Consider the following 178,878-nt stretch of genomic DNA (forward strand, 5'->3'; position numbering starts at 1 on the left):
ACCTTCCTGAACTCTTCGGTCCGCATTAATACGATTCGGGGTGTGGGGTACGTACTTGAGGTGACGTCCTGATGTTCAAGAAACTCAGAAACCGATTTCTGATCGTGAACCTGGTATCCATCTCGATTATGATGCTGGTTGCCTTTGCCACGATCTACATGATTACGTACCAGAATGTGCAGCGGGAAACCAATATGGAGCTGTTCAAAGTATCGGATTTCTATCATGGTCCGTACAATTCCACCAAAATGCAGCGTGGAGAAGATCGGGATTCGGGAACGGGGTCCCCCCCATCTGACTCTATAGAAAACGGAGCTCCAGGGAGTGATCCGAATTCACCGCCAGGGCGTTCCGTGTCGTTCATGATCAAGACAGACACTGCATGGACAATTACGGATACGCACTCCAGATTTGATATGGACGACACGTTCTATACCGAAGCATTGCAAAAGGTGAATAAAGTCGATAATCTGGACCGGAAGACCGGTCAGTTTACGCTGAATGGGACGGACTGGGCGTATGTAATCGATCCGAGCAGCACCGGGCACATGATTGTGTTCATGGATGTGACAGCCCAACAGGGTATCCTTACGAATCTGATTTATACGTTTGCCATCGTAGGTTTGATCATGCTGATCGCCATCTACTTCCTGAGCCGCTATTTCGCCAATCGTTCCATTACCCCGGTCAAGGAAGCCTTCGAGAAACAAAAGCAGTTCATAGCCGATGCTTCGCATGAACTGAAAACGCCGCTGGCTATCATTAATACCAACACGGATGTGCTGCTTGCGAACCGGGAGGATACGATTGAGAACCAGGCCAAATGGCTGCTTTATATCAAATCGGAAACGGAACGCATGTCGGGACTAACGAATGATCTGTTATATCTGACTCAAATTGATGATTCGCGATCATCGATGATTCATGCCAAGTTCAATATGAGCGATGCAGTGGAAACGATCATTTTGACGATGGAAGCGGTCATTTTCGAGAAAAATATATCTCTGGACTACAGCATTGAGCCGCAGCTCATGGTCCATGGCAACAGCGAACAGATCAAACAGGTCATTCTCATCCTGCTTGATAATGCCGTGAAATACTCCAGAGCCAAAGGCTCGGTCAACGTATCGTTGAAGAAACAGAACAACGACGTTGTGCTGGCCGTTTCCAACACGGGAGAGGGCATCGCGCCTGAACATCTGGACCGAATCTTCGATCGCTTCTATCGCACGGATGCCTCCAGAGCACGCAAACATGGTGGACATGGACTGGGTCTTGCGATTGCAAGGTCGATCGTGGAACAGCACAAAGGCGAGATATATGCACGCAGTGTGGTGGGGGAAGGCGCAACATTCTACGTTCGTTTATCCTAGGGATAAGGAATAAGACATGTCTGTTGTGGGTTAACCTATGCTACAATGGCAACAGTATGTATGAATCAAGGAGCTGACTTTATCGTGACTGAAGCAAATTCAATCAATGAACAGGAAATGAAGGCATATATTGCGGAGAAGACGAAGGCAAGCGAAGCAAATATCGCTCTGGTCCTGAAGCATGAGCAGGCGTATATTAACAAGGCGCATGAAAATGCCAAAGGCGATGTGGATATCGACGGTGATGATCTGGCCGATTACATTCTGAGCCGCAAAGATGTAAAGCTCGACGAGCTCACCGTGGAAGGCATTTTGGATGCCGAAATGGACTATTTGATGGAAAAAGGTCTCGCAGGCTACGTGGATTAACACGGTTTAGTTTTGCGGTTGTGCACCCGGTGTTTGATTTCAAAGAAATGACCTCAGCTTCCACGTTACGGTGGATGTTGAGGTCATTTTGACTTTCATCGGGGCGGGCCTTATAGGTAAGCCCCGTTTCTAAGCACTCTTTTTCCAACTAACTGCTTATTGACCCATCATACCGCCATCGACCGTATAGAGTGAAGCGGTGACATAAGAAGCTTCTTCCGATAACAGGAAGTTCATAATTGCCGCAACTTCTTCCGGCTCACCATAGCGGCCCATCGGAATGCTGGCTACGGTAGCGGATTGATAATCGTCCACGTTACCGGAATTTGCCTCGATTTGGCGCATCATGCGGGTATTAATGGTGCCTGGCAATACCGCGTTGACCCGGATACCATGAGGTGCGAGTTCATTCGCTGCTGTGCGAGTGAGGCCAATAACAGCATGTTTGGACATAATATAGGGAGAGACAGCTGGAGCTCCCATCAGACCTGCAAGGGAAGAGGTATTCAGAATCGCGCCTGATTTTTGTTTTTTCATGACAGGGATAACGTTCTGAAGACCAAGGAAGACTCCACGCACATTGACGTTATATACGAGGTCGAGGGCTTCAACACTAAGGTCTTCAATAAGCCCTGTCGGACCTTCAATCCCAGCATTATTGGCAAAATAATCGATTCGGCCAAACGCATCAAGTGCTTGCTGCACATAGTTTTTCACATCGGCTTCCTGAGATACGTTGGCTTTCACCGCAATGACGTGCTCCTTGTCGAGTTGCAGATCCGTAATGGTTTGCTGGATGGCTTCCTCGTTCAGATCAACCAGTACCAGATTAATTTTGCGTTCAGCAAGGCGACGTGCCAGTTCTTTACCGATGCCTCCGGCTGCTCCTGTAATAACGGCTGTTTGGGTATAGGATGTACTCATGAGTGTTCCGCTCCTTCTATCATTAAGATCAGGTGAACTGTGAAAAAACAGTGAACCTGTCGTCTATCGTTCCTATCTCAATGTTAAGATATACATAGAAATGTGACAATCATCATTGACAGCGCATATGTCAGCTATCGGACAGAGATGTAAGCGGTGTTCATTTAGGTTACAATAATGGACAGAGGAGGTGGAAATGTTGATTATCGAACACCCTCAGGATCGGAGAGCACGAAGAACGCAGGATGCTATCATTGCTGCGGCAGTTTCTTTGATATTGGAAAAGGGAGCTGAAGCCGTCACGATTCGTGACATTACGGAGCGGGCGGATTACAACCGGGGAACGTTCTATTTACATTTTCCCGGCAAACCCGAGCTGTTGCAATTTATCCTGGATGATTTCATGCAGGGAGTTGGACAAGCTTATGCTTCACCTTATGCGGAGTTAAAAGAAGTGGATATGACGGCATTGCTGCCATCAACAATGCCTGTGTTTAAATATATTGAAGCGCACCAGGACATCTTTCGAGCCTTGATGACGATGCATGGTGATATGGGAACCAGACTCTTCAATATGTTCAGAACCTACTTAACTGAGGATTTTGTACTGGTGACCGAAGACAGCGACTACACCATTAATTATGACATTATGCTGAGTTATCTGGTATCTGCCACCGTTGGTGTGATTATGCACTGGGCAGAGATTGGGTTCAAGTATTCTTCCCATTACATGGGGGAGCAGCTGACTGCACTGATAAACATTAAACCGACCCGTCTCCTGATTGAACCAGGGCAGAAGGGTCGGACCATTCATGAACGCAAGCTGCAGGACTGAATAACTTGTTCGGTTTTCTTATTCCCAAGGATAACTAACGGTGAGGAAGTCGGCGAAATTCTTACTTTCTTCCCGCCGTTGTTTCCGCATGGCCGCCCGAGCTGGAGCGGTCTCATATAATTTCTTCTCTTCCTCCGTCTCCGGAATGATGCGAGGAACGATAAGTTTGCGGTTATTTTCATCCAACGCAACAAAGGTGAGGAATGCCGTCGCCGCAATCTTCTTCTCCCCCGTCTTCAGATCCTCGCGGATTACCTTCACAAAAATCTCCATCGAACTTCGTCCTGTCCAGGATGCGAAGGATTCCAACGTCACCGAATCCGTCGGATTAATCGGATACAAGAAATCGACCGAATCGGTAGAAGCTGTGACGGTATTGACCCGGCATAACTTGGATGCAGCAATCGATGCGATGTCATCGATGTAGGACATGAGTTTGCCGCCAAACAACGTATTATGATTATTCACATCGGTTGGGAACACTCTCGCCGTCTTAAAACAACGTGTTTCACGCACATACTTTCTCTCCACTTGATCAGACTCCGTAGGTTTAGGTATCTCTCTCATTCTTTATGGTCCTCCTGACAGTATGGCTGATGTACTCTGCAAGACTTGCTGTGTCCATCGTCTCTATATGTTAGTTCTAGTATAGGTGTCGGTCATATCCATATTCAAGTGAAGCATGAATCAAAAAAACCGCCAGGCGGGACCGGCGCCCTGGCGGTTTGATGCTGTATATTAAGCCTTGGCTTTGAAAATGCCAGACGGTCCGCCAACGGGCAGGAACGTGTAGCCAAAATGAGCATTCAGTACAGAAGCGCCTGTGCCGTACAACGACACGATTCCGATTCCCATTTCAGCATAAGCTGCAATGGTATGGAAGATATGAGGAGCTACGCCGAAAGCGTCAAAGGTCAGGCCAAGGAACAGGAAGTCAATGAGAATGAAAATGATGAGCAATACTTTATTGGCTTCAACGGCACCCAGTGTCATAAACAGGGTGAACACGAGGTATCCGGCAAAAGCAAATCCGAGCTGCTTGCCATCTGCCTGCTCTGCAAGAGTGGAGCCAAACACGCCCATTTTGATCAACCAGTTGGCACCCATGGCGAACCAGAAGAATGCGTATGCGCCGAAGGCAGTTGTACCAAAGGTATTGTTGCGTTTGGAATCTTGAATGCAAGCGAACAGCTGGGCAAAGGCACCGAGGAAAATCGCCCAAGGAATGGCGTAACTAAGGCCATCTGTAATGCCAAGCTTTTGGGAGGAAGCGACCAGAGTAACGATAGCCAACCCAAATAATCCCATCGCGCTGGGATCGGCGTTTATGATTTTGACTTTAGTCTGTGAATCAGTTTGCATGGTGTTGATGAGCCTCCAAATAATCAAATCAGGATGATCCGCTAGAAGCTGAACCGTCCTCTATATTTCTTAATTCGCATCCGCCTGGTCCGGACACACACATCGCCCTATTGTACCTGAATGAATTACGTATGAAAAGGGATTTTATTACCTTTTGGAGCATTATCCGATCCCTTGTAAGGCTTGTGGTAGAGATCAAAAATGAAGAGATCGGTTTTTTGGTGGAAAAAGACGGAAAATTGCATGTTCATTCCCTGGAAGAAGGGATAGTATCGAGTGGTAATGTAACCGCTTACTTAAAAGTTGTACCATCGTTCTGGTTGTAATCATTCATTGATGAGGAAACGAAAGGATGGGTGTTCATGATCGCGAAGACGCGGCAAGTTGGCTTGGTTTTGCTCCTATGGGTATTTACCATTTCCAGTCTGGGGTGGGGGAGCCTGTTTGGCACACCAACAGCAAGTGCAGCCGTATCGGCTGATGAAGCTGCGGGAGGAGGCACTTATAAATTCGACTTTGGTTCAGGAGCTGTTGCGAATGGATATACAGGCGTGGACGCAGCGTCTTCATATTCCACGGAACGTGGCTATGGATTCACCGATGTGTCCAAGGTAACGGTGCAGGATCGGGGTACAAGTGATCCGATCAAATCGGATTTTGCCACCGTTGCTGATGGGAGCGGATTTAAGGTAGATCTGCCGAACGGTGACTACACCGTCTCCCTTGTCGCTGGTGACAGTGCAGGCAGCACGGATATTGCGATCAAAGTGGAGAGCATGAGCAAGGTTCAACAGAACACCAAGCCAGCGGGTGAATATCTGGAGATGAGCTTCGATATTGCACTGGTGGATGGGCAGATGAACTTTGAATTCTCCGGAACGGCCGCCAATATCAATGCACTCGTGATCACCAAACAGCAGGAACGCGAAGCAGGTAACAAACCTGCTGTGTACCTTGCAGGTGACTCCACGATGCAGACCTATAATCCGTATTGGGAACCCCAAGCGGGTTGGGGACAAATGTTCCCGTCCTTTTTCAGTGATGCCGTGGAGATTAAAAACCATTCCATTGGTGGACGCAGTTCCAAATCCTTTATTTTTGAAGGCCGATTGGATGAAATTCTTCGCCTCATTCGTCCGGGAGATTATCTGTTCGTGCAGTTCGGACACAATGATGCAACGATCAGTGTTCCTGACCGCTATGCTTCACCCGCCGATTACAAGAACTATCTGAAAACCTACATAGACGGCGTGCAGCAGCGGGGAGCTACGCCAATTCTGGTAACGCCAATGGGGCGTAGGGACTTTAACGCAGACACAGGCAAGTTCAATGTATCCTTCCCAGAATATGTGCAGGCGATGAAGGAAGTAGCTTCAGAGAAAAATGTGAAGCTGATCGATCTGAGCGCCCTCAGCATTGCGTACTATGATTCCATTGGACCGGAAGCGACATTGTCTGTCTTCCTCCATGTATCACCAGGTATCTATCAGGCGTTCCCGAATGGGGCAACGGATAATACCCACTTCCAGGAATACGGAGCGATTCAGATCGCCCGTCTGGTTGCAGGTGCGGTTCGCGATCTGGATCTGCCCTTATCGGAAGCGGTCCAGGATGCCGAAGTTCCGGCTGAATTGCCAGCCAAACCTGCTGGATTGAAGGCAGGCAGCATTAGCAACGCCGGAGCAGTATTGAGATGGACGGCGGATGACAACGCAGACATTTACAAAGTGTACCGCAAACTTTCAACAGAGCCGGAATCTGCCTACAAGCTGGCAGGAACGGCAACCGTACCGACTTTAACGCTGAGCGGATTGGTCGAAGGAAAGTCGTACACCGTTCGAGTAACCGCTGTGAATGGTCGCGGCGAATCCGATCCTTCGGATGAAGTCAGCTTCACCACCAAATCGGCAGCGTATCGATATGACTTTGGCCCGGTAGGTTCTCCGGTTGCTGAAGGGTATAAGGAAGTCAATCGGAATACGCTGTACACGCCTGAACGCGGTTATGGATTAACGTCTTCCGCCAATATGGCCGATCGGGATCGTGGCAGTGCGACGGATAACCTGCGTCGTGACTTCGTGATCTATTTTAACGGCTCATATGAATTCAAGATTGATCTGCCGAATGGTACCTATTCGGTCAAGACGTACACGGGGGACTGGATTGGTTCGGCGCGGACCAACATCAATATTGAAGGCAAAGATTATGGAACGGTATCTTCCGGCGCTCAAAATATAGCCGAAAAAGTGATCAACCAGATAAACGTTCAGGATGGACAGATGAATCTGATCTTCAGCGGGCAAACGGCCCATCTCAACGGGCTTGAGATTACACCTGTATTGGTGGCCCCTTCCAATCTGAAGCTGGATGGCCTGGATCTGGAGAATGATCCGATCACTGCTGCACTGTCATGGGACGCTATTGGGGATGACGTGCAGTATAAGGTATACCGTCAGTCAACTGGAGCGGCCAAGGCCGAGTTGCTGGCAACTACCGATATAACAACCTATATCGACAACAAGGTCGACCTGGGCATGAATTATGTATATACGGTAACGGCTGCGGATCGTACAGGAACAGAATCGGTAGCATCCAATGCATTGCCTGTATCGACGATTGATTCATCTGTAGACAAGGCAGAGGTTCCTTCAGGCCTGTCGTTACAAAGCATCAACAAAAATGATGTTTCCTTCAGCTGGACGGAAGCAGCAGGTGCACGTGCATATCAAATCTATCGCGCTGTGAAGCAGGATGGGCCGTATGATCTAATTGCTCGTACCAAGGAGACAGTATACACAGACTCCACCATTCTCAGTACCATTCCTTATTTCTATACAGTGGCGTCTGTGAATGCGGGTGGGGTATCCGAACTTTCGGCTGCACTTGAAACACCGGTAGCAACGACGCTGAATCGCGAAATGGAATATTTGGACCGTGCTCCGGTCGCTGTAAAAACGGAAAACGGCAACTATATCGGCTGGCGCATGCTGGGTCTGGATGCCGAGACCATTGCCTTTAATCTGTATCGGGATGGCGTGAAGCTTAACGATGAACCGATAACGGGAAGCACCAACTTTACGGATGCCGAAGGAACGGATGCGTCCAAATACCGGGTCATGACGGTACAAAATGGCATTGAAAAAGCAGTAACGAAGGAATTTGGCGTTTGGCAGGAGCAGTATCTGTCTGTACCTCTGCAAAAACCTGCGGATGCGTATACGAAAGACGGACAGCCGTATTCGTATTATGCGGGTGATGCCAGTGTTGGCGATGTCGATGGTGATGGTGAATATGAGATTGTTCTGATGTGGTCGCCCAACAACGGCAAGGATAATTCTCAATCCGGATATACCGGTATTGTCTATATGGATGCCTACAAGCTGGATGGAACAAGACTCTGGCGCATCAATATGGGGCCGAATATCCGAGCGGGTGCGCACTACTCTCCATTCCTGGTCTATGACTTCGACGGTGACGGCAGAGCGGAACTGATGATGCGTACCGCTGATGGTACCGTCGATGGACTAGGAAAAGTCATTGGTGACGCCAATGCAGACCACCGGAACAGTTCGGGCTACGTTCTGCTTGGGGATGAATTCCTGACGGTGTTTGATGGTGAAACCGGAGCAGCACTGGATACGGTAGAATATGATCCACCGCGTGGAGATGTGGCTTCATGGGGCGATGGCTATGGAAACCGGGTGGACCGTTTCCTCGCAGCGGTGGCGTATCTGGACGGTGAACATCCTAGTGCGATGTTCAGCCGTGGATATTATACGCGTACCGTGCTCGCGTCCTACAATTTCCGTGATGGCAAGCTGAGCAAAGTGTGGCGTTTTGACTCCAACGATGATGGCTACGGCGAGTACGCAGGCCAAGGAAACCATAACCTCTCGGTTGCAGATGTGGATGGAGACGGCAAGGATGAGATTACATTTGGCGCAATGGCCATCGATGATGATGGCAAACCGTTATACAATACGAAGCTTGGTCATGGTGATGCCATGCATCTGAGCGATCTGGACCCGACTCGTCCAGGATTGGAAGTGTTCGACGTACATGAACATAAAGATTCACAGTACGGTATGGAAATGCGTGATGCCGCTACAGGAGAGATTCTCTGGGGTGTGTTCACAGGCATCGATACCGGACGCGGTATGGCCGCCGATATTGATCCAAATTATCCGGGCTCTGAAGTGTGGGCTGCAACGATCACCAATGCTGAACATATTCCAATCACCGGGCTTTACAGTGCTCAGGGTGAACTAATTACGACGAAGATTCCATCGTCCACGAACTTCGGCATCTGGTGGGACGGTGATCTGCTGCGTGAGCTTCAGGACGATATTCGTATCGACAAGTGGGATTATGCGAACCAAACGACAGTGAATTTGCTGACGGCAACAGGCGCGGCTTCGAACAATGGCACCAAAGCCAACCCAAGTTTGCAAGCTGACCTGTTTGGTGACTGGCGTGAAGAAGTGATGTGGCGCAGTCAGGACAGCTCGGAATTACGCATTTATACGACGACAGATGAGACGGATGTGCGTATTCGCACGTTGATGCATGATCCGGTCTATCGCCTTGGCGTAGCCTGGCAAAATGTAGCCTATAACCAGCCGCCACATACCGGCTTCCATCTGGGAGTAGGCATGGAGCAGCCAGCGGCACCGAATATTCGTTATGTAGGTGCTCCGCAAGAACCCGAAGATACGACACCTCCGGTCATTACTGGCATGCCTGCGGAACAGATGAGCGAAGAGGATGTACTCCAAGTTGATGTGAAGGCAGAAGATCCGGAGTCCGGAATCACTCTTCTGGAATTGACTTGGGATGGTGAGGCCGTAGAGCAAGGTGATGAGATTGCACTGACGGGTCTGGTGGGAAAACACATCTTTACAGCCAAGGCGGTTAATGGCGCGGGGCTCATCACCGAGCTTTCCGTGGAAGTGACAGTCATTGCCGCAGACCAAGCCACAGGTGCACCAGGTGTACCGTCCTTGTCCGACGATAACCAGCATGGCGATGGTTTGGCGGATGGAACATACACTATCACAATGAATATGTGGTGGGGGAATAACGGTACACAGTATAAATTGTATGAGAACGGTGAACTGATCGATACCCAGAAGCTCACCGCCTCAAGCCCTTCCTCTCAAAAGGCATCTACCAATATCTCGGGTCGGGTAAACGGTACGTATGTATATACTTGCGAATTGATCAATTCAAAGGGAACGACCGAATGTGCTCCCCATACCGTAACCGTGCGTGATGCAGCGCCAGCAAAACCGGTGCTCTCTCATGACAATTGGGATGGAGATGGAAACTATATCATTACAATGAATATGTGGTGGGGCACAAATGCCACTTCCTATCGCCTGTATGAGAACGGTCAAGAGATCGACAGCCAACCGTTGACTGCTGCATCCCCGAATGCACAAACAGCGACAGCGGCGATCAAAGATCGTGCACCTGGTGAGTATAAATACGTTGTGGAATGGATCAATGAAAGTGGATCAGTTTCAAGTGAATTGATTACAGTGAAGGTCACGCATTAATTAAACTGATCAAATGATGAAGCACCTCTCTATCGATATAGGGTAACCCCTTGGGTAGCCTGTAGATCGAGAGGTGCTTTTTTGTTTTTTTTAACATACACAATAATGACACAACTGTTTGATTGTGAAGGTAGTGGGGGAAATTTGCTTGTAAACTTACAATCTTACCATCAATAAGGCGCTCCAGAGCCATTTGTGGATCGCCCTCTAGAGATGGTATCAGTGACTATCAAAATTTGGAGAAGCATACAAAACATCCATGCCAACTATGCCATATGTTAATCCAACTATAGATTGACAGGAAAACCTAAAATGTAACACAGAAATAAGGAGGGATCAGACGCGATGGTTATGAGTTTGGAATTGAAAAATCAAATAGAGAAAGCCAGACATAACCTTCATATGTTGGTAGAGCATAACGAGGGTAGATTTGGACATCCCGATGTGCTTCAGCAGTCCATGGTACTGGATGAATTGATTAATGAGTATAATCGAATGAACCTAAGCAAGCCAAGGGCTTGATGGATATAGATGCACTTTTATGCAATTATGCGCGCATGATAATAGCTGGAATAGACGGCAGGAAGAACGAATGCTGAATCAATTCCAGTACGATCATACGCGCATATTTTTGTTACTATTTAATGCAACAGCCGCTTGGCTTCCAGATACAGCACCTGAACGAACTTTTTCGTATTAATGCGGGTCTGGGACAAGGAGGGCTCCACATTGTTTTGCAGTTCCAGCATTTTTTTGCGAATTTCCGTAAAATCAAAGAACTTTGACGCATAGTTCTCGAACTTCGGATGTGTATAATCCGTGAGCCCGAGTGATACGACATGGCTCAATGTTTGGAAAATGGCACGGCGTACGCGCTGTTCGGATGCTTTGATCTCCTTTGTCACTTCTGCTGCTGAAGCATCGGAGCCCAACTTGCGCAGGGCTACATTCTGGAAGATATCCTTAAGTGACGGGAACGTGTATGGAGAGAGCTTATGTTCCTCGGTTTCAATCTGCTCCAGGTATTCCAGCATGTCCAGCAGATCTCTGCTGCCGGCTTCCCCGATCATGCCCATCTCGGATAGCAGGAAATGTCCTGCCGTCGTAATCGTTTTGTCGGGAACCGGTGTTGCAGTACGTTCGGAAGATTGCAGTCTGGAGAGTCCCTGCAGTGTACGTTGAATATCTGCGATGGATTGCTGCATACGAAGACGTTCGTCCACCAGTCGCAGAACAGACAGAATCTCCAGCCGATTAATCGGCTTCGTAATATAATATTCAATGCCAAGAGAATAGGCTTCCCCAATCATATTTTTCGATTCGATCTGGGAGATCATCACGATCTTGCCATTGAACCTTCCTTCAAGCGCACGTATGGTCTGAATCCCGTCTCGTTGCGGCATGAGCAGATCAATTAGCAGTACATCCACCTTGTGCAGCTCCAGCAGTTCAGCAGTAATATGAGCTCCATCCTCTGCTTCTCCCGCAATGTCTCCAAGCCCCTCATCTTCAATGATATCCATTAGCATGGATCGAACGCCAGGATCATCATCCACAATAAAATAACGCATTTCAGTGACCTCCTTTCTGATGAAGTTGTTATGAGAAAAAATGTATGGGTGAAGACGATTTATCCTGCTTTTAATGTCCTCTATTATCATACTTGGTTGTATATCCCGATGTGAAGACCCGTGTATGCGACCAATATGTCAGATAAAGTAACAGTGAATGGATAAACGTTGCTTGTTTATAAAAAAATTTAAATGATTCTGTGTAGGTATTTGTCGATTTCCGTAGATGTCCCTGTAGTATAAGTAACATCCGAAAATGTGGATTCCGAGATGTGCAGAATGGTACAAATGATGCTCTATGAAGTAGTATAAGAATTTTTCGCTCAGTCATACAGCTGGGAAACACTTTTTAATGAACCATCTACGAAAAGGGGCATTGCCAATGGAGCAAACAATACAAGATATTATTGCAGTTTTCAATGATTTTCTGTGGTCCAAGCTGTTAATCATATTGTTGGTGGTATGCGGTCTGTACTTTACGACCAAGACCCGGTTCATGCAATTCCGCATGATTGGAGATATGGTGAAAGTGCTTAGGGAGCCGAGAAGTAAGGAGCCCGGCAAAATTTCGCCGTTTCAAGCATTTTGTATCAGTATGGCAGCCCGCGTAGGTACCGGGAATATTACCGGTATTGCACTGGCAATTGCACTGGGGGGACCCGGGGCTGTATTCTGGATGTGGGTCATCGCGATCTTTGGTTCAGCCTCCAGTTTTGTAGAGAGTACACTTGCTCAAATTTATAAAATAAAAGATAAGGGCGGATTCCGCGGGGGTCCGGCTTATTATATGGAGCGTGGCCTTGGGAAACGCTGGATGGGAATTTTGTTCGCGATTCTCATCACATTGTCGTTCGGTTTGGTCTTTAATGCGGTGCAGTCCAACACGATTACGGTCGCATTCAAAAATTCATTCGGCATCGATCGGTTGACCGTGGGTATTATTATGGCCGTTGTGTTTGCAGGAATCATTATGGGCGGTGTTAAACGGATTGCTAAGGCGTCCGAATACATTGTCGTTGTTCTTGCTGTGCTATACATTGGCGTAGCTGCATTTGTTGTGCTGTCGAACATCACCCAGCTTCCGGCCATGATTGCGCTGATTGTGAAAAATGCCTTCGGCATTGAACAAGTCGCTGGCGGTACACTTGGAGCTGCGCTGATGAATGGTGTCAAACGTGGTTTGTTCTCCAATGAAGCAGGTATGGGTAGTGCACCGAACGCTGCGGCTACGGCGCATACTACACATCCGGTCAAACAAGGACTTATTCAGGCATTGGGCGTGTTGACCGATACGTTGGTCATTTGTACAAGCACAGCCATGATTATTTTGTTAGCAGGCGTGTACAAAGGCACGAATTTGGGTGGAATTGAATTGACCCAAGCGGCATTAAGTGTGCATATTGGTTCATGGGCGTCCGGATTTTTGGCAGTTATGGTGTTTCTGTTTGCCTTTAGTACGCTCATCGGGAATTATTACTATGGGGAAACCAATATTGAGTTTATCAAATCCAATAAAATATGGCTGTGGGTATACCGTGTCTGTGTCATCGCGATGGTTCTCTTCGGTGCTGTTGCAAAGGTACAGCTGGTATGGGACCTGGCCGACCTGTTTATGGGGCTGATGGTGGTGGTGAATCTGATTGCCATCCTGATGCTGTCCAAGGTGACATTTGATGCGTTGAAGGATTATAAGAAGCAAAAGGCCGAAGGGCGTGATCCGATCTTTACGCGGGACCGTATTCACATTCCGGGTGAAGTGGAGTGCTGGGAGTCTGAGGCCGAGGTAGTAGGAAGAAAATGAAATGAAGCTGCCAAATAACGAAGGAATAACAGATTTAGATACAACACAAGATACACTTACAGCACGATAAAAAGATATAAAAAGAAGGCTTGGAATTTCCATCATGGAACTTCCAAGTCCTTTTTGTTATATGAGCATTTGGTATAATACGCAGAAGGCCGCTTAGGCTTCTTCTTTATCGGATAAAAGGACCTGGGTCCATTCGTAGACGGTTAAATTTCATTGGGGGTTAATCCGAGATGAGAGAAATCATGGACTTTGAATTGCTGCGCCAGCTTGCGCGGGAGCATGGCCTGGACCAGGTGCTCGACGAGCCTGCGCTTGCTGAATTAAGGTTACTTGAAGCCTCCAAAGGCGAGATTATATGTGCCAAAGGTGAACGCCCCGAGCGCTTGTATTTTCTCGTTCAGGGCAAACTCAAGATTTATACAACGCTGCCAAACGGTAAGTCACTGTTGCTTCGTTTCAGTATGCCGCCTGCACTCGTAGGTGATCTGGAGCTGGTGAATGGCAAGGAAGCCAAAAATACGGTTGAGTCCGTCAACAAGAGCCTGCTGCTCGGTGTAAGCTATCGCTATCTCAAAAATACATATGCTGAGAACCCGAAGTTCCTCCATTTTATGCTCAGTCATGTGACCCATAAGTTGTATACCTTCTCGAATCTGTCGAGTCTCAATCTGCTATATCCGGTCGAGAGCCGCTTTGCGAGTTATCTGTTGTCCACGATGGAGCAAGAGGAACAAGTCACCGAAGAAATACAGACCTCCAAGCTGACAGAGCTTGCCGATATGCTTGGCACGAGCTATAGACACTTGAACCGGGTCATCCATGATCTCTGCGACCGTGAAATCATCCGCAAAGAACAGCGCAACATGGTCATCTGCAATCTGGAGCAGTTGCGTGAAATTGCGGGAGGTAATATGTACGAATAAATCAAGTGTAGATGTACTATGGTTTTTTAAGCCATTAATACGGCAAAAACACCCTCTGCGTGTCATATGACAGAGGGTGCCCATGCATCCACCGGTTGGTGGATGATCTATTTTATTAATGGCCGTGCTGTAGTGTTAGCTTTATGCTCCGATTAAACATCTCCGCGCTGTTCGAATAATTGAGCAATTTCCACGATGACTTGTGTGGCCTTCACCATATTATCCACCGATACATATTCGAATTTGCCGTGATAGTTCTCTCCCCCTGTGAAGATATTGGGTGTAGGCATACCCATGTACGAGAGCTGGGAACCGTCTGTGCCTCCGCGAATTGGGCGGATGACTGGCTCGATATCCAGACGAGTCATCGCTTCATGTGCAATATCGACGATCTGACGCACAGGTTCGATTTTCTCACGCATGTTATAGTACTGATCATTCAATTCAATGGAGATGCTTTTCTCGCCATATTTGCTCTTTAACTCGTCCACGACACTCAACAAATACGCTTTGCGTTCCTCAAACTTCTCCCGATCGAAATCCCGGATGATGTAACTCATCTTGGTCAATTCGACGTCTCCCTCGATGGATAACAGATGATAGAATCCTTCATACCCCTCTGTGAACTCGGGAGCTTCCTCCGCAGGCAGACGGCGGTTCAGCTCCATCGCAATTTTGGCGGAATTGACCATCTTATTTTTGGCTGTTCCCGGGTGCACGTTGGTGCCCCGTACCGTGATTTTGGCAGCAGCCGCGTTGAAGCTTTCGTATTCCAGCTCGCCGAGCGGTCCGCCGTCCACCGTATAGGCATATTTGGCTCCAAAAACAGGAACATCGAACTTATGCGGCCCGCGGCCAATCTCTTCATCCGGGGTAAAAGCGACGCGAATCTTCCCGTGTTTCACTTCCGGGTGTTCAATCAGATAAGCCATTGCCGTCATGATCTCGGTAATGCCTGCTTTGTTATCCGCACCAAGAAGTGTTGTGCCGTCTGTTGTGATCAGGGTGTGGCCTTTATAATCACGCAGTTCCGGGAAATCGGTGGTGGATAACACCACATCGAGTTCCTGATTCAGTACAATATCTTGTCCATCATAGTTGTCGATCACCTGTGGTTTTACATTTTTGCCTGTAAAGTCGGTCGCTGTATCCAGGTGAGCGAGAAAACCGATCACAGGAACATCTTTGTCTGTATTGGATGGCAGTGTAGCCATCACATAGCCGTTCTCATCCATCGTAACTTCCTGCAAACCAATGGATTTGCATTCTTCAACAAGGTATTTTCCCAAGACCAGTTGGCCTGGTGTGGAAGGACAGGTTTCACTGTTTTCATCGGATTGCGTATCCATTTGAGCATAGGTTGTGAGTCTTTGAATTAAAATATCTTTCACCAGTAATCGCTCCTTTGGCTTCGGTTTATTATATAAGTTGAACCACTTATTTTACACTGAAAAACAATGAGGCCCGTTTTCGTGTAACCGTTAGATACAACTTATATAAAGTGGGTATATTATTTCCAATATGTCTGTATGGCTATCATATCATGTTTTGCGTCCATTTCGAGTTGTACTGGACGCACCGAGGAAAGAAAGGACCAACTAGGTATAAAAAAGGGTACTATCTCACAAAAAAGTACGTACTTGTTTTTCTGTAGGTAAAGTTCATAATAATCAATGATAAAAGGATGTGAATTTAGCCATGCCATTTATAACCGTTAAAGTGCTGGAAGGCAAGACGACGGAGCAGAAACGCCAGCTGATTGAACGGATGACCCAAGTGGCTTGTGAGACACTGGACGTCGATCCGAGCAATGTATTCATTTTCATTGAGGATCTGGAGAAGAGTAACTACGGCAAGAATGGAAAGCTATTTTCCGATCAGCACAACAAGTAAACGCCTTAACATATACCATATTGAATAGGAGATGTACCTGAAATGACAGAGAAATTATTTTCCCCGTTTCAAATTAAGGGGCTTCAATTAAATAACCGTGTCGTCATGGCGCCAATGTGCCAATATTCCGTAACTGCCAAAGATGGTATTCCGAATGATTGGCACCAGGTTCACTATGTAAGCCGTGCCGTTGGGGGTACTGGATTGATTATAATTGAGATGACGGATGTTGATCCGGACGGACGCATCACCGATAATGACCTGGGCATCTGGTCGGACGATCACATTCCTGCCTTTGCCAAAGTGGTGGATGGCATTCACGCTCATGGCTCCAAAGTGGCGATTCAGATCGCGCATGCAGGACGTAAAGCAGAGGATGCGGCTCGGCCTGTAGCTCCGTCGGTGGTTACCTTCCCTGGAGAAAGCTTCAATACGCCACACGCTTTAACAACAGAGGAAGCACAAGCCATGGTGCAGAAGTTCGCGGACGGGGTACGCCGTGCCGTAGCTGCCGGGGTCGACGCCATTGAGCTGCATGGTGCTCATGGTTATCTCATTCACCAATTCCATTCTCCGTTGATGAATCATCGTGAGGATGTGTATGGACAGGATCTTTCCCGTTTTGGCGTTGAGATTATCCGTGCGGCGAAGAAAGAAATGCCGGAAGATATGCCGTTGATTATGCGGATTTCGGCCATAGAATACGCCGATGGCGGATATGATATTGATCATACCATTGAAATGTCTCGTGCCTATCAGGCAGCCGGCGTGGACATGTTCCACATCAGCTCCGGTGGTGAAGGATCTTCCGGACAACGTAAACCGGGGAACTACCCTGGTTACCAGGTTCCATTTGCCCGTCGTTTCCGTGAAGAATTGAACGTTCCTGTCATCGCGGTGGGAATGCTTGAGGATTCAGCTTTGGCTCAAGCAGTTATCGGCAACGGTGACGCTGATCTGGTTGCCGTTGGCAGAGGCATGCTGCGCGATCCGTACTGGGCGACTCATGCAGCTCTGGAACTCGGCGTCAGCAAAGATAAAGCGGCTATTGCAGAGCAATATTCCCGCGGATATTAATCTTGATTAGAACATTTATATAAATGCAATTGAAAAGGGATGCCCCACAAGTCATGAACATGACGGAGGGCATCCCTTTTTAGTGTGATTACTTTGTAACAGTCGATTCGGTACATAATGGACCATAATAACTAAAAGACATGTAGCGTTTCCTCCACAACATAATTAAAATAAGCAGTGGAAGGGAATGCCTGTGAGGTTTATCCCTTCCGGCAACGGTTGGAATTGGATTTTTCGGAGCAGACTAACATAGGAATCACGCACCTTTATGTAATATGTTCCAATTATAGGTTTGGTTTGAAGGGTTGGTCAACAGAATACCTGTTGTTAGCTGAATATATTTGACACGCATTATTGAATCTTGAACAATAAGTGAAAAGGGCGTTTTGCATAATCCCATGAGCGATCAAATGGAAAGATGAAGAATGCTGATATAGATCTAGGAGGCGATTCGAATGGAATCTTCAAGTGCATTGCCGGATATTCGGGAACAATTAGTGCTTCACGCATCTGTGGAGAACGTATGGGGAATTGTATCGACGTCCAAAGGCTTGGAATCATGGTTTATGCCGAGCAATCTGGAGCCGGTGGAAGGGCATGAATTTATATTGGAGGCAGGACCCTTCGGGAAATCATCATGCAAGGTCACAGAGGTTCAACCGCCACACAAGCTGTCATTCCAATGGGGTAAGGATTGGACACTAACATTTGAACTGACAGAGCAAGGACAAGATACAGATTTTACATTGATTCACAGTGGCTGGGTTGCCGACAAGCTGACTGAATTTGGACAAGCTCATGCCATGGTTCGTGAACGGATGGAGCAGGGCTGGGCCGGAATTGTACAGAAACTGGCTCAAGTGGTTGGGCAAGCGTAAGAAAAAGGGAGAAGTACAACAGAGAAGTAAAACAGATGTCAGCAAATTTAAATAAGTCACAGGTCTTACTCCGGTCTGCATTCCGGTAGTTAAGCCTGTGGCTTTTTTGGTGTTAAAATATCATAGAAGAACTATTTCCGTCCGCAACAGAAACGTGTAACATGGGGTTATAGATATAAAACGACAAAATTAGACGTCTCTCGCGATGGAGGCGGAAGGATTACATAGATGAGAAAACACTGGATTATGCTCACCATTAGCTTTATATGTATTGTTGTCTTTCCTCTAGGATCCATTGTACAAACGTTATTTTCCGAGCGCGGCAATCCTCATGCGAGGGACGGGGTGCTGGATCTGACTCGCTGGGATTTCGACAGGCAGGGGGCTGCATCCCTGAATGGTACGTGGGATTTCTATCCGGGGCAATTGTTGGCACCCGGTGACTTTGAGACGCATTTATCAGGACGCAAGCTCCTCTCCGAGCCTTTACCTATCCATGTCCCATCCCGATGGAATGGGACTATGGGAGAGGCGCACGGGTATGGGACCTATCATTTGCGTGTTCGAATTCCCCCGAGAGCAGAGAAGAATGATTATGGGATACGTACCCAAAATATTCGTATGGCCCATCGGATATTTATAGATGGCAAAGAGATTGGCGGCAAAGGGCTGCCAGGCACAACGCAAAATACGGATATTCAGCTCAATTTGCCTTTTACGGGATTTACCTCCATAGAAGGCAACGTTGCAGATATTATCATTCAGGTATCCAATTACAGCTACTCGTCTGGCGGCATCATTGCATCCGTTTTGTTCGGGGACGAGCACAGCATTCTGAAAAGCCAACAGCAGGACTGGCTCCAGGACCTGATGACCCTGTTCGGATTTATTCTGCCAGCTGCCTTCTTCCTGATGCTTTTCCGGCTGCGACGCAGTGAAAAAGAGCTTCGGTATCTGGGATTATTCAGCCTGTCCGGTGCGATGTACGCTTTGACTCATGGAGAGAAGTTGCTGGGGACACTGTTACCATTCCTGCCGAATAATGAATTTCTGCGGATTCAATTAATTAGCGCGGCTCTTGCGTATTATTACTTGCTTCGTTATATGGATGCGCTTGTACCTGGCGCGATCCATTCATGGTTTGTTCGCTTGGGTGTGGTTCTGGTACTAGTCCAATGCGCGGTGGGTCTTATATTGTCTCCTGTTCTGTTCTCGATGCTGGAGCTGCCTATGCTGCTGATTTCAATTGTGGTCATTGGTTACACGTTACGAGCCATGCTCCATTGGCTAAAAAAGCGACCGAATGATGGTCATTTTGTCCTGATGAGCATGATGAGTATATTTATGGTGGTTGTGCTGCACACCGTGGGTGCTTTCACCACTGTGGATACGACATTTCTTGCGCTGTACGAGCTGCTGTTATTTGTTTTTGCACAGATGATTCTAACAGCGATCCGGTTCGCACAATCATTCCGTGAAGTTGAAGCGTTGTCTGAACGTTTGCTTGCCATAGACAGTCTCAAGGATGAGTTTATGGCGAATACGTCCCATGAACTGAGAACTCCCCTGCATGGCATTATTAATATTGCGCAATCGATGCTGGAAGGGGCGGCCGGGGCGGTCACACCCAAGCAGGCCAAAAATCTGTCCATGATCACGTCAACTGGAAAGCGGCTTTCGCTGCTGGTAAACGATATTCTGGATTTTTCCAAGCTCAAAAATGGTGAAATTGAATTAAAACGGAGTGCTGTTGATCTCGAATCGGTTGCTCGAACAGTCGTTGAAGTCTCTGGTTTTACCTTTGAGGACAAGCCGATTGTGCTGATTCAACAATGGCCTCCGGCGTTACCGTTGGTTGAGGCCGACGAGGATCGACTAAGACAGATTCTGTACAATCTGCTGGGCAATGCGTATAAGTATACGAAGCAAGGGGAAATTCGGCTGTATGCCCGTGTGGATGGAGCTCTGATGACGGTATCTGTTGCGGATACGGGGGTTGGAATTGCTGCGGATAAACTGGAAGACATATTTCAGTCCTACGAACAGGGCAACGGAACAAGTGAGAGGGTTAACGGGGGAACTGGCCTTGGGCTGAGTATCACTCGCAAACTGGTCGAGCTTGGCGGAGGGACCATCTGGGTAGAATCGAAGCCGGGTGAAGGGTCGACCTTTCATTTCACTCTGCCCATTGTGCACTTTCCGCTGCTGCAGGCAAGTTCGAGACCTGTTGCAGCCCAATATGTAGCTGCTCAAGAAATAAGAGCACAGGATACGGCTGCAATCGACTGGGATGAGACAGATGAGATTCTGGAAGCTGAACATACCATTCTAATTGTAGATGATGATCCCGTGAACCGACAGGTCCTGTTCAACCTGTTATCGACGGAACGATATCGTGTCATTGCAGCGGATAGTGGGGCCGCGGCATTAAAACTGCGTGAAGAACACCCCTCCATTGCTCTTGTCATTACCGATTGGATGATGCCGCAAATGTCCGGGCTTGAACTATGTCGCAAGCTGCGGGAGAACAGTTCCCTGTCTGAACTGCCGATTCTGATGCTGACGGCTCGCGGGATGCCTGAGGATATCAAAATGGGATTTCAGGCAGGAGCAAATGATTTTCTGAGCAAACCTGTAGATGCGGGTGAACTGCGTGCCCGAGTACGGACGTTAATTGAGATGCGTACCTCGGTACAGGAGGTTGTTCGCACGGAAATGGCTTTTTTGCAGGCTCAGATCAAACCGCACTTTCTATATAATGCGCTCAACGTCATTATTGCAACATGCGCTGTCAATCCGGACAAAGCGACCGATCTGCTTATTGAACTGAGCCAATACCTGCGGGGAAGTTTCGACTTCCAGAACCGCGACCAACTGGTTCCGCTTGCCAAGGAACTGGAATTGGTGGAGTCCTATGTACATCTGGAACAGGCAAGGTTTGAGGAGCGTTTGGTAGTTCGTTATGATGTAGACCCGGATGTGCGTCTGTACCTGCCACCGCTCAGTATTCAACCGCTTGTGGAGAATGCAATTCGTCATGGGGTGATGGCGCGTGCTGCAGGTGGTACGGTTAACCTTGGCATTCTAAGGGAAGGTGAGCACATCGTCATTCAGGTTCAGGATGATGGAGTGGGCATACCCCCTGAACGTTTGGCTCAGGTACATTCCGGGCGAACGGAAGGTCCTGGAGGTGTAGGGCTGCAGAATATAAATCGGCGTCTGTTGTCCTTGTATGGTCACGGACTGGAGATTCAGAGCCATTCGGGAAAAGGAACGATAATACGGTTCCGCATACCTGTGAAGGAGGGGCTCATCTCCAAATAATGAGCCTGTTGAGTTGAATCTGGTTAAAAAAGGAATAAGCGGATGCCAGTATACGCGGTATTCCCATTGAATATTTCATGGCAGGAGGCTGGAAGAGCGATGAAAGCCATTGTAATCGATGACGAGAAACCGGCGCAGCTTCATCTGGAGCGCCTGTTAAGATCGGATGGGCGGATTACCCCCGTGCAGTGTTTTTCGACAGCCCGTGCCGGTCTGGATTTTCTGGCAAATGAGCGTGTGGACGTTGTGTTTCTCGACATTGGCATGCCGGAAATGAATGGACTGGAAGCGGCTGAATATATACAGCAATTGGACAGCAGTATTCGCATTATATTTATAACGGCTTACGCCGATTATGCGGTTGATGCATTTGAGCTTGAGGCGCTGGATTATGTGCTGAAGCCGGTAAGTTCAGTAAGACTTGCCAAAACGATTGATCGCATTGCTGCAGGAATGATATCGTCATCCTCTCAGGTTGCTGCAACTGCTGAGGATCAAGAATCTGAGGCCGCGGGAGTGGATACCCATGTACCTGGATTGCTTACTTTCAAACATCTGGATATCTATAGAAGCCTGGAGCCGGAAGCACAGAAGCACAAGTGGCGCACAGCCAAATCGCAGGAACTGTTTGCGTTTTTGTTTCACCATAGAGGGGATTGGGTAAGCAAAGAGATTCTGCTCGATCAGTTGTGGGCAGATGTCTCACAAGAGAAAGGACTAACACATCTGCATACTTCCGTATATCAGATCCGCAAACTGCTGAAGGAATGGAGCATGACAGGCAAGCTGGAATACAACATGAACCGTTATCGTCTGTTATCGGGTAATCTGGTCAGTGATGTAGAGCAATTCGAGCAAAGGACGGCATACGCTGCCGTTACGTCAGACAATGTGAATCAGTTGAGGGATATTATCCCGCTCTATCGTGGTGATTATCTGGAGGAGCATGATTATCGCTGGGCTCAATCCAAAGCGAGAGATCTGAGACGTAAATATGTGGGGCTGGTTATGGATATCGCCGAATGGGACATGAAGCATGGACGTGGCAAGGAAGCGATAGAGCAATTGAGCGAACTACAGGAACGGGAGCCCTATGCCGAGGAGATCTGCCGATTAATGATGAGAGTATATGCATCCATGGATGATCAGCAAGCTATACTCAGAATATATCATTCATTTACGTTGACCCTGCTTGAGGAACTGGGACATCAACCGGAGTCGGAGACAAGCAGACTATATGAAGAATTAACAGCAAAGTAGGCAGAAGTTCACGCAGGAGGATGAAGCATGAAGTTATTCATACATCGCAAAGATTTGCGTACAGATGATCTGGTCGCATTCGATTATTTGCGGAATCAGGATGCGGAGAGTCTGCATGTGCTCATTTATGATCCTTTCCTGCTGCGGCAGGGGCGTGATCAGGAACATAGCGGAGTGAACTTTCTACAGCATGCTGTAGAGCTTGGTAAGCGGTATCGGGAGTCAGGCCGCAAGCTGCACGTGGCTTATGGCAAACCAGCTGAGGTGATTGATTACATCCTCGAACAAATGCAAAGTCGTGTAGATGAAGTTATTGTTCATCGGGATATGACCCCGTATGCAATCGAACGGGATCGTGGAATACGCAAGGTAACCGAGGAACGAGATGTCACATTTACGCAGCTGACGGACCATTTGCTGATGGATCTGCCGGGGTTCGCTGATTTTACGGGCAAGTCCGAGCCATATAAAGTTTTTGCCGCTTTCCACCGGCGCTGGGTGGAATTCATGAATGAGCATCCCAATCCAGCATCAACCACTACGGTTGCGGATATGAAGGTCAGTGATCAGCAGATAGAGTGGCCGGAGACCTTCCAGGTACCCCCACATTTACTGGCATTTAATAGTTCGGATTTGAATGATCCTCATCTCGTATTGGACTGCTTTTTGTCCGATAGGATTGCCGATTACGGAGACCATCGGGATGAATATGAAGCGTATGAACCGAGCCGCCTCAGTTCTTATGTAGCTGTGGGGGCTGTATCCATCCGCAAGATGTATGATGCTGCGAAACGCACGGACTATTCGGACGAGTGGATCAGACAATTGTGCTTCCGTGACTTCTACCTGTATCGGGCAGTATATGAGAGTCATTATTTTACATATGAGAAAAGTTACGATCTGTCGCCGCTCAGTGATTACTACTTCGAACGGTGGTGCAAGGGCGAAACGGGTATTCCGATTATCGACGCAGCGATGACGGAACTGAATGAGACGGGACATATGCCGAATCGGCTTCGTATTCTAACCGCGATGTTTCTTACCAAAAATCTGCAATGCCCGTTTACGCTGGGTGAAGCGTATTTCAGACGCAAGCTCAGTGACTATGACAACATTCAAAACCGGGGAAACTGGCTGTGGTGTGCATCACTTGGAGAGAATGCAGCTCCATACTTTCGGGTGAACAACCCCGTGACACAGTCAGAGAAGTATGATCCTCAAGGGGATTATATCCGCAAATGGCTGCCTGACCTGAAGGATTTGCATAGCAAAGAGATTCATCAGCCCCGCCAGGATGCGATTGTTGATCTGAAAACATCACGTCAGTCGGCTATTGATGTTTATAAACAAATTCTGGCGAGTCGTCAGACCAATGGTTAAGAAGCTCACCTTAACATATAGGTTGATATAGGAAAGATCCATTTTAGTAGTGGAGTTTACCATTTTCATCCCTGTGACCCAACATTATTTTGGACCCACAGGAATATGCTCACAGGCCGCGTCATAGCGGTCTTTTTTACATATATAGACATGAGAGGACTGTGAAAATTGTTGAAAATTTAGGAACTTTTAAGAAATTGGACTACCCTTCTTAAGCATTATGCTTTTTAATAGATAGTGAGCTTAACGTACTAAGTCACATTAGACATATCAACGAACATAGTAAGGAGAAACGCTAATTATGAGTGAAACCATCAAAAGAGAGCGAATTCCAGAGCTGAATCTCGTACGGGCAATGGCCATCATCGGCGTGCTGTGTGTGCATTCCACTTCATACGCTACGGTGGACATGACAGGTTCAGGGTATTACTGGCTGTACAATTTTATTAATATTTTTATGAAATATGGTACACCCACGTTTATTTTCATGAGCAGTTTTGTGCTGTTCTATAACTATTATTCTCGCCCGCTCGATAAGAAGCTGGTTAGTAACTTTTACAAAAAAAGATTTGTTTATATTTTGCTGCCGTATTTCATATTTTCATTAATGTATTTTGTGATTCTGCACTTCACGCATTATCAGGGCCGTCCGTTCGGTGAATCAGCCGTAAGTTTTATAACGAAACTGTTCACGGGCAAGGCGTATACGCATCTGTACTTTGTATTTATCAATATGCAATTTTATCTGTTATTCCCACTGGTCTTGTGGCTGCTCAAGAAATATCCCTCAGTCGTCAAATGGTCAGTACCGATTGGGCTGCTCATTCAGTGGGCATTTATCGTAAGTAACAAATATGGATTTCAGGTGCCGAACAAAGGAAGCTGGGCATTCTCGTACTTTTCCTATTTCATGCTGGGTGCTTTTATCGGGGTATATTTTCCGAAGATTAAACAATGGTTTGTCATTAGTCGGGCCAATGCAACCAAAGCTCGTGTAGTTTCATGGATTGTGCTGTGGGCAGTATGGATTTTTGCCGGACTCGGTCATGTGTACATTTATTATCTGCTGCGCATGAAGATTGCGACCTATAACACGCTGTGGTATGAGTTCTTCTGGAACTTGCATACGTTCGCCTGTGCGCTGGTGCTCATTCAGATCGCGTACCTGCTCTATCGCAAAGGACCATCGCTGATCGTCAAGCCGCTCAATCGGCTGGGGGCACTGTCCTTCGGTATTTATCTGATCCATCCATTTTTCCTGCTGGTCTATCGGAACTTCCCACCACAAACCGGGGTTTCCTGGTTGATTCACCTGTGGTACGCCGGAGGTTTTGGTGTGGCGCTAATTGCATCGTGGATTGTGGTTGGACTCACGGCAAGATTCATTCCGTTTGCATGGGTGATTTTCGGCAATTTGCCCAAACCGAAGCCAAGGTTGGTACCGCAACAAAACTCGGGACAACTCGACGTTCGTTAAAAAATATTTATGCCAACAAAGGAATAATAAACCGTTTCTTGGTCGACCATTAGGGTTGAGCGGGGAACGGTTTTTTGATTGCTGGTTGGAATCATATATGGGGAACGGATGTTTCTTTTTCATATGCGAAGGGTAATGAGAAGACGGAACACTATTTAAATAGTTTGATAAGCAGAGAACTTTAAGAACAGGATTAAGGTGAGAACAATGACAACATGTGAACAATGCGGGAAACCGATGCAAGATATATTGGAATACGTGGAACATATCCTTCATGAATGCGTGGGGCAGACGCAGGAGTACAAGACAAAAGACTATGAGACATCTGGCTATGAGTGTGTTAGCGAGCAGATGTGATACAATAGAAAGAAACCGGATTCATACGGAACCGAGGTGACAACATGGAGACGGGCTTGGCCCCTTTCCGGCAGGAAATGACGGAACATGAAGCGCAACTGACCAAGACATGTATGTATTGCGGGCAAAAGCGACCTTTGTCCGAATTTCGACGAAGAACCGGAAAGCGGGCTGGCCCCGGAGCCAGACGCGGCGCTTGTCGCCGCTGTCGTCAGCTCGGTGGACAAGCGGATAACGATAGTGCCCATAACGTCTCAATTCGGCAGCCGGATGAGCGTACGGGGAATCAAAATAGTGCCACACCAGCCCGGCGGCATATAGCTGCCGACGCTTCTGCGTCTGTAAACCACGCAGCAGACCTGATCGCTGATGCGGTGGACAGGGATTCAGGTTCTGTGTCTGCGATAGACAGACGTGTGGATGCTCAGCCTTCAGTGAATTCAACTTCTCCGAGAGAGCGGGACTCTGCTGATTATGGAGAAAATGTTGTCGCGGCTTCTGCTGTTACCCCTTCGTCTCCTTCAGGCAACAGGAAGAAGAAGCGGAGAAGAAGGAGAAAAGCGAAGCGTACTGACGTGCATCCGGTTCATGAGCCGATGGAATTGATTTCGCAGACGAACCCCACGAGCGACATTGCAGATCTTCCACAGACCGATGTACTCCAACAACAAGACAGGGATTCGCAGGTGCATACAGCGAGTGCTGATTCATCTGCGAAGCGTGCCCGCGCGCGTATAGCCGCTGGCACGGATCAGGCCGCCGAGCAGGAAATGGCGGCGGCCAAGGCTCTGCTGCCAGCCAAGCCGCAAGGCCCGGCAGCAGAGCCAGGGGCTGCGGATCAACCGACCGCAGCCAAGCGCAAACGCAAGCGGCGCCGCAAACGTGCTGCCGCGCTGCCGTCCGGCGCAGAACAGGCCCGCAGCATAGCTGAGGCCAGTGCGCCGGGCCAGAGCGACCGTGGCGATGCCAATACGGTCGCTGGACCCACAGCGGCAGCACAGCCTGCCGCTGCTGCACGGCTCGCGCCCGGCCAAGCATCGGGCGCGGCTATAGAGGCTGCGCCTCCTGCACCCGTGCGCCAGCCAGGCTCGCCCGGGTCAAAGCCGCGCCCGGCACGCAAGGAGCGTGCGCCCAAGGCGGGCAGCGAAGACACCGCCCGTGTCGGCTCATCCGGGCAGCGGGCGCCTGCACATTCCAGCCGCAGTCACGGGGCTGGAACGGAAAGCCGTCCCCGCCGTCATACTCCGGCGGCTCCTGTAGCAATTGACCCGGAAGATCCGTCATCGCTTCGGACAAACCGGCAAGGCATGGTGCGCATGCGTGGCAAGACAGACAAAGGGCGGCGCTGGCATCAGGAAGTGGATATGGAGCTGGCGGTCACGCTGGTCAAGGAAAAAGCCGCTGTTGTAGTTAATCGGTACACGATCCGCCGATTGTTCAGTAACAAGGACTTCAAGCGGTTTATTTTGACTCGGGATAACTATACCTGTTATTTCTGTGGCTCGTACGGAGACACAATTGACCATCTTCTGCCGCGAGCCAAGGGTGGGCATACCACTCCGCTCAATTGTGTCTGCGCCTGCAATCTGTGCAACCAGTCCAAAGCAGCAATGGATGCCGAGGAATTCATGCGTTCTGGTATTCCCGAGTGGAATGCTGCGCATCAGGAAGAGCTGAATGAATTAGCCATACAGGAAGCTCAGCTAGAATAATTGTTAAGTGATACACTGCCCTGGGCTTGTTCCACAACCCGTTTCAGGCGGGGCATTTGATAAAGAGAGCACACCAAGACTGAACAGGTCCAGGTGTGCTTTTTTGTTTTTCAGCGCAGTGGGTGAAATTTCTTCAAATTGACAACGGTACAGCGTTCATATGTACGTTATACTGGGGGGAGTGAGTAGAGATATTTCAGCATCCTTATATTTGAAAGCGGATTGGTTAACACACATCATAGAAGAAATATTGGACTTATAGATTGGAGGGAAGCAGATGAACCCGGCATCCTTGGACATCATGTCCTATATTACGGAAGAGAATATTCGTTTTTGGCTGGAGAAGTTTCGCTCCCTGGGCCCGCTACCGGGCATTTTGCTTACCTTTATGAAGTCATTCGTGCCCCCGCTTCCCACGCTGCTGATTGTTGGGGTTAACGGTGCAGTGTACGGGTTATGGGCAGGGTTTTTATATTCATTGATCGGGATGGTACTCGGTTGCACCGTTACATTCCTGATCGTACGGGAGATTGGGAAATCGGCTTTTGTGGAACGTTGGGCCAACAAACCACGTGTGCAGCGCAGCATGGTATGGATTCGGCGGAATGCGTTCAGTTATGTGTTTTTGCTGAGTATTTTTCCGGTGGGTCCGTTCGTCATTATCAATGTTGCCGCAGGTATTGCACGAATGAGATTGCTGTCTTTCCTGCTTGCGGTGAGCTTTGGTAAAGCCATTATGATCTTCTGTGTGACGTATATCGGTTCCAATGTAGCTCAGTTTATGGAACACCCTGTGCGGTGGGGCGGCGTTTTGTTGTTTATTGCTGCATCCCTGTGGGCAAGTCGGAAGCTGGAGCGTCACTTTACCCGTTCGTCATCAAATCGTGAGGAAATGGATGATCTGAGTCACTCCTCTGAAAAGTCTATTTCTTCGTAAACTTAGGGAAAATACGAATACGCTCGATTTGAATGGTTTTGTTGGAGATGACCATCCGTATAGAGGGGGATAAGTATGATTGACAATGTCTTTGATTTTGATCAGGAGCTGCACCGTATGAATGAGGACGAGCTGCGTTCATTACTGCGTTTGCTTTATCTCAGCGCAGACAGGGAAGTCAGTGTTCAGTCAGCGGAAGAACATTCTGTTCATTTTGCAGCGAAAGTACAGTCGATATTCAAAACATTGGACGAGGATCGGAATCGTGTGAAAGCTGAGCAACAGGCATTGGAGGCACAGAAACCACGTGAAATTCACATTGCGATTGGTGAATCGCCGCTAGGCAGCATTAAAGTTGCGATGAGCAAAGTTCCCGGACGCTCGGAGCGACGTTTTTACTCAATGAATGACTACTATGCCATCGGTCCATTGGGCGACTTGACTAACAAGGTGGATTTACAACGCAGGCACCTTTGGCTACTCGAAAAACTCTATTTGAGTGAACATGGAAGCTATGCCGTCCAAGGTATGGATGAGCTGCTTCGATTAAACAACGTAGTGAGTTCGATAGATGAAGATACGCAAATCACTATCTGGTATGCGAATAATGCTCATGAGAAAACGGGACTTTTATATGCCATGCATTTGCTGCGTAACCGGCTTGCCCCTGTTTATTTGATCGAGACAAGTGCATTATATCAGGAATTATTCAATACTTCTGAAGTTCAGTATGATGTTCTTAGAACAGGTGAAGTTTGTTCTGAGAAGTTGCTAGCGATGTGGAAACACTGCGTGAATGCCGATCCGTTGTCTTTGGAGGAACGCAGACAAATGGAGCAAGAGTGGGTGAATCTGGCTATACAGCCTGGACTTCTGCGGTTAATGAAGGATGGCGTGATTCAAAGCGTGTCCGAAGACGGGATAGATGAGTTTATTATGCAAAAGGTCAGAGAGCTTACGTTAACCAGACAGCCTGGTGAATTCATAAAATCAGCCCGTATTGTAGGTGAGGTACTGGGTCATCTCGAACAATCTGTCGGGGACGATTTTATTCAATACCGATTAAGGCATCTGGTATTACAGGGACGGCTTGAGATGGAGGGGAAACCTCATGCCATGAGGTTTTACAGTATCCGGCTCAGTCCTTAAATGAAACAGACTGTTAATCGACACATCGTTCTGTCGGTCAACAGTCTGTTTTTTTATACTATTTTTGGTCAGATCGGCTTTTTGAGTGATCCGGCCCCCATATTTCCAACAGCGGCCCCTCTTGTCCATAGACCGGATCAGTATCTGGAACCGGGACCTCCTGAATCTCTCGCAGAACTTCAGGTCGTTCTCCCGGTTCACCAGTTCGGGTATTGTAACTCATGCCACCCGGATAGGCCCCGGCTATGCGGAAATCAAGGCTCGCACTGAGCCGCTTATGTCCGGTCCCCGCAGGAAGTACAACGACATCTCCAGCCTGAAGGCGAACAGTCTGTCCATGTTCCCCGCCAAGAATGAGCTGAACCCAGCCGCTGACCACGGCAAGTACTTCATGAGCATTGCTGTGGTAATGATGATAATCAAACACACCGTTAATCCAGCTATTTCCCCATCCGTTACGGTTTAGTAACGACTCCGCACGAGAGGAATCTTTTGCCCAAATCCCTTTATACAGAAGTACAGGCAGGCTCGGATGATTGGGAATCACACCATCGTCTTGAAATAACATCGTCTGTACATCATTCATTCGATCCTTCATCGTAAACATCACCTCTCTATGACATTACCCGTTTATTTCTGGAGAAGAACAAAAAACAATGGTAAAATGATACAAAATGTATCACTTTAAGGTTATACTCAGAACATAGACTCTCTTTAGTGAACTTGTTGTATAAATCGCAAGGGGGAATGTGCTTGAACATTGTTATTACAGGGGCTTCTGGATTTGTAGGCTTTAACCTTTCGCAGTATTTGGCGCAAAAAGGACATCGGATCACCCTGTTGGATCGGGATGATTATTGTCAGAGGCTTGTTCACAGCTCCCCACTTCATGACATGGCCTTCATCTGTTGTGACCTCGCTACAGACAGAATCAGCTTGCCACACGAAACAGATTATATTATTCATCTGGCAGCGATGCCACACGTAGACTATTCGTATCATCACCCCGGAGAAGTGTTTCGTAACAACACCCTCAGTACACAGGCCATTCTGCAATATGCATCCGATCATCATATTCCCGTCGTACTGGCTTCATCTGTGGAGGTATATGGAGGGGAGATGGGCAGAGTGTATCATGAAACGGATGATTATGCTCCGGTATCCCCGTATTCCGCGTCCAAGGTAGCCTGTGAGATGCTTGCGCTATCCTACGCTCAATGTTATCAACTTCCTGTCAAAATATTTCGGTTGACCAATCTCTATGGTCCCTGGCAGCTGCCGGATCGGATTATTCCGCGTAATTTTGGGCGAATCATGGACGGCCTGCCGCTGGATATTCAGGGATCGGCGGTACGTGATTTTCTGTATGTGGATGATGCGCTGCGAGCGATTGAACAGATTATGCTGAATGGACAAGATCAGCAGATCTATAACATTTCGACGGGGCAAGGAACGACCATGCAAGAGATAGGGGCGCTTTTGCAAACCATACATGGTTCCCATGGAACGGCGCAGATTCGGGAGCAGGAACCTACCCAATCCAGGGGCTCGAGCCTGGTCGTTCACTCTGGAAAGCTGCGAGCAGAGCTCGGATGGTTCCCCAAGACAACGCTGGAACAGGGGCTAGAGCAGACCTTTCGATGGTATCAGGAACATCCCGATTGGGTAAGGCAATTCAGCCGGGAATATCATACGACAAGGGAGACACGCAGTTTTATTATTGATATGGCCAGATACGCAGTTCCAGCTGTATAAACCAGAACAAGAAAAGCCAGGGAAGGGTGTAGGGAATAACACCTTCCTTGGCTTTTTTGCGCTCCCGTACAATTCCAAATGTTCATTCAGCCTGAACGGTAGGCAGCTTACCTATATCTACTGCACGAATCGTCGTGCGTTTTCACGTTAAACGAATGGATCTAGTGATGTTTTTTCACATCGGCAATTTTATCCTGCACAGCACCTTTGGCCTTATCTTTCTTGCCTTCAGCCTGAAGGGATCTGTTGTTAGTTGCATTACCGACCTGATCCTTCACTTCGCCTTTGGCTTTGTTTACGCCTGCTTTGATTTTATCGCTAGTTGAATTACTCATAATCGAACATCTCCTTCGTTTCTGGTGTAGTCCTTATTAACCGGGAAATCCATAGTCTAAACTTCCGCTTTTGGACAGGGGGCAAAAATTCTGCTGCATATTCTGTCAGAAATGCTCTGAACGAAGAGTCAGTATAAGTACAGGCACTGCATAATGGCGTGCTTCATTAAAGGAATGAGAGGATGTTATGATATGAGCAATTATATTGGAAATGGTGCGTATTGTTACGCCAATTCAGCAGCGATGCTACTGTCGTCCATTGGAGAAAAGGTGGACCCGAGTCTCCTTGAAGCTATAGGTGGCTTTTCCCTGGGAGCTTTCCGTACGCAGGAAGACCTTCTCTTTTTTGATAACTGTACCTCTAGTCCGGATCTGGCCATCAGCAAAGCGATGAGTATTCTGGGATTCAGTGTGCGCGAGCGTGTGGAATCACGGGGAACAGAGATGCCTGTAGATGATTTGAAAAAAGCATTGCAGCAGGGTCCTGTAATGATGGGTCCTCTGGATATGGGCAAACTCGTCTACAACCCCAATTCTCCGAACCTTGGAGGTTGCGATCATTATGTAGTGGCGTTGAGCATGGAGGGCAATGAAGTATGCCTGCATGACCCGGCTGGATTCCCGAATGTCTTTCTGACACTAGATAAACTTGAGGAAGCATGGAAGTCTGAATTCCCGTGGAGTAGCGGTGTGTATCGACGTTGGTGGAGTCCTGAACGTATTGAACAGCCTGATCTGGATGAGATTAACCGTCGCGCTTTTACATGGTTCAAATCAACAATTACAGAACAGATCCATGATACTGCCGCACACGAAGGGCGAACGGGAGCTTCAGCGATTTCGCACAAGGCGGAACAGGTTCGTGCTGGAGCAATCGATGGCAGTGAGTGGGCTCATTATGTGTATTTTGCTCTGCCCGTAGGTGCGCGTCGTGCCCATGATTATGGCTTGTATTTTAAAACACTCCATCCCGATCTTTCTGCTTTGAAGTATGCTCAGTCCCGTCAATTCGGGGAATGCCAATCCCGTCTTGTCTCCCGGAACTGGGAGGCTGCTGCGACAATCATGTTGGCAATCGCGGAGACGGAAGCTATGATCGAAGCCGCTATTTTGAAGTTCGAAGCCGCTATTTTGAAGTTGGATTGATGCAAGTGAAGCAATGCTATGAGAAAGGAGTTACACCATGGGGAAAATAGCTGATCATCGCCTGAACAGGCTAGTGGAGAGTGAGACATTTGAGGATCGGCAAAAGGAGCCGGACATCGCGCTTATTCAGCGAGCTCAAACAGGGGATACAGAGGCCTTTGGTGAGTTAATTCAGCGTTACCGGGGGCAATTGTTCCGCTATGTACGTGCGCTTACACATGACTCTTTTCTCGCAGAAGACATTTTACAGGATGGGCTTATTCGTGCGTTCATTCATTTGGGACAGCTTCAGGATACCGACCGTTTTCTGGCCTGGATGCAGAGGATTGTACGTAATCAGGCTTACTCGCATATGAAACGCCGAGAGCAGCAGCGGGAACAACATTTTTCTTCTTTCCTAGCATTTGGAGCCGATGACGCATCATGGAGCGAACAAGACTCGCTCGACAAGACGCTGAATCATCTGCTGAGTGACGCCGATCGGAGATCGCAGGAAGCAGGCTATGACCCGCATCAAGCTGTTGCTCAGCAGGAACTATGGAACAGTCTCCATCAGCTGCTGGGTTGTCTGAATGAGAGAGAGCAACAGGTCTTCACATCGTATTGGATAGAACAGCTGTCACCGCAAGAAATTGCCTGCCGATTCAACCTGACTGTTGCCAATGTGTATCAAGTTCTGTCCCGTTCACGTAAAAAAGTGTCCCAGGTTCATATTCAATTATCTGTAGAAGAAATGCTGGCAGAGTGGAATTCACTCGGACAAAATCGAGTCATTCTGGAAGAACCCCGATCATTTCTCCATCCTCATACCTGGAATTCGGCTGCAGCCTGCATTTACGAGATGTTAAGTTATATTGATCAATCTCCATCTCTGCCCATGGTTATGGGGATGAGTGGCTTGGCTTTTCGTCTGACCATCCTGCCCCAGGATATACATATCGCCGGACCCACCGCCTATAACTTTAAAGAGGTGCTTACCAGAGGATTGCAACATTTGGGTTATCGTTCCCATGCGGTTGAGGCTTTGGCAAGCGAAGCGGGACTCAATGCCAATCTGGTGGACCCTTCGATGCTAGAGGAGAAGGCGAAGGGGAAAAGGTTGCTAAATCCAAGGCTGGTTCGGGCCCTGTCCTTGATCCGATACTCCATTCACCGGGGAATTCCGGCTGTGGTATGGGATCTGAATATTCCCGAGTTCGGATTAATTTATGGCTATGATGATGCTGATCGGACCCTATACGGTTTAGATTTCATTAAATCAGGAGCATTTCCCTATGACCATGTAGGCCGGGGTGTGAACCAGGAAGTATTTGTATTGGCAGCGGAATCGGATCGCTTGACCCGAGAAATGGACTTGCACGCGGCATTGACCAATGTTTTGGCTCACTATGGTGGAGAGGACCCGTATACCTTGCCGAACACAGTTAGTGGTCTGGCTGCCTATGCGGTCTGGAGAGAAGCTTTGGAAAATAGACGGGTAGAACCAAATGGTCATGCCTATAACATTGCGATTTTGTGGGATGCAAGACGTTATGCTGGTGAATTTTTCAAAGAACTTTCTCTAAGTTGGGCTTCGATCCCTCGATACACCAATTTGATGCCATTCTGTCGCCAGGCTGAAGAGTTATATCGGATCATGACCGACAGGCTAAACGTTCTCAAGCAATGTTTCCCTTTTCCAGAAGGAGGAAAGCCTAACGAGAAAGTCCAGGGGGATACGGCCATCTCGATCCTCATGGAGGTAGAGAAATTGGAGCGAGACGCTGTTGTTGCGATAGAAGCATTGCTAAAGGAGTGGTCTTACATTACCCGGTAATGGTTGTGGTGGGATCCAAATGTAACGGTCAGATCGTGAAATAGCGAAATAGCGAACAGTGAAATAAACCTCAGGAGGCAGAACGATTGGTCAGGCCTTCTTTGTGTCTTTTTTGCTTTCAAGCCACGATAGGTTCATACTAAGGTAAGAAATGATGTCAATTCAGGAATAAGGCTGTACCCCTAGCTGCATAATAACGACAGTGACCAATTTCGTTGCATGAAATTCATGGTTTTGGAAAACAATTCCTGAAAAATTAAGTTGAAAAATCCTCCCTTGTGTACATATCGCGCATATGGCCGTATGGGATCTTGTCTTCATACCACATATGGTAGGATTACGGATCTGGGACAGGATGAAGAACGATTGTAATTCGATTGCAATGCTTGACAAAAAAATCGATTTTGTTACAATGTTCACAATATCTTCACAAGTGTAAAAAATTTCTTTTTCATGTTCATGTGTAAGAGGTGTAATATAGGGGTATAGAGTTCGGTTTCGGCCTGCTTGTCGTTTTGCGTCAACACATGTTGTCCGCAATAGACCCAAGATACAATACATGATGTGGGAGCGGCCCATGGGCTATGCTCATTCTATTGTGTGAAATTTGGTACATTTAGTTGTATTGGATGTATTTGTGGTTCGGCTCTGCTTGACAGGCATCATGAAAGTCGCGGACTTCTATCCCAAAGTAAAGGAGGACTTTCTCTTATGTCACAATCGCCTACTCAACAAGAGGTGCCGGTTACAGAAGGTGCCGACGTTTCCCAACGCCAGTCCTTGGACGTACTGGATCAACTGATGAAGCCTGAGGTACAGGAGTCTTTGACCGTTCTGGTGGAGAACCTGCCTAAACTGGCTGAAATGGTCACTGCAATGACCAAAGCTTATGACTTTGCACAAAGCGTAGCTACAGACAAAGTTCTGATCAGCGACACAATGAGCGCAATGGGTGAGTTTGCTAAACCTGTTGTAGACAAAGCTAAAGGTGTAGCTTCTGCTGCCATCGAAGCGAGTGATCGTGCGCAAGCCGAGCAAACTTCGGTTGGTTTGTTCGCTATGCTCAAAATGCTTAAAGATCCAAACGTACAACAAACGCTGCGTTTTGCTCAATCATTCTTGAGCATCCTGAACGAGCGTCAACAACAGCAACGTTAAGATTAGAAGAACGGAGGATGGATATGTCGAAGCAAATTTTGATCTTGGGCGGAGGTTACGGCGGTCTGTTGACTGCGCTGACTGCGCGTCAATACCTGACACCGGAAGAAGCGACTATTACAGTCGTGAACCGTTACCCTACGCACCAAATTATTACGGAACTGCACCGTCTTGCAGCGGGAAGCATTGCTGAAAAAGCAGTGGCCCTTCCACTCGAAAAATTGCTGAGTGGTAAAAACGTGAACTTGAAAATCGATACGGTGGATACAATCAAGCCGGACGAGAAAAAAGTTCTCATGACAAGTGGTTCTACTTACTCTTACGATGCGCTCGTTGTTGCCTTGGGCAGTGAAACGGCATTCTTCGGAATCCCAGGATTGCAGGAGTACAGCTTCACGCTGAAATCCGTTAGCGATGCTAACCGCATTCGTGCACACGTGGAAGCTCGTCTGGATGCTTACAAACAATCCGGCAACAAAGCAGACGCTACGTTTGTTATTGGTGGCGGCGGTTTGACAGGGATTGAGCTTGTTGGTGAATTCGCTGACCTTCTTCCGGCTGTATGCCAAGAAAAAGGTATCGACTTCAAAGAAGTTTCCCTGTACACGGTTGAAGCAGGTCCTTCCATCCTGGCAGGATTCCCGCCAGAACTGGTTGAGCGTGCTAAATCAAGTCTGGAAAAACGTGGCGTTAACTTCATCGTTGGCGTAGCGATTACCGAAATGAAAGAAAATGAAGTTCTGCTGAAAGACGGAAGCTCGATCCCTACGAACACACTCGTATGGACTGGCGGCGTTCAAGGTAATGCAGTTGTTGCGGGCAGCGGAATTGAAGTGGATCGTGGCCGTGCGAAAGTTACGGAAGTACTGCAATCCACATCCCATAAAGACGTGTTTGTTGCTGGTGACAGCGCAGTGGTCTTCCCTAGCGAAGGCGCTCGTCCATACCCCCCAACAGCACAATTGGCTTGGCAAATGGGTGAAACCATTGGTCACAACCTGGGCGTAATGTTCAAAGGTGGCGCAATGGAATCCTTCACACCAGTATTCTCCGGTACACTGGGAAGTCTGGGTCGTAAGGATGCTGTCGGCATGATCGGTGGCAACCAGACTCGTCTGAAAGGTCTGCCTGCAACCATGATGAAAGAAGCAAGTAACATCCGTTACCTTGCTCATATTCACGGATTGTTTGCACTGGCTTACTAAGATCTGTTCGCCATGCAGCACACAAAGGTACCCCTCTGGGGGTGCCTTTTTTTTGTTGTATCCAGAATTAGCCCAGGCATAATATGCATTTCCTGACAGTAGGAGATGTATCCATGTTGCTTATCATAAATATCGAGGACCAAAGGTGCTCAGTATAACTGTATTGGGAGTATGGTATATTAAAGGAGTGCGTGTTATACGCATCACAGGATGCATTGAATGGTAGTAATACATAGCAGCCGGCGCTTAGAAGCGTCGGCTTTCGTTTAAATGAAAGAGAAGTCTGATTTATCAAAAGCTGGTTACAAAAAGGAAAACCGAGAGGAGAATGATATATGAACGTATTAGTTATTGGAGCGAACGGACAAATCGGCAAATTTCTGGTGCAGCAGCTGGCGCAGGAAGGGAAACATCAGGTCACTGCGATGATTCGAAAACCGGAGCAGGCTGATGCATTAAAGCGGCTCGGTGCCAATGTCGTGATTGGCGATTTGGAAGGCAGCGTGGAAGATCTGGCCGAGGCGATGAAGGATCACAATGCCATCGTGTTTACAGCGGGTTCTGGCGGATCTACAGGAGCGGACAAAACGCTGCTCATTGATCTGGATGGTGCAGTGAAAACGATGGAGGCCGCACAGCAGCAGGGGATTACCAGATATATTCTGGTCAGTGCGTTTGGGGCCGATCAACGGGAGAAATGGTCGGATGCCATTAAGCCGTATTACGTGGCGAAGCATTATGCCGATCGAGCGTTGTTCGCAAGTGATCTGAATTACACCATTATCCGTCCTGGTGGTTTGAAAAATGAGCCAGGCACTGGCAAAATCTCTGTAGGAACAGATCTAAAACCGGGAAGTATTCCACGTGAAGATGTGGCCCGTGTAATCGCTGCTTCCCTTCAGGAGGAGAAGACGTATCGCATGGCTTTTGATCTGATCGCCGGGGATGACTTGGTAGAGGATGCCTTAGGTAATTTGTAATTCGTATTGTAATAGAACGGGAGAATGGAATGGCTGAATGAAGGAGAGCTCAGCAGGATTGATTCCGTACAGGTGATCAAGGGTGAGCGCAAAGCTCAACTAAAGAGAGAGTTTACATGATAGAGTTAAGCCATGTGCAGCAGGGCGCTTCGAATGAAGCGTCTTATTTGCTGTTCACTCGCAAGTTCAGTGTGTAATCGTACATGTTCCGCCGTATTGTTCACTATTCGAGCAGGGGCTTGGCGGATACAATCGTAACCAGGAGGTGAGTGCCGATCCAGTCTGAGAAGTAAGTATTTGATGAAATGCATCATCGATCGGAGGAAGAAGAGACGTATCGATTTTATTGTAAGCGCTCTACAAATAAAGTGCGGAGGTGTATTGTTCTATGAATGAGGATTGGTTGAAAAAGAAAACAAATTCACATCGGTTCACTCGTCGCCTTTGTTATCTGCTTGCTCTGATCTTGGCGCTACAATCGCTAGCTATGCTGGTCGCTCCAGGACAACAGGCTTCCGCTGCTCCACTCAGTGTGACTAATGGGGTACAGTTCAAGGATACAAGCGGTAATGTCATTCATGCTCATGGGGGAGGGATGATTAAGGCTAACGGATACTACTACTGGTTTGGAGAGAACCGCAATCCGAATGGAACGTTCAAGGCGGTGTCCGTATACCGTTCAGCGGATCTGAAAAACTGGGAGTATCGCAATGATGTGCTCACCAGCAGCTCAGCTGCCGAGCTGAACATTTCCAACATCGAACGCCCGAAAGTCATCTATAACAGTACAACAGGTAAATATGTTCTTTGGATGCACAAGGAAAACGGGGTCGATTATGGTGAAGCCCGAGTGGCTGTAGCAACCTCCAGTACAGTGGATGGCAATTATACGTATGTGGGCAGCTATCGTCCGCTTGGCTACGATTCGAGAGACATGACGGTCTACAACGACAATGGCACGGCTTATCTCATCTCAGCGACCAAAGTAAATGCCGACCTGAATATCTACAAGCTGACTCCGGATTTTCTCGGGGTGGAATCACTCGTAACGACGCTGTGGCCGGGGCAATATCGTGAAGCACCTGCCATGTTCAAAAAGGACGGCGTCTACTTCCTGATCACATCCGGGGCTACGGGATGGAATCCGAATCAGGCCAAATATGCGACTGCCTCCAGCATAACTGGTACGTGGAGCGGCCTGAGCAACTTTGGGGATAGTACAACCTATGGTTCCCAATCAGCATACGTGCTTCCGGTTGAAGGATCACAGACAACATCCTATCTCTATATGGGTGATCGCTGGGCTGGCGCCTGGAGCGGGCCAGTGCAGGACTCCAAGTATGTGTGGCTGCCACTCTCTTTCCCAAGTGCAACCAGTCTGGCGATGAACTGGGCAAGCAGTGTTACCATTGATGCAGCTACAGGTTCCGTAACCGGAGTGGATACGCCTGACGTATGGGACCCCAATGCTTCATATCAGTTGATTAGTCGTAAAAGCAATAAACTGCTTAATGTCATCGGCGGTTCTGCGGATAACGGTGCCGATCTGGAGCAGCGGGCAGATGGCGGCACGACCAGTCAGCAGTGGCAGATCACGGATGCGGGTGGCGGTTATGTCAAAATCATCAACCGATCCAGCAGCAAGCTGATCGGTGTGGAAAATGGCTCCACAGCAGATGGAGCTGTGATTGAGCAGTGGAACGATGGCGGCTGGGCCAGTCAGCAATGGCAGCTCGTTAGTGTGGGCGGAGGTTACTATAAATTGAAAAACCGCAGCACAGGCAAGCTGCTTGATATTTCTGGACAATCCCTGGCAGACGGGGCCGCCGCAATCCAGTGGACAGATAATGGCGGTACGAATCAGCATTTTCAGATTGTTAAGGTTCAATAAGGATTTATGTTGAGGTATATGTGTATTCATTAAAAAGATCTTGCGAAGCCCTTGTCCCGCACCTACCTATAGGCGGGACAAGGGCTTTGTGATGTTGTTACCATTGTGCGTGATGCTAGCACAGAGATGATATCCAGACGATTTTTCGCATCGTGATGTAGTTTCAATTATTCTTTAATCATTCTTATTCCAAACTGTGGTAAACTAGTAGAATTGTAGAAATATATACATAGAGACAGGAGCTGGATAACGAAGTGAGTGATAACCAAGTGCTGTCAATTGAAGGCTTGCGGATGAGGTATAACGGCCGTTATGTGCTGAATGGTATTGATCTGGAAGTGAATCGGGGCGAAATGATCGGATATATCGGCCCGAACGGTGCGGGTAAAAGCACGACGGTCAAGATTTTGCTCGGACTGGTTGAGGGGTATGTGGGTACGGTTCGGATTTTTGGCAAGGATATCGCGGACGGTGACGTGGAATATAAGCGCAGAATCGGTTATGTGCCAGAAGTGGCGGAATTATACGAACAATTAACCCCGGCAGAGTATCTGACGTTTACCGGAGAATTGTATGGGTTGTCCTATGAAGATGCCGATTATAAGGCGAAATTGCTGATGGACTGTTTTGGACTGGAGAAATCATATCATTCCCGCATCGCTTCCTTCTCCAAAGGCATGCGTCAGAAAGTGCTGCTGATCTCCGCGCTGCTGCATGACCCGGATCTGTTGTTTCTGGATGAACCGCTCAGTGGACTGGATGCTAACAGCGTGATGGTCGTGAAGGAGATTTTGACGCAGCTGTCTGCCAAAGGCACAACCATATTCTATTCGTCACACATCATGGATGTGGTGGAGAAGATCAGCAGCCGAATCGTCCTGATTGCCGAAGGTCGCGTGATGGCGGATGGTACGTTCAGGCAGCTTCAGCAGCAATCCATGGAGGGTTCACTGGAGGAAGTATTCAATCAACTGACGGGCTTCAATGAGCATCAGGCGATTGCGGAACGCTTTGTGTCCATCGTGCAGGAGGAGGTGTACTGATATGGCGGAATCCTCCGACTTTCGCACGCTGAAGATTCTGGATCGTTTTCGACATATCATCGCCAGAACAGGCGCGGATTATGATGTGCTGCGTCTTATTCTACGGGTGAAATTTCAGATGGATCAACGCAGGGTGCCGACGGTATTGTCAGCGCGTAATGGCAATAAGGAGCAGAAAGAAGGCAATCTGTATTTGCGTTCCCTCTGGTTATACGCACTGATGGGGCTGATTTTGGTTCCTTTTGTGATTTGGGATACGGGGCACTATATGCTTCAGATGGGTCTTGTGGCCGCCATGCTGATGTTTATGATCATGACATCCATGATCTCTGACTTTTCTTCGGTATTACTCGATATTCGGGATCGTAATATCATCATGACCAAGCCGGTAAACGGACGTACCGTTGGTATGGCTCGTGCCATCCACGCAGGCGTCTATCTGCTGCTGTTGACAGGTTCCCTGACGGCTGGGCCGCTGGTAGCGGGATTGATTGCCCACGGAATCGGATTTTTCCTGCTTTTTCTGGTGGAGCTAATTCTGATAAATATGTTGATTCTGGTGACCACGTCCCTGATCTATCTATTCATGATGAAGTTTCTGGATGGCGAGAAGCTGAAGGACATGATTAATATGGTGCAGATCCTGCTCTCCATCGGGATTGCCGTAGGTTATCAGCTGGTTATACGATCGTTCAGCATTATCGATTTTAATATGGTGTTCACACCTGCCTGGTGGCAGTTGTTGCTGCCTCCGGTATGGTATGCAGCGGCATTTGAGCTGCTGTTCGGCGGTGGTGGAGGCGCCTGGCTGTATGTTTTCTCGGCGCTTGCATTGATTGTGCCAATGGTAAGTCTGTTGGTGTACGTGAAGCTGATGCCTTCCTTTGAATTGTATTTGGAGAAAATGGCACATGCAGGTCAAGCCTCTGGACGAAGACGTGGGGGATGGGATCGCATCATGGCGAAGGTATTCTCTCGTTCGAGAGAAGAACAGGCGTGTTTTCGGTTGTCTGCCAGTATGATGCGAAATGAGCGGGAATTTAAGCTCAAGGTGTATCCGTCCATGGGATTATCCTTCGTATTGCCGTATGTGTTCTGGTTCACCGAACTACAGAATTCCACATGGGCAGAGTTCAGAGAAAGCTCTTTCTTTTACACGCTGTATATTGTTCTCTTACTGATTGTGACGGTGGTAACCATGCTGAAGTACTCTGGACAATACAAGGCGTTTTGGACGTTCCGGGCGGCTCCTCTGGCTAATGAGAGCGTGCTATATAGCGGAGCGCTGAAGGCTTTCTTATGCAATATGTTTCTGCCCGTATTTATATTAAACGTTATTGTATTTGTGTGGACCTTTGGTCTACGGATTCTCCCTGATCTGGTCATTATATTGTTGGTAGCAACTGCACTTATTCCGTTGTCTGGAAGGCTGCTGCTGCGAAAACCGCCGTTTTCCCAATCTTTCAGTGTGGCCGGGCAGAGTGACGGCTGGCTCATATTTGCCTTCTTTCCTCTAATGGCACTGTTATGGGGATTACATGTATTCATCCGCACCATACCAGCAGGGATCTGGATTTATACTGGGCTTCTGGTGGTGACCAATGTGCTGTTCTGGACGATGCTGCATCGCCATCGGGTGAAGCGAGCACCTGTAACGGTTGAAGGGTAATGCAGTAGCGGTTGAGGTTCCATGATGAAGGTTGGAAGATGAACGCGTTAAGATAAAGTTGCTTTAAGCCACTCCGGGTCATTGAACCGGAGTGGCTTTTTTACGGTTTTCAAATTCTTTCAGGTTCTCTGGGGCGCTATGCTGGATCTTAATGATGGAGAAAATGAAATGACCAAAGTAACCGTAATCTCCATTTAGGAATATGGATCGCTGGAGACATTGGAGTGTAGTGTTCAATTAGTTGATCAATCGGTATGTTAAGCTTGGGATTTCCCGCTTTGCAGGACAGCTTCTGCGAGTTGATCGGCTGCATCTGCTGTAGATATGGCAGACTGCTTCGCTCTCGCATAGACCTTGGATAGCGTGCCCGCAATCCCCGCCACCTTTTGGCGGATCAGGTCGGGCCCCGCGCCCTCCAGCTCGCAGGCGGTGCTGATGATTCCGCCTGCGTTGAGCACATAGTCAGGCGCGTACAGTATGCCGCGCGCCCGCATGCGGCGAACAACCAGCTCCCGCTCACTGAGCTGGTTGTTCGCCGCCCCGGCAACGATGGAGCAGCGCAGCTCCTCCACCGTTGCCGGGGTCAATACGCCCCCTAGGGCACAGGGGGCGAACACCTTGCAGTCAGCGGCGTGAATATGGGCCGGATCGGCCGAAATGGCGCCGCTGAACTGCACAAGGGCACGTTGTACACGTTCGGGTACAACGTCTGCCACGATGAGCCGTGCCCCGGCTGCATGCAGGTAACGGCACAGGGCATACCCGACCTTGCCCAGTCCCTGGACGGCAACGGAAATGCCCTGCAAGGCGCCGATGCCCTGGTGACACAGCGATGTCACAATGCCGGTATACACACCGTAGGCGGTCATCTCGGCTGTGAAGTCATCCTGTGCGCCAAGCGATCCGGTCGTATCCGTCACATGGGCCGTTTCCAGCCGGATCTGATCCATGTCCGCCGCCGTAGTGCCTAGATCAAGCCCAGTGACATAGCGGCCGTTCAGTCTTTCCAGAGAACGACCAAGCGCTCGGAAAATCGCTGCACGTTTGGAGGCTTGTAAGCTCAAGGCGATGCTATCCGAAGGTTCCGGATCTCTATTTGTACGTATCACGGAAGTATTTAACGGTCCGTCATTTATGTTGTTTCCGATATCTTTTTTCGTTCCTGCTTCGATTCCCGCAGCCTCTTGACCCCCATGTGTTTGCCCCTTGGTTTTCTCGTTATTTTTCTTGAGGATTTCGCTGCCTGGACTGTTGCCACCTGTTATACCTCTCAGCTCGGTTGGCACATCCCATACCACAGCTTTACCACCACCATATGGCAGGCCGGATACCGCCGATTTGTAGGTCATGCCTTTGGCGAGTTTGATGGCGTCCCGAACAGCGTCCTCTTCCGATGCATACGTCCAGCAGCGACATCCTCCAAGTGCGGGACCCAGTACCGTACTATGAATGGCAATGACGGCTTTGAGCCCGCTGCGTGGATCATGGCAAAATATGAGTTCTTCCATAGCTTCCCGTTCCATCTCGTGCCACAACTGCATGGCCTTTCCCCCTTTTAGTAGCCGTCGTTTCGCGAATCTGCTGCCTAACATTTCGTTCTCATTGCTGATGACTCAGCATATTCAGTCCCGCAGGTTTTCGCCCCTGGGTCTCAGGCCGGGTTGATAATGAGCAGAAAGGGCTCTATAATGGCAGTTCCGGCATGCCTGTGGGCAGAAAATGCAGCCGATTGTTATTCAACCGTTTAAAATGACCGTATAACGTCCAATGATGGAGATAGAGTAGACGTACAGACGCGTAAATGACGTGCAGAGGAAACGGAATGAAGGCGCACAACAAACAGCCCGTTCCGGTGTGAAAGTCAGGAAAGAGGGATGGCGATTGTTTAAAATACTGGTATTTATCTTTTTAATCCAGATTGTGTATGTATCCGCGTATACACTTCGGATGATTTTGACGCTCAAAGGACAGAAATATATTGCTGCGCTCATCAGTATGGGCGAGATTGTAATCTATGTACTTGGCCTGAATTTGGTACTCAAATATCTGACTCAGCCTTCTGCGTTGATTGTGTATGCCGTTGGTTACGGGCTAGGGGTACTGCTGGGTGCCTGGATTGAAGAGAAGATTGCGCTCGGTTACGTTACCGTTAAGGTGATTTGTAACCAGATGGGCGGGGATGTGGCGAATGCCTTGCGGGATAGAGGCTACGGTGTTACCGCCTGGGTTGGCAGTGGGCGTGACGGAGATCGACTGGTTATGGAGATTTTGGCGAAACGCAAAAACCAGAAACTGCTGTATCAGACGATTCTGGCGCTGGATCCCAAAGCATTTGTCATTACCGTCGAACCCAAACAGTTCCATGGCGGGTTCTGGACACGTTCGATCAAAAGATAATTAAGGAATATTCGAGATAATAGTAAGCCCCTTCGGGGGCTTTTTCTCATGTACATAAGTTGAAATTGGAATGCTCCAGGTTAAATTGGGTGTTGTATATCGGCTGATGTCAAGATCACGAAACGACCTGAGATAAGGATTATTGTCGTAATCGCTTCCAGCATTTACATTGAGGACATGTCCTTCGTGACATGCGATGGCAGAGATGGACGTGCGTAATCATTATCATTAGGGAGGAATGGTTTTATGAAAAGCAAGATTCGAACATGGTGCAGTGCAGCACTGGCTCTGACGTTGGGTTTTACCCTCCTGTCTGGACCGATAAGTGTACAGGCAGCGGGAAATGCAGATTACAATCTTACAGGTTTCTCCCAAGGGAATACGGGTGGAGGCACCATCAGCGAATCGGATACGTCCAAGTATAAGAAGGTGTACAATGCAACGGATCTGGCTGCCGCTCTGAAAAAGAATTCCGGTGTCAAAGTCGTCGAGATTATGAACGACCTGAACTTGGGATGGAATGAAATTCCGAGCGCTGCTCAGACCTCGCCTTTTGCCAAGCATAATGATGCACTGACTCACCCCGTGCTGAAACAAACGGGCGTCAGCAAGCTGACGATCGACAGCTTCAATGGCCTGACCATTTTCTCAGCCAATGGGGCCAAGATCAAACATGCGGCCTTCAGCGTCAAACGCAGCTCCAACGTCATCATCCGCAACCTTGAATTCGATGAATTATGGGAATGGGATGAATCAACCAAAGGTGATTATGACAAAAACGACTGGGATTACATTACCCTTGAAGAGAACAATAACGTATGGATTGACCACTGTACATTCAATAAAGCCTATGACGGGCTTGTCGACTCGAAAAAAGGAACCAGCGGTGTGACCATCTCCTGGTCCCTCTTCAAAGGAGATGACGGCAGCTCGAACAGCTGGGTCACCCAGCAGATTAACGAGTTGGAAGCGAATAAGGCTTCCTATCCAATGTACAACTACCTGCGCAGCAGCGCTGTTGGGCTCAGCAAAGCCGATATCATTGCCATTTCGTCTCCTCAGAAAAAAGGCCATCTGGTTGGTTCGACCAGCTTCGAATCAGCTAACGCCAATCTGTCCATGACCCTGCACCATAACCTGTACAAGGATATTCAGGATCGGATGCCGCGTCTGCGCGGAGGAAATGCGCACGCCTACAATATCGTGATGGATGCGACTGGGGCACGTGCGGCCAAATCCAGAATCACTTCTGCAATGGCAACGGCGATTTCGTCCAAAGGGTACCATTTTGATATTATCGGTAATGGAGCGATCTCCACCGAAAGCGGCGCAGTGCTGGTCGAAAAGTCGGTGATCAAAGACGTGCAGTTCCCGGTCCGCAATAACCAGACAGATCCGGCCGATGCCACATATACCGGTAAAATTCAGGTGACGGACACGATGTATTCCCTGGATGGAAGCTCATTCCGTGGAAACAGTGATACGTCCGGCAGTCCGCTTAGTCCGGTTCCGGCCGCAGTGAAAGCTTTTTCCTGGAACGGATTCTCTTCCCTTCCTTACAGCTACACTACGGATGATCCAGCGACGCTGAATGCACGTCTTACCGGTTCAAGCGGAGCAGGTGCGGGCAAATTAACCTGGTCCAAAGACAACTGGCTGAAGACGAGTTACTAGGTTACAACAAGAGTAGGGTGTTGAAACGAGTGGCCGTGATCTACAGGATTCCTGCTGCTTCCTCGTTTTTTCATAAGCAAAGAGTGCTCCTGCAGCCATAATGGCCGGGAGCACTCTTTTTGTATAAACAGGGAAACCCTGTTTCTTTTTAGATAGACGCTTCCTCCGAAAGGGCTGGTGCAGCACTCACCGAGTCACGATAAATGATGTTGCCCTTCACGTGTACGCGACCGAAGCTGCGACTCGGGTTATCAATCTTTTTGAGCATGGAATGAACCGCGGTCCGCGCCATCTGTTCCACATCCACCTCAACCGTAGTTAATTTGGGTTCGGAAAGCGTGGCATAGATATCATTATCGAATCCAACGACGGAGCATTGTGCAGGCACCTGGATACCCAGGGAAGTCAGTTTCTGAACGAGCAAATGAGCGACCTGATCGCAGTTGCATACAAACGCCGTTGGCAGCTGTTCCGGCAGATCAATTTCAATAAACGTACCTCGCTCATCGCGGTCATTAAGCACAAGATTTTGATCCATCGGCAACCGATGTTCCAGCAATGATTTGTAATAGCCGAGGAATCGGTCCTGAATGCTGCTGGTAGAATAGAGATTCCCGACATAAGCGATACGGCGGTGTCCCTGTTGAACCAGAACGTTGGTCAGCTCATAAGCAGCGTAAAAGTTATCAGTGACGACAGAATCGATATCCGAATGCTCATCGTAGAAATCGAGAAACATTTTGGGAACGTCCATCGACTGGACCAGCTCGATATATTCTTTACTGATCTGTCCAAGCACAATGAAACCATCCACCTTGTTGTCACTATAGAGCTTCGGCAGAATTAATTCCTCTTCGTCCTCAACATTCAAAATATGAAGAATACCGTAGTACCCCTGATCCTCCAGATGTTTGGTGATGCGCTGGAATACACGTACATAGAACGATTGGGTAGGCCCGGTAAAACGCTCCGGGATAATAACGCCAATATTATGAGTCAAGCCTTCCTTCATTGAACGGGCCGCAGCATTATATCGATAGCCCATCTGAACGGCAAGCACTTTAATTTTTTCCTTTAATTCGCCACTGACGCCATCTTTATCATTTAATGCTTTCGAGACCGTCACACTGCTAACTCCGAGCTTGTCGGCGATATCCCGCATGGTGATATTGTTCTTCAGCTTTGGTCGCCTCCTTCAAGCCGGTTTACGTACAATGTGCTGTCATTATGGTTAGCGCTTCCTTCAAATCATAACAACAATCCATATTAGTATACATCGTTACCCACATGGAATAAAGAAATTCTGGTTAGCGCTCCGTTAATTTTTCACATGCTGCATTTTCCGTTGAAGGCTATTCGTCGGATTTAAGCCATCTGCTTTTGGAGAAGCTTCTCATTCCGCTCAATCAGATCCCCGCGCTGGCTGGCGCAATCCAGGGAACGATACGGATCGGCCGGGGTATTAAAGGTGTAATCGACCAGTTTATCAAGCGTTGTAGTAGCTACATGACAGCGGGTATCACTGGACGCGTAATAGATGAAGACCACACCCTGTTCGTTGACTACTGCACCATTGCAAAAAATAACATTGGACACATCACCTACGCGCTCATCGTCATAAGGAGCAATGAAGTGTCCGCCCGGCTTGGCGATGATACGTGCCGGATCATTCAGATCCGTGGCGAACGTGTACAGCACATAACGCAGCCCAGCTGCAGTGTTGCGTACCCCGTGGGCAATGTGAATCCAGCCGCGATCCGTCTTGAGCGGAGCAGGACCCTGACCATTTTTCACTTCATATACCGTATGATATTTGCGTTCATCGATAATGGTTTCTTCATCAATAACTGGATTCAGAATATCATCGCACAGACCAAAAGCGATCCCGCCACCGCTGCCAGTGGAGATAAATCCATCTTGTGGACGTGTGTAGAACGCATATTTGCCATCCACGAATTCCGGGTGCAATACAACATTCCGCTGTTGAGGGGAGTTGGTCGTGATGTTGGGCAGACGCTCCCAGCTGACCAGATCACGCGTCCGGACAAGTCCGGCCTGGGCTACGGCACTGGATGTATCAAAAGCTGGAGCTTCCGGGTCTTTACGTTCTGAACAGTAGATACCGTAGATCCAGCCATCCTCGTGCTGTACCAATCGCATATCATACTGGTTGGTCTCGTCGGCATCGATATCTTCCCATACTAATGGTTTGCCTTTGAAGCGGAATCCGTCAATGCCGTTATCACTCTCAGCCAGGGCAAAGATGGATTTGCGGTCCAAGCCCTCGGTTCGGATGACCATCACATATTTACCGTTGAAATAGATGGCCCCCGGATTAAGCGTAGCGTTAATGCCCAGACGCTCCATGAAGTGGGGATTTGTCGTTTCATCCAGATCAAATCTCCAGTGCAGCGGCACATGATGGCGTGTGATTACCGGATATCGGTACCGATCATAAACGCCATTGTAGAAGGTGGGATCAATTTCATTTTGACGCGTAAGCAGCTGCTCCTGTTGCTCCAATAATTCATTGTATTTGGGGTGTATCATCGTTATCCCATCCTCTCAATTAGTTCAATGCAGAATCGGCTATTGTGATACGGGCATTTCCACGGTCCGGCGATTTCATTTTGATCCGGTGTACCGTTCCCGTCTACTGACCAGTACCACTCCCCGCCAGCACGGTGATCGATAATATGTTCCTTCGTATATGTCCACAAACGTTCCACTCTCTCCAGAAACAACGGATCACCTGTACGCTGATAGGCGTTGTAGAAGCCGACCATCGCCTCGGCCTGAACCCACCAAATGCGCGTCTCATCTACAAGGTCACCCTCTTGTTCATTCAACAGCGAACCGTCTGTATTCACGGCCACATTGGAAATGTTATAGGCAATATCCGTAACCATTGCGGAATACTCCGGGTGTTGATCCAGACCTAGCACTTTCAATGTTTCGTCGATCAGCCAGCTGGCTTCAATGTCATGCCCGAACGAGCGCAGATTGATAATGGAATTCCACTGTTTGTCGAAAAACACCCCGAGAAACTTCGTGTCTTTGTCATACACTCGTTCATACAAAATCCCAAGCAGGCGCTCCAGCGCCGCTTTCACCTGCGGATCCGGCCATACGCGGTAGAGCGTGGTGTAGGCCTCCAGCACATGAATATGCGTATTCATTGTGTAATCCGCAATCACACCATTTTCGCTCAGCATTTCATTGGGCTGTTCATTCCAGAAGCGGTCGAATTGTTCCTTGTATGCAGGTAATTCGGCATTCAGGCCTTGATCCTCAATCAGGGCAAAAAGCGTTTTCGCTAGTTCCAAAGCTGATGCATCCCCGGTTGCGCGATAGTATTCACTTAGTGAATACACTCCAAAGGATTGCGTATATACATGTTTACTTGTGTCCAGCGGTTCCCCTTTGGCATCCACCATCCAGTACAAGCCTCCATGCTCGGCATCCAGCACATGATCCGCAAGAAAACGGTAAGCGTGTTCGGCGTGATCCCGCCAGATTTCATTTCCGGTAACGCGGTATGCTGCTGCAAAGGACCAGAGCTGCCGTGCCGTGGCGATGCCGCCTTTGGGAGCGAGGCGATCCACCTGAAGGTCATTGCCGACCCGGCCATAGAAGCCGCCGTTGTTATGATCTTTGAGGGCAGACCAGAATGGCAATATATGTGCTTCCCAGTGTTCCTTTATTTCCGTTTTGATGTCATTCGTGTAAGTCATAAGTTAGGGCTCCTTCAAAGTACAGGATTCGAATTAATTTAAGTTATCGTTAACTTTATTAAATAATATTAGTGTCGGATAATAGCATTGTCAACGAGTCGTCAAAGAAAAACTTTTTGTTAAGTAATAAATAATTTAATTGACAGGTAAGCGTTACCATAATAAAATTCATTTTGTAACCTTAACGATAACTTAAATTAACTTAGAAAAGGGGTAGAATCAATTGAGAAAAAACAAAGGTTGGATACTGCTGCTTACCATGCTACTCATTACTTCTCTGCTCGCAGCTTGCTCTTCCGGCGGTGGCTCTTCACAGGCAGGAGAGGAAATTAGCACAGATCCGGCGGACATCAAGGGTGAAATTACCGTCCTTACGCAGCGTACAGATATTGTGGATACCGTGTTCAAAGACTATGCTGCGGAGTTCAATAAGGAATACCCGGATGTCAAAGTAAACTTTCAGGCACTGGCCGACTATGAGGGACAAGTGAAGATCCGTATGAGCACCAAGGATTACGGCGATGTGCTGATGATCCCCACCAGCGTACCAATTGCGGACATTCCGGATTTTTTTGAACCGCTGGGCACGTACGATGAGCTGAAAGATAAGTACACAGGCATTGAGGAACGTATGGTGGACGGTCAGGTATATGGCATTCCAACGGTTATTACGTTCTCCGGTATCATTTATAACAAACAGGTATTCAAAGATGCTGGCATTGCGGAAGTTCCGAAAACACCCGAGCAATTCCAGGCTGCGCTTCAGTTGGTCAAAGATAATACAGATGCGGTTCCACTGTACACCAACTATGCATCCGGCTGGGCTTTGACACAATGGGAAGCGGATCTGCCGACGGTTGCAGGCAGTGTCGACTACGTTAACATTGATCAACCGAATACGGATGAGAACTTTGTGGCTGGCAAGCCGCACTACGAGTTGTACAAAGTGCTTTATGATGCAGCCAAAAATGGCTTGATCGAGAAAGATCCAACGACAACCGACTGGGAAAGCTCCAAGGCGGATCTGGCGAATGGCAAAATTGCAACGATGGCACTAGGATCATGGGCAATTACACAAATTCAAGGTTTGACGGATACACCGGATAACATCGGATTCTTGCCATTCCCTACGAATGCAAGTGATGTGGTCGTTCCGCTGGCGGCAGACTATAACATTGGCATGAACGTAAACAGCGAGAACAAACCTGCTGCGAAAGCCTGGATTGACTGGTTCCTGGCCAAATCGAACTACGCGGTTGAGCAAGGTGGAGGCATGAGCGCAGACAAAAATGCTGAATTGCCACCCATTCTGGACCAGTACAAAGATGTTCAATTTTCCACACTGACTCCAGCCAAAGAAGGACAGGAAGGTCTGGTTGACAAAATCGACAACGAAGGCGAGATCGGTCTCTGGCAGCCTGACTTTAAGAAACGCATTATCGAAGCAGGCATCGGTAACCGCAGCGAATCGTATGACGACATCATGAAGGACCTGAATGACAAATGGGTGAAAGCGCGGGCAGAACTCGCGAAATAAGCCAGTTACGGCGGATGGGTCGGCCAATAAAGACACGATATATGTGGCCGACCACCGTTGACATGCAGCGAAATACCGGGTACTGGATGGAGTCTTCTTTTGATATAAAAGCGGCAGAACCGCTTGGAGGTGTGGAGAGCATGAAATACTTGAAGATTTCGAATTGGGGCTATTCAGCGCAACGCATATTTATTATCTGTGCCTTCTCAATGATTCCGCTGGCACTGCTGTTCACGTTTGCTTATTTACCGGTCATTAACATGTTCAAATACAGCTTCACGGATTGGAACGGATATAGCAAAAGGTTTGATTATGTCGGATTTGAAAACTACACGCGGATATTCAGTGACCCTGAGTATTTTAAAGTGTTTATTGTCAGTCTGTATTATTTTGTGGCTACCTTCGTACAAATGGGTCTGGCCCTCTACTTTGCAACAATTCTGAGCTTCAAAATCCGCGGCAAAAACTTTTTCAAAGGCATATTGTTCTTCCCTTATCTGCTGAATGGCGTGGCCATCGGATTTATCTTCCTCTTTTTCTTCAAACCAGATGGCACCCTCGACACACTTATGCAGGCCGTAGGGCTTGGACAATACACCCAGCTCTGGCTGGGGAATCCGAACATTATTAACGTGTCGCTCGCGGGCGCATCGGTATGGAGATACATGGGCTTTAACTTCATCATCTTCTTGGGTGCGATCTCATCCATTCAGAAGGATGTTTATGAAGCTTCGGATATTGACGGGGCCAATCGCTGGCAGCAGTTCCGGCATATCATCCTGCCGAGTATTACGCGCATCCTGCAGCTCAACCTGATTTTGGCGATTAGCGGCGCAATCAGTGCGTTCGATATTCCATATATTATGACCGATGGTTCCAATGGCAGTGAGACATTTGTCATTCAGACCGTTCACTTGGCATTCAAGTACGGCAAGCTGGGCTTGGCATCGGCGATGGCTGTTGTGCTGCTGTTTATTGTCATTCTTGTTACGCTGGTTCAGCGTGTCACCATGAAAGGGGAGGAATGAACGTGCACCAATTCAAATACACCCTTGCGAGCATCTTCAAATATGCTTCACTCATTCTCGCCGCGTTCATTGCGTTGGTACCCATCGTTGTGGTGCTGTTTGCATCGCTCAAAACCAATGCCGAATATGCGACCAGCAGTCCGCTTGCCCCACCTGCCAACTGGCTGAACTTTGCGAACTATACGAAGGCTTTTGTGGACGGCAACATGCTGGTCGGTTTCAAAAATACAATTATCATCCTGATCATCTCCATCGTGGGTGCCACTTTAACAGGTTCCATGATCGCGTATGTGCTGGATCGTTTCAAATTTAAGGGCAAAAAAATTATGGTCGCAGCTTTCCTGCTCGCTACCCTCATTCCGAGTGTCACAACACAGGTAGCCACTTTCCAGATCATCAACGCACTCGACCTGTTCAACACCCGCTGGGCGGCCATTGTAATGTACCTGGGTACAGATATCATTGCGGTGTATATTTTCCTGCAATTTCTGGGCTCCATCTCCAACGCACTGGATGAATCCGCCATGCTGGATGGCGCATCCTACTTCACGATCTATTGGAGAATCATTCTGCCACTGCTGAAACCGGCGATTGTAACGGTCATTATCGTGAAGGGCGTCAACATCTACAACGACTTCTACACGCCGTTCCTGTACATGCCCAAGACAGACTTGCAGGTCATATCCACGGCTCTTTTCAAATTCAAGGGACCGTTCGGATCACAGTGGGAGGTTATCAGCGCAGGGATTATGATCGCCATCATTCCAACGATGATCATTTTCCTGCTGCTACAGAAGTACATCTACAACGGCTTCGCACAAGGCTCGGTTAAATAAAAAACGAAGGCTATATGAAATTAATATGAAAATACACAGGAACGGAGAGGGCAGAAAAAACCTGGAGAAACGGAGTGTTCGCCTAAAAGCTTTCTGAAAGAAAGCTCGCTCCGTAAGCATATGCTATCACCGGATTTTACCCTTTTCATGAGGGAATCAAAAAATCTGGGGATAACAGCGATCGGAAGGTTGTTCTGCCATCGGAGTGGACTCGTGTAAGTTTAACAGTTTATTTCATATAGCCTACCACCGAAGGGAGAAATGAAACGATGACAGTTGTCGATACGAAACACGTACACATTGTTGGGGATGCATTGCCGAATATACCTTGGGAGGATAAACCGGAGGGAACAGAAGGACCGGTCTGGAGACACTCAGCCAACCCAGTCGTGCCGCGTAATCCGGTCAAGGGAGTTGCCCGTATTTTCAACAGTGCAGTCGTTCCTTATGAAGGGAAATTCATCGGGGTATTCCGCGCCGAAACGATTAACGGACGTCCGCACCTGCATATGGGATCGAGTGAGGATGGGCTGGAGTGGAGTATCGAAGAGGAACGCATTGCCTTTGTGGATGAAAACGGCGATGCCTTCATGCCGAATTATGCATATGACCCACGTCTGGTAAAAGTGGAAGATACGTATTACATCATCTGGTGTACCGATTTCTACGGCGCTGCACTTGGTTTGGCGAAAACCGACGATTTCAAAACGTTTGTGCGTCTCGAAAACCCGATGCTGCCGTTCAACCGCAATGGCGTGTTGTTTCCACGTAAAATCAATGATAACTATGTGATGTTGTCCAGACCAAGCGACAGCGGACATACGCCGTTCGGGGACATTTTCCTCAGTGAAAGCCCGGATCTTGTGTATTGGGGCAAACACCGTCATGTCATGAGCAAAGGCGGTCAAGGCTGGTGGCAATCGGTCAAAATTGGCGGCGGTCCTGCTCCGATTGAAACATCCGAAGGTTGGCTGATGTTCTACCACGGTGTAACTGGTACGTGCAATGGTTTTGTTTATAGCATGGGTGCGGTCATTCTGGATCTGGATGAGCCATCAAAAGTAAAATATCGTTCCTCTAACTTCGTGCTGACACCGGAAAAATGGTATGAGGAGCAAGGCTTTGTGGACAATGTCATCTTCCCGTGCGCCACATTGCATGATGCGGAGACAGGACGGATCGCCATCTATTATGGCGCAGCCGACACCTACGTTGGTGTGGCGTATACAACCGTCGAAGAGATCGTGAACTACGTGATTGAGACAGACGAAGTCATTGCCGGAGACCGTGAGGAAGGAAAGCTGTAATTGAAGTGAAACAATTTTAAATAAAGCTGAAATTCACACAAAAACGGGGAGTGCAGAACCGATCTGAAGAAACGAAGTGTTCGCATTTATCCTCGGATTTTCCCTTTCATCAGGGAATCAAAAAAATCTGGGGATAACGGCGATCGGAAGATGGTACTGCAATCGTAGTTGGACGTGTAACATTCGGTCATTCATTTTACATTAAGTGAAAAAGGAGCATTGCGGAACAATGCATATGGAATACATCAAGGGATTTACATTTGGCTGGATGAGCGGCAGGGGAGACTTCCGCAAGCCAGAAGCGAAAGAATCCTTGCGTCTGATGGCTGAACGCACAGGCAGTTCGCATGTTATTTTTGCATTGGCGGCGCAGCAGGATCATCCGCAGGCTGTAGAGGTCAAATATGAGGGTGAACATATGGTGGAAGACGATGAATTGGTGGACATGATACGCTACGCCCGTACGCTCGGACTGCGGGTCATTCTGAAACCAACTGTCAATTGCACCGATGGCACATGGCGGGCACACATTAACTTCTTTGATATCGATGTGCCGTGTGAGCCGAAATGGAAGGACTGGTTCCGAAGTTATACCACGTATCAGAAGCACTATGCATCCATTGCAGAGCGCGAGAATTGCGAGATGTTTATTGTAGGTTGTGAGATGGTGCAGTCCGAGCGCCGGGATCAGGAATGGCGTGAAGTGATTGCGGGAGTACGTGAAGTGTACACGGGTCTCGTATCGTACAATACGGACAAGTACCAGGAAGGACATGTGAAATGGTGGGATGCCGTGGACGTCATCTCGTCGAGTGGTTACTATCCCATCGGAGACTGGGAAGCGCAGCTGGATCGGATTGAACAGGTCATTGCACCCTATGGCAAACCTTTCTTCTTCGCGGAAGCGGGTTGCCCTAGCCGCAGCGGATCGGCGCAGGTACCGAACGACTGGGGGTTAACAGGTGAGGTCAGCGCGCAAGAACAGGAGCAGTTCTATGAAGCCATGTTCCGTCATGCAAGTAAGCGGGAGTGGGTACGCGGGTTTGGACTGTGGGACTGGAGTGCCCATCTGCATCAGGAGCAGGATGCCCTGAGCAACGATGGATACGGCGTTTATGGTAAACCAGCGGAGAAAATCATTCGCCGTTTCTATGAAGGCATTGCAGTGGAAGTCTGACTTTCCTTGAAATTGAATCATCCCCATCCACTTGAATAGCTCTTATATAGATAAAGATACTGTCGTGTCCATACACGCAGTATCTTTTTGATTAGTTCTAATATTATATTTATCAAATTGAATATCGAATACAGATTGTTAGAGGAATAAATTTTTAATTGGTGATTACATGATGAATGTTTTTTATAGAGCGAGCTATCCAGTTACCCCATCTTCCGCCCAAGCTGCTCGATCTTATCCAACCATTTCTTTCTCTGTTCCTCGGACTGTTTACCCACCAGATCTACAGGTGTTATGCGCACAGGTTTGATGCCTGTCAGAGCAAAGGTGGAGATCTTCATCATTTTGTGTGCGGGCTCACCCTGGAACCATTTGTAGTACCAGTTCGGACCATCCATGGTGGTGATCATGCGAGCCGTACGGCCTTTGAGCAGCTGATCCGGGAAAAGTTTACCTTTGTGATATTTGAAGGCATAACCTGGCATAAAGATGCGGTCGATGAATCCTTTGAACAAAGCTGGCGGTCCTCCCCACCAAATCGGGAATATCCATACCAAATGCTCTGCCCACTTTATTGCCTCTTGGGCTTCTAGCAAGTCCGGTTCAAGCGGCAGTTTATTACGATAGCCTCCCTCTAAATTCATGTTGAATTCCAGTTCGTTTAGGGTGATCATGCGAACCTCGGCACTTGCCTGCACAGCACCTTTACGATAAGCCTCGGCGATTGCGCCATTGTAACTTGGGGAAACGGGATTGCCCTGGATGATTAATATTTTCTTCATGATGACGACACGTCCTGTCTATTTTAGTTAATGAACACTAACCTCATGTGCAAAAGAAAAGGTCACGAATGACCCGGTAATCACATCAGAATGTTCTGACGGTTTGTTGATGATAATTCTTTTTCTTTTTATTCCAACGGAAGCTGCCCCAACATCGACGACAGGCGATGAACGGTTTCCCCAGTGTACGGAACAAGCAGCTCGGGCAGCTCACCTTGCATACTGGAGACGCCCATGCGTGTAATGGCGCCAATAACCAGAACAGCCGTGAGACGTGAATCCTGATCTGGCAGCTCCCCCCGCATAATTCCCTGATCGATCAGGTCAATTAACGCATCCAGCGGCTGACGGTAATCTTCGCTGCTTCCAGCTTCAATGAAAATCTCGTGATTCTGTGAGATCAACAGCAGTCCGTAAGGATCTTCATCATGCAATTGAAGAACCTCGGTAATCAGTTGCCGGAAGCGCTCCAGCACCGGACCTTCCTGGTGAACATAACCGTCAATCAAGGCGGTATAGTCCGCGCAATATTGGGTGAAGGCTTCGAGAGCAACAGCATCTTTGTTCTTAAAATGTTTGTAAATCGCCGCATCGGTTACACCAGCGGCGTCACCGATCTCTTTGACGGAAATGCCGTCAACGCCTTTAGTTGCGAACAAGCGCATTGCCGCTTGTAGGATGTCTTTCTTTTTGCTGTCTACATGAGGTTTGTTCTTCATGATTGTATAGTAAGTGATCGCTAACTAAATTGCAAGGGTAATTTATGAATTGCTTGATATTCTGCATCCAGAGTGCTGCTGTTCAAAAGCTTGCAGCTTGGTAGGTGTCAACGTATGATGAATAGAAATAAGCACTTTACATCATTACCGATTACGTTTTACAAACTGCAAGATATAGAGGGATACGCCTGTTCAACGGGAGCTTTGTCCCTGCGGGTATGGCGGAAGCTAATGATGCAAAATGCCGGCGTTTTCATTCGGACTAATTACGGAGGGCACGGAGTATGGTTAACCAGGGGAATGCAGAATTACATGTTTCTTGCTGGGTGACCCCGCAAGGAATGTTGAATGACCGTTATGTATGCAAACGTGAACGGCTGTACAAAGGCATGAACGGCAGATATGTCGAGCGATTCACAGCCCCGGGTGGAGAGAGCTATATTTTTAAGCCGTTGACCCATCAAGGGCAGCATGGGCGTGAACAATGGATAGCAGAGCATGTGCTGGTGCATTTACCGCCGATCTATCCCCGGCTCATCGCTGCATCAGTCAGAGACGCTACACCGGATCAGAGCTGGCTAATCTACGAGGATCTGGGACAACTGGTGCATGATTCGCGGGAAAATACGCTGTCAGCTGCTGCTGTAAACATGGCCGAATGGCACACGATACCTGTTTCCGGCTGGGGCGAAATGCCTCATGAAGGTCAGAAACCACCCATTCGGAACATGCTGGACGAGCTGCTCGGGCAGGCGAGAGCTACCGAGGATCTGCTATTCAAACTGGGAATGACGCTGTCTCCAATCGATTGGAACAGCATCATCACGTTAATTTGCAAGGCAGACGAAGAACTTCCACGAGTTCTGTGTCATGGTGACCTGCATCCCGGTAACATGGCGGATGTGAATGGCAGACTGGTCATCATCGATTGGGAGCATGCCCATCTCAACACGCCGCTTTGGGACATATATCATCTGGTGGATCTATCGCATCCGCTGTACCCGAGAAACGTTACGCCTGAGCTGCGGGAGCGAATCATTAATGTTTATCTGGACGGGCTGGAGCGCCATAGCGTTCAGGTTGACCGGGTTACTTTTAAAAGCTGGTACAGTGCATATGCCATTGTATTCTCGCTCTGGATGCTGCGTCTGATTGATGGGGATCTGAGAAGTGCAGACTGTGTATGGCCCGAGGAACAGCTGCGGAACCAGTGGCATGAGACGGCAATGACGCTGGAACAGTGCATGAACCGATTGTTCACGGAATAGAAATGAGGGGTGCAGAACATGCGTAAAGTAGGACTCGTAATGCGTAAAATTCAATTCACCGAGGCGCAGGGCCCGCGCGTATTTGCGGATCGGCTGAAGCAAATTGGGCTGGAGCTGGGTGTAGAGATTGTGTTCATCTCACCGGAGCGCCATGTGAGCGGGTATGACTGGTTGCCGGGTTATGAGCATGAGAAAGGCGACCTGGTGAACTATGATATCGTACTGGACCAGATATATAGCCAAAATATAGAGCATGTCATCTACACCGTATCCGGGTTTACGTTTTTGAAGATGTTTTTACCGAAAAGCGTGTTGTTCCCGCACAGCTTTCCCGACCCGGCGCTGACGGGTTACGAAATGATGAAGCCATTCTATACAATGGTGGATAAAGCGATTGTGCAGACGGAGTTTTTGAAAACAGAGCTGGGCCGCAATTTCGGGGTACATGACGTGAACGTCATTCCGATTGGCTTTAGTGAAGAGCTGGCGAACCGACATTACGACCCGAGTCAGGTCGTGCATAATCGCGTGCTCTGGATCGGTCGGGATGAGGCGAATCGCCGTCCGGATCTGGTGCTGGAATATGCCCGGCAGAACCCGGACAAGGAAGTGTACATGGTGTTTGGGGGCAGACGATACGAAGAAAGCATGAAGAAATACAGCATTCCGGACAACGTAAAACTGCAATTCGCGCTGACGCAGGATGAAGTATTCACCCTGATGAATTCGTCCAAGGTATATTGGAGCTGTTCGGCCTTTGATACGTTTGCGATGCCGCTGACAGAAGCGATGGCAATGGGCAAAATGGTGGTAAAACCCGAGCATGCCTGCTACGGACACATCCGTTCTACGCATGCCTTTGCAGGCAATGAGGATAACTGGTTTGAATTGGTGAACATGGCGGCTGCCGCGCCGCGCAGTGTGTCGGAAGACAACCGGGACTATGCGTTCGGTGCTTTCTCACGCACGATCATGAAAGAGGGATACCGAAACTTTTTCGCGAACTGGTTGAAGTAATACGTGGTCTGTAACAACGGGTTCTAACCATTCAGCAAGAAGGAGGATAACCTTATGGATGTACTCATCCTGTGGACGGTCGGTATGTGGGCGGTGCTGCTGCTGATTGAATGGCTCATCTATCGGATGCAAGGACGCCGAATGACCTGGGTTCAATATATACTGCCATGTGTGGCCTTGCTCGGCGGAGCTACTGTGATCATGATTAGCATTGATATTGGCGGGTGGAACGGCATCGGATATGCCTTGCTTGGCGCATCGCTCGGTACATCGGGAATGTTGACACTAATTACGGTGGCAATTACGGATGTGGTGTTCCGGCGTCGGGGAAGGTATTAATCGTAACGGTTAAACTGCTGTACAGTAAGGATGATTAGGCGATCAGACGGTTGCAGGAATGCATTCGTCTGTGATATATTGGCATTAATTATGACAAGGGAGGTGAAGACAGGTGAATCACGCGATGCTTAACAACCGTATTAGCCAGCTGCCAATTGCTATGGCTGGCATTGTTCATACTTTTTCAACTAACGGGAGAAGTCTGTCCAAATTTGAATATACGGAAATTAACATTTGTGAGAAGATGCCTGCCTTGACCTCATTCGGACGATAAGCAATTTTGCTTGAATTCTGAAGAGCCGCGGAGCTAACCTCCTGCGGCTCTTTTTGTGTTGCGGTCAGGATCTTCCAATCCATAGGAGGAACCTTATTATGATGATTATTAGCGCACAACAACTGACCCAATACCACGGAGCACATCTGGTGCTGGACGGCATTACGTTTGAAATTATGGAAGGCGACAAGGTCGCCCTGATCGGCCGCAACGGGAGCGGTAAAACAACATTGATGCGCCTGATGGCACGACAGAATCAACCGGATGAAGGGCAATTGATGATCAAGAAGGATACACGTATCGGGTACGTGGCTCAGGTGCCGGAAGGAATGGATGATTATACGGTGCTGGATGTGCTGAGTCTTGGATTCAGGGAGCTTATGGCGTGCCGGAGCCAAATGAAGGAAATGGAGCAGCAGATGTCCGATCCGGACTGTGCAGCCGATCCGAACCAATTGGAGCGCCTGTTGAAGCGGTATGCGGCGTTGCAGGAACAGTTTGAGCGTGAGGGCGGATATGAGATGGATGCCCGGATCGATCAGGTCGCGGACGGTCTGGATATTGCGAAGGAGCATTACGGATGGCGTTTTGGTTCGTTGTCTGGTGGTGAACAGACACGGGTTGTGCTGGCTTCACAGCTAATTGTAAGGCCTGATCTGTTATTGCTGGATGAGCCGACCAACCATCTTGATCTGGAGCGGGTGGAATGGCTGGAAGGATTTTTGCGCGAGTATACAGGTACGATTATCCTGATCTCACATGATCGCTACTTTTTGGACCGTGTGGCATCTAGGACGTTGGAGCTGGAAGATGGAGAAGCGCAAACGTCTGATGGCGGTTATACGGAATATATGAAGGTGAAGGAACAACGACTGCTGCAGCAATTTGAGGAGTTCAAGGAGCAGCAGAAGGTGATCAAAAAAATGAAGGAAACGATCCGCCAATTGGAGGAATGGGGCCGAGTCGGGGGCAACGAAAAGTTCTTCCGGCGTGCGGCTTCCATGCGCAAGGCTATTGAGCGGATGGAGCAGGTAAAGCGGCCAGTACTGGAGCGGCGTAACGCAGACTTCGATGTACGTCCTACGGATCGTACGGGAAAACGGGTGGCCGTTATGGAACAGGTCGAAAAGGCTTATGGAGAACGCCCAATTCTGCGAGGTGTCTCGGGATTACTCGAATATGGCGACAAAATTGCCCTGATTGGACGCAATGGTTCAGGCAAAACGACATTGTTCAAACTCTTGTTGGGCGAGGAGCAGCCGAGTGCAGGCAGCCTGGAGTGGGGTGCACGTGTGGATGTCGGCTATCTGGCCCAGCAAGAGGAGCCTTCCAATCCGAAGCTGAACGTGCTGGAATACTTCAGGTTGGAAGCGGGCGTGGAAGAAGGAGAAGCACGCGGCATTTTGGCCCGATATTTGTTCTATGGAGCAGATGTGTTCCGCTCGGTAGGACAGCTGTCTGGAGGGGAGTGGACACGGCTAAGGCTGGCTCTTCTGGTTCAGCGCAAGCCGAATGTGCTTTTGCTGGATGAACCGACCAACCATCTGGATATCGCTTCAAGGGAAGCGCTCGAAGAGTCGCTCGTTGATTTTGAAGGGACGGTGCTGGCCATCTCACATGACCGCTACTTCGTCAATCGACTCGCTTCCCGTGTATGGGAACTGGAGAACGGGCGGATGATCGCCTATCTGGGAGACTATGAAGCCTATCGCGAGAAGAAGCTTGATCTGCAAGCACGTGCAGCGGCAGCAAATCAGCAGATAGCAGGTGTAGCGACTCCAACACGTGGGAGTGCCAAACCGCCACAGGAGACGAGGTCCGCTGCAACGCCTGATACAACGTCCACATCCAAGAAGCTTTCCGCTGAACAATTGGAGCAAAGACTGGCTCGACTGGAAGAGCAAATTCTGGTGCTGGATCATCAGCTTGAATCTGCGGAGAACACGCCAGATGAGCTGGAGCAAATATGGAACGAACGCGAGCGACTTTCTGGCGAATACAATGAAATGTTGGCCCAGTGGGCAGAGCTGTGAGACAGGTCAGGTCAGGGAGCTGATCGTAAGTTAGATCTTGAAATAGATTTGAAATAGATGAAGAAAGGAAGAGGGCTGGAGAATATTCTCTGGCCTTTTTGCTTTTAAAAACTAACATACGAATAGATTCATTTCGATCTATATCTTGCTGATTGAAAAACGCTCTTGGGATTTATATAAAATGCTTTTTTACATGTCAGCGGGAATAGTGTAACTTTTTTCCTTCTCATGCGTTTAATACGTTTGTGTGTAATGAAACGGCTCCTCTTAGAGCTTACAGAAAGGCAGGTTATCGTTATTTATTATTCATTGACTTATCGGAACTGGTCGGATGACCGGCAGGTGGAGACGGGGGTATTGGAGCAGGCTTCGGTCACTCGTGATGAACTGTTCATGCGCAAGTTGGTTGATGCTACTCTGATGAAAAATAAGCTCTGGGCGCATCTGTCCAATGAATGCGAGGATCGTCGGGAGCATGCAGTCTACTTGACCGACTACAACAATCAAAAGCCTGCGGAATACGGTACAGCGATTGCGGACGCTGCGCTGGCGATGTGCAAAATGTCCTCCATGTTCAGCGCGGAATACATGCTGTGGAATGGGAGTGCATTTCAGGAATTGGACTTGGCGGAATCCTCCTCTTACACGATGGAGCTTGCCGAGCAGCTACTGGACCATTACATGGTCCGTGGCGGTATAACCTATGAATTTGTGTATTCCGTGCTGGATACGGATCGCAAGAAAGTGTTGTTTTTTATGAAGGAGGTGGATCTGTAATGGCCGAAAATCCCACACCCAAACCCGGCTCACGTGCCAAGCTGGTTGCCTTCTCGCTCATGCTTGCGGTTCCAGCCGTATTATCCGGTTGTGGCAGCAATAGCGATGAATGCGACCCGGAATACGATACCGGATGCGAGTATAACTCCAGCAGCGGGCACTATTACTATGGTGGCGGATCGTCCTATCGGAGCAACAAGGACAGCAGCTCCTACAGCAAATCCAGTTCCAAATCGAGCGGCTTTGGCAGCTTCTTCCGCAGTACGGGAGGTTAGAACCTGATGAGGCATATATACGAGCTGCCGTTCAGCCATGAAGAAGTATTCAGGGGCGAAGCAGGGCAACAAGTCCCGTATCACCGAATGTATGGCAAGCAATATTGTGTGCCTGCGTTAACGGTCTATACCCCTGCGGAGATGCAGGAATTGCGTGCAGCAGTTGAGGCTGTAGACGGGATTTATTGCAAGGTGATGCGTTTTATCCAGCAATACATGCCCGACTCTTTTCTGGAGCATCAATTGGGTATTCACCCCGGCCTTATTCCAGCGGCTCGCATGGAAATGGTGACTGGCGGGATCACTCGACAGGACTGGATTATTGGGGAAACGGGTCCCAAATGCATTGAAAATAACACTGATACCCCAACAGGCATACCAGAAGCAGCTGCGTTGGAAGGTATCTTGGTTGGGATGGCTGAAAAAACATCGCTCTATCCTCCATCTAAAGGCATGGATGAGTGTATCCGAGAATGCTTTCGCAGCTGGCTGGGTGCTTATGCACAGCAGGGACTTAAAGGCGCGGTGACCTTTACTTCGTTCGGAGATCATGTGGAGGATCGGACCAATACGGAGTATCTGATGAAGCTGTGTCAGGAGGCGGGGTATGAAACTTTCTATGCTCCACTGGAGGAATTGGAGATTATCCCCGGGGATTCACTTTACCATCAAGGGCGCGAGATCAACCTGCTGTACCGTCTCTATCCCCTGGAGTATCTGATCGATGACCGAGACGAGACGACGGGGGTGGACATCGGCGCTGCGCTTCTTGAGCTGGTACAGGAAGGACGACTCGGTCTGATGAATCCCGTACAACATGTGCTGATGCAGAGCAAAGGCTTCATGGCCGCCATCTGGTCGCTCTATGAACGCAATGAACAGACCCCGGAATATTGCGGATTTCGGCTGTTTAACGATGCAGAGCTGGAAACCATTTCACGGTATTTGCTGCCAACTTATTTCGAAGCAGGACCCTTTGAGCTGGATTCCATGCCCTATGTAGCCAAAAGCTATTGGGGACGCGAAGGCCGAGGGACCTCACTGCTGGGTGACGAAACGTTGCAGACTATGGGCAAGCCGAATACGTATCCACCTGTGAGCGTTCAGACGCCATCAAACTCGAACGAAACAGGCACAGTGGATGAAGAAGAGGAGCTTGCCGCCTATTATAATAATCAGCCCAAGATTTATCAGCAGCTCGTTCCAATGGAACAGGCCGTGATTCAGACTGAGGATGGCGAATACAGAGGTTATTTGCTTACAGGAGTATTTGTCATTAATGGACGTTTTGCCGGTGTGCTGCCGCGAATCGGGGAGAAAGTGACAGGAGATATGGCCTATTATTGCGCGGCCACGGTCAATGAACGGATGGATGATGAGGAGGAGAAGGAATGGACAATTTGGGATTGAACCTGCTGAATGTAGCGGTAGGTGTGGGCATTTTACTGGTTGTGTTGGTATGCGGGTATTTCGCTTTTAGCCAATTGACCCGGTATAACGATAGTGAGGAAATTGCGAAAGGCAACGAGGCGGCAGGCATGTACATGGGTAGCAAATTGTTGGGCCTGTGTATTATTGTGGGCATGGTGTCCTTCTCCACGCACTCGTGGCTGGATATGCTGCTCTGGTCGGCGCTGGGAATCATTATTTTGTGTCTGGTCTATATTATATTTGACTTCCTGACCCCCAAGATGCGGGTATGTGAAGAAATTGCACGAGGGAATATGGCCGTGGCACAGCTGCTGCGTTCCATTATCATCGGCGTTTCCATCGTCATCGGTACATTTTTGATGTAAAATAAATGCTAGCGATAAACGATAATTTAGAATAAATTTTTTGCCAAGAAGGAGCGCGGCATCATGAGAAAAGTCATCATTGATACAGATACAGCAGGAGACGATACGATTGCGATCCTGACGGCACTGCACCATTTCCAGGTGGAGGGTATCACGATTACAGGTGGGAACGTGCAGTTTGACCAAGAGGTAGAAAATGCACTGTACACCGTGCAGGTTGCAGGACATGGCGGCAAGGTACCTGTGTACAAAGGATGCGAACGCCCGTTAATGGCCTATGGCAAGGCCCAACACCGCACGGTGGAAGATGTGCATGGTGATGACGGAATGGGCGGAGCTCATTTCCCGAAGGCGGACCAGCGTCCCGAGGCAGGGCATGCAGTTGATTTTATCATTGAAAAGGTACACGCACATCCGGGCGAAATCTCGCTTCTTGCTATTGCACCGCTGACCAACATTGCGATGGCCATTCAGAAAGACCCGACTATTATTCCAGAGATTGCACATCTCTACATCATGGGTGGAACGAATAATGCACTGGGCAATATTACGCCAGCCGCGGAGTATAACTTCTATGTTGATCCGGAAGCAGCCAAAATTGTATTACACGCGGGCATTCCGATTACCATGGTTGGCTGGGAGATGTGTACTCAGTATTCCGTTATGGATGATGACGATCATGCGGAGATTGCAGCGCTAGGTACATCTGGTGCGGATTTCTTCACGGCCATCAACAAAGTGGTTATGCAGTTCAACAAATCGGTACATAAACTGAACGGCACCACTCATCCGGATACGTTGCTAATGGCTGTTGCCGCAGATGAGTCGCTCATGACCAAATCCGGTCAGTATTACGTGGATGTGGAAGCAGCAGGAGAATTAACGCGCGGATATAGCGTGGTGGATATCAACGGACGTTTCGGCAAAGAACCGAACGTACGCGTCTGCGAGGCCATTGACCGTCCGAAATTCAAATCGATGCTGCTGGACGTGCTCTCCGCTATTCAATAATTTTGAGAATTGTCCCTCATTCCGTATAAGACGGCTGGGGGCTTTTTTCATTTGAGACGGAAACGAGAGAACGTGTGAGCACAGGTTTGACAGCTCATTTGGATTCAATACTGCGGCTGTGTTAAAGTGGAGGAAACATTACGTTAAACCGGATGGTACGGTAGAAGACTGAAGGGTTAACATAGGCTAGGCTATAGCAGTCTGGCAGGAGGAGAGGCAACATGTTGTTTTATTTTATAGCACTGCTGGTTACCTTGGTAGATCAGGGCACCAAAATGGCGGTGAGGATGTATATGGAAGTTGGCGACACGATGAGACTTGGCGATTCGGGTATGCAGCTGCAGCATTATGAGAACAGTGGGATGGCCGGCAGCCTGTTTCAGGGGAACGCGCGTCTGTTCGGCGTGGTCGCCATTCTATTTATCGCAGGTATGATGTATTATCGGAGAAAAGGTGAAATTCGCGGTTTCTGGATGCAGGCAGGTGCCGGCTTCATGGTCGGTGGGGCTTTGGGGAATGCAATCGATCGCTTTATTTACGCACGGGTAACGGATTTCCTAGTGTTTCCGTCGGGACGCGGAATACTCAATTTGGCGGATGTCGCGATAAATGTTGGTGTGGTTATGCTGGTCATCGGTATGTTAATTCGTGCATTTCAGAGCTATCGGGCGAAGCGGTTGCGAAATGCATTGCCCAAAATTGAACGTTCATAATGAAACAACAACAGCTTTGCTGTAGGCCATTATAAGTGAATAAATAAGAGACATTGGATATCATCCGATGTCTTTTTTTGTTATGTCGATGACCGGACTCACGCTCAGTGGGCCTGATTCAATTTTACCGAAACCGTTTTAGGAATAATAGGACACATTATAGTCAACGCTCATAGTAGGAATCAGTGGAAGGATTAACCACGTGGTTACTTCACTAATTTAATGGGTAAATCTTAACGTATATAAGCTGAGGGAGGTACAACATGAGAACATCGCTTACCAAGGCACTCGGGATAATGCTGCTTTGTGGAATAACGGCTGTACTGCTGTCTTCCTGCACCAGCGGGAATCATGCCAACGGCAAAGTACAGGTTGAATTTTTTCAGAACAAACCCGAAGCCAAAGGAACCTTTGATGAATTAATCAAAACATTTAACGCCGAACACTCCGATATTCAGGTCACTCAGGTGAATCCACCAGACGCGGAGACGGTGCTGAAGACACGTGTGGTGAAGAACGATGTGCCAGACATTATGGCGATGGGGGCAACGGATACCTATTCCATTCTTGCACAGAGTGATATTTTCGCCGATCTGACCAACAGTCCACTGTTAAAAACAATCGATCCCAACTACATACAGATGCTGAAGGATGTCACGGGCATGGATGAAGTAACAGGTGTTCCTTACGCAACAAATGCAAACGGCATCATGTACAACAAAACGTTGTTTAAGGAAATGGGTCTGGATGTACCCAAAACCTGGGACGAGCTGATTGCTACAGCCAAAAAAATTAAGGATGCGGGTAAAATTCCGTTTTACTTCACATACAAGGATGACTGGCAGACGAATTTGCCGTTCAATGCGCTCGGACCTAACTTGGTTGGTATTGATTTCTATCTGGAGCGTCGCGAGAACAAGGTGACCTTCAAGGAGAAATACCGCGAGGTCGCTGAGAAGCAGTTGGAACTGATGAATTATGGTCACGGCGACAACTTCGGTAAAGCATATTCGGATGGTAACCGTGCCTTTGCCAATGGCGAAGCTTATATGTACATCCAGGGTACCTGGGCGATCTCCGAGATTCGCAAAGCGAACCCGAATGTGGACATTGGTTTCTTTCCATTCCCTACAGGCAATGACCCGAGCCAGATTAAGCTGGTGAACGGAATCGACTCCCTGTTTACCATTGCAGCGGATACACCGAACAAGGAACAGGCCGAGCAGTTCATCGCATTTCTGCTGGAGTCTGAAAATATAGGCAAGTACATTAAGGAACAAACGCTGTTCTCTGCGGTGGAAGGTGTAAAACAAGATGATCCTGCTGTACAGGAACTGACACCTTACATTGAGCAGGGCAAGGTTATCGACTTTGCCGATCACTATATTCCGGCTGCGGTGCAGCTGAATTCCATCGTACAGTCCTTTTTGCAGAACAAGAACATCGACAACTATCTGGATACACTCGACAAAGAATGGGACAAGGTAGCGAATCGGCGATAACGCCTTGTCCGAAGGAGGATGGAGTATGAACAAGCGCATCGCGCCCTATTACTGGATGACGGTTCCGGCGGTAGTATTGTTCTTCGTATTTATGACGCTGCCGGCCCTCCAGGGGATCTATTATTCATTTACGAACTACAACGGATTTGGTAATGGTTATGATTTTGTTGGATTCAAAAACTATTTCAATCTGTTTCAGGATGACAATGTAGGCAATGCCTACTGGTTTACCTTCAAGTTTGCGATCGTTGTAACGATCCTGACGAATATTCTAAGTCTGCTCATTGCACTCGGGCTGAATGCCAAGATCAAGTTCCGTAACTTTTTCCGGGGCATCTACTTCTTGCCGAATATCCTGAGTGTATTGATTGTAGGTTACATATTTAACTACCTGTTCTCCAACGTATTTCCGATCTGGGGACAAAATCTCGGGATCAACGCCCTATCCACCAACATTCTGGGCAGCGAAAGCCTGGCATGGATCGGGATCGTGATTGTGGCCGTATGGCAATCCGTTGCGTTGAATACGATTCTGTATTTGGCGGGATTGCAAACGATCCCTACGACATTATATGAAGCATCAAATCTGGACGGCGCCGGCAAATGGCGTGAGTTCTGGAGCATTACATTCCCGCTCATTGCTCCATTCTTCACGATTAACATGGTGCTGGCGATGAAAAACTCATTGATGGTCTTTGACCAAATCGTGGCCTTAACCAATGGTGGACCGGGACGGGCAACACAGTCCATCTCCCATCTGATCTATACTGGTGGATTTGAAGGCGGCGAATATGCATATCAATCTGCGAACTCGGTTATCTATTTCATCGTTATCGCGGTGATTTCGATTCTGCAAATCCGCTTCCTGCAAAGAAGGGAGACGGATCTGTAATGAGAAGCCGTTTACGTACCAACTGGCCTGTTATGTTGTTGATTGTTCTGGGTACCTTGTTCATTCTGTTCCCTTTATATATGACGGTTACCATCGCATTGAAAAATCCGGAGCAAATGGCCCAATCGGTATTTGCCATTCCGACAACGCTTCACTGGGAGAACTTTGCAAGTGCAATAGACATGACTAACTTCTTCCAATCATTCCGTAACAGTGCCATTGTTACTGCATCAACAGTCATTCTGACCTTGCTCAGTAACTCTATGGTTGCTTACGCCATTGCGCGAAATATGGAGAAACGGAAGTTTTTCAAAGGGCTGTACTACTACTTCGTCAGCGCGATGTTCATTCCGTTTCCAATCATCATGCTGCCGATTGTTAAGCTGACTGCATCATTGGACATGACGAATCTGTTGGGTCTAATCCTGTTGCACACGGTATATGGACTCGCCTTTAACGTATTTGTATACGTCGGATACATTCGGTCCATTCCGGTAGCACTGGAGGAAGCGGCCTTCGTAGATGGAGCGACAACCTGGGGCACGTTCTGGAAAATCATTTTCCCATTGATGGCGCCGATCAGTGCCACAGTTGGTATCCTGACCTGTCTGTCCACTTACAATGACTTCCTGCTGCCACTCATTATCATTAGTGATCCGGCACAATACACGCTGCCGCTTGTGCAGTATGTATTCCAGGGTCAATTCAATACCGACTTTAACCTGGCGTTTGCTTCATACTTGCTGGCATTGCTGCCGATGATCATCATCTATCTGTTCGCGCAGAAGTGGATTATCAACGGGGTGACACAAGGCTCGGTAAAATAATAAATGAGAGGTTGGGCTCATGGAGCCCGCCTTTTTTTGTTTTTATGGCTCTTTTGCTTGCTTGGACAGGATGATAGATATAAGTGATTGATTAACAAGGGGAACTGTGCTATTTTTTAGTCTTTAGTTTAATCGATAAACAAAGCGCAGAGAAAAGGAATAATCAGCCATTATGTAAACGCTTTAATTATTGCTGATGCTGGATTCGGCATAGCTTGTACACCATCGTCACCCAGCATAAGATTCGGGTGACGATTTCTTTTACTTGCAGCGAGGAGGATGGGTCTTGCGAGGGAAAATGGGCAGATGGAATTCATTACGCAATCAGATCTTTGTTGGTTTTGTACTGGTGATGCTGATGGTCTTGTTCATTGCAGGCATTGTTGCCTATGATCGGGTATCCGGCCTGCTGAAGACCAATGCGGAGAAGCATATTTATCAGACGGCTGTTCAGGCCAACGGCAGATTGGATGCCCTTATTTCACAGGTGAACTCCCTGACAGCCCAAGTGGCAGATGATCCTTACGTTCAGCGTTTGCTGAGCAATGAAAAAAGCGGAGAATCGGCTACATTCAATCAGCGTCAGGCCCTTCTGCAGATCGTGGGCAGCTATCAATCCTTTATGAATGGCGTGCAGAGCATGGAAATCTACACCACCAATTACAGCCGGATTTTCCCCATGGATGACCGCTCCCTGGATGTGAGGCTGGACCGGAACTGGATTACGGAAGCGGACAAGGAAAAAGGACGGCTGATCTGGACTGGCCCCGATCCGGAAGATCCCGGCGTGATTATGGCTATTCGGCGTGTCAGCTTGATGGACCGGGCCTTTGAACATGGAGGCTACGTTGTAGTGCGGATGCAGCGCAGTTTCTTTCAGTTGAATGACCTGGATGATGCGGACGATACGCTGGACTCGATTCTGTTGGTGGATGCCAATGGGAGCGTTGTGACTTCCAATCTGGAAGCAGACCTGAATGTGGAGGCATTGCTGAGCAGTGATCGCTCCATCGTTCAGACCCGGGATGAGCCCTATATCGTGGTCAGACAGCATTCCGAAATTACGGGTTGGACCCTGGCTGTCCTTACTCCTGTGAGTGAAACAACGGAGGGAGTATCCATCCTTCGTACGGCGCTGCTCATATCCGGATTATTTGGCGTCGTTTTATTTCTAATCATGTCCTTTCTCTTGTCGACCATGATTACACGTCCGATCAGGCGACTAATGAGGGCCATGCGCAGTGCGCGTCCGGGAGCAATGGAGCCCAATATTATGGTGAGTTCAACAATGGAGATACATAAGCTCAATGAAGTATACAATCAGATGGTATACAGGCTGAACGAGTTGACCCAGGAAGTGTATGAGAAGGAAATTATACAGTCTCGAACGGAACTAAAGGCACTTCAGTCGCAGATTAATCCTCATTTTCTGTTCAACACGCTGGAGGCGTTCTATTGGTCACTTGAGGACAAAGGAGACGAGGAAATGGCACATATGGTTGTCGCGATGTCCCGTTTATTTCGCTATATTATCTCCAGTCCGAATCAGAATGAATGGGTTACGCTTGCCGATGAATTGGAACACGCCGAACGTTATCTTCGGATCATGGAGATGAGACTTGGCGACAGATTGACATGGGAGATTCAACTAAGTGATAGCATGCGAATGGTAAAAATCCCCAAACTGCTCATCCAACCGTTGGTGGAAAATGCCATTCTTTACGGAGTGGAGAGCAGAATCGGACCTGGAAAGGTAAGTGTTCGTGTCGATGCATCGACAAAGGAGGGGCTTGTTCACATTGAAGTTCGGGATGACGGACCTGGTATGGATGATCAAAGGCTTCAATCTGTCGTCCACGCATTGAATGGGGGACCTGCAGTTTCCGACAAAGGAACAGGCGTGGGTCTGATTAACGTCGATCGTCGGCTGAAGCTCTATTTTGGCAATCAGCTCGGTAAAGCTTGCGGGTTGTCCGTGAAAAGTGATATGGGTGAAGGAACCATCATTGGCTTTGATATTCCGAAGGATACGGAGGGCGCATATGATTCATGGCAAAACGATTCTAATCGTCGATGATGAGCCGCGCACACGAGAGGGCATCCGCAAGACGCTGGAAGGCTGGTCGGCTGGCCGCAATGAGATCAGAACGGCAGCTAGTGGAGTCGAGGCAGCTGAATGGCTCAAGGAACAGTCAGCGGACCTGCTGATCACAGATGTTCGAATGCCGGAGTTCTCCGGCCTGTCTCTGGTTGAAGCGGTACAGGATTATCCGAGTAAACCTGTTGTACTGATCATGTCGGGACATGCCGATTTTCAATATGCCCAGCAGGCCATCAAGCTTGGGGTGGTGGATTATCTGCTCAAACCGATTGAGAAGGAGCAGCTGATCCAGACCGTTGAGAAAGCCCTGGAACTTGGTGAACAGCAGCGGCGCATTCAAACGATGCAGAAGCTCGTTGATCCGAAGCTGCTGGATGCCAGGGAGCGAGGAGATCAGCGACTTAATCCCCAGATCAGCGAAGCTATTGCTTATGTGGAAGCCCATCTGGGCGAGCCAGTCACCATGCGGGAAATCGCTGAGCTTTTGCATTTGAACTCAAGTTATTTCAGCGTGCTGTTCAAGGAGCAGATGGGAATTAATTTCAGTGAATATCTGACTCGGAAACGTGTTCAGCGAGCCAAGGAATTGCTCGTTCAGACCGCCATGCCCATCTCGGAGATCGCCGAGCAGGTAGGGTATCAGACGGATAAATATTTTATTAAAGTGTTTAAGAGCCTCGAAGCGATCAGCCCAAGCAAATATCGTCATTCCATTACCAATCAAGAGAATAAATAACCATAAAATAGTGGAGTTTTCCCAAATCATCCTGGTCTTATGGGGGCGGTGTACCCATGTTAGAATTTAATTAAAGCGGTTACATCAACCGAATAACGAATACAGGGGGTTGGGAAAATGAATAAAAAGCCCATAGCAATGCTTCTGACATTGACGCTTATCTTCACCATATTTTTAACCGGATGCAGCAGTTCGGATTCCGGTGAAAAGGGTGAAGCAAGCGGTAGCGGGTCCGATGGAAAGGTGACCCTCAAGTTTATGCACCTCTGGCCAGCGGGCAGTTCAGCACAGCAGAACAAGCTGGTTAACGACATCATCAAGCAGTATCAGACTGATAACCCGAACGTAACGATCAAGCAGGAAGTACTGGAGAATGAGCAATATAAAAACAAGCTTAAAATTCTATCCGCTTCCAATGAACTTCCCGATGTAGGGGTAACCTGGGCCGCGGGATTCCTTGAGCCTTACGTAAAGGGAAACCTGTTCGCGCCGGTGGATGACCTGCTAAGTGGTCCACTTGAAGGCAAGTTCATTGCTGGAACGACCGAAGCGTATGCAGTAGAGGGCAAAACCTACGCGCTCCCGATTGAGTTGAATATATCTCCGATCTACTATAATAAGGCCATTTTCGCCAAGTATAATTTGCAACCGCCAACAACATATGATGAGTTCCTGAATGTGGTGAAAACGCTGACAGATAATGGGGAGGTCCCCATTGCTCTTGGCAACAAGGACCGCTGGACCGGTTCACTCTGGTATATGTATCTGGCGAACCGTCTGGGCGGGGATGCACTGGAGAAGGCTATCCAAGGCACAGGTAAGTTTGATGATCCCGCTCTGATCGAGGCCGCTGCCGAAGTACAGAAGCTGGTGGACATGAACGCGTTCAACAAGGGCTTCAACGGTTTGTCCAACGATGAAGGCAAATCGGAATTCATGAATGAGAAGGCCGCGATGTATCTGATGGGCACCTGGGAACTGCCGAACTATACAACCAACCCGGATGTACCACAGGAGTTCAAGGATAAGATTGGATTTTTCAAATTCCCGACGATAAAGGACGGCAAAAGCGACATTAACAGTTGGGTCGGCGGCCCGGGCGTAGGTCTGTTCGTCGCACAGAACTCCAAGGTGAAGGATGAAGCACAGAAGTTCGTGCAATATTTCGTGGAAAAATGGGGTGAGAGCTCTGTAACTGAGGCGGGCGTCATTCCGGCAACGAAAGTGGATACGGCGGAAGTCCAACTGCCGCAGCTCTATACTGACCTGCTGAACGAATTAAATCAGGCCAGCAGCCTGACCCTGTTCGCAGATGTACAGATGAAACCAGCGGCAGCCCAGGTCCATCTAGACATGATTCAGGCCCTGTTTGGAAAAGCAGTGACTCCAGAGGAGTTTGTGAAGAATCATCAGGCAGCCATTGATAAAGGCAATTAACGGTACAACGCACAAGGGGAGGATATTCTGATGGACAAAGTCATGTCCAACCGTTTAGTCGCTGCGTTGTACGTGCTTCCCGCGCTGCTGCTGTTATTGGTCCTGATCTATGTACCGATCGTACTGACCGGATATTACGGATTGATGCAGTGGGACGGGATTGGCGCAATGACCTTTATCGGTTTAGAAAATTACACACGATTGCTTCACGACGCAACGTTCTGGCAGAGTGCCTATCATACTTTTTTGCTGGCGCTGTTCTCCGCACTGAGTCTAATCGGCTATCTTGCGATAGCACTTGTGCTGTCAGGCAAAATCAAGGGAGCCAATCTGTTTCGCAAAATATATCTTATTCCGATGCTTCTGTCATCGGTGGCTATAGCCCAGCTATGGCTTAAGATTTATCACCCAAGCAATGGCGTGCTTAACTCCTTTCTGGAAGGAATCGGGATTGCCAATCCGCCAGCCTGGCTGGCAGAGCCATCGCTGGTGTTGTATGCGCTGTTCGTGCCGATTTTGTGGCAGTATGCCGGATTCTATATTTTGATTTATTATGCTGCGCTTAAAAATATCCCGGAATCACTGGTGGAAGCCGCCCGGATTGATGGAGCGAACCCTTGGCAGATTGCTTTTCGCATCAAGCTGCCCCTGATCACGGAAGTGATCAAAGTGACGATTGTGCTGGCAGTTGTCGGCTCGCTGAAATACTTTGATCTAATCTATGTGATGACGGATGGTGGGCCGAATGGCTCCAGTGAAGTAATGGCCTCTTATATGTATCATCAGGCTTTCCGGGGATTCGACTTTGGTTATGGGAGTGCTGTCGGTTTCTTCCTGTTGGTCATCTGTCTGGTCGTCACCTGGCTGTTACGGAAAGCTACGGCATCCAAGGACACCATTCAGTACTCTTGATACAAGTGAAATGAAAGGAGGTCCATCCCTGTGAAGACGGATACCGTGGTTCGGTTGCCAGCCTATCCGGGAACAGGTCCGGGCTCGACATTGCTGAGAAGGATCGGATATTTTCTGCTCTACAGCCTGTTGATTCTGGTCGCATTGCTGCAGATTCTGCCCTTGATTTGGCTGCTGCTGTTCTCACTCAAAAATAATCAGGAAGTATTCGATATGGCTCCGTTCGCCCTTCCCGCAACGCCGCGATGGGAGAATTATGTGAAAGTGTGGACGGAAGGCAACATCAGTTTATATTTCTTTAATAGCGTCTGGATTACGGTTGTTTCTGTCGTGTTTACCGTGTTGTTCGCGAGTCTGGTTACCTTTGCCATCACTCGCATGCGCTGGAAAGGACGTTCACTGGTGTTGGGGTTGTTCATGGTGGGTCTGATGATCCCTGTGCATTCAACGCTGATCCCGCTGTTTAGTCTGTTCCTGAAGCTTCATCTTACGGATCATCCATTGTCAGTCATCCTGTCCTACATCGCCTTTAACATGCCGATTACCATTATGATTTTGCTCGGCTTCTATTACGCCCTTCCACGGGAAGTCGAGGAAGCCGCCGTGATGGACGGATGCTCGGTCCATCGGATTTTCTTCCGTATCGTCTTGCCGATGACCGCTTCGGTGATCGCTACGACGGCGATTATCAACATGATTTATGACTGGAACGAGTTTATTTTCGTGAATACGTTCATCAGCACAGACTCGTATAAGACTCTAACCGTTGGGGTACAGAACTTTATTGGGCAGTACACCACGGATTGGGGCGCGATTGGTGCAACGCTGATGATCAGCATTCTGCCTATCCTGATCGCATTCCTCGTCCTGAGCAATCGAATCGTGGAAGGCATCGCTGCCGGATCGGTAAAAGGTTAGAACATGTGCGTATAGGGTATTTCGCTGCCATGCCTTAAAGGCTCCTACACCCCTTTCTAAGAGGGATGTAAGGGGCCTTTTTGCATTCAAGCATGCTATCCGTTCGGACCGATGCGTGCTCAACTGGGTTGAAATTTACATTCCAATTGACAGGCATCAAGCATAAATAAGAAAGATGAAAATACCTATTATTGGAATTTCAAAAAACTTTCAAGTTTTTTCGCAAAACTACTGCATTTTCAAACTACCTGTGCTAACATACCCTAAGAATTAAAGCCCACATGGGAAAGGTGAGAAAATGACAGCAATATCCTCAACCAAAGAGTCCCTGCGTTCGGATGCCAAGGATCTGAATCTGATTCGGCTAACATGGCCTATCTTCCTGGAACTCTTCTTGTTTATGTTGATGGGGAGCGTGGATACGTTCATGCTCAGTTCGGTGTCCGATAATGCAGTATCCGGGGTCGGAGCAGCCAACCAGATTATTTCCATTGCGATTCTTGTACTGGAAGTCATTGGACATGGCGCTGCTATTGTTGTGGCACAATATATTGGTTCGAAGAAGTTAAGTGAGGCGGCACAGGTCACGGGTAATGCGATTACATTGAATCTGATTGTCGGACTGGTCCTGAGCGGAGGCTTTCTTCTGTTCGGAGGACAGCTGTTGACACTGCTGCATATTCAAGGTGAAATATACGATTTTGCCCGTTCTTATATAAGTATCGTCGGAGGCGGGATCTTCCTTCAGGCGCTTATTAATGCGCTGGCCGCTACGATTCGTACACATGGTTACACCAAAGAAACGATGTATGTTTCCGTTCTGATGAACGTGATTCACGTCATTGGTAACTACGCTCTTATTTTTGGCCATTTTGGTCTGCCGAAGCTTGGTGTGGAAGGGGCAGCGATCTCCACAGTCGGCAGCCGTCTGATCTGTCTGATCATTTTCTTCTGGCTGCTCTATCGTGTTATGGACGTAAGGGTGGAGTTTAGCTATTACATCAACCTGTCGAAGAAGTTTATTGGCAAAATATTGCGGATTGGGATTCCGTCTGCGATGGAATCCATGGTATATCATTCCTGCCAGCTCGTGTTCACGCTGTATGTGACCTATCTGGGCGCAGAAGCCATGGCAACCAAGCAGTATGCGGGCAACATTTCAAGCTACATCTATCTATTCAGCATGGCGATTGGAATGGGAACATCCATTATTGTTGGTCGTCTGGTCGGTGCGCGACGCAAGAATGATGCATACAAACGTGTTTTTGACAGTGTGAAATGGGCCCTTCTGGCTACGGTTATCATTGACGTGATCATCATTCTGTTCCGCGTACCGCTGATGAGCATATTTACGGATAATCCGGAAATTATCAAGCTGGGGGCTCAAGTGATTCTGCTCAGTCTTTTGCTCGAAACCGGACGTACCTGCAATATTGTGATAATTGGTTCCCTGCGTGCGGCAGGGGATGCAAAGTTTCCGGTATACATGGGTCTGATCTCCATGGTCTGCATGAGTCTGCCGCTAGGGTACCTGCTCATATTCCAGCTTCATCTGGGGCTCGCTGGTGTGTGGCTTGCCATTGCAGCTGATGAGTGGACCCGTGCGGTCATTATGTACTTCCGCTGGAAGAGTAGAGCTTGGGAGAAACATGAACTGGTGGAGCATGATGACGAAGAGGTTGGTGCACAGCCGGTACCGGCTGTCTAACGAAGAATGTTGTGCGAATAGATAAATGAACCTGTTGTAGATCAATGGAGTGCCTCTACAGGAGCCACGGAGCAACAGTTTCCCAGGAGAGTCAATTACGGAAAGGATTTAATCCGTGATTGGCTCTCTTTGCATTCCGGCAGAGGTCAGTAGAAGTGAGGATAGCAATAATGATCAAAACGGCGATGACATCATTCACGTATAGTAAGGATATGGAAGGGGGCTTTTCCTCAGTTGAGCCGTTACCGTGCAATGATTCAGCAAAGTTTGTTCTATATTGAAACCCATCTGCATGAGGAGATCGGGTTGGAAGAAGTGGCGTCCGAGGCGTTGTTGTCGCCGTATCACTACCACCGGGTTTTCCGTAATGAGGTTGGCATGACCGTGGTGGATTATATCCGAAACCGTCGGATGAGTCTGGCGTCCACGGCCCTGCGATCGACGGATGCAGGCATTCTGGACATCTCCCTGGCTTGTGGATTTGAGAGTCAGGAAGCCTTCACCCGCGCATTCCGCAAATTATATGGCATGCCACCAGGACGTTTTCGCAAATTGTTCGATCTGAAATTATTCGAAGGAAGAACCAGAGGAGGAGAATTACAGATGAATCAGACGTCAACGATTACAGGTTGGATGTTAACCGGAAGTCATCCGCAAAATTATGAGATGGGTATTGATCCTGCCGAAGTGCATCAGGGGAAAGCTTCAGGATATTTGAAGGCAGTTACGCCGATGGAGCCTAACGAGTTCGCAACAATGATGCAGCAGTTCAGAGCGGACAAGTATGTGGGTAAGCGGATGAAATTATCGGGATTCGTGAAGACCGAGCTTGTGGATGCGTTCTGCGGATTATGGATGCGTGTGGATAATAACGTCCATGATGTACTTCAATTTGATAACATGCACGATCGGCCGATTACTGGCACCCAACCGTGGAATCAGTACAATATTGTATTGGATGTGCCGAAGGACAGTGCGGTTATCTCATTCGGGGTTATTTTGAACGGCAAAGGAAAAGTATGGGTCGACAGCTTCCGCTTTGAAGAGGTTGATCCCGATACACCGTTAACTCATATGGAGACGGAGTATGAGATGTCGGATGAGCCAATGAATTTGTCTTTTGAGGAGTAATCAGATAAGAATGCAGGTTCAATGCTAAGCTGAAGGGTGTATGGGAATTATGATATAATACTGGTGAAGAATGGAGCTGATGCTGGATGACGGATTTGCTCGATCCACGAGTGGATTTTGTATTCAAACGTATTTTTGGAAGTGAGCAAAGTAAAGATGTTTTGTTAGCTTTCCTTAACAGCACGTTTATTGAAACCGGTGAGTCGCCTCTTACGGAGATTACACTTATTAACACGTTTACGGACAAAGATAGTCCGGAAGATAAACAATCCATTTTGGATATCAAAGCGCGTACGGTGGAGGGCAAGTTAATCAACATTGAGATGCAGCTGTTCAATCCGTATAATATGGAAAAAAGGACGCTGTTCTACTGGAGCGAAATGTACTCTCACCAGATCAAGAAGGGCGAAAACTATAATCTTTTGAAAAAATGCGTGACAATTAATATTTTAAATTTCTCATGTCTGGATAATGAACGATATCACAATGTTTTTCATTTACGCGAAGATCATACAGGTATTGGTTTGACAGATGATATAGAAATTCATGTGATGGAATTGACCAAACTGGATCAACACCCTGTCCCCATGGACAAAGGCGGACTGGTGAACTGGCTTTTATTCTTAAAAGGGATTGATCCATCAAACTGGGAGGTGCTGGCGATGAATGAACCGATGCTAAAAAAGGCAATGGACACGCTGGAATTTCTGAGTCAGGATGCGGCTACGAGAATGGCTTATGATGCACGGATGAAGGCACTAAGCGATGAAAAGTCGATGATAGAAGGTGCACGTGCTGAGGGAGAAGCCAAAGGGAAAGTAGAAGGTAAAGTGGAAATGGCTCGTGAGCTGCTTGCACTTGGCGTAGACATGTCTGCTGTGGTGAAAGCCTCTGGACTCTCTGAAGAGGAAATTAAAAGGCTGCTACCTAAGCAGTAACTAAAATTGAATTTACACTTTCCAGAGCTGATCCCATTGCGGGTTGGCTCTTTTTGTTGCGTTTAGGGTATACAAAAAGTAGAGCGAAGTCCAAGCTGAGAAGAGGATACAGGCTTTTTCCCTATTAATCCCGTTGTTCTCGATAGCTAATCGGGCCATACCTTGTTAACATAGATCCAAAGAATACTATAAATTCATGACATATATAGAGGATGATTCCGATGAATAAAAAAGTGCTTGTGGTGGATGATGAATCAAGTATCGTCAGTGCCATTGCTTACGCGCTGCGGCGCGAAGGATATGAAGTAGAGACAGCCAATGACGGAGAGGAAGCGCTGGTGAAGGTGGCGTCATTCCATCCCCAGGTCATGATTCTGGATGTGATGATGCCCAAGCTGGACGGATACGGCGTATGCCGCAGACTGGAGGACCGGGAAGATATCGGGATTATTTTGCTGACCGTCAAAAATGATATCGTGGATAAGATCGTCGGCCTGGAAATGGGCGCGGATGATTATATGACCAAACCGTTTGAGATCCGAGAACTGCTCGCCCGGGTAAAGGCGCTGATGCGGCGTGTGGAAAAAAGCAGCCCATCTCCTGACGATCCTAAGAATCAGGCCATTGTCAATGGAACACTACGCATCCATATCGCTCACCGCACGGTCATGGTGAATGAGGAGAAGCTGGATTTGACACCAAAAGAGTTCGACTTACTCACCATTCTGATGTCCAATCCTGAGCGTGTATACACGCGGGATGATCTGCTGGACCGGGTGTGGGGTATGGAATATGCCGGGGGTACACGCACGGTGGATATTCATATTCAGCGCCTGCGCAAAAAAATTGGGGATACCGACCAGCAAAAATTGCAGACGGTATATGGAATTGGCTATAAAGCATCAGCCCCTGGTCCGGGCCTTTCGGTATGAGAGTCAGTATAAAACTGAAGTTCAGCGTCTTTCTGGCGGCGCTGCTGATTCTGACCGTGGTTGTACTCAGTTCCCTTGTATTGCGCGGGATTGAGCGCAACCAGCAGACACAGATTGAGACCATTCTGTCCCAGCAGACCCGTTTGGTCAATCTGAATGTGCGGCAGTCTTACTATACCGAGTCCGTTCGTCTGGAGCAGGAGGTTTTTTTACAGCAAAATGGCCGCAGGCTGGCTCAGGAGCTAGCGAGCTCCACAGGTTTGCCCATCGCGCTTTATGATATGAAGGGGCAGCAGGTCGGTTCATCCATTGCGTCTGAGGAAAGTGCAGATATCAAAGAGACGCTAAGCTATGCGCTGCAAAATAAAATTGCCTATCACGAACAGGGGGATACGCTGCTGTATGCTGCGCCCCTGGACGGACCGGATGGACAGATGGGTGCTGTGCGTATGCAATATCCGGTTCAGAGCTATCATGAGTTCTATGCTCGTATCCTTCAGCTGTTCATGTGGGCGGGTATTGCCGTGGTTGGGCTTAGCTTTATTCTGGGATACCTCTTCTACAATCGTTTTGCCGTCGCCATAACTCGCTTGAAGAAGTCCGCTGATTCCATCCGTGAGGGGCATTATATTGCCGAATCGCCTGTGAGACGCAAGGATGAATTAGGTGAGCTGGGACAGGGCATTTATTATATGAGCACATCGATTCAGCAGAATATTGAAGCCATGCATGATGAGCAGCAGAAGCTCCAGCTCGCAATTGAGAAGCTTCAGGCACTGGAGCAGCAGCAGAAACAATATATCGGGAATATTAGCCATGAGTTCAAAACGCCGCTTACATCGATCAAGGCGTATGTTGAACTGCTGGATATGTATAAGGATGATCCGCAATTGCTGGATGATGCCACGAACAACATCGGCAAAGAAACCGAGCGTTTATACGAAATGGTTGAAAAGGTTCTTCATCTGTCTGCTCTGGAAAAATATGATTTTGAGAATCAGGCGGAGGATGTGGAGGTACGTGCTTTGCTGGAGGACGCCTGTGGCCGAATGCGGGGCAAAGCCGAGAAGTTTGCGCTCACGATGGAGCTGGACCTGCATCCTGCGATCATTCGCAGCGATCGGGAGAGCCTGATGCATATTTTCATTAACCTGCTGGATAATGCCATTAAATATAACGTGCCGGGAGGTGTCATCCGTGTACGAAATGAACTGCAAATGCAGGAGCGACAAGCGGTTATTCGCATCTTTAACTCGGGTACGCCCATTCCGGATGAGGCGCGGGAGAAAATCTTTGAACCCTTTTACACCGTCAACAAAGACAGGGCCAGAAAAACCGGGGGAACCGGGCTGGGACTATCACTCGTCAAGCAATTTGTAGAGAAGCAGGGCGGTACGATTACATTGCTGTCTAACGATCCGAAGCATAAGGAAGGAACGACGTTCCAGTTGATTTTTCCTCTGGCGGATTCGAGTTTACAAGTTGGAAACAAGTCTGAATAACTTTGGAAGTATGCGGTGTGTATGCTTGGTCTATAGAAAGCAATCAGGAGGGACCATGATGAATTGGAAACAGGCGGCTATGGGCACACTCGGGGCAATCGTCCTATTGTCGGCAACAGCATGCGGGGGAGCAACGGAGCCAGGGGGCAATACACAGAACGGGAAATCAGGCACGGATATTACGGTAAAGGATAATACAAATACGTCGGTGTACCAGAGCTTTAAGCTGGAGAAAATCGATAAACTGCCGAATATGCGCGGGGTAGCGTGGCTAAGCAATGACTGGATTTTGTCGGATAAAGTAAACGAGTCCATGAAGCCTGTCACTGTAGAGGGTGAGAAACGTTATCCGCATAACTTATACATGTATGATTTGACGAAGGGCACCGATTCACCTGTAAAAGAAAGTGAAGTGAGTCTGGGCTCACCACTCGTGTCCCCGGATAGTCAGTATATTTTCTACAGAGAACCAGAGGAATCGACAGGCAAAGGCTTTATTCTGAACCTGCACAATGGAGAAGTGATTCCGGCAGGCAAGGACGACGGCTTTGTATTTGAAGGTGCATGGCTCGATAAGGAGCATGTCGTCTTTCCGAATATGAATGGGGATATCGTATCGGCGAGTGTGGATGGAACGACGAAGGTACTGGTCAAGACGGGGAACTTCAATGTAGGGAGCGTTAGCGTTTCGGGTAGTGTGATTTACTACATCACAGGCACAGACGGACAGCTGAATGCCTACGATACCAAGACCGGTGAAGAGAAGCAGGTGTTAAAAAGTGTGGAGTGGGTGATTCCGTCCAACGATGGTTCAAGACTGGCAATTGTGAAAAAAACAGCCGATACCAAACGGGCGCTGGTGTTGACCGATCTCGATGGAAATGAGAAAGCCACGCTCGCCAGAGGCACGCAAATTTTCGGTACGAGTTGGTCTGGTGACGATTCCAAAATCGCCTATACAATCAATTCGGAGAGTGATGATGAGAAGGGGCTGTTCGTCTCCAATACGGAATCGGCGGAGCAGTTCCAGATCTCGGCTGATATGGATAACGCATCTGATCCGCTGAGCTGGAGTCCGGAAGGCAACCGGATTTTGCTGTCACAGTCTGTGCAGGAAAATGAATCATACCACTTTGTTACCTCGGTCATTACGATCTCACAGTAAACATCATTGAACAGAAGCAGATCTGCAGAGCGAGCCTGACTCATAATGAGTTGGGCTTTTTCTGCACCTTTAACGCAGGTGTTCTGGGTTATACTGAGGAGACGAGAAGTGAAGGGGGACATGATCATGGATGAAAAAGACTGCCGTTTGCTGTTGAGCATTTCGGAAGAGAGTAGTCTGACCAAGGCTGCGGAGCGCATGTTTATGACCCAGCCGGCTTTGACATACCGTTTGCAGCAATTGGAGAAGGCATTTGGCGTACCACTCATCGATAAAACGTTAAAAGGTGCCAGATTTACTCCCGAAGGAGAGCATCTGGCCAGCTATGCTCGTAGAATGCTCCATGAGCTTAATCAAGTCAAGGAACAGCTGTCGAACATTCGTAATGAGGTTAAGGGAACACTGCGCCTCGGGATTGCCAATCATTATTCATTGTACAAGCTTCCTCCGTTGTTAAAGCAGTTCAAGGAGCTATACCCAGAGGTTCAGTTTGCTGTGACCTGCGCTCTGAGTGTAGAGGTTATGGAGCTATTGATGCGGGATGAAATTCAGGTGGGTGTCATTCGGGGGGAGCATCCATGGTATGAAGGGAAACATCTGCTGCACGATGAACCAGTCTGCATTGTATCCCGTGAACCCATTGACTTGGAACAGCTTCCAGAGCTTCCGCAAATCGCATTTCAGGAACCCTTGACGAAAACAGGCGGTTCTCCCGTGAGCCCATTCCGAGAAGGCGTAGCGGCCTGGTGGTATGAGCGTTATGAATGTGCACCAACCGTAGCGATGCGTGTAGACAGCTATGAGACCTGCAAGGAGATGGTGCGGTATGGCCTTGGCTATGCGATTATCCCGGGCATCTTCGTGTCATCTTCGGATGGCCTCCACCAGCAGGAACTGATCCGTCGAAACGGACAGGCAGTGAGGCGGAATACGTGGCTTGTGTATAAGGAAAGTGTGCTGCAACAGGCAACAGTGGGCCGCTTTGTGGACTTGATGAGAACGGCAGGGACACAGCATGTTGTGGATGGAGGTTAGATACAGGCATAAGAAGTAAATGGATTGCTTTATGCATAATTATCCGTTATTTTCTCGTTACAAAAGGCATCTTACTGTTCTTGGACAGTATCAATCTCGTGACGAATACCATTTGAAGGATGTACATATATTCATAATTTTTAAATACGTAGTCTTATTTTATGTGCAAATAGACCAGTAATTTACTGACATCTGATGATATCCATATGTTAATTTCAAGCAAGCCCATAAAATTTTTTATGGGCTATTCCTTAATTTTTTTGAATTTACTTATGGCTTGGTCCCACATACAATATATCCAATCTGATTGTATATTTATTCGATTGAATTGAATATAGAAATGCTGTATTTGAAGAAAGGCGGCAAAATAATATGTATCCTGACCCTGCTCATATGAAGCAAAAGATCAAAGAAACCGTAGATCGGCTGGACCCCGACTTGCGGGAATTATCCCTGCGTATTCACGCTAACCCTGAGCTTAGCTTTCAGGAAGTCCAAGCCCAACAATGGTTAACCGAGCCGCTGGAAGCAGCCGGATTTCAGGTGGAAAAAGGTATATCCGGGCTTGATACCTCGTTCCGCGCTGTATGGGAAGGCCAACCTGGCGGACCCACGATTGCACTGCTCGCCGAGTATGATGCGCTGCCTCGCATCGGACATGCCTGCGGACACAATCTGATCGGAGCCTCTGCCGTAGGTGCAGCATTGGCGCTCAAGGAAGTTTGCCCCGATCTTCAGGGACGGATCATCGTTCTTGGCACTCCGGCAGAGGAAGAAGGTGGCGGCAAAATCATTATGGTGAACGATGGCGTATTTGATGAGATTGATGCCGTCATGATGTGTCACCCGCAGCAAAAAACGATGGTGCTTAGAGGTGCGCTGGCTTGTGTGGACGCAACCTTTACGTTCCACGGTAAACAGGCTCATGCGGCCTCGTCTCCTGAGAAAGGCATTAGTGCACTGGACGCCTTGGTCAACGCGTATGCGGGAATTAACTCGCTGCGTCCGTATTTAAAGGATGACGTTCGAGTGAACGGGATTATCACCAAAGGTGGGGATGCGCCCAACGTGGTGCCTGAGCTGGCTGAAGCTGTATATATCATTCGGGCGAAGACCGTCGAAGAGCTTAAAGTCGTCATGGACAAAGTATATCGTGTCGTACGCCATGCTGCGGAAGGCGTTGGAGCTGCGGTAGATATTACGGAAGGCCTTATCTATGCTGAGCGAAATAATAACAAGGCTCTGGCAGGTCTGTTCCAGCAAAATTTGGAGGACATGGGCATTGAAGTACATGATCCACCGCAAACGGGCGGTGTCGGTTCATCGGATATTGGTAACGTAAGCCAAATCACTGCCGCGATCCATCCGTATATTCGTTTAGGTGACGCGACAACACACACGCCTGAATTTGCCCGGCTTGCCGGAGCAGAGGAAGGCATGATCGAGCTGAACCGTGCTGCGAAGGCACTTGCACTTACGGCGTTCGATCTGTACGCAGACAAGACAGCATTGCAGCAGGTACGGGATGAGTTTGAAGCGTGGAAACAACAGAAGGGCGAGGGATGCTGAATTGGAAAACATAACAAAACAACCACAACAACGGCGCAAATGGTTCAAGATGCCTCACACCTTCGTCATTTTGTTCATTTTGGTACTGGTCGCTACGGTGCTTACCTACATCATTCCTGCCGGAGAATTCGATCGTGTGAAGGATGAAGCCACAGGCAAATCATTGCTTGTCCCGGGTTCGTACCATCATGTAGAAGCCAATCCAACGGGATTATGGGATATTCCCAAGTCCATTGTTCGCGGACTGGTGGATTCCGCTGACGTTGTATTCTTTATTTTTATCATCGGCGGAGCGTTTCAGATCATTACGAGCACGGGCACGATTGAAGCTCTAACAGGCCGGGTAGCCCGTTCGTTCTCGAATAAGGGGCTATGGGTCATCCCGGTGTTTATCACCTTGTTCTCTGTGGGCGGGTTCACGATGGGCATGTCCACAGAGGTGATGGTCTTTGTACCGATAGGTATCGCCATCGCGCGTGCGCTGGGGTATGACGCTCTGACCGGTACGGCGATGATCTCATTGGGAGCCTCATGTGGTTTTACCGCCGGACTGCTTAATCCGTTCAACGTAGGACTGGCTCAGGCTATTGCAGAAGTTCCGATTTTCTCGGGCATGTGGCTGCGCGCAATTATTCTGGTGTGTCTTATCGCCGTTACCAGTATCTATATTATGCGTTATGCGTCCAAAGTGAAATCTGATCCCACCCGCGGTTTGGTGCATGAACTGGAGCAGGAGCAGGCAGCAGATGCGCCTGTGGTAGATCTGAACAAGCTGCCAACGATTCGTATCACACATATTCTGACCATCATTACCATTGTAGCCGGATTTGCCCTGTTGATCTGGGGTGTATCGAAAGAAGGCTGGTGGATGGAGGAGCTGGCGGCTCTGTTCCTGAGCATGGGTGTGATCGCTGGTCTTGTCTCCGGGTTCGGTCCTAGTCGGATTGCAAGTGAATTCGTCAAGGGGGCAAGCGGCATTGCCTATGGTGCCTTTATCATCGGTCTGGCAAGAGGAATTATGGTTGTACTTGACCAGGGGAACGTGATTGATTCCGTTGTATACGGAATGTCAACGCTGGTTGGCGAGCTGCCATCATCCGTTCAGGTGCTGGGCATGTACTTCTTCCAAAATGTGATGAACGTGTTCATCACATCGGGTACAGGCATGGCCGTGACTACGATGCCGATCATGGTTCCATTATCTGATCTGCTCGGGGTTACCCGTCAGACTGCCGTACTGGCGTTCCAGTTCGGGGACGGATTCACGAATATGATTCTGCCAACCTCTTCTGCCTTAATGGGCAGTCTCGCGGTATCCGGCATTCCGTATCAGAAATGGGTTAGATTTTTCTGGCCGTTGATGGTGATGTGGATCGCTATGGGGATTGTATTTATGCTTATCGCGAATGCCATTCAGTATTCTTAAAACAGCAAAAGGCCTGTGTTCTAGCGCAGATCCTCTCAAACGGTTATATCCGGTTTCGAGAGGGCGCTGCCAGAACGCAGGCTTTTATTTATGGCTTGTTATTTTGGCATGCTCAGCAGTAACTTCACCGCTTCTGCACGTGTAGTGTTGTCTCTGGGAGCAAAGGTATTCAGTCCTTTGCCGTTTAGTAGCCCGGACTTTTGCAAGCCAGCGACTGCTGCTCTGGCCCACACCGGAATCTCTTGATTATCTGCAAAGATGGATTCGGTGCCGGATTCTGCTTCTAACTGCAAAGCGTGGGCGACCATAACAGCCATTTCTGCACGGGTTACCGCTTCATTGGGACGAAAAGCCCCATCCGTGTCTCCTTGAATAAATCCGGCTTGGACAGCACGCGCTACAGCTGAATGTGCCCATGCTCCTATTTGTGAATGATCGGTAAAAGATAATGTCGCTTCCGTGTAATCGGTTTGCAATGCATTCATCAGTATTACCGTAAATTCAGCACGTGTAATGGATGCGTCCGGCTTAAATGATCCATCGACATACCCTTTCACAATACCTTCACGGACAGCTTGCTGAATGACTTCTTTCGCCCAGTGATCCTCAATATCGCTAAACATAATCTCGGCTGGGGAAAGGGGTTGATCTACTGCAAATACGGCAAATTTGGTGAAATGGTCCACGTCCACCCGAATTTGCTTCCCATCCACAGAAGATTCACCCGCGGAGAGCCAAACCTGTTCTTGTTCATCAAAATAAAATAGCTCAGCCTCCTGATTACTCTGTAACCGTGATGAATCAAGTGTCAGTGATAAGGTTACGGGGACATTGAAGTTTTGCGGAACATTTTTGAGTAACTCATATACCGGGCTGAGTAGTTGGGTCTGATTGGTCAGCAGGGCAGAAGAATCTGTAAGCTGATCAATGGTGACCGTCAGTTTCTGATTCATCGCTCCGGTAGGGATGTTTACAGCAATGGCATTACCCAAGCTCACTTGGCCTGCCTGACCCGCTGCAAGTGTTAAGCGTCCATTGTTGGACGAATTTGACGTATTAGGTGGCGTAGGGTTAACGTTGGAGCTGTTGTTGTTCTGGTTGTCCGAGCCACTATTGCCATTATTACCTGACGGTGGCGTGGAATGAACAGTCCATTTGGCATATAAGGTCAGATCGGCTGTAATCTCCGTTTGATCAAAGTTGAATGGAGTCTTCAACTCGGGGTCTGTATACCAGCCTGCAAACGTATAACCGGAACGGCTTGGCGAAGCAGGAGCTGAAAGTTTCTTCCCATACTCAACAGCTACATCGGTGACTGCCGATCCCCCAAGTGTATTGAAAGTTACCGTATATGTGTGTGGTGTCCATTTTGCAAACAGAGTGAGATTACTGGTTACGGTTGTTGTATTAAAATCAAAAGCCTGACTCATAGCCGAATCAGTGTACCAGCCAGCGAAAGTGTGACCTGTTTTGGTAGGATCAGAAGGTGCTGTTACCAGCTCACCATAATCAACCGCCTCATCAGCGACCTCTGTGCCACCATTGGATTCGAAGTTAACGTTAAAGGAATGGATTGCCCATTTTGCAAACAGAGTGAGATTGCTGGTTATGGTTGTGTTATTGAAATCAAAAGCCTGACTCAAAGCTGAATCCGTATACCAGCCAGCGAAAGTATGGCCTGCTTTGGCTGGATCAATTGGAGCAATGGCCTTTTCACCGTAATTCACCGTTTGTTCCGTTACTTCAGAACCGCCGTTACTGTTAAATGTCAGAGTCCGTGGCGCATAAAAGCTGAATTGAATGGTTGTCGTATTGCCTGCCGCATCGGTAACGACCAGTACATGTTCACCTTCCACACTGAATGTCTCTCCACTGAGGAACGGGGAGCCATCAAGGGTGGCTGTTCCCTCATTAAAGGTGATTATCCGGCTCGCACTGTATATTCCATTATTGATGACCCCCGTTACAATAGGGGGGACCTTATCAATGGAAAAGTGAACTGTTGTACTGCCAATGTGGTTGGTTACCACCAATATATAATCTCCATCTTCCGTAACTGCAGTGCCGCTCGTGAATGCATCATCATTCAGGAGTGCCGTACCGCTATTAAATGTCGGCGTGACCGTTTGATTATACACACTCTCGTCGATTACCCCGCTGACAATCGGCGCCAAGTCCTGCTCAACTGTTATGGTAACAAACGCTGGTTCACTCGAGCCCGTTGCATTGATTGCAGCATAAGTAAAGCTGTCATTACCCACATAATTGTTATTCGGCGTGTATACAAACGAACCGTTAGCATTAAGGGTCAGTTGACCGTTCGTGGGCGCACTTCTCTGTATGGCAGCAGAAGCATCACTATCATTGTTTAGCACACCCGGAGAGTTGATGGTCAGCGGGGTGTTCTGCTTGGTGATATAGTTGTCTGTCACTGCATTTGGCAGTGGCATATCTACAATATTAGGGATTTGTCCAGAGTTCGAAACGTAATACACCAGAAGCGGTTGATTGCTGTTCAGATTAGGCAATCTAAAATCAGTTGACCCATTGCCGCCAAACCTGTTGCCTATTAGGCTAAACAAGGATTGATTATTGATGGTGGAAAGTAAGGAGCCATCAGCCAATATCCAGTTACTCAAAGGAAGTTGTACTAGAAGGGGAATGATTTCTCCTACGTATTCGGAATTCGTCCCCCCACTCCCGGCACGGTAAGACGGATCAATAGATATGGCATAATGGATGATATCACCCTTGATTTTGGGTAACTTGGGCAATTGGAATGTCTCCAGACCGTCTCCACCAAAGGTTGTACCAATCATTTGATACAAATCGTTGTATTTAGAGATAAGGAGATTTTGACCATTTGCCTCTAGCCAGCCCTTGGGGGTAAAGTAATACGGGAACAGGCGAACCTCACCAAGCACAGCATTATCGGCGCCGTACGTACCCTCTTCACGAGAGGGGAAGTCTCCATTTATGGATATGTAGTAGCCCATTCCCTCTGGTGCGGCATCTGAAAGATCGGGCACCGCAAATGTGTTTTTGCCGTCACCTCCAAAGTTGGTGCCCAGCAGGGAGAAAAGAGCGGAATTCTGAGCGATCGGCATGGTCTGTCCGGCAGCATACACCCAACCGGAGGGAGCTTTCGTGTAGGGGAATAATTGAATTTCACCCATATAGGGTTTTGCTCCTGCGGCATTGGCCTTTTGGACAAAGTGAGAATTGGTTCCCAACCCACTCAGCCCAATAAGAACTATTAACCATATGATGCTTACTTTCCTAAATAGTGTTAAACTCACGTTCATCCCCATTTTCCTCCTAATATATTCACAGTATGCTTTTTCAAATCCACATCTTTTGCTAGTCGGTGTGGGTAAGCCATATAATGATGAGCATAGTGTAATGGATACGAAGGCAAAAATGAATACGATTTTCGTTTGAATTTAAAATAAATTTAGATATTTTCCAGCTTCACATCATTTATGGTTCAATTGTTCCATAACTTTCATCCCTTTCTATACATTTATATTGACTAAGCTATTCCGCTTCCGATAAACTAGAATGCAGGAATAAAAGTCGAATGTTCAAAGCAGCAGTTCGAGACATTGTTTCGGACGGCTGTTTCTTTTCTTTTTCATAAGCAAGGTTGCAACGTTGTAGTCTTGTCGGATGATCCGGCCAATAACAACATGGAATAGGAACAGGTGATACACATGTGTAACAGCGCGTACCGCGTGCTTTTATATTATAAGTTCGTGAAGATTGAAGACCCTGAAACGTTTACGCAAGAACATCTGCAATATTGCAAAGATTTGGGTGTGAAAGGCCGTATTCTGATTGCATCGGAAGGCATTAACGGCACTGTATCCGGTACGCCGGAGCAAACGGAGCAATACATGAAGGATATGCACGCCAATCCGCTGTTCAGCGATATGGTGTTCAAGATTGATGATGTCGAAGAGCATGCGTTCAAAAAAATATTTGTTCGTCACAAAGCCGAGCTGGTTACGTTCCGCGTGGAGGACGATTTGGACCCTAACGTAATTAGCGGTAAACGGTTGTCGCCAAAAGAATTTTACGAGCATCTTCAACAGGAGGATGTCATTGTAATTGACGGGCGTAATGACTACGAGTACGAGATTGGTCATTTCAGGGGAGCGATCCGTCCTGACGTGGAATCGTTCCGTGAATTCCCAGAGTGGATTCGGGAGAACTTGGGTGACATGAAGGACAAAAAGATCATCACCTACTGTACTGGCGGCATCCGTTGTGAGAAGCTGACCGGGTTCATGATTAACGAAGGTTTCCAGGACGTGGCACAACTTGAGGGCGGAATCGTGACCTACGGCAAGGATGATGAAGTACAAGGTCGTTTGTTTGATGGCAAATGTTATGTATTTGACGAGCGTATTTCCGTGCCGATTAACCGGACGGATGAAGATATCGTGATTGCCAGCTGTTATCACTGTGGCACGACGCATGACCGTTACATTAACTGTCCAACCTGCAACCTGCAGCATGTATGCTGTGAGGATTGCGAAGAGACGCATAACCGCTTTTGCTCGGATGCCTGCCGGGAGGCAGCACCGGTAACCGCATAAGCAGGGAGAGCAGGTGCTGATCGTGAAGCGCGAAGAGGAACGAACGACGCGTGAACGGATTTTGTTCATGCTGAAGCAGCAAGGCACAATGACCGCAAGGGAAATGACAGCCGAGCTTGGTCTGACCGGCATGGCGATTCGCCGTCATCTGACGGCACTGGAGCAGGATGGATGGATTGAGGTTCGGGAAGCCAGAGCCACAGCCGGACGCCCATCTTCCGTATACCATTTGACGGTACGCGGGGATAATTTTTTTCCAAAATCATATTCATCACTGACCCTGGAACTTCTGGAGGAACTGTCCGATTCAGCGGGAAGCGGTGTCGTGGATGCGTTGTTTGAGAGCCGCCGGGACAAGCTACTTCGGAGTGGATTGCCGCAGATGAAAGGCCAGGACCTGGCAGGACGTGTCGAGGAACTAGCGCGCATTCAGAATGCAAACGGATATATGGCCGATGCTTCCACGGAAGAGGATGGCACCTATGTACTGACCGAGCTGAACTGCCCGATTGTGCAGGTAGCGAGTGTTTATAAACAGGCTTGCCGCTGTGAGCTGGAGCTTTTCCGTTCCTTGCTGCAGGCGGATGTGGAGCGCACTGAATGCTATGCGGACGGTGGTAAGAAATGTACGTATCAGATTCGCGAAGCGGCTGGGAATTAATGGGTTTGAGAGAAAAAGGGATTGTTTCGATTCGTCGAAGCAGTCTTTTTTTGCTGAAAAAAAGTGACGTAATTACGTTATTTTTAGTATTAGATGCGTGTTATAATTAAATTAACATCCGGTGCATCTACATCTTAGATTTGTTTGGACTCTGGAAAGGTTTTGAATGCGTAGTGTTTTTGTGTAAATTTTTCGTTCAACTTATTAGACGGGAGGCGTTAATGATGCACGAACCGGAACCGGCTTTGAAAAAAGCCATGAGTGTATTGGAGTTTCTGAGCCAGGATGAGCAAGCACGTCAACGATACATCGACCGTCAGAAATTTCTATGGGATGAAGCTTCCATGATTGAGGGCGCACGAGAAGAAGGTCTTAAGAAAGGCCTAGAGGAAGGCATCCAAAAAGGAATTGAAGAAGGAATCAAAGAAGGCATCAAAGAAGGCATCAAAGAAGGAGAAGCAGAGAGTAAACGAAAAATTGCACTCAACATGCTGTCTCTGGGCATTGAGTTAGACATCATCATCAAAGCTACCGGGTTAACACCTGTTGAAATTGAAGAATTACAGACAGAACAAAAGTGAGCTGAGGCCGATATACATCGGGAGAGATGGACCGGTGGCCTTTCCCCTAAGACTTTCCGCTTGATTTGCGGAGGTCTTTTTTTGTTTTATGTAATGTTTTCTCTCACGTATCTGCAAAGAAACCAAATTGGAAGCGGTTCAACCATTGACGGGAAACAGGTCGCACCTTAATATTAGGGAAACAATGAATTATCAACACGGGTCATGGACTTCAGTCGCATGAGGAGAGTCTATATTTGTCTGCTTTTGTCGGTCAAAGCAACAATGCGTTGAAGCGTTCGTTTTGTCCCGCCCTATCGTGTCACTTGGATAACGATGAGGGTATCAACATTTTAGAAGATGGAGAGGGGTTTCACACATGAAAAAGAAATTCTGGATGTCCTTAATGATGGTTGCATCTATGATCGTAGCGGCTGGTTGCGGAAATAACAGCGGCGGTAGCACAACGACCGAGGGATCAGGCAGCACAACAAGTGAAGGCACTGCGGAGAAATCGTATCGCATCGCGATCTCGCAGATCGTTGAGCATCCATCACTGGATGCCACACGTGAAGGATTTATTGCAGCGCTGAAGGATGCAGGCCTTGAAGAGAACAAAAACCTGACGATTGATTACAATAACGCGCAAGGGGATTCAACGAACAACCTGTCCATTGCCCAGAAGATTGCGGGAGATTCCAAAAATGACCTGGTCCTGGGGATTGCAACACCATCCGCATTGGCTTTGGCTCAACAAGTAAAGGACAAGCCATTGCTCTTCGCAGCGGTGACGGACCCGCTGGGTGCCAAGCTGGTGAGTGACATGGATAAGCCAGGTGGTAATGTAACGGGTGCATCGGATACGAATCCGGAGGCCATCGTGCAGTTGGCTGATTTTATCGCCAAATATTTGCCGGATGTGAAGACGGTAGGTCTGGTTATTAACGAGGGTGAACCGAATGCGGTTGTAATGGCGAACAATGCGGAGAAAGCGCTGGCGACACATAATATCAAGCTGGTCAAAGCACCCGTAACAAACACATCCGAAGTTAAACAGGCAACCGATTCTCTGGTTGGAAAAGTGGATGCCTTCTATATCACGCTGGATAACTCGGTAGTTAGTGCAGTGGATACAATTATCCAGACAGCAAACAAAAATAAAATTCCGTTCTTCTCCAGTGACCGCGATACCGTGGAAAAAGGAGCTTTCGCAACCGTAGGCTTCAAATACTACGATCACGGATATCAGGTTGGTGAAATGGCTGCGGACATTTTGAAAAATGGTACAAAACCGGGTGACATGAAAGTCACTGTACCGGACAAGCTGGATCTGATCCTTAACCTGAAGGCTGCTGAAGCTCAAGGCATCACCGTTACCGATGAGATGAAGGCAGAAGTGAAGGATAAGGACAACAACATTATTCAATAACCTGACCGGAGAATCCTCCGGCAGTACGGATGCGAGGCGGACGTGCAGGCGGGTTCGCCTCATTCTTTTCGATAGACAGGGAGGAAGCAATGTGAATTTGACTTGGGGTTCAATTGAAGGGGCAATCGAGCTTGGATTGTTGTATGCACTGATGGCACTGGGTGTATATATTACATTCCGTATACTGGACTTCCCCGATCTCACCGTAGACGGAAGTTTTACAACAGGAGGCGCAATCGCGGCGGTCATGATATCCAACGACTTCTCTCCTTGGCTCGCTTGCTTGGCAGCAATGGCTGGAGGTATGTTGGCTGGAGCTTGTACAGGTCTGCTGCACACCAAAGGCAAAATTAACGGGCTGTTATCCGGCATTTTGATGATGATTGCCTTATATTCGATTAATATGCGTATTCTTGGCGCACCGAATAAATCCATTATGGGCATGGACAACCCCTTCTCGGGTGAGCATGTCATGATCATCATTATTGTGGTTGTGCTGGTGTTCAAAATCATGCTGGATCTGTTCATGAAAACAGATATTGGTCTGGCCCTGCGCGCAACAGGTGACAACAAACGCATGATTCGCAGTTTTGGTGCAAATACGGATGTCACCACCATTGTTGGTGTCAGTCTGTCCAACGGACTTGTTGCCCTGTCTGGAGCATTTATTGCGCAGCAATCCGGTTTTGCAGACATCACGATGGGGATTGGGATGATTGTCATCGGACTGGCCTCCGTTATTATCGGGGAAGCCATTCTGGGTGCAAGAACCGTATTTTGGGCCACACTGGCGGCCGTCGTCGGTTCAATTATTTACCGGATTGTGGTCGCGATCGCACTCCAGGTTGAATGGTTCGACACATCCGATCTGAAGCTGATTACCGCGGTGATCGTTATTATCGCACTTGTTTTTCCAACTATGCAGCGCTCCATGAAGCAGAAAAGTTTGGCTCGCAAACGAACTGAAGAGCTTATGGGCTCGTCGGGCCAACAGGCGAAGGGAGGCATGTGATCATGCTTGAGATTACACAAGTGACCAAGCTGTTTAATCCGGGAACTACGGACGAGAAAACTGCCCTGGTCGGCGTGAACCTGACGATGAATCCGGGAGACTTTGTGACGGTGATTGGCAGTAACGGCGCGGGTAAATCAACGTTAATGAACATTATCTCAGGGGTGATGAAGCCCGACATGGGTGATGTGCTGATCAATGACCGTTCCATCAAAAGCCTGCCTGAGCATAAGCGCAGCAGCTGGATTGGCCGCGTCTTTCAGGACCCGATGGCGGGTACGGCACCGCATATGTCCATTGAGGAGAACATGGCGATGGCGTACAAACGGGGCAAAGGCCGCGGACTGGGTTTCGGAGTTACCCGCGCCAGACGGGAGATTTTCAACGCCCAGTTGGAGAAGCTCGGTATTGGGCTCGACAAACGCCCCAATGCCAAGGTTGGTCTGCTATCCGGTGGTGAACGCCAGGCGCTCAGCCTGCTGATGGCGACATTCACTCAGCCGCAGATTCTGCTGTTGGATGAGCACACGGCTGCGCTTGACCCCTCCCGTGCGGAGCTGATTACTGCATTGACCGAAACGCTTGTACGTGAGATGAGACTCACTACCCTGATGGTCACACACAATATGGAGCAGGCCATTCGTCTGGGCAATCGTCTAATTATGATGGATAAAGGCCGGATTATTCTGGACGTTAGCGAGGAGCGAAAGCGCACGCTGACTGTCCCGGAGCTGTTGGGTGAATTTGAACGTATCAGCGGCAAAAAAATGGCGGATGATCGCGTAGTGCTGGGTTAAATTCTGGGATCACCTTGCTTGCGATCAGCGAAGAGAGCCCGCCCATCTCAATACAAAACCTTTTGCGTTCTCGCAAAGGGTTTTTGTGGTATGTTGAAATAGAATAAGGACTACAATTAGTTAGCATACATAGGAGGGCCAAGCATGTCGTTACAATTCGATGAAGGAACATACACCGTAACCCGGCGTACCGATTCCATTCGCCTGCTCGCGAAGGAATTTGCGCTGCTGCATTTTCTGTATGAGAACAAGGAAAAAGCCTTTACTCGCAGTCAACTCCTGGACCGGGTATGGCCCTTGGAATATCCGGTCGAACGCACTGTGGATGATCACGTGTACCGTTTGCGAAAGAAACTGAAGCGTTGGGAAGAAATTGCATTGGATACCGTGCGCGGCTATGGTTACAGGCTTAATATTCGAGCTAATATGGCGATACTGCCCTCCAACCCTTCCGCTCAAGATCAGGAGATGAGAGAAGTAATCCATGGCTTGTTCCGCAAATATCATCTGTACGGGCAGGGGAAATCGATGCTCACGCTGCTGGATCAGCAAGAAGCGCTGGGCATTGAGGTTGATTCATTCTATCAGCTGTACATCCATTTTATTGTGGGAGATCTGGAATGGCTCATTACAACGACGGAAATTCCTTTGGAGGAACGTTTGTATTGGCTGCTGATTTTTACACATGCCCTGATTGAACCCTCGGAGAGTTTGCTATTGTACGAAAAGGCTCTGAATTCATCCGCATTGTCTGCGGATCAGCATCGTGAACTTCGTATTCTGAACATTGTTGAAGTCTATGCAGAGGTGGGTCAGTATGAACGAGCCAAAGCCCGACTCATGGAAACGTATCATGTGATGGAGAAAGATGAATTGATCCATTTCAGACTTCCGGTCAAGCTCTCAGCGTTGTATGTGGAACTGTGGGGTGGCAGCGGCGAAGCGGTAGAGGATCAGATGGCTGTCCTGCGTTCCGGGTTGAAAGATGCGCCATACTTGCGGGAAATCGGACGTTTTCAGATTATGGAAGGCCTATGGTTGCTCAGACAGGGTCGAATCCGTGAGGCAGAGCCAAGAATGGACGATGGTCTCGACGTATTGAAAATGACACTGAACGCACCGCTATATCTTAATTCCGCTTACCAGATATTGTTGTTCATGGCACATCACCGGATAGAGGGGCGCCTTCAAAGCAAATACCGTCAAGTCCATGCGGAAATCTCCAAAAGTTACGGTGTGCCTGCTTATGGGCAGCAAATTTTGACCGAAATCTCCACTTTTTTATCCCCCTTTCCTCCAGCCTCTGATCTTCCTCTGATATAACGCCCTTATGATTACAGCCAAGGAATATACAAGTCAGCAACAAGGCTGTAATCAAGGGAGGAAGTATAACGTATGACCGTCATTTCCAATGACCCCAATTCATCATCCATTCCGTCCAATGGTTCATCCAAAAGCCTATGGACCAACTTCCGCTTCATGCGGATGTTTATTGCGTATGCGCTCGCGACCTTTGGCGATTGGTTTGATGCACTGGCGATCCAAGTAATGGTCGCTTATCGTTGGGGTGCTGATCCGCTGATCATTGCCCTTATTCCGGTATGTATGGCTGTTCCGGGTATATTGTTGGGTTCTGTTGCAGGGGCACTCGCCGATCGGCTGCATAAGGTAAAAATCATGATGCTTTGTGATGTGATCACCGTTCTGCTAACGATTGCCATTCTCTTCGCGCCAAGTGCGGGCTGGCTGCTCCCGCTGCTTGCTCTTCGGGCCATGATGGGCGTATTCCATGTGCCAGCCCAGCAGGCGTTGACACGACAGGTAGTGGCAGAGGAACATCTGTTTCAGGCATCGTCGCTGAATGGTTTTGTGAACCAATGCTCCAAAGTGGCGGGACCGCTGCTGGGCGCAGTCATTCTGGCTGTATTTTCACCGCAAGTCTGTATTTTAATCAATGCTTGTACGCGTCTGTTGTCCGGAGCTGTGTTATGGCCTTTACGGCGTTTAACCGAGGAGTCGGAACCGTCTGCATCGGACGGCAGTCCTATGGAAACAGCGGAGACCGCGGAGTCCTTATTCACCCAATGGCAAAGGGGCTGGCGTTTTATCCATAAGAGTCGTACCCTTCTGAGTACGATTATGTTTGGCTGCTTTGGATTAATGGCGATCCTCATGATTGATTACCAGTTTACGACGCTGTTTCGGGAGATCAAGCCGGGCAACGAAGCTCTGATCGGCTGGCTGGGATCATCTGCGGGAGCCGGCGCGGTTCTGGTTATTTTGCTATTGAATCGGCTTCCTCGAATCGGGTATGGCTGGGGGCTAGGTGGAGGATATGTGCTGATTGGTGCCGGAATTGGTGCGCTGGGCTGGATCGGTCCACACACGTCTGAGATCTGGGTCATCATATGGGGGCTCTGCATCGGGCTGGGCAATGGCCTCTTTATGGTGACGTTGAATTACCTGCTGCAAAAAGAAACCCCTCCTGCCTATGTAGGCCGTGTATTCGGTATTCAAAACTCGCTTTCCAGTGTCGTGCTGGTCGTTGCTCCACTTGCTGGCGGTGCCTTGATTCGGAGTGTGGGACCCAGTCCCACATTTCAATATATCGGCATAGCGACACTGGCCATTGGTGTGGCAGGCATGCTGCTGCAACGTATCTTATGGGAGGGGAAACAGCCGCATCCAACAGAGTCGACTGGAGGAGAGCTTGGGCAAAAATCCGTCAGACAGCCGTGATATCGTTGTTGCGGTAAAAAGAAGAGGAACGATGAATAGCCGCTTTCGGACTTAACCGGAAGCGGCTGTTTCCATGAAATAGGGCAGTATATCATGCTTCCCACCAGGAGAAATAGGAAGTGGAGGCCATGAGTCCCCCCACAGTAAGAGAGCCGCTGACGGATAAATTAATGGACTGGCCTGGAGGAACCACGCAACGTCCTAACTCATTAGATAGAAATGGACCTACCTGCGGCGAGTTGCTGTGCCGTGATTTGGGCCCATCCCAATCATTCCTTACGAATAACAGCACGAAAACAACGAATCGCCGGGCCGTACATGTCAGACCAGATGGCATCCTCGGGTTCTTTCACACTTAGCTTGCCCTCGATTGTCAGCCCGGTGACAGCCATAATCGTCTCCAGCAGATCCGGGCGCATCTCGGGCACATCAAACGTGGCAATCAACCGTCCGTCCGGCTTCAGCACCCTGGCGAATTCGCGAAAGGCACGCAGCATCGTGCCTGTATCCAGATGCTCCAACACGGAGATGCAGAATACGCTGTCAAACTTCTCGGATTCATACGGAAGCTGGGCCAGGTTGGCCTGCGCAAGATGTAATCTGTCCAGGCTCGATTCTGGCAGGTCACGTGCTGCCTGCTCGCCAAAATCAGAAGCGATATCCAGCCGGATCGCTTCTTTGGATAAAATGCGCTCATCCCAATCACAGGCATGAACTTCCCGGCAGTACTCTGCCAGCCAAAATTTGAAGGGATGGGATATACCACAGGCGGCGTCGAGTACGACGTCCTCCTGACGTGCAAACTGGCGCGCCCATTCGTATTCATACGGACGGCTCCACCACGCTGGATGCAGTGGAAAGACCAATGTATCCGTTTTGGGGTCACCCTCCCGAATGTATCTTGATTCCATGAAATCCGTTGCATTTGGCGTATCCATCATCCCCGAATTCCCTCCTTTAATCCTGCTTCTGCCAGAAAAGATTCCAATACCGTACCCCACCTGCTCCGCCAATGGGATATGTCGTAGGACAGTGCCGTCTCACGGGCATAGATACCCAGCCGCTCCCGCTCGGCCCTATCCTGAACGAGACGTACCAGCGCGGCGGTCAGCGCTTCTTCACCTGGAGGTACCAGCAGGCCGTTGAAGCCATCCTGAATCAGATCATTCAGCCCGCCAACATTGGAGGCAATAACCGGAAGCCCACAGCTCATTGCCTCCAGACAAGCGTAGGACGTTCCTTCCGAGAAAACGGTCGGAATCACGGCGATGTCTGCCTGATGGTAGGCCTCGCGGATATCCCGAAAATCATACGTGCGATGTTTGATTCGGTCTGCATGAGGGTGCGTACGATGCCAATAACGGAAGGATCTACCTACCGTGCTGCCTTTAACCAGCTCTCCGGCAAATTCGACCTCCAGGTCGGGAAAAGCACCGAGTAGTCGGTCAGCTGCCAGCATCATTGGAATAATGCCCCGTTCCATGCTGATGCGGCGTGGATACAGGATGCGCAGGGGACGCGGAGGGTTCGCATGGATTGCAGCGGTTGTAACTTCGGCCTGCTTCTTCAAATATTCATCCGTCAGCTCATTTGGCTGCCGACCAGCCCCGTTCTGTCTGATATCCCCCGAGTCCAGTTCCTCAGCGATTACGGTCACCTCGGATCGATCCGTCCGTAACACGCCGTCTCCATCGTTTCTTTTCCTGACGAGTGATGCAGCATTCAACCCGGAGACGATGGCTCCAGCATGATCTTCATAGCTCGCAAGATCTTTCTTCCATGCAGCCAGCCATTCCTCTTCCTGTTCATGCTCGAACGTACGCCTTGGCGGAGCAGGCGTGAAGTAGGAGGTATCCACTGCATTGGGAATGAGTACAACCTGACCAGGATCGGTAAACGTACAAGCAGCACGGCAAAAGGTCTGAAAATGCGAATCCACCGACACAATGCGTACAAGCCCATCCAGTGCCAGCTGGATATGCTCAGCAACTTGCTGCTTGGTTTCCAGCGGCAGCGCAGGACGATCCCAGTTAATCCCGTGGCAGATGCCGAGACTGCCCGGCTTATAAGCAATGGGCTGCCACAGGCAGCTTGCATAGATTACAGGTCCCCGTGCTGCTGCGGCCATTCGGGCAAAAGCTTCAGGCACATCATTCATATCGTAGGCATATCCATATACATCGATCTGTTCCGTGCGAGTCTGAAATGCCTCAAAATAGGACAACTGATGAACCTCGGGAATGTGTCCCAATCCGCGGATTACGCTGCACAAATCAAGGACGTATCGCTCCAGCCCACCCCCGAACACCCGGCTGAATTCACGGTTATATCCATCGGTGAAGCTGTGTGTCAATATGCTGACCACGCCCATCTCACTGCTCCTCCTTCCACGGAATCAGTCGGGGCTCCGGATCAAGAATCGATTCATAGTGCTCCAGGCTGCCCCACTCGCCGTGTGGATCAATTCGTTTATAACGCAAGTATTTCCGAACCCGATCCTCCAGACTTCCTGCCCAGCCAAGATGCTGAACCTTCAACTCTGTGCTAATTCCGGGCAATACGGTGCAGGGCAAGGGAAGGCGAGGAACATGATGATTTTGCTGCGGATAAAAGTAGGGATAACCCGGCATATAACGGACCAAGGAAGCGGTATGCCGGCGGTGAAGCCCCCAAAGGTCATCTTCCCGATAGTGGGTTCGGCCGCCCCACATATCGTAGAAACGGAAAGCAATCCAGTCCGAATGATCCTGGTTAATCAGAGCGCGTATCGCTTTTTTGGCTTCCGCACTGTACAGCTCATCGGCATCAACCGAGAGCAACCAGTCCGGCGAGGTTCCTGCCGCTGCCTGCCACAGAGCGTTACGTAATCGCCACTCCTCCGCAAATAACGGCTTTTCCAACACTTCCAGGCGAACGACCTTTGGGTAGGCTCTGCATATATCTGGTGTTCCATCTGTGCTGGCATCGTCCACAATGACAATTTCATCCACGAATTCACTCAGATCGTCAAGCACTTCCTCCAGATATCGTCCGCGCTCGTTACGCACCTGTAGCATGGCGGTCAGTTTATTGTCCTGACTTTTACGAACCCGACGAACGGAAAACGGCTCTCTGAATAGGCCTGTATCCTTGTGCTTTACAGCATCCTGATTTCCTGAGTGCTCTGTGCTATATCTTTGATGGGTTTCACTTCGGATATCCAACGGACTCAGCGCATTTTCCAGATGGCTATCGCCAGTTTCAAGTGGCTCAGCGTGCGGTGATTGCGGCGCTTCCGTTAGAGTACGAGTTGTCTCGGATCGTATATCCCTATGCACAATTGGTCCATTCACATGTTGTCTGCGTTTCTTCGGGTCCAGCATCATTATGGCACCTCCCCCAGCAATTGCTGGACGGCATGATCCAGCAGCTCCATCTCGACGATCCGGGCAAGCGCATCTTCATCCTCCAGCGCCATCTCCAAAAATTGTCTCACCGCTCCGTGCCGTTCTCCGCGCAGAGCCAGTGCTAGACCCGATAACTGCCGATAGTCCTGTCGGCTGGCATTATCCTGAATATCCACTGCGTGCACCAAATCCAATGCATCTTCCACACGCCCAGTCTCCTGATAGATACGAAATTTCCAATGTCGTGCCGTTTCGCCGCCGAGTTCATCCAAAATGTGCAATGCGTTTCCGTAATCATCATTCAGTCGCAGCAGTTCAGCCTGAACGAGCTGATCCTCCCCGGCCTCCAGCCAGCGGCAGAGCTGTTCATAATGGTGCCGTTCCTGCTCGTTGCCAGCGCTGATTCCATACACCTGCAACGCATTCTCAATTTCCCCGATCCTCGCATGAATTGCGGAGAGGAATCGATAGTGGGAGCTCACACAATCATTGCGGCCGTTTAATACTGCGTGGGAGAAGGCCTCCTTGAGCGAAGCGGCCGCTCTGGAATCTTCGAGCACATATTCATAGGCGGCCAGCAAAAAGGAAATCGTCTCATGCGCTCCTGCTTTGGAGCGAAGCTGACGATAGAAGTCGGCGCGCACACTGCATTGCAGCTGGGTAACTGTATCCTGAACACCCGAGAGGGTCTGTCGTAGCGCATGCAGGAATAGCAGTTCGTAGTCCCGGAGAGGCACTTCGAGATCATCCTTTTGCATGACACCAGCAGGAGAGGTATCTTCTCCATTTAGCCAGATGGCACGTACACCCTGGAATACCAGCTTCATATAGCGTGTTTCTGAAGTGGTGCCCACCAGATCGGCGATTCCGACCAGTCTTGAAATGCAGCTTTCCCACAAGGGGGACTCCGCTTCTTCACCTACCGGCTCGGGAAGAAGTACAATACAAAGCTCCGGATTGAGCGAGGCTGAGGCGGTCAGCCAGTAGGGATGAGCAACCACTGCAACCGTTCGGGGCTCCTGCAACAATTGTTCAGCTTCGGGAAGTGTGATGACAGTGATATTCGCAGGCATTTCCTCGGAGCGCTCCAGGCTGCTGACATAGTAGACAGGCCCTTCCGCGACCATCAGAGCAGCGATGTCTGGATAGGGAAAAGCAGACCACCCGCCCTTTCGGGGGAAAAGAACATAACGAAAGGCAGGCAGAGCCGTACCTGATTCTGCATCTACCCCGTAATACGGCTCCGCGTCCGGGAGTGGAGACAACTCTTCCATCAATAAATCACCTCACTTGATTGCATTTTTGTCCGTTCAAGAATTGAAGCAACGTCATCGGAGATTTTTGGATCGTTGTTGCTTTGAATGATATCAATGAAACCAATGGTTCAATATGTAATGCCCTTTTTTGCACAGTGTATTTTATGCCTGACACTAACATATGGGCGTTGCGTCCCAAACATGAGCATCTTCCGCGAATAGAGGAAGCTGGAAAGCCCAAAGATTAGGCTTAATTTTTTCTATTGTGTGACCATCGTCACTTTTTTTTGCTGTCATGGCAGGGTTTGTGATAATTGTCACATGTATAAAATAGTCTATCTGGCACAATACGTTCATCAATACGTGTTTGGCTGACAGAAACTGAAGAAGGGGCTTCAATGCCAAATACGAAAACTGCGAAGGAACAGAAAGAAGGGGTAACGGTATGGATCCGATCATGTTATCGCGTATCCAATATGCGCTCACAACGATTTTCCATTTCTTTTTTGTGCCGCTGTCCATCGGTCTTGTACTGCTGGTAGCGATTATGGAGACGTTGTACGTAGTGAAGGGTAAGGAAGTTTACAAAACGATGGCCAAGTTCTGGGGCAAATTGTTCCTGATTAACTTTGCTGTCGGTGTGGTCACAGGCATTCTGCAAGAATTCCAGTTCGGCATGAACTGGTCGGAGTACTCCCGTTTTGTCGGGGATGTATTTGGTGCGCCACTGGCTGTGGAAGCCCTGCTGGCGTTTTTTATGGAGTCTACCTTTATTGGACTCTGGATTTTCGGATGGGATCATTTGTCAAAAAAAGTGCACTTGGCCTGTATCTGGCTGGTGTTTGTCGGCACATTCCTGTCTGCGCTCTGGATTCTGGCAGCCAATTCATTCATGCAGCATCCGGTTGGCTTCCAGATTAATAATGGCCGTGCCGAGATGAATGATTTCTTTGCACTGATTACCAATGGTCAACTGCTGGTGGAGTTCCCGCACACGATTTTTGGTGCCTTGATGACAGGCGCATTTGTGGTAACCGGCATTAGTGCTTACAAGCTGATGAAGAAGCAGGATGTGGAGATTTTCCGCAAATCATTTAACATTGCCATCATTATTGGCCTGGTTTCCTCGTTGGGGGTTGCTTTCTCGGGTCACTTCCAGGCGCAATATCTGGTGGAGACGCAGCCGATGAAAATGGCCGCCAGTGAAGGAACATGGACGACGACGGAAGACCCTGCACCATGGACGGTGGTGGCTTTTATCGATCCGAACAAACAGGAGAATTCCGGCGAGATCAAGATCCCTGGATTACTCAGTTATCTGTCCTATAGCAAGTTCTCAGGCAGTGTCAAAGGCATGAAAGAACTGCAAGCGGAGTACGAGCAAACGTATGGACCAGGCGACTATATTCCACCAGTCCGGACGACATTCTGGAGCTTCCGCATCATGATTGCTGCGGGTGGACTGATGATTTTGCTGGCTATATACGGTACATTCCTGACCATGCGCCGCAAGTTGGAGGGAGCAGGCAAGTGGTTTATGCGTCTGATGGTGTTCGCCATCTCCCTGCCGTTTATCGCCAATACATCGGGCTGGATTATGACTGAGGTAGGAAGGCAGCCGTGGACGGTATTTGGCTACATGACGACTGCAGCCGGGGTATCCCCGAACGTAAGCGCAGGACAGATATTGTTCTCCACCATTGCGTTTACAGCAGCGTATACGGTTCTCGGCATTGTGATGGTTTATCTGTTCGTTCGTGAAATCAAGGCCGGACCATATGCAGTCGAAAAGCCGGAGGAGCATGATGAATCGGCCGATCCGTTCGGCGTGGATGGGGGTTATTCTGTTGTCACTAAGTGAGTTGTGGTTTTTACTGATTGCCGTCTTGTTTGTTGTTTTTTTCTTTCTGGAAGGTTTTGATTTTGGTGTGGGCATGTCCACTGCGATTATAGGTAAAACGGATCGTGAACGTCGTACGCTGATCAACTCGATCGGTCCGTTCTGGGATGGCAATGAGGTTTGGCTGATTACGGCGGGGGGTGCAATGTTTGCTGCCTTCCCGCACTGGTACGCCACGCTGTTCAGCGGTTTTTATCTGCCGCTGGTGGTGGTGCTGCTGGCCTTGATCGGCCGCGGAGTTGCCTTTGAATTCCGCAGCAAGATGAGACATGAACGCTGGCGCAAAACTTGGGACATCATCATCGTAGTCTCCAGTGCGTTACTGCCGTTCTTGTTCGGGGTTGTTTTCGCTACCTTGATGAAAGGCCTGCCTATTGATGCGCAGATGCAGCTTCGCCCCGGCTTCCTGGACATCGTCAATCCATATACGGTGGTAGGTGGGTTGAGCGTGACGTTGTTGTGTCTGGTCCATGGTCTGCTGTTTGCTTCATTACGAACCGTTGGAGATCTCAGAGAACGTGCCCTGAATACAGCTAAAAAGTTGATGCTGCCGCTGGCCGCGATCCTCGTGGTCTACGCTGTGATGACATACTTCATGACTGATGTATTCGCCGTACGTGGCTGGGCACTCTGGATTATGGTTGTCCTGGGTGCTGCTTCATTGGGTTTGGCGGCTTACTTCGTGCGTCAGAAACGTGAAGCCTGGGCCTTCGGCATGACGGGAGCCGTGATTGCAATCGCGTTTGCTTCCGTATTTATCGGTCTGTTCCCAAGGGTCATGGTGAGTTCAATGGGTTCGGCGTTTGACCTGACGGTCTACAACGCTTCATCCGGTGCATATTCGCTGAAAGTGATGACAATTGTAGCTTGTACGCTGCTTCCGTTTGTACTCGGCTATCAGATCTGGAGTTATTACATTTTCCGCAAACGTCTGAACGATCAGCATCACCTGGAGTACTGAGATGGGACGGGGGCTACTGAAGCTGCCGGGCATCCGGCCGGTACTTGCGCTGGCCTCAGCGCTCGTGCTGTTGCAGGCGATGACGATTATCATGCAGGCCAAATGGCTGGCACAGGCCATTACGGCATTATTTGAAGGTTCAACCGTAACGGATCAGTACCCGGTGCTGCTGTGGTTCCTGGTTGCTTTTGCTGCCCGTTATGCTATCTCCTTCTGGTTGCAGCTCATCGCTTCAAGATATGCGGAGAAGAGAGGAAACGATCTGCGCCAACAGATGGTGCAGCAGTGGTTCCGGCTGGGGCCGCGTTTTGCCAAAACGGAGGGAACAGGGCACTTGGTAACGTTGACGCGCGAAGGAACAGCCCAGTATAAGACGTATCTGGAACTGTTTATTCCTCGAATGCTGGGGATGGGATTCACGCCAATCGTTATTCTGTTGTACGTCTTCAAGCTGGATATGATGTCCGGGGTGATTTTGACGCTGACACTGCCCATCCTGATCGTGTTTATGATTCTGGTGGGTTTGGCTGCACAGCGCAAGATCGACGGACAGTTCAAGTCGTACAAAGCGCTGGCGAACCATTTTGTGGATACGCTGCGTGGACTGGAGACATTGAAAACACTGGGACAGAGCGGCAGACATGGCGATACAATTATTCGGGTCAGCCAGCGTTATCGTAAGGCTACGATGTCTACCCTGCGCATGGCTTTTCTGTCTTCTTTTGCACTCGATTTCTTCACCATGCTGTCGGTGGCTTCGGTGGCGGTTGGCTTGGGGCTGCGGCTGACGGAAGGGCATATGCTGCTTGGGCCGGCGCTGACTGTACTTATTCTCGCACCTGAATACTTCCTGCCTGTACGAATGGTAGGCGCAGATTACCACGCCACATTGGATGGCAAGGAGGCCGGGGAAGCGATCAGTCAGATGATTGAACGAGGGAAATTGGCCGAACGTAAGCAAAAGGAAGAATACACGAGTGCTGTTCTGCATGATGTGTCAGAAAAGAACGGAGAATCCTCTTCGCCTGAGCCTTTTTCTGGCCCAAGCGATGTGCCTCCATCCACTATAAGGGTGGTTTTGCGTGAGGTAAGTGATCGGAGTGGCGTCGCTGCTTCCTCATCGAAACCGTTCTGGGAGGCGACCTGCAGAGTAGCGCTCACCAACGTACAGGTGCGGCATGAGGAAGATGGGCCATGCTCGCTGAATGATGTGACGTTTCAGGTTTCCGGTCTTGGCAAAGTAGGGATTATTGGAGCCAGCGGAGCAGGGAAATCAACCTTGATTGATGTATTGGCAGGCTTCCAGCCACTTACTTCAGGCCAATTCTTATACAACGGCCAGCCCTTATCTCCAGAGATGATGGACGATTGGCGTAAACAAACGGCTGCTATCCCGCAGCATCCATACATTTTCAGTGGCAGTCTGGCGGATAACATTCGATTCTATATGCCGGAAGCTTCGGATGCGGAGGTGGCAGAAGCCATTCACGCAGCTGGTTTGCATAAGCTTGCTTCCTCATTGCCGAATGGGTTGCAGGAGCTGATTGGGGCCGGGGGAAGGCAGCTCAGCGGCGGACAGGAACAGCGGGTGGCTTTGGCGAGAGCCCTGCTTAGTGCGCGCCCGATTCTCCTACTGGATGAGCCGACCGCTCATCTGGATGTGGAGACCGAGTATGAACTGAAACAGACGATGCTGCCGCTGTTTGAGGGCAAGCTGGTGTTTCTGGCAACACATCGACTGCACTGGATGCCCCATATGGACCGGATAATCGTGATGGATGGCGGCACGGTTGCAGAGACAGGAACACATGAGAGATTGTTGGCACGACAAGGCGTATATTACCAGATGATTCAGGCCCAGATGGAGGCGGTATGAGATGAAAGCCGGATACAAGCAGACAGAAACAACTCATAGCGGGAGCGAAAAGAATAGCTGGATCACTCCGTACGTGGCACAGTACCGCTGGAGATTGGTGGCAGTCATTGCGCTGGGGTTATGCGCTACGCTATGTGCTGTCATGCTGCTCTTCACCTCCGGGTTTCTGATTTCCAAGTCAGCGCTCCGTCCTGAAAATATTTTGATGGTATATGTACCGATTGTGGGTGTTCGTGCATTTGGGATTTTCCGTGCCGTATTCCGGTATGTCGAACGTCTGGCCGGACATGATGCCGTTTTGCGTGTGCTTGCGGATCAGCGCGTGAAGCTGTATCGGATTTTAGAGCCGCAGGCACTGTTTCTGCGCTCCCGCATGCAGACGGGAGACGTACTTGGTGCTCTTGCAGAGGACGTGGAACGACTGCAGGATATTTACCTGCGTACGGTATTTCCGGCGGTTACAGCGCTCGTGATGTACGGTGGAGCTGTTGTAGCTTTTGGCAGCGTTAATCTGGGGTTTGCACTGTGGATGGGTTTATATATGCTTTTTCTGGTTGCCGTGCTTCCTGCCATCTCCCTCCGCGTGACGTGGAAATTGCGGGTGCGACTGAAGCGGGAGAACGCCAAGTTATACACTCGGCTGACAGATGGTGTGCTTGGCCTTGGGGATTGGGTAGCGAGTGGACGAGCCGCTGAATTTGTACGTCGGCAGGGAGAGGCAGAAGAACAGGCAGATATTATTCGGCTCCGATTACGGCAATGGACGCGCTGGCGTGATCTGTTAGCTCAGTGCGTGATTGGATTAGTGGTCGTATCCGTGACGTTATGGGCGGGAAGCGCGGCTTCTGCCGGACAGCTGCCTGCGGTCATGATTGCTGCATTTGTGTTGGTGCTGTTTCCACTAACGGAAGCATTGCTGCCCGTAGGCGATGCCGTAGAGCATATCCCGCAGTATCGTGAATCGCTGGAACGATTGCAGCGCTTGGAAGGTGAGGAGCATACGCCAGAACAGTCTGGAATTGAAGAAGTGAATGCAGCAGCCAGAGTGAAAGAGGGTATGACCTCAGGTGTATCAGGCAGCAATTCGGTAGCTGGACAGCAACCGGGTTCCCTGGAGCGCACAGAGAGTGCATCCGACCGACGTATTCGCTTGCGCATTCCGCCCAGATTGCGAGCTGATATTCAGATCGATCAGGTGAGTTATCGTTATACGGCAGATGCTCCATTTGTAGTGCAGGATGTATCCCTTCATCTTCCTCAAGGCAAACGCTTGGCTATTCTCGGACGCAGTGGCGGAGGGAAGTCGACCCTCCTGAAGCTGATTCAGGGCGCGTTGTTTCCATCCGCCGGGAACGTGTTAATCAATGATCTTCCAGTACAGACGTTAGGCGAGAATGTACCGGATGTCATTGCGGTGCTGAATCAAAGCCCGCATTTATTTGATACGACGGTAGCCAACAACTTGCGAATTGGCCGTCCGCATGCAACAGACGAGGAGATACAGCGAGTGGCCGCGCAAGTAGGCCTATCCGATCTCATTGAATCTTTACCGCAGGGGTACGATACTCCGATGCTGGAGACCGGTCTTCGTTTCTCTGGTGGAGAAAGACAGCGGATTGCGCTGGCCCGCGTGCTGCTTCGCGAAGCGGCAGTCGTTATTTTCGATGAACCGACCGTAGGCCTTGATCCTGTGACAGAGCGAGCGCTCATGCGAACGATTCTGGACAGCATGCAGGGCAAAACGATGATCTGGGTCACCCATCACCTGATGGGAGCAGAACGGATGGATGAAGTTATTTTTATGGAAAATGGACAGATCACCATGCAGGGTTCTCACGAACAATTGCTGGCTCGGGAAGAGCGCTACCGCCGTCTCCTCGAACTGGATCGACCAGGATGGGTAGATGGGCAGAAACCTGCGGTTCCGCTGTCATCTGTAGCCTCAAGATAAGAGCGAATATAACGCCCAGGTCCAGACAGGGGCGGGTATTGGTTAGGGTAGAGTGCGTAGACAGAGGTTTGTGTACGACAAGATAGCTACTCCGTTAGAAGGTTAATTCGCTTCGTTAGTGACATAGCAAAGAGACGAGCCACAGGATCAGGGGGCTCGTCTCTTTGGTTTGCAACCTTATGTTGCAACGTTTGTTTCTAACATTTACATCTCCACCAGCATCAAAATAATGGACGAGAGGCAAAGGCAGGTACTGATGAGGTACAGGACCCCAACTACCTGTTTGTGATTCAGACCAGCACGCAGCAAGCGATAATGTGCTTGACTCGCATCTGCCTGATAGATGGCTTTGCCTTGGATGAAACGTTTGATGACCACGAAAATATTGTCGAAGATCGGCACGCCTAGAGCCAAAATCGGGATGAAAATGGACAGCATGGTCGCTTGTTTGAATGCACCGTCCAGGGCGATTACCGCCAGGATAAAGCCGAGAAACGTAGCCCCTGCATCTCCCATGAACACCTTGGCGGGAGCTTTGTTATATTTCAGATAACCGAGTGTTACACCGACCAGCGTAATGGCCATGAGGGCAGAATCCGTTTGTCCTTTGGTCATTGCAACGATGAACAATGTAATGGCCGAGATAGCAGACAAACCGCCTGCCAATCCGTCCATGCCATCCGTAAAGTTAATGACTGTCGTCACACCGAAGATCCACAGGATCGTCAGAATGAATTGCAGCCAGATCGGGAGCATGATGTATTCGGAGTTGAAGGGATTCACGAATCCCGTGAATGCAATGCCGGAAGCAAATACGAGCACGGCCGCCGAGACCTGAATAATCATCTTGGGCAGGGCAGGGAAATCTTTGCCTTTGGTTTTGTACCAGTCATCGATTGTACCAATCGTTAACAGCATCATGCCGCCAGCGACCAAGGCCGCCGTTTCCCAAGAAATTTCTTTCGTCAGAACAATGTATGTCAGGAAGAATCCAGTAAATATCGCGTAACTCGCCGTCAGTGGAATGGGCTGCCTGTGCAGCTTGCGCTCCACATCTTCTCGGGGCTTGTCCACAAAATCGAGCCGATGTGCCAGTCGACCAAGCGGCGGAATAAGCAGAACCACGACAGCAAAAGACAGCATAAAAGCCAGTATGTATACCATAAATTCGCTTGATTCACTCCTATCTACCAATTTCCCCCTATTATACGAGCTAAACAGGAAATCTGTCGATGTCATTATTGTAACCATGGGCAAGATGGGCAGCTCTTCATTTTACTACTGTTCGGTTCTACGCTGCCGCTAATCTCATATTTGATCAGATTTAGTGTGTTCTTCCCTTGGTGAAAAACCAACCGCCAGCCACGAAAACGAAGAAAAGTACAAGATTAAATCCGACGCCCTGGAGTAGTGAGTCGTTGAATAACAATGCTTCGAAAAAAGAAACAACATGAGCGCGTAGTGCAGGAATTGCCGTTCCGGTCGGAATCGCCACAATGAACAGCACCCACAGCAGCCAACCAACAAGGTGGTGGTAGCCAGAGATCAGCATGCTTAGGAGCGCCATTGTCATCAAATAAAAAGTGGTTTGATAGAGAAAAGAACCTGCCACGCCAAACTCATTCCAATGAAACGCTTCAATGAGATTTACGGTGTTTTTGTGGAGCAGATTCACTTCAAGCATAGGCCATAAAGAATTGAATAATGCGATGGCCACTGCCCACACGGCATAAACGAATTGAAGCCCGAAAAAATATTGTTTTCGGCTTGCGCCTAAATGCACGATTCGGTTGTAATAACTAAGCGGAAGTACGATTGCGAAAATGAGCAAAATAAGTAGCAGCAGGTTGCCATCCGCGATTCCTGTGTTTTGACTGCTGTCTATGAAGAGGCCAACAATGAATTCTGCCAACCTGCCAAGGAGGATTAGAATAATGACCATCCATATATAAATCCTCATTTGCAGATAGGTCGCCTTTAAATGAACGGTCAATGCACCCAATTTAACGACCTCCTTCGATCAAATACGAAAAAAACTTCTGAAGCGTCAAATTTTCAATAGTTATGTCTAGTTTGCGGGCCTGAAGCCTGTCCTCATCGTTAAATTTTTCGTAGATTGCGGCAAGCTTTCCGTGGCCGTAAGATTCTGTATGTAATACTCGCTTTCCTTTTGTAAACAAAGCTACGGCATCTGAATTTCCACGAATCAAATAAGCTGCCATCCGTATCCGATTCATCTCGTCATGAAGCAGGATGGAGCCTTCATCAATGATATAAACTCGCTCTGCGATTGGGGCGATTTCATCAATTAAATGCGTAGAAAGTAAAATCGTACGGGGGTGGTTGGCGTAATCCTCCAAAAGCTCCTTATAAAACCTTTCCCGCATCAATACATCAAGTCCAAGCACCGGTTCGTCAAATAATGTCAACGACGATCGGCTAGACAGACCGATGATGTTTCCTACGAGGGATTCTGTGCCTCTTGAGAGCTGTTTGATTTTTCTGTTGGGATCAAGCTCAAACGTTTGAAGAAGCTTATGAGCAAACGTCCAGTCCCAATTGGGATAGAAATTTGCAGCGAACTGCAAAATCTCAATCAATCGAGCTCCTCCAAATAGCTTGTTATTCTCCCGTACGAAACAGCAATCTTCTGGCAGGGCTCCTTTACCCAACTTTTTACCTCTTATCTCAATGGTGCCGTCATTCGCGAAGAGCCCACCTGCTATGATGTTTAGCAAGGTTGTTTTTCCTGCGCCGTTTCGTCCGAGCAAGCCATAAATAACGTTTTCCTCGAGCTGTATATCCAGATCCCGTAATGCATAGGTTCGACCATATTTCTTATTCAAATTGTCGCAACTCACCAAGATGCTCACAATGAATTCATTCCTTCCTTAATTGTTTAATCATCTCAATGATCTCCTCGGTTGCCAGTTCAAGTTTGTCAGCTTCACAAATGAGATTGGACAGCAATTCCTTATAAAAACGATTTCTTCGCTTATTCTTAATCTTTTGTTTGGCATCAGACGAGACATACATGCCAAGCCCTCTTTTTTTATACAATATTTCTTCATTTACGAGCAGGCCAATTCCCTTCACAACCGTCGCTGGATTGATTTGAAAGAGCTGAGAAAACTGAGCAACGGAAAGAATTTGCTCGTCCTCTCGGTAAGTTCCATTGAGAATATCGTCCTCAATGATATCTGCTACTTGTTGAAAAATTGGCTGCTTTTCGTCGAAAGTGACGCTCATTACCTCACCACTCAGCATTGTAGTTTGTTACACATCTAGCAGGAAAACATAACTTATATGCGAAAATTTGTCAATAAACAATCATTCCGGAGGAAGGGTAATGATTTTTTTTTACACAGAGTCCAGTTATTGACAATTGATTGCGATGGAATTATAGTATGCTACATGAGTGACATACTCATACACTAACATACTTACATAATTAAAAATGTACTTGCAATAGGGAGCGCTCCAGAAGTATGACAAATAGATAACGGGGAGAGAGAAATTTATGAAAACATTAATTGAATTTAAAAATGTAACGAAAGAATACAAAATTGGTGAAGTGCCGATCAAAGCGCTGAACGGTGTGGACTTTTCCATTAACGAGGGTGAATTCGTTGTTGTTCTTGGTGCAAGCGGAGCCGGTAAAAGCACGATTCTCAATATACTTGGTGGCATGGATACGGCAACCTCGGGTAAAGTGACTGTTGGCGATAAGGATATTACTAGCTTCAACGAAAAGAAGCTTACGGGATATCGCGCCGAGAAGGTAGGTTTTGTCTTTCAATTCTATAACTTAATCCCCAATTTGAATGCTTTGGAGAACGTTGAATTCGCCACTGAAGTATGCAAAGACCATTTGGATGCCAAAGAGATATTAAATAAAGTCGGCTTAAAGAATCGGATAAAAAACTTCCCGTCTCAGCTCTCCGGAGGAGAACAGCAGCGAGTTGCAATAGCACGTGCTGTTGCAAAGAATCCCTTGTTATTGCTCTGCGATGAACCGACTGGTGCGTTAGATTATGTGACTGGTAAGTCTGTTTTGAAACTACTTCAGGATTTGAACACGGAAACGAAAAAGTGTGTTGTGCTGGTAACGCATAACTCCGCGATTGTGCCGATGGCGGATAAAATCATTCGAGTGAAAAGCGGGAGAATCGAAAGCGTAACAGTTAATGAGCATAAACAAAGCGTTGAAGGGATTGAGTGGTGATGAAATTATTCAAAAAATTATTAAGGGATATCAAGCAATCAATTGGCCAATTTCTGGCCTTTGTATTGGTTATCACCATAGGCGCTTTTTTCTACACGGGGCTGGTTACGTTAAGTGATAACCTTAGTTCTTATTCCAAGGAATACTTTCAAACACATAATTTAAGCGACCTGAACGTCTACTACGACCAAATTTCCATGCAGGACACGTCGGAGTTAGGTGAAATCGAAGGGATAAAAAAGGTTGAAGGGCGGTACACCTTTGATGCGACACAATCTTTTGGCGATACGAAAGCAACCTTAAAGATCCACTCAATTCCCGCCAACAATATCATTAATACGCCTACGTTGATTGAAGGCAATATTCCATCTCGAGAGGATCAAATCTTGCTTGATTCCCATTACGCCAGGGAACATCAGTACAGAGTCGGGGACCAAATAAAGTTAAGCGTTAATGACGAGGATGTGGCATTCACCATTAGTGGCTTGGGCGAAAATGTGGAATATGCCAAAAAGAATGAAACCCAGGACCATAAAACTTCCGGTTTCGCATATGTGGCTGAAGCCGGAATTCCTCGATTCGCCGGTAGTCTTTATTATAATGAGGTTTTGATCGATGCGGAAGAAGGGTACGATTCAGACCGGTTAGGCCAAAACGTTGAAGCGCAATCCCAAAAACTTTCTTATGTAAGTCAAATAAGTAAAGAGCGAACATTCAATTACTCTCAGCTTCAACAAACAGTCTATAACAATAAATTGATGAGTAAGGTTATTCCGCTAGTTCTCTTTATAATCGAAGCGATCATTCTTTTCCTCACCATGTCTCGGATCATCGATTCGCAAAGGAACCAGGTAGGAATTATGAAGGCTTTAGGAGTGAAGAACAGCAGCATCATGCTCCATTACATGGGGTTCCCGATACTGGTCGGTATCATAGGTTCCATTCTTGGTTGTATCGTTTCGGCAATCATATTTGTTCCAATGATTGAGGCGTCAAATGCTAGATCCTACTCGTTGCCGAACATAACATTCTCCTTATCTCCCTTCTCGATCATTATGCCTATCCTATTCTCGAGTGCATTCGGCATGCTGGCTTGTTACTTGAGCGGCATAGGTATTCTGCGAGAACACGCAGCACAGGCGATGAGGCCCAAACCGCCGAGGAAGATGAAAAAACTGCTTATTGAACGGCTTCCGAAAATGTGGGGACGTATTTCCTATAGCAATAAACTCATTTTGAGAAACATCTTTCTTAATAAGCAAAAGGCGATAGCAAGCTCCGTAGGCGTTGTGGTGAGCACAGTGTTATTGATCACTGCGTTCGGTACTCAAACGTCCTTACAAAGGGTCGCGGACCAGATCGAAGAGGTGAATACCTATGATCTGAAGGTCGAATATACGAAAGGCGCAGAGCTAGAAAAAGTGGAGTTACCCACCGGGATTAAAAGTAGCTATGTTCAATCGACCTTTCCTGTGGAGTTTACCAAGGGCGATGAACATGAGAATGCCACGTTGACCGTTACGGAGAAGGACAATACTCTTATCCAATTTTTCGACGAGAAAGACAATCTGATGACACTTATGGACAATGGCGTGCTGATACCCAAATCGTATGCAAATCAATATAAAGTTACGATAGGGGACACGATTCAAATTCGATTTACCGATCCGTCGTTTGAAAATAAAACGGTCGATATGAAGGTTGCACAAATATCCAATCAATATTCCAATCCATCTTTCTTTTGTTCGATAGCGTATCTGAATAGTTTTGACATCGACTATAAGCCAACATCGATTCTAGTAAAAGCCAACAATGCCGCAGAGCTTCCTAACGTTCGACAGTTTTTTGAACAAGATAACCAGGTAGATACAATCGCGGATAAAGATGATTTGAAAAAATCTGCACAATTTATTATGAAGCAAAATAGTTTTATCTTCATTATGTTTATCATTAGTGCTGTTATTCTTTCGTTCGGCGCCATCTACACCATATCCTCCATCAACATTTATGAAAGGAATCGCGAGCTGGCTACTCTTAAGGTATTGGGTTATCAAAAATATAAAATAAATCGACTTATCTTTTCCGAGAATATGATACTCACCACCTTTGCGGTCATTATAGCTCTGCCGATCAGCGTATACATGTATTCGATTATTATTGAGGCATTGTCGAGTACCCATCAACAAATCCCAGATCAAATAAATATTTTTGTTATGCTGGTATCAATCATGATTGCATTTTTACTTACCACGCTCTCTAACTTGATGCTTCAGAGAAAGGTATCCCGAATTAATATGATTGAATCGTTAAAAAGTTTAGAATAAATCGGGCAGGACGGGGCATCTAGTACTGCATAGTTTAAATGCAGAATCTGTTTTATTGGTGTTTGGGGTTGAATCGGGTAGTAAAGAGTGAATTATTTCCAATTATATAAAAAACGACAAGAGTGAATTGATACCACGACTTAGTAAGTCGACCTTCAAATATGTCTTGATGCCTATCGGAAAATTAAAGGTCAATTTTCGGTAAAACACCGCAAGCCTTCGAGCTGTGGTGTTTTTTACTATATCCACCTATGTATTTGTTTGTCTTTCATATAACCAGGCATAAACAGATCTAGGGCTGGGCTGGTTAAGGGGTTAGAGTTTCTGGGGCAGATAGGAGCCAAAGAGGGAAATCGCCGCATCTGCGCTATAACCGTCATCGCCCTGCCAGGTGGAGCCCAGCAGAATTCTTGCAGCTTTTTTGTCCAAGCAATCAGCCTCCTTTATACAATCCATAAGTTGATGTATCGCATGATTCAAGCTTGGTTTTCCTCAATGTACATATTCCTCGGTGGTATTCAGAATCAGTTCAACAAGACCGGGAAAACGGGTGTTCAAATCGTCCTTACGCAAAGAGTAAAAGTGCTGTTTACCTTCAATGCGAGGCTGGATAAGGCCTGCTTCACGCAGGATTTTAATGTGATGAGACAACGTTGATTTGGAGATATGGTTTACTTCGAAGGCGGAACAGTTTTTCTCACCAGAGCTGGCCAGACAGTGTGCAATTTTCATCCGTACCGGATCACCGAGTGCGTTGCAGACCGTAGTCAGATTCAAATCCGAAGTCATAGGTATCGTTGGAGTTTTCATATCTATGACGGTAGCATATTCGACAATCTCTTTCAATGTTTGATTTTTTTCGAACTGAGGGTTGTTCTGGGAATGGAAAGTGTGATACATTTCATCTCAGTTGTTAGTTTGAAATTTTTCGAACTATATAATGAAAAAGCGGATTGTATACTTTTAGGAGGAATATGAATGAGTACAACTAGCACTACGACAATGTTAAACAACTATTTCCGTTTATTTGACGCTTCCCGTACGGACGAACGTGCAATGCAGGATCTGTTATCCCTGTTTACACCGGATGCAGAGATTGTACTGAACGGCACCAGCAGAACAGGTTTCGATGGTTTTATGAAGGCATTTTACGAATACAATAACGATGTGAGACACATGTGGGATCGTTGGGAGCTTCAACCGGACGGCAGCTACCAGACGAACTGGGCCGTATGTGGGCAAGCGACAGATGGTACCGTATATGCCAAAACAGGCATCGATATTGCTCGTGTGAATGAGGCGGGGCAGATTGTATATTTGGAAAATGTGCAGTCCGATAAGGATGCATTCAGCAAGTATAACCAGTAATGCTTATATCTAATTATAGAACAACAGGTGCCCTCTAAATGTTCAGAGGACACCTGTTCTTTTTTCTTAATTCCTGTATTGGTAAGTGTAATCTTGATTCATTCGTTTCAATTTCCGGCAGCTTACTTCTGCATCGTTTTATTCTGAAAAGCAGCGATATCGGCATACTCCTCTTCAAACTTACGGGAGATGCGGATGAAGATCGGGAGCAGCTCGCGATAGACGCGAACGCTATCCGGGTCTGGCTGATGCCGATGGGTCGATCCAATCATGCCGGAGACGGCACTGAGGGAATCGATGCGGCCAAGGGCATACAGCCCCAGTACGGCTGCCCCGAGACAGGAGCTCTCGATACTTTCGGGAATGATGACATCCTGATCGAAAATATCAGCCATCATCTGGCGCCATAGCTCAGAGCGGGCGAAGCCGCCTGTGGCCTGGATCTTTTTCGGACGACCGATTTTTTCTTCAATCGCCAACATAACGGTGTACAGATTAAACAAGACACCTTCAAGAGCAGCGCGGATCATGTGCTCCTTCTTGTGATGCAGCGTCAGGCCAAAGAACGAGCCGCGAGCATTAGGGTTCCATAGTGGAGCCCGCTCACCCGTCATGTATGGATGGAACAACAGGCCTTCTGAGCCTGGCGGTACATTTTCGGCAACACGGGTCAATACTTCATATGGATCAATCCCAAGGCGTTTCGCGGTCTCTACCTCGGATGCTGCAAACTCATCCCGAATCCAGCGGAATATAACCCCGCCATTATTCACTGGACCTCCAATCACCCACGCATCCTCGGTGAGCGCATAACAGAAGAAGCGTCCTTTCGGATCGGTGACCGGCTTGTCCACAACGGTACGAATCGCTCCGCTGGTTCCGATGGTAACGGCCACGACGCCTGGATCAATGGCGTTTACGCCCAGATTGGAGAGCACGCCGTCACTTGCTCCGATGACAAATGGCGTCGTATCAGCAATACCCATCTCTTTGGCATACTCAGGATTTAAGCCTTTCTTGAGCAGATGAGTCGTCGGCACAAGGCGGGACAGGTGATCCGGAGTAATGCCTGCGACATGCAGTGCTTCCTCGTCCCAGTCGAGCTTTTCGAGATTCATCAGTCCGGTGGCGGAGGCCATGGAATGGTCAATCACATACTCGGAAAATAGCTTATAAAAAACATATTCTTTCATTGAAATGAACTTGTGCGTCTGTTTGGACAGTTCCGGTTGATCTCGGGTCAACCACATGATTTTGGTCAGGGGTGACATCGGATGAATCGGTGTGCCTGTTCTCAAATAAATTTCGTGACCGTTCATTTCGGTTTTGAGTGCTTCAGTCCATTCGGCACTGCGATTGTCTGCCCATGTCATCGCCCGCATCAGCGGTTTGCCATGTTCATCGACGGGCAGAATGCTGTGCATGGCTGAACTGAACGAGACAAACAGAATTTCATCCGGTTTGATGCCCGCCTTGGAGGTCGCCTGTTTAACCGATTCTACGACTGCTTTGAAAATATCTTCCGCATCCTGCTCTGCAATCGCAGGAGTAGGGGTATACAGCGGGTAATCGGCACCGCCTTGAGCCACGATCGTTCCGTTCTCTTCAAACAGGACGGCCTTCGTGGAGGTGGTGCCGATATCTACGCCAATCATATAGGGTGAAGAAGCCATTTTGTCATCCCTCTTTCTTGAATATATAAGTTAAATGAATGCTGCTGTCTATTCATCCAACTTATATGGCATCTGGTATTTATCTATAGATAAGAATATCAGACTTGAGGGATGGATCAAAATGCAGCTGTCCCTAATCCTTCACTGCCCCTGCGGCAATATCGGAGATAAACTGGCGGCTGATGAACAGGAACATCACGATCAGTGGAATAACAGCCAGCAGTGTACCCGCAATAACCATCGCATAATCCGTATTGTACAATCCGTTTAATTGGGACAGCGCAATCTGCAGCGTGTACTTTCGTGCATCTGTCAAGACAATCAGGGGCCAGAGATAATCATTCCATACGCCAATAAACGTGAACGCCCCGAGGAAGGCAAAGGCAGGCCGCAGAATCGGCAATGCCACGTTCCAATAGAGCCGGAAGAAATTACAGCCATCGATGCGTCCGGCATCCAGCAGGTCATTCGGAATAGACTCCGTGGCATACTGGCGAATCCAGAAGATGCCGAAGGCGTTCACCATGCCCGGGATAATAAGGGCTTTGAAGGAACCGACCCATCCGAACGTCGCCATAAGCACGAAGGAAGGCACCAGCGACAGCTGGGAAGGCACCATCATGGTGGCGAGCAGCAGGACGAAGAGCCATTTTTTACCCGGAAATTCAAACTTCGCAAACGCAAACCCTGCCAGTGAATCAAAAAACAGCACCAGTACCGTCACCAAGCCCGCCACAAACAACGTATTCATGAATGCGCCCCAGAAGTCAATCTGCTGAAGCACCCGACTGATATTGTTCCACAGTTCCCCTCCGAACCAGAGCTGAGGTGGGAACTTGTAGATATCGGACGTCGTCCGGGTGGACATTACAATCAGCCAATAGAACGGGAACATGGAAATGAGCATGCCCCCGATAAGACCGGTATACAACACCAGCGATTTGAGAGATTTGGACGTCATGAGCGCTCCCCCCTTGTCACATCAGGATGACTTGCCTTGAACGAGCTTCCAGTTCACGATCGAGAACAGGGCGATAATGAGGAACATGCCCCATCCAACCGCTGCACCATAGCCGAAGTAGTTGTTAATGAATGATTCGCGGTAAAGGTACAATACAATGGTCATCCCGGCTGCACCTGCGCCGCCATCGTTGCTCACGAGAATTTGTGGTTCGGTAAATAGCTGCATGCCGCCGATTGTCGATGTGATGACAGTGAACAGAATGACGGGACGCAGCATCGGAATTGTAATGCGGAAAAAGGACTGTATCCCGGATGCGCCGTCAATCTTGGCAGCCTCGTACAATGTCTGGGGGATGCTCTGAAGTCCGGCCAGATAGATGACTGCGTTGTATCCCGTCCAGCGCCAGACAACCATTGAGGAGATCGCTACCTTAATGCCCCATGGTGCATTAAGCCATTCCACTACCGGAAGTCCGACGGACTGTAACAGGTAGTTGAGAAACCCGTAGTTGTTGGCAAACAGGGCACCGAAGATAATGGCGACGGCCACGATAGACGTCACGTTCGGCAGGAAATAGCCCACACGAAACAGGGTGCGGAATTTTACAAAAGGTGCATGCAGCAAGAATGCCACAATTAGGGCAAAGAACAGCATCGGAATGGTGGAATAAATCCAGATCATGAACGTGTTGCCCACCGCTTGCCAGAATTCTGCATCAGTCAGCATATATTTAAAGTTGTTTAGTCCGTTATAGGTCATTACGCCAATGCCATCCCATTTGTGGAAGGCCAGATATAAGGAGAAACCGATCGGAAACAGTCCAAATACGGCAAACAGAATGTAAAACGGGGAGATTGCCACATAGAGTGCGCGATGTTCCCACATCCGGGACAAGAGTGATTTCTGCCGATCCAAATCCGGACGTACCTTTCCGGGATCCGGGGTGAGGCGAGGTTCGGTTACAGCCATATGAATTCCTCCTTTGCGGATTGCCATCTCGTAAGAGTGTCTGAATTAACGCTGTAACTCCCGCTCAACACGGTGAACCGTATCGGGCCAGACCTGCTCCGGGTTGGCATTTTGCTTCGCAATATCATTCAGCCGCCGAGTTATGATGTTGTGTACCGAAGGGTATCGTTCGCCAAAGAACGCTTCTGGCACATGCTGTGCCGATTCGGCAAATACAGGCCCTGTCGCCTGTCCGCCGAAGAAGGGTTCTTCTTCTTTCATCGCCGGTGTATCAAACACACCCGGTGCCGATGGAAACAGGTTCAACGTTGTATACTGTTCAAGCTGGTTTTCCGGGCTTTGCAGCCACTGGATGACTTCGAACGCTTCTTTTGGATGTTTGCTCGATTTCAAAATGGACAGGAATGACCCGCCGTTATTGCCGTCTCCCCCAGGAGCGCGAGTGACTCGCCACTTGCCCGATGTATCCGGTGCGGCTTCCTGCAATACCTGCTTCATCCAGACCGCTCCCACAAAGGAGGCAATCTCACCATTATTCATCGCTGCGTTCCAGCCCGGGGTCCAGCCGTCTGCATTGGCGAGCAGCCCTTTTTGTTTGAAGGATACGGCGGTATCCCAGCTCTGCTTGACGAGTGGTGAATCCATGCCGATAAACGAGCCGTCCGGACGGAAATACCGTTCGGTTCCTTGCGACAATACTTGATTGTAAACGGTTCCAATATTGTCGGTTAGAAATACCTTTCCTCCGAACTTCTCCTTGATCTTTTCTCCGGCAGCAGAATAAGCATCCCAGTTGTTGATCTGGCGAGCCACTTCTTCAGGCTCGGAGGGCAATCCGGCCTCCTTAAACAGATCTGCACGGTAGAAGAGAGCTGTAGGTCCCGTATCCATGGGGAAGCCGATCATCTGCCCGTCTGGCGTAACACCTTGCTTCCATTTCCAATCCAGATATTGGTCTTCGACGTCACCTGCGCCGAGATCATACAGATTATAGAAACGGTCCTCGCTGGGAAAGAGCTCCATGATCCAATCGTTCAATGCGACAATGTCGGGCTCACCTGAGCGCGCAGCGAGTGTCGTTTTGAGTTTTGCCTTGAAATCACCGCCGATTTTCTGGGCGGTCAGTTCAATATTGGGGAACTTTTCCTTGGCCTTGGCAATTAGCTTATCATCGATGGAACGGTTCCAGTACCATAATGTAAGCGTTACCTTTTTGTTGCTCGCTGAATCGTTCTGTCCCGGCCAGAGTGAGCATCCGCTCACCAGCATGACACAGACTAGCAGAATGGCTGTCCAGCATGTTCTTTTCCGGCGGATCATGTGATAACCCCCTCATCGTTAAGTTCGAGGCATGAAGTGCGATGGACTACAACATAAGTGTATGAGCAGTTTATAAACTCATACCCAATATTCCTGAAATGAAACACAAATTTGTGTCGGTTACGTATCATAAATTTTGTAGTTACTTTAGAAACAAAAGTTACTTGACACAACATAATTTTTATTTTAAACTTGCTTACATAAAGTAACTAATGATGATGACAATAATATAGATACGTACGATATGCCGTTCAGTGATCCATTTTCCGTCAAGATGCGAATCCATTCCTAACCAAAGATGGCTTAACAGGAGGAACTTACTAATGATTAATTCACATATTATTCAACTGCTTGCCCCCAAAATTCAGACTTTTCCGAGTGGAAAAGAATTCATATACCTCGTGGGTCCGATTAAACTCCCGGTGAATCTCGATGGAGAGACACGTACCTTCCAGTGGTACAGCTGGATGAAATCGGAGAAGGCCATGGAGAGCGGTGAGCTGATTGAATCGCTCGCTACTGCCGAACTGGCTGAACGCCAGCAATCCAGTGTATTGGTATACGGTGACTTTGCCGAAGCACAGGAAGCGCTGATTCGGATGCACAGCATCTGTCATACAGGCGACATTTTTGGCAGCAAACGCTGTGATTGCGGCTTCCAGCTGGAGCAATCGATGAAGATGATTGCTGCCCACGGAGCAGGCGCGCTGTTCTACTTGGCAAACCATGAGGGCCGTGGTATCGGTCTGTTCAGCAAAGCGATGGCCTACCTGCTGCAAGAGGAAGGTTTGGATACCGTTGATGCGAACCTGCAACTTGGTTTCACGGATGATGCGCGTAATTATGATGATGCCATTGCCGTATTGCGTGCATTGCGTTCAGCACCCGTTACATTGATCACCAACAATCCACGGAAGCTCGCTGCTTTGCAGGAAGCGGGATTGAATGTGGGTGGACGTGTTCCACTGTGGGGAGATCGTTCGGCCTTCAACGAAAAATATTTGCAGACCAAAGTGAGCCGTTCCGGCCACTTGGCAGAGAAGGATGGCTGGGCTGGAGAAGAAACCTTGCTTCCGCATGCCCAGGCTTAAAAGGATGATCCTGATGGATCATTCAGCATAATTTGCCATGAAGTCGGTTTGTTCTACCGTTCAATAGACAGGATAACTTAAGCTGTTCGTGTATGCTCCTTCCGGGGTTACATGAACAGCTTTTTTGAGTTTAGACAACGAAATAGTCCATTCTTACGTCAAGAAATATTCTTTCGACCCTGACTTCCCTTGCCGTTCCACCATGTGAACTATACAATATAGGCATCTGATTTATGCGGGAGGAACGAGGGTGCCATTTGAGGGACAGTATGTGTTACCGGCTGCCAAGAGCATGAAGCAGTTCGAAGCAATGATTGAAGGCCCGTACACCTATGGGGTTGTGCTGGATACACACATCGCGCAGCTTCACAGTGTGATGGAGGAAGCACGGCGGCGTGACAAGAAAATATTACTGCATGCCGATCTGGTGCAGGGGCTGAAGAACGATGAATATGCCGCAGAGTATTTATGCCAGCATATTCGCCCGGCAGGACTGATCTCAACGCGAGCCAGTGTAATTCAGAAGGCAAAACAGAAAGGGATTACAGCCATTCAGCGCATTTTTTTGCTGGATACCAATGCGCTGGAGAAAAGTTATCTTTTGCTGTCCAAGACCCAGCCGGATTATATTGAAGTACTGCCTGGTGTTATTCCGCATATTATTGCAGAAGTATCCGTACGGACAGGTATCCCCATCATTGCAGGCGGGTTGATCCGCTCACCGGAAGAGGTTGAACTGGCTTTGGAAGCCGGAGCTACCGCAGTAACCACTTCCAACGTGGACCTAATTCGGCACTACAAGAAATCGCATACAGAATATAAGCAGTAATCCCACAACAGGAGGTTGTCTGTATGGAAAAATATATATTGGCCCTTGATCAGGGGACGACGAGTTCCCGGGCTATTCTGTTTAACCGAAGCGGGGAGATCGTGCATATTGCACAGAAGGAATTTCCGCAATACTTTCCCAAACCGGGATGGGTGGAGCAGAACGCCAATGAAATCTGGAGCTCCATTCTGGCAGTGATGGCTTCATGTCTGGCCGAAAGTGGAATCAAGCCGGTTCAGATTGCCGGCATCGGCATTACGAACCAGCGGGAAACGGTTGTGGTATGGGACAAAGAAACAGGCCGCCCCATCTATAATGCTGTAGTTTGGCAGTCCAGACAAACGGCTGGAATTTGTGATGAGTTGAAGGCGAAGGGACTGGGTGATCTTTTTCATCGCAAAACGGGACTGCTCATTGACCCTTATTTCTCGGGAACCAAGGTAAAGTGGATTCTGGATCATGTGCCTAGTGCCCGGGAGCGTGCAGAGAAGGGTGAGCTTCTATTTGGTACGATCGATAGCTGGCTAATCTGGAAGCTGAGCGGCGGTACACATGTCACTGATGTATCCAATGCTTCCCGAACCTTAATGTACAACATCTATGATCTGCAATGGGATGACGAATTGCTGCAGATTCTGGACATTCCCAAAGCGATGCTGCCGGAAGTACGTGGTTCATCCGAGGTGTATGCGCATACAGTTGACTATCACTTCTTCGGTCATCGGATTCCGATTGCCGGAGCAGCAGGAGATCAGCAGTCGGCCTTATTCGGTCAAGGCTGTTACACAAAGGGAAGCATGAAAAATACGTACGGAACCGGATGTTTCATGCTCATGAATACCGGAGATCAGCCAGTGCAGTCCGATCACGGGCTGATCACAACCATTGCCTGGGGAATGAATGGCAAAATCGAGTATGCATTGGAAGGCAGCATTTTTGTTGCCGGTTCGGCGGTACAGTGGCTGCGTGACGGTTTAAGGATTCTTCGTTCCTCCAAAGATAGTGAGGACTATGCGGCACGCGTACCCTCTACAGACGGCGTTTATATGGTGCCAGCATTTGTCGGTCTGGGAAGCCCTTATTGGGACAGTGAGGTTAAGGGAGCGGTATTTGGCTTGACGCGAGGAACGACCAAAGAACATTTTATCCGTGCAACGCTGGAAGCGCTGGCGTACCAAACCAAGGATGTATTGGCGGCAATGGAATCCGATTCAGGTATTTCGGTCAATGCCTTGCGCGTGGATGGGGGAGCGGCGGCCAATGATTTTCTGATGCAATTCCAGAGTGACATTCTGAATATCCCTGTTGAGCGTCCCACTGTGAACGAAACGACGGCATTAGGTGCGGCTTATTTGGCAGGACTTGCAGTTGGATATTGGAATAGCGCGGATGAATTGATGAATCATGAGAATACGGAACGTGTCTTCCATCCGGTTATGGCTGAAGAAGAGCGATCAGAACTGTATGCAGGGTGGCAGCGTGCCGTGAAGGCAGCGATGGTTTTCAAATGAGTAGAGAATACGTGGAATGGGCATTTGTACTTTTTCGTTAAACTTATACAATAAATGATATTTATTGGTGGAAAATGATGCATAACTTACAGGGGTTATTTTCCTGGAGAAGGGAAAACAACTATCCACTTTAAGGGAAAATAAATGATTAATGGATCAGCTTGAAATTCCCTCCGCAGGCAGTACAACTTTTTGAAATTTTTTTGAATAATGTGTCATTTCAGGCCTTCACGCCGCCGGAAATGTGTGATAGGATTAACTCACAAGTTAAAAAATGATGTCTGGAGATCGGGAGAGACCACGTACCGCTCAGCAATTGCTGCAGCGAATGACGTGGTCTTTTTTTTGTGCTTTTGTGAGTGAAACAAAGGTAATGAATGGAGGAATCGGGATGACAGCATCGTTCTCGGCAGAAAAACGTACCGAATATTTGGATCGTATGGCGAATGCACATTTTGACATATTGATTATTGGCGGAGGGATCACGGGTGCTGGTATTGCACTGGATGCAGCATCCCGTGGATTAAAGACAGCGCTGGTGGAAATGCAGGATTTTGCAGCAGGAACCTCAAGTCGATCCACCAAGCTGGTGCATGGCGGTCTGCGGTATCTGAAGCAGTTTGAAGTGAAGATGGTTGCTGAGGTGGGACGGGAGCGAGCAGTGGTGTACGAAAATGGGCCGCATGTGACGACACCCGAACCGATGCTGCTTCCCATCTATACGGCGGGTACCTTTGGCCGCTTCAGCACATCCATTGGCCTGATGGTGTACGACTGGCTTGCCGGAGTAAAGCGTAGTGAACGACGTAAAATGTTAAATGCCGGAGCTGTCTTGGACAATGAGCCTTTGCTGCGCAAGGATGGGCTGCTGGGTGGTGGACGCTATGTGGAGTACCGGACGGACGATGCCCGGCTTACCATTGAAGTAATGAAGGAAGCGGTACGGCGCGGCGTTCAGGCCGTCAACTATGTAAAGGCAGCCGCATTCCTGAAGGAGAATGGGTTGGTTACAGGCATTCAGGCTGTGGATCAGATTAGCGATCAATCGTATGATCTGCGGGCAACCAAAGTGATTAATGCCTCCGGTCCATGGGTGGATGAGCTGCGCAAGATCGATGGGTCCCGTCAAGGAAAAACATTGCAGATGACGAAAGGTATTCATCTGATATTCGACGGCACACGTTTCCCGTTAAGGCAGGCTGTATATTTTGATACACCGGATGGACGAATGGTCTTTGCTGTCCCGCGGGAGGGTAAAACCTATGTAGGAACCACAGATACCGTCTTTGAAGATGATCCCGCACACCCGTTAATCTCCCAGGCAGATCGGGATTATGTCATCGATGCCGTCAACGGGATGTTCCCGGACGTACGGATTCGTGCTGAGGATGTGGAGTCCGGTTGGGCGGGTGTGCGTCCGCTGATTCATGAAGAAGGCAAGGGGCCTTCTGAAATTTCACGCAAGGATGAAGTCTGGGTAGCCCCTTCGGGGTTAATTACGATTGCCGGGGGCAAATTAACAGGGTATCGCAAAATGGCCGAGATGGTAGTTGATCTGGCTGCCCGCCAGTTGGAGCAGGAGACGGGAAGATCCGTTGGGCCATGTATAACGAAAGAAATGCCAATCTCAGGGGGAGATGTCGGAGGTTCTGCTAACTTTGGTGCGTATGCTGAACGCAAGATTAAGGACGGCGTCGCACTTGGACTTGATCGATCTGCTGCGGAGCGATTAGCCCGAGTATATGGGTCTAATGTGGATGCACTGTACGAGCGGATGCCTGATCCGCGGGCTAAGGCCGAGCTGCATGCTCTGCCCCAGGAGCTGCTGCTGATGCTGAGTTATGCGATCGACGAGGAGATGACTGTAACACCGGCAGACTTTTTTGTGAGACGTACCGGGGACCTGTTTTTCCGCATTGACGAAGTACGTCAGTATAAAGCAGCGGTAATTCAGTATATGGCTGAACGCATGGATTGGCTTGAGGAGCAAGTGACATGGTATACGCAGGAGCTGGATCAGTTGCTCTTGGAGGCATCGGGCCAAATTTAATGCAGGAATTCGCATCTGGGGGTCGAATGGAACATGTAAGTGTGTAACAGGAGAGGGGATTACATCTATGACTTTACAGATCGGAATCATTGGAACAGGTTGGTTCAGCAAGGTACATGCGGATATTCTGGCACGAATGGAAGGCGTTCGTGTAGCAGCTGTTTGTGGAACAGCGCTGGAGAAGGCGGAGGCCATGGCTTCCGTCTATGATGCTGTTGGCTACGGTGAACTTGAACATATGCTTGATGGTGAGAAGCTGGATGCAGTCTATATCTGTGTTCCTCCGATGTCTCACGGAACGATTGAAACCGAATTGATTCGTCGGGGTATCCCGTTCCTGGTAGAGAAACCGCTGAGTACAGGCATGGATATTCCCCGTCAGGTGCTGGACCAGGTACAGAAGTCCGGATTGTTGACGTCTGTAGGTTATCATTTCCGTTATCAGGAGGCCGCACAGGTGCTGCAACAAGCGATGAAGGAGCAGACCGTCGGTATGGCGCTTGGGCGCTGGATGGGCGGAATGCCAGGAGTCGCCTGGTGGCGTCGTCAGGAAGGCTCCGGGGGACAGTTTGTGGAACAGACGACTCATATCGTGGATCTGCTGCGGTACTGTGCTGGCGAAGTAACAGAGGTATACGCAGTAACGGCCCAGCGCAGCATGCATGAGAAGCATGAACATGTCACGGTAGCTGATGTAGCGAATGTAACGCTTAAGCTGGAGAGTGGGGCCATCGCAAGCATTGCCAACACTTGCCTGCTGCCAGACGGTGAGGGCGGCGCAGGGCTCCAGTTCTACACGGATGCCGGAGTCTGGGATTGGACGCCTGAACGTCTTCTTCTGCCAAGTGCTGCCTCTCATGCGATGGCAGGTCTGGAGATTCCAGCAGGACATAACCCGTATGAGCGGGAAAATGAAGCGTTTATTCACGCCCTTCGTACCGGGGATCGCTCACGGATTTTGTCCGATTATGCAGATGCCTGTCGCACACAAGAGATTACAACGGCGGCATTGGTTTCGGCAGATTCGGGTTTGCCGGTACAGCTTCAGCGCTCCAAACATCTCTCTCATTAATCCTTGTATGACGTAACAAGAACTATAAATCCATGACAAAGACGCCTGAATCTGGACTGATCCGAAGATCAGTTCAATTCAGGCGTCTTTGTGTTGAGCATGAATCAGAATATAGCTACTTAGTAGACTGCTGCTGTTTCAACCAGTCGGAAGACCAGTTGTATATCTGATTAATGACAGGTTCAATGGCTCTGCCTTTGGGCGTCAATTCATACTCTACACGGGGTGGAATTTCAGGATACATATGCCGGGTTACGATACCTTCCATTTCCATTTCCTTCAGACGTTCGGACAACAAGCGACCGCTAATCGCCATTTCTGCTTCCAGCTCAGTGAATCGTTTGGGTCCAGATAACAGTTGGTACATGATAAGCAGCACCCACTTCTTACCAATGATATCCATGGCTTGAGTAATCATACAGGGACTTGGCGATTTTACTTTTCTCAGCTTCAACGTGTTCACCTCGATTCAAGTATTAAGGTTTTTTTCGTATATATAAAAGTGCGTGGCTTTCTGCCGCTCTGACCAAAGTAAGGGACAATGAAGTCAACCTGTTACTACAAATTGTACTGTAACATACCTTTTGTAATGTATTATACACTATTCGTCAAAAAATTACTTGAATAAATAATGTTATTATTATATACTTACTTCATAAAAGTAAGTTAATGATTATTAATATGCATAATATCAGCACATACTAATTTCGCAGTGCAAAACGGCTATTTTTAAAAATAGAGTTACGTTGTAACTTTTACATAGATTGCTTTTTATACAACAGATGGATATGGACATTCATTTTCAGGAGGATTATACATATGAACAAAGGTTTAAGAATTTTGGGGTATATTGCGTTGGTTGTGCTTGCAGGTGTGTTCGTAATGGCAGGGTTCAACAAGGTTAGTGGAGCAGAGATGATGATACAGACTTTCGAAGGGTTCTCCTATCCTACATGGACGATGTATCTCATTGGTGCAGTGGAGCTGCTCAGTGCGGTGGGTCTTTTGATTCCACGTACTCGTCTTCTGGCTTCAGGAGTACTGACGTTCATTCTGATTGGGGCTGTGGGAAGTCATCTGATTTATGGACAATATACGGCTGTTCCTTTCCCGGCGGTGTTATTGGTTGCTAACATTGTCGTTCTGATTATGGGCATGCGTAAACTGGAAGCAGAAGAATTGGATATGGATCTCGTGCAGGTCTAAGGGCAGAACTCTGTGGAGTGCAGATATTGAAAAAGATGACCATTGTGATGTAGCGATAGTCATCTTTTTTTCGTCTTTTAAGTTGCCGGGGGGTACCCTGTATAAGGATTGCTTAAAGATTAAAGGCTTCGTTGACCACGTGCGACGATCCGCAGTGTATGCTTAGTATCCGATTGCTGAATCCAGGTGTCACACACCTGACGAACCCACTCCGGGTTGGTTTTGCCAGCGTCATTCAGCCAGTTGCTGACAGAGTCCTGCACATATTTATTAGCATCGGATTTCACATGATCGAGCAGGGGGAGAGCCATGGCTGGATTTTCTTTTAACTGCTGAATATGCTTGGCCCACACACCGTGCGGTCTTGTTGATTCTATGGCAAACCGGCGGATCAGCGGGTCAGGATCTATCGTCCATTCCACCAGAAGCGCTACAGCGTCTAATAGCTCAGCAGTAATTGGCTCACGAACAGCCATCCAGGCGATCTCTCTTACACCAAAGTGATGATCTGCTGCGAAAGGTCTGATCCGATTCAACTTTTCATTCAGATTCAAGCGGGAATCCAATCCGATGATATAGGCTGCCCAGCAGCGTACACTATCTGATCTATGATCTGCAAGGAATCGGAAATGATGCATTCGCTCATTGTCTCCCAGGCGCTCCAGAAGTGCGAGCCAATGATTGGCGATAGCGGGGATGATTTTCATAATTCGCTGTTCATTCATCTGTGTTAACTGCTCCGTAATCTCGCGGGTTTCGGCATCCATTCGCAGTTCCTGGGCGACCTGCTGAAAAAGGAGAATGTGGTCCACAGCGAGCCATTCCGTCAGATTCACCGATTCGATATGTCCGGCTTGAAGCAGGCTGCGTATCTGATCCGGAATGTCAGCTGCTTTGCGGGCGCCTTTCCTCCGAAGTACGTCTTCTGATATATCCAGATCTATCTTTGCATCCATCATTGTACCTCTCCTTGTAGTATGTAGATTCATTGTCTACACGATACAGCATGCAGCAGAAACAAGATGTAATGCACCTTACAACTGACCGTTTAACCTGTTTGATACGAACATTTCATCGTGATGCAGGGATACTGACTTGAATCCAGTGCGAATCCGTCCGGTTCTCATAAGCACTTGCAAAGCAGCACTAACGGACTCTCGTGTGGCTCCAGCCATCCAGGCAATCTCCTGATGGGTGAGCGCGAGATTGATTCGACAATACTCTTCCTCTTCCAACCATCCGATCTGATTGGCCAGTCGAACGAGATTATGCATGATTTTGTCATGCAGGTTGCCGAGTGCCAGCTTCTGTGTCAACTCACTCATTCCCTTGATCCGCTCACTCAGCACTTTCATCAGATTCATCATAAACTGGGGATGTTCAATCAGAAACTGTTCAAAACGCTGCCTGTCCATCAGACAAATGTCGCATTCTTCCATGGTATCGATATAAACGGTACGTGTGCCGAGTGAAATGCCGTTCATTTCGCCAAACACATTCCCTTCTCCCAAAATATCAAATGTAAACTGTTTTCCCTCTTCATTTAACGTATACAGACGGACTCTTCCCTTTTTGACAAAATAGAAGCCTTCTGCAAATGTATCGGGTGTCTGGATGATTGTATTCTTCGGCATGGTTGTAATGGACGTCATGCTGTCCATTTCCGCTAGGTCTGCTTCTGACAGGCAGGACATGAGGTTAAATTGTGACAAATACCGGATTTTATCCATAGAACTCCTTTCCATTATTAACGTATAAATATAAAAAAAAGAAGAACCCACAGTGATCAAAGGGTTCTCTTGCAGTAGGACTTCCTTCGTTCGGAAGGTCTCCTGATTATAAATAATCAAAAAAGTCACTCTAAAGACGTTTTTCTTATAGCAATTTTTTTAATTGGGAGACGCGTCCTTGGCTGATGCCAAGCTTTTCCGCAATTTGCTGTTGAGCCAAACCGGGATTCTGTTCAACAATTTCCTTCATCTGTTGCAACATTCGTGCCGTTTTCGGCCGCAGGTCCGGGTACTCTTGGTTGGCAGCTGTAGCCCCTTCTTCCAATACGGGAGACGAGACTGTGACGGATTCAGTAGCAGGACGCTCCACGGGTGCAGGAGCCTGTTTGTTCTGAGGAACGAAAAATTCGGGAGTGTCATCCGGGTGTTTTAATTGAATTGCACAAGTCCGGCAGATGAATTGCTCTTTGAAATACATTTCCGTATCCACATCACCGCAAAAAATACACAACGTTGATTTGTACTTTCTCAAAATCAACTCTTTCCCTTCAATGAAAAACTCAAGCGGATCGCCGATATGGATTTCCATCGTATCCCGCATTTCTTTGGGAAGGACAATTCGTCCAAGGCGGTCCAGAGATCTCTTCATTCCGGTTCTTTTCATCGCATCTCCCCCGCAATATTCTCAATTAAAACCTGTCCTTATTGTAAGGAAGAAAGGGCTTTAATACAACAATAATATTTCAAATAAAAGGGATCTTTCCAGCTATTATGGGAAAATAAGTTTAGAAAGTATAGGTGCAACTGCTAAAGTGAACAACGCAGCCAGCACCATGGAGATGCTGGAGATCGTTCCCGTCAGCGAACTGAGCTCAAATGCCTTGGATGTGCCTGTTCCGTGGGCACCGGTTCCAAACAGCGTTCCACGTGCGATCTCGCCATCAATACGCAGCATTTTCACAATGGACGGCCCCATAATTGCCCCCAGCAGACCAGTCATGATGACAAAAACCGCTGTAATAGCCGGAATGCCGCCAATCGTAGCTGATACGTTCATCGCAATTGGAGTCGTAATCGATCTCGGGATCAGACTATGAATGAGTCCGGAATCCAGACGCAGCCATTTGGCGAGCAGGGCAGAAGAGAGGACCGCCACCACAGAGCCTGTCATAACACTGAAGACGATCTCGGAAATATGTTTTTTGAGTACATGGAAAAACGTATAAAGCGGTATGGCGAAAGCCACCGTAGCCGGTTGAAGCAGAAGACTTAGCCATTTGCCGCCACTGCTGTAGGCTGCATAATCCGTACCTGTTGCGAGCAGCACGCCAACGACAAGCAGCGGCGTAATCAGCAGCGGAGAGAGATAAACTTTGGGCAGGTTACGATACATGCGTTTGGCGACCCAATATATACCGACGGTTAACAAGAGACAGAGAAATCCAATCATCCGGTGTGACGCTCCTTTCGTTTGGCGATTCGGGTGGCAACAAGTCCCGTACAGGCCATGACCAAAAATGTGCTAAGCAGAACAATAAACAGAATTTGCAGTCCGTCTTGCTCCAACATGGGCATGTAGTTCATAATACCGACAGCTGAGGGGATAAAAAACAGCAGTAGCTCACCGAGCAGCCAGGCAGCTCCAATTTCAATCCAACGCAGCTTCACGACCCCGGTCTGAAGCAAAATGAACAGCACGACCATGCCAAGTATGGAACCGGGTATAGGTAGATGGAGAGCACGGGCCAACTGGTCCATGAGCAGTGAAAAGGCCATTAAGAGTGCAACTTGCAGAATGCCAAGGCCCCATTTCTTCACTTTAATCCCTCCTTGTATAATTAACGTGATGATTTTGAAATGTTTATGAAAATGAATGGAAACATTGTTTGATATCACAAATTTTACATCGCATTCTTTCATGAGTAAAATGCATATTAAGAATGTTTACCATTCCATTTATCTATGAAGGATGGGGATCAGACGATGGATATCCGCCATTTGCAATATTTTCTCGAAGTTGCCCGGCAGCAAAGCTTCACCAAAGCAGCCGAAGTGTTGTTCATTACACAACCGACGATTAGCAAAACGGTCAAAAGTCTTGAAGATGAATTGGGCGTAACTCTGTTGGATCGTTATGGCAAGAAGGTTGCGCTGACAGATGCGGGACATGTCTTTTTCCGGCAGGCGCTGGAGATTGAAAAATCATTTCGCAGTCTGTCGTCCGAGCTGGACGATCTGATGAATCTGAAGAAGGGACATCTTCGAATTGGTCTGCCACCGATGGTTGGGTCCAGCTTTTTTCCGATGATTATTGGTGAATTCCATAAAGCTTACCCTCAGGTAACCATTCAGCTATTCGAGGATGGTGCCAAAAAAGTGGAGGCTGATGTCATCAGCGGTGCACTGGATATTGGTGTTGCTGTACTGCCAACAGTGGATGAACTGGTGGATCATTTTGTTTTTGTGAAAGAGAAGCTGAATCTGCTCGTACACCCTTCGCACCCGCTTGCGGGTAAAGAGTCAGTCGCTCTCCGCGAACTGGAGCATGATGCGTTTGTGCTGTTTCGGGAAGATTTTGCACTGCATGACCGGATTATTGCAGCCTGTCAGCATGTGGGATTTCAACCCCGGGTAGTGTATGAGAGCTCGCAGTGGGATCTGCTCAGTGCGATGGTAGCGGCCAATTTGGGTGTGGCGTTGCTGCCAGAGACAATCTGCCGTGAGGTGGATCATATGCGTGTACGGATTATACCCGTGATGGAGCCCGTAATTCCGTGGCAGCTCGGCATGATCTGGCGGAGGGATCGATACTTATCCTTTGCAACCCGCGAGTGGATCAGTTTTACACAGTCCATGCTGAGTGAATAAGAATTCCGAGCTTAACTCCAACTTAAAGCTATGGAATCTATATTAAAAAGACCCTCAACATGTGTTGAGGGTCTTTTTTCTGTCTATTTATAGAACTGGTAATATTAATGCTCCTCTATATGAACACTAAAGTAGGGTGCTGCGTACATGCTAATGTTGTTCCTGAAGTTCGGGTTGTGTTTTCTTCAAATATGCACGCCAAGTAATACACCACTGCTTCGGATCGTCCAAAGATGATTCATCATTGCGGTGCACGGTGCTGCTGTGCGGAGCCGATTTGACGATATCTGGCTGTGTGTAGGCTTCATTCGAGATATGCTCCAGCGCATGGATATATTCGTCGAGATCTTCCTTGGAATAGGATTCGGTTGGCTCCAGTGTGAATGGCTGTGGAACAATATATGGGTGATGGGAGGTCCAGTAATGCAGGCCGAAGTCGCACATTCTCCGCGTAATATCCTCCGTCGTCACTCCAGTCTCATCGGTTAGCTGCTTCCAGCTGTAGCGGACCTGCTCTAAACGGCGTCCTTGAACATACGGGGCACTCGCTCCGCGTATTTGAACAATTTTATGATATAAATAGTTGTTGTTCAGCACCGCAACCTGGGCGACATCCTTCAGACCATCTGGTCCGAGACTCATAATCCAGGCGTAGGAGCGGAGTACGGTTTGGGCTACACCGTGAAAACTGCGCACCTTACCAATGCTTACTTCAGTTTGATCTTTCAAGATATACCGTCCGCCCACTTCCTTATCCACCAATGGCCCAGGCATGAAACTCTTCAGGGCGTCTGTCACCCCGAGAGCGCCCGTTGCAGGACCACCACACATATGGGGCGCCGCAAAGGTTTTGTGGAGATTGAAGAAGCACATATCAAAACCTGCTTCCTTCGCTCGTGTTATCCCGAGCAGGCCATTGGCGTTAGCCTGATCATAGTAGCAAACACCACCAGCTGCGTGCACCACATCTGTAAACTCGCGGATACGATGGTTATAGATGCCTGTGTCCTCTGGATTAGCAACGACGAATCCGGCTGTCCGTTCGGAGACAACGTTCTTCAGCTTCTCAAGGTCCGGGAATCCATCTTCGTCTGGATGTAACGTAATAATCTTATATCCCTTGACGGCAGCTGTAGCGGCCTGGGAAGGGTGAGAGAAGATGGTTGTAATGATCTCATCACGCTGCTCCCCTTCACCACGCGAATCATGATAGGCGCGGACGATGGAGGCCATAGCGAGAAGTGCCTGGGTTCCGCTGCTCGGCTGAAAGGAGAATGCATCCATACCAGAAATCTCTCGCATTGCCAGGTCGAGATTATGGAATATTTCGAGCATGCCCTGAACAGAATCCACATTCTGTAGCGGATGAAGCTCAGTCATGCGTGGATTGCGGATAAGCATTTCGTTAATCCGGGGAATATATTTCATGGTGCAGGTTCCCTGGCCAATTTCCACGTTCATATCCGATCCCAGTGTTTCCTGGGATAATCTCAGATAATGCCGCAGTACCTTGGCCTGACCGATTTCTGGCAAAGCCGGCGTATTGCGCCGCCACATGGACGCCGGTATGCTGTCTTCCGCGCTACCTGCTTCAGCGGCTACAGCTGCTTCCGTCCCCGGCGGGATGACGCCCCGCTCTCCTGGTCGGTGAAGTTCAAAGATAACGGGCTCATCCCATTTCGCTTGGTGAAACTTACGAACCTTATGGTCTCTGCGAATCCGTTTCATGGCGTTCAGTCCTCCTCTATATGATCACTATGATGTGCTGACAATGGAACGAAGAGCATCGACAAGTCGGTCCAAATCCGACTGGGTGTGCGTTTCCGTGACGCAGTAGAGTGCACATTGACCCCACGCAGGGTAGGATGAAGATAAATCCTTGCCTCCAAAAATCCCTGTCTCCATTAATCTCTGGTTGATCTCGTCAACGGTTAGACCTGTATCATTAAAATCAACAACAAACTCTTTGAAAAAGGTGCCGTTTTCGAAGCGAAGAGACACACTTGGAATTCGTGATATCTGTTTCGCAGCGTAATGCGATTTCTGGATAATAGTGCTGCCAACCTCCTGCATTCCAACGGGACCGAGGAGGGCTAGATATACACCTGCCGTAATACCCCATAAAGCGGTCTGAGTTCCTACCGATTCTTTGCCTTTCTCCCGAAGAGCGAATGAGGTACGTTCATAGGCAACATCCCCGAAGCCATATTCGCCTTCCACCTCGGTTGGCACGATGCCAAATAGTCGCGAAGGGTATTCCATTACGTATTTTTCCTCATCACGTGTTGCGATAAAGCCAGCCTGCCCACCGCCAAAGTTCATATGCATACCCAGCGGCTGCAAATCTCCGCAAATGATATCCGCTCCGTAACGGCTTGGTGGCTCCAGAACTCCGAGTGATATGGGATCAACACCTACAATAGAAACCGCATTTATTTTATGAGCAAGATCAGATATTTCAGCTCCCTGATCCTCAATGATTCCAAGGTAACCGGGATTTTCAAAATATATCGCTGCCGTATCGTCACTTAATTTGCTTCGCAGATCATTCAGATCCATTCGTCCTGTCACCTGATCGATGTCAACATACTGGATATCCATGACCGGAGTGCAGTAATTCCGAATAATTGCTGCCTTATCAGGATCTACAGAACGAGGGAGCAGCACGATTTTGCGCCCTGTAATACGTCCCGCCATGCGGATTGCAGTGGAAGCCGCCTGAGCCCAGTCGAAGGTTGGAACGTTTACGACATCCATATCCACGAGTTCGGCAAGCAGGCTCTGATATTCGAACAGGGCCTGGAACCGACCATGGTCCTCGTAAGGTTCTCCAGCATAGGCTGTCACGAATTCAGAACGCTGATTGATCTCGTCGCATACAGCCGGGATGAAATGCTGCCAGCATCCTGCACCCAGAAAATTAAGATAATCTCCACCATGCTTGTTCTTCGCTAGCAGTCCATCAATATGTCGGCGCAGTTCATACTCGTTCATGGCTGGCGGAAGATCCATCTTCCGCTGCAGCTTCAGGCTGTCAGGAATCGCGTCATGGAGCTGCTCCATAGACGTGAGACCTATTTCTTTCAGCATCGCGTCCCGGACCTCCGGAACGGTATTTGGAATATAGGGATGGGCATATGTTTTGTTGTGAGCCACAATTAACGCCTCCGTTCATATGTTGAGAAAATATTCTTACTTATCCGCCCTAAGCAATTCCGCCTCCGTCAACAACGAGCACACTACCCGTTACCCATGAGGACAAGTCACTCGCCAGGAATAATACGGCATTCGCGATATCACGCGGTGTACCTAGACGCTCCAGTGGTCTGCCTCCTGCAGAGGCAACCAGAAATGCGGACTCATCTTGCTGCAGCTGCTTCGCTTCGTCACGCAGGAGCGGTGTATCCGTATCACCTGGTGATACACAGTTGACTCGAATGTTCGCCGCACCATGGTCGATAGCCATGGCGCGCGTCAAATTGACAACGCCTGCCTTTGCCGCGCAATAAGCTGCTGCGCGGTCTCCACCTTTCAGTCCCCAACCTGAGCCTGTGTTAATGATGCTGCCTCCGCCGCTATGCTCCATAATGGGAATTACATATTTAGAGAGGAGAAAGACACCTTTGAGCGAGACATCCAGTACAAGATCCCAGTCTCTTTCATCCAATTCGGTAACCGTTTTGCGGCGGATGACCCCAGCGTTATTGAACAAGATGTGAATCCCTCCAAGAGCTGATGCAATCTCTGAAGCTGTGCGTTCGCAGTCTGCGGCAGAGGTCACGTTGCAGCAGTAAAAGCTGGCCTGACCTCCCTGTTCACGGATACTGACGACTGCCTCGTTACCCGCAGCCTCATTGATATCAATCAAGGCAACATGTACCCCGAAGCTCGCCAGAAGCTCAGCGGTGGCCAGCCCAATGCCTGATGCTCCGCCAGTAACGACGGCTACCTTGCCAGATAAATTCAAAACGTCCTGTGTATTAAGCATGTTGATCTTCCTCCATTTCATATTGCTTCGCTTCTGTACTCATTCGGTGGCTAAGCCGTTCAGGAGAGCTATCCTCTGCCATATAAGCCTGAAGCAAGATACGGAACCGGAACGCTTCTGGCTTAACTGTATTTTCAGGGGACTGTGCTGGACCACAGCTGTTGCTTCCCAGTCCATTCTGTTTGTAATCCAGGTTCAGTGTGATGAAATCACGAGGTGCCAAATCACTCTTATGCTGCGCCTTCTCCAGATCACTGTCGGTGTAACGTCTGGCGCTGAAATCAAGCGTTGGCGCTCCTGCCGCCAGCAGACCGATTCCTGCTCCATCGACTATCGACATCCACCTTACATCTGTCCGATTTCCGTTCTCTTGAGGATAGATATACGATGTGAACAACCCATCTACACTGCTCTGATATACGCCGAAGCGTCCGGCCTCCCGGCTATCCGAATAGCTCTCACCCGGTCCACGGCCATACCATTTCACCCGGTCTATATCACAGGGAACTTCCATTTGAAGACCGATTTTCGGGAGCATAGCGGGTGGTGTCCCTTCCGGCATTCCCCTCACATCTATAATAATTAGTCCACTTGCAGTAACTGTATAGGACGTTTCACAGCGGAAGCCCCAATCGTAGACAGGGGGTGCTATGCGTGAAGTCCAAGTCATACGCACAGACGTTTCATCCAATCGATCCCAGCGGAAATCGTCTATCCGCTCGGTCAGTCGATCGAGGTGTGCCTTGCGCCAATCTGGGAGCACATACATATCGTTATCAATCGGAGCGCGCCAGAAATTCAGTTGTGGTCCATGTTGAATGAGCTCCTTTCCGTTCAGGCAAAGGGACGTAAACCCTGCACGTAGACGATTAAAAGAAATGCGGAAACTGTCATTCGCAAGAACTAGCTGGCGTCCTTCTTCGGTGACTGACAATTTCTGCTCTACAAGCAGTTGCGATGGGGAAGAGACAGCCGAGCTTGAATGACTTGGCAGTGCAAACTGTGCCCAGGCTACCTCATGCCCTTGCACCGCCCAAGCACAGTCAGCTGCCAGCGTGAAGCCGACATTCAGCCACATCTCTGTAGCCGGAGCGAGAAGGGCCGACTGCTGATCTATCAAATTTGGAATGAACAAGTCTGTGCTATCACCTGGTCCTACCTGCGGGAGTAGGAGTACACCGCTGTTAACCGTTCGTCCATCAGCCGTGACACTGTAGTGTACCTGCAGATGATCCAATGTCACGAAATCATACCGATTCGTTACGCGAATCTTTCCTGCGTCTATCATTTCTACCTTCACAGGCTCGATAATTTTCTTATATTCAATGAGCCCCGGAGAGGGGGTGCGGTCTGGACGAACCAGCCCATCAATAACAAAATTACTGTTATTCGGTACATCACCGTAATCGCCGCCGTAAGCATAATCAGCCTTGCCATCGATTGTTGTTCTGCTAAGCCCATGGTCGATCCATTCCCAGACAAATCCGCCTTGAAGGCGCCGATAAGCATCAAAGGTGTCAAAATACGTCTGTAACCCTCCAGGTCCATTGCCCATCGCATGAGCAAATTCACATAGAATATGCGGCTTCGGATGATCGGTTAGCTGACCGAAGCCTTCCATTTTCTCCACAGAAGAATACATCGTGCTCACCACATCACATACTTCCGCTTCACGGTCTTCTTCATAATGGATAAGTCGTGTGGAATCATTCGTTTTGCACCACTCAGACATCGCTCGGAAATTGCAGCCGAAGCCCGATTCATTGCCAAGCGACCAGAAAATCACAGAAGGGTGATTTTTGTCGCGCTCCACCATACGGCGAATGCGGTCCACATAGGCATCCTTCCACGCAGGATCATCACTAAGACGTGATATATTACCGAGTGGCTCGAAGCCGTGCGTTTCCAGGTCCGTCTCTTCCATAACGTATAGCCCATACTCATCACATAGATCATAGAACCGCGGGTCATTCGGATAATGTGCCGTCCGCACCGCATTGATATTGTGCTGCTTCATCATTTGGATATCTTCGCGCATGGTGGATACCGTAACGGTTCGTCCCGTATCTGGATGATGATCATGTCGGTTCACACCTTTGAGAAGGATCGCTACGCCATTCACCAAGAACTGTCCATCCCTGACCTCCACACGGCGGAACCCGACACGTTGGGCAACAGTTTCTATCACCTGATTGTTCGAATCGACTAATGAAATGATCAGATGATATAAATAAGGAGATTCGGCATTCCATAAGGAAGGCTTTGCCACCGGCAGATTGAACTCGACGCTTAAAGGATGGTTTAGATTCTTCTCAGCAGACAGGATCTGCGCTCCAACTTTATCCAGCAGTTGCAACTGTATCTTGCCCTGAACTTCTTCTCCATCAAGGTCTAAGCGAACGGACAGTACCGCATTCGTAAACTCGGTATCTAGCTCGGTTATAATTCGATAATCTGTAATGCGTAACGCTGAAGGCTCGGAGACCAGATAGACATCGCGGAAAATGCCACTCATCCACCACATATCCTGGTCCTCCAAATAACTACCGTCGGACCACTGGTAAACCCGGACTGCCAATCGGTTAACTCCTGCCTGCAGATGAGGGGTCAGATCAAATTCTGATGTCAGACGGCTGCCTTGGCTGTACCCGACAAACGAACCATTCAGCCATACATGAAATGCGCTATCTACACCGTCGAACTTAAGTGAAACAACTCTTCCGTCCCAATGGTCTGGCAGCGTGAATTCCCTTACGTAGCTACCCGTTGGATTATCATTAGGTACATGAGGAGGATCGACTGGGAATGGGTAGTACAGGTCCGTGTAATGCGGATTTCCGTAGCCTTGCAACTGCCAGTGGCCAGGGACAGGGATATCATCCCAACCTGAGGTGTCGTATTCATTTTGATGAAAATCCGGGGGTGCCAGCTCTGGCCCCTCAGAAAATTGGAATTTCCAAATGCCATTCAACGATTTGAACCACGGAGAGCTTCCTCTGTCATAGCTCAGAGCACTTTCTGCATTAGAATGAGGAATAAAATAGGAGCGACTCTTCGCACGGTTTCTCTCCAGAACGCTGAGGTTATCCCAGTCGCGCTCAATGTTTATAACATTCATGATCGTCATCCCCTTCATCTATCTATGTGTCCTATCCTTTAATACCTGTCGTGGCAATTCCGCCGACAATGTAACGCTGGGCGAAGAAGAAAATGGCAAGCGGAGGAATCGAAATTAAGCAGGTGATGGCCATAATGGATTGCATATCAACACCGTACATGCCCTTGAATTGAGATAGGCCAAGCGTTAACGTATATTTCGTCTGATCATTCAGGAAAATGAGCGGTCCCAGATAGTCATTCCAACAACTCATGAACTGGAATACGGAGACCAGAATCAGTGAAGGTCCCATTAGCGGCACGATGATTCGAAGCAGAATCGTCATTTTACTGGCGCCGTCAATCGTCGCTGCTTCATCCAGCTCCCGGGGCAGGGTCATAATGAACTGTCGTAACAAAAAGATATAATAGGCAGAGCCGAACCACGACGGAATAATCAGCGGTTTGAGTGTGTTGATCCAACCCAAATAGTTGAACTCCATATATTGTGGAATCATCGTTACTTCCCAGGGGATCATCATAGTCGCCAGGACGACAAGAAACAGGAAATCACGCCCTTTGAACTGGAATCTGGCGAAGCCGTAAGCGACGAGCGTGCAGGATATCAGCTGACCTATGGTGGATAAAACCGTAACGAGCAGTGTGTTTTTCAAAAATAGATTAAAGGGCTGGATGTTCCATGCTTCTGCGAAGTTACTGAATTTCCATTCGGACGGAATCCATTTGGGAGGAAACAGATAAAGCTCCTGCGGTGATTTCAGCGCCGTGGTCACCGCCCAGAAGAGTGGGGCGATGAACAGCAGTGAGAACAAAATCAGCAACGCGTAAGCAAATACTTTTTTCATCAGGACCGCCCCCTTTTACTGGCTTTAAGCTTCTTCTGCGGATTCTTTTTCATTTCACCTTCATAGAACACCCAGGCTTCCGAAGATTTGAATACCAGAAACGTCAGGGTAAGCACAATCAGGAACATAAACCAGGCGTTGGCGGCAGAGTAACCCATCTTGAAATATTTGAAAGCGTTCTCATACATATACATCGCATAGAAATAGGTTGATTTCATTGGCCCGCCTCCCGTGAGTAGAAGAGCCAGGGTTAGCTGCTGGAATGCTGCAATAATCGATGTGATGAGATTGAACAGAATGGTTGGCGTAATCATCGGAATGGTTACACTCAGGAACTTTCGGATTTTACCTGCTCCGTCGATTGAAGCGGATTCGTACAGGTCCTTGGGAATGCCTTTAAGTCCAGCTAGGAAAATAAGCATCATGGATCCTTGTCCCCAGAGACTGGCGACGACCATCGCAACGAGTGACCAGTTCGTATCATTTAGCCAATCGGGCCCCTGAATGCCAAGGACAGATAAGAAATAGTTCAGGATTCCATAGTCTCCGCTGTATACCCAGGACCAGATCATAGCAAGCGCCACACCTGAGATTACAGAGGGGAGATAAAATGCCGTACGGAAAATGGCGCTTCCTCTAACCCTTTGATTTAGCAGCATGGCAAGTCCTAGTGCAACTACAATATTGAGCGGGACGAAGAGGGCTGCAAATTTCAGTGTTACAAATAAAGATTTCCAAAAAAGTGGATCATTCGAAAACATCTCTACGTAGTTGTCTATCCCGATAAAGGTTACTTTACCGACAATTGGCCAATCAAAAAATGAAATGACCAGTGAAAATAGCAGAGGTCCTAAAGTGAAGAAAACAAATCCAAATATCCATGGGAAGATAAAGAGGTAGGGGGCAAACCCACCCCATTTTCGTTTTTTTAAGGCCTTAAGGGTAGCTGTCGGTTCCGATGTATTCTGCAGGTAGGTCTGAGCCATCTCCTAACCTTCTTTCTACAAGTGTTATTTCAAATATCGCTCGCTGTCCTTAACCGCCTGATCCAGCGCTTCTTGGGCATTGCTACCGTGCATGACGGCTTCCACCGCAGCCGACAGCTGTCGGTTCACTTCATTCCACTTCGGATTAAGTAGAAATGCAGGTGTATTGTCCGAACGCTCAAGCATCGTGTAATAAGGTTTGTAGAGCGGATCTTGATCCTTCTTGAGCTCATTTACAACACTTTGTCGTACCGGTAGGTCAGCAACGCGCATTTTGATCGATTCATTAGAGACATAAAATTTAACGAATTCCCATGCCAGATCTTTGTGCTTGGAGTCTTTGGCAATAGACAGCGCAGATTCGGCCAAAACACCTTTAACCGGTTTGCCTGGGAAAGCTGGAATTTCGACCGTACCTACATCAATTCCCGCTTGTTTGAAAGATTCAAGCGGCCAGATTCCGCTCTCCCACATAGCGATCTTACCGCCTTTAAAAATATCATCACCGCTTTGCTGGCCTTTACCACCTGTGAGCACGGCGGTGCCGTTCTTCACCATATCACCAAACATTTGGATAGCTTCAGCAGTTTCCTTACTGTTCATGTAGCCTTCAATGGTTTTACCATCCGGGGAAATAAAGGAGCCACCGTTGCTCCAGACGAAGCCCTGCAAGTCATACGTATCATTCTCGGCACGGGCACCAAAGCCGTACTGCTTCTTGGAATTGTCCGTCAACTTCTTCGCGATATCCTGAAATTCACTCCATTCCCATCCGTCTTTGGGATAAGGGACACCAGCAGCATCAAAGAGCTTCTTGTTATAGTAGACGACACGAGTCGTGAAGCCTGCCGGAATGCCGTACAGCTTATCGTCAATTTTTCCGTAGTTGAACAATCCTTTGTAAAAATCATCTATCTTCAGGTCTTTGTCCTTTTCTGCGAAGCTATCCAGGGGTTCAAGAGATTGATGGTAGGTAGGGAAGTCCCACATGTACATGACGTCTGGCGGGTTACCTGCTCCAAATCCTGCGGCAAGCTTCTGGTCAAATCCGTCCGCATAAGCCTCAACCTGCACCTTTGTGCCGGGATGTTCCGCTTCAAACTTTTTGGCGATATCCTGCTCAATCTTGAGCGCGTCCCCCGTATCCCAGGTTGCAAAACGAAGCGTCTTCGTCTGATCCGAACCGCCGTTCTCCGGATTGGCTGTTCCAGCGTTACCGCTGCATGCAGACAGCATAGATACCATCAGCGTCGTTGCAAGGACAATGAGTAAAGTTCTCTTTTTCATATTGTCAGCTCCCCTGTCAATGAGGTTTATAATAATTGAACCGCTTTCATCGTAACTCGAATGAAAGCGGTTCAAAACGTGTATCTATTCGAATGTTGTTGTGATTTTGTTCGAATTAGTGAAGCAGGTGTCAATCTGTTCGGGACTCGTCGTCTTTTTGTTGGGCACGGTAATGACTCGGTGTCTGACCCGTACAGCGTTTGAACCATTTGCTAAAATATTTGCTATCTCCAAGTCCTGTCCGCTCCGCAATTTCCTGCATGGTTAGATGTGTATCCCGCAGTAAACCATAAGCAAGGCGCAATTTACGTTTATATTGGAACGCAATGAAACTATCACCAACAGCCTTCTTAAACAGAATGGAGAAATGACTGCGACTGAGCCCAACCTCTTCCGCCAGTTCGCTGGCTGACCAATCTGCTGCGGGATTAGCATATAGTAGATTCACGGCTTTCCAGATCGGATCTGGCCAATGATTTACGGATATCCCATACAGCTTCTCTAGCTCAGCTTCTTTATGAAGGTTCTGGAACGCCTGCTTCAGATCATCACTGTGGAGCAAGGATTCTTTGCGAGTCCATTTCAGCTGACTGAATTTGCTCTTGCTCTCTACCAAAAGGCTGTCTGCAGACCCTCGCAGTGAATCAGGAACGATCCAATAGCAGTATTCTTCTCCATATGGAATGATCGTACCCTCGCACATACTACGGTCATTCTTCTCAGCACCCTGTAGTAGACCGGTCCAAGAGGCTCCGCATTCTATTGTTCGAATCAGATATATCAACAGCGGCTCACCATTAAAATGCCATGGACCGCCATGCAGCTTCTCCAGCTCCTCTGGAAATTTACAGCTATGCCCGTTCAGCCATGCAAAGAGCAGCGTTTCCATGCGTTCTTCATCCTTTGGAGAGGGCGGAGGGGAGACCGACAGCTCCTGCTGGAACTTATTTAACATTTCTTCAAGTTCTTCGTCCTCAAAAGCGGTCTTCAAAAGATATCCGGATGCCCCAAGTTGAATTCCCTGTTGTGCGTATTCAAAATCCCGGTGGCAGCTGAGCAGAATTATTTTGGTCTTTGCCGCTACCTCCTTGATCTTGCGAGACAGCTCAATGCCATCCATCTCTGGCATAACAATATCTGTAATAACAATTTCAGGCCTATGCTCCAGAAAGGCTTCCCAGGCTTTTTGTCCATTGGGTGCGTCAGCTACAACTTCCATCCCGAATTTCTCCCAAGGTACGGTCGAGCGTAGACCTTTTCGTACAATGCTCTCATCATCTGCAATCAGCACCTTAATTCTCTTTGCTGTATCCATCCGGACGCTCCTCCTCTTTGGGCCAATGAATGACAATCTCTGTGCCCTCACCCTTAGTCGAATGTACCGTAAGCCCGTACTGCGGGCCGAAATGCAGTTTGAATTTCTGGTCTGCGTTCTGTACGCCTAACCCTCCGCGTCCACGACGATTCGGATCTGGCAAAAGCAGACGCTCCCGTTTTTCTTCCGTCATACCCGCTCCATCATCCCTGAGAGTCAGCAGAAGCTCATCCTTCTCTACGATGACATCCAGCTTGATTGTACCTGTCCCATCCGTGAAGCCGTGGAAAAATATATTTTCAAACAGCGGCTGCAGCGTCATACGCGGGATCAGATATTGCTTCAGCGAGTCTTCACAACTTAGCTCATAGCTGAAAACATTTCCGTACCTGATCTCCTGAATTTTCAGGAAATGCTCAATCATGCGTAGTTCTCTGCCCAACGTGATCAGTTCCTGCGATATATCCAGATTTCCTTCCAGCACCATCGTTAAGTGATATAACATCTGACGAATATCATCAGCACCTTCCAGACGGGCCTTCCACTGAATGGAGTTCAACGTATTGAACAGCAGATGGGGGTTAATCTGATAATGGAAAGCCTTTAGCTCCGCTTCTTTCTTGAGTCGTTCGCTCTGTTCCACTTCTTGCACGAGCGATTGGACACCGCTTACCATCCGGTTAAAGCTCATATCAAGGCTGCCCAGCTCATCTCTACCTTCGATCGGCATTCGTGTATCCAGTTTACCGAAGCTGACCTTCTGCATTGAATCCTTTAGCGTACGAATACGCGCTGTAAATCTTGATGAGAACAGATAGGCGAGTCCAAAAGCAAGCAGACATGAAATAACTGCCACGACAATGGTATTCGACCGAATAATGCCCGAGGACAGGTAGAAGGCTTTGGCAGGCAATCTCGCTTCTATGGTCCACTGGTTCACGGCAAGGGTCCGGTTCCATGTAATGTCACTATCCTTCTTCGTAAAAGCTGAAGCGCTCTCATACACAAGCCTTCCGTCCGAAGCTTTAATGGTCAGATGTGACTTCGTATCTGTCTCAAATAGTTTGAACATATGGATCAGTTCCTGCGCATTCTCCTCTATGAGTATGGTACTGCCGTTTTGCGTTCCGTTGGAATTATGGATCGGAACAGCGAGACCAAGGACGGGGAGATTCGAATCGCCTGAGCTGCTCATTGCGTGATTTTGCACATAAAAGCCGAGCCAGTATATTCCTTTATAAGAAGCGGGTTTTGTTTTCCATTCTGGAATATTTTTTAGTTTCTCAACATTCAAATTGTTCTCTCCATAATAATAGCCAGAGGGTGTAATGATATAGATTCCTGCGGTTAGATCCGTCCGCAGCGATTTGAGTAGGGCTTCAAAGTCATTCTTCTCAATGATTTCACTATAGCTCACAGGGGCCTGATTCCTTAGATCTGTATGGGCGGGATCAAGTAAATACGAGTAGATCGTTTCACTCATTTGTTTCATTCGGCTTAAAGATGAACTTGTTTGTTGCTCCAACTGTGCTACGGCATTTTCTCCATATTTGCCAAACTGCGAATTAATAATTTTGGCAGATTGGTAATAGGACAACGCACCAAGCGAGAGCAGAGGAATCAGAGTGACGATGAGAAAACAGAAGAGCAGCTTGGTCCGTATACTGCGGTAGGAACCAGAGAAAATACGTTTATTAAGCTGCCTGATCCACTGGACGTTCATAAACGATTTCCCCTCTCGCTATAACTATATCTACCTGCATTCTAGCATGGACAGATAGTCTATAGAAGAATCCATTCATTTCATGGTAACGCTTTCAAATTACTGTTTGCAAATAAAATTTTTCGGGTGAACGGGAAAAGCACGTCCCCGGAAAGCTGTTTAAAACAGCAGCCGAAGACGTGCATTATTCGTTTTAGGTTGTGTACTCGTGCCCAAGGATCAGGAACACACTTGATGTCCATGTGAATGCCCTGTCGCGTAGGCCTTCACCAGTCAGCGCGTCGAAGTTCTCCGCCATCCCACTCCGGCTAAGCATATTGCAGAAGCGGCGTGATACTTCCTGAGCAAGCTCCAGGTCGCCAGCTGCGGCTACGCCTTCCACGAGCAGCATGGTCGAGGGTGCCCAGATCGGTCCGCGCCAGTACCCGTCTGGTATATAGTAAGGGCTACTTATGCTCTCGGTCGCCCAACCATTTTCCGTCAGGAAGCGATTCTCCTCCCTGAGCCCTTTCAGAAGAACATCTCTGATTGGTTCCGGCAGGCGTTTACCAAGTAGAATCGGAACGAATAACAGCAGACTGTCTCCAGCTGAAGGCTCATGTGTACCTGAACGTAAGGAGATAAATCTTCCATCTTTCCAGAAGTGGCTGATCATCTTCTCCAATGTATTATCCGCCAATTTTCTCCATTCAGAGGATTCCTCGGTAAGCCCAAGCAATCCAGCAATTTCAGCAAGAAGCTCTGTCTGGATAATCAGAAAGGCAGCTAAATCCGGACTTTCTACGGGAATTCCATTATTAAATGCTGTACTGTTATCCCAGCCGGAATCATTACCATGGTTATATTGGGGAATCCCGTCACCATCATCATCACGATACCGGAACCACCATTTCGTCCACTTGGACAATGGACCATACACTTCACGAAGCTGCGCCTCGCGGATATAGTCCGTATGTTTCATCATCCAGGCCAGTGTCCATCCATGAATAGGAGGTTTGTTACAGTTCCAAAGTTCATATTTATCGTTCACAAAGTCAGGAATTAAGCCACTCTCATCTTGTCGATCAAAAAAGATCATGAATTGGTCCCATGCAAGCTTTGGATCATGGCGAACAAGCGCCATCGCATTGAAGCAGTGGTCCCAGCTCCATATATTCGTCATCCAGTTCTTCGACATATACATGGCTGGACGCGTCAGGCATCCCTCCGCCGGAACAAGGCAGGACCAAGTAATGTAAGCGGCGAGCTCCCGTGCATCCTGCCAGCGATCAGGGATCGCAAGACTACTGTCAAGCCACTGGTTAAATTCAGTACGGATCGCCTCTACGTCATCATCAAAGGACTCCCAATTTGGCCGAGGCTCCCATACTGTGCGGAACTCCTCAACGGCAAACTCCGCCGTATTTGTGTCCATATCCACGGTGAACTCTGCAATCACTCGTGAGCTCTTGATCTTATCCCACGGCACTTCCATCTTCATTCCGCCCACAAGTCCAGTCAGCATAAAACGGCATTCATGAGTAAAGCTGTTCACTTCCCAGCTATTCTTATTCACTTCATATGCATAATCATAGGCTGCCGGGATAAAGGTTAACCGGATCCCGCAGCCTATTGAACGGAATCGGACGGTATGACTATCCGAAATACAGATTTCGGCAAAGATCGCCGTCACTGGTGAATTCAGCCGGACGATTTCGGGAGAAGCTTCTGCCGTGAATGGAATCGTCTGATTCTGCTGATCCAACAGTTCAATACGGAACGCCTCACCAAATTTATCATCTCCACCCCGCACAGTTCGTAGGTAGAGGCCTTGCTGTCTATTCTTGCTTTCAGGTAGAAGAGAGACAGCAAGGAACGATTCTCTGCGGCTGAAAGGTACAAAGTTCAGGTCAAATTTCATAATGCTCCTCCTTCAATAAGGAATAATACGCTTTCATTGTAAACCGATGCTTAAGGAAGAGGAACGTCCAGGTGTGTTCGCTAAAGAGGGTAATTTGTTGGCGGAGGAAGACTTGAGTGATTATAGGTGTCTTTTTGTTAGAGGATTGGGGGAGGAAGTGTTAGATATAGAGGTTAGAATGAACGAAAGAGCCCATGAATCAGGCCATATCAGACCTTTTCATGGGCTCTTGTCTTTTTTTATCATTGGATTGAATAGTTAAAAAATAAGTTCATTATGCATGTTGGATCATTTCACTGCATTTCGATTCGGTAACTGACTCAGATAACTGTTGGACAAGTGTAGAAGATCCAAAGCTCGTTCGTACTGTTCCTTCGTAATATATTCGGAAGAGGTCGATTTCTCGTTCTCTTCTGTTGGCATTACGGATGCAGGTACTGCGGGTTCATCCTTCAGACTGTTCGAATGCGTCTCCTGATCACGATCTGCTGAAACGAAATCCTGTCTCCCGGCATCCGCAAGAGAGTAATGCGTACCATCACCGTATCCCGTCTCAGGAACGAACAGTGAAGCATCGTTTAATACGGAACCGGAGGGCAGATAATAGCGCTCTGGCAGCAGATTATTTCCCTCACGCAGCAAATCCTGCCCAAAATACAGTTGGTTCTGGAGAGAGGCACCGGTTAACCCGGCGATCGTTGGCAGAATATCCACCTGTCCTCCGATCTGCTCCAGCTGAGCTGCCGGCGTGATGCCAGGAGCCGTTACAATCAGTGGAATATTGATCATGTCTGCGGACGTGTACTCCCGACCGTAGATTTCCTGCATGAGTTTCTCATCGGTCCGATCCAGTGAGTAGATAGGCAGACCCAGATGGTCACCGTAAACAACAAGCAAGCTATTTTCCCATAATCCGCGTTCTTTCAGTCCCTCAATAAATTGCCCCACCGCCTGATCGGCATAATGCTGGGATACAAGATAATCCCCTGGTAACGTATTATTGAACCGTTCTGGCAGCGTCAGACTGACCTTATCTTCTGGTAAATGGTAAGGGTGATGCGCCGACATGGAAATAATTTGTGCATAGAAGGGTGACCCTGTGTCCTGCATGGCCTCGAGTTTATCGAGTGTCTTGCTATACAACACTTCATCCGATGCTGAGAAGGCGATGGAATCCTCTGTTCCGAAATATTTAATATCATAATAATGGTCAAAACCAAGCGCCTTGTATAACTGATCACGATTCCAGAAGTGCACATCATTCGTATGGAATGTGGCTGTCTGGTAACCGTTCGCGGACATTAGTCTGGGCAGACTTGGCAGCTCCTTGTTAGCATAGACGGTAGTTGCGGCTCCGTTGGGTGGTGTGTAAAACGATGTATTCACCACAAACTCGGCATCCGACGTATTTCCCTGTCCCACTTGCTGATAAAAGTTGGGGAAATACAGGCTTTGTGCAGCCAGCTCATTCAGATGGGGTGTAACTTCCTGCCCGTCCACCTGCAATCCGATCAGAAAGTTCTGGAATGATTCGAGCTGGAGGACAATGACGTTGCGCCCCTTGGCTGCGCCCTGCTCCACAACAGAAGGCAACGATGTCGTTTGTTTAATCTCGTCGATATGATTCTGATCAATTTGATCAAGGGGCACGGGTTTATCCGGCCGATCCGCCAGGATGGTGTATGCTTCATATCCGAGAATCCCCATTTGCTCCGCTTGTGTGATCTCGCTCATGCTTGCGCGATTGGGGTATATATTGAGCATGCACAGTACGATCGACAGGATCAGAATGACCGAGGCAATTCGTCTTCTGGCGCTTCGTTCAAGCGGCACTCTGCCTGGACGTTCAGTCCCGCCGAGCTTGATCCGGCGACGAATCAATATCCCTGCGATAACCAGAATATCTGCAAAAATAAACAAATAATACGGATCAAGCAAAGAGAACATGCTGCTCTTGACTGAGGTTACCTGATTAACCTGTGCAAGCGCATGATAATTGACGATAACACCATAATATTTGTAGTACATGATGGCTGCAAAGAAGATGCCCGATAGCACCAGATTTAGTCCGAGATATAGCCACATCCGGCGTTTGGCTGCGAACCACTCAATCAGACAGAAGCAGATCCAGATCAGCGGCAACTCTGTCAGCAGCGGTTTCCAGACGGGGATGTCATCGAAGATCACAATCCAGGCCAGAGAGCTTTTGATCATCATAATAACGGTGAACACTATAAACGGTCCGCTTAGAAACCGGGTGAGTGAATTGCGTGACAAGATACCGCCTTCCTTCCTTTCCGAAGTTTCATTTAACAAGTATTATGCTATCTCATGGCATGTCGTGTCAAAAGTAACGAACTTCTTAATTGCTTCTTAATTGCTTCCATTTTGCAATTATTGTGGAAAAAAGAAAGGTCAGCTCTGGTTCATTCAAGACATAGCATATCCAAAAAAGCCCCTTCCTATTAAGGAAGAGGCGGGAAGGGCTGTCATTTTGAAGTGCAAATGAACCTTGCCCAAAGCATGATCGCAATACATTTGAAACTTGTACATCGTGGAGCACCGTATCAGGTTTGCTCCCCGTTCATTTACTCTATGGTGAATGTCGTGACGAATGATGGTCTTGGAAACATGGTGGGCTTCTGTGCTGTCAGCCCTTCACTACTGCTGCGGTTGCGGTGAGCATGGTTATAGGCTTGGGACTGCTGCCAGTTTTTGAAATGATCTTGGGACTGCCAAAGGGTAAGTACGACATACGTATCATCCTTCAGCGGACGAAGTACACGAATACCGACAAAACCGGGTTCGTCTTCCACTCTGCGTGCACGGTTTTTGAAGCGTTCCTCGAAGTCGTTCCTTCCATCTTCTGTTACGGGTATGTTGTTCAGAACAGCGTAACCGCCGCCTGTCCAGGAGCCTGTTGTATCGAAAGCCTCATATGCCGCTACGTTGTCATCGGACTCGATGTTCATCAAACGTTCTGTCAATTCAATGGCCAAACGAACCTGTTCCTCGCTGCGCAAAGTCAGATGCGGATATGCAGCAAGTGCATCCGGAATCGGTGAAGGGACCAAATAGATATACATAGAAGCTGCCTCCTTATTTACGTACATTCCACTTCAACATAGCATATGGGATTGTGCGAGTCCAATCGGTTCACATGTATCGGACAGGTGGGCTAATTCTGAGCTGAGTAGTATAGGTTTGCTACAATAGAAGATAAACAATGAATGACAAACACTGCAGTAATAATGAAAAAGGAAAGCGATATCCCGTCTAGCATAACTACGAGGATCCATGCCAGAGCAAGACTGATGGTTGTTGCATTCCAGGAGAAGGCCTTTGCTCTCGTGATACAATAAAGGTACCGCTCATCCAGTCCGTTGTGCTTTTTTGCAATCAACCTTGTGAAAAAAATAATGAGTATTGCAAATAACAAACCAGCTACAATTCCACCGATCCCGATCATCCGATTCAGTAATTCAGAACTCAATATTCTCATCTCCTTCAAAAATAAATAATTCCTCGATCTGACAGCCAAATAATTGGGCAAGCTTGTGAGCAAGCACAAGAGAAGGTTTGTACTTTCCGGATTCCAGCGATATGATGGTCTGCCTGGAGACCTTTAGTCGTTGAGACAGTTCTTCCTGTGTGATGTGCATATGTATTCTTTTGTCTCTGATTAGATTGTGCAAGTATATCCTCCCAAAAGTAAAGTTCGCTTTACGTAAAGTTAACTTTACTTATGGGACGATGGGATGTCAATTTTTCTTCATAATATTTCCCACTTCTTCGAGGTGATGCTGTGTCCAAAAGCATATTTCATGATAAAGTATAGAGACTACAATCAGAACGGGTGATCGCATGACAACCGCAATTCGAATATCAGTCAGGCCTTTGGTGGAATATGTGTACCGCAGTGGCAGCATACGTCCAGGGTTTCGCACCAATGCATCGATGCAGGAGGGAACTCGGATACACCAGCGGGTGCAGAAGGATTATACAGAAGAGGATCTGAAAGAAGTGGTTCTCGAAGTGGAACTGCAGCATGGAGACTTGACCTACGTGGTGGAGGGACGTTGTGACGGGCTGATTCGTCTGGATGGTCAGTTGACGGTGGATGAGATCAAATCCACTGCGGGAAATCTGGACGATCTGGGCGATGGGGCCCCGGTACACTGGGCTCAAGCCATGATGTATGCCTATATGTACGCGGTTCAGCATGATGAACCCCGTATGCAGGTACAGCTTACGTACGTGCACACTGTGAACAATGAAGAAAGACGTTTTCGGCGGATGCTGGAACGGCAGGAGCTTGAGCAGTTTGCAGCAGAGCTGGTCGCTGGCTATGCGCCGTATGCTGAGATGATTGTGGCCTATGAAGAGAAGCGAGATATAAGCGTGCGAGAGCTGCCTTTTCCTTTTCGCAAATACAGGGAGGGACAGCGCAAGCTGGCAGGGGCCGTATACAAGACGATTCGCGAGGGGCAGGGACTGATGGCGAAGGCGCCAACGGGTATTGGCAAAACGATGTCGGTACTCTTTCCCACGGTCAAGGCGATTGGTGAAGGGGAAGCCAAACGATTGTTCTATCTGACCGCAAGAACAACGACGCGTGTTGCGGCAGAAGAGGCTTTTGCCCGGATGCAGGCGGAAGGATTGAAGATGCATGTGATCAGTCTAACCGCGAAGGACAAGATCTGTTTCAAGGAAGAGGAAGCCTGTGATACGGGACAATGTGGCATGTGTGAAGGATATTATGACCGTATTAATGGGGCCGTGCTGGATATGCTGGAACATGAGACGTTAATGACACGCCCGGTTATTGAACAGTACGCGCGCAAGCATCGGGTGTGTCCGTTTGAATTTTCATTGGATGCTGCGTATGCAGCGGATGCGGTGATCTGCGACTATAACTATATTTTTGATCCGCGCATCTCTCTCAAACGCATGTTGGAGGAGCAGAAGCGTAAGACGGTTCTACTGGTCGATGAGGCGCATAATCTGGTTGATCGGGGCCGAATGATGTTTTCAGCAGAGCTGGAGAAGGCGGTCTTTCTGGATGTCAAAAGGGAATTCCAGGCGCTGGGCAGCAGTGTGACCGCTGCTAAAGCCATCGCAGATCGTACGGGTGCCATCGACAAATATTTGATCACGCTTCGCAAGAATGGCGGGGAAGAGGGCAAATTGCTGCAGCAGGAGGCGCCAGAGGAGCTGATTGAACTGCTGGAGCCTTTTGTCATGGTTGCGGAGCAATGCCTTGTCGAAGGCGGTTCGGGAAATGCGGAGAGGGATGAATTGCTGCTGGAAGCCTATTTCACCGCACAGAATTTCCTGCGCATTGCCAAGCTGTACGATGAACGTTTCATTACTTATGCCGAATGTGTGCGAAGTGAAGTACGAGTGAAGCTGTTCTGCCTTGATCCATCCGTGCTGCTGCGACAGACTGCCAAAGGGTTCCGTTCCACGATTCATTTCTCTGCGACATTGTCACCTCTTGGTTATTACCGGGATATGCTAGGTGCGGAGGAAGAAGACTATACTTTGCGTATTCCTTCGCCTTTCCAGCGAGAGCAGCTGGATGTGAGATTGCTGCCATTATCGATTCGCTATCGGGATCGTGAACGTTCCAGACAGCCTATTGCCAATATGCTGCGCCAATTGGTTGCCGAGTGGCCACATAGCAACCTGCTCGTCTTTTTCCCATCCTATCCATATATGCGCGAAGTACAGGCGACGTATATGGAACAGCCGGGCGAAGCAGAAGTCGTGATGCAGGAGCAGGGAATGAGTGAAGAGGAACGGGAGGCGTTCCTGAACGCGTTCCAGCCACATCCTGAACGAACACGGTTGGTATTTGCGGTTATGGGCGGTGTGTTTTCCGAAGGTGTGGATCTGCCTGGTGATCGTCTGAATGGAGTTGTGGTCGTCGGGGCCGGACTTCCCCAGATTGGTCTGGAGAACAACGTACTCCGCGATTATTATAGTCGGACAGGGAGAAACGGATTCAATTATGCCTATGTTTTCCCCGGTATGAACAAGGTATTGCAGGCAGGCGGAAGGCTGATTCGTACGGAAGAGGACAAGGGCGTGTTGGTGCTGGTGGATGATCGTTTCACCGAGGAGCCGTATCGTTCATTGCTGCCTGAGGAATGGCAGGACTACAAACGGATTTCACCCCAATAACAATTTATAGTTAGAACGATCGCAGACTTTTTCAGCTTTCTTTTATGTGCATGATTGAAGCATAGGCCGAAAAGGGTATTACTTGGATAGCATACGAACGAACAAGGACGATACAGATCCGTGCCGTGGTCCGCTTCGAAAGCAATCAAGGAGGTCGGTTGGGAATGAAGAGAAATCATACGATGATGCAGTTTTTTGAGTGGCACCTGGCCGCAGACGGAAACCACTGGAAGCGATTAGCTGAAATGGCGCCAGAGCTGAAAGCCAAAGGCTTCGACTCCGTGTGGGTGCCTCCGGTGACCAAAGCCGTATCTGCCGAGGATACCGGTTATGGCGTCTATGACCTGTACGATCTGGGTGAATTTGACCAGAAGGGTAGTGTACGCACCAAATATGGCACCAAGCAGGAACTGGTCGAGGCGATTGCCGAGTGCCAGAAGAATGGTGTTGCCGTTTATGTGGATCTGGTAATGAACCATAAGGCGGGTGCGGATGAGACGGAAGTCTTCAAGGTGATTGAGGTCGATCCCAATGATCGATTGAAGGAAATCTCCAAACCGTTCGAGATTGAGGGCTGGACGAAATTCACTTTTCCGGGCCGCGGGGATCAATATTCCTCTTTCAAATGGAACGCTGAACACTTCAACGGCACTGACTATGATGCCAAGGAAGAACGGAGCGGTGTGTTCCGCATTGCAGGGGAGAACAAGAACTGGAATCAAAATGTCGACGATGAGTTCGGCAACTATGACTACCTGATGTTCGCCAATATTGATTACAATCACCCGGATGTCCGGCAGGAAATGCTCCAATGGGGGAAATGGCTCATCGATACACTGCAATGCAGCGGTTTTCGTCTGGACGCGATCAAGCATATCAACCACGAATTCATTAAGGAATTCGCTGCTGAGATGCTCCGCAAACGGGGGCAGGATTTCTACATTGTAGGTGAGTTCTGGAACTCCAATCTCGATGCTTGCCGTGAATTTCTGGATACGGTGGACTATCAGATTGATCTGTTCGATGTGTCCTTGCATTATAAACTTCATGAAGCCTCTCTGGCTGGCCGGGACTTTGATCTTTCCAAGATTTTTGATGATACCCTGGTGCAGACGCATCCAACACATGCCGTAACGTTTGTTGATAACCATGATTCCCAGCCGCATGAAGCACTGGAATCCTGGGTGGGCGATTGGTTCAAGCCGAGTGCATATGCGCTGACGCTGCTGCGTCGTGACGGTTACCCGGTAGTCTTTTACGGTGATTATTACGGCATTGGGGGTCCCGAACCTGTTGATGGCAAGAAGGACATTCTGGACATTCTGATGTCCGCCCGTTACGACAAAGCGTATGGAGAGCAGGAGGATTACTTCGACCACGCGAACACGATTGGATGGGTACGTCGTGGGGTGGAAGAAATCGAAGGCTCCGGTTGTGCAGTAGTTATCTCGAATGGTGATGATGGTGAGAAAAGGATGTTTGTTGGCGAACACCGAGCGGGCGAAGTCTGGACCGATCTGACGCACAGCTGTGAAGATAGCATTACCATTGAGAAAGATGGCTGGGCTACCTTCCATGTATGTGGCGGGGGTGTCTCCGTATGGGCGCTCCCTGATCAGGGAGAATAAAATATACAGCACTAATCAAAGAGGGTGTCTCGTTGCCGTGGAAATGGCTTCGGGATACCCTCTTTGGGTTAATTTGGTTATTAGGAAATGGTTCCCCATGTTTCGTTTGACACCTGAATTACACTCCCAATTCAAATGACTCCAGCGTGCCCGCCATTCTTAGATCATGCTCTTGATTGAATTGAGTCCGTTTGTCCGCATCGGCGTATTCATCATGATAATGCATCAGCACGGTTTTCTGTCTTATTTCGGCAGGCAGCTGTTGCAGATCTTTTAGTGAGGTGTGTGATTTGATCACCAGGTCATGCATATGACATTCATGGAAAATCAGCTGTACGTTTGCGGCGGCCTGCTGCACCCGCTCCTGATCCAGCGTGCTATCCGCGCTATAGTAGAAGTAGGGCTTCGCAAGCAGGCCATTGCTGACCATGCCCGGCACGTGTTGTGTTCGAAAAGTCTCAAACGTCACGCCCCCCAGCTCAAATGTGCCTCCATCCGGTAAAGGTACGATATCGTAATAGTCGCTCATCGTACGCTCCCCATCGGTTGTATAACGCATGCCTGGGGATAAAATATTCCATAACGGATCAACCAGCTCTTCGTGGATAAACAGACGTGGCTTGCGGTCGCCCACAATCTGTGAATAATATCCGAGCATTTGTACTCCGTTAATATGGTCTTCATGCAGATGGGTAATAAACACATTGTGAATATTCGTCATTGGAAACCCGTATTCTTTCAATGCTTTCGCATTCGACTCTGGAAAATCAATCACCAGATGGGTATCGCCGAATTCAGCCAGCATACTGTTGTGGTGTTGCTCTACGCTGAACATGTCTCCTGTACCGAGAAATGTAATTTTCATTGAATTCATCTCCTTCTCACAATCTTCAAATCAGTATAATTGCAATTAAAAACAGTATACCTTGTTCCAGGATATATGCCTAAATCAACCTTTTGTGATAACGCTATCATTTTATATTGAACTTTGTGGGCAAACAGTGTAGCGTAAAGATTGGGAAGTGAACCCATATGAACGTAAACTCACCTAAAGGGAGCGTGCGAGGCGAATGAAATCTTTTCTGGATGAACAATTTTTACTGCATAATGAAACGGCGATCAAGTTATATGAAGATTATGCGAAAGACATGCCGATTATTGACTATCATTGCCATCTCAGTCCACAGGAAATCTACGAGAATAAGACCTTTGGCAATATTACAGAGGCTTGGTTATACGGTGATCACTACAAATGGCGGCTGATGCGCGCAAACGGAATTGAGGAGCAATACATTACGGGAGGAGAAGGCGTAACGGATTACGATCGTTTTCTGGCGTATGCCAAAACCGTACCCATGATGATTGGTAACCCGCTGTACGCGTGGTCTCATCTGGAATTACAGCGTTATTTCGGTGTCTATGAAGTGTTGAATGAGACGAGCGCCCCCGCCATCTGGGAAAAAGTAAATGCAAAATTGAACAGTGACGGATTCGGTTCACGTGATCTCATTACCAAATCCAATGTCACCGTGGTATGCACAACCGATGATCCATGTGATTCCTTGGAATATCACCTGAAGATTCAGGAGATTGAAGGATTTGATACGGCCGTACTGCCTTCATTCCGCCCAGATAAAGGGCTCGAATTGAACCGGGATACCTTCTCGGAATGGGTGGGCAAGCTATCACAGGCAGCTGGAACGGCGATCTCCGATTATGATTCATTCCTTGCTGCCCTTGAATCACGGGTGGAGTTCTTCCATTCTGTAGGTGGCAGAGTATCGGATCATGCACTGGATTATGTACCTTTCGGTGTGGCTACACAGGAGGAAGCTGGGGCTATATTTGCCAAGGCTCTCGCGGGGCAGAAGGTTAGCCGTGAAGAAGAGGACAAGTACAAGACGGTAACGTTGACTTTCCTCGGCAAACTGTATGCAGATCGTGGCTGGGTGATGCAGTTCCATATTAATGCTGCCCGCAACAATAACAGTCGGATGTTCGCCCAGCTTGGCCCGGATACCGGATATGATGCGGTGAATGATACGCCACTTTCCTCAGCCGTCATCGGCCTGCTGGATGCACTTGATCAGGAGCAGGCGTTACCAAAAACAATCCTGTATTCCCTGAATCCTCGGGACAATGAAGTGCTCGCAGCGATTATGGGCAGCTTCCAGGGCGGCGGCATTCCAGGCAAAATCCAGCTTGGTGCGGCCTGGTGGTTTAACGATACGAAGGACGGCATGCTGGCTCAAATGAAGGCGCTGGCGAATGTCGGTCTAATCAGCCGCTTTGTTGGCATGCTGACCGATTCCCGCAGTTTTCTCTCGTACACAAGACATGAGTATTTCCGCCGTCTGGTCTGCAACCTCATCGGTGAATGGGCCGAACAAGGCGAGGTACCGCATGATATGGAACTACTTGGACAGATCGTACAGGGCATTGCCTACAACAATGCGAAGGAGTATTTCCCTTTTGCATCCGCATTGAAAACGGTCTCTGCTTCGCAGTCCTGATTCGTCTATATTGGGTTCGAAACCGTGGCTTTCAAGTCACGGTTTTTTGGTGTGAATTTGTTGTTTGACTTTCAATTTGCACAGGAATATACTTAGTACACCTAATTAATTGATTGGCTATTTAATTGGAATGCTATTTAATAGATATCCTATGATGTTGGGTCTCTATGGAATGATAATAAAAAAAGGGGGGGACATCGATGACTGGTATAGATCCGGTTGCCCAGAAGCTTTTGTATTCCATCATGCAGTTTAATAAAGGCAAATGGAGACAGCATAAACCACACGGGCGCAATCATAATGAAATTATGGTTCTAGGCTGTTTGCTTCACGGCATGCATCCGGGAGAACGGTTGAACTGGAAGGACAATCCGCCTGATTTCAATGACACAATCCAATCGAATCATCCAGGAATGAAAGTATCGGAAATTAGTGCTTTATTGCGTGTGAAATCTCCGACGATTACGCCTGTCATTCGTGGGCTTGAGGATGAGGGACTGGTTAAGCGAACCATGGACCCGGAGGATCGCCGTGCAGTTCGGATTACGATTACTGAAGCAGGCCGTGAAATTATTCGGGCGGCTCATCAGGAGCGCATGGAGATTTTCAATAAGCTTGTTGAGCATCTGGGTGAGGAAGACAGTCTTCAATTAGCAGAGTTGTTAACCAAGGTGTACACCTTTTTTGATACACGAGTTTCTCAACAGACAGATACAGAAGGAGATGATAAGCCATGATGAAACTGTTTCGCATGCTTAAGCCATACCGAATCCCCATTTTCTTCATATTGGGTCTGGTCCTGTTACAGTCGTTAGCTGAACTGTATTTGCCGACCCTGATGGCGGATATCGTGAATCACGGCATAGTAAAAGGGGATGTGCCGTATATTTGGCAGATTGGCGGCTGGATGCTGTTGATTGCAATTGCAGGTACAGCCTGTTCCATAACAGCCAGTTATCTTTCTTCCCGTACAGCGGGCGGATTTGCCAAAAAACTGCGCAGCAGAGTGTTCCGCCATGTGGAGAACTTTTCACTGCAGGAATTTGATAAATTGGGTACAGCCTCGCTGATTACCCGTACCACAAATGATATTACACAGGTTCAGAACGTATTAACGATGATGCTGCGTATGATGGTTATGGCTCCAATGATGTGTATCGGTGGTATCTTCATGGCGGTATCCCAGGATGCCAAATTATCGACTATCTTCCTGGTTGTTTTGCCTGTGCTGGCGGGAGCCATTGCACTGATTGGTGCGAAGGGCCTGCCTTTGTTCAAACAAATTCAGAAAAAGCTGGACCGACTCAACCTGGTCCTGCGTGAGCAATTAACAGGGATTCGTGTCGTTCGTTCCTTTAATCGTGGGGAACATGAACGTGCCCGCTTTAATGGAGCCAATACGGATCTGCGGGACGTTTCCATTAAAGTGAATGTGCTCATGGCGACATTAATGCCTGTCATGATGCTGGTGATGAACTTTTCGATGATAGCCATCCTTTATTTCGGTGGACAGCGTATCGATAGCGGACATATGGATATTGGTTCACTGATTGCGTTTATTCAGTATGCGATGCAGATTATGTTCTCTCTCATTATGGTCTCCATTATCTTTGTCATGATTCCAAGAGCTTCAGCTTCGGCAGAGCGGATCAACGAAGTCTTGGATATGCAGCCGGATCTGAGTAACCCTGAGCAGCCTCGCAGCATGAGTGCATTGCAAGGTACGATCGAGTTCGATAACGTGACATTCCGTTACCCGGGTGCAGAAAATGCTGCGTTGTCAGGCATTTCATTTACGGCACGTCCAGGTGAGACCACGGCCATTATTGGGGGTACGGGCTCAGGGAAATCTACATTGCTCAGTCTGATCCCACGTTTCTATGATGTAACGGAGGGCAGTGTACGGTTGAATGGAACAGATGTCCGTGAGCTTCGGCAGGAAGATCTGCGGGCCAAAATCGGCTTTGTACCGCAAAAGGCGGTCCTTTTCACCGGAACAATTGCGGAGAATATCCGCCACGGGAAGGATGACGCTACGATGGAGGAAATTGTTCATGCCGCTCAAACGGCCCAGGCAGAGAACTTCATTACGGAAATGAAAGACGGTTACGACAGCGTCATTGCGCAGGGAGGCAACAACGTATCTGGTGGACAGAAGCAGCGTTTGTCCATTGCACGAGCACTTGTACGCCGTCCGGAAGTATATATTTTTGACGACAGCTTCTCGGCTCTCGATTTCAAAACGGATGCCAAGCTTCGTGCTGCCCTGAAGTCCGAAACGACGGAAGCAGCAGTGCTTATTGTGGCACAGCGCGTAAGTACGGTTATGAATGCCGATCGCATTCTGGTTATGGATGAAGGACGGATTGTCGGTTCAGGAACACATAAAGAGCTGCTGGAGCACAATGAAGTGTATCGCGAGATTGTATCCTCCCAGCTGACAGAGGAGGAGATCGCATGAGTGAACGTACAGAACGCAAGTCACCTCGTCCCCCTGGCGGACCGGGTCATCCGGGAGGCGGGATGGGCATGCGGCCTCCCGTGGAAAAAGCGAAGGATTTCAAAGGTACATTACGGCGCTTGATGCGGTATCTTCAGCCCCACAGCTATCGCTTGCTGGGTGTGCTGGTCGCAGCAATTCTAAGCACCGTGTTCAGCATCATCAGTCCGAAGGTCATGGCGGAAGGAACGGATATTCTAAGCCAAGGCGCTATTGCCATCCTTCGTGGTGTGCAGGGGGCCGGAATTGATTTTCCTGCGTTGATGAAAGTCTTGTATCTGCTGGTGGGGCTCTATCTGTTTAGTGCAGCTTTTATGTACGTTCAGCAGTACCTGATGGCTGGTGTAGCACAGCGAGTTGTGTATGACATGCGTGAGCAGATTAGTGCCAAGGTTGGGCGTCTGCCACTGAAATATTTTGACTCCCGTACCCACGGAGAAACATTAAGCCGGGCAACAAACGATGTGGACAATATCAGTAATACGCTCCAGCAAAGTTTGGCGCAGTTCATTACATCTGTCGTCACCATTGTCGGGGTTATCATCATGATGCTGACCATTAGTCCATGGATGACCCTCATTACCATTTTGACACTGCCGTTAAGTGTAGTTGTTGTTATGCTGGTGGCATCCCGTTCGCAAAAACACTTTGCCGGCCAGCAGAAATCACTTGGTGAATTGAATGGTCATGTTGAGGAAATGTACACCGGACACAAGGTGGTTAAAGCCTTTGGCCGGGAAGAACATTCGGTAGAGCAGTTCGAAAAAGTCAACGAAGAACTGTATGAGTCCGGTTGGAAAGCCCAGTTTATCTCGGGTATTATCATGCCGCTGATGACGTTTGTAGGTAACATTGGTTACGTGCTGATCTGTGTGGTAGGCGGGATCTTTGTTACGCGTGGTGCCATCTCCATCGGGGATATTCTTGCATTCACTCAGTACTCCCGTCAGTTCACGCAGCCGATTAACCAGATTGCCAACATCTCAAATATCATTCAATCCACGATCGCTTCGGCGGAGCGGGTATTTGAATTGCTGGATGAAGAGGAAGAGGTTCCAGAGTCTTCGAAACCAGTACAATTGCAGCGACCACAGGGTGCCGTTGCATTCCATGGTGTGAATTTTGGATATAAAGCGGATGAGTTACTCATTCAAAATATGAATATAGATGTGAAACCGGGTCAGACGGTAGCCATTGTTGGGCCGACTGGAGCGGGTAAAACCACGCTGATCAACCTCCTGATGCGTTTCTACGAAATTCAGGACGGCCAAATTACGATTGACGGCGTTAATATCGTGGACATGGAACGCGGCAAGCTGCGCAGCCTGTTTGGGATGGTGCTTCAGGACACCTGGCTGTTTAACGGAACGATCCGTGACAACATTGCCTACGGCCGAGAAGGCGCAACGGAAGAGGAAGTCATCAAGGCAGCCGATGCGGCCCATGCCGATCACTTTATTCGTACCTTGCCTGATGGATATGACACGGTGCTGAATGAAGAAGCATCGAACATTTCCCAGGGTCAGAAGCAATTGCTGACGATTGCAAGAGCGATTCTGGCGAATCCGGCCATTCTGATTCTGGATGAAGCGACGAGCAGTGTTGATACACGGACCGAAGTGTTCATCCAGAAAGCGATGAATGATCTGATGAAGGATCGCACCAGCTTTGTCATTGCCCACAGATTGTCCACCATTCGCGGAGCCGACCTGATTCTTGTCATGGATCATGGTAACGTAATTGAGCAGGGCAATCATGAGGAACTGATGGAGAAACAGGGCTTCTATGCTGATCTGTACAACAGTCAGTTTACGGAGCAACAGCCGCAGGCGATCTAATTGCAGTTGATGGTGAAATAGTAATAAAAAGCCGGGATACCCTGAGGGGTGCCCGGCTTTTTATCGTATGATGCAATGTACGGCGTCTCCCAACTCTAACGAATCGAGGACGGCTTATATTGGTGATTAGCGTGGAATGCCAAAGCTAACGAACTGGAGACACGCTAATTCGCAGAAGAGTAGTAAAAAAGCAGCGAAAGTCGCACCGAATGAGGAAATAAAGTGTCTGAGGTTCGTTACAACACTGGGATGGTGGAATTGGACGAAATAGAGCGTGCTCGTTTCGTTAGACGCTTATCCACTACTATCATAAATTATTTATTTATTTCTTGCTGATCGTCAGACTCCTTCGCAGGTACATCTGAGTTGTCGCCGGATGACGTCTTTACTTCCAGCTTTGCATCTTCGTCTGCTTCCTCAAGCGCAGAAGGTGCCGGCTCGCCCGGTATCAGTTCACGCTGCTCGATCATGCGTTTCACGACCTCATAACAGTCATCAACATGTTTGTTGCCGACATAACGCATGGCTGTGAAGCTGAGCGCGGCAGCCAATCCCTGCCCTGCAAACGGAACAAATTTGGCGACTGATTTGGTGGCTACGCGTATCCCGACTCTTTTCAGTACCTGTACCACCAATTCCTTGGTGACCATACGTCCGATGATTTTACTTCCGATGGACATGACGAATCCATAAATCATGGATTTGGTCTCAGGGTCCATACCATCGAGCTGCTTTTGAGATAATCCAAATTTATTATTTATGGCAGGCAATAGCTGCATGAGCATCCCCACATCGGCCAGTACGTCTGTACCAGGAAGAGGAACGAGTGTTGTACCAGCGGAAGCGGTAGCTCTCTTTTTGACCATGGTGCGGCATTCCTTGCGAACTTGCTCCAATTGTTCCAACGTTGCCGGAATCATAGGGAATCCCTCCATTCGTATATGGTATAGATATAACCGTTTTGAGTCGTTTTGAATGGTATTCTACAGTAGAATTTGGTGACCTTGGCATATGAGTGTAAAGTAACCTTTTTTCTCAACCGTACGTCTAGTAAAAAAAGGAAATAAATATCGCTATGACAGGTATCTGAGTATTACGGATGAGGGGGGATTACGATGCATACAAGGTTAGGAGCGCTACTGTTATTATGTTGTATATGTGGGCTAATCATTACAAGCTGTTCGGCAAAGGAGGACCCGAATAAGATGCAATTCAATTCGGATCAGGAGCTATCCGAGTCAGAACGAAATGCTGCTCTGAAAGAGATTGAGCCCGAAAGAATCCAAGCGATGAACACCATGGGGCTGCACATCCTTCAACAGATGAGCGCCAAAGAGAAGGGTGACGGAAATAATCTGCTGATCTCCCCTTACAGCATTGCGGCGGCGATTGGCATGGCCTATAACGGTAGCGTAGGTGAGACTAGGCAAGAGATGGCGGAGGTGATGGGTTGGTCGGGGCTAGAAATGGAGCGAGTGAATGCTTCTCAGGCTGCTTTACAGCAGTTGTTGGCCCATCCGGGAAATGGAATTGAGATTGGCATCGCCAACTCTATGTGGATGAAGGACGGAATTCCGGTAGAGGAAACGTATAAAACTACCATACAGCAAGCTTATGAAGCTGAGATCAGGACGTTGAATGGACAACCAACACAAGCAAAAGAAGAGATCAATCAATGGGTGAAGCAGCATACCGAAGGCATGATTTCAAACCTGATGCAGGAGCCGCCTGAAAAAGAATCTCTAATGATTCTGGTGAATGCTATTGCATTTGACGGCAACTGGATGGATGAGTTTGACCCGGAGTACACGACGGACGACGAGTTCAAGCTGGCAAATGGAAAGGCACTATCTGTGCCGATGATGCATCAAACGAAGCAGTTCCAATACTCGGAGAATGAGGATTGGCAGGCGGTTAGGCTGCCTTACGGAGATGGCCAGATGCATCTGCTCATTGTTTTGCCACAAGAGGGGCGTACCCTAGATGAAGTTCAACAGCAATTGCTGGATGCTCCGAAACGGTTGGATGCTGGCTCTGAATACAGACTGGTTGAGCTGTCCTTGCCGCGTTTTCGTGCGGAGTATGGCGTGAACCTGAGAGAAACGCTGCAACAGCTGGGCATGGAAATGGCCTTTGACCCTTATGCTGCTAATTTCACGGAAATGATTTCTCCCGGGCCGAACTTGCAGGCATTCATTGGTCAGATACAGCATCGCGCCGTGATGGAGGTTAACGAGCAAGGTACCGTAGCCGCTGCTGCAACAATGGTGGGAATGGAGGCTGGAAGTGCTCCGCCAACAGATCCGGTGAAGATGAATGTGAATCGTCCATTTATGGTCGCTGTAGTAGATGAGGCTACAGATGCATGGGTATTTGCAGGATCTATTTACAACCCGGACCCGCTTGAGGAGAATTAAGCGCAGCCCGAAGCATTCCTTCCAAATCGTTCTTTCACTTGAATATAAAGACACCCGCCGAGCCTCGATGCTGGCGGGTCATCTTTTCTAACCGGGGATGGTTGTTGATCCGCGGTTTTTTCTTTTTGAACAGGTAAATGGACTAATCGTTAGCTCTCCGCTACCTGATTGCTAGCAATACTGACGTGCCGTTCCCGGAATTCATCCTCAAGTATGCTCATCTGAATGGCATCGTGATATAGATGATTGTAATACAAGGCATCTCGCCGTACACCTTCGCGTTGAAATCCGAGCTTCTCATATGTACGAATCGCACGTGGATTGAAGGCATACACTTCAAGCTCGATTCGGTGCAGGTTGCAGATACCAAAGCCATAATCCAGCATAAGTAGCAAAGCCTCGCTTCCATAGCCTTTGCCTTGGTGTTCTGTGTTATCGATGGCGATCCGAATGTGTGCATTCCGATTTTTGGTATGCATGTCCATTAGGGCAATATCGCCGATGACCTGGTCATTATCCTGTAAGGCAATCAGCAGCATTAAGCGTGAGTCATCTTGCGCTGCGTTTTCAATGTGGCGTTCTACTTGAGGACGGGTGAAGCTGTTTTGTGTCCCAGTAAGTCTGCGCATCTCGGCGTCAAACAATCTGGGGAAATAGGCATCAACATCAGTCGATTCAAATGGGCGCAGATAGATGCGCTTCGTTTCCAACAGACGTGGGATGCGTGGGGATGTTGGTTGTGGCATGGGTATTCCTCCTATAGGTTCAAATCGCTGCCGAAAAGTTCGACTGGGTATCGCCGCATTGGCAAAGGCCTGGAAAGATGTTTACACCTTGTGAGCGGCTCCGTCCAAAAATAAAGCGACCAGCTCACGTGCCATATCGGCAATCGTTTCATGCATGTCGCGCACGCCTTCTCGATTTGCCAGCATCAGCAAGGACGTGAATGCGTGAGCAAGCAGCATGGGATTGGCAGAACGTAAATATCCGCTATCCATCTCCCGTTTGAAGTGGGTGGCGAGGACTTCATAGATGCGGACCTCGGCTTCCCGGATCTGGGCCAGCTGATCTGCATCCAGATACATATTGGCTTCACGCATCATGGTCTCGGTATCGACGTGGGATTGCTGCATCCGTCCTTCCGCGACTTTCTCCAGCCTCTCTTGCAATGTACCAGGTGCATCCATACGAAGAGCTGTTTGCTGCATGCCCATGGCCATCATGCTGGTGATGGCGACGGTGAATAACTGTGGTTTGCTGGAAAAATGATAATAGATCGATGCCTTGGTCACACCGCATAGCGAGGCAATTTGCTGAAGGGAGACGGGTTCATATCCGTATTCCATAAATATCCGCGAGGCGGTCATCAAAATTTTTGACTGAGCTGATGCCTGATCGGCACCGGCTTTGGGCCTGCCCGGCGAGCGGGGAGGGTTTGTTTTATTGCTCATGGCTGCATACCTCTTCACTTATTCATGTTGGCTGTACAAAAGTGTTCACAAAATTAGTATTTGCAATATTAACCTTCCGGTATATATAATTAAATCAATTATACTATGACCCGTGGTTCATTTCTATATTTATCACATAAAAACGGCTTCATAGAACCAGAATAGGGAGATGAAGAGACAATGCAAGAAGGTTCGGGCTACGGCCGCTGGGTTGCCGGCAAACGAAGCAAATGGATTACACTGTTGGTATGGATCATCATCGCGGTTGTTCTTGGTGTGGTGTGGCCTGCAGTAGGTGACCGTGAAACGAATAACGCGCAGGATCTGAGTGATTCCAAGCCATCGGTGCAGGCGGCAGCAGTTGCCCAGAAAGAATTTCCCGGAGGCGAAGGCGTTCCCGCGCTCATCGTATGGCGTCAAGCTGGTGGGCTGACGGATGAACAAATTGGGAACATTCAGGCGTTAACTGAGCGACTGGATCAGGATCCGGTCGAGCAGCAGCAATCTGTGGTACCTCTATATCAAATGCCGCCACAGGCTCTGAAAGGTCAGCTTTCGGAAGATGGAAGCACCTTGGTTATGCCGCTCTTTTTTAATAAGGAAGCTGATTCGTCACAGTTGAAGGAAGGCATTGAAGCGCTGGAGCAGAAAACGAAAGACATTTTCGGTTCCGACCCATTTGACGTTGCCATCGATGATGCCAGCGCACTAAGTGCACGGGTCACGGGTCCGGTTGGGATATCGATTGATGCGAGCGGACTGTTCTCATCCGCGGATGTATCCCTGCTGATTGCAACCGTTGTGCTGGTACTTGTGCTGTTGCTGTTGATCTACCGTTCGCCTGTACTGGCGATTATCCCGATTATTGCAGTTGGGTTCGCCTATATGGTCACCAGTCCGATTCTCGGATTTATGGCGGATCAGGGCTGGATTACAGTGGACGCGCAGTCCATTTCTATTATGACGGTATTGTTGTTCGGCGCAGGAACGGACTACTGCCTGTTCATGATCTCCAGATTCCGTCAAATTCTCTATCATGAGCCGGATAAAAAGAAAGCACTCTTCCAGGCGATTACCGGATCGTCCGGTGCAATTGCCATGAGTGGATTTACAGTTGTAGCAGCGCTGCTGGTGCTGCTGTTCGCTGAATACGGTGCGTATCACCGTTTTGCCGTACCATTCAGTTTATCCATCTTCATCATGTTTATTGCGAGTCTGACCCTGGTTCCGGCATTGCTGGCGATCTTCGGTCGGGGTTCCTTCTACCCGTTTGTACCGCGTACACACGACATGGAAGTGGAGCGTGCCAAGAAAAAAGGCAAACCGGCTCCTGCACCGCGCAAAATCAAGGAAAGCTGGATTGGCCGTACGGTGGTAACCAAACCTTGGACAGTACTTGCGATTACGCTGGTGTTGTTGGGTGGACTGGCTGCTTTCTCTAGCCAAATCAAATTCACGTATGACTTGCTATCGTCCTTCCCCGAGAATGTGTCTTCTCGCGAAGGCTTCAAGGTCATTGGGGAACAGTTCTCGGAAGGTGAATTGGCTCCTGCCAAAGTAATTATCGACACTGAGGGCAAAGAAACCGATCTGAAACAGCGTCTGGAATCGCTGGATTATGTAAGCAAGGTAGGTGAAGCGCAGCAGGGTGCTGAGAATGCGAACATCACTGCTTACGATGTAGAGTTCAATCTCAATCCATATTCCATGGAAGCGATGCAGCATATCCCGGATCTGCGGGCAACGGCTGAACAAGCGTTAACAGATGCAGGAATTACAGGTGTGGACAGCCATGTCTGGATCGACGGTCAGACGGCTGAGCAGTATGATATCGAAGTCACCGGAGAGCGGGATGCAAGCATCATTATTCCGGTCGTAATTGGGATGATCACGTTGCTGCTCCTGTTATATTTGCGCTCGGTTGTAGCGACGGCGTATCTGATTGCCACAGTAGTCCTGTCCTACTTCTCCGCGCTGGGTCTGGGTTGGCTCATTATTCACTACGGACTGGGGGCAGACGCCATTCAGGGAGCGATTCCGCTGTATTCCTTCGTATTCCTCGTGGCCCTGGGTGAGGACTATAACATCTTCATGATCTCAAGCATCTGGCAAAAACGCAAAACGATGCCCCTTCGCCAAGCGATCAAGGAAGGTGTGGGCGAAACCGGGTCTGTTATTACTTCCGCAGGTCTGATTCTTGCAGGTACGTTTGCCGTACTGGCAACACTGCCGATTCAGGTGCTGGTGCAATTCGGTATCATCACGGCTGCGGGTGTCTTGCTCGATACGTTCCTCGTTCGACCATTTATGGTGCCTGCAATTACAGCTTTACTGGGCAAATGGGCTTTCTGGCCAGGCAAATATGCGCCTGTAGCAGAGAAGGCCAAAGAAAAACAAAATCAATCCATGTAATCAATGGATGGATTCAGACAAGGACAGTGAGGCCACAAGCCTGCTGTCCTTGTCTTTTTACCATTTTCAATAGTTAGGTGGGGCAGCGAGGTCTGAGATGGAAGGTTAAACTGTAAAATATCCGTAGAATCAGGCGTGTTTCCTGCTTTCTTTGCGTGTGGAAGGTTTACGTAGCCAAGGGTTATGGGACATAATAGAGGTAACGTCAGCCACAGGCAGACGGACGGGATGAACATCAATGGGACAACCAGGGGGAAGGATGAAAACTAGCATGACGAATCAACTTAATGTGTATTTTAACCATGATGGCGGCGTGGATGACCTCGTATCGCTGTTCATGCTTCTGCAAATGGACAATGTAAATGTAACCGGTGTATCGGTTATTCCGGCAGACGGATATCTGGAGCCAGCTACAGATGCCAGCCGTAAAATTATCGATCGCTTCGGCACATATTCCGTAGAGGTATCAAAATCCAACTCCAGAGGGAAAAATCCATTTCCTGCGGCGTGGAGATTGCACTCCTTCTATGTAGATGCACTTCCAGTACTGAATGAATCCGGCAAAATGGACGCTCCTCTGTCTGCCGTTCCGGCTCATCAGCATCTGATTGAGAAAGTGCGCAGCACCGAAGGCAAAACGCTGCTTCTGTTCACAGGACCGCTGACGGACCTCGCGCGTGCACTGGACGAAGCACCAGACATTGAAGAGAAAATCGACAAGCTGGTGTGGATGGGTGGCACGTTCGAAAGAGGGAATGTCGAAGAGCCTGAGCATGATGGTACAGCAGAATGGAACGTATTCTGGGACCCGGAAGCGGCTTACCGTGTATGGCAGAGCGGCATCCAGATTGATCTGGTTGCGCTGGAAAGTACGAATAAAGTACCTCTGACACCTGCTGTGCGTAACCGTTGGGCTGCAGAGCGTCGCTTCGAAGGCGTGGACTTCCTGGGTAACTGTTACGCAGGATGCCCGCCACTGGTGTACAGTGAAACGAATTCCACATACTACCTGTGGGATGTGCTGACTACAGCTTCGGTTGGGCGTGAGGACATCGTGAAGAAGAAAACGGTGAACTGTATCGTTATCCCGGATGGTCCAAGCCAAGGCCGTACAGTGGAACAAGCAGACGGACGTCCAGTACAGCTCGTGTATGATACTGATCCGGAAGCGTTCTTCACGTACATGACGGATTTGGGCAAAAAAGCTGCTCCGCAGCGCTACTAATTCAGGCAGCCGCGAGGCCAGCCTCCATGAAGCTGGCAACAAAATAAAGCCGCAGGCAGAGTAGCCGGGGATACCCCGGTTTCCGCCATGCGGCTTTGTTGATGTTACCCTGGTGCCTATTAACTCGCCCCGCTCTACAACGAGATGGGTGATTTTCTCGTGTTCAATGTTGAAGCAATCAGCGGAAGTGCTCGTTACATCGTTCCACCGCCCTGACGAATGGAGGCAGGGATTTTCTCAGGCCCCTGATTAATATATTTATTAATAAAAGTGCCTACTTTGGCATCATCGAATTGGTCCAGCTTCATAGTTTTGGTCCATGCCGTCACAACGACCTCACTGTCCTCGGGGATGTCCTTGTTCGGGACAGCGAGGATACCTGATCCAGCTTTGCGGAACTTGGCAATATATTTCAGATGCTCCTTCAGTTCATCACTTGCGTTCTCACGGTAATATATGATGATATCACCGTGTTCCAGATTATGTACCAGATAAGGATAGCCGGGGAAATCGGTGTAAAATCCAAACTTGATATCATGCGGGTTATGAGGTCCAGACGTCGGGATGGTCATCTCATATTGAATCGGTTCTTCCGTATGATCGGCTCCATAGTATTTATCGTCTGTCACGTCGATCGCAGCACCAGCATTCAGTTCTGCTACATCATACTTGGTAAGTGCGCCCTGCATGAAGAAAAGGGACAATGCAATGATCGACACTCCGAGTAGTGCATGTGCAGCCAGGCGGATGGAGCGGGTTTTCTTTTTTATCACAGCTCGTTCATTCTTCTTCATATGTGCCAGTACAGACTTCTGGGTGCGTGAAGACCGGATATAAGCTGCGATGGAGAGCAATAGAACGACTGCACCAACGATAAGCCAAAGGTAGGATGTACCTGCCTCGTGCTCCATTTGCATATGATTCATATCCATTTTCTCTGCCTTTCTTAGTAAAATTGGATGAATATAACACTACATAGTGTAGTGTTTGTGGCAATAGTAAAGGTAATAGTCCGTGTGAGTATGGAGTGTTTCTTGCCTCCGATCCTTACGTAAAAAAGAACATACCTTTTACACTACACATTATAGTGTATAAAACACAACGAGTGCAATCTGCGACGGTGTAAACACAAAAAAGACCCTCCTTGTAAAAGCAGGGAGAGTCTTCGCCAAAGCTTTTTGAACTAGATACTACATACGACCGTATGGAGAAAACATCAGGCTAATCAATCCAATGATCGTACTGCCGAGCAAGCGAGAAAGCATATAAAACAATACAACATTGGCAATCAGCACGCTGTACATGCTGTCGATGGCTGCCTTGGTACGATTCAGCGGATACTGGAACAGCACCGCGTTAAGAGATACAAAGATAATTACATATGAAACAACAAGGAAGAAGATGGCGATGGAATACGAGATAACAATAAATAGGTTCGCCAGAACAAGCGACGCTATAGCAGGTACGAGTAATGTACCGAACTGGGCAACCAGTATTTTGGGACGAAACGTTATTTTTTCAATCTTCAATATGGCATAGATCAATGCGACAGCTACGACCAGAGAAATGGCGGTGAACAGCAACGGTCTGATAAACCCGCCAATGAACAATCCGTCCATTTCCATCCGGCTAAATGTGATCAAAAAGTATGTAGAGGATAGAACTGCGATCAGAGCCATCGTGATCCAACCATTAAGTGAATGCTGTTCTCCAACGGTTTTCATGGTTTGATAAGGACGGGTGAGAACGCTAAGGAAATAGGATAGATACTGTTTGCTTACTTCTTTGGCTTGCTGAACTTTCTCATTTTGTACGATGTTGTTCCACTGATTGGTGTTATTGTCTTCCGAAGACGTATGGCTGTCTGTGCTGGAAGAGTCAGATACGTGCTGTACATGTCTGGGAGGAGAAGGTGTGCTGGATGAAACGGGAGTATGGGACGGTGTCGCCTGTGTGCTGGACCAACGGGTATATTCAGGTTCGGCAGCAGCAGAATGTTGATCCTGAGCGGTATTTGTATTAGGGGAGGAAGGGGTTAGATTAGAGCCGCACCTCTCGCAAAAACTGGCATTTCCATTTTCATGATTACATACTGGGCATTTCATGACATGAGCCTCCAATTTCATTAATTAAGATCATAATAGACATTTTGTCTCATTTTAACGGTTGATGACGAAGTTTGTCTATGTTTCAAAGGAAATAGTATCCGGTATTTACCACATGAGTATGCGGCTAAACCGGTCCCTTATTTTCATATTGACATAAGTATACGCTGGAATTATGATGTCATTACCGAAATTGATAATCATTATCATAAAATGAACGTTAATCCAAGCTTTGTACTCATCGACATAATATGTGCGGTGTACGTACAGGCAAATCAGTTTAACCAATAGGGAGTGTATCGTGTTGAAAAAAATATTGGCATTGCCGGTCGTTGTGCTGGCAACTTCGGTTTTACTCGCTGCTTGCGGCAACAATGAAGCAGCTTCGGACAAGCAGGCAGAAGCGCCTGTTGCTCAAAGCGGAAATCAAACTTCCACAGAAACTGCAGTTGCAGCAGATCAGGAAGCGTCCGGGAACGATTATACAACCGCAGTGGATGGCTACCGCGCATTTGCAATCGAGCAGATTGATGAATTCGTGAAGCAAACGGAGAAGTTCACGGATGCAGTGAAAGCCGGTGATCTGGAGACTGCCAAATCATTATATGCACCAGCTCGTATGTATTATGAACGAATTGAACCGGTAGCCGAGGCGCTTGGGGATCTGGACCCGAATATCGATGCGCGTGACGGAGATGTGGAGGCAGCCGATTGGCGCGGATTCCACCGGATTGAGAAAGCACTTTGGGAAGATAAGACGACCGAAGGCATGACTGACTTTGCGGATAGCTTGTTGAGTGATGCGAAGCTGCTGCGTGCCAAAGTCGAGACGATGGACATTGATGCAAGCCTGATGGTAACGGGTGCGGTAGAACTGCTGAATGAGGTTTCCTCCAGCAAGGTAACCGGTGAAGAGGAACGTTATTCCCATACGGATCTGTATGATTTTGCAGCAAATGTAGAGGGAGCACGCGAGATTTATAACCTGCTCAAGGATGATCTGGCTGCCCAGGACAAAGATCTGAATCAACAGATTGCGGACCGATTCGATGCGCTCGAGAAAGAGCTTGCTCCATTCAAGGATGGAGACGGGTATGTTTCCTATGAGAAGCTGAAGGATGAGGACGTGAAAAAACTGAGCCAGAACCTGGATGCATTGGCCGAGCCACTGTCGAACATGGGACAGGTACTGGGAGTGTAGAACGATGACTGAGCAGAAAAAGGATTCGCTGAAAAAGCCGTTGTCACGGCGTGAAATGCTAAAGCTGACCGGCGTGGCCGGGCTGGGTCTGCTCTTGGGTGGAGGCGGTGCCAGCTGTCTGATGGCGCTGGGCCGCAAAAGCAGTCCGGCGACATTGGGTGTGGACGTGAACACGCCGGACAAGGCACTGCCCTTCTATGGCAAGCACCAGGCGGGCATTATTACCCCGGCTCAGGATTTCATCTGCTTTGCCGCCTTTGATGTAACGGCGGGAAGTGCGGATGATCTTCGCCGCCTGTTCAAGAACTGGACGGCGGCTGCCGCTGCCATGGCCGCCGGAGAGATGATCGGCGAACATAATACAACGCTGAATACGCCGCCCACCGATACGGGTGAAGCGGCAGGCCTGACACCGTCACGAACTACGTTGACGTTTGGTGTGGGGCCCTCTTTGTTTGACGGGCGCTTCGGGCTGCAGGGCCGGAAGCCCAAGGGCCTGCGCGATCTCCCGGCATTCACCGGAGATGCGCTGGACCCGCAGTGGTGTGGTGGCGACCTGTGCGTACAAGTCTGCGCAGACGATATGCAGGTCGCCTTCCATGCCATCCGCAATCTCGCGCGCATCGCTCGCGGGCATGCGGTATTGCGCTGGACGCAGGAAGGCTTCCAGCGCACGGGCCGAGCTGACCCTGCGGGTGGAACACCGCGCAACTTGCTCGGCTTCAAGGACGGCACCGGCAATCCGGATACAACGGATGCGGTGCTGATGGACCAGACCGTCTGGGCGCAGCCGGCTGACGGTCCGGGGTGGATGGCCGGCGGCAGCTACATGGCAGTCCGCCGGGTTCGCATGCGTGTGGAGGTGTGGGACCGCTCCACACTGAAAGATCAGGAGGCGACTTTTGGACGCCACCGGGACAGCGGAGCGCCGCTCGGCAGCCGCGGCGAGTTCGATCCGGTAGATCTGAAGGCCAAGTCCGCAGATGGACAGCCTGTCATTCCGGCAACGTCACATCTGCGTCTAGCGAAGGGTGACGGCAGCCAGCAGATTTTACGCCGCTCCTACTCGTATTCGAGTGGACTCGATGCCAAGACCGGACAGCTGGATGCAGGTTTGCTGTTCATTAGCTATCAACGGGATCTGGAGAAGCAGTTTATTCCGATTCAGGAACGACTGGCAAAGAACGATAAGCTGAACGAATATACCGTGCACACAGGGAGTGCTGTATTTGCCTGTTTCCCTGGGACTACCAATGGCGGATATATTGGGGACACCTTGATCTAATAAATAGCTATATAGATTGAACTAAACATTTACAC

148 protein-coding genes and 1 pseudogene (1 of these 149 cut by a window edge) are annotated in these 178,878 nt (G+C 48.5%); 95 read left to right on the top strand and 54 right to left on the bottom strand.

Features of this window, described 5'->3' with window-relative positions; genetic code table 11:
* The 3 genes in view from P364_RS0108745 to P364_RS0108755 are tightly spaced (at most 60 nt apart) and all read left to right on the top strand, a layout consistent with a single transcriptional unit that may run on beyond the window.
* Positions 1 to 72 carry the 3' end of a response regulator transcription factor gene (locus tag P364_RS0108745; RefSeq protein ID WP_024629757.1) on the top strand. Its footprint begins 606 nt before the window's first position, so only the last 72 of its 678 coding nucleotides appear in the window; its start codon lies beyond the left edge, outside the window; it ends in the stop codon at positions 70 to 72.
* On the top strand, positions 72 to 1,373 hold the full coding sequence (locus P364_RS0108750) for a sensor histidine kinase (protein ID WP_024629758.1): 1,302 nt from the start codon (positions 72 to 74) through the stop codon (positions 1,371 to 1,373). The genes P364_RS0108745 and P364_RS0108750 overlap by 1 nt, the downstream gene beginning before the upstream one ends.
* A 60-nt stretch (positions 1,374 to 1,433) precedes the next feature.
* Positions 1,434 to 1,742 (top strand): hypothetical protein, encoded by a 309-nt coding sequence (locus tag P364_RS0108755; RefSeq protein ID WP_052016567.1) that lies wholly within the window; start codon positions 1,434 to 1,436, stop codon positions 1,740 to 1,742.
* A gap of 156 nt (positions 1,743 to 1,898) precedes the next feature.
* Here the strand turns inward: P364_RS0108755 and P364_RS0108760 are convergent, their stop codons facing one another.
* Positions 1,899 to 2,666 carry an SDR family NAD(P)-dependent oxidoreductase gene (locus P364_RS0108760; protein ID WP_024629760.1) on the bottom strand — a complete coding sequence of 256 codons (768 nt, stop codon included), beginning with the start codon at positions 2,664 to 2,666 and terminating at the stop codon, positions 1,899 to 1,901.
* A 196-nt stretch (positions 2,667 to 2,862) separates the two neighbouring features.
* On the opposite strand from P364_RS0108760, the gene P364_RS0108765 reads away from it, so the two are divergent.
* The gene (locus P364_RS0108765; RefSeq protein ID WP_024629761.1) at positions 2,863 to 3,501 is read left to right on the top strand and encodes a TetR/AcrR family transcriptional regulator; all 639 of its coding nucleotides are present in this window, start codon (positions 2,863 to 2,865) and stop codon (positions 3,499 to 3,501) included.
* Between the two features lie 18 nt (positions 3,502 to 3,519).
* Here the strand turns inward: P364_RS0108765 and P364_RS0108770 are convergent, their stop codons facing one another.
* Together P364_RS0108770 and P364_RS0108775 are read right to left on the bottom strand one after the other, a co-directional pair.
* Positions 3,520 to 4,032: an acyl-CoA thioesterase gene (locus P364_RS0108770; RefSeq protein WP_024629762.1), complete on the bottom strand. Its 513-nt coding sequence runs from the start codon at positions 4,030 to 4,032 to the stop codon at positions 3,520 to 3,522.
* Between the two features lie 207 nt (positions 4,033 to 4,239).
* Positions 4,240 to 4,863: an acetate uptake transporter gene (locus P364_RS0108775; RefSeq protein ID WP_024629763.1), complete on the bottom strand. Its 624-nt coding sequence runs from the start codon at positions 4,861 to 4,863 to the stop codon at positions 4,240 to 4,242.
* A gap of 362 nt (positions 4,864 to 5,225) precedes the next feature.
* Here P364_RS0108775 and P364_RS38600 point away from each other — a divergent pair, with 362 nt between their 5' ends.
* Both P364_RS38600 and P364_RS0108795 read left to right on the top strand, forming a co-directional pair.
* A complete protein-coding gene (locus P364_RS38600; protein WP_024629765.1) occupies positions 5,226 to 10,421 on the top strand; it encodes a rhamnogalacturonan lyase family protein in 5,196 nt (1,731 codons plus the stop codon).
* 345 nt (positions 10,422 to 10,766) lie between these two features.
* Positions 10,767 to 10,943, top strand: coding sequence for an aspartyl-phosphate phosphatase Spo0E family protein (locus P364_RS0108795; protein WP_024629767.1), 177 nt, complete (start codon positions 10,767 to 10,769; stop codon positions 10,941 to 10,943).
* A 119-nt stretch (positions 10,944 to 11,062) separates the two neighbouring features.
* Here P364_RS0108795 and P364_RS0108800 read toward each other — a convergent pair whose 3' ends face one another.
* Positions 11,063 to 11,992 (bottom strand): response regulator, encoded by a 930-nt coding sequence (locus P364_RS0108800; protein WP_024629768.1) that lies wholly within the window; start codon positions 11,990 to 11,992, stop codon positions 11,063 to 11,065.
* Positions 11,993 to 12,374: 382 nt separating this feature from the next.
* Here P364_RS0108800 and P364_RS0108805 point away from each other — a divergent pair, with 382 nt between their 5' ends.
* Together P364_RS0108805 and P364_RS0108810 are read left to right on the top strand one after the other, a co-directional pair.
* Positions 12,375 to 13,793, top strand: a complete 1,419-nt coding sequence (locus tag P364_RS0108805) for an alanine/glycine:cation symporter family protein (RefSeq protein ID WP_024629769.1) — start codon at positions 12,375 to 12,377, stop codon at positions 13,791 to 13,793.
* A 239-nt stretch (positions 13,794 to 14,032) separates the two neighbouring features.
* A complete protein-coding gene (locus P364_RS0108810) occupies positions 14,033 to 14,725 on the top strand; it encodes a Crp/Fnr family transcriptional regulator (protein ID WP_024629770.1) in 693 nt (230 codons plus the stop codon).
* A gap of 152 nt (positions 14,726 to 14,877) precedes the next feature.
* Here the strand turns inward: P364_RS0108810 and pepT are convergent, their stop codons facing one another.
* A complete protein-coding gene (gene pepT, locus P364_RS0108815; protein ID WP_024629771.1) occupies positions 14,878 to 16,116 on the bottom strand; it encodes a peptidase T in 1,239 nt (412 codons plus the stop codon).
* Positions 16,117 to 16,423: 307 nt separating this feature from the next.
* Between pepT and P364_RS0108820 the strand changes: the two genes are divergently transcribed.
* The 10 genes from P364_RS0108820 to P364_RS0108870 all read left to right on the top strand — a co-directional run bounded on the left by P364_RS0108820 (position 16,424) and on the right by P364_RS0108870 (position 30,169).
* Positions 16,424 to 16,618, top strand: a complete 195-nt coding sequence (locus P364_RS0108820) for a tautomerase family protein (RefSeq protein WP_024629772.1) — start codon at positions 16,424 to 16,426, stop codon at positions 16,616 to 16,618.
* A gap of 42 nt (positions 16,619 to 16,660) precedes the next feature.
* Positions 16,661 to 17,695 (top strand): NADH:flavin oxidoreductase/NADH oxidase, encoded by a 1,035-nt coding sequence (locus P364_RS0108825; protein WP_024629773.1) that lies wholly within the window; start codon positions 16,661 to 16,663, stop codon positions 17,693 to 17,695.
* Positions 17,696 to 18,150: 455 nt separating this feature from the next.
* Positions 18,151 to 18,573: an SRPBCC family protein gene (locus tag P364_RS0108830; protein WP_024629774.1), complete on the top strand. Its 423-nt coding sequence runs from the start codon at positions 18,151 to 18,153 to the stop codon at positions 18,571 to 18,573.
* Positions 18,574 to 18,801: 228 nt separating this feature from the next.
* Positions 18,802 to 21,897, top strand: a complete 3,096-nt coding sequence (locus P364_RS0108835) for an ATP-binding protein (protein ID WP_024629775.1) — start codon at positions 18,802 to 18,804, stop codon at positions 21,895 to 21,897.
* 99 nt (positions 21,898 to 21,996) lie between these two features.
* Positions 21,997 to 23,157, top strand: a complete 1,161-nt coding sequence (locus P364_RS0108840) for a response regulator (protein ID WP_024629776.1) — start codon at positions 21,997 to 21,999, stop codon at positions 23,155 to 23,157.
* 27 nt (positions 23,158 to 23,184) lie between these two features.
* The gene (locus P364_RS0108845; RefSeq protein ID WP_024629777.1) at positions 23,185 to 24,537 is read left to right on the top strand and encodes a cryptochrome/photolyase family protein; all 1,353 of its coding nucleotides are present in this window, start codon (positions 23,185 to 23,187) and stop codon (positions 24,535 to 24,537) included.
* Positions 24,538 to 24,838: 301 nt separating this feature from the next.
* The gene (locus tag P364_RS0108850; RefSeq protein WP_024629778.1) at positions 24,839 to 26,014 is read left to right on the top strand and encodes an acyltransferase; all 1,176 of its coding nucleotides are present in this window, start codon (positions 24,839 to 24,841) and stop codon (positions 26,012 to 26,014) included.
* Positions 26,015 to 26,415: 401 nt separating this feature from the next.
* Positions 26,416 to 28,083, top strand: coding sequence for an HNH endonuclease (locus P364_RS38685; RefSeq protein WP_024629779.1), 1,668 nt, complete (start codon positions 26,416 to 26,418; stop codon positions 28,081 to 28,083).
* 277 nt (positions 28,084 to 28,360) lie between these two features.
* On the top strand, positions 28,361 to 29,020 hold the full coding sequence (locus P364_RS0108865; RefSeq protein ID WP_024629780.1) for a TVP38/TMEM64 family protein: 660 nt from the start codon (positions 28,361 to 28,363) through the stop codon (positions 29,018 to 29,020).
* 75 nt (positions 29,021 to 29,095) lie between these two features.
* Entirely contained in the window at positions 29,096 to 30,169 is a 1,074-nt protein-coding gene (locus P364_RS0108870; protein WP_024629781.1) for a DUF1835 domain-containing protein, read from the top strand.
* Between the two features lie 58 nt (positions 30,170 to 30,227).
* Here the strand turns inward: P364_RS0108870 and P364_RS0108875 are convergent, their stop codons facing one another.
* Positions 30,228 to 30,767, bottom strand: a complete 540-nt coding sequence (locus P364_RS0108875) for a cupin domain-containing protein (protein WP_024629782.1) — start codon at positions 30,765 to 30,767, stop codon at positions 30,228 to 30,230.
* A gap of 149 nt (positions 30,768 to 30,916) precedes the next feature.
* On the opposite strand from P364_RS0108875, the gene P364_RS0108880 reads away from it, so the two are divergent.
* Complete coding sequence (locus P364_RS0108880) at positions 30,917 to 31,924, top strand: NAD-dependent epimerase/dehydratase family protein (RefSeq protein ID WP_081717946.1); 1,008 nt, start codon at positions 30,917 to 30,919, stop codon at positions 31,922 to 31,924.
* A 161-nt stretch (positions 31,925 to 32,085) separates the two neighbouring features.
* Here P364_RS0108880 and P364_RS36805 read toward each other — a convergent pair whose 3' ends face one another.
* Positions 32,086 to 32,259 (bottom strand): CsbD family protein, encoded by a 174-nt coding sequence (locus P364_RS36805; RefSeq protein ID WP_076287359.1) that lies wholly within the window; start codon positions 32,257 to 32,259, stop codon positions 32,086 to 32,088.
* Between the two features lie 192 nt (positions 32,260 to 32,451).
* Between P364_RS36805 and P364_RS36095 the strand changes: the two genes are divergently transcribed.
* The 8 genes from P364_RS36095 to P364_RS0108930 all read left to right on the top strand — a co-directional run bounded on the left by P364_RS36095 (position 32,452) and on the right by P364_RS0108930 (position 43,167).
* Complete coding sequence (locus tag P364_RS36095; protein ID WP_024629784.1) at positions 32,452 to 33,405, top strand: hypothetical protein; 954 nt, start codon at positions 32,452 to 32,454, stop codon at positions 33,403 to 33,405.
* Between the two features lie 37 nt (positions 33,406 to 33,442).
* Positions 33,443 to 35,221, top strand: a complete 1,779-nt coding sequence (locus tag P364_RS0108895) for an RNA polymerase sigma factor (protein WP_024629785.1) — start codon at positions 33,443 to 33,445, stop codon at positions 35,219 to 35,221.
* Positions 35,222 to 35,932: 711 nt separating this feature from the next.
* On the top strand, positions 35,933 to 36,379 hold the full coding sequence (locus P364_RS0108900; RefSeq protein WP_024629786.1) for a DUF1641 domain-containing protein: 447 nt from the start codon (positions 35,933 to 35,935) through the stop codon (positions 36,377 to 36,379).
* Between the two features lie 23 nt (positions 36,380 to 36,402).
* Positions 36,403 to 37,584 carry an NAD(P)/FAD-dependent oxidoreductase gene (locus P364_RS0108905; protein WP_024629787.1) on the top strand — a complete coding sequence of 394 codons (1,182 nt, stop codon included), beginning with the start codon at positions 36,403 to 36,405 and terminating at the stop codon, positions 37,582 to 37,584.
* Between the two features lie 335 nt (positions 37,585 to 37,919).
* Positions 37,920 to 38,564, top strand: a complete 645-nt coding sequence (locus tag P364_RS0108910) for an SDR family oxidoreductase (protein ID WP_024629788.1) — start codon at positions 37,920 to 37,922, stop codon at positions 38,562 to 38,564.
* 388 nt (positions 38,565 to 38,952) lie between these two features.
* Positions 38,953 to 40,455: an RICIN domain-containing protein gene (locus tag P364_RS0108920; protein ID WP_152532687.1), complete on the top strand. Its 1,503-nt coding sequence runs from the start codon at positions 38,953 to 38,955 to the stop codon at positions 40,453 to 40,455.
* Positions 40,456 to 40,709: 254 nt separating this feature from the next.
* The gene (locus P364_RS0108925; protein WP_024629790.1) at positions 40,710 to 41,498 is read left to right on the top strand and encodes an ABC transporter ATP-binding protein; all 789 of its coding nucleotides are present in this window, start codon (positions 40,710 to 40,712) and stop codon (positions 41,496 to 41,498) included.
* Position 41,499: 1 nt separating this feature from the next.
* The gene (locus tag P364_RS0108930) at positions 41,500 to 43,167 is read left to right on the top strand and encodes a hypothetical protein (protein WP_024629791.1); all 1,668 of its coding nucleotides are present in this window, start codon (positions 41,500 to 41,502) and stop codon (positions 43,165 to 43,167) included.
* A 257-nt stretch (positions 43,168 to 43,424) separates the two neighbouring features.
* Here P364_RS0108930 and P364_RS38690 read toward each other — a convergent pair whose 3' ends face one another.
* The gene (locus P364_RS38690) at positions 43,425 to 44,117 is read right to left on the bottom strand and encodes a Glu/Leu/Phe/Val dehydrogenase family protein (RefSeq protein ID WP_442952277.1); all 693 of its coding nucleotides are present in this window, start codon (positions 44,115 to 44,117) and stop codon (positions 43,425 to 43,427) included.
* Between the two features lie 342 nt (positions 44,118 to 44,459).
* Positions 44,460 to 44,708, bottom strand: a pseudogene (locus tag P364_RS38695) (Glu/Leu/Phe/Val dehydrogenase dimerization domain-containing protein); the annotation flags it as partial.
* 340 nt (positions 44,709 to 45,048) lie between these two features.
* On the opposite strand from P364_RS38695, the gene P364_RS0108940 reads away from it, so the two are divergent.
* On the top strand, positions 45,049 to 45,564 hold the full coding sequence (locus P364_RS0108940; protein ID WP_024629793.1) for a DUF2179 domain-containing protein: 516 nt from the start codon (positions 45,049 to 45,051) through the stop codon (positions 45,562 to 45,564).
* 246 nt (positions 45,565 to 45,810) lie between these two features.
* The gene (locus P364_RS0108945; RefSeq protein ID WP_024629794.1) at positions 45,811 to 47,238 is read left to right on the top strand and encodes a pectate lyase family protein; all 1,428 of its coding nucleotides are present in this window, start codon (positions 45,811 to 45,813) and stop codon (positions 47,236 to 47,238) included.
* Between the two features lie 148 nt (positions 47,239 to 47,386).
* Here P364_RS0108945 and P364_RS0108950 read toward each other — a convergent pair whose 3' ends face one another.
* The 3 genes from P364_RS0108950 to P364_RS0108960 all read right to left on the bottom strand — a co-directional run bounded on the left by P364_RS0108950 (position 47,387) and on the right by P364_RS0108960 (position 50,972).
* The gene (locus tag P364_RS0108950) at positions 47,387 to 48,400 is read right to left on the bottom strand and encodes a substrate-binding domain-containing protein (protein ID WP_052016554.1); all 1,014 of its coding nucleotides are present in this window, start codon (positions 48,398 to 48,400) and stop codon (positions 47,387 to 47,389) included.
* Positions 48,401 to 48,603: 203 nt separating this feature from the next.
* Positions 48,604 to 49,788, bottom strand: a complete 1,185-nt coding sequence (locus P364_RS0108955) for a glycoside hydrolase family 130 protein (protein ID WP_024629796.1) — start codon at positions 49,786 to 49,788, stop codon at positions 48,604 to 48,606.
* A 2-nt stretch (positions 49,789 to 49,790) separates the two neighbouring features.
* Positions 49,791 to 50,972: an AGE family epimerase/isomerase gene (locus tag P364_RS0108960; RefSeq protein WP_029880852.1), complete on the bottom strand. Its 1,182-nt coding sequence runs from the start codon at positions 50,970 to 50,972 to the stop codon at positions 49,791 to 49,793.
* A 223-nt stretch (positions 50,973 to 51,195) separates the two neighbouring features.
* Between P364_RS0108960 and P364_RS0108965 the strand changes: the two genes are divergently transcribed.
* The 5 genes from P364_RS0108965 to P364_RS0108985 all read left to right on the top strand — a co-directional run bounded on the left by P364_RS0108965 (position 51,196) and on the right by P364_RS0108985 (position 56,857).
* Entirely contained in the window at positions 51,196 to 52,509 is a 1,314-nt protein-coding gene (locus P364_RS0108965; protein WP_024629797.1) for an ABC transporter substrate-binding protein, read from the top strand.
* A gap of 140 nt (positions 52,510 to 52,649) precedes the next feature.
* Entirely contained in the window at positions 52,650 to 53,537 is an 888-nt protein-coding gene (locus tag P364_RS0108970) for a carbohydrate ABC transporter permease (RefSeq protein ID WP_029880853.1), read from the top strand.
* Positions 53,534 to 54,373 carry a carbohydrate ABC transporter permease gene (locus tag P364_RS0108975; RefSeq protein ID WP_379437339.1) on the top strand — a complete coding sequence of 280 codons (840 nt, stop codon included), beginning with the start codon at positions 53,534 to 53,536 and terminating at the stop codon, positions 54,371 to 54,373. The genes P364_RS0108970 and P364_RS0108975 overlap by 4 nt, the downstream gene beginning before the upstream one ends.
* A 269-nt stretch (positions 54,374 to 54,642) precedes the next feature.
* Positions 54,643 to 55,680 carry a glycoside hydrolase family 130 protein gene (locus P364_RS0108980; RefSeq protein WP_024629800.1) on the top strand — a complete coding sequence of 346 codons (1,038 nt, stop codon included), beginning with the start codon at positions 54,643 to 54,645 and terminating at the stop codon, positions 55,678 to 55,680.
* Between the two features lie 235 nt (positions 55,681 to 55,915).
* Positions 55,916 to 56,857, top strand: coding sequence for a glycoside hydrolase family 113 (locus tag P364_RS0108985; RefSeq protein WP_024629801.1), 942 nt, complete (start codon positions 55,916 to 55,918; stop codon positions 56,855 to 56,857).
* Between the two features lie 203 nt (positions 56,858 to 57,060).
* Here P364_RS0108985 and P364_RS0108990 read toward each other — a convergent pair whose 3' ends face one another.
* Together P364_RS0108990 and P364_RS0108995 are read right to left on the bottom strand one after the other, a co-directional pair.
* On the bottom strand, positions 57,061 to 57,642 hold the full coding sequence (locus P364_RS0108990; protein ID WP_024629802.1) for an NAD(P)H-dependent oxidoreductase: 582 nt from the start codon (positions 57,640 to 57,642) through the stop codon (positions 57,061 to 57,063).
* 125 nt (positions 57,643 to 57,767) lie between these two features.
* Complete coding sequence (locus P364_RS0108995) at positions 57,768 to 58,358, bottom strand: TetR/AcrR family transcriptional regulator (RefSeq protein ID WP_024629803.1); 591 nt, start codon at positions 58,356 to 58,358, stop codon at positions 57,768 to 57,770.
* A gap of 284 nt (positions 58,359 to 58,642) precedes the next feature.
* Between P364_RS0108995 and P364_RS0109000 the strand changes: the two genes are divergently transcribed.
* The 28 genes from P364_RS0109000 to P364_RS0109135 all read left to right on the top strand — a co-directional run bounded on the left by P364_RS0109000 (position 58,643) and on the right by P364_RS0109135 (position 88,592).
* On the top strand, positions 58,643 to 59,626 hold the full coding sequence (locus tag P364_RS0109000) for a phosphotransferase family protein (protein ID WP_024629804.1): 984 nt from the start codon (positions 58,643 to 58,645) through the stop codon (positions 59,624 to 59,626).
* An 18-nt stretch (positions 59,627 to 59,644) separates the two neighbouring features.
* The gene (locus P364_RS0109005; protein WP_024629805.1) at positions 59,645 to 60,643 is read left to right on the top strand and encodes a glycosyltransferase; all 999 of its coding nucleotides are present in this window, start codon (positions 59,645 to 59,647) and stop codon (positions 60,641 to 60,643) included.
* Between the two features lie 54 nt (positions 60,644 to 60,697).
* Positions 60,698 to 60,982: a YesK family protein gene (locus P364_RS0109010; RefSeq protein ID WP_024629806.1), complete on the top strand. Its 285-nt coding sequence runs from the start codon at positions 60,698 to 60,700 to the stop codon at positions 60,980 to 60,982.
* 112 nt (positions 60,983 to 61,094) lie between these two features.
* Positions 61,095 to 61,256, top strand: coding sequence for a hypothetical protein (locus P364_RS37745; protein ID WP_173405214.1), 162 nt, complete (start codon positions 61,095 to 61,097; stop codon positions 61,254 to 61,256).
* Positions 61,257 to 61,354: 98 nt separating this feature from the next.
* Positions 61,355 to 63,289: a ribosomal protection-like ABC-F family protein gene (abc-f, locus tag P364_RS0109020; protein ID WP_024629808.1), complete on the top strand. Its 1,935-nt coding sequence runs from the start codon at positions 61,355 to 61,357 to the stop codon at positions 63,287 to 63,289.
* A gap of 252 nt (positions 63,290 to 63,541) precedes the next feature.
* Positions 63,542 to 64,066 (top strand): hypothetical protein, encoded by a 525-nt coding sequence (locus P364_RS36810; RefSeq protein ID WP_236642133.1) that lies wholly within the window; start codon positions 63,542 to 63,544, stop codon positions 64,064 to 64,066.
* Positions 64,066 to 64,341 (top strand): hypothetical protein, encoded by a 276-nt coding sequence (locus P364_RS0109030; RefSeq protein WP_024629810.1) that lies wholly within the window; start codon positions 64,066 to 64,068, stop codon positions 64,339 to 64,341. The genes P364_RS36810 and P364_RS0109030 overlap by 1 nt, the downstream gene beginning before the upstream one ends.
* A 6-nt stretch (positions 64,342 to 64,347) precedes the next feature.
* Positions 64,348 to 65,751 carry a glutathionylspermidine synthase family protein gene (locus tag P364_RS0109035; protein WP_024629811.1) on the top strand — a complete coding sequence of 468 codons (1,404 nt, stop codon included), beginning with the start codon at positions 64,348 to 64,350 and terminating at the stop codon, positions 65,749 to 65,751.
* Complete coding sequence (locus P364_RS0109040) at positions 65,733 to 66,137, top strand: DUF350 domain-containing protein (protein WP_024629812.1); 405 nt, start codon at positions 65,733 to 65,735, stop codon at positions 66,135 to 66,137. Before P364_RS0109035 ends, P364_RS0109040 begins: the two co-directional genes overlap by 19 nt.
* A 63-nt stretch (positions 66,138 to 66,200) precedes the next feature.
* Positions 66,201 to 67,148, top strand: coding sequence for a nucleoside hydrolase (locus P364_RS0109045; RefSeq protein WP_024629813.1), 948 nt, complete (start codon positions 66,201 to 66,203; stop codon positions 67,146 to 67,148).
* Between the two features lie 221 nt (positions 67,149 to 67,369).
* Entirely contained in the window at positions 67,370 to 67,861 is a 492-nt protein-coding gene (lspA, locus tag P364_RS0109050; RefSeq protein WP_024629814.1) for a signal peptidase II, read from the top strand.
* 263 nt (positions 67,862 to 68,124) lie between these two features.
* Positions 68,125 to 69,363 carry an extracellular solute-binding protein gene (locus P364_RS0109055; protein WP_024629815.1) on the top strand — a complete coding sequence of 413 codons (1,239 nt, stop codon included), beginning with the start codon at positions 68,125 to 68,127 and terminating at the stop codon, positions 69,361 to 69,363.
* Positions 69,364 to 69,388: 25 nt separating this feature from the next.
* A complete protein-coding gene (locus P364_RS0109060) occupies positions 69,389 to 70,255 on the top strand; it encodes a carbohydrate ABC transporter permease (protein WP_024629816.1) in 867 nt (288 codons plus the stop codon).
* Complete coding sequence (locus P364_RS0109065) at positions 70,255 to 71,082, top strand: carbohydrate ABC transporter permease (protein WP_024629817.1); 828 nt, start codon at positions 70,255 to 70,257, stop codon at positions 71,080 to 71,082. The genes P364_RS0109060 and P364_RS0109065 overlap by 1 nt, the downstream gene beginning before the upstream one ends.
* Before the next feature lie 286 nt (positions 71,083 to 71,368).
* Entirely contained in the window at positions 71,369 to 73,159 is a 1,791-nt protein-coding gene (locus tag P364_RS0109070; protein ID WP_024629818.1) for a cache domain-containing sensor histidine kinase, read from the top strand.
* On the top strand, positions 73,125 to 73,919 hold the full coding sequence (locus P364_RS0109075) for a response regulator transcription factor (RefSeq protein ID WP_024629819.1): 795 nt from the start codon (positions 73,125 to 73,127) through the stop codon (positions 73,917 to 73,919). The genes P364_RS0109070 and P364_RS0109075 overlap by 35 nt, the downstream gene beginning before the upstream one ends.
* A 117-nt stretch (positions 73,920 to 74,036) precedes the next feature.
* Positions 74,037 to 75,356: an extracellular solute-binding protein gene (locus tag P364_RS0109080; protein ID WP_024629820.1), complete on the top strand. Its 1,320-nt coding sequence runs from the start codon at positions 74,037 to 74,039 to the stop codon at positions 75,354 to 75,356.
* A gap of 30 nt (positions 75,357 to 75,386) precedes the next feature.
* Complete coding sequence (locus P364_RS0109085) at positions 75,387 to 76,268, top strand: carbohydrate ABC transporter permease (RefSeq protein WP_024629821.1); 882 nt, start codon at positions 75,387 to 75,389, stop codon at positions 76,266 to 76,268.
* A 45-nt stretch (positions 76,269 to 76,313) separates the two neighbouring features.
* Positions 76,314 to 77,186 (top strand): carbohydrate ABC transporter permease, encoded by an 873-nt coding sequence (locus tag P364_RS0109090; RefSeq protein WP_052016571.1) that lies wholly within the window; start codon positions 76,314 to 76,316, stop codon positions 77,184 to 77,186.
* A 298-nt stretch (positions 77,187 to 77,484) separates the two neighbouring features.
* Positions 77,485 to 78,894 (top strand): MATE family efflux transporter, encoded by a 1,410-nt coding sequence (locus P364_RS0109095; RefSeq protein ID WP_024629823.1) that lies wholly within the window; start codon positions 77,485 to 77,487, stop codon positions 78,892 to 78,894.
* 234 nt (positions 78,895 to 79,128) lie between these two features.
* Positions 79,129 to 80,025 (top strand): helix-turn-helix transcriptional regulator, encoded by an 897-nt coding sequence (locus P364_RS0109100; RefSeq protein ID WP_024629824.1) that lies wholly within the window; start codon positions 79,129 to 79,131, stop codon positions 80,023 to 80,025.
* Positions 80,026 to 80,111: 86 nt separating this feature from the next.
* On the top strand, positions 80,112 to 80,963 hold the full coding sequence (locus P364_RS0109105; RefSeq protein ID WP_024629825.1) for an Rpn family recombination-promoting nuclease/putative transposase: 852 nt from the start codon (positions 80,112 to 80,114) through the stop codon (positions 80,961 to 80,963).
* A 221-nt stretch (positions 80,964 to 81,184) separates the two neighbouring features.
* Entirely contained in the window at positions 81,185 to 81,895 is a 711-nt protein-coding gene (locus P364_RS0109110) for a response regulator transcription factor (RefSeq protein ID WP_024629826.1), read from the top strand.
* Positions 81,892 to 83,397, top strand: coding sequence for a sensor histidine kinase (locus P364_RS0109115; RefSeq protein WP_024629827.1), 1,506 nt, complete (start codon positions 81,892 to 81,894; stop codon positions 83,395 to 83,397). Before P364_RS0109110 ends, P364_RS0109115 begins: the two co-directional genes overlap by 4 nt.
* A gap of 55 nt (positions 83,398 to 83,452) precedes the next feature.
* Positions 83,453 to 84,562 (top strand): hypothetical protein, encoded by a 1,110-nt coding sequence (locus tag P364_RS0109120; RefSeq protein ID WP_152532688.1) that lies wholly within the window; start codon positions 83,453 to 83,455, stop codon positions 84,560 to 84,562.
* Between the two features lie 126 nt (positions 84,563 to 84,688).
* Positions 84,689 to 85,597 carry a LysR family transcriptional regulator gene (locus tag P364_RS0109125; RefSeq protein WP_024629829.1) on the top strand — a complete coding sequence of 303 codons (909 nt, stop codon included), beginning with the start codon at positions 84,689 to 84,691 and terminating at the stop codon, positions 85,595 to 85,597.
* Between the two features lie 372 nt (positions 85,598 to 85,969).
* Complete coding sequence (locus P364_RS0109130; protein ID WP_024629830.1) at positions 85,970 to 87,166, top strand: M20 family metallopeptidase; 1,197 nt, start codon at positions 85,970 to 85,972, stop codon at positions 87,164 to 87,166.
* Between the two features lies 1 nt (position 87,167).
* Positions 87,168 to 88,592 (top strand): YfcC family protein, encoded by a 1,425-nt coding sequence (locus P364_RS0109135; protein ID WP_024629831.1) that lies wholly within the window; start codon positions 87,168 to 87,170, stop codon positions 88,590 to 88,592.
* 98 nt (positions 88,593 to 88,690) lie between these two features.
* On the opposite strand, the gene P364_RS37955 is transcribed toward P364_RS0109135, so the two are convergent.
* Positions 88,691 to 91,897, bottom strand: a complete 3,207-nt coding sequence (locus tag P364_RS37955; RefSeq protein ID WP_024629832.1) for an InlB B-repeat-containing protein — start codon at positions 91,895 to 91,897, stop codon at positions 88,691 to 88,693.
* Between the two features lie 408 nt (positions 91,898 to 92,305).
* Here P364_RS37955 and trhO point away from each other — a divergent pair, with 408 nt between their 5' ends.
* The 8 genes from trhO to P364_RS0109185 all read left to right on the top strand — a co-directional run bounded on the left by trhO (position 92,306) and on the right by P364_RS0109185 (position 100,391).
* Positions 92,306 to 93,193, top strand: coding sequence for an oxygen-dependent tRNA uridine(34) hydroxylase TrhO (gene trhO, locus P364_RS0109145; protein WP_024629833.1), 888 nt, complete (start codon positions 92,306 to 92,308; stop codon positions 93,191 to 93,193).
* Positions 93,194 to 93,215: 22 nt separating this feature from the next.
* Positions 93,216 to 93,854 carry a helix-turn-helix transcriptional regulator gene (locus P364_RS0109150; RefSeq protein ID WP_024629834.1) on the top strand — a complete coding sequence of 213 codons (639 nt, stop codon included), beginning with the start codon at positions 93,216 to 93,218 and terminating at the stop codon, positions 93,852 to 93,854.
* 221 nt (positions 93,855 to 94,075) lie between these two features.
* Positions 94,076 to 94,435 carry a hypothetical protein gene (locus P364_RS0109155; RefSeq protein ID WP_029880859.1) on the top strand — a complete coding sequence of 120 codons (360 nt, stop codon included), beginning with the start codon at positions 94,076 to 94,078 and terminating at the stop codon, positions 94,433 to 94,435.
* A gap of 358 nt (positions 94,436 to 94,793) precedes the next feature.
* Positions 94,794 to 95,843 carry an ABC transporter substrate-binding protein gene (locus P364_RS0109165; RefSeq protein ID WP_024629836.1) on the top strand — a complete coding sequence of 350 codons (1,050 nt, stop codon included), beginning with the start codon at positions 94,794 to 94,796 and terminating at the stop codon, positions 95,841 to 95,843.
* A gap of 151 nt (positions 95,844 to 95,994) precedes the next feature.
* Positions 95,995 to 96,855 carry an ABC transporter permease gene (locus P364_RS0109170; protein ID WP_052016574.1) on the top strand — a complete coding sequence of 287 codons (861 nt, stop codon included), beginning with the start codon at positions 95,995 to 95,997 and terminating at the stop codon, positions 96,853 to 96,855.
* A 2-nt stretch (positions 96,856 to 96,857) separates the two neighbouring features.
* Complete coding sequence (locus P364_RS0109175; RefSeq protein WP_024629838.1) at positions 96,858 to 97,652, top strand: ABC transporter ATP-binding protein; 795 nt, start codon at positions 96,858 to 96,860, stop codon at positions 97,650 to 97,652.
* Between the two features lie 144 nt (positions 97,653 to 97,796).
* Positions 97,797 to 98,975: a winged helix-turn-helix domain-containing protein gene (locus P364_RS0109180; RefSeq protein ID WP_024629839.1), complete on the top strand. Its 1,179-nt coding sequence runs from the start codon at positions 97,797 to 97,799 to the stop codon at positions 98,973 to 98,975.
* A 72-nt stretch (positions 98,976 to 99,047) separates the two neighbouring features.
* The gene (locus P364_RS0109185) at positions 99,048 to 100,391 is read left to right on the top strand and encodes an MFS transporter (RefSeq protein WP_024629840.1); all 1,344 of its coding nucleotides are present in this window, start codon (positions 99,048 to 99,050) and stop codon (positions 100,389 to 100,391) included.
* 269 nt (positions 100,392 to 100,660) lie between these two features.
* Here P364_RS0109185 and P364_RS0109190 read toward each other — a convergent pair whose 3' ends face one another.
* The 4 genes from P364_RS0109190 to P364_RS0109205 are packed head-to-tail and all read right to left on the bottom strand — an operon-like array spanning position 100,661 to position 105,051.
* Positions 100,661 to 101,332 carry a class I SAM-dependent methyltransferase gene (locus P364_RS0109190; protein ID WP_024629841.1) on the bottom strand — a complete coding sequence of 224 codons (672 nt, stop codon included), beginning with the start codon at positions 101,330 to 101,332 and terminating at the stop codon, positions 100,661 to 100,663.
* A complete protein-coding gene (locus P364_RS38165) occupies positions 101,329 to 102,762 on the bottom strand; it encodes a glycosyltransferase family 4 protein (protein WP_024629842.1) in 1,434 nt (477 codons plus the stop codon). Before P364_RS38165 ends, P364_RS0109190 begins: the two co-directional genes overlap by 4 nt.
* A 1-nt stretch (position 102,763) precedes the next feature.
* Positions 102,764 to 103,756 (bottom strand): glycosyltransferase, encoded by a 993-nt coding sequence (locus P364_RS0109200; protein WP_024629843.1) that lies wholly within the window; start codon positions 103,754 to 103,756, stop codon positions 102,764 to 102,766.
* Entirely contained in the window at positions 103,756 to 105,051 is a 1,296-nt protein-coding gene (locus P364_RS0109205) for a hypothetical protein (protein WP_024629844.1), read from the bottom strand. Before P364_RS0109205 ends, P364_RS0109200 begins: the two co-directional genes overlap by 1 nt.
* 427 nt (positions 105,052 to 105,478) lie before the next feature.
* On the opposite strand from P364_RS0109205, the gene P364_RS0109210 reads away from it, so the two are divergent.
* The 4 genes from P364_RS0109210 to cydC are packed head-to-tail and all read left to right on the top strand — an operon-like array spanning position 105,479 to position 111,721.
* Positions 105,479 to 106,894 carry a cytochrome ubiquinol oxidase subunit I gene (locus tag P364_RS0109210; RefSeq protein WP_024629845.1) on the top strand — a complete coding sequence of 472 codons (1,416 nt, stop codon included), beginning with the start codon at positions 105,479 to 105,481 and terminating at the stop codon, positions 106,892 to 106,894.
* Positions 106,878 to 107,894, top strand: a complete 1,017-nt coding sequence (cydB, locus tag P364_RS0109215; protein WP_024629846.1) for a cytochrome d ubiquinol oxidase subunit II — start codon at positions 106,878 to 106,880, stop codon at positions 107,892 to 107,894. Before P364_RS0109210 ends, cydB begins: the two co-directional genes overlap by 17 nt.
* A gap of 1 nt (position 107,895) precedes the next feature.
* Entirely contained in the window at positions 107,896 to 109,770 is a 1,875-nt protein-coding gene (gene cydD, locus P364_RS0109220) for a thiol reductant ABC exporter subunit CydD (protein ID WP_024629847.1), read from the top strand.
* A 1-nt stretch (position 109,771) separates the two neighbouring features.
* Positions 109,772 to 111,721, top strand: a complete 1,950-nt coding sequence (gene cydC, locus P364_RS0109225; protein ID WP_024629848.1) for a thiol reductant ABC exporter subunit CydC — start codon at positions 109,772 to 109,774, stop codon at positions 111,719 to 111,721.
* 204 nt (positions 111,722 to 111,925) lie between these two features.
* Here cydC and P364_RS0109230 read toward each other — a convergent pair whose 3' ends face one another.
* The 4 genes from P364_RS0109230 to P364_RS0109245 form a co-directional block, all read right to left on the bottom strand.
* Positions 111,926 to 112,885 carry an MraY family glycosyltransferase gene (locus P364_RS0109230; RefSeq protein ID WP_024629849.1) on the bottom strand — a complete coding sequence of 320 codons (960 nt, stop codon included), beginning with the start codon at positions 112,883 to 112,885 and terminating at the stop codon, positions 111,926 to 111,928.
* Positions 112,886 to 113,045: 160 nt separating this feature from the next.
* On the bottom strand, positions 113,046 to 113,723 hold the full coding sequence (locus tag P364_RS0109235; protein WP_024629850.1) for a hypothetical protein: 678 nt from the start codon (positions 113,721 to 113,723) through the stop codon (positions 113,046 to 113,048).
* A 1-nt stretch (position 113,724) separates the two neighbouring features.
* A complete protein-coding gene (locus P364_RS0109240; protein WP_024629851.1) occupies positions 113,725 to 114,594 on the bottom strand; it encodes an ATP-binding cassette domain-containing protein in 870 nt (289 codons plus the stop codon).
* A 7-nt stretch (positions 114,595 to 114,601) separates the two neighbouring features.
* Positions 114,602 to 114,970 carry a GntR family transcriptional regulator gene (locus P364_RS0109245; RefSeq protein WP_024629852.1) on the bottom strand — a complete coding sequence of 123 codons (369 nt, stop codon included), beginning with the start codon at positions 114,968 to 114,970 and terminating at the stop codon, positions 114,602 to 114,604.
* Between the two features lie 271 nt (positions 114,971 to 115,241).
* On the opposite strand from P364_RS0109245, the gene P364_RS0109250 reads away from it, so the two are divergent.
* Positions 115,242 to 115,946, top strand: a complete 705-nt coding sequence (locus P364_RS0109250; RefSeq protein WP_024629853.1) for an ABC transporter ATP-binding protein — start codon at positions 115,242 to 115,244, stop codon at positions 115,944 to 115,946.
* On the top strand, positions 115,946 to 118,270 hold the full coding sequence (locus P364_RS0109255; RefSeq protein WP_024629854.1) for an ABC transporter permease: 2,325 nt from the start codon (positions 115,946 to 115,948) through the stop codon (positions 118,268 to 118,270). Before P364_RS0109250 ends, P364_RS0109255 begins: the two co-directional genes overlap by 1 nt.
* A 492-nt stretch (positions 118,271 to 118,762) precedes the next feature.
* On the opposite strand, the gene P364_RS0109265 is transcribed toward P364_RS0109255, so the two are convergent.
* Positions 118,763 to 119,080, bottom strand: coding sequence for an ArsR/SmtB family transcription factor (locus P364_RS0109265; RefSeq protein WP_024629855.1), 318 nt, complete (start codon positions 119,078 to 119,080; stop codon positions 118,763 to 118,765).
* Positions 119,081 to 119,248: 168 nt separating this feature from the next.
* Between P364_RS0109265 and P364_RS0109270 the strand changes: the two genes are divergently transcribed.
* On the top strand, positions 119,249 to 119,638 hold the full coding sequence (locus P364_RS0109270; protein WP_029880864.1) for a hypothetical protein: 390 nt from the start codon (positions 119,249 to 119,251) through the stop codon (positions 119,636 to 119,638).
* A 122-nt stretch (positions 119,639 to 119,760) separates the two neighbouring features.
* On the opposite strand, the gene gntK is transcribed toward P364_RS0109270, so the two are convergent.
* From gntK to P364_RS0109290, 4 genes are all read right to left on the bottom strand, one after another.
* Positions 119,761 to 121,311: a gluconokinase gene (gene gntK, locus P364_RS0109275; RefSeq protein ID WP_024629857.1), complete on the bottom strand. Its 1,551-nt coding sequence runs from the start codon at positions 121,309 to 121,311 to the stop codon at positions 119,761 to 119,763.
* A 133-nt stretch (positions 121,312 to 121,444) separates the two neighbouring features.
* A complete protein-coding gene (locus P364_RS0109280; protein ID WP_024629858.1) occupies positions 121,445 to 122,272 on the bottom strand; it encodes a carbohydrate ABC transporter permease in 828 nt (275 codons plus the stop codon).
* A 21-nt stretch (positions 122,273 to 122,293) separates the two neighbouring features.
* The gene (locus tag P364_RS0109285; protein ID WP_036663973.1) at positions 122,294 to 123,160 is read right to left on the bottom strand and encodes a carbohydrate ABC transporter permease; all 867 of its coding nucleotides are present in this window, start codon (positions 123,158 to 123,160) and stop codon (positions 122,294 to 122,296) included.
* A 129-nt stretch (positions 123,161 to 123,289) separates the two neighbouring features.
* On the bottom strand, positions 123,290 to 124,564 hold the full coding sequence (locus P364_RS0109290; RefSeq protein ID WP_024629860.1) for an ABC transporter substrate-binding protein: 1,275 nt from the start codon (positions 124,562 to 124,564) through the stop codon (positions 123,290 to 123,292).
* Positions 124,565 to 124,887: 323 nt separating this feature from the next.
* Between P364_RS0109290 and P364_RS0109295 the strand changes: the two genes are divergently transcribed.
* From P364_RS0109295 to P364_RS0109315, 5 genes are all read left to right on the top strand, one after another.
* The gene (locus P364_RS0109295; RefSeq protein WP_024629861.1) at positions 124,888 to 125,655 is read left to right on the top strand and encodes a GTP cyclohydrolase II; all 768 of its coding nucleotides are present in this window, start codon (positions 124,888 to 124,890) and stop codon (positions 125,653 to 125,655) included.
* A gap of 250 nt (positions 125,656 to 125,905) precedes the next feature.
* Positions 125,906 to 126,484 carry a glycerol-3-phosphate responsive antiterminator gene (locus P364_RS0109300; protein ID WP_024629862.1) on the top strand — a complete coding sequence of 193 codons (579 nt, stop codon included), beginning with the start codon at positions 125,906 to 125,908 and terminating at the stop codon, positions 126,482 to 126,484.
* A gap of 23 nt (positions 126,485 to 126,507) precedes the next feature.
* Positions 126,508 to 127,995, top strand: coding sequence for a glycerol kinase GlpK (gene glpK, locus P364_RS0109305; RefSeq protein WP_024629863.1), 1,488 nt, complete (start codon positions 126,508 to 126,510; stop codon positions 127,993 to 127,995).
* 391 nt (positions 127,996 to 128,386) lie between these two features.
* Positions 128,387 to 130,045, top strand: a complete 1,659-nt coding sequence (locus P364_RS0109310; RefSeq protein WP_024629864.1) for a glycerol-3-phosphate dehydrogenase/oxidase — start codon at positions 128,387 to 128,389, stop codon at positions 130,043 to 130,045.
* A gap of 67 nt (positions 130,046 to 130,112) precedes the next feature.
* Positions 130,113 to 131,117 carry a Gfo/Idh/MocA family protein gene (locus tag P364_RS0109315; protein ID WP_024629865.1) on the top strand — a complete coding sequence of 335 codons (1,005 nt, stop codon included), beginning with the start codon at positions 130,113 to 130,115 and terminating at the stop codon, positions 131,115 to 131,117.
* Between the two features lie 115 nt (positions 131,118 to 131,232).
* On the opposite strand, the gene P364_RS0109320 is transcribed toward P364_RS0109315, so the two are convergent.
* Entirely contained in the window at positions 131,233 to 131,535 is a 303-nt protein-coding gene (locus P364_RS0109320; RefSeq protein ID WP_029880866.1) for a winged helix-turn-helix transcriptional regulator, read from the bottom strand.
* A 401-nt stretch (positions 131,536 to 131,936) separates the two neighbouring features.
* Between P364_RS0109320 and P364_RS0109325 the strand changes: the two genes are divergently transcribed.
* A complete protein-coding gene (locus P364_RS0109325) occupies positions 131,937 to 132,323 on the top strand; it encodes a DoxX family protein (protein ID WP_024629867.1) in 387 nt (128 codons plus the stop codon).
* Positions 132,324 to 132,442: 119 nt separating this feature from the next.
* On the opposite strand, the gene P364_RS0109330 is transcribed toward P364_RS0109325, so the two are convergent.
* The 5 genes from P364_RS0109330 to P364_RS0109350 form a co-directional block, all read right to left on the bottom strand.
* On the bottom strand, positions 132,443 to 133,279 hold the full coding sequence (locus P364_RS0109330; protein ID WP_024629868.1) for a DNA alkylation repair protein: 837 nt from the start codon (positions 133,277 to 133,279) through the stop codon (positions 132,443 to 132,445).
* Between the two features lie 78 nt (positions 133,280 to 133,357).
* Positions 133,358 to 134,053, bottom strand: coding sequence for a Crp/Fnr family transcriptional regulator (locus P364_RS0109335; RefSeq protein ID WP_024629869.1), 696 nt, complete (start codon positions 134,051 to 134,053; stop codon positions 133,358 to 133,360).
* A 145-nt stretch (positions 134,054 to 134,198) separates the two neighbouring features.
* Positions 134,199 to 134,717, bottom strand: a complete 519-nt coding sequence (locus P364_RS0109340; protein ID WP_024629870.1) for an AbrB/MazE/SpoVT family DNA-binding domain-containing protein — start codon at positions 134,715 to 134,717, stop codon at positions 134,199 to 134,201.
* A 105-nt stretch (positions 134,718 to 134,822) separates the two neighbouring features.
* Complete coding sequence (locus tag P364_RS0109345) at positions 134,823 to 135,503, bottom strand: CidB/LrgB family autolysis modulator (protein ID WP_024629871.1); 681 nt, start codon at positions 135,501 to 135,503, stop codon at positions 134,823 to 134,825.
* Positions 135,500 to 135,871 carry a CidA/LrgA family protein gene (locus P364_RS0109350; protein ID WP_024629872.1) on the bottom strand — a complete coding sequence of 124 codons (372 nt, stop codon included), beginning with the start codon at positions 135,869 to 135,871 and terminating at the stop codon, positions 135,500 to 135,502. Before P364_RS0109350 ends, P364_RS0109345 begins: the two co-directional genes overlap by 4 nt.
* Positions 135,872 to 136,036: 165 nt before the next feature.
* Here P364_RS0109350 and cidR point away from each other — a divergent pair, with 165 nt between their 5' ends.
* The gene (gene cidR / locus P364_RS0109355; RefSeq protein WP_024629873.1) at positions 136,037 to 136,921 is read left to right on the top strand and encodes a cidABC operon transcriptional activator CidR; all 885 of its coding nucleotides are present in this window, start codon (positions 136,037 to 136,039) and stop codon (positions 136,919 to 136,921) included.
* 150 nt (positions 136,922 to 137,071) lie between these two features.
* Here the strand turns inward: cidR and gcvPB are convergent, their stop codons facing one another.
* The 14 genes from gcvPB to P364_RS0109430 form a co-directional block, all read right to left on the bottom strand.
* Positions 137,072 to 138,649: an aminomethyl-transferring glycine dehydrogenase subunit GcvPB gene (gene gcvPB, locus P364_RS0109360; RefSeq protein WP_024629874.1), complete on the bottom strand. Its 1,578-nt coding sequence runs from the start codon at positions 138,647 to 138,649 to the stop codon at positions 137,072 to 137,074.
* 27 nt (positions 138,650 to 138,676) lie between these two features.
* Complete coding sequence (gene gcvPA / locus P364_RS0109365; protein ID WP_024629875.1) at positions 138,677 to 140,077, bottom strand: aminomethyl-transferring glycine dehydrogenase subunit GcvPA; 1,401 nt, start codon at positions 140,075 to 140,077, stop codon at positions 138,677 to 138,679.
* A 49-nt stretch (positions 140,078 to 140,126) separates the two neighbouring features.
* Complete coding sequence (locus P364_RS0109370) at positions 140,127 to 140,909, bottom strand: SDR family NAD(P)-dependent oxidoreductase (protein WP_024629876.1); 783 nt, start codon at positions 140,907 to 140,909, stop codon at positions 140,127 to 140,129.
* Complete coding sequence (ebgA, locus tag P364_RS0109375) at positions 140,902 to 144,027, bottom strand: beta-galactosidase subunit alpha (RefSeq protein ID WP_029880867.1); 3,126 nt, start codon at positions 144,025 to 144,027, stop codon at positions 140,902 to 140,904. The genes P364_RS0109370 and ebgA overlap by 8 nt, the downstream gene beginning before the upstream one ends.
* Positions 144,028 to 144,058: 31 nt before the next feature.
* The gene (locus P364_RS0109380) at positions 144,059 to 144,871 is read right to left on the bottom strand and encodes a carbohydrate ABC transporter permease (protein WP_024629878.1); all 813 of its coding nucleotides are present in this window, start codon (positions 144,869 to 144,871) and stop codon (positions 144,059 to 144,061) included.
* Positions 144,871 to 145,857, bottom strand: a complete 987-nt coding sequence (locus P364_RS0109385) for a carbohydrate ABC transporter permease (RefSeq protein ID WP_024629879.1) — start codon at positions 145,855 to 145,857, stop codon at positions 144,871 to 144,873. The genes P364_RS0109380 and P364_RS0109385 overlap by 1 nt, the downstream gene beginning before the upstream one ends.
* A gap of 24 nt (positions 145,858 to 145,881) precedes the next feature.
* Positions 145,882 to 147,144: an ABC transporter substrate-binding protein gene (locus P364_RS0109390; RefSeq protein ID WP_024629880.1), complete on the bottom strand. Its 1,263-nt coding sequence runs from the start codon at positions 147,142 to 147,144 to the stop codon at positions 145,882 to 145,884.
* Between the two features lie 130 nt (positions 147,145 to 147,274).
* Positions 147,275 to 148,459 carry a response regulator transcription factor gene (locus tag P364_RS0109395; protein ID WP_024629881.1) on the bottom strand — a complete coding sequence of 395 codons (1,185 nt, stop codon included), beginning with the start codon at positions 148,457 to 148,459 and terminating at the stop codon, positions 147,275 to 147,277.
* Entirely contained in the window at positions 148,437 to 150,182 is a 1,746-nt protein-coding gene (locus P364_RS0109400) for a sensor histidine kinase (protein WP_024629882.1), read from the bottom strand. Before P364_RS0109400 ends, P364_RS0109395 begins: the two co-directional genes overlap by 23 nt.
* Before the next feature lie 193 nt (positions 150,183 to 150,375).
* Entirely contained in the window at positions 150,376 to 152,082 is a 1,707-nt protein-coding gene (locus P364_RS0109405) for an amylo-alpha-1,6-glucosidase (RefSeq protein WP_024629883.1), read from the bottom strand.
* Between the two features lie 288 nt (positions 152,083 to 152,370).
* Complete coding sequence (locus P364_RS0109415; RefSeq protein WP_063870635.1) at positions 152,371 to 154,299, bottom strand: LTA synthase family protein; 1,929 nt, start codon at positions 154,297 to 154,299, stop codon at positions 152,371 to 152,373.
* A gap of 371 nt (positions 154,300 to 154,670) precedes the next feature.
* A complete protein-coding gene (locus P364_RS0109420; protein ID WP_024629886.1) occupies positions 154,671 to 155,168 on the bottom strand; it encodes an antibiotic biosynthesis monooxygenase family protein in 498 nt (165 codons plus the stop codon).
* 92 nt (positions 155,169 to 155,260) lie between these two features.
* Complete coding sequence (locus P364_RS0109425; RefSeq protein ID WP_024629887.1) at positions 155,261 to 155,575, bottom strand: hypothetical protein; 315 nt, start codon at positions 155,573 to 155,575, stop codon at positions 155,261 to 155,263.
* Positions 155,565 to 155,777, bottom strand: coding sequence for a helix-turn-helix transcriptional regulator (locus P364_RS0109430; protein ID WP_024629888.1), 213 nt, complete (start codon positions 155,775 to 155,777; stop codon positions 155,565 to 155,567). The genes P364_RS0109425 and P364_RS0109430 overlap by 11 nt, the downstream gene beginning before the upstream one ends.
* A gap of 169 nt (positions 155,778 to 155,946) precedes the next feature.
* Between P364_RS0109430 and P364_RS0109435 the strand changes: the two genes are divergently transcribed.
* On the top strand, positions 155,947 to 158,268 hold the full coding sequence (locus P364_RS0109435) for a helicase C-terminal domain-containing protein (protein ID WP_024629889.1): 2,322 nt from the start codon (positions 155,947 to 155,949) through the stop codon (positions 158,266 to 158,268).
* A gap of 164 nt (positions 158,269 to 158,432) precedes the next feature.
* Positions 158,433 to 159,896, top strand: coding sequence for an alpha-amylase (locus P364_RS0109440; RefSeq protein ID WP_024629890.1), 1,464 nt, complete (start codon positions 158,433 to 158,435; stop codon positions 159,894 to 159,896).
* A gap of 118 nt (positions 159,897 to 160,014) precedes the next feature.
* On the opposite strand, the gene P364_RS0109445 is transcribed toward P364_RS0109440, so the two are convergent.
* Positions 160,015 to 160,761, bottom strand: a complete 747-nt coding sequence (locus tag P364_RS0109445) for an MBL fold metallo-hydrolase (RefSeq protein WP_024629891.1) — start codon at positions 160,759 to 160,761, stop codon at positions 160,015 to 160,017.
* Between the two features lie 205 nt (positions 160,762 to 160,966).
* On the opposite strand from P364_RS0109445, the gene uxaC reads away from it, so the two are divergent.
* The 4 genes from uxaC to P364_RS0109465 all read left to right on the top strand — a co-directional run bounded on the left by uxaC (position 160,967) and on the right by P364_RS0109465 (position 166,747).
* On the top strand, positions 160,967 to 162,409 hold the full coding sequence (gene uxaC / locus P364_RS0109450) for a glucuronate isomerase (protein WP_024629892.1): 1,443 nt from the start codon (positions 160,967 to 160,969) through the stop codon (positions 162,407 to 162,409).
* Positions 162,410 to 162,609: 200 nt separating this feature from the next.
* Positions 162,610 to 163,146, top strand: coding sequence for a MarR family winged helix-turn-helix transcriptional regulator (locus P364_RS0109455; RefSeq protein WP_024629893.1), 537 nt, complete (start codon positions 162,610 to 162,612; stop codon positions 163,144 to 163,146).
* Positions 163,143 to 164,870, top strand: a complete 1,728-nt coding sequence (locus P364_RS0109460; RefSeq protein ID WP_024629894.1) for an ABC transporter ATP-binding protein — start codon at positions 163,143 to 163,145, stop codon at positions 164,868 to 164,870. Before P364_RS0109455 ends, P364_RS0109460 begins: the two co-directional genes overlap by 4 nt.
* Positions 164,867 to 166,747 (top strand): ABC transporter ATP-binding protein, encoded by a 1,881-nt coding sequence (locus P364_RS0109465; protein ID WP_024629895.1) that lies wholly within the window; start codon positions 164,867 to 164,869, stop codon positions 166,745 to 166,747. The genes P364_RS0109460 and P364_RS0109465 overlap by 4 nt, the downstream gene beginning before the upstream one ends.
* Positions 166,748 to 167,061: 314 nt before the next feature.
* Here P364_RS0109465 and P364_RS0109470 read toward each other — a convergent pair whose 3' ends face one another.
* Positions 167,062 to 167,667, bottom strand: coding sequence for a hypothetical protein (locus P364_RS0109470; RefSeq protein WP_024629896.1), 606 nt, complete (start codon positions 167,665 to 167,667; stop codon positions 167,062 to 167,064).
* Between the two features lie 285 nt (positions 167,668 to 167,952).
* Here P364_RS0109470 and P364_RS0109475 point away from each other — a divergent pair, with 285 nt between their 5' ends.
* Entirely contained in the window at positions 167,953 to 169,164 is a 1,212-nt protein-coding gene (locus tag P364_RS0109475; protein WP_024629897.1) for a serpin family protein, read from the top strand.
* Positions 169,165 to 169,313: 149 nt separating this feature from the next.
* Here the strand turns inward: P364_RS0109475 and P364_RS0109480 are convergent, their stop codons facing one another.
* On the bottom strand, positions 169,314 to 169,910 hold the full coding sequence (locus P364_RS0109480; RefSeq protein WP_024629898.1) for a GNAT family N-acetyltransferase: 597 nt from the start codon (positions 169,908 to 169,910) through the stop codon (positions 169,314 to 169,316).
* 81 nt (positions 169,911 to 169,991) lie between these two features.
* Entirely contained in the window at positions 169,992 to 170,615 is a 624-nt protein-coding gene (locus P364_RS0109485; RefSeq protein ID WP_024629899.1) for a TetR/AcrR family transcriptional regulator, read from the bottom strand.
* A gap of 180 nt (positions 170,616 to 170,795) precedes the next feature.
* Here P364_RS0109485 and P364_RS0109490 point away from each other — a divergent pair, with 180 nt between their 5' ends.
* Together P364_RS0109490 and P364_RS0109495 are read left to right on the top strand one after the other, a co-directional pair.
* Positions 170,796 to 173,027, top strand: coding sequence for an MMPL family transporter (locus P364_RS0109490; protein ID WP_024629900.1), 2,232 nt, complete (start codon positions 170,796 to 170,798; stop codon positions 173,025 to 173,027).
* A gap of 271 nt (positions 173,028 to 173,298) precedes the next feature.
* Entirely contained in the window at positions 173,299 to 174,252 is a 954-nt protein-coding gene (locus P364_RS0109495; RefSeq protein ID WP_024629901.1) for a nucleoside hydrolase, read from the top strand.
* A 194-nt stretch (positions 174,253 to 174,446) separates the two neighbouring features.
* Here the strand turns inward: P364_RS0109495 and P364_RS36105 are convergent, their stop codons facing one another.
* Both P364_RS36105 and P364_RS0109505 read right to left on the bottom strand, forming a co-directional pair.
* Positions 174,447 to 175,178, bottom strand: a complete 732-nt coding sequence (locus tag P364_RS36105; RefSeq protein WP_161634227.1) for a DUF3105 domain-containing protein — start codon at positions 175,176 to 175,178, stop codon at positions 174,447 to 174,449.
* 264 nt (positions 175,179 to 175,442) lie between these two features.
* A complete protein-coding gene (locus tag P364_RS0109505) occupies positions 175,443 to 176,357 on the bottom strand; it encodes a zinc ribbon domain-containing protein (protein ID WP_024629903.1) in 915 nt (304 codons plus the stop codon).
* Between the two features lie 304 nt (positions 176,358 to 176,661).
* Here P364_RS0109505 and efeO point away from each other — a divergent pair, with 304 nt between their 5' ends.
* Together efeO and efeB are read left to right on the top strand one after the other, a co-directional pair.
* On the top strand, positions 176,662 to 177,558 hold the full coding sequence (efeO, locus tag P364_RS0109510) for an iron uptake system protein EfeO (RefSeq protein WP_024629904.1): 897 nt from the start codon (positions 176,662 to 176,664) through the stop codon (positions 177,556 to 177,558).
* A gap of 4 nt (positions 177,559 to 177,562) precedes the next feature.
* Entirely contained in the window at positions 177,563 to 178,843 is a 1,281-nt protein-coding gene (gene efeB, locus P364_RS0109515; protein WP_024629905.1) for an iron uptake transporter deferrochelatase/peroxidase subunit, read from the top strand.
* Positions 178,844 to 178,878 lie beyond the last annotated feature (35 nt).

Source organism: Paenibacillus sp. MAEPY2 (genome assembly GCF_000499205.1).
In the GTDB taxonomy this organism is placed as follows: Bacteria; Bacillota; Bacilli; order Paenibacillales; family Paenibacillaceae; genus Paenibacillus; species Paenibacillus vandeheii.

Excerpts from the sequence above, each read along its gene's own strand:
- P364_RS0108750 (WP_024629758.1), top strand. The coding sequence starts at position 72 with ATGTTCAAGAAACTCAGAAACCGATTTCTGATCGTGAACCTGGTATCC.
- P364_RS0108755 (WP_052016567.1), top strand. The coding sequence starts at position 1,434 with ATGAATCAAGGAGCTGACTTTATCGTGACTGAAGCAAATTCAATCAAT.
- P364_RS0108760 (WP_024629760.1), bottom strand. The coding sequence starts at position 2,666 with ATGAGTACATCCTATACCCAAACAGCCGTTATTACAGGAGCAGCCGGA.
- P364_RS0108765 (WP_024629761.1), top strand. The coding sequence starts at position 2,863 with ATGTTGATTATCGAACACCCTCAGGATCGGAGAGCACGAAGAACGCAG.
- P364_RS0108775 (WP_024629763.1), bottom strand. The coding sequence starts at position 4,863 with ATGCAAACTGATTCACAGACTAAAGTCAAAATCATAAACGCCGATCCC.
- P364_RS38600 (WP_024629765.1), top strand. The coding sequence starts at position 5,226 with ATGATCGCGAAGACGCGGCAAGTTGGCTTGGTTTTGCTCCTATGGGTA.
- P364_RS0108795 (WP_024629767.1), top strand. The coding sequence starts at position 10,767 with ATGGTTATGAGTTTGGAATTGAAAAATCAAATAGAGAAAGCCAGACAT.
- P364_RS0108800 (WP_024629768.1), bottom strand. The coding sequence starts at position 11,992 with ATGCGTTATTTTATTGTGGATGATGATCCTGGCGTTCGATCCATGCTA.
- P364_RS0108805 (WP_024629769.1), top strand. The coding sequence starts at position 12,375 with ATGGAGCAAACAATACAAGATATTATTGCAGTTTTCAATGATTTTCTG.
- P364_RS0108810 (WP_024629770.1), top strand. The coding sequence starts at position 14,033 with ATGAGAGAAATCATGGACTTTGAATTGCTGCGCCAGCTTGCGCGGGAG.
- P364_RS0108820 (WP_024629772.1), top strand. The coding sequence starts at position 16,424 with ATGCCATTTATAACCGTTAAAGTGCTGGAAGGCAAGACGACGGAGCAG.
- P364_RS0108825 (WP_024629773.1), top strand. The coding sequence starts at position 16,661 with ATGACAGAGAAATTATTTTCCCCGTTTCAAATTAAGGGGCTTCAATTA.
- P364_RS0108830 (WP_024629774.1), top strand. The coding sequence starts at position 18,151 with ATGGAATCTTCAAGTGCATTGCCGGATATTCGGGAACAATTAGTGCTT.
- P364_RS0108835 (WP_024629775.1), top strand. The coding sequence starts at position 18,802 with ATGAGAAAACACTGGATTATGCTCACCATTAGCTTTATATGTATTGTT.
- P364_RS0108840 (WP_024629776.1), top strand. The coding sequence starts at position 21,997 with ATGAAAGCCATTGTAATCGATGACGAGAAACCGGCGCAGCTTCATCTG.
- P364_RS0108845 (WP_024629777.1), top strand. The coding sequence starts at position 23,185 with ATGAAGTTATTCATACATCGCAAAGATTTGCGTACAGATGATCTGGTC.
- P364_RS0108850 (WP_024629778.1), top strand. The coding sequence starts at position 24,839 with ATGAGTGAAACCATCAAAAGAGAGCGAATTCCAGAGCTGAATCTCGTA.
- P364_RS38685 (WP_024629779.1), top strand. The coding sequence starts at position 26,416 with ATGGAGACGGGCTTGGCCCCTTTCCGGCAGGAAATGACGGAACATGAA.
- P364_RS0108865 (WP_024629780.1), top strand. The coding sequence starts at position 28,361 with ATGAACCCGGCATCCTTGGACATCATGTCCTATATTACGGAAGAGAAT.
- P364_RS0108870 (WP_024629781.1), top strand. The coding sequence starts at position 29,096 with ATGATTGACAATGTCTTTGATTTTGATCAGGAGCTGCACCGTATGAAT.
- P364_RS0108875 (WP_024629782.1), bottom strand. The coding sequence starts at position 30,767 with ATGAAGGATCGAATGAATGATGTACAGACGATGTTATTTCAAGACGAT.
- P364_RS0108880 (WP_081717946.1), top strand. The coding sequence starts at position 30,917 with ATGTGCTTGAACATTGTTATTACAGGGGCTTCTGGATTTGTAGGCTTT.
- P364_RS36805 (WP_076287359.1), bottom strand. The coding sequence starts at position 32,259 with ATGAGTAATTCAACTAGCGATAAAATCAAAGCAGGCGTAAACAAAGCC.
- P364_RS36095 (WP_024629784.1), top strand. The coding sequence starts at position 32,452 with ATGAGCAATTATATTGGAAATGGTGCGTATTGTTACGCCAATTCAGCA.
- P364_RS0108895 (WP_024629785.1), top strand. The coding sequence starts at position 33,443 with ATGGGGAAAATAGCTGATCATCGCCTGAACAGGCTAGTGGAGAGTGAG.
- P364_RS0108900 (WP_024629786.1), top strand. The coding sequence starts at position 35,933 with ATGTCACAATCGCCTACTCAACAAGAGGTGCCGGTTACAGAAGGTGCC.
- P364_RS0108905 (WP_024629787.1), top strand. The coding sequence starts at position 36,403 with ATGTCGAAGCAAATTTTGATCTTGGGCGGAGGTTACGGCGGTCTGTTG.
- P364_RS0108910 (WP_024629788.1), top strand. The coding sequence starts at position 37,920 with ATGAACGTATTAGTTATTGGAGCGAACGGACAAATCGGCAAATTTCTG.
- P364_RS0108920 (WP_152532687.1), top strand. The coding sequence starts at position 38,953 with ATGAATGAGGATTGGTTGAAAAAGAAAACAAATTCACATCGGTTCACT.
- P364_RS0108930 (WP_024629791.1), top strand. The coding sequence starts at position 41,500 with ATGGCGGAATCCTCCGACTTTCGCACGCTGAAGATTCTGGATCGTTTT.
- P364_RS38690 (WP_442952277.1), bottom strand. The coding sequence starts at position 44,117 with ATGGATCAGATCCGGCTGGAAACGGCCCATGTGACGGATACGACCGGA.
- P364_RS0108945 (WP_024629794.1), top strand. The coding sequence starts at position 45,811 with ATGAAAAGCAAGATTCGAACATGGTGCAGTGCAGCACTGGCTCTGACG.
- P364_RS0108950 (WP_052016554.1), bottom strand. The coding sequence starts at position 48,400 with ATGCGGGATATCGCCGACAAGCTCGGAGTTAGCAGTGTGACGGTCTCG.
- P364_RS0108955 (WP_024629796.1), bottom strand. The coding sequence starts at position 49,788 with ATGATACACCCCAAATACAATGAATTATTGGAGCAACAGGAGCAGCTG.
- P364_RS0108960 (WP_029880852.1), bottom strand. The coding sequence starts at position 50,972 with ATGACTTACACGAATGACATCAAAACGGAAATAAAGGAACACTGGGAA.
- P364_RS0108970 (WP_029880853.1), top strand. The coding sequence starts at position 52,650 with ATGAAATACTTGAAGATTTCGAATTGGGGCTATTCAGCGCAACGCATA.
- P364_RS0108975 (WP_379437339.1), top strand. The coding sequence starts at position 53,534 with ATGAACGTGCACCAATTCAAATACACCCTTGCGAGCATCTTCAAATAT.
- P364_RS0108980 (WP_024629800.1), top strand. The coding sequence starts at position 54,643 with ATGACAGTTGTCGATACGAAACACGTACACATTGTTGGGGATGCATTG.
- P364_RS0108985 (WP_024629801.1), top strand. The coding sequence starts at position 55,916 with ATGGAATACATCAAGGGATTTACATTTGGCTGGATGAGCGGCAGGGGA.
- P364_RS0108995 (WP_024629803.1), bottom strand. The coding sequence starts at position 58,358 with ATGAAGAACAAACCTCATGTAGACAGCAAAAAGAAAGACATCCTACAA.
- P364_RS0109000 (WP_024629804.1), top strand. The coding sequence starts at position 58,643 with ATGGTTAACCAGGGGAATGCAGAATTACATGTTTCTTGCTGGGTGACC.
- P364_RS0109005 (WP_024629805.1), top strand. The coding sequence starts at position 59,645 with ATGCGTAAAGTAGGACTCGTAATGCGTAAAATTCAATTCACCGAGGCG.
- P364_RS0109010 (WP_024629806.1), top strand. The coding sequence starts at position 60,698 with ATGGATGTACTCATCCTGTGGACGGTCGGTATGTGGGCGGTGCTGCTG.
- abc-f (WP_024629808.1), top strand. The coding sequence starts at position 61,355 with ATGATGATTATTAGCGCACAACAACTGACCCAATACCACGGAGCACAT.
- P364_RS36810 (WP_236642133.1), top strand. The coding sequence starts at position 63,542 with ATGAAACGGCTCCTCTTAGAGCTTACAGAAAGGCAGGTTATCGTTATT.
- P364_RS0109030 (WP_024629810.1), top strand. The coding sequence starts at position 64,066 with ATGGCCGAAAATCCCACACCCAAACCCGGCTCACGTGCCAAGCTGGTT.
- P364_RS0109035 (WP_024629811.1), top strand. The coding sequence starts at position 64,348 with ATGAGGCATATATACGAGCTGCCGTTCAGCCATGAAGAAGTATTCAGG.
- P364_RS0109040 (WP_024629812.1), top strand. The coding sequence starts at position 65,733 with ATGGACAATTTGGGATTGAACCTGCTGAATGTAGCGGTAGGTGTGGGC.
- P364_RS0109045 (WP_024629813.1), top strand. The coding sequence starts at position 66,201 with ATGAGAAAAGTCATCATTGATACAGATACAGCAGGAGACGATACGATT.
- lspA (WP_024629814.1), top strand. The coding sequence starts at position 67,370 with ATGTTGTTTTATTTTATAGCACTGCTGGTTACCTTGGTAGATCAGGGC.
- P364_RS0109055 (WP_024629815.1), top strand. The coding sequence starts at position 68,125 with ATGAGAACATCGCTTACCAAGGCACTCGGGATAATGCTGCTTTGTGGA.
- P364_RS0109060 (WP_024629816.1), top strand. The coding sequence starts at position 69,389 with ATGAACAAGCGCATCGCGCCCTATTACTGGATGACGGTTCCGGCGGTA.
- P364_RS0109065 (WP_024629817.1), top strand. The coding sequence starts at position 70,255 with ATGAGAAGCCGTTTACGTACCAACTGGCCTGTTATGTTGTTGATTGTT.
- P364_RS0109075 (WP_024629819.1), top strand. The coding sequence starts at position 73,125 with ATGATTCATGGCAAAACGATTCTAATCGTCGATGATGAGCCGCGCACA.
- P364_RS0109080 (WP_024629820.1), top strand. The coding sequence starts at position 74,037 with ATGAATAAAAAGCCCATAGCAATGCTTCTGACATTGACGCTTATCTTC.
- P364_RS0109085 (WP_024629821.1), top strand. The coding sequence starts at position 75,387 with ATGGACAAAGTCATGTCCAACCGTTTAGTCGCTGCGTTGTACGTGCTT.
- P364_RS0109095 (WP_024629823.1), top strand. The coding sequence starts at position 77,485 with ATGACAGCAATATCCTCAACCAAAGAGTCCCTGCGTTCGGATGCCAAG.
- P364_RS0109105 (WP_024629825.1), top strand. The coding sequence starts at position 80,112 with ATGACGGATTTGCTCGATCCACGAGTGGATTTTGTATTCAAACGTATT.
- P364_RS0109110 (WP_024629826.1), top strand. The coding sequence starts at position 81,185 with ATGAATAAAAAAGTGCTTGTGGTGGATGATGAATCAAGTATCGTCAGT.
- P364_RS0109115 (WP_024629827.1), top strand. The coding sequence starts at position 81,892 with ATGAGAGTCAGTATAAAACTGAAGTTCAGCGTCTTTCTGGCGGCGCTG.
- P364_RS0109120 (WP_152532688.1), top strand. The coding sequence starts at position 83,453 with ATGATGAATTGGAAACAGGCGGCTATGGGCACACTCGGGGCAATCGTC.
- P364_RS0109125 (WP_024629829.1), top strand. The coding sequence starts at position 84,689 with ATGGATGAAAAAGACTGCCGTTTGCTGTTGAGCATTTCGGAAGAGAGT.
- P364_RS0109130 (WP_024629830.1), top strand. The coding sequence starts at position 85,970 with ATGTATCCTGACCCTGCTCATATGAAGCAAAAGATCAAAGAAACCGTA.
- P364_RS37955 (WP_024629832.1), bottom strand. The coding sequence starts at position 91,897 with ATGAACGTGAGTTTAACACTATTTAGGAAAGTAAGCATCATATGGTTA.
- trhO (WP_024629833.1), top strand. The coding sequence starts at position 92,306 with ATGTGTAACAGCGCGTACCGCGTGCTTTTATATTATAAGTTCGTGAAG.
- P364_RS0109155 (WP_029880859.1), top strand. The coding sequence starts at position 94,076 with ATGATGCACGAACCGGAACCGGCTTTGAAAAAAGCCATGAGTGTATTG.
- P364_RS0109165 (WP_024629836.1), top strand. The coding sequence starts at position 94,794 with ATGAAAAAGAAATTCTGGATGTCCTTAATGATGGTTGCATCTATGATC.
- P364_RS0109170 (WP_052016574.1), top strand. The coding sequence starts at position 95,995 with ATGGCACTGGGTGTATATATTACATTCCGTATACTGGACTTCCCCGAT.
- P364_RS0109175 (WP_024629838.1), top strand. The coding sequence starts at position 96,858 with ATGCTTGAGATTACACAAGTGACCAAGCTGTTTAATCCGGGAACTACG.
- P364_RS0109180 (WP_024629839.1), top strand. The coding sequence starts at position 97,797 with ATGTCGTTACAATTCGATGAAGGAACATACACCGTAACCCGGCGTACC.
- P364_RS0109185 (WP_024629840.1), top strand. The coding sequence starts at position 99,048 with ATGACCGTCATTTCCAATGACCCCAATTCATCATCCATTCCGTCCAAT.
- P364_RS0109190 (WP_024629841.1), bottom strand. The coding sequence starts at position 101,332 with ATGATGGATACGCCAAATGCAACGGATTTCATGGAATCAAGATACATT.
- P364_RS38165 (WP_024629842.1), bottom strand. The coding sequence starts at position 102,762 with ATGGGCGTGGTCAGCATATTGACACACAGCTTCACCGATGGATATAAC.
- P364_RS0109200 (WP_024629843.1), bottom strand. The coding sequence starts at position 103,756 with ATGATGCTGGACCCGAAGAAACGCAGACAACATGTGAATGGACCAATT.
- P364_RS0109205 (WP_024629844.1), bottom strand. The coding sequence starts at position 105,051 with ATGGAAGAGTTGTCTCCACTCCCGGACGCGGAGCCGTATTACGGGGTA.
- P364_RS0109210 (WP_024629845.1), top strand. The coding sequence starts at position 105,479 with ATGGATCCGATCATGTTATCGCGTATCCAATATGCGCTCACAACGATT.
- cydD (WP_024629847.1), top strand. The coding sequence starts at position 107,896 with ATGGGACGGGGGCTACTGAAGCTGCCGGGCATCCGGCCGGTACTTGCG.
- cydC (WP_024629848.1), top strand. The coding sequence starts at position 109,772 with ATGAAAGCCGGATACAAGCAGACAGAAACAACTCATAGCGGGAGCGAA.
- P364_RS0109230 (WP_024629849.1), bottom strand. The coding sequence starts at position 112,885 with ATGGTATACATACTGGCTTTTATGCTGTCTTTTGCTGTCGTGGTTCTG.
- P364_RS0109245 (WP_024629852.1), bottom strand. The coding sequence starts at position 114,970 with ATGAGCGTCACTTTCGACGAAAAGCAGCCAATTTTTCAACAAGTAGCA.
- P364_RS0109250 (WP_024629853.1), top strand. The coding sequence starts at position 115,242 with ATGAAAACATTAATTGAATTTAAAAATGTAACGAAAGAATACAAAATT.
- P364_RS0109255 (WP_024629854.1), top strand. The coding sequence starts at position 115,946 with ATGAAATTATTCAAAAAATTATTAAGGGATATCAAGCAATCAATTGGC.
- P364_RS0109265 (WP_024629855.1), bottom strand. The coding sequence starts at position 119,080 with ATGAAAACTCCAACGATACCTATGACTTCGGATTTGAATCTGACTACG.
- P364_RS0109270 (WP_029880864.1), top strand. The coding sequence starts at position 119,249 with ATGAGTACAACTAGCACTACGACAATGTTAAACAACTATTTCCGTTTA.
- gntK (WP_024629857.1), bottom strand. The coding sequence starts at position 121,311 with ATGGCTTCTTCACCCTATATGATTGGCGTAGATATCGGCACCACCTCC.
- P364_RS0109280 (WP_024629858.1), bottom strand. The coding sequence starts at position 122,272 with ATGACGTCCAAATCTCTCAAATCGCTGGTGTTGTATACCGGTCTTATC.
- P364_RS0109285 (WP_036663973.1), bottom strand. The coding sequence starts at position 123,160 with ATGTGGGAACATCGCGCACTCTATGTGGCAATCTCCCCGTTTTACATT.
- P364_RS0109290 (WP_024629860.1), bottom strand. The coding sequence starts at position 124,564 with ATGATCCGCCGGAAAAGAACATGCTGGACAGCCATTCTGCTAGTCTGT.
- P364_RS0109295 (WP_024629861.1), top strand. The coding sequence starts at position 124,888 with ATGATTAATTCACATATTATTCAACTGCTTGCCCCCAAAATTCAGACT.
- glpK (WP_024629863.1), top strand. The coding sequence starts at position 126,508 with ATGGAAAAATATATATTGGCCCTTGATCAGGGGACGACGAGTTCCCGG.
- P364_RS0109310 (WP_024629864.1), top strand. The coding sequence starts at position 128,387 with ATGACAGCATCGTTCTCGGCAGAAAAACGTACCGAATATTTGGATCGT.
- P364_RS0109315 (WP_024629865.1), top strand. The coding sequence starts at position 130,113 with ATGACTTTACAGATCGGAATCATTGGAACAGGTTGGTTCAGCAAGGTA.
- P364_RS0109320 (WP_029880866.1), bottom strand. The coding sequence starts at position 131,535 with ATGATTACTCAAGCCATGGATATCATTGGTAAGAAGTGGGTGCTGCTT.
- P364_RS0109325 (WP_024629867.1), top strand. The coding sequence starts at position 131,937 with ATGAACAAAGGTTTAAGAATTTTGGGGTATATTGCGTTGGTTGTGCTT.
- P364_RS0109330 (WP_024629868.1), bottom strand. The coding sequence starts at position 133,279 with ATGGATGCAAAGATAGATCTGGATATATCAGAAGACGTACTTCGGAGG.
- P364_RS0109335 (WP_024629869.1), bottom strand. The coding sequence starts at position 134,053 with ATGGATAAAATCCGGTATTTGTCACAATTTAACCTCATGTCCTGCCTG.
- P364_RS0109340 (WP_024629870.1), bottom strand. The coding sequence starts at position 134,717 with ATGAAAAGAACCGGAATGAAGAGATCTCTGGACCGCCTTGGACGAATT.
- P364_RS0109345 (WP_024629871.1), bottom strand. The coding sequence starts at position 135,503 with ATGATTGGATTTCTCTGTCTCTTGTTAACCGTCGGTATATATTGGGTC.
- cidR (WP_024629873.1), top strand. The coding sequence starts at position 136,037 with ATGGATATCCGCCATTTGCAATATTTTCTCGAAGTTGCCCGGCAGCAA.
- gcvPB (WP_024629874.1), bottom strand. The coding sequence starts at position 138,649 with ATGAAACGGATTCGCAGAGACCATAAGGTTCGTAAGTTTCACCAAGCG.
- P364_RS0109370 (WP_024629876.1), bottom strand. The coding sequence starts at position 140,909 with ATGCTTAATACACAGGACGTTTTGAATTTATCTGGCAAGGTAGCCGTC.
- ebgA (WP_029880867.1), bottom strand. The coding sequence starts at position 144,027 with ATGAATGTTATAAACATTGAGCGCGACTGGGATAACCTCAGCGTTCTG.
- P364_RS0109380 (WP_024629878.1), bottom strand. The coding sequence starts at position 144,871 with ATGAAAAAAGTATTTGCTTACGCGTTGCTGATTTTGTTCTCACTGCTG.
- P364_RS0109385 (WP_024629879.1), bottom strand. The coding sequence starts at position 145,857 with ATGGCTCAGACCTACCTGCAGAATACATCGGAACCGACAGCTACCCTT.
- P364_RS0109390 (WP_024629880.1), bottom strand. The coding sequence starts at position 147,144 with ATGAAAAAGAGAACTTTACTCATTGTCCTTGCAACGACGCTGATGGTA.
- P364_RS0109395 (WP_024629881.1), bottom strand. The coding sequence starts at position 148,459 with ATGGATACAGCAAAGAGAATTAAGGTGCTGATTGCAGATGATGAGAGC.
- P364_RS0109400 (WP_024629882.1), bottom strand. The coding sequence starts at position 150,182 with ATGAACGTCCAGTGGATCAGGCAGCTTAATAAACGTATTTTCTCTGGT.
- P364_RS0109405 (WP_024629883.1), bottom strand. The coding sequence starts at position 152,082 with ATGAAATTTGACCTGAACTTTGTACCTTTCAGCCGCAGAGAATCGTTC.
- P364_RS0109415 (WP_063870635.1), bottom strand. The coding sequence starts at position 154,299 with ATGATGATCAAAAGCTCTCTGGCCTGGATTGTGATCTTCGATGACATC.
- P364_RS0109420 (WP_024629886.1), bottom strand. The coding sequence starts at position 155,168 with ATGTATATCTATTTGGTCCCTTCACCGATTCCGGATGCACTTGCTGCA.
- P364_RS0109435 (WP_024629889.1), top strand. The coding sequence starts at position 155,947 with ATGACAACCGCAATTCGAATATCAGTCAGGCCTTTGGTGGAATATGTG.
- P364_RS0109440 (WP_024629890.1), top strand. The coding sequence starts at position 158,433 with ATGAAGAGAAATCATACGATGATGCAGTTTTTTGAGTGGCACCTGGCC.
- P364_RS0109445 (WP_024629891.1), bottom strand. The coding sequence starts at position 160,761 with ATGAAAATTACATTTCTCGGTACAGGAGACATGTTCAGCGTAGAGCAA.
- uxaC (WP_024629892.1), top strand. The coding sequence starts at position 160,967 with ATGAAATCTTTTCTGGATGAACAATTTTTACTGCATAATGAAACGGCG.
- P364_RS0109455 (WP_024629893.1), top strand. The coding sequence starts at position 162,610 with ATGACTGGTATAGATCCGGTTGCCCAGAAGCTTTTGTATTCCATCATG.
- P364_RS0109460 (WP_024629894.1), top strand. The coding sequence starts at position 163,143 with ATGATGAAACTGTTTCGCATGCTTAAGCCATACCGAATCCCCATTTTC.
- P364_RS0109465 (WP_024629895.1), top strand. The coding sequence starts at position 164,867 with ATGAGTGAACGTACAGAACGCAAGTCACCTCGTCCCCCTGGCGGACCG.
- P364_RS0109470 (WP_024629896.1), bottom strand. The coding sequence starts at position 167,667 with ATGATTCCGGCAACGTTGGAACAATTGGAGCAAGTTCGCAAGGAATGC.
- P364_RS0109475 (WP_024629897.1), top strand. The coding sequence starts at position 167,953 with ATGCAATTCAATTCGGATCAGGAGCTATCCGAGTCAGAACGAAATGCT.
- P364_RS0109480 (WP_024629898.1), bottom strand. The coding sequence starts at position 169,910 with ATGCCACAACCAACATCCCCACGCATCCCACGTCTGTTGGAAACGAAG.
- P364_RS0109485 (WP_024629899.1), bottom strand. The coding sequence starts at position 170,615 with ATGAGCAATAAAACAAACCCTCCCCGCTCGCCGGGCAGGCCCAAAGCC.
- P364_RS0109490 (WP_024629900.1), top strand. The coding sequence starts at position 170,796 with ATGCAAGAAGGTTCGGGCTACGGCCGCTGGGTTGCCGGCAAACGAAGC.
- P364_RS0109495 (WP_024629901.1), top strand. The coding sequence starts at position 173,299 with ATGACGAATCAACTTAATGTGTATTTTAACCATGATGGCGGCGTGGAT.
- P364_RS36105 (WP_161634227.1), bottom strand. The coding sequence starts at position 175,178 with ATGAATCATATGCAAATGGAGCACGAGGCAGGTACATCCTACCTTTGG.
- P364_RS0109505 (WP_024629903.1), bottom strand. The coding sequence starts at position 176,357 with ATGAAATGCCCAGTATGTAATCATGAAAATGGAAATGCCAGTTTTTGC.
- efeB (WP_024629905.1), top strand. The coding sequence starts at position 177,563 with ATGACTGAGCAGAAAAAGGATTCGCTGAAAAAGCCGTTGTCACGGCGT.